Origin of the sequence: Xanthomonas sp. AM6 (genome assembly GCF_025665335.1) — a bacterium.
GTDB lineage: Bacteria > Pseudomonadota > Gammaproteobacteria > Xanthomonadales > Xanthomonadaceae > Xanthomonas_A.
Genome location: NZ_CP106869.1, coordinates 636,366 through 867,051 on the forward strand (window position 1 = coordinate 636,366; position 230,686 = coordinate 867,051).

The window sequence follows — 230,686 nt, forward strand, 5'->3', positions numbered from 1 at the left end:
CAACGGCGGGGATTCGGGATTGGGGATTGGGGATTGGGGATTGGCAGAGCGAAGCGCGCTTTCCCGCCGGTTCCAGGTTGGCGGCGCGGGCGAAGCGGGAGCGATGGGAGGGCGGGCCTGGCGTGCGGGCTGCGGCGGCTGCCGTTCTCCAGTCTCTGCGGCGCTGCTGCCGCATAGGCCGGTGGGCGCAGCGGCAGCCGGCCGGGCACGCCGCGTTCCAGGCGCGGTGCGTTGTCTTCGTCTTGGTTGCGCCAGCTGCGCGCCGAGCCAGTACGGAACCGTTCTCGGGGTTTGGCCTTCTCTCTGTTGTGCTCGGGCTCGCTTGCGGCAAGCGGATCGCGTGGCGCGATGGTGGCGATTGAGCTATCCGGCGCCGCTCCTGCGGATGTCGCATCCGCAGGAGCGGGAGGTGGATCAGGCGGACTTGGCCGCGGCCTTCTTGACCACTTTCTTGACCGCTTTCTTCGCGGTCTTCTTCGTTGCCTTCTTGGCCGCCTTCTTCGCGGCGGGCTTGGCCGGCGCGTCGGTCGCGGCCTTCTTGGCCGCGCTCTTCTTCGGCGCGGCTTCCTTCTTGGCTGCGGCCTTCTTCGCGCCAAAGCCGCGGCGCGCCGGCTTGCCGGTCTCTTCCAGCAGCTTCTGCACTTCTTCCAGGGTCAGCGTGGCCGGCTCGCGATCCTTGGGGATCTTGCCGTTGAGCTTGCCGTCGCTGATGTACGGGCCGAAGCGGCCGTTGAGCACCTGGATGTCGCTGCCGTCGAACTCCTTGATGATACGGTTGCGCGCGATCTCTTCCTTCTCTTCGATCAGGAACACCGCGCGCGCCAGGTCGATGGTGTACGGATCGTCTTCCTTCTTCAGCGAGGCGTAGACGCTGCCGCGCTTGGCGAACGGGCCGAAGCGGCCGATGCCGACGCTGACGTCCTCGCCCTTGTCCTCGCCCAGCGCGCGCGGCATCAGGAACAGCTCCAGCGCGTCTTCCAGGGTGATGGTGTGCATGCTCTGGCCCGGGCGCAGCGAGGCGAACTTGGGCTTGTCCTCGGCGTCCTCGGCGGTGCTGCCGATCGCCGCGTACGGCCCGAAGCGGCCCAGGCGCACGCTGACCGGCTTGCCGGTCTTGGGATCGGTGCCGAGCTCGCGCGCGCCGGTGGCCTCGGAGCGGTCCACCGATTCCTTCTTTTCCTCGACCAGTTCCTTGAACGGGCCCCAGAACTTCTCCATCAACGGCCGCCATTCCTCCTCGCCGCGCGACACCGCGTCCAGCTCGTCCTCGAGCTTGGCGGTGAAGTCGTAGTCGACGTAGCGGGTGAAGTGGCCGGACAGGAACTTGCTGACCGCGCGGCCCACGTCCGAGGGGCGGAAGCGGCGCGCGTCCAGTTCCACGTACTTGCGGAACAGCAGGGTCTGGATGATCGAGGCGTAGGTCGAGGGGCGGCCGATGCCGTACTCCTCGAGGGTCTTGACCAGCGAGGCTTCCGAGTAGCGCGGCGGCGGCTCGGTGAAATGCTGGTCGGCATGGATGCGGTCGAGCGGGATGCGGTCGCCGGGCTTCATCGGCGGCAGCTTGCGGCCCTCGTCCTCGTCCTCGGCGGCCTTCTGGTCCTTGCCTTCCTCGTACACGGCCAAAAAGCCCGGGTCGATCACCGTGGTGCCGCTGGCGCGGAAGCTGTGCTCGCTGCCGGCGGCCAGTTCCACGGTGACGGTGTTCATCGTCGCCGGCACCATCTGGCAGGCCACCGCGCGCTTCCAGATCAGCTCGTACAGGCGGCGGCCGTCGTCGTCCAGGTACCTGGCCATCTGCGCCGGGGTGCGCAGCGCGCTGGTCGGGCGGATCGCCTCGTGCGCTTCCTGCGCGTTCTTGGACTTGGTCTGGTACATGTTCGGCTTGTCCGGCAGCGCGCCGGTGCCGAAGTCGCGCGCGATCACGTCGCGGATCTCGGCCAGCGCGTCCTGCGACAGGTTCACCGAGTCGGTACGCATGTAGCTGATCAGGCCAACCGTGCCCTCGTCGCCGAGGGTCACGCCTTCGTACAGCTTCTGCGCCACGCGCATGGTGCGGCTGGTGGTGAAGCCGAGCTTGCGCGAGGCCTCCTGCTGCAGCGTGGAGGTGGTGAACGGCGGCGCCGGGCGGCGCTTGCGCTCCTTGCTGGCCACGTCGGTGACGTGCAGCGCGCCCTGCGCGGCCTTCTGCAGGCGCATCCGCGCGTCTTCGGCGGTCTCGCCGTCGGTGATGGTGAACTGCTCGAACTTCTGCCCGTCGAGCTTGACCAGCTTGGCCGCGAACGGCTGCGAAGGGTGCAGGCAGTCGGCGCCGATGCTCCAGTATTCGCGGGCGACGAAGGCTTCGATCTCCTCCTCGCGCTCGACGATCATGCGCAGCGCCGGCGACTGCACGCGGCCGGCGGACAGGCCGCGCTGCACCTTGCGCCACAGCACCGGCGACAGGTTGAAGCCGACCAGGTAGTCCAGCGCGCGCCGCGCCTGCTGCGCATCGACCAGGTCGCCGGCGATCTGCCGCGGGTTGGCCATCGCCTCCTTGATCGCGCGCGGGGTGATCTCGGTGAACACCACCCGGTGCAGCGGCTTGCCCTTGAGCAGCCCGCGTTCCTTCAGGATCTCGGCGATGTGCCAGCTGATCGCCTCGCCCTCGCGGTCCGGGTCGGTCGCCAGATAGATGTCGTCGGCGACCTTGGCGGCCTTGGCGATGGCCTCGACGTGCTTTTCGTTCTTCTCGATCAGCGCGTAGCGCATCGCGAAGCCGTCGTCCGGATCCACCGCGCCCTCTTTCGGGATCAGGTCGCGCACGTGCCCATACGAGGCCAGGACGTGGAAGTCCTTGCCGAGGTATTTGTTGATCGTCTTGGCCTTGGCGGGCGATTCGACGATGAGCAGGTGCTTGGACATGATGGGGTGGGCTTCGAATGGGCGGGGCGGGCGCCCTGGGGGCGGTAGGGTGGCGCAATTGCTCCGGTTAGTGAAGCGTTGCGGTGGTTCAGAGCGGCCGACGCCCGGGGCGGATACCCCGGGCGTTCAGCTGCGTCTCTTTTTATTAGTGGACATGTCTGGCGGCGGCTGTCAAGCGCCCGCGCCCCGCGGCGCCGGGAAATGTTCGGGCGCGCGGGGCTCTGCCGACTTCCGTTCTCCGGGTCTCCGGTTCCGAGTCCCGGCCGTCAGTGCCAGTTGCCGCTGGCGGCCACGCCGATCAGCAGCAGCACCACCAGCAGGACCACGAGCATCAGCACGCCGAACAGCGACAGGATCACCACGGTGACCGTGCCCAGCTTGCGCTGCTGCCATTCCGGATGGTCGGTGTAGGCCCACTTGTCCACCACCAGGGTGTCGCAGAGCATGTCGTGCAGGGCCTGCTTGCGCTCGGTGAAGGCCGCCATCAGGAAGCCGATGAAGATGGTCAGGCTGCTCAACAGGAAGCCGAAGTAGCGGCCGATGCCGCGGCCGACGCTGATCCGGCTGCCGTCGGTGCGCACCACCTTGATGCCGACCGCCATCTTGCCCAGCGTGGCCTGCTTGGTCGAGGCATGGAACAGGCCGAAGTACAGCGCCGACATCGCCAGCGGCACCAGGTACACCAGCACCAGCATGACGACGCCGCCGGCGGTGGCGAAATCGGGCGCGCTGCCGCCGCCGAGGCCGCTGAAGCCGAAGAAGCCCAGCATGATCGCGAACTGGATCACCTGCGCGACCATGCCGACCAGCATGCCGTCGATCAGGTAGGCGGCGGTGCGTTTCCAGAAGCCGGCCTGCACCACTTCGCCGCCGGCGACGAAATGCGGCTCCGTGGAGAGCGTGGCGGCGGGCGCGGCGTACGGCGAATGCGTCGCCGCGTCGGCGTCCGGCACGGTGGTCCACGCCGCCGGCAAGGCCTGCGCCGGCGCCACGGCCGACGCCTCGACGGGGGCGCTCGGCGGCAGCGCGGCCGGCGCCTGGGTCAGGCCCAGTTCGTCGACGAAATCGGCCAGCGGATGCCATTCGCTGAGGCCGTCGCGCCAGACCAGCGTGGTCAGGCCTACCTCGCCGCGCTGGAAGCGCTGCTGCAGGTCGTTGGCCGGCATCGGACCATGGCGCTGCTGTGCAGCGTCGGCGTAGTACCACTCACTCATTCCTGTTCCCCGGGTTGCGATCGAAAATCCGTTTCCGCTCAGCCGCCGCGGCAATGCACGGGCAGGTAGCGGTCGTCCAGCTCGGAACTGCAGTTCCAGGCCGCGGCCTGCGCATCGTAATCCAGCCACAGGGCCTTGCCATCCAGCTTGTCCTTCCCGGGCGCGTGCACGGTGGCTTCCAGGCCGCAATGGCCGTTGTCGAAACGGCCGATGCGCACCTGTTCGACGAAGTCGCTGGCGTAGTCCTGGGCGGCGTCGAAGCCGGGATCGCCGTTCACCGGGCAGCGCCCCTGCTGCGCGGCGAACGCGACGATCTCGCCCTTCAGCAGGTCCAGGCTGCCGATCGCCGTGCTGGCATGGGCGCGCAGGGTGTAGTCGCGGTACGCCGGCACGGCGATGGCGGCAAGGATGCCGAGCACCGCCACCAGCAGCAGGCCCAGCACCACGGCGACGATCGCGCCGATGCCGCAGCCGGACAGGCCGGCGCGTGGCGCGGCAACCTCCGCTGCGGGCGCGGCGGAAGGCGCCGGGGGCCGGGCAGGCGGCAGCGGGGGCGGCACGGCCGCCGCGGGCAGGCCCAGTTCCGCGGCGAGCGCGTGCAGCGGCTGCCAGTCCGGCATGCCCTCGCGCCACACCAGGGTAGTGCGGTCCAGCAGCCCGTCGCGCAGCCGTTCCAGCAGCTCCGCGGCGCTCAGCGGGCCGTGCCGCGCGCGCGACGCGTCGGCGTAATACCACGCGCTCAGGGTGGGGTCCTCGTGCATCCGTGCGGGGCCGGTCAGTGGCTCAGTGCACCGGCTCCGGCTCGTCGACGAACATCTGCGTTTCCATCCACGCGTAGGCCGCCTCGGCGCCGGGCTGGTTGAACAGCACCATCAGCACCACCCATTTCAGGTCGTCCAGGTCCAGTTCGTCCTGGTCCAGCGCCATCGCCCGGTCCAGCACCAGCTCGCGCTGGTCGCTGTCGAGGATGCCGTGCTGTTCCAGGAACAGCAGGAAGCCGCGGCATTCCACGTCGAGCTTGTCCAGCTCCGGGCCGTGGTAGATGCGGATCGGGCCGTCGATGCGCGGCTGCGCCACGGCCGGGCGCTGGTCGGCCAGCGCGTCGAGCCAGTCGAACGCCTTGCTGATTTCGGTGGGGCTGAAGCCAGCCTGGATCAGGCCATTCTGGAGGGAGTCGCGATCGCGGACCGGGTCCGCATCCTCGCTGAAATAGTGTTCGAACAGGTACAGCAGGACATCCAGAATGCTCTCTTTCATTGCCCCTCGGCCTGCGTCGCTAGACGCTGTGGAGGTGAAGAAACTAGGGTTTGCGGGTGTAACGACCTCGTTCGACCGCCACGTAGCCATCCAGTTCCATGGCCAGCAGCATGGAGGAGGCCGCCGCGGCCGTCAATCCGGTGCGCGCGATCAATGAATCCATACAGGTAGGGTCGTGGCCCAGCGCCCGCCACAAGCGCTGGTAGTCGGGGTTGGAGAAGGACGGCGTGACGCCGGGGTCGTCGGCGATCCTCTCAGTGGGGGCGGCCAGGCGTCCGCGCAAGGCGTCGGCCAGCTCGGCGGCCAGCGGCGCGACCCCGGCCAGGACTTCCTCGGCGCTTTCGACCAGGCCGGCACCGTCGCGGATCAGGCGGTGGCAGCCGCGCGCCAGCGGGTTGTGGATCGAGCCGGGCAGCGCGAACACCTCGCGCCCGGCCTCGGCGGCCAGGCGCGCGGTGATCAGCGCGCCGGAACGCGCGGCGGCCTCGATCACCAGCGTGGCCAGCGCCAGCCCGGCGATGATCCGGTTGCGCGCCGGGAAGTGGCTGGGCCGCGCCGGGGTGCCGGGCGGATGCTCGCTGACCACCGCGCCGCGCGCGGCGATGCGCTCGCGCAGGGCGGCGTGCTGGCGCGGATAGGCCAGGTCGGCGCCGGTACCGACCACCGCCACGGTGAGTCCGTCCTGGCACGACAGCGCGGCCGCATGCGCGGCGGCATCGACCCCCGCGGCCATGCCGCTGGTCACCGCGAGCCCGGCCGTGGCCAGCGCCAGCGCGAAGCGGGCGGCGTTGTCGCGGCCGCCGGCGCTGGGTGCGCGGCTGCCGACCACGGCCACCGCCGGATGCCACAGCGCGGCCGGGTCGCCTTCCAGGTACAGCGCCAGCGGCGGGTTGGGCGCGCGCAGCAGCAATGCCGGGTAGTCCGGGTCGTGGCAGCCGAGCAGGTGCCGACGCGGCTGCGCCAGCCAGGCCAGCGCCGCGTCCAGTGCGGCGCGGTCGGGACGGCGCAGCGCCGCGATCTGCGCCGCATCCAGCCCGGCGGCGTGCCAGGCGGTCGGGCCGGCTGCCAGCGCGGCGGCGGGGCTGCCGCACCGTTCGAGCAGGCGCCGGCGCGGGGCGCTGGCGCCGCCGGCCAGCGACAGCGCCAGCAACGCCGGATCGGCACCGGTGCAGGGGGCGGGGCTGGGCAGGGCGGACATGGACCGGTTCCGGTGGCGGCGACGGGTCCCCAGGCTAGGCCACAAACGCAGACGGCGCCCTCGGGCGCCGTCTGCTGCGGATGTAGGACTTGCCCGCGCGCGCGGGTCAGCGCGCGTCAGGGTGCTTGATGTCGTAGCCGATCCGGGTCGGCTTGACGCCCTTCATCACCAGCGCGTAGCTGACCTTGTCGAAGGTGCGGAACACCATCGCGTGCGCGGCGTATTCGTCCGGCAGCGCCACCGTGCCGCCGCCGCCGGTGAAGCCGTCGTCGGCGCGCGAGGTGTTCGGGTGCTGCACCCGGTCGTTGACCCGGGTGCCGTGGCGCCACAGCGAGACCACGGTGCCGTTGTCGATGCCTTCGCGGCTGCCGCCGGAGATGGCGATCACGTCGCGCGGGCCGGCGGCGCTGAACGCGTCGGCCACCGCCAGCACCCGCAGCCCGGCCGCCAGCGCCTGCGCCGAGGGCGGGTGGGGGATGAACTGCAGGTCGTAGGGCTGCGCCTGGACCGCGATCAGGCGGTCGCCGGCGCGCACTTCGCGGGCGCTGTCCTGCAGCAGCAGGGCGGTGGCCTGGCGGCCGTCGGCGGCGACGCGGGTGACGGTGCCGATGTTGACCTGGGCCAGTTCGTAGCCGAGGGTCTCGCGGCGCTTGTTGTCCGGCGCCACGAAGGTCTGCCACAGGTTGCCGGTGCCCGGGATGCTGCGGCCTTCGTTGTTCAGGTCGTCGCTGAGCCTGGGCAGCTCGTAGCGGACGGTCGGGCGCACCACCGCGTAGCGCTGCCCCACCTGCGGATCGCCGAGCCCGTTGGCGTAGACCGTCTGGCCGATGGTGGCGCGCAGGCGGTTGTCCTCGACGCCGACCACGTAGGGCAGGCCGTCGATGCTGTCGGCCACGCGCAGGTTCTTCAGGAACGGCTCGACGTCCGACAGCGGGATCGCGTCGATCGGCGCGTCCCGGCGCGGGCCGGGCACGACCGTGCCGCGGGCCACGCGGTCCAGGTAGGCCAGGCTGAGCACGTCGCCGGGGTAGATCAGGTGCGGGTTCTGCACCTGCGGGTTGGCCTGCCAGATTTCCGGCCACAGCCACGGCTTGCCGAGAAAGCGCCCGGCGATGTCCCACAGCGTGTCGCCCTTGCGCACCACGTAGGTGTCAGGGTGTTCGGCGGCCATGCTCGCGGAAGCGGCATAGGTCGCCACGGTGAGCATCGCCACGGCGACGACCGTACGGAGTCGATTGAACATGAGTGCGGAGCCTGATTCCCCAACAGGTCCGCGCACTATAGTCCAGAACCCCGGGCGCGGCGCAAGCGCCGGCGAGAACGCGGTAGAATTGTCCGGTCTTGCCGAATTGTCCGGCGCCCCCATTCTGGGTACCGCTATGGCCCTGCTTCCCATCCTCGAATTCCCCGACCCCCGCCTGCGCACCAAGGCGGTGCCGGTCGATCCTGCCGACGTGACCACGCCGGCGTTCCAGCGCCTGCTCGACGACATGTTCGAGACCATGTACGAGGCCCCCGGCATCGGCCTGGCCGCCAGCCAAGTGGACGTGCACCAGCGCTTCATGGTCATCGATGTCAGCGAGGAGAAGAACGCCCCGCAGGTGTTCGTCAACCCGCAGATCGTGCAGCGCGACGGCGAGCAGGTGTACCAGGAAGGCTGCCTGTCGGTGCCCGGCATCTATGCCGACGTGACCCGCGCCGACGCCATCGTCGTGCGCTACCTGGACCGCCAGGGCCAGCCGCAGGAACTGTCCGCCGACGGCCTGCTGGCGGTGTGCGTGCAGCACGAGATGGACCACCTGGACGGCAAGCTGTTCGTCGACTACCTGTCCCCGCTCAAGCGCGAGATGGTGCGCAAGAAGCTGGCCAAGGCGCGCAAGCACGTGGCGTGAAGGCCGGGATTCGGGATTCGGGATTGGGGATTCGCAAGCGCGAGCCGGATTCCCTTCCGGTCTCCGAGCCCGCCGTTGCCAATCCCCAATCCCCCGATCCCGAATCCCCGCCCAATGAAAATCGTCTTCGCCGGTACGCCGGACTTCGCCGTGCCGTCGTTGCGCGCGGCCGCGCAGCGCCATGAAGTGGTCGCGGTCTATACGCAGCCGGACCGTCCCGCCGGCCGCGGCCGCGGGCTGACCCCGTCGCCGGTGAAGCTGGAGGCGGTGGCGCGCGGCATTCCGGTGCTGCAGCCGGAGACGCTGCGCTCGCCCGAGGCGCTGCAGACCCTGCGCGCGCTGCAGCCGGACCTGATGGTGGTGGTGGCCTACGGCCTGATCCTGCCCAAGGCGGTGCTGGCGATCCCGACCCATGGCTGCTGGAACGTGCACGCCTCGCTGCTGCCGCGCTGGCGCGGCGCCGCGCCGATCCAGCGCGCGATCGAGGCCGGCGACAGCGAGACCGGGGTGTGCCTGATGCAGATGGAAGCGGGCCTGGACACCGGCCCGGTGCTGATGTCGCAGCGCACCCCGATCGGCGACAGCGAGACCGGCGGGCAGCTGCACGACCGGCTGGCCGCGCTCGGCGCGCAGGTGCTGGCCGACGGCCTGGGCCTGCTGCGCGCCGGCATCCGCCCGGTGCCGCAGCCGCAGCCGGAGGCCGGCGTCACCTATGCGCACAAGCTGGACAAGGCGCAGGCGCGGCTGGACTGGCAGCAGCCGGCGGCGCAGCTGGCGCTGCGGGTGCGCGCGTTCAATCCCTGGCCGGTCACCGAGGCGGTGCTGGCCGGCGAGCGCGTGCGCGTGCATGGCGCGATCGCCCTGGACCTGGCGCATGCGCAGCCGCCGGGCACGGTGCTGGCCGCGTCCAGGCAGGGCATCGACATCGCCTGCGGCCAGGGCGCGCTGCGCCTGCGCGTGCTGCAGCGCGAAGGCGGCAAGGCGATCACCGCCGCCGACTACCTCAACGCCCGGCGCGATCTGCCGGTCCTGGCCTGAACCGGCACGGCCGGCGCATGACCCAGGCCCCCGACGCGCCGCCAGCCGCCGCCCTGCCGCCCGGCGTCGCGCCGCGCGTCGCCGCCGCCCGGGTGCTGGCCGCGGTGATCGACCGCGGCCGGTCGCTGAAGGCCGAACTGGCCGCGGCGCTGCCGGCGTTGCCCGATCCGCGCGACCGCGCCCTGGTCGAGGCGATCTGCTTCGCCGTGCTGCGCCGGCGCCCGGCCTACGAGGCGGCGCTGCGGCTGTGGCTGCAGAAGCAGCTGCCGCAGCGCGACGCCGAGCTGCGCACGCTGTTGATGGCCGGTTTCGCCCAGCTCGACGTGCTCGGCCTGGCGCCGCATGCGGCGCTGTCGGCGACGGTGGAGGCGGCGCGCGCGCTGGAGCGGCCGCGCCAGGCCGGCATGGTCAACGCCTTGCTGCGCCGCGCGCTGCGCGACGGGCTGCCGGCCGTGGCCGCCGACGCCGGCTGGCCGCTGTGGCTGCGCGACGCGCTGCACGCCGACTGGCCGCAGCACGCCGAGGCGATCTTCGCCGGCAGCCAGCAGGCGGCGCCGCTGTGGCTGCGGGTGAACCGCCAACGCGGCACGCGCGACGCCTATCTGCAGCAGCTGGCCGAGGCCGGCATCGCCGCGCAGGCGGTGCCGGACCTGGCCGATGCGATCCGCCTGGACGCGTCGCTGGCGATGAGCGCCTTGCCCGGTTTCGCCGACGGCTGGGTGTCGGTGCAGGACGGCGCGGCGCAACAGGTCGCCGACGTGCTGGCGCCGGCAGCGGGCGCCCGCGTGCTGGACGCCTGCGCCGCGCCCGGCGGCAAGTCCGCGCACCTGCTCGAGCGCGACCCGAGCCTGCGCCTGACCGCGCTGGACGTGGACGCGCGGCGCCTGGCACGGGTGCGCGAGACCTTCGCCCGCACCGGCGCCGGCGCGCAGGCGCAGCTGCAGGTGGCCGACGCGGCGCAGCCCGAGGCCTGGTGGGATGGCGTGCCGTTCGACGCGGTGCTGCTCGACGCGCCGTGTTCGGCCACCGGCATCGTGCGCCGCCAGCCCGACGTGCTGCTGCACCGGCGACGCGAGGACGTGATCGCGCTGCAGGCCGTGCAGGCGCGGCTGCTGGACGCCGGCTGGCGGGTGCTGCGGCCGGGCGGGGTGCTGGTCTATGCGACCTGCTCGCTGCTCAAGGACGAGAACGAACGCCAGCTGCAGGCGTTCCTGGCGCGCACCGCAGATGCCGCGGCCGAGGATCCCGGCGCCGCCTGCGGCCATGCGTCCGGCGGCGGCCGCCAGCGCCTGCCCGGCGAGCAGGACCGCGACGGTTTCTTCTATGCGCGGCTGCGCAAGACGGCGTGAAGCGGCCCCGGTATCATCCCGTCCCATGCTGAAGACCCGCGCGTCCCGAGAATTCTGGTTGCTGGCCCTGCTCGCGCTGCTGGTGCTCGGCGCCGGGCTCGGCCTGCGCGATCCGCACCCGGCCGACGAGCCGCGTTTCGCGCTGGTCGCCAAGCAGATGGTGGACAGCGGCAACTGGCTGTTCCCGCACCGCGGCACCGAGCTGTACTCGGACAAGCCGCCGATGCTGATGTGGCTGCAGGCCTCGTTCTACACCCTGTTCGGCAACTGGCGGGTGGCGTTCCTGCTGCCGTCGCTGCTGGCCGCGCTGGGCACGCTGGCCTGCGTCTACGACCTGGGCCGGCGCCTGTGGACGCGCCGGGTCGGCATGTACGCGGCGTATGCGCTGCTGTTCGCGTTCCACTTCACCTACCAGGCGAAGAAGGCGCAGATCGATCCGCTGGTGGTGTTCTACATCACCCTGGCCAACTACGGCCTGCTGCGCCACGTGTTGCGCGGCCCCGACTGGCGGATGTGGACGCTGGGCTGGTTCGCCGCCGGCCTGGGCACGATCACCAAGGGCGTGGGCGCGCTGGCCTTGCTGATGCTGCTGCCGGCCGCAGTGGCGTCGCTGGCGCAGTGGCGCGGGGTCAAGGTCGGCGTGCGCAACCCGCGCTTCTGGCTGGGGCCGCTGGCGTTCCTGGGCGCGGTGTCGCTCTGGCTGGTGCCGATGGTGGCCACCGCGCTGTCGGCGCACGAGCCCGAATACCGCGCCTACCTCGACGACATCCTGTTCCGGCAGACCGCTGGGCGCTACGCCAGGTCCTGGGACCATCCGCACGGGCCGTTCTACTTCTTCGGGGTGATGCCGAGCATGTGGCTGCCGCTGCTGCTGGCCTTGCCGTGGGCGGTCCCGGCCTGGGCGCGGCGGCTGCGCCGGCGCGATCCGCGCTACCTGCTGCCGCTGGCCTGGTGGGCATTGATCGTGCTGTTCTTCTCGATTCCCACCGGCAAGCGCGACGTCTACATCCTGCCGGCGCTGCCGATGCTGTGCCTGGCGATGGCGCCGCTGATCCCCGGGCTGCTGCGCAGGACCGGGGTCAGGCGCCTGCTGCTGGCGTTCACCGTGGCGCTGACCGTGGCCGTGCTCGGCGTCGGCGCGGCGGTCCTGGCCGGGCACGGCTTCCGCGCGCGGATGATGGAGGAGCGCGGCGTCGACCTGGCGACCGTGCAGGCGCTGGGCTGGATCCTGCTGGCGATCGGGCTGTGGGGCGTGGCCAGCCTGGCGGTGTTCGCGCGGCGGCGTCCGCACCTGGCGATGGTGTCCACGCTGAGCATGCTGTGGGTGCTGGTCGGGCTGCTGGTGTATCCGTTGATCAACTTCTCCAGCTCCGCGCGCGGGGTGATGGAGGCGGCCGGCCGCCGCATCGGCCCGGACGCGGAACTGGGCCTGGTGGCGTGGAAGGAGCAGAACCTGTTGATGGCCGACCGCGCCGCGACCACGTTCGGCTTCGTGGTGCCGTGGGACCAGCAGCTGCGCCGCGGCGTGGCCTGGCAGGCGCAGGCGCCGCAGCGCCGCTGGCTGCTGGTGCAGGAGGCGGCGATGCTCGGCTGCATCGATCGCCGCGCCAGCACCCTGGCCGGCGTGTCCAACCGCCGCAACTGGTGGCTGGTGCCGGCCAGCGCCGTGCACGGCCAGTGCGTGGTCACCAGCGGCGACCGCGACCGCCTGCGCGAGCAGGACAAGGACCGTTTCGAGTGAGCCGCAGCCGCGCCCGCGCGCTGCGCAACGCTGCTGCCGCGCAGGCGGGAGGCCCGGCATGCCGATGCGCCTGATCCGGGTCATCAGCCGCGACAACGGCGGCGGCCTGAGCCGCGACCTGCAGGTGGTCGCCGAGACGCTGCGCAACAGCGGCCGCTACCGGGTGGAAGTGCTCGGCTTCGGCACGGTGCGCCTGGCCAACCACCTGCGCGAACTGCGCCTGGCCCTGCGCAGCCTGCTGCGCGGCCGCGCCGACCTGCAGATCTTCCTGGAGCGGGTCTATCCGCGCTGCCTGGGCGCCGGCCGGCGCAACGCGCTGGTGCCCAATCCGGAGTGGTTCCGCAGCAAGTGGCTGCGCTGGCTGCCGCGCTTCGAGCGGGTGCTGTGCAAGACCTGGCAGGCCGAACAGCGCTTCGCCACGCTGGGCCCGGCGACCGCGTTCATCGGGTTCTGCAGCGACGACTGCTACCGCCCGGAGGTGCCGCGCGAGCGCGCCTGCCTGCACGTGGCCGGGCGCAGTTCGGCCAAGGGCACCGCGGTGCTGCTGCAGACCTGGGCACGGCATCCGGAATGGCCGCGGCTGACCGTGGTGCAGAGCGCCAAGAAGTCGCGCCCGATCGAGGCCGAGAACATCGACTACCTGACCGGCTACCTGGAGCAGCGCGAGCTGCGCCGCCTGCAGAACGCGCACCGCTTCCACCTGTGCCCGTCCGAGGTCGAGGGCTTCGGCCACTACATCATGGAAGCGCTGAGCGTCGGCGCAGTGGTGATCACCACCGACGGCGCGCCGATGAACGAACTGGTCAGCGCCGAGCGCGGCATCCTGATCGCGCCGATCGGCGAGCGCGCGGACAACTTCGGCGTGCGCTACCAGATCGATGCGGCCGGCATCGAACGGGCCATGGCGCAGGCGCTGGCGCTGGCGCCGATGCAGTGCGATGCGCTGGGCACCGCGGCGCGCGGTTTCTTCGAATCGCGCCAGCGCGAGTTCGGCGAGTGCCTGCAGGCGGCGGTGGCCGATCTGCTCGGCGACGCGCCGCCGCCGGCCGCGCCTGCGCCGGCCGGCGGCGGCCGCGTGCAGGTCAGGTCGGGTTAGGGGTCGCGCTTGGATCATCGCGCCCCACCGCCTTTCCCTCCGTTCTCTCCCCCATGACCGAACACGCCCCGCCTCGCGCCGCGCCGCTGGTCGCGTCCCATCGCCACAGGTTGGTCGAACGGGCGGCGGCGCTGGGCATGCTGTGCCTGCCGGCGCTGGTGGTCAGCATGCCGGGCGGGCTGCTGCCGTTCGGCCTGCTGTTGCTGGCGACCAGCGTGCTGGCGCTGGGGCGCCTGCGCCGCGCGGCCGCCGGGCTGCAGCCCTCGCTGCGCTGGCTGGGCGTGCTGGCGCTGCTGGTGATCGGGCTGTCGGTGGCGTCGCTGCTGTACTTCGGCCAGCCGCTGAAGGACATCGACAACCGCACCCGGTTCCTGGTGCTGCCCTGGGCCGCGCTGTGGGTCTACGCGCTGCGTCCGCCGCGGCAGCTGCTGTGGTGGGGCGCGCTGCTGGGCATCTTCGCCACGCTGGCGCTGGCGATCGTGCAGGTGCTGCACGGCGCGCCGCGCGCCGAAGGCTGGACCAACGCGATCGTGTTCGCCGACGTGGTGCTGATGCTGATGGTGGTGGCGGTGTTCTGCCGGCCGCACGGGCGCTGGCCGTGGACGGTCGCGGCGATCGCCGCCGGCTGCGCGACCATCCTGCTCAGCGGCAGCCGCGGCGTGTGGCTGGGCATGCTGTTGCTGCTGGTGGCCACCGCGCTGTGCGTGCGTTGGCGCAGCGGCGGGGCGCGGCTGGTGATCCTGGGCGTGCTCACCGCGCTGGCGGCGACCCTGGTGCTGAGCGTGCCGGCGCTGACCCGGCAGACCCGCCTGGCCGAACTGCATCACGACGTGCTGCGCTACGAGCGCGGCGACAGCGATTCCTCAGCCGGCGCGCGCATCGAGCGCCTGCAGGTGGCGGCGGCGACCTTCGTCGAGCATCCGCTGGTCGGGGTCGGCGTGGGCCGCTTCGACAAGGCGATGCTGCGCCTGCCCGATTGCCGCCTCAAAACCTGGGTGGAGCGTTGCCACCTGGGCCACGCGCACAACGACCTGGCCGAATGGAGCGCGACCCAGGGCCTGCCCGGCACGCTGCTGATCGTGCTGGTCTACGGCGTGCCGTTGTGGCTGCTGGTGCGCCTGTACCGGTGCCGGCCGCGGCCCGAGTTCCATGGCCCGGCCGCGACCGGGATCCTGGTGGTGGCGGCGTACGTCCTGTGCGGCATGACCCAGTCGATGTTCGCGCACCAGGTCACCACCGGTTTCTACGTGTCCCTGGTCGGCGTGCTGATCGGCCTGGCGGCCTGCGATGCGCAGGCGCCGCGCGGCCGCGGCGGCGCCGCTGAAGGCGCCGCCGGAAGCCGGTAGACTGCCGGTCCCGCATCGCCGCCGGCGCGGCGCCGTCCGCGCCGCGACCGCCGCTTGCACCGCTCTTTCCGGATACCGAGCGCCATGGCCGACGCCGCCGCGACCACCCTGCCGCTCAGCCTGGTGGTGATGACCTACAACGAGGCCGCCAACATCGCGCGCTGCCTGGACAGCGTGCCATTCGCCGCCGACAAGCTGGTGGTGGACTGCGGCAGCAGCGACGACACCGTGGCGATCGCGCGCGCGCATGGCGCGCGCGTGGTCGAGCAGGCCTGGCTGGGTTTCGGCGCGCAGCGCAACTTCGCTTCCACCCAGGCCGCGCACGACTGGATCCTGGTGCTGGACGCGGACGAGTTCCTGTCCGACGCGCTGCGCGCCGAATGCCTGGCGCGGTTGCCGCAGCTGCTGGCCGAGGACCGGCTGGACGCGGTGTGGCTGCGCCGCAGCACCTGGTACATGGGCGCGCCGATGCGCTGGTACCGGCCGATGGTCGGCGAGCGCCTGGCGCGGCTGTACCACCGCGGCCGCGCGCGCTGGAGCGATGCGCGGGTGCACGAGTCGCTGCGCTTCGACGGCGCCAGCGCCGAGTTCGCGCCGCCGTTCAACCACCTGCACAACCCGACCCTGGTGCACAAGCAACTGAAGGTGCTGCGCTACGCCGAACTGAAGGCGCTCGGCTGGCGCGACAAGCGCAAGCCGGTGAGAATGTGGCAGAGCCCGTTCGTGTTCGTCGGCGCCTTCCTGAAGGACTACCTGCTGCGCTTGGCGGTGCTCGATGGCTGGCGCGGTTTCGTGGTGGCGCAGACCGCGGCCAGCTACGCGCTGTACAAGCGCATGCGCTACTACGAGATGCAGTACAACCCGGCCTCGGTGGAGCAGGCGCGGGCGCAACTGCAACGGCACGACCTGGAGCACTGATGAGCAAGCACTATCTGCTGTACGGATCGGAGCGTTACGCGCTGGCGATCCTGCGCCCGCTGCAGGCGGCGATCCGTGCGCGCGGCGACCAGGCGGCGTGGTTCTTCGACGGCCCCGGCGCCGCCGACCTGAACGCCGACGAGCGCCACCTGGCCACGGTCGAGGAGGTGCTGGCGTGGAATCCGTACGCGGTGATCACCTCCAGCAACGCGGTGCCGCATTTCTTCCCAGGGGTGAAGGTCGAGACCTTCCACGGCTTCGACGCCGGCAAGCCGCGGCACATCTACGTGCGCGGCTTCTTCGACCTGTATTGCACCACCGGCCCGCGCGACACCGCCGCGTTCGGCGCGCTGGCGCGCAAGCTGGGCCACTTCGCGGTGAAGGAAACCGGCTTTCCGAAGATCGACCCGTTCATGCGCGAGATCGGCGGCGAACTGGCGCCGGTGCGGCAGCCGCCGGTGATCCTGTACCACTCCACGTTCTCGCCGTCGTGGAGCGCGGCCGGCATCCTCCACGACGAGGTCGCGCGGCTGTCGCGCACGGGCGAGTGGCGCTGGATCGTGACCTTCCACCCGAAGATGGATCCGGAAGTGGTGGCGCGCTACCGCGCGCTGGAGAACGCGTACCTGCGCTTCGCCGACAACGACAACATCCTGGAGCTGTTCCCGCAGGTGGACATGATGTGCTCGGACACCTCTTCGGCGCTCAACGAGTTCCTGCTCACCTACAAGCCGGTGGTGACCTTCAAGAACCGGCGCCCGGGCCCGCAGCTGATCGACATCGACGACCCGGCGCAGTTCGAGCCGGCGATCCGCCGCGCGCTGGCGCGGCCGCCGGAACTGATGGCGGCGATCCGCGACTTCGCCGACGGCCTGCATCCCTACCGCGACGGCCAGTCGAGCGAGCGCGTGCTGCGCGCGATCGACGACTTCGTCGCCGAGGGCGCGCGCAATCCGAAGCCCAAGCCGTGGAATTTCTGGCGCAAGCTGAAGATCCGCCGGCGCATCGGCTACTGGGGCCGCGGCGCGCGCGGCTGACGCCCGTCGCTGCGCTGCGCCGGCTGCGGCCGGCACGCCATTGGCCGCGCCCGCACGAGTTCGCCGGCGCGGCGGTTGCCGCTACCAGCGCAGCCGCCGCCGCGCCAGCGCCCGGCTGAGCTGCAGGTAGACCGCCTGCGCTTCGGCCTCGGGCAACAGCCGAATCCGCAGCGCTGGCGCACCGCTGCCGATGCCGGCGCCGGCGGTGTCCAGCCACAGCGTCGCGGTGCCGCAGCAGCGGTCCAGCGGCGAGCGGGTCAGCTGCAGCGCCTGCAGCTTGTCGATCTCGGCCAGCCGCCACCAGCGCGTCCACCAGCCGCCGCGCACCGCCACGTAGCGATCGTCCAGCGCATAGCCCATGCGCTGCGCCTGGCGCCAGGCCTTGAACGCCGACCACGGCAGCCACAGCAGCGCCAGCGCGGCCCAGGCGCCGAACGCCCGCCACAGCCCGGCGCAGGCCAGCGGCACCAGGCACGCCGCCGGCAGGCACAGCCGCCACCAGCCGCGCGTGGCGATCGCCTGCCATTGCGGCGGCGGCCAGGCGATCTGCGGCAGCAGCCGGTGCAGCAGCGCATCGCAGGCGGCCGGGGTCGCCAGCGGCGCCAGTTCCTTCAGCGCGCGGCCGTGCTCGCCATGCGCCTCCATCACCGCGGTGTCGATGTGCAGGCTGCGCCGCCGCAGCAGGCGGTGCAGCACGCCTTCCTGCAGGGTCCAGGCCTGGATGCGGCGCCGCGCCACGCTGGTGCGCAGCCGCGCCAGCAGGCCGCGCTCCACGGTCAGCCGGCGCTCGCTCTCGCTGAGCCGGAAGCCGTGGTACTGCAGCAGCGCCAGCGCCATCGACAGCACGCGCATGATCAGCAGCAGCGTCGCCAGCATCAGCGCCAGGGTCACCGCGCCGGCCATCCAGCCCAGGTGCAGGTGGCTGGCGTAGCCGAACAGCTGCCGCCCGTAGTGCTCGATCGCATTGGAGACCATGCGTTCGGGGAACAGCTGGTAGGTGGCGCCGAACGCGGCCGCCACCACCACCATGCCGCGGTTGGAGATCAGGCCCTGGCGCAGCACTTCGGAGGTGGGCAGCGCCAGCAGCACGTCGCTGGCCGGCGCGGCATCGGCGGCCGCGGCGCCGGCCTGCACGCGATGGCGGATCTGCCGCTCCAGGGCCAGCGCCTGGTCCAGCCGCAGCACCCGCATCTCCGCTTCCGGCTTGGCACCGCCGGCCGATTCCAGGCGCACCTCGGCCACGCCGAACAGGCGGTGCAGCAGCGACTGGTGCACCACCACGTTGTGGATGCGCGCGAACGGGATCTCGCGCAGGCTGCGTTGCAGCCAGCCGCTGCGGATGCTCAGGCTGTCGCGGCCGATCCGGTAGTGGTAGGTGAGGTAGCGCAGCAGCGACACGGCGATCAGCGCGCTGCCCGCGGCCAGCATCATCAGCTGGTCGATGTGGTCGTTGCGCCCGTCGCGGCCGCCGAACACCGCCAGCACCAGCAGCGGCAGCAGGAACTGCTTGAGGTGCTGCAGCAGCACGAACAGCCACGACCACGGATGCAGGCGCCGGACCGCGATGTCCTCGGCGTCCACGGCGGTGCTCACAGCGCGTCGTCGTCGTGGTCGAGCTGGTGCGCCAGACGCTCGCGCAGGCGCTCGGCATCGGCCTGGTCCAGGCCCGGCACCGCCACCGCGTTGTGGCGGGTGCCGGCGGTGTGCACCACCAGCGTGGACAGGCGCGCGGCGCGCTCCAGCGGACCGTGGCGCAGGTCCAGGTGCTGCACGCGCGAGATCGGGATGCGCGCTTCGCTCTGCCACCAGCGCCCGCGGCGCAGCGCCAGGCCCTGCGCATCGAGCCGCCAGCGGATCAGGCGGTGGCGCTTGAACGCCACCCAGCCGCCGCCCAGCGCACCCAGCGCGGCCGCCGCCGCGCCCAGCGGCAGCGCCTGCGCGCTGCGCAGGCCGAGGCCGGCGATGGCCGCGCCGATCAGGATGCACACGGCGAGCATGCTGCCGCCGCCGAGCGCGGCCAGCCAGGCGCCGCGCACCGGCAGCGGCTGCCAGCCGTCGTCGGCCGGGCCCGCGGCGGCCGATGGCGCATCGGCGCCAAGCGTGGCGGCGGAGGAATCCAGGAGCGGCGGTACGGTCACGGCGGGCTTCTCGAAGCGAGGGGCGGCATGGCGTGCGCGCCGGCAGACCCGGATCGTAACGCGAGCGGCGCCTGGCTGCGCTGCCATCGGCATGCGGCGCCGTGCCGGCACGCTGGTGGCGCATCGCAGGCGCGGCGCCGGGCCTGCTTGGGCGCGCCTCGCCGCCGCTCGGGCGCTGCCCGTCGCTGCGGATCGCCGGGAGCTGCGGCTCAGCGCACGGCGCGGATCAGCGCGTCCACGTCCAGCGCATGGCCGGCGCGGCTGGCCTTGGTGCGCAGGTAGCCTTCGTTCTCGGCGGTGATCGTGCCGGTGACCGGGATGCGTTCGACCACCTCGATCCCGGCCGCGCGCAGGCGCTCGGCCTTGGACGGATTGTTGGTCAGCAGGCGCACGCGCTGGATGCCGAGCCCGCGCAGCATCGCCACCGCGCTGCCGTAGCGGCGCTCGTCGGCGCCGAAACCCAGCTGCGCGTCGGCGTCGATGGTGTCCAGGCCGTCGTGCTGGTAGCCGTAGGCGCGCATCTTGGTGGCGATGCCGGTGCCGCGGCCTTCCTGGTCCAGGTACAGCAGCACGCCGCCGCCGAGCTCCTTGAGCTTGGCCAGGCCGTGCCGCAGCTGGTCGCCGCAGTCGCACTTCAGCGAGCCGAACAGGTCGCCGGTGAGGCAGGAGGAGTGCACCCGCACCGGCACCGGCGCGGACAGGTCGGGCTGGCCGATCAGGATCGCGACCTGGTCGCGCTGCGCCACGCCGCCGCGGAACACCGCGAACTCGCTGTCGCCCAGGTCGCGCAGCGGCACCCGGGTGCGGGTCACCAGTTCGTAGTTGCCGGCGGCGCTCATCGCGCAGCCGTGCTCCAGGTCGTCCAGCTGCAGCGACTGGCAGCCCTGGAAGGCGCTGGTGTCCGCGCCCAGGTCCACCGCGATCATCGCCGGCAGCAGCAGGCCCAGGCGCGCGATCTCCACCGCGCCGGCGTCCAGCGCATCGCCCGGCAGCCACTGCGCCGGCACCGGGCCGTCGCGCAGGTAGGCCAGCGCCGCCAGCGCGTCGTAGGACTGGCCGGCGAGGGCGATGCGCGCGCCCTGCGGCGCGGCCAGGCCCAGCACCTGCGCGCGCGGCGGGGTCAGGAACAGGTAGTGCCGCTGCGCCGCCGCCTGCGCGAAGCTCTGGTAGGACTGCGCGGTGCTGCTGTCCAGCGCCAGCACCGCCCGCGCATGGCCGTGGCGGTCCTCGATGACCACCGGACGGCCGGCACGCAGCTCCGAGGCCGCGCGCTCGCTGCGGATCGCGGCCGGGTCGCCGAAGGCATGCACGGAGGTGGGGGCGGGGCTGGTCATGCACGACTCCAGATGGGGGAACTGCCGCGCCGCTTCAAGGCCGGCGCCCGGCCTCGTCGGCGCGCGGGCGCGCGGGGCGATGCCGGGCCGCCCATTGTCGCGTGGTTTGGCCGCATCGCCAGCACCGGGCGCTGGAACGCACTGTGCGCCGCTGCGCTCGCACCCCTGCGACCGCCCCGCCGATCGCGGTGCGGCGCCGGGCATGGTCAACCGCGGCCATTTCATTTCTACTACGCCGGTATCGTTTCGGGACCCCCGCATGCACCTCGTCGAATGCACAGAACAGCGCCACGCCGCCGCGATCCTGGAGATCTTCAACGAGGCCATCGTCCACTCCACCGCCCTGTACGACTACCGGCCGCGCCCGTCGGAGAGCATGGTCGGCTGGTTCGCGGCCAAGCGCGCCGGCGGCTTCCCGGTGATCGGGGTCGAGGACGCGGCCGGCAGCCTGCTCGGCTTCGCCAGCTACGGCACCTTCCGCGCCTGGCCGGCGTTCAAGTACAGCGTCGAGCATTCGGTCTACGTGCACCGCGACCACCGCGGCAAGGGCCTGGGGCGGCGCCTGCTGCTGGCGCTGGTGGAGGCGGCGCAGGCGCGCGGCGTGCACGTGCTGGTGGGCGGCATCGACGCCAGCAACGCCGGCAGCATCGCGCTGCACGAACAACTGGGTTTCGTGCATGCCGGCACCGTGCGCGAGGCCGGCTTCAAGTTCGGGCGCTGGCTGGACCTGGCCTTCTACCAGCGCATTCTGGCCAGCCCGGCGGATCCGCACGACGACTGAGCGGTGCCGGGAAAGGCGGGCATTCGCCATGTCGCCGCAATGTCGTGTCGTGGGCGAGCAGGCAGGAGCAGCGGCACGAAACGAGCCGGTGCCGCCGTCGGGCGGTGAATTCGGCCCCGCCACACGCGCGACGCGGTTGCCGCCGGTGGAGCGCTAGTGCGGGTGCCTGGCCGTGGCGTAGGGATTGGGTTCGGCCGGGTCCGGACGCAGCGTGTAGCGCTTGTAGGTCCACTGGTATTGCGCCGGGTCGCGGCGCGCCACCCGCTCCACGCCTTCGTTCAGCGCAGTGGCGGCGCGCAGCGGATCCGGGTCGGCGATCGCCTCCGGCGCCGGCCGGACCTGTAGCGCGAACTCCAGGTCGTTGCCGACGCGCTCGCACCAGGCGAACAGCACGATCGCGCCGGTGCGCTCGGCCAGCCGGTTGACCAGGGTCATGGTCAGCGCCGGCACGCCGAAGAACGGCGCGAACACGCCGTCGCCGGCCTTGGGCTGCTGGTCGGGCAGGATGCCGACCGCGCCGCCGTCCTTGAGCACCTTGAACAGCTGCCGCACCGCCGGGCCCTCGGCGCGCACCTGGCGCACGTTGTCGCCGCTGCGCACCTTCTGCAGGAAGGCGTCGCCGACGTCGGAGGCCGGCGCGCGGTAGACGATGGCGATGTCCCCGCGCGAGGCCAGCCACTGGTTGAGCAGCTCCCAGTTGCCGAAGTGCGGCGCGGCCACGATCACCCCGCGCCCGGAGGCCAGCGCGGCGTCGTACAGCTCCTGGCCGTGGCGCTGGCGCAGCCGCGCCAGGTTCTGCGCCGGCGGCCGGGTCCACAGCACCAGGGTCTCGAACGCCTGCCGCGCGGTGGAGCGCAGCACGTCGCGGTGCAGCGCGACGCGCTCGCTGGGCAGCAGCTCGGGGTAGGCCAGTTCCAGGTTGCGGCGGGTGACCCGGCTCTCGCGCGCGTCCTGGCGCAGCCACAGCCACGCCAGGCCGTCGGCCAGGCGCCGCAGCCACGGCCAGGGCAGGCGTGCCACGGCGGCGGCGCAGCGGTACAGCACGGTAGCGAGCGTTGTGGGTTTCATCGCCCCAGTTTATCCGCTGCGCCGAGCGCGCCCCACGCGGGCGCCGGCCCAGCGCCCGAACCCCGTCACGGATCGGGCCGGTGGCAGCACCGCCCGGCTTCCGCCCGCCGCCATCCCTCGGCATGATGCGGCGAGAACGGCAGCGATTCGCCGGATGCTTCGAGTCCCGAGTCCCAATCCCCAATCCCCAATCCCAGCCCCCATGCTCTCCCTGATCCAACGCGTCACCCAGGCCTCGGTCAGCGTCGACGGCCATGTCGTCGGCCGCATCGGCCCCGGCCTGCTGGCGCTGGTCGCGGTGGAGCCGGGCGACGACGAGGCCAGGTTCCAGCGCATGGCCGAGCGCCTGCTGGGCTACCGGGTGTTCGCCGACGCCGCCGGGCGCATGAACCGCTCGCTGCGCGACACCGGCGGCGGCCTGCTGCTGGTCAGCCAGTTCACCCTGGCCGCGGATACCGGCTCGGGAATGCGGCCCAGCTTCACCACCGCCGCGCCGCCGCTCGAGGCTGAACGCGGCTTCAACCGATTGCTGGAAATCTGCCGGGAACGTCACCCGCCGGGGGTGGAAAGCGGGCGCTTCGGTGCCCATATGATCGTCAGCCTGGTCAACGACGGCCCGGTCACCTTCCTGCTCCGGCCTTAATCCGGGGCGCTCCTGGCGGAGCGGTTCATGCTCCTCGTCCGGCAAGCGGCGGTCCGGGCTGTTATAATGCTAGGTTCACTCATTCATCTACCTGCCGGTGGCGCGAGCACTCATGGCCAACGAACGTCCTGCCCAGCAATCCGACATCAAGCAACTGATCAGCAAGGGCCTGGAACAGGGCTATCTGACCTACGCCGAAGTCAACGACCACCTCCCCGACGACCTGGTCGATCCCGAACAGATCGAAGACATCATCGGCATGATCAACGGCATGGGCATCGATGTCCATGAAGTCGCCCCCGACGCCGAGACCCTGCTGCTCAACGACGGCAACACCGGCAACCGCGAAGTCGACGACACCGCGGCCGAAGAAGCCGCCGCGGCGCTGACCGCGCTCGATACCGAAGGCGGCCGTACCACCGACCCGGTGCGCATGTACATGCGCGAGATGGGCACGGTGGAACTGCTGACCCGCGAAGGCGAAATCGCCATCGCCAAGCGCATCGAGGAAGGCCTCAGCCAGGTCCAGGCCGCGCTGGGCGCGTTCCCGCTGGCGGTGGAGACCCTGCTCGAGGACTACGAGCAGCACAAGGAAGGCAAGAAGCGCCTGGCCGAGATCGTGGTCGGCTTCAACGACCTGATCGAGGAAGAGCCGGCGCCGGTCGTGGTCGCCAGCGACGACGACAGCGCCGCCGATGCCGATGCCGACGATGACGACGAGGAAGTCGAAGCCGCCGAGGAAGAGGCCGGCCCGACCGGTCCGGATCCGGCCGAGGTCGCGCGGCGCATGGAGGTGCTGGCCACCGAGTACGCCAAGTTCAAGAAGGCGCACGCCAAGAATGGCGCCGAGCACAAGCTGGTCACCAAGCTGCGCAACGACATCGCCGAGGTGTTCGTCACCTTGAAGCTGCCGCTGCCGCTGACCGACGTGCTGGTGCGCAAGCTGCGCGACACCATGGCCCAGGTCAAGGACCACGAGCGCCGCGTGCTGCACCTGGCCACCCACGTGGCGCGCATGCCGCGCAAGGATTTCATCCGCTCCTGGGAAGGCAACCAGACCAACGTGGCCTGGGTCGACGACGCGCTGAAGCGCAAGCAGAAGTGGTCCTCGGCGCTGCGCGACGTCAAGGACCAGATCGTCGCCGAGCAGGAAGCCACCGTGGCGGTGGAGCAGGCGACCTACCTGAGCCTGGCCGAGCTGAAGGAAATCAGCCGGGCGATGGCCTACGGCGAAGCCAAGGCGCGCAAGGCCAAGAAGGAAATGGTCGAGGCCAACCTGCGCCTGGTGATCTCCATCGCCAAGAAGTACACCAACCGCGGCCTGCAGTTCCTGGACCTGATCCAGGAAGGCAACATCGGCCTGATGAAGGCGGTGGACAAGTTCGAATACCGCCGCGGCTACAAGTTCTCCACGTATGCGACCTGGTGGATCCGCCAGGCCATCACCCGTTCGATCGCCGACCAGGCGCGCACCATCCGCATCCCGGTGCACATGATCGAGACGATCAACAAGTTGAACCGCATTTCCCGGCAGATGCTCCAGCAGTACGGCCGCGAGGCCACCCCGGAGGAGCTGGCCAAGGAAATGGACATGCCGGAGGACAAGATCCGCAAGGTGATGAAGATCGCCAAGGAGCCGATCTCGATGGAAACCCCGATCGGCGATGACGAGGATTCGCATCTGGGCGACTTCATCGAGGACACCAACGTGGAGTCCCCGATCGAGAACACCACCAACATCAACCTGTCCGAGACCGTGCGCGACGTGTTGGCCGGCCTCACCCCGCGGGAAGCCAAGGTGCTGCGCATGCGCTTCGGCATCGACATGAACACCGACCACACCCTCGAGGAAGTCGGCAAGCAGTTCGACGTCACCCGCGAGCGGATCCGCCAGATAGAGGCCAAGGCGTTGCGCAAGCTGCGTCACCCGAGCCGCTCGGAGCAGCTGCGCAGCTTCCTCGACATCGACTGATCGAGCGCGCTTCGCGGCCACGAAAAAGCCCCGCCATGTGCGGGGCTTTTTTGTGGATGGAGAGCTGCGCCGTTCGCCATATCGAACGGCTCCGCGTGCGCCCCTGTAGGAGCGGCTTCAGCCGCGACCGGGCGTTACCGGTAAGACCCGGTCGCGGCTGAAGCCGCTCCTGCAGGAGGCGGAGGCACCGGATCGCCGGAGCCCCGCGTGTACGCCTACGCGAACGCCCGGCTGCCGCGCATCACCGCCAGCACGTCGTGGCAGGCGCCCATCGTGTGGTAGTCGGTCTTGCCGGCCGGGCTCTTCTCGTCGCTGTAGCTGCGGTTGTCGCGGCTGAGGATGCGGAACCAGGCGCCGTAGCGGTGGTCGACCAGGTGCTCCCACGCGTACGCCCACAGCGTGTCGTAGGCGCCGCGGTAACTCGCATCGCCGGTCGCGGCCAGCAGCCGCGCGGCGGCGGCGATCGCTTCGGCCTGCACCCAGAAATACTTGTCGTCGTCGCAGAAGTAGGTCGGCGCCTGCGCCACGTCGGGCACGCCGACGACCGGCGCAGCTTCCGTGCCGGAGGCGAAGCCGTAGACGATGCCGCCGTGCTGCGCGTCCCAGCCGTGCGCCAGCGCGGTGTCGAACAGGTGCCGCGCGGTCGGCAGCAGCCACTCCGGCGCAGCGCCGGAGGCGGCCTGCAGATGCCCGTGCAGCAGCACCAGCAGCTTCGACCATTCGACCTGGTGGCCGGGCTGGAAGCCCCACGGCCGGAACAGGTGCTTGGGGTTGTCGCGGTTGTAGTCCCAGTCCACCTGCCAGTTGGCGTCGTAGTGTTCCCACACCAGGCCGCCGGCCAGCGCCGCCTGGCGGCGGGTGATGTGGTCGGCCAGCAGCAGCGCGCGCTGCAGGTAGCGCGCCTGGCCGCTGGCCTCGTACGCGGCGATCAGCGCCTCGCACAGGTGCATGTTGGCGTTCTGCCCGCGGTAGCTGGAGAACTGCCACTCGGGCGTGGCCTCGTCGCGGTACAGGCCGGCGGCGGCGTCCCAGTAGCGGGTTTCCAGCAGGTGCCAGGTCTCTTCCATCCACGCGTCGGTGTCCAGGCCGGCCTTCTTCGCGGTGGCATAGGCCAGCAGCACGAACGCGGCGCCGTAGGCGTGCTGGGTACGGTCCTCGGCGACGCCGTCGCGCAGGGTCCACACGTAGCCGCCGCTGGCCGCGTCGCGGTGTACCTCGCGCAGGTAGCGCAGGCCGTGGCGCGCGGCATCCAGGTACTCGGCGGCCAGCGGCGAATCGGCGAATTCGATGGCCGCCATCGCGTAGTTGAAGACGAAGCGGGTGCTGCTGACCAGGTGGCGGTGGCCGGCGTCGTACACGCTGCCGTCGTCGCGGAAGTAGTGGAAGAAGCCGCCGGCCGGATCGATCGCGCGCGGGTGGTAGAAGGCCATGGTGTCGGCGATGTGCGCGCGCAGCACGGCGGCGTCGGCGAAGTCGGGCAGGGGCGTGGCAGGCAGGTTCATGCGGTCGCTGGGAGCCAGATGGTGGGGAAGGGGAAGAACAGCCGAGCGCGGGCCGGCGGCAACGCGCCGCCGCGCCCGTGTGGTGGGTCAATGCATCGCGCGCGCCGCCGGCGTGGCGCCCGGCGCGTCGGCCGGCAGGGTGGCCGACAGCCGCGAGCCGCGCAGGCCGTACCAGAGGATGTAGGCGTAGCACAGCAGCGGGATCACGAAGGCGTGCTGGATGCCGATCACGTCGGCCAGCGCGCCCTGCGCCAGCGGCACCAGCGCGCCGCCGACGATGCCCATGATCAGCAGGCTCGAGGCCTTGCTGGTCAGCGGGCCGAGGCGTTCGATCGCCACGGTGAAGATGGTCGGGAACATGATCGAGTTGAACAGGCCGATCGCGATCACGCTCCACATCGCCACGTGGCCGGTGCTGATCATGGTGACGATCAGCAGCAGCGAGGCGACGCCGGCGAAGGCGGCCAGCAGCTTGCGCGCCGGGATCACCTGCAGCAGCGCGGCGCCGGCGAAGCGGCCGACCATCGCGCCGCCCCAGTAGAACGACAGGTAGCGGCTGGCGGTGGCCTCGGTCAGGCCGCCGGTGGTGGGGCCGGAGATGTAGTTGATCAGGAAGCTGCCGATCGACACTTCCGCGCCGACGTACATGAAGATCGCGACCACGCCCCACAGCAGGTGCGAATGGCGCAGCGCGTCGCCGAAGCTGTGGTGCGACTCGGCGCTGGCTTCGCCGTCGTCGCGCAGCGACGGGATGCGCATCACCAGCACGAACACCGCCAGCAGCAACAGGCCGCCGGCCAGCATCAGGTACGGAATCTCCACCGAGCGCGCCTGCTCGATGCGGTAGGCCGACAACTGCTCGGCGTTCATCGCCGCCAACTGGTCCGCACCGAGCACCACCCCGGCCAGGATCAGCGGGCCGATCAGCCACGGGAACACGGTGGTGCCCAGCGAGTTCAGCGCCTGCGCGAAGTTCAGCCGGCTCGGCGCGGTGGCCGGGTTGCCGATCAGGCTGATGTACGGATTGGCCGCCACCTGCAGCAGGGTGATGCCGCTGGCCAGCACGAACAGCGCGGTCAGGAACAGCGGGTACGACGGCAGCCGCGCGGCCGGGTAGAACATCGCCGCGCCGATCGCCGCGATCACCAAGCCGATGACGATGCTGGCCTTGTAGCCGACCCGCGCCACCACCGCACCGGCCGGCAGCGACATCAGGAAGTACGCGCCGAAGAAGGTGAACTGGATCAGCATCGACTGCGCGTAGTTCATCTGGAACACGGCTTTCAAATGCGGGATCAGCACATCGTTGAGGCTGGTCAGGCCGCCCCAGGTGAAGAAGATCATGCTGACCACCGCGATGGCGGCAGTGTTGGACAGCGGACGACGGCTCATGCAGCGACTCCGGGAACGGGCGATAGGGCGACACGGCTGCTGGCACGCAGGCACAACCGGGACGGGGCGATGGTAAGCGCAGGCAGCGCCCGTTGCTGGCGCAAGGCGTCCAGCACCAGTTGCGCGGCCTGCATGCCGCGCTCGCGCGGGGCGACGGCGACGGTGGACAGCGGCGGGGTGGCGACGGCGGCTTCGGCGATGTCGTCGAAGCCGATCAGCGCGTAGTCGCGGCCGGCGTGGCGGCCGCGTTCGGCCAGGCCGCTGGCCAGGCCCAGCGCGACCACGTCGTTGTAGCAGACCAGCGCGGTCGGCAGCGGGTCGCGCGCGCACAGCGCGCCGGCCTGGCGCGCCGCTTCCAGCCGGGTCGGCGCGCATTCGATCAGCCAGTCCGGATCGGCGGCGATGCCGGCGGCGGCGAGCGCGTCGCGGTAGCCGGCGCGGCGCTCGGCGCAGGAACTGGACTGGCGGTGCCCGCCGAAGAAGGCGATCGTGCGGTGGCCCAGCGCCAGCAGGTGCTCGGTGGCCAGGCGCGCGCCGCGGCGGTTGTCCAGCGCCAGCAGCGGCCAGTCGCCGTCCAGCGCGCGGTTGAACAGCAGCACCGGCAGCCGCGTGCCCAGCAGCTGGCGCAGCCGCGCCGCGTCGGTGTGCTCGGTCGGCGAGAGGATCATCGCCGCCGGCTGGTGCTCGATCAGCGAGGCCAGCACGGTGTGCTGGCGCTCCGGCGATTCGCCGGTGCTGCCCATCAGCATCACGTAGCCGGCCTCGGCCAGCGCCGCATCCACGCCGCCGGCGAATTCGGCGAAGAACGGATTGGCCAGGTCGTTGACCACCAGCGCCACCGCGTTGGAGGCGCGCCCGCGCAGGCTGGCCGCGCCGCGGTGGTAGACGTAGCCCTGCCGGGCGATCTCCGCCGCCACCCGCGCGCGCGTGTCCGCATGCACCAGCGGGCTGTTGCGCAGCACCAGCGACACGGTCGCCCGCGACACGCCGCAGGCGGCGGCGATGTCGGACACGGTGACGCGTTTGTCGGCGGGGGACGACGGCACGGCGATTAGACCGGTTCAAAAGGCCGCCCATCCTGCGCCGTCGTGCTCCCCTGCGCATTTTGCAGTGCAGCAAAAGTCCGGAGGGCTTTTGTGGTATCCGTTTGGACCGATTCGATCCGGGGAGACACCATGCGTAGCACCTTGACCAAGCGCGCTGCCGCCGCGCTGCTGCTGGCCACGCTGTGGCCGGCGGCGCACGCCGCCGCCCGCCAGGCCGCCACCGATGCCGGCGAGCGCGCGGTCGCCGCGGTGGACCCGTTCATCGGCACCGGCGGCGAAGGCCACACCTATCCCGGCGCCACGGTGCCGTTCGGCATGGTCCAGCTGAGCCCGGACACGCGCATCCAGCCGCGCAAGGACGCCTACGGCTGGGCCGCCGGCTACCGCTACGACGACCGCAGCCTGGTCGGCTTCTCGCACACGCACTTCTCCGGCAGCGGCCATTCGGACCTGGGCGACGTGCTGCTGATGCCGATCAGCGGCGCGGTGCGGCTGGAGCGCGGCGATCCGGACAAACCCGGCAGCGGCTACAGCTCGCGCTTCCGCCACGACGACGAGCGCGCCGAGCCCGGCTACTACGCGGTGACCCTGGACGACTACAAGGTGCGCGCCGAACTCACCGCCAGCGCGCGCGCCGGCGTGCACCGCTACACCTTCCCCAAGGGCCAGCCGGCGCACGTGCTGCTGGACCTGCGCACCAGCATGTACGACTACCCGGGCAAGATCAGCTGGTCGCGGCTGCGCCTGCGCGCCGACGGCACCGTCACCGGCTTCCGCGAAACCCGCGGCTGGGCGCCGGGGCGGCAGCTGTACTTCGCCCTGCGCTTCTCGCAGCCGCTGCGCGGCCACGCCTTCCACAACACCGAGCAGGACATCCCCTACAAGGGCTTCCCGCCGCCGGGCGACAACGACCCCGCGCAGCGCGCGCAGATCGAAGGCCGCCAGCTGGTGGCCAGCTTCGACTTCGGCCAGGCCGCGCGCGCGCCGCTGCTGGTGAAGGTGTCGATCTCGCCGGTCAGCGAGGACAGCGCCATCGCCAACCTCGACGCCGAGGTGCCGGGCTGGGACTTCGACGGCGTGCGCCGCGCCGCCCGCGCGCAGTGGGCGCAGGCATTGGGCGCGGTGGAAGTGGACGCGCCGCCGCAACAGCGCACCCAGTTCTACACCGCGCTGTACCACAGCCTGCTTGGCCCCACCCTGTTCATGGACAGCGACGGCCGCTACCGCGGGCCGGACAACGCCGTGCACCAGGCGCAGGGCTACACCAACTACTCCACGTTCTCGCTGTGGGACACCTACCGCGCGCTGCACCCGCTGCTGACCCTGGTGCAGCCGCCGCAACGCACCAACGACATCGTCAACTCGCTGCTCGCGCATCGCAAGAACAGCCCGTACGGCGTGCTGCCGGTGTGGTCGTTCCATGGCCTGGAGACCTGGTGCATGATCGGCTACCACGCCGTGCCGGTGATCGCCGATGCCTACATGAAGGGCATCCGCGGCTACGACACCGACGCGGCGCTGGACGCGATGGTGGCCAGCGCCGACTACGGCCCGTACGACGGCATCGCCCAGTACCGCGCCCTGGGCTACGTGCCGATCGACGAGGAAGGCGAGGCCGCCTCCAAGACCCTGGAATACGCGTTCGACGACTGGACCATCTCACGGATGGCGCAATCGATGGGCCGCACCGAGGTGGCCAGCGCATTCGCCAAGCGCGCCGGCAACTGGCGCCACGCCTTCGACGCGAAGACCGGCTTCATGCGCGCGCGCAAGCGCGACGGCAGTTTCCGCGAACCGTTCGATCCCAGCGCCAGCGGCTACGGCAGCGACTACACCGAAGGCAATGCCTGGCAGTACTCGTGGTACGTGCCGCAGGACGTGGCCGGCCTGGCCCGCGCACACGGCGGCGAGGACAAGCTGCTGGCGCGGCTGGACCAGGTGTTCGAGGCCAAGGTCGATCCCAAGGTGTTCGAGCACATGGAGGACATCACCGGGCTGATCGGCTGGTACGCGCACGGCAACGAACCCAGCCACCACGTCGCGTATCTCTATGCGTACGCCGGGCAGCCGTGGCGCACCCAGGCGCGGCTGCAGCAGATCATGCGCAGCCAGTATGCGGCGCGTCCCGACGGCCTGGCCGGCAACGACGACCTGGGGCAGATGTCGGCCTGGTACGTGTTCACCGCGCTGGGCTTCTACCCGGTGGCGCCGGCCAGCAACCAATACATCATCGGCCGCCCGTTCCTGCCGCACGCCACGCTGGCGCTGCCCAACGGCAAGCGCTTCAGCGTGGTCGCCGAGGGCCTGGACGACGCGCATCCGTACATCGGCAGCGTCACCCTCAACGGCCGTCCGCTGGACCGCGCGTTCCTGCGCCACGAGGAGATCATGGCCGGCGGCGAACTGCGCTTCACCCTGCAGGCCGAGCCGAACACCACGTGGGCGACGGCCGGGGCGCAGCGCGCCTACTCGATGAGCGAGTGAGCCAGCGCCACGCGGCGGCCGGCTGGTAGCCGGTCGTCGCGACGGCGAGGGCGACCAGACCGGCTGGCTCGCTCCCCGGCGGACGCCGTGCGCGCGTCCACGCACACGACAGCCCACGGCTGCGCGCGAGCGCAGCCGTCGCGAGCGCGTGAACGCAGGCATGTCAGGACGGTGAGGTTAAGACGCCTGCACCGTCGTGGGCGCAGGTGGAGTCGGTGGCAAACCTCCGCGCTGCCGCGCCGTGCGGTCTTCGAGGCGCGCCGAGGGCCGCCTTTCACGCCTGGCGGCGTATGCGCGCACTTAATGCCATGAACACATTTCATTGGCATCGCCTGTGGTCTTGTGGCGCTGTCGCATCGCATCGAGCGGCATCGGCGCCCGGCACCGGATCCGATTGCGGATGCGGCACATCGTGCAGGTGCATTCCGTCTCCGTCTTGTGCGACGGCCGATCCGGCTGCCGATGGCAAGCGCTGCCTGGATCGTGCACTCCCCATCACGCGAACGGGATCTCCGAATGCATGTCTGCCTGCTGTCCCCCTTGACCCCCCACGATGCGTCCGCGCTGGAAGCCGCCATGGCGGCCGCAAAAGCCAATGGCTGCGACCACGTGGTGTTGCCCAACCCGTTCGCGCAGGACCCGCACGGCCGGTTGGCCGATCCGGCCGCCGACGATGCCGCCGGCGACGCGCAGCTGCAGCAGTGGTTGGCGCTGGCGCAGACGCACGGCCTGAAGCTGCTGGTCGATCTTCGCATCGACGAGATCGGCGGCGGCAGTCGCCTGCTGCAGGAGCATCCGCACTGGTTCCGCGCGCGCACCTCGGCGCTGCCGGACCCGCGTACGCAGCGCGGCGCGCCGGAGATCGCCCAGGGCCGCTTCGCCTATGCCGAGGAAGGCGCGGGCCTGGCGCAGTGGTGGAGCGTGCGCCTGCGCGACTGGTTGCGCGGCGGCCTGGCCGGGTTCCGCGTGCTGCAACCGCAGCGCGTGCCGGCCTCGCTGTGGCGCAGCCTGATCGCCGACGTGCAGGCGCAGGTGCCGGAGGCGACGTTCCTGGCCTGGACCCCGGGCGTGGGCCTGGAGGCGCTGCGCGGGCTGCACGGCGCCGGCTTCGACGCGGCGTTCTCCTCGCTAGCCTGGTGGGACGGGCGCGGCGGCTGGTTCTTCGACGAGGACGTGGCGCTGCGCAGCCTGGCGCGCCGGGTCGTGGCCACCATCGATTCCGATGCCCCGTCCGACGCGGTGCCGCCGCTGCAGCGCGCACAACGTCTTCGTCTGGCCACCGCCTTCGGCGACGCCTGGGCGATCGCCGCGCCGGCCGCGTTGCCGGCACCGGGCGAGGCCGACGATGCAGCCGCTGCCACCCCCCTCGCGCCGGCCGGGGCCATGGCCGACCTGCGCCTGCGCCCGCTGCTGCGCGATGGCGCGCTGACCGCCGTGGCGGTGGAACCGCGCGGCGCTGCGCCGTGGCTGGTACTGCTCAACAGCGACCGCGACCACCTGCTGCCGGTGCCTGGCTCGGCCCTGCTGCGCCTGCTCGGCGACAGCGAAGCCCTGCTCAGCGACCAGGGCGAGCCGATCCAGGGCGACCAGGGCGGCACTCTGGAGGCGGGCGAGGTGCGGGTCTACCGCAGCGTGCCGGCGCGGCCGGTGCTGGCCGCCGCGCGCGCCCGCACGCCGGCCGACGTCGCCGCAGGCGCGGCGCGCGTCTGCATCGAGGCGGTGACGCCGTCGGTGGACGACGGCCGCTTCCCGGTCAAGCGCACCGTCGGCGATCGCATCTGCGTGGAGGCCGACGCGTTCTGCGACGGCCACGACCGCATCGCGGTGGCGCTGCTGTGGCGCGCCGCCGATGCGCGCACCTGGACCAGCGCGCCGATGCGTGCGCTGGGCAACGACCGCTGGCGCGGCGAGTTCCCGCTGGAACGGCTGGGCCGCTACGAGTTCCGCATCGAGGCCTGGCGCGACGTGTTCGCCACCACCCACGCCGACCTGGAAAAGAAGCGCGCCGCCGGCACCCTGCTCCCGGTGGACGTGCAGGAAGCCCTGGCCCAGGTCGAGGCGGCGCGCGCGCGCAGCCGCGGCGCCCTGGCCGCGCGGCTGAAGGCCATCGTCGCCCGCGCCACGCGCGCCGACGATCCGGCCGCGCGCGCCGAGATCCTGCTGGAACCGGGCACCGCCGAGGCGATGGCGCGCGCCGACGACAAGCCGTTCCGCACCGAATACCCGATGACCTTCCGGGTCGAGGCCGAGCGTCGCGGCGCGCATTTCTCCAGCTGGTACGAACTGTTCCCGCGCTCGCAGAGCGGCGACCCGGCGCGCCACGGCACCTTCGACGACGTGATCGCGCGTCTGCCGCACATCCGCGCGATGGGCTTCGACGTGCTGTACATGCCGCCGATCCACCCGATCGGCGAGAAGAACCGCAAGGGCCGCAACAACGCGGTCACCGCGCAGCCCGGCGAACCCGGCAGCCCGTACGCGATCGGCTCGGCCGAGGGCGGGCACACCGCGGTGCACGCCGAACTGGGCGGGCTGGAAGGCTTCCGCCGGCTGCGCGCCGCCGCCGCCGCGCAGGGCTTGGAACTGGCGCTGGATTTCGCGATCCAGTGCGCGCCGGACCATCCGTGGCTGCGCGAGCATCCGGACTGGTTCACCTGGCGCGCCGACGGCTCGATCCCGTACGCGGAGAACCCGCCGAAGAAGTACCAGGACATCGTCAACGTCGATTTCTACGCCAGCGGCGCGGTGCCGGAGCTGTGGAACGCGCTGCGCGACGCGGTGCTGTTCTGGGTCAACGAAGGCGTGCACCTGTTCCGGGTCGACAACCCGCACACCAAGCCGTTCCCGTTCTGGGAATGGCTGATCGCCGAAGTGCGCGGCCGCCATCCGCAGGTGGTGTTCCTGTCCGAGGCCTTCACCCGGCCCAAGCCGATGTACCGGCTGGCCAAGGTCGGCTTCTCGCAGTCCTACACCTACTTCACCTGGCGCCAGCACAAGGCCGAACTGCAGGCCTACATCGAAGAACTCAACACGGGCACGCCGCGCGAGTGCTTCCGCCCGCATTTCTTCGTCAACACCCCGGACATCAACCCGGTGTTCCTGCAGCAGAGCGGACGTGCCGGCCACCTGATCCGCGCCGCGCTGGCGACCACGCTGTCCGGCCTGTGGGGCATGTACCAGGGCTTTGAACTGTGCGAGGCCACGCCGTTGGCGCCGGGCAAGGAGGAGTACCTGGATTCGGAGAAGTACCAGCTGCGCGCCTGGCCCGAGCGCGCGCCCGGCGACATCGTCGACGAGATCACCCGCCTGAACCTGCTGCGGCGCCAGCACCCGGAACTGCAGTCGCACCTGGGCACGCGCTTCTATACCGCGCACAACGGCCAGGTGCTGTATTTCGGCAAGTTCCTCGACGAGGCGCACCTGGCGCGCAGCCGCAGCCTGGTGCTGGTGGCGATCAGTCTCGACCCGCATGCGGCGCAGGAAGCGCAGATCGAAGTGCCGCTGTGGGAGCTGGGCCTGCCCGACCACGCCAGCGTCGCCGCGCAGGACCTGTGGGACGGCCATGAATTCGCCTGGCACGGCAAGCAGCAAACCATTCGCCTCGATCCCTCGCGGCCGTTTTCCCTATGGCGTATCCGCGCCGGAGCCACTTCATGAATGCTGCAGTTCCACTGTCCGCCGACGGCGAGGCGCGCCCGCTGGAGCGCGACGCGCTCTGGTACAAGGACGCGATCATCTACCAGGTGCACGTCAAGTCGTTCTTCGATTCCAACGACGACGGCATCGGCGATTTCCCCGGCCTGATCTCCAAGCTCGACTACATCGCCGACCTGGGCGTGGACACCATCTGGCTGCTGCCGTTCTATCCCAGCCCGCGCCGCGACGACGGCTACGACATCGCCGAGTACATGGCGGTGCATCCGGACTACGGCAGCATCGCCGACTTCGAACGGCTGGTGGCGCAGGCGCACGCGCGCGGCATCCGCATCGTCACCGAGCTGGTCATCAACCACACCTCCGACCAGCACCCGTGGTTCCAGCGCGCGCGCAACGCGCCGGCCGGCTCGCCGGAGCGCGATTTCTACGTGTGGTCCGACAGCGACCAGGACTACGCCGGCACCCGCATCATCTTCTGCGATACCGAGAACTCCAACTGGACCTGGGACCCGGTCGCCGGCCAATACTTCTGGCATCGCTTCTACTCGCACCAGCCCGATCTGAACTTCGACAATCCGGCGGTGCTGGAAGCGGTGCTGGAAGTGATGCGCTTCTGGCTCGACCTGGGCGTGGACGGCCTGCGCCTGGATGCGGTGCCGTACCTGATCGAACGCGACGGCACCTCCAACGAGAACCTGCCCGAGACCCACGCCATCCTGCGCCGCATCCGCGCCACGCTGGACGCCGAATATCCCGACCGCATGCTGCTGGCCGAGGCCAACATGTGGCCGGAAGACACCCAGCAATACTTCGGCGAGAACGCCGACGAATGCCACATGGCGTTCCACTTCCCGCTGATGCCGCGCATGTACATGGCCATCGCGCGCGAGGACCGCTTCCCGATCACCGACATCATGCGCCAGACCCCGGAGATCCCGGAGACCTGCCAGTGGGCGATCTTCCTGCGCAACCACGACGAGCTGACCCTGGAGATGGTCACCGATTCGGAGCGCGACTACCTGTGGCAGACCTACGCCGCCGACCGCCGCGCGCGCATCAACCTGGGCATCCGCCGGCGCCTGGCGCCGCTGCTGGAGCGCGACCGCCGCCGCATCGAACTGATGACCTCCTTGCTGCTGACCATGCCCGGCACCCCGGTGCTGTACTACGGCGACGAGATCGGCATGGGCGACAACATCCACCTCGGCGACCGCGACGGCGTGCGCACGCCGATGCAGTGGTCGATCGACCGCAACGGCGGCTTCTCGCGCGCCGACCCGGCCGCGCTGGTGCTGCCGCCGATCATGGACCCGCTGTACGGCTTCCAGGCGGTCAACGTCGAGGCGCAGCAGCGCGACCAGCATTCGCTGCTGACCTGGACCCGGCGCATCCTGTCGGTGCGCAAGCGCTACCGCGCCTTCGGCCGCGGCGCGCTGCGCTTCCTGTACCCGGGCAACCGCCGCCTGCTCGCCTACCTGCGCTGCCACGAGGACGAGACCGTGCTGTGCGTGGCCAACCTGTCGCACACGTTGCAGGCAGTGGAGCTCGACCTGTCCGAGTTCGAAGGCCGCGTGCCGGTGGACATCATCGGCGGCGGCAGCTTCCCGCCGATCGGGCGGCTGACCTACCTGCTCACCGTGCCGGCGTTCGGCTTCTATGCCTTCCAGCTGGTCGGCAACGCCACGCTGCCGGACTGGCACGTGCCCGCGCCGATGCCGCTGCCCGACTACCAGACCCTGGTGCTGCGCGGCGCGGTCGACGAAGATGCATTGCTGCCGCACCTGTCCACCCTGGAACGCGACATCCTGCCGACCTGGCTGTCCACCCGGCGCTGGTTCGCGGCCAAGGACCGCGCGCTGCGCGGCGTACGCATCGCGCGGCGCACGCCGCTGCCCGGCCTCGACGGGCTGACCCTGCTGGAGATCGACGCCGAGCTGGAGCACGACGAACACGAGCGTTACATCCTGCCGCTGGGCATCGTCTGGGATCGCGAACAGCCCAGCGTGCTGGCCGAGCAACTGGCGCTGGCCCGGGTCCGGCACGGCCGCGAAGTCGGCTACCTCACCGACGGCTTCGCGCTGAAGTCGCTGACCCGCACCATGCTCGCCGCCTTGCGCGACGGCACCGTGCTGGCGATCGACGGCGAGAGCCATGCCGGCGCCGATGCCGCGCCCGAGCAGATCCGCTTCTGCGCCACCCCGGCGCTGGCCGCCGTCGCGATTCCCGACGACGCCGAGATCCGCTGGCTGTCGGCCGAGCAGAGCAACAGCTCGCTGATCGTCGGCGACAAGGCGGTGTTCAAGCTGCTGCGCCGCGTGTCCGCCGGCATCAACCCGGAGATCGAGATCGGCGAGCGGCTGACCCGCATCGGCTACGCGAACGCCGCGCCGCTGCTCGGCCACGTCACCCGCACCGATGCGCAGGGCGGGGAAACCACGCTGGCGCTGCTGCAGGGCTTCGTGCGCAACCAGGGCGATGCCTGGCGCTGGACCCTGGACCACCTGGCGCGCGGCGCCGAGGAATACGCCGCCGCGCAGGACGAGGCCGCGCGCGATGAAAGCGTGGCCGGCTACGACGCCTTCGCCGAAGTGGTCGGGCGGCGCCTGGCCGAACTGCACGACGTGCTGGCCCGGCCCACCGACGCCGCCGCGTTTGCGCCGCAGCCGGTGGACAGCGCTGCCGCGCAGCGGGTGGTCGCCGGCGTGGAGCACGAAGTGCAGGCGATGTGGGAAACGCTGGCCGCGCACCGCGACGTCAGCGAGGACGGCGAGCGCGCCGCGGTGGACGCGCTGCTGGCCCAGCGCCCGCGCCTGGACGCCTGGCTGCGGCAGGCCCCGGCCCTGCTCAACGACGCGCTGCTGACCCGCGTGCATGGCGACTTCCACCTCGGCCAGATCCTGGTCGCGTTCGACGACGTGGTGCTGATCGACTTCGAAGGCGAGCCGGCCAAGTCGCTGGACGAACGCCGCGCCAAGGCCAGCCCGCTGCACGACGTGGCCGGCTTCCTGCGCTCGCTGGACTATGCCAGCGAAGTGTCGGCACGCGGCGAGGAGGGCACCGCCGCACGCGCCGGGGTCGGCCTGGACAGCGCGCTGGACGCCTTCCTGTCCGCGTTCCGCCGCCGCGCCAGCGCCACCTTCCTGTCCGCCTACCGCAAGGTGCTCGACGCCAGCCCGCACCCGTGGGTGGCGCCGGCCGCGTTCGAGGCCACCACCTTGCTGTTCCTGATTGAGAAAGCCAGCTATGAAATTCGCTACGAGGCCGCCAACCGTCCCGCCTGGATCATGGTGCCCATACAGGGATTGCTGCGCATACTCGACGGCTTTCCCGCGCCCGAGGAGTCGATTCGATGAGTGACGCCGTCCACGTCTGGGACGAGGCGACGTTGCGCGCCTTCGCCAACGCCCGCCACGGCGATCCGTTCGCCGTGCTCGGTGCGCACCGCATCGGCGACGCGCGCGTGCTGCGCAGCTACCTGCCCGGCGCCGAGGCGGTGACCGCGATGCTCGACGACGGCCGCGAAGTGCCGTTGCAGGAAGGCCCCAGCCCCGGCTTCTTCGCCGCGCCGCTGCCCGGCGAGGGACGCTACCGGCTGCGCATCCGCTGGCCTGGCGGCGAGCAGGACACCGAGGACGCCTACGCGTTCGGCCCGCAGCTGAGCGATTTCGACCTGCACCTGATCAGCGAAGGCCACCACCTGCGCCTGGCCGACGCGCTGGGCGCCAACGTGGTGGAAGTGGACGGCGTGCGCGGCACCCGTTTCGCGGTGTGGGCGCCCAACGCCACCCGCGCGGCGGTGATCGGCGACTTCAACAGCTGGGACGCGCGCCGCCACCCGATGCGCCTGCGCCACCAGGCCGGCGTATGGGAACTGTTCGTGCCCGGCGTCGAGGCCGGCGCGCACTACAAGTACGCCCTGCGCGGCCCGCGCGGCGAAGACCTGCCGGCCAAGGCCGACCCGGTCGCGCGCCGCGCCGAACTGGCGCCGGGCACCGCCTCGATCGTGCCCGATCCGGCCCCGTTCCAGTGGCGCGACGACGCCTGGATGGCCACGCGCGCCCGCCGCCACGGCCCCAACGCGCCGCTGAGCGTGTACGAGATCCACGCCGGCTCGTGGATGCACGCCGCCGACGGCGGCATGCTCGACTGGGACGCCCTGGCCGACCGCCTGATTCCCTACGTCGCCGACATGGGCTTCACCCACATCGAACTGATGCCGGTCACCGAGCACCCGTTCGGCGGCTCCTGGGGCTACCAGCCGCTGGGCCTGTTCGCGCCCACCGCGCGCTTCGGCTCGCCCGACGGCTTCGCCCGCTTCGTCGACCGCTGCCACCGCGAGGACATCGGCGTCATCGTCGATTGGGTGCCGGCGCATTTCCCTACCGATGCCCACGGCCTGGCCCACTTCGACGGCACCTCGCTGTACGAACACGCCGATCCGCGCGAAGGCTTCCACCGCGACTGGAACACGCTCATCTACAACCACGGCCGGCGCGAAGTCTCCGGCTTCCTGATCGCCAGCGCCCTGGAATTCCTGCAGCGCTACCACGTCGACGGCCTGCGCGTGGATGCGGTGGCCTCCATGCTCTACCGCGACTACAGCCGCAACGCCGGCGAGTGGGTGCCCAACATCCACGGCGGCCGCGAGAACTACGAGACCATCGCCTTCCTGCGCCGGCTCAACCAGGTCGTCGCCGAGCATGCCCCGGGCGCCATCACCATCGCCGAGGAATCCACCGCATGGCCCGGCGTCACCGCCGACCTCGCGCACGGCGGCCTGGGCTTCAACTACAAGTGGAACATGGGCTGGATGCACGACAGCCTGCACTACATCGAACTGGACCCGATCTACCGCCGCTACCACCATGGCGAACTGACCTTCAGCATGGTCTACGCGTACTCCGAGCGCTTCATGCTGCCGATCTCCCACGATGAAGTGGTGCACGGCAAGCGCTCCCTGCTCGGGCGCATGCCCGGCGACGACTGGCAGCGCTTCGCCAACCTGCGCGCCTACCTGGGCTACATGTACACCCACCCCGGGGGCAAATTGCTGTTCATGGGCTGCGAAATCGCCCAGCCCACCGAATGGAACCACGACGCCGCGCTGCCCTGGCAACTGCTCGACGACCCGCGCCACCGCGGCATCCAGCGCCTGGTCCGCGACCTCAACCGCCTCTACGCCGAACACCCCGCATTGCACGCGCTCGACGACAACCCCGACGGCTTCGCCTGGGTCATCGGCGACGACGCCGGCAACAGCCTGTTCGCCTACCTGCGCAAGGCCCAGGGCAGCGACACCCCGCTGCTGGTGGTGGCCAACCTCACCCCGCTAGTGCACCACGCCTACCGCATCGGCGTCCCCCGCGGCGGCCGCTGGCGCGAACTGCTGAACTCCGATTCGGAGATCTACGGCGGCAGCAACACCGGCAACGGCGGCAGCGTGCGCACCGAGAGCGTCGGCGCGCATGGGCATCCGGCCTCGCTGGTGCTGACCGTGCCGCCGCTGGGGGTGCTGGTGTTGGGGTTGGAGGATTGAGGGGAGGGTGGTTGAGCGATAGCAGCGTCGCATCGGCCGTCGATGCGGCGCTGTTGTGGGAGGGACTTCAGTCCCGACGCGTGTTCGCGGTCCACCATCAGAGCTGACGCTCTTCCATTGCGGATTGCCGGGTGCATCCAATCAAGCGCCGCCTTGCCATTTGCCCTGGGTAGCCAACACGCATGCGAGCCGGCGGTTGCACACGCACCGACAGCCCCGGGAAGACACGACGCCGCCGCGGACGTTAAACTCACGCCCGCCTCGGCGCCTTCCTCTGCATGCACGCCAGAGGCGCCAAGCCGGCGGCCGCCGCATCGCCCGCCCGCTCCGGACGCTTCCGGGCCTATAGCTCAACGGTTAGAGCAGAGGACTCATAATCCTTTGGTTCCAGGTTCGAATCCTGGTGGGCCCACCACTATGCAGTCCAGGGGCACCTGGGTTAGTCCGGAGATTCCAGTAAATTTGCTGGAAATAGCTGTTCGTCGCTCTATGAGGTCCAGTGATCTCAATTGCACGCTGAAACCTAAGAGCCCACCTTTCGAGTAGCCGACTCGAATGGGCTGTGCGCAGAGGTGCGTCCCACCGGCTCAAGGCGTGGCGCCATCGCCATGCCGGCAAGCCAAGCATCGTGACCATCGACGACTACCCGGCCATGCCACGCATGCAGGCACGCGCTGAGCGCGACAAGCTACGCATGCTGCTGAAGGGGCCGGGGCGCACGAAGAGCACTAGAGCAAGCTTGAGGGCCAGGCTTGACGTGGCGCGGCTTCGCTGCGGCTTGCCTCAGCCTTCCAGCGCCAGCGGCACCACGCGCTGCAGCAAGGCTTCGACCAAGGCCGGGTCGAAGTCCGGTTCGCGCGCAGCCATCAGGGCCAGGCCGTCGGAAAAGCACTGGATCATGGCGGCGGCCAGTTCCAGTTCGTCCGCAGCACGGCTTCGCCCCTGCTGGGCGTCGCGCTGTTGCAACCAACCCACGACCATCTGGCGCATGTCCCGGCCGTTGCGCTGCAGGTCGCGCGCGACGTGGACATCGCGCATGCCCAGCGCGGTGATCTCGCTCTGCAGGCCGACATGGAACGCGCTGACCTTGCGGCTGCGCCACAGTTCGAACGCCGATTGCAGCGCCTCGGCCAAGCCATCCGCGGCCTGGATCCGCGCCAGGCCCTGGCGGCTTTCCTCCAGATGCTGCTCGATCAGCGCCAATACGATCGCGCGCTTGTTCTCGAAATAGTGATAGGGCAGGCCGGTGCTCAGGCCCGCGCGCGCTGCGATCTTCGCCATCGACGCAGCCTCGAAGCCGTCTTCGATGAAGCACTCGCGCGCGGCATCGAGGATGCGCTGGCGCTTCTGTCTGGCGTGTTCGTTTTCCGAAGCGGCGTCGCTGCTGGCGAATGAAGGCATGGATTCGCTCGCACGTGGGAGTGACGCCGATGGTAGCCCAGGGAAGTGCGTTGAACGGTCATTCAACTGTCAACCGCGGCTCGCAAGATTGCCGGCTATTCCCACCCCCTTCAGGAACCACCACGATGCGTCATCCTCTTTCCCGCGCTGTCGCCCTGGCGCTGGCCGCGTTGGTCGCCGGGCCGGTGTTCGCGCAGGAAGTCCCGCAGGAAACCGCGACCCGGCAGGCGTCCGATCCGGTCACGCTCGACCAGGTCGTGGTGAGCGCGCAGAAGCGCGTGACCAACCTGCAGGAAACGCCGATCTCGGTGTCGGTGCTCAACGACGAGGAACTGAAGGATCGCAGTGCGATTTCCCTCGGCAGCCTGGCCGACGGCTCGATTCCCTCGCTGCGTATCGCGCCGTTCGCCACCCGCAGCTCGGCGCTGAACATCGGCATCCGCGGCATCGGCGCCAGCGGCGATGCCAACCAGCCGGCGCGCGACCAGGGCGTGGGCGTGTACGTCGACGGCGTGTTCCTCGGCCGCGCCCAGGGACTGGGGACCGCGCTGTACGACGTGGAACGCATCGAGGTGCTGAAGGGGCCGCAAGGCACGCTGTTCGGCCGCAACACCGAAGGCGGCGCCATCAGCATCGTGACCAAGGCGCCGACCGGCGAGTTCGGGCTGAGGACCAACGTCGGCGTCTCCAATTACGACGGCTACAGCAGCGGCATGCACCTGGATCTGCCGCGCGTGGGCGATGTCAGCTTCAAGATCGACGCGGTGCAGGCGCATCGCGGCGGCACCACCGACAATCCGATGCGCGGTGAGGAGGATTTCAACGGCTACAACAAGCGCGGCGCGCGCCTCAGTGCGCTGTGGCAGCCGAGCGACGACTTCGAGGCCCTGTACGCGCTCGACCATTCCTACGACGCGACCACGCCCTACCATGCCCAGTACCTGGGCGGCGGCAGCGCTCGGCGTGGTCCGTTGCTGAGCGCCGGCGCGCAGCGCGACCGGCGCGACTCGGCCATCATCGGCGTGCCGCAGGAAGAGAACGTCGGCAAGACCGATGGCCACCTGTTGAACCTGACCTGGACGCTGTCGGACGATCTGCAGCTGAAGTCGATCAGTTCGTACCGCCAACTGGAACAGGGCCAGTTCGACAACGGCCTGAACGATGCGATCTCCTCGTTCGCGCCGAACGGCGAGTTCGGGCGCTACAGCCTGGCCCAGTTCTACCAGCATCAGTACAGCCAGGAATTCCAGTTGATCGGCAACACCGCGCAGGTGGAATACGTCGCCGGCGCGTTCTACTACCACGAAACCGTGGGCGACAACGCGCAGACACCGAACACCCTACGCTGGAATGCCGACGGCACCGCCTACACCACGATCAACCAGCCGCTGGACCTGGGCAAGGTGCGCATCGACCGCGCCAGCAAGGCCAAGGCCGACAGCCTCGGCGTCTTCGGCCAGGCCACCTGGACTCCGGCCTCGATCGAGGACCTGCACCTGACCGCCGGCGGGCGCTGGACCAAGGACGATAAGGAAGGGCGGCTGCACACCTTGAACGGCGCAGCGTCCAACCTGGGATTCGAAGGCTCGTGGAGCCGCTTCGACCCGATGCTCAACGTGGCCTACGACCTGGGCGACGACACGATGGTCTACGCCAAGTGGAGCACCGGCTTCAAGGCCGGCGGCGCCAATTCGCGTTCGATCAGCTACCGCGCGTTCGCGCCGGAAGAGGTCGAAGCGATCGAGCTCGGCGCCAAGACCCAGTTCTGGGACGACCGCGCGCGGCTGAACCTGGCGCTGTTCTCCGCCACGGTCAAGGACCGGCAGATGGACTTCTTCCTGCCGCTGGCGCCAGGCCAGACCCGTACCGTGTCCGACACCACCAATGCCAGCACCGACGGCAAGTCCAAGGGCGCGGAACTGGAGTTCAGCATCATGCCGCTGGACGGCCTGACCCTGAGCGTGGACTACGCCTACACCAAGGCCGACCCGCTGAGCGCGCCCAATCCGTATGTGCCCGGCAATCCCCTGGTCACCGTGCTGCCGCTGTACGCACCGGAAAACGCCGGCAGCATCGGCATCGACTACCTGGTGCCGCTGGGCGCTTCGGCGCTGAAGTTCCACCTCGACGGCAACTGGTCCGACGGCTACTACACCAGCGAGGTCGAGCAGACCCTCACCGACAGTTCCTTCGTCGTCAACGCGCGCGTGGCCTTGATCGACGTGTCGCTGGGCGGCAGCGGGGCCACGGCGGAATTCTCGCTGTGGTCGCGCAACCTGCTGGACGAGGAGCACCTGTTCTACACCAGCAATACCGCGAGCCTGGGCACCTACGGCATCTTCAACGACCCGCGCACCTTCGGGCTCGACGTTGCCATCCGCTTCTGAGGACACATCACATGAAGAACAGCAAGCCACTGTTGGCCCTCGCCATTGCCGCCCTCGCGTTCGACGCACAGGCGCAGTTGCCGACCGACATCGCCGTCGAGCGCGTTTCGCCGACCAGGATCGCCGTGGTCTGGACCGGCGCGCTGGCCGCCGACGAAAAACTCGACCTCGTGCTCAGCGATGCCCAGGGCAAGGTTCCCGGCAACGCCAAGCGGATCGACGATGCGCCCGGCGCCAGCGGCCGCGTGGAGCTCGAACATGTCGCCGGCACGCGCCCCTACGTGCTGGTCGACGACAACGAAGGCCACAAGGAAATCGTCGCCGAACGCGTGCTGCCGCTGGAAGGCGGAGTCAACTTCCGCGACCTCGGCGGCTACCGCACCACCGACGGCCGCAGCGTCAAGTGGGGCAGGCTCTACCGTTCCGGGGTGATGAGCGACCTGACCGATGCCGACTACGCCTACCTGCAGAAGCTCGGCATCAAGACCATCTGCGACCTGCGTTCGCAGGAAGAGCGAAAGGTCGAGCCGACCGATGCGCAGCGCATCACCCAAGGTGGCGACTACTACAGCCTGGACTACAAGCTGGATTTCGACCCGGGCGCCTTCGCCAAGGCGTTCTCCACGCCGTCGGCCAACCCGGAAATGGCCGCGCTGCGCGTGTTCGGCAGTTTCTACCGGACGATGCCGAAGATGTACGCGGCGCAGTTCAAGCAGGCCTTCGCCGATCTGCAGGAAGGCAACGGCCTGCTGTTCAACTGCAGCGCCGGCAAGGACCGCACCGGCGTGCTGGGTGCACTGGTGCTCACCGCGCTGGGCGTGGCCCCGGACACGGTCAGCGCCGACTACGCGCTGAGCGCCCTCGTCTATCCGAAGCAGGAAGCGGCACGCCAGGCCAAGCATGCCGCGTCCAAGGCCAAGGGCGCGCCCAAGGCCGACGGCCCGCACAGTGCGACCATGGAAGCGATGAGCAAGCTGCCGCCGGAAGCGCTGAAGGTGCTGTCGGGCACCGACGCCTCGCTGATCGCGGCCGCGTTCGACCAGATCCGCAACGACTACGGCTCGCTCGACGCCTACTTCGAGAAAGAACTGGGCGTGAGCCGCGAAGACCGCAAGCGACTGCAGGCGATCTACCTGGAGCCGGCCCCGCTGGTGGCCGCAAGCGAAAGGCGCGCCGCCCGCTAGCGGACGCGGCTTCCTGGGCGTCATCGCCAGCGCCGCGGTTGCGATCATCGCGGTGGCGATGCGGTCGGCAGCGCAAGGGCGCGGCGCAGTTGCGCACGGCATGCGGGCGAGACTTTGCAAGGAAGGGAAGATATGCAACAGGACAAGAGGGGACGCCGGCAATCTGGCTGGCGGCGTCGCTTGCGCATGCTATCGCTGGCGAGGGCGTGCGGCATCTTCGTGGGCGGCGCGATGCTGGCCGCTGGCGCCGGGGCAACGGCGACGCCGGTGCCGGCACCGGTGCCTACGCACTGGGTGCCCTACGCCGCGCTCGCCAGCGGCGAATTGCAGCACCGCCTCAGCGACGAAGGTGGCGACCTGGTGACGCGGTTGCATGCGTGGCTGGAGCAGCCGCAGGTGGTGGCGGCGCATGCCGAGCCGTGGGTGGTGCGTATCTGGATATCGGCGCAGGGTCGCATCGAACGCGCCGAGTTCCGGACGCTCGGCAGCCCCCAGGCCGACGCCGACCTGCGCGCGCTGCTGGCCGCCAAGCCGCTGTCGGCACTGCCGCCGGCCGACATGCAGCAACCGCTGGTGCTAGGGCTGTCGCTGCGCGCGAATCCGGATTACGCCCCGTCTGGCTCGCAGCGCTGAGGCGCCTCGGCCACGCGACGCTCCATCGCGCGCCGCCGCTCCTTCGCCGTTTCAGCGGTTGGGCACGACCGGGCGCGGCGCGGGCGGCGGCGGCCGTTGCGGGGTGGTGGACTTGCCGAAGGCATTGCCCATCCGTTGGCTGGTGGCGGCGCGATCCGCCAGTCCCAGTTCCGCCGGCGGGCGCCGGGCGATGCGCTCGGAGGCTGTCATGGCGGCGGGCCGGCCGTCGGTGGCCATGTGTTGGCCGGCGAGCATTTGGCTGAAGCAACCGTAGTCCGGAATGCGTTCGCCGTTCACTTCGACTTCGATGCAATGAAGCGCCGCCGCGTCCGCATCCTGCGGTTCCGGATCGACCGCGTGCGCATCGGCCGCAAGCAATGCCAGGGCGATCGGCAGGATGGACAGGCGGGGACGCGGCGGTCCAGGTCGGGACATGAATGTCACTGGATTGAAATCGAGCCCGATTAGTGTGATGGATTCCGCGTTGCGATGGTGGCGCGTCTTGCATGCAGTTTGATGACACCTGGACGCGACGCCATCGGTAGCCACACGCCGCGGCATGCGTCCGGATCATCCAGGGGTAGGCGCTACGCGCTCGTCGTGTTGGCGCTCGCCTGGCTGCATCCACCGGCAGCGTTCGCGCACGCGCCGCGATCGGGCAACGGTGCGGAGGCGCGGGTGGAGGCGGTGCGCGCGTTCGACATTCCTTCGCAACCGTTGGCCGATGCGTTGCAGGCGTTCGGGGAGGCGACCGGATTGGCCGTGCTGATCGATTCGCGCCTGCTGGTCGGGCTGGAGTCCTCGCCGGTCTCGGGACGCTATCGGCAAAGGGAGGCACTGCAGTTGATGTTGGTCGGCACAGGGCTTGCGCCCAGGTACGTGGAGGACGGGGCGTTCACCCTGGTGGCGACTGGCACCGTCTCGTCCGCCACCGAAAACGCGCATGCGGTGCCCGCGACGACGGCGGGGAGCGTGGCTGCGCGCGCGAGGAGCGCGCGCGTCATCCAGCGCTCGCTGGAGCAGGCCTTGTGCGCGTCGGCGCTGGCGCGTCCCGGCCGTTATCGCGCCGGGGTGCGCTTCTGGCTGGACGAAGGCGATCGGATCCGGCAGCCGGAACTGTTCGAATCCAGCGGCGATGCGCAACGCGACTTGGAGATCGTGCGGCGCCTGGCCGGATTGCCGCTGCGCGGCCTGCCGAGCGAGGTACCGCAACCGGTGATGCTGTTGTTGCTGCCGGAATCGGACACGTCCACGCCACCATGCAAGCGATCGCAATGAGCGCCGGCCTGCGCAGCCTGTTCCTCGACAACTACGAGGCCTTCCGCAAGCGCCTGAGGCGGCGGCTGGGTTCGGACGATCTGGCCTTGGACGCGTTGCAGGAAACCTGGTTGCGGGTGGAGCGCATGGGCGCTGCGACCCACCCGCAGCGCAATCCGGTCGCCTACCTGTTCCGGATGGCGGTGAACGTCGCCTCGGACCAGCGTGCCAGCCAGGCGCGGGTGCTGACCGGCGAAGAAATCGAGGCGCTGATGGACGAGGACACCGGCGGCATCGACCCGGCGGTGGTCGCCTTCGGCCAGTCGGAACTGCTGCTGCTCGCGCAAGCGCTGCAGGAACTCAGCCCGCGGCAGCGCGCCATCCTGGTGGCGGCGCGGATCGAACAGCAGCCTTTGGACGCCATCGCCCAGCAGCACGGCGTATCGCTGCGGATGATCGGCAAGGAATTGAAGAGGGCGCTGCAACACTGCGCCACGCGGCTGGACCGGAAAGCCGTGCAGCGGTTCGGTCCGGGGGCGGGAAAACCGTCCTGATGAATATGAAGACCACAGAACCGATGCCCACTGGTGCGTCCGTCAGGGAGCAGGCGCAGCACTGGCTGCTGCGGCTGACGTCCGGTCGCGCCACCGTGGACGATGCGGAGGCGTTTCGCCGCTGGCGCCAGGCCGATCCGCTGCATGCGCGCGCTTTCGCCGAAGCCCGGCAGGTGTGGCGGGCGCTGGAGCCGGCGCACGGGCTGGCGGTGGCTGCCGAGCGCGGGCGGGCCGATGCTGCCGCGCCTGGCAACGCCGCCACGCCGCTTGCGCCACGCCCGGGCGCCACGCTTGGGCGCCGGCATGGGCGTGAGGTGCGCATGGGACGCCGCGCGTTCCTCGGCGGCGCGGTGGCGGCCGCCACGGGCTGGATGGTCGCCAAATCGCCGCTGGGCCTGTGGCCGGACTGGCAGGAAATGTCGGCCGACTATCGCACCGCCACCGGCGAAAGCCTCGAATTCGACGTGCAGGGATTGACGATCGCGATGGCCACCCGGACCGCGCTGAAGCGCCAGCCCGGCGGCGGCCGTTCGGTCGGCATTGAACTGCTCGAAGGCGAAGCGCAGTTCGAACTGCCGCGCGCCGCGGCGGCGGGTTTCTCGGTTCTGGTCGCGGGCGCCGAGGTCGTCCCCTCGCCCGGCTCGCGCATCAACGTGCGTTGCGTGGACGACGACATCAGGGTGACCTGCCTGCAGGGCGCGGCACGGGTCAGCCGCAACGGACGCAACGTGGTGCTGCAGTCGGCCTGGCAGGCGCGGTTGGCGCCGAACCGGATCGCGTCGGTGGCGCAGGTCGATGCCGAGCGCATCGACGGTTGGCGGCACGGCCTGCTGATCTTCAACAACGAGCCGCTGGCGGCGGTCGTGGACGAGATCAACCGCCATCGCGGCGGCCGGATCGTCGTGACCAACAGCGCACTGGCCGAGCGGCTGGTGCAGGCGCGGATCCCGCTCGATCGCCTGGACACTTTCGTCGACCTGGTGCGCGATGCCTATGGGGCAAGGATCCTGTCGATGCCCGGCGGCGTGATCGTGATGAGCTGAGGCGCTCTGCGGCCGGTTTCGGGCGATTGCAGGCGTCGGTCTTCGCGTGCCGCGTATGCCGCAGGATCGCCGGGCGCGCGCGGTATAGCGCGTCCACATGACACCGGCATGAAACGCGCCAGGCGATTTGCGGCTGTTTCGCGGCGCGCATGAAATTTTTGTTGCAGCGGTTCAGTCCGCGCCGCAAGCGCCGGTCTTATCCCTCGTAACGAGCGCAACGCGGTGCATTGCGAAGATCGTGGCCGCGCGATGCGCGGCCGCGATCGGCATGGATCGAAGGCGCTCGTCCATATCAGCGAACGATATTCCGACGGGTGGATGCAATGGTGAAACAGGCGAACCAGGCTGGCCGCAACTCCGCGAACCGCGGCTTGCGGATCAAGCCGCTGGCACATGCGATCACCGCGCTGCTGGTGGCCGGCGGCATGGCCGGCAGCGTGCACGCGCAGCAAGCGTTCAGTGCCGGCTGGTTCGCCACCAAGGGCGCGCAGCAGCAGGCCGCGGCCCAGACCGGGCAGTTGCCCAATGGCATGCCGGCCAACCTGCCGCGTCCGCAGCAGCAGACCCAGGAGGCGCGCGACAGGCTCAAGACGTCGCTGGAGAACCTGGGCACGGCGGCGCAGGCCATCGCCGTGCAGCAGCGTATGCAGCAGGCCGCGCGCGAAGCGGCGCGGTCGCGCCCGGGCGGCGTGCCCGACGGACTGGGCGAAGGCGGCCTGAAGATCGACGACAACGCGCTGACCAGCGGTTGGCACAACGCGAAGGACCCCACCCAGGCGGTCGCCGGCGGCAAGACCACCGTCACCATCGAACAGACGGCCGACAAGGCGGTGCTCAACTGGGAGACGTTCAACGTCGGCCGCGACACCCTGGTGGATTTCCGCCAGGACGCGAGCTGGTCGGTGCTCAACCGCATCAACGATCCGCTGGCGCGGCCGTCGCAGATCCAGGGCCAGATCAACGCGCCCGGCACGGTGTTCCTGATCAACCGCAACGGCGTGGTGTTCGGCGGCAGCAGCCAGGTCAACGTGAAGAACCTGGCCGCATCGGCGGTGAACATCAGCGATCAGCAGTTCGCCAAGGGGCTCTACAGCGAGGCGAAGGGCACTGGATTCGTTCCCACCTTCGCCAACGATCTGGACAGCGCGACGAACCGCTTCGGCCAGGCCACCGGCAGCGTCATCGTGGAGCGCGGCGCGCAGATCACCACGCACACCCCGTCCACGGTGACCGAGGGCGGCGGCTACGTGATGCTGCTCGGCGCCGAGGTCCACAACCACGGCGAGATCGCCACGGCCAACGGCCAGACCACGCTGGCGGCCGGCGATGCCTTCGTGATCCGCAAGGGCCTGGGCACCGAGCAGAACCAGACCTCGACCACGCGCGGCAACGTGGTGACCGCGTTGCGGTCCGCGCCCGCCCCGGGCGGGGACGAAGCACCGGCGCCGCGTGCCAGCGGCGTAGTGAGCAATACCGGCCTGATCCAGGCCAAGACCGGCGACATCACCTTGACCGGACGCGATGTGCGCCAGCAAGGAACGCTGCTGTCGACCACGTCGGTGCATACCCGCGGCACCATCCACCTGAGCAACGACGCAGGCGACGCGGACGGCCAGGTTCGCCTGGGCGAAGGCAGCCTGACCGCGATCGTGCTCGACGACAGCGCGACCACCGCGCTGGACGTGCAGCGCGAGACCCTGGTCAAGGACGCGGACAAGCCGGGCGACGGCGTGCAGCACCGGCGCGACCAGTCGCTGGTGCAGATCGGCAGCGGCGGCGACGTGACCTTCGACGGCGGCAGCCTGACCCTGGCCACCAGCGGCCAGGTGCTGGTCGAGGCCGCGGGTACCAGCCGCGTGCAGGAGGACGCGCGCATCGACGTGTCCGGCTATGTCGGCGTGAAGATCGCGATGGAGGCGAACAACGTCCAGATCAACGTGCAGGGCAACGAGCAGCGCGACGCCCCGGTGAACCGCGACGGCAAGGCGCTCAACAACAACGACATCTGGCTGGACCGGCGCGACCTGGTGCTGGTCCCGGCGGGCACCAACGGCTACGAAGCCGATCGCTGGTACACCGCCGGCGGGCTGCTGGAAGTGGGCGGTTACCTGGGCATCACCGGCCATGGCATCGGCGAATGGTCGGCGCAGGGCGGCACCGTGCAGTTCGGCGGCGGCGAGCTGGTCAGCCAGCGGGGTTCCAGCATCAACCTGTCTGGCGGCACCCTCGACGTGCAGACCGGCTATGTCAACCAGACCCACCTCAAGGGCGCCGACGGCAAGCTCTACAACGCGTCGACCGCGCCCGGCGACCTGCTGTACACCGGCCTGTACCGCGGTTTCGAGGATACCCATGCGCGTTGGGGCAGTGCCGCCACCGCGTACTACTACAGTCCGTTGATCGGCAGGCAGAAGCGGCTGGAGAACGGCTACACCGTCGGCCGCGACGCCGGCAGGCTGGTGGTCGCCACCCGCGCCGCCACGCTGGAAGGCGACATCGAGACCGCCACGTTCCAGGGCGACCGGCAGACCCAGGCGCGCGAGCAGGATCTGGACGGGTATCGGCAAAGCCAGACGGCCGCCGCGCGCAACGGCGAACTGATCGTCGGCAGCTATGCGACGGTGTACGACAAGGACGCCCAGGACCTGCGCTACAGCGCCGGCGCGGTCACGAAGGAGATCGTCATCGGACAGGTTGCCGACGACGAAACGGGGCAGACCGGCACCGATGCGCAGGGGAGCGACACCGATGCGCAACGCATCGTGCTGGACGCGGGCTGGCTCAACCGCCAGGAACTGGGTTCGCTGAAGGCCTACGCGACCGCCGGCGTGGAGGTGAACGAGGCGGTCGCGGTGGCAGCCGGTGGGCAAATCGCCTTGCATGCCACGCAGGTGGACGTCGGCGCCGATCTCACCGCGCGCGGTGGTCGCATCGCTCTGGGCAACGTGGTCGAGAAATGGACCAGCAACCTGGGATGGATCGAAACGGCGGTGGCGCCCGTGCCGGACGGCATGTCCGCGCGCACCGCGATCGATGAAGATGTGGTGCTCGATGCGCGCGGCCTGTGGACCAACCTGGCGCGGGACGGGGGTGACATCGGCGGCATGCCGTATGCGGGCGGCGGCGACATCGACGTGCGCAGCAGCGGCAGCGTGAGCGTGGGCAAGGGCGCGCTGCTGGACGCCTCGGCGGGCGCGGTGCTGATGGCCGACGACACCCTGCGCGGCGGGCGCGGCGGCGACATCGCGCTGATCGCCAGCGATCTGCCGACCAGCGAGACCGTCGACGACGCCAAGCCGGGACGGTTGACGCTGGCAGGCGAAGTGCGCAGCCAGGGCGTCAAGGGCGGCGGCCGGCTGACCTTGCAGTCCGGCGGTTCGGTGGTGATCGGCGGTCAGGTGCCGGGCAGCGATGGCGTGCTGAGGCAGGGCGAGGCCTCGCTGATCGATCTGATCACCGAATCGGACTTCAGCGTGGCCGAGGGCGCCGTGCTGCCGTCGGACTATCGCTACACGCGCAGCCACGCCAAGCCGGGCGAGGCGGTGGGTTCGGCCCCGGCGATCACGCTGGGCCAAGCGGACAGCTACGTGACGCTCGGTGCCGCCTGGGCGCTGCCGAGGCCGGATACGGGCGCCAGTTATTGGGTCAACACGGCGAGCGGAGAGCAGATCGCCGTGTACTCGTATGCCACGCCGCCGGAATTGCCCGCGGGCACGGTCATCACCGGTATCGGCGGCACTTTCCCCACCGGCTATGTGGTCCAGGGCGAGGTGTTCCCCAACGGCCTGGCGGTCAAGCCGGCGACGGCGGTGGTGAAGGCCGGCGATCGGGCACCGGTCGCGGTGGTGTTCGAGGCGGGAAGCCGCATCGCCGCGGGCAGGGTGCTCGAGCAGGACGTCGCGGTGGCCGCGCCGCTGCACCTGGATGCGGACCTGCTCGCGCAGGGTTTTTCTTCCTACGACATCGCCGGACAGCAGAGCCTGGCAGTTGCCGAAGGCGCGACGATCGACGTGCGCATGCCGGTGCTGCAGTGGGACCGTTCCAGTGCGCGAGGGGTGGAAACGGGCGCCGACCCGAGCGCGGCATTGACGTTGTGGCAGCCGCCGCAGTTCCAGGAAGACGTGACCGCGGCGCGGCTATCCCTTCGCGATGGCGCCGACCTGCAACTGCACGCGGGCAGTCGTTACGGCGCGCCATCGACCCTGTCGATCGGACAGGGCGCGCGCGTCAGCGTCGATCCCGGGCGCAGCATCGGCTTGACCGGCAATGGGCAAATCACCGTGGAAGGCACGTTGCGCGCTGCGAGCGGCCACATCGATCTGCAGATCGACGACTTCGATCCCGCGCTGAACACGGGCCAGTCGCATGATCGCTCGCTGTGGATCGGCGAAACCGCGCTGCTGGATGTCGCCGGTCTCGCGCATGTCGCGCTGGACGCGCAGGGCCGCCGCTATGGACAGGTGACCGATGGCGGCCGCATCCAGATCGGCGCCAAGTACAACGCCGATGCCACAGAGGTCGGCGCAGCCGACGCGTTCGTAGTGGTGCGTCCCGGTGCGCGGCTGGATGCGTCCGGCGCGGCGGCCACGCTCGACGTTCCGCAAGGGCAGGCGGCCCCGATCGCCTCCGATGGCGGAATGATCCATCTGGCCAGTTCCAATGGCCTGTTCGTCGATGGCGACCTGCGCGCGGCGGCAGGCGGCGCCGGCGCGGCGGGCGGCACCCTGGCGCTGGCGCTGGAAACGCCGAACTATCTGCTCGCCGACAGGCCGGATGCGCGCGTGCGCAGCGTGCGCGAAATGCATCTGGTGGCCGAGCAGGAGCGCGAAGCGCTGCCGGAACGGCTGCAACCGGGGCACGCGGGGACGGGGCTGGACTACGGCCATGCGCGCATCGGCGTGGACCGGATCCAAGCCGGCGGTTTCGACAATCTTTCGCTGCTGGTCAACGGCGTTCTCGGCATCGGCGATGGCGTGGACCTGCAGCTGGGCCAGAGCCTGCGCCTGACCGCCGGCAGCATCAGTCTTGCGCCGGGTTCGCAAGGCGCCGACATCGCGCTGGCGGCCCCCTACGTGCGGCTGGCCGGCGCCACCCGTTCGCAGAAAGATCACCACACCATGCCGTACCCGACGCCTTCGGGCCTGCCGGAGGTCCTGGAAGGCTCGCGCCTGACGATCGACAGCAGCCTGCTGGACGTCATCGAGGACGTCGGCTTCGGCACCGCCGGCGCCGCCGAGCAGGCGGACGGCACGCGGCTGGAGGTGCGGCGCGACGGTTTCGAGACGGTGGAACTGCGCAGCCAGGGCGATCTGCGTTTCCTCAAGGCCATCGCCAAGGACCGCACGTCGCTGGACACCGGCGGCGACCTGGTGCTTGCGGCCAGCCAGGTCTATCCGGCGACCCACGCGCTCGCCGAGGTGAATGTGGGCCGCTATCCCTACTTGAACCAGTGGGGCGGCGAAGCGGTGGCGTTCGACGGCGAGCGCAGCCTGCGCATCGAGCGCACCGGCAGCGCCGAGCCGCGCGTGCCGTTCTCCGTCTTCGGCAGCCTGTATCTGCGCTCCGGCGCGATCGACCATGGCGGCGTCCTGCGCGCGCCGCTGGGCACGATCGTCATGGGCAGTGGCAACACGTTGGTGGATCCGGACGAACACGACGTCGGCCAGCCCAGCAGCGTGGTCCTTCGTCCCGGCAGCATCACCTCGGCCAGCGCCGCCGGATTGACCATGCCCTACGGCGGCACCGTCGACGGCCTGACCTACACCTACGACGGCCGCGACGTGACCTACCAGGGCCTCGGCAGCCTGATGGGGTCCGTGCAGCTGGACGGCGGAAGGATCGAGGTGCAGGAAGGCGCATCGATCGATCTTTCCGGTGGCGGAAAACTGACCGGCGCGGCGTTCCTGTCCGGGCGCGGCGGCTCCACCGATGCGCGCCTGAATCCGCTGGTGCAGATGGCGGCCGATGGCGGTGGCTTCGTGCTGCCGGGCCTGTCGACCAATCCGGTCTATGCGATCGTCCCGGGCACGCAGCCGGGCTACGCGCCGGTGGCGCAGGAACATGGCGCCGGCGATCCCGCGATCGGTCGGCAGATCACCCTGGGCGAAGGCGTGCCCGGCCTGCCCGCCGGCACCTACACGCTGCTGCCGTCCTCGTACGCCTTGCTGCCCGGCGCGTTCCGCGTCGAGCTCAACGGCCTGGCCAACAGCGTGGCGGCCGCCGGCGCGGTCAGCCCGATGCGCAACGGCTCCTACGGCGCATCCGCGCGGCTGAGCGTCGCCGGTACCGATATCGCGGACGCCTTGCCGACCCAGGCGATCCTCACCTCGGCCGACACGCTGCGCGCCTATTCGCAGTACAACGAAACCAGTTTTGCCGAGTTCGGCCTGGCCTGGGCCCAGCGCGACGGCGTGCCGCGGCCGCTGCTCGAGCGCGACGCCAAGACCCTGCACCTGGCGCCGGGCAACGGCCTGGACGATCGCCACGGCCTGCAGATGGCGGACGGCACGGTGCGCTTCGCGGCGGCCGAAGGCGGTTACGGCGGCACCTTGGTGGTGCGTGGCCGGGACATCGAAATCCTGGGCGAAGGCGCGGCCGCGACCGAAGGATTCGACGGCGTCTCGCTGCATGCCGATGTGCTCAACGGAGTGGGTGCTTCCACCCTCAGCATCGGCAACGAGTTGATATCGCAGTTCACGGACGGGCAGCGCAGGACGCAGGACGCGCACCTGGTCAGTCTCGGCAGCAGCTTCACCAGCGCGCGTTCGATCACGCTGCGCGAAGGCGCCGTGCTGTCCGCGGCCCAGGTGTTCCTGATCAGCGGGCAGCCCGCGGGCGGCATCACCGTGGAGCAAGGCGCCTCCATCGACACGCTGGGCCGCGGCGCGGCGGCCTGGGACTCGAAGCTGGGCTATGTGTTCGACCCGGGCCTCAATGGCGTATTGGCGCTGTCCAATGGTTGGCTGGACATGCTGGCACCGAAAGCCGGCGATGGCCTCTACGGTTCCGGCAAGATCGATATCGGCGCCTGCGCCGAGGGCGCCAGCTGCACGGGCAGCACCCGGCTCTACGCCGAGGGCACGATCACCGCCGCCACCGAGAAGTCGTTCCTGCTGGACGAGTCGGTGCGTTATGGCACCCGCAACCTGGTATTGGCGGTGGGCGGCATCAACATCGGCAGCGAACAGGCGCTGGCCGATGCCGCCGCGCGCGGCGTCCTGCCCAATGGCCTGACCCTGAACCAGCAGGTGCTCGACCGCCTGTTGGCGGGCGACACCAGCACCGGCGCGCCGGCGCTGGAGAATCTGGTGCTCACCGCGCGCGATTCGGTGAACTTCTTCGATTCGGTGGAACTGTCCACGTTCGACGCCATCACCGGCAAGTCGTCGTTGAAGCAGTTGGTGCTGGGCACCCCCGCGCTCTACGGCTACGGCGATGCGGCGGACGTGGCACGCATCGAAACCGATACGCTGGTCTGGAACGGCGCCAAGGGCGCCGCCGGCAGCCTGGTCGCCGGCGGCCCGGGTTCCGGCAGCGGCCAACTGGTCGTCGATGCGCGCCAGATCGAGTTCGGCTACGGGCCGCGCAGCCAAGCGGACACGCTGGCCACGCACGACCGCCTGGCCCTGGGGTTCGCCGGCGTCGCGCTCAATGCCAGCGAACGGATCACCGCCAACCACAAGGGCAGCCTGTCGGTTTACCAGTCCCGCGATGGCTGGGACGACGCCAGCAAGTCGTTCCGCCACAGCGGTGGCGATCTCAGCATCTCCACGCCCTTGCTGACCGGCCATGCCGGTTCGGTGAACACGATCAAGGCCGGCGGCAACATCACCGCCACGGCACCCACGGGCGCCGCCCGGCCCTCGCCGGACAACACCGCGCTGGCCGATGCGCTGGGTGCCGAACTGGTCCTGGACGCGCGCGGCGCGCTGACGCTGGACACCGCCGTCCTGCTGCCCAGCGGCAAGCTGACACTGGCGGCGGACGGCGATGTGGCGCTGGCCGATGGCGCATGGCTGGATCTGGCCGGCAGGAAGATCGATTTCTACGACGTCAGCAAGTACAGCTGGGGCGGCGACGTCGTCCTCGACAGCCGCCAGGGCGACGTTTTGCAGTCGTCGGCGTCGCGCATCGATATCTCCGCCGACTTCAACCGCGCCGGCAAGCTGACGGCGATGGCGCTGGAAGGCGGCGTCGACCTGGCCGGCGCGATAGCCGCCGGCAGCAGCGGGCACTACGACGCCGGCGGCACCGCGGTGCCGTTCGCTTCCGGCTACATCGACGTGCGCGGCCAGCGCATCGCCGACTTCAGCGGCCTCAACGCCAGGCTGACCGCAGGCGAAGCGTTCGGCGGCCGCAGCTTCCAGTTCAGGCAGGGCGACCTGGTCGTCGGCGACGAACTCAAGGCGCGCGAGATCAACGTCTCCGTCGACAACGGCAGCCTCACCGTCAACGGCACGGTCGATGCCAGCGGCGAGCAGGTGGGCAGCATCCGCCTGGCGGCGAACGCGGGCGTCACCGTGGCCGGCAGCGCGGTGCTCGACGCCAGCGGCAGCGTGTTGCGCACGGACAGCTATGGCAAGGCGATCGAGGCGCCGAACCGCGCGACGATCGAAATAGATTCCGGCGATGGCCGCCTGGCGATCGGCAGCGGGGCGCGCATGGACCTGGGCGTGGCCGGCGCGAGCGCCGACTACGGCACCGTCACGCTCAATGCGCCACGCCTGGGTGGCACCACCGGCAACGACGTGGACATCGACGCGTCGGGCACGGTGCGGATCGCCGGCGCCCGTGCGGTCACCGTCAATGCCTTCCAGCGCTACGACGACGCCGCTGCCGGGACGGATATCGGCGTGGACGGCCGCGGTTACCAGACCATCGACCAGGCCTACCTGGACCGCAAGCATGCCGACAGCCAGCAGTTCGTCGCCAACGCGCTGGCGAACGGCGGCCTGATGAACGGCAAGCTGGGCGGACTGCGCGCCTACGGCAACCAGTTCCATCTCCGCCCGGGTATCGAGATCGTCAGCAGCACGGCCGATGGCGATCTGCACATCGATGGCGACATCGATCTGTCCGGCCATCGCTACGCCAGCGTCAATCCGCATGCGCAGCTGACCGGCGCGTACGGCTCGGGCGAAGCGGGCGCACTGCTGATCCGCGCGGGCGGCGACCTGCAAATCTTCGGCAGCCTGAGCGACGGCTTCGACGGATCGAAACTGCCGGTCTCGCCGGACGACAAGGGCTGGGTGCTGCCGGCCGGGCGCATGCCCTGGGGCGGGGACCTGATCATTCCGCATGGCGGCCTGGTCACCCTGGCCGAAGGCACGCAGTTCGCGGCCGGGCGCACACTCAACTACGACCTGCCCACCCAGGGCATGGCCCTGCCGGCGGGCACGGTGCTGCCCGTCGCGATGCCGCTGGAGCAGGCGCTCACGCTGCCGGCTGGCAGCGTGCTCGGCGCGGCGGTGCGTGATGCCGGCGACAACATCGTCCATGCGGCGGGCACGGTGCTGCAGCAGCCGGTCGAACTACAGCCCGGCATGCGATTGGGCGCGGGGTTTCGCCTGCCATCGGACACGCAGATGGCGGCCGCCGTGTGGCCAGGCGGCGTGCCGTTGCCGGCGATCGCGACCCTGGACCGGCCGCTGGCGCTGGGCAAGGGCGCCCTCGTGCCGGCCGAAACCGACGTCAAGCTTCCCGGCGGCGCGGTCATGGTCAACCTGCGTCCGGCGGCCGATGCCGACGGCAACCAGGGCAGGACCTGGGCGTTGGCGCCGATGCTGCCGCAAGGGTCGCAATCGTGGGATCTGCGCCTGGTCGCCGCTGCGGACACGGCGGCGGCGGACACGCGGCTGGTCCGGCACGACAGCGGCGCGCGCCTGCACCTGGCCGATACGCATTTTGGGCTGGGCTTCATGGAAGTGGAGGTTCCCGGCACCGGCAGGCCGACGACCTATCACTGGGCGCCGGATGTCGACGTGGCGACCTGGGAGGCGATGGGGCTTTTCGGCATCGTGCCGGGGGAACAGATTCCGGCGGATCTGCTGCAGACGCTGCGCGACATGGGCGTCTTTTCCGAAACGCCGTTGGAACTCAACGACTGGGGTGTCGGCGCCACGGTCGGGGTCCTGGACCCCGGCAAGCCCGCCGAGACCCGGATGGAAGGCCGGCCGGCACGCCAGCAACTGTTCAGCGTGCTGCGCACCGGCACCGGCGATCTGGACCTGATCTCCGGCGGCGATTTCCAGATGAGTTCGCCCTATGGCATCTACACCGCAGGCACCGCGTCGGCATCGCTGGGCGCTGCGTACGACCAGCGCCGGGGCCGCCTGGCCGATGGCAGCGTGCTCGGCAGCGAAGGCACGGAGTACGAGGCCTGGGTCGACGGGGGCAACGGCAGCCTGTACCAGGCGTGGTACCCGGAGCATGGCGGCAACGTGCTGCTGCGCGCGCAGGGCGACGTCATCGGCGATCTCATCGGTCACAACGCCGGGCAGTACCGGTACAACGTGCCGCTGGGCAACGTCCGCGAACATATCGGCACCACCGCGGTGGGCAGCTGGCTCTGGCGCCAGGGCACCGGCAGCGTGGACACCGGCGCGGACGCCGTGCCGGCGGCCTGGTGGATCAACTTCGGCACGTATGTGGCCGGGCCGGCCAATGGCCAGCGGGACGAGACCGGACAACGGTTGTTCGCCAATACGCCGTTCCTCACCGGATTCACCGGGATCGGCACGCTGGGCGGCGGCAACCTCAGGCTGGAAACGGATGGCGACGCCGGCATGATCAGCGCGCGCGGCGATGCCGCGCTCACCGGACAGACGGGGAATCCCCGCTCCCATGCGCCGCGCAGCCAGGGCCTGCACCTGGCGGTCGCCAGCACCGGACGGATGACGGCAGCCGGCGAGCTGGTGCAGACCGGCGGTGGCGATCTGGACATCCGCCTCGGCGGCGCGCTCAATCCCAACCCGGCCCTGCAGCGCAACGAGCACGATCTCAACAGCACCTTCGTCAACCTGCGGGGCGCGCTGAACCTGCAGGCCGGCGCCGTCGGCGGCGTGCAGCTGCGCTATGGCGTGCTCGACCAGCTGGACTCGCGCGGCGGCGATCCCTTCGCCGCCGGACGTTCGCTGTCCGGCGGCGGACCGGTGCTGGTGGTCGGCGATGCGACCGCACGCCTGGACAGCCGCGGCGATCTGGTCCTGGGCGGCGTGGTCGACCCCGGCCGCAGCCTGCAGTACAACGCCACGCCGTTCTCCTACCAAGGCGTCGCACACGAGGGCGAGGGCTGGAGCTGGTTCTCGCTGTGGACGCCGGCCAGTGCGGTGGATCTGTTCAGCGCCGGCGGAAATCTGACCCCGACCACGGCGTGGGCCGAGAGCGGCGTGACGGAAGACATGGTCAGTCCTTCCCGCGGCCGCAACCAGTCGGCCACCCTGGACGGCCATTTCTATCCTTCGATCCTGCGCGCGGTCGCGGCCAACGGCAGCATGTACTACGGCGTGGGCACCACCCCGCTGCTCAACTCGATAGCCCCCCAGTCGCCATTGCGAGTGTCGATGGGCCTGACCCTGGCGCCGTCGCCGCACGGCGAGCAGTTCGTCAACGTCACCGGCAAGGGCGAACTGCAACTGCTGGCGATGGACTCGATCTACGCCAGCGGCTATCCGATCACCGCCTCGACCGCCGACCCGCTGGCGCTGACCAGTCCGTTCCGTCCCGGCTTCTCCGGCCTGCTGTCCTACACCGGCGGCGGCCAGTGGGGCTTCGATCCGGTGCGCGTGCACAACGTGGCCCCGGAAGCGGCGGCCTATAGCGACTGGGCGCTGGAGGGCGGGCGCCACAACGGCGCCGCGCTGTTCACCTTCGCCAGTGCGGCCACGTCTGCCTATGCGCCGCAGGCGCAGCAGCCGGCGCAGTACTACGCGGTGGAAGGCGACATCGTCGGGCTGCGTACCGGCAACATCGCCTCGCTGGGCTACCAGGGCCGCGACGGCGTGCGCTACGAAGGTTCCATTCCGGTGGCCATCCGCGCCGGCCGCGACATCACCGATTCCGGCACGCCCCTGGGCAAGAACGACACCGTCGTCGCCGGCAAGGGCAACCTGGTCTCGCACGCGCATGCCGACGACATCTCGGTGGTGGAAGCGGGCCGCGATATCCGCCACAGCAGCTTCTACATCACCGGTCCGGGCCTGCTGGAAGTCACCGCCGGGCGCCATCTCTACTTCGCGGACAAGGGCGAGTTGAAGAGCCTTGGGTCGGTGGTGGACGGCGCGCCGGGCGATCGCAGCAGCGGTGCGAGCATCGCCGTCGCCGCCGGCATGGGCGAGGGCGCGAACTGGTCCGGCTTCGCGGAGCGCTACCTGGATCCCGGCAACCAGGCCGATTCAGAACGGCCGTTCGCCGATCAGCCCGGCAAGGCGTTGACCATCTACAGCGGCGAGTTGACATTGGCGCGCTGGTTGCAGCGCGAATTCGGCTACAGCGGCGATGACGCCGGCGCCGCGTCGTTCCTGGCCTGCAAGCAGGCCGAGCTGGATCAGCAGCGCAGCGACGCCGTGGCGCAGGGGCGGGCCGCCAGCAACCGCTCGCTGTCCCGCGAGTACAAGGTCGAGAGCCGGCTGCATCTGGTGAACTGGCTGAGCGAACGCTTCGGCGGCGACAACGGCCTGGGCCTGCGCTTCGATGCGGCGACGATGGACGCGCGCGCATTCTTCGACGGGCTGCCGCCGGAACAGCAGCGCGCGTTCCTGCGCAACGTCTACTACGCCGAACTGAAGACCGCCGGCCGCGAATACAACGACCGCGACGGCCAGCGTTTCGGCAGCTACCTGCGCGGCCGCGAGGCCATCGCCACGCTGTTGCCGGAGCGCGACGCCGCAGGCCACACGCGCGTCTACGAAGGGGACCTGACCCTGTTCAGCAGTGCGCTCTACTACGACGACTGGGTGAACTCCCAGGGCATCGGCAAGGACCGTCCGACACCCGGCAAGACCTACATCACCAAAGCCGAATGGGAGGCGTTGGGCAGCCCGGGCTACGACGTGGCGTTCTACGACGTGCTCGACGCCGGCATCCACACCAACTTCGGCGGCGACATCAGCATCATGACGCCCGGCGGACGCACCCTGGTGGGCGTGGACGGCGGATTCGTCCCGGGCGCCGGATCGGGCGTGATGACCCAGGGCGAGGGCGACATCAACCTGTACGCGCTCGACGACATCCTCATGGGCCAGAGCCGCATCTTCACCACCTTCGGCGGCGACATCCTGGCGTGGTCCGCGCAGGGCGACATCAACGCCGGCCGCGGCAGCAAGACCACGGTGGTGTATACGCCGCAACGCCGCGCCTACGACGATGTCGGCAACGTCAGCCTGTCGCCGAGCGCGCCGAACACCGGTGCGGGCATCGCCACGCTCAATCCCGTTCCCGAAGTGCCGCCGGGCGACATCGACCTGATCGCGCCGCTGGGCACCATCGATGCGGGCGAGGCGGGCATCCGCGTGTCGGGCAACGTGAACCTGGCCGCGCTGCAGGTGCTCAATGCCGAGAACATCCAGACCCAGGGCGAAGCCACCGGCATCCCGGTGGCGGCGGCGGTGAACGTCAGCGCGCTGACCTCGGCCAGCGCGGCGGCCAACAGCGCGGTGCAGGCCGCGCAGGACATGGTGAAACGGCAGACGCAGCAGTCGCGGCCCTCGGTGATCAGCGTGCAGGTGCTGGGTTTCGGCGAGGATTCCAGCAGTGTCGAACCGCCGCGCAAGGACGAGGGCTACGACAGCAACAGCGTGGTGCAGGTGGTCGGCATGGGAGAGCTGACGCCCGAGCAACGCGCGCGCTTGGCGCCGGACACGCAATGACTGCAATCGTCATGGCGATCGTGGCGAAGGTGCCCATCGAGCGCCTTCGCCGCGAGACAGGACCGGAAGCGCGGCGCTTTGCAACGTCGGCGATACATGCGCACGCCATGATGCCCGGGCCGCAGGAAACACGCGGGGGGATCCGTTTCCGCGCGCTCGGGTCGACACCTGCATGAAGCGGAGCCGCGACGGCTTCTTCACCCTTTCCCGTTTCGAGAATTAACCGATGTTCCAATCGAACAAGGCGCTTGCGTTCGCGCCATTGACCCTGTGCATCCTGGCCGGCCTCGACGTGGCCAGTGCACAGTCGGCGCCGCCGGCAGGGCCGGACGCCGTGGCGGCGCAGGCCGCTGCGCCGCCGCCGGCGCAGCGCGTCAACATCAACGAGTACCTGGTGCGCGGCAACACGGTGCTGGCGGCCCGCGACATCGAAAAGGCGGTCTCCGCGTACCTGGGGCCGGGACGGACGTTGCAGGACGTGGAAGCGGCGCGCGGCGCGCTGCAGGCGGCCTATCAGGGCAAAGGCTACCAGTCGGTGTACGTGGACCTGCCGGAACAGCAGGTCAGCGGCGGCGTGGTGATCCTGCAGGTGACCGAAACGCGCATCGGTCAGGTCAGCGTGAGCGGCGCCGAGCACAACGGCAGCGACGCGCTGCGCGAGCGCGTGCCCGCGTTGCGGCCGGGCAGCGTGCCCGACTTCGAGCAGGCGCAGGTGCAGCTGGCGGCGTTGAACCGCACCGCCAAGCGCCAGGTGGTGCCCCTGGTCAAGCAAGGCCAGGCCGACGGCACCATGGACGTGGACCTGAAAGTGCAGGACAAATCGCCTTGGCGGTTCGGCGCCACGCTCAACAACGACCACAGCGCCGACACCGAGCCGCTGCGGTCGATCCTCACCATCGGCCACGACAACCTGTGGCAGAAGGAGCACGTGGCGTCGCTGACGTTCTTCGCCGCGCCGCAGGACCTGGACCAGGCGAACGTGTGGTCCGGGTCCTACGCCATGCCGTTGGGCAGCCCGGACTGGACGCTGGAGTTCTCCGGCTACAAGTCCGACAGCAACGTCGTGTCCATCGGCGACACCAACGTCACCGGCAAGGGGCATGCGCTGGGCGCCAAGCTGGTGCGTTCGCTGCCGATGACCGGCGCTTGGTGGCACCAGTTGTCGATCGGCGTGGAGTTCAAGGACCTGGACGAGTCGGTGGCGATGGTCGGCATGCCGTCGGACTTCGCCCCGCTGAAGTACGCGCCGGTGACATTCGCCTACAACGGCTTCCGGCAGGGCGACAAGCACCACCTCAGCGTCGGCCTGCAGACCGTGTTCGGCACGCGCAGCCTGCTGGGCTACGGCAGCAGCGACGATGAGTTCGACTGGAAGCGCGCGCATGCCGACGGCAGCTTCTTCGCGGTCAAGGCCGACCTCAGCGACACCTACACGATGGAGAACGGCGCGCAATGGTTCGCGCGGATCTCCGCGCAGCTGACCGACCAGCCGCTGGTGTCCGGCGAACAATTCGCCGCCGGCGGCATGTACACGACCCGCGGCTACCGTTCCGCCGAAGGCATCGGCGACTACGGCGGCCTGGCCACCATCGAGTGGCGCAGCCGCCCGCTCGCGCTGTGGGACCTGCAGGACTGGCGCGTCTACGGCTTCCTCGACGGCGCCTGGCTGGGATTGCGCAGGCCGCTGGCCGAGCAGGACGACGCATCGTCGATGGCGGCGATCGGCGTGGGCACCAGCTTCCGCGTCACTGAACACTTCAACGTCCGCCTCGACTACGGCCACACGCTGACCGACGGGCCGACCACGACCAAGGACGCCGACCGCCTGCATATCAGCGTTGGCGCCAACTACTGAACACGCCTTCCATCGCTGCACCTCGGAGATTCCATCAAATGCAACGCCTGATCACCCTGTTGTTGTTCCTCCTGGGCATGTTGATGCTCGGCGCGGCCCATGCCGAAACCCCGTGGTGGCAGGCGGACTGGAAGTACCGCAAGCCGATCACGATCGACGCCGGTCCGCAGGGCGCGGCGCTGGGCGGCAACGTCGGCCGGGTGCCGGTGCTGATCCGCCTGCACAGCGGCAACTTCGCCTTCGACGGCCTGGCCGATGGCGGCAAGGACATCCGCTTCGTCGGCAGCGACGGCCGCACCATCCTCAACCACCAGATCGAGCAGTACGACGCCAACCTGGCCATGGCGCTGATCTGGGTGGACGTGCCTGCCGTCAACGGCACCGGCGCGCAGACGATCTGGATGTACTACGGGAATCCGAACGCGCCGGCGGCGGGCAACGGCCAGTTGGCGTTCGACCCGGACTACACCGCGGTCTACCACTTCGCCGAAGCGGGCGCCGAGCCGCGCGACACCACCGCCTATGCCAACCATGCGGCGGGCGAGCTGGCCGCTGCGGAAGGCGCGGTGATCGGGCGCGGCGCGCTGCTCGCCGGACAGCCGATGCGCCTGCCGGGATCGCCATCGCTGGCGACCACCGCCGGCGGCGCGATGACCTTCTCGGCGTGGATCAAACCGGAACAGCTGGGCGCCAACCAGGCCATCTACGCGCGCCGCGAAGCGGGCAATGCGCTGCTGGTCGGTCTCGACAACGGCGTGCCGTACGTCCAGATCGGCCAGAGCCGCAGCGTCGCCGTGCCGCCGTTGAAGGCGGGCCAATGGGCGCATGTTGCGCTGGTCGCCAGCGAAGGCGCGGCGATCCTGTACGTAGGCGGACGCGAGGCCGCGCGCATCGATGCCGCGTTGCCAGCGTTCGGCGGCGAAGCGCTGATCGGCGGCGATGCCGCCGCTGCCGCCGCTGCCGCCGCGTCGCCGGCCGATTCGGTCGCGCCCACCGCCGCCGTCGCGCCGGCCAACCCGTTCGCAGGCGCGATCGACGAAGTGCGCCTGTCCAAGGTCGCCCGTCCCGCCGCCGTGCTGCTGGCCGATGCCAGCGCGCAGGGCGCCGATTCGCGCCTGACCGCGTTTGGCGAGGACGAACAGACCGCCGGCGTAAGCCACTTCGGCTTCATCCTCAAGGCGATGCCGGTCGATGCCTGGGTGGTGGTGATCGTGCTGGGCATCATGCTGTTGCTGTCGTGGGCCATCATGGTCGCCAAGAGCCGCTACTTCGGTGCGGTGGCCAAGGCCAACGCCGCGTTCACCCAGCAGTACAAGAAGGTCGTGGGCGCGCCGGTCGCCACGCTGCAGGACCTGGAGAAGCAGGGCGCGATCGGCGCGCAGATCCGCGACACCTCCACGCTGTGGCGGCTCTACCGGATCGCGATGGACGAACTGCAGGGCCGCCAGGCGCGCGGTGCGCACGGGCTGTCGGCGGCGGCCATCACCTCGATCCGCGCGTCGATGGACGCGGAGGTCACCCGCGAAGCCGAGCGCATGACCAAGCGCATGAACTGGTTGTCCACCACCATCGAAGGTGCGCCCTACATCGGCCTGTTCGGCACCGTCATCGGCATCATGCTGGTGTTCGCGGTCGCGGCGATGGCCGGCGCCGTCGACATCAACTCGGTGGCGCCCGGCATGGCCGCCGCGCTGTTGTGCACGGCCGCGGGCCTGGGCGTCGCGATCCCGGCGCTGTTCGGCTACAACTGGCTGGCGTCGCGCTCCGAGTCCATCGCCGCCGACATGTCGGTCTTCGTCGACGAGTTCACCGCACGCCTGGCCGAAGAGTTCGACCGTCCCGGCTCGCCGGCGCCGCACGCGTCGGTCCAGGCCTGAGGACGCGCGATGGCCAGGCCCAAGAGATTCGGTATCAAGAAACGCGAGAAGGGGATCAACGTCACCCCGTTCGTCGATGTGCTGCTGGTGGTGCTGGTGATCTTCATCCTGACCAGCAACGCGACCATTCCCGGCATCCAGGTGAACCTGCCCAAGGCCAGCTCGAGCATGGCGTTGGAGAAGCCGAAGACCAAGGCCATCACCGTCGACAACGCCGGCCAGATCTTCCTGGACGCCTTTCCGGTCAGCCTGTCCGAACTGGAAGACCGGCTGCGCAGCGAGAAGGCGGTCAATCCGGAGTTTCCGGTGATCGTGCGCGGCGACGCGCAGGTGCAGTACGCGCGCGTGGTCGAGGTGCTGGACCTGCTGCGCAAGGTGGAGATCAGCCAGGTCGGGCTGGTCACCGGCAAGCCTCAGGGGTGACGGCGTGACTTCCTCCCACCCCGGTCGCGGCCGACCCACGCGTCCATGGCCACGCTGGCTTCCGGCGGTCCTGGCCTCCATCGGCCTGATCGCGGCGCTGGGCTTTCTGGCCTGGTACCTGCTCTTCAAGGACGCCGCGAGCACGCGGCGCCCGGTCGCGGACACGCCGATGGTGATGTTGCCGCCACCGCCGCCACCGCCGCCGCCGGAACCGGAGCCCGAACCGGAGCCGGAGAAGGAACCGGAAGAGACGATGCCCGAACCCGAACCGCTGGAAGAAGCGCCCAAGCCGGCCGAGGAAGCGCCCACGCCGGACACGGCGGACCCGGTGACCATGGACGCCGACGCGCAGGCCGGCACCGACAACTTCGGCATCCAGTCCGGCAGCGGCGGCGGCATGAGCGGCGCCGGCGCCGGCGGGGGCGGCGGCAACGCGTCCTACGGCCGCTATCTGGGCTACGTGCTGCAGCAGGCGGTCTCGCGCGACGAACGGATCCGCCGGCTGGCCTTCCAGTTGACGGTGCACGTGTGGCTGGACGGTTCCGGCGCACTGACCCGCGTCGAGCTGTTGCGCGGCAGCGGCAACCAGGAAGCCGACGAGGCGGTACTCGCCGTCATCCGCGCCGTCGGGCGCGTGGACGAGATTCCGCCGGCCTCGTTGAAATTTCCCGCGCGCGTGCTGGTGCAGGGACGGCGTCCGGCCGGATGAGCACGCGTTCGAACCAAACCTTTCGAAGACTTCCAAACCTTGTGAGCAAGCAGATGACCCGTTCGACCATACGATCCGCCTTGCGCGGACTGCACACCACCGCTGTCGCCACCGGTATCGGCCTCGTCCTCTTCGCCGCGGGCGCGCAGGCGCAGAACGCCAAGGGCGGCGAAAGCACGATGATCAAGCTGATCCGCGGCCTGATCGACAGCGGCGCGCTGAAGCCGGACGTGGGGCAGGCCCTGCTGGCGGAAGCGCAGCGCGAGGCCGGATCGGCCGCAGCGGCCTCGGCGATCGCCGCGCAGCCGGGCGACGTGCGGGTTCCGTACATCCCGGACACCGTGCGCGACGGCATCCGCGACGAAGTCAAAGCCCAGGTCATGGCACAGGCCAAGGCCGAGCGCTGGGCGGCGCCGGAGCAGGTGCCGGAGTGGACGCAGCGCCTGCGCGTGCAGGGCGACGTGCGCGTGCGCAACGAATCGCGCCTGTACTCCGAGCGCAACAGCGACATCGAGGTCGACTGGAGCCGCATCAACGCCGGTTCCGGCTACGACATCAACGAGAACACCAATCTCAACTTGCCGCCGCTGCGCAATACCCGCGAGGACCGCAACAATTCCTGGCGCATCCGCGCGCGCATCGGCGTGGTCGCCGACCTGGGCGAACACACTCGCGCCGGCGTGCGCCTGGCGTCGGGCAGCGACGACGGCCCGGTGTCCACCACGCAGACCCTGGGTGGCGGCCTGGCCAAGAAGGACGCATGGCTGGATCAAGCGTGGCTGTCCTGGTCGCCGGTCGACTGGATGGAGATCGTCGGCGGCCGCTTCGGCAATCCCTACTGGTCCACCGACACCCTGTTCTCCAACGACCTGAACTTCGACGGCATCGCGTTCAAGTACGCCGACGAAGTGGGGCCCGACGGCCTGTCGCTGTTCGCCACGCTGGGCCTCACCCCGCTGGAGTATTCGTCCGACGGTTTCCCCAGCACCAGCCAGAACAAGATGCAGAGCGAGAACAAGTGGCTCAACGGCCTGCAGGTGGGCGCGGACTGGGCGTTCGGCAACGAGCAGAAGCTGCGCGCGGCGGTGGCCTACTACGACTTCCGCAACGTCGCCGGCGAACTGTCCCAGCCCTGCGCGCTGTATGCCGGCGCCGACCACTGCAGCACCGACTGGTCGCGTCCGGCGTTCATGCAGAAAGGCAATACGCTGATGCTGCTGCGCGACATCGCGCTGGATCCGCTGGACCCGGCCAACACGCCGCTGCCGCAGTATGTGGGCCTGGCGTCGGAGTTCGAACTGCTGGATGTCAACCTGAAATGGGAGACGCCCGCGTTCGCCGGCTACGGCGTGCGCCTGGAAGCGAACTGGCTGCAGAACCTGGCCTACGACCCGGCCGAGATGTGGAAGCGCGCCAACGGCGGGATCGTCACCAACCTGGGCGCAGCGGCGGGCGCCGTCGCCGGACCGCAGGATATCCGCAGCGGCGATACCGCCTATCTGGCACAGGCCACGTTCGGCAACCTGGCGCTCAAGCAGTCTGGGGACTGGAATGCGTGGCTGGGCTACAAGCGGATCGAAGCCGATGCGCTGCCCGACGGTTTCAACGACTCCAACTTCCATCTGGGCGGAACCAATGCCAAGGGCTACTACCTCGGCGCCTCCTACATGTTCGACAGGAACGTCTGGTTGAGCGGCCGCTGGATGGCGGCCAAGGAAGTGACCGGCGCGCCGTTGTCGATCGACCTGTTCCAATTGGAAGTCAACGCCGGCTTCTGACGCATCCGGCGACCAGGAACGCCCTGCGCCGATACGCAGGGCAATGCGCTACCCCTTGTAGCACCAACGACATCGAACCAGACGGACACGACATGACTTCCGAAACAATGGACGACGCATCCACACCGCCGACGGACCACGCCGCCAGCGCGCCGCCTCACCCCGCCACGCCGCCGCCGCTGCCGGCTTCTCCATGGCCGATGTTCTATCGCCGGCCGGTGTTGCTGTCCTCGCACGAACACGCGGATTGGCGGGTCCGCCCGGCCGGCGTGGGCTTCGCCGCGCACAGCCATTCGGTCCCGGTGGTGGCCGGCGAGTTCGCCGCGGCCTCGCGTTCCTACCCGCTGGTCTTCGCTGGCGGCGACTACATGCCGATGGCGTTGCTGGGGCTGCAAGCGGACAGCAACCGCTTCGCCGACGGGAACGACTGGAAGGCCGGCGCCTATGTTCCCGCCTACGTGCGCCGCTATCCGTTCGTGTTCGTGCAGATGAACGAACCGGAAGGCTATGCGCTGGCGATCGACGCCGATGCCGACATGGTGGTTGCGTCCGGTGAGGAGGGACTCCCCTTGTTCGAAGGCGGCCAGCCCAGCGAGCTGACCCGGCAGGCGCTGCAGTTCTGCGAAACCTTCACCCGAGAAGACCGGGCGACCCGGCAGTTCACCGCGCAACTGGCCGCACAGGGCCTGCTGCTGGAGCGCACCGCCAACATCACCTTCCCCGATGGCCGCAAGGCCAGCATCGACGGCTTCCATGTGGTGGATACGGAAAAGTTCGCCACGCTGTCGGAGGAGGTCATCGTCCAATGGCACCGCAACGGATGGCTGTCGCTGGTGCATTTCCATCTGGCCTCACTGGCGCGCTTCACCGACCTGATGGCGAGTTGAGCCGGCAGGTCGGCATCGCCGGTCAATCAGTCCGGTTAGGCCGTGACGATGGCGGGCGGGAGGCGTGGATCGCGGCTTTGCGAGTGCCAGATTTTTAGGCGGGGCCGTAGAACTCTTGGCCCCAGAGTCCTTTGAGCTCATGTGCAGCAATCGAGACGATTGGGAATCGCTGTCCAAGGTGGTGTTATTCGGTCGCTGCAAAAATGATCAGGCGCCCGGTCCGGCGCTTCGATTTGTACCGCCCTAATGCGGCAACAGTCTGGATTGATGGTCGCGAATACACTCGGTACGCTTCTCGTTCCCATAGAGTGCAAGCGCCTATGCCATCCGGGGCGAGGCGCGATGAGCGAATAGCTATATGGTGCCCATTCTTCGACTGGCGGTGTTCAGCATTTCAAAGCCGGCGATCACGCCGCACATACCATCGGTGCCATGAGCGGATACATCCAAGCGTTTGATATGGTCAATGATCCGAAACGGCCCATCATCAGATGGGCCGTTTCTTTGCCCTTTCAGGAAAAAGGAAATTTCGGAAATTGAAGTTAGGGCGTGACAATGCCTGGAGAATGAATAACCGTTCCGTTGTAAAGAATGTTCATGCAGGTGCAAGTGGTCCCGACTAAAGCAGGAACTGTCATTGTGCATGCGCTATTGGGCGTAGAACAGATGAATCCACGATTTAGTGTTTGCCCGGCCTGCCCATTGCAATGGCAGAGTAATCCGCCAGGGCCTGGAGCAGGCATTGAGCACCATTGTGATGGCGTTTGGCAGATGGTTTCTGCGTTAGCCGGTGCGAAAGGTAGAAGCGACAACAACAGCACAGTCAGGCCCAAGAATTTCATGTGCTACTCCCTGTTTGTTGTGGCAAAGGCCGCCCAACAGGCGGCCTGTTGTTTATCTAGCACGGCGCAAGAGCGATCTCAACTACCGTTCGTCCGCAGTATCGAGGGTGGATGGCTTAGTCCGCACCGGCAGAATGTCGTATGGATGTCTACAGGAGTCCTGCTTTAAGCGTTGACAGCTTATTTTGGTCGAGTAACTATTTATTCGCTGCGGCGAACTCCGCCGCCGGGTTTGGTCTCCCGAAATCACTTGGCGATTCCCACTCAAAAGGGAGGACGTCATGCCCGGTAGTGATTCCGCTCTTTCAAAGACCAGCGCCTCTCGACGCGCCGCCAAGGCGCCGCTGCTGGCTCAATCTTGAATCCCCCGATCCCTTGGATGCGATTGCCGCCGAACGGCTGCCTGGCGGATCGGCAACGCCGTTATGTCTCGATGCCGACAGGAATCCCGGGTCCAGGCGCTCAGTCCCACGCCGGCCCACGCACTGCACCATCGGCTATCGCTATTACGATGTGAACCGCAATGGCATGCGGGTCGGGCGGCAGGTGCCCAGCCTGCGCTTGCATGGCTTGTGGCTGTAAGGCCTCGGCTTCGCGGTGGGCGGCAAGCTGCGCATCACGATGGCCGATGGCGCCCTGCTGATCACGGCCGTGCCGGCGGCGCCGCCTGCGGCGAAGACGCGGCGCGGATCCAGACCGGCGCCATAGCCGCCGCCATCAGGAGTGCGCTGGCGGGGCGGTCGTCGCACGCCGAGCCGCCAGGCGCATGGCATGGCCTTGCTTCATCGGGGTTTCTCACGCGCTAGGTGGAAACCCGATCTCGCCCCGCCTGCTTGGCCCGGTACAGCGCCGCGTCCGCCCTGCCGACCAGTTCCGCGGCCGACCAGCGTTGGTCCTCCATGCTCGCGCATGCGACGCCGATGCTCACCGTCACGTGGGAGCTCGTCGGGCTGGAGGCGTGCGGGAGGTTCAGGGCGCGCACCGCCGCGCGCACCTGTTCGGCCAGTTTCTCCGCGCCGGCCTGGTCGGTGAACGGCAAGACGAGCGCGAATTCCTCGCCGCCGTAGCGCGCGGCGGCGTCGTGCGGCCGCAGTGCGCAGGAGGCCATGGCCTGGCCCACCTGGCGCAGGCAGGCGTCGCCGTTCACGTGTCCGTAGGTGTCGTTGTAGAGCTTGAAGTGGTCGATGTCGATCATCAGCAGCGAGACGGGCGAGTGCACGGCTTCGCTCTGCTGCAGCGCGCGCCGCAGTTTGTGGTCGAAGCCGCGGCGGTTGTAGATGCCGGTGAGCGTGTCGATCCACGCTTCCGTGCTCAGCTTGGTCTCGCTGGCGTGCATGCGCCGCAGTTGCTGGTCCAGCCAGATGCCGAGGCCGACGAACAGGACGCAGCCCACGAGGGTGATGATGGAGCGGCGCACGGCCAGTTCGCGCCATGGCGCGAGCACTTCGCTGGAGGACACGCCGGCCAGCACCGATAGCGGATACGGCCGCGCCTGGGCGAATCCGGAGATGCGCTCCACGCCGTCCAGCGGCGACATGTAGATGACCCAGCCGCGGTGCAGGGTCTGCATCGTCCGGTGGATCGGCGTGCCGGCGATGCTGCTGCCGCTGAGGCTCTCGTCGCCGGGGTGGCGCGAGACGATGGTGCCGTCGTCGTGGATGATGGCGATCGAGCCGCGCTGGCCGACGTCGAAGGTGCTATGGAAGCGCTTGAAGTACTCCACGCGGATGCTGGCCAGCACGACGCCGCCGAAGGAACCGTCGGGATTGTTGATGCGCCGGGTCAGAGTGACGATCCACGAGCCGTCGGACCGGCTCTGGATCGGATGGCCGACGAACGCCATGGCGTTGTTGTGGGCCTTGTGGTGCCGGAAGTAGGCCCGGTCGGAATTGTTGTGGTGCCGGGGCCCGCCCGGCAGCGACGAGTTCACCCAGTTGCCGGCCGCGTCGTAGACGAAGATGGCGTGCACGCGGTCGGAGCGGTTGGCTTCCTCCACCAGGAAGGTGTGCAGCGCCTTCGGCTCGGTGTTGCCGGTCTCCACGCGCGCGACGATGCCCGACAGCACGGTCTCGGCGATCGCGAACGAGTCGCTGGTGTGCTGGGCGAGGGAACTGGCCAGGTTCAGCGAGCTGGTCTGGGCGGTGCGCAACGCCGTGCTTCTGGCATCGCGCAGCGACGAGTACTCCGAGGCGACCAGCATCGCCCACGCCGCGGTGACGAACAGGTGCAGCGCCACCCGTTGGGCCAGGTACCTTCGATGCTTGCCTATCATGTCCGTCTCCCGCTAGGGGCCAATGGACCTGTCCTTGCAATCCCTGTGCCGATGCTGGCGCCGCCGCTCCGACACGCGCCGGCCGGCCCGCCGGGCATCGCTTTGCGCCAAGTGCCGGACGGCCGTCAGGGGCCGTGAGGGCCGGAACGTCGCAGTGGCGCCGCCTGCCGATGAACGCTGGCAACGATTGCCCGGCATATACGAAATGTATATGATCCATGTATAAATTCCATCGGGAGCCGACATGGGCATCGTCAACATCGACGACGAGTTGCACGACCAGCTGCGCCGCGCCTGCACGGTGACCAGCCGCTCCATCAATGCGCAGGCCAACTTCTGGATCAAGATCGGCATGTTGTGCGAACTGCATCCGGAACTTTCGTTCCAGGACCTGGTGGCGCGCGAGCTGCGCGCGGCCGGGGTGCAGCCGCAGGCGTTGACGCCGGGGCGGGCGTGATCAAGCGGCCGGACGAACTCGCATTGATGGCCGAGTCCGGCCGGCTGCTGGCGCAGGTGTTCCATGCGCTGGACCAGCTGCCGCTGGAAGGCCGCAGCACGCTGCAGATCAACGACTTCGTCGAACGGATGATCGTCGACGAGCTGGGCGCGCGGCCGGCCAGCAAGGGCCAGTACGGGTTCCCGTTCGTGCTCAACGCGTCGATCGACGACGTGGTCTGCCACGGCGTGCCCGCGGCCGGCGACGTGCTGCGCGGCGGCCAGATCGTCAACCTGGACATCACCCTGGAGAAGAACGGCTACATCGCCGATTCCAGCACCACCTATCTGGTCGGCGAGGTGGCGTATCCGGCGCGGCGGCTGGTGCACACGGCCTACCAGGCGATGTGGAAGGGCATCGCCGCGGTGCGCCCGGGCGCGCGCCTGGGCGACATCGGCCACGCCATCGCCCGCCATGCGCGCGAACACGGCTACAGCGTGGTGAAGGAGTATTGCGGGCACGGCATCGGCCGCGAGATGCACGAGGACCCGCAGATCCTGCATTACGGCCACGCCGGCACCGGGTTGGAGCTGCAGGAAGGCATGGTGTTCACCATCGAGCCGATGCTCAACCAGGGCAGGGCGGCGATCCGTTCCGAGCCGGAGCAATGGCCGGTGCACACCCGCGACGGCAAGCTGTCGGCGCAGTTCGAACACACGGTGGCGGTGACGCGCACGGGCGTGCGCGTGCTGACGCTGCGGCCTGGAGAAAGGCCGCTATGCCGGGTGGAGTGAGGCGGGTCGGCAGGTGAGGGCGCCGCGGCGGGTGCGGCGACTGCCGCGACCGACCGGCGCACGCGAGCGCACCGCATGACGGCATGGGCCTGGCGCGGGCCAGTGGGCGCCGGTGGTGACGGGCGCCTATGTGCGATGGCGGACGCATCGGCGCGCGCGATGCGCGTCGCGCTGGCTGTGGTGGTGCCGATCGCGGCGCCGCCGCATCGGATCAGCCGAAGTGTTCGATCAGCAGGTCGGTCAGCACGCGGATCTTGCGCGCCGGGTGCGCGGCCGGTGGCCTGACGACGTACAGGCCGGCCACGGGCAGGGGATAGTTGCTCAGCACCCGCACCAACGCGCCGGAGGCGATGTGGTCGGCGATCAGGAAATCCGGCAATGCGGCGATGCCAAGCCCGGCCAGGGCGGCGGCGGCCAGCGCGGCGCCGTTATCGGCCTTGAAGCGCCCACGCGGGTGCAGGGTGATCATCCTGTCGCCGTCCGTCAGCCGCCAGGCTTCGGTGCCCTGCATCAGCGCTTCGTGCGCCAGCAGCGCCTCCGGCGTGTCCGGTTCGCCGTGTTCGCGCAGGTAGTCGGGGGTGGCCACCAGGCTGCCGTGCATCGGCGCCACGCGGCGCGCGATCAGGCTGGAGTCGGGCAGGTAGCCGAGCCGGATGGCGCAGTCGAAGCCCTCGGCGACCAGGTCGATGTAGCGGTCGCTGTAGCAGGCATGCACCTGCAGCGCGGGATGCCGGCGCGCCAGCTCGGCGAGCACCGGCGCCAGGTGGGTGGGGCCGAAGGTCAATGGCGCGGCGATGCGCAGGCGGCCGCGCAGGTCGCCGGCCGGGACGATGGTCTCGCGCGCCACGTCCATCTCTGCGCAGATGCGCGCGGCGTGTTCGCGGAAGGTGGCGCCGGCCTCGGTGACGGCCGCGCCGCGGGTGGTGCGGGCGAGCAGCTGGATGCCCAGTTCCTCCTCGAGCCGGAGCAGGCGGCGGCTGACGATGGACTTGGCCAGGCCCAGGCGGCGCGCGGCCGGCGACACGCCGCCGGCATCGGCCACCTCGACGAAGGTGCGGAGATCCTCGATGTCCATGAGCGTTCCTGTTTCCGCGACACGGAAAGTCATTTCATGCGGCTAGTATGCCGGAACGGGGAACGTCAAAGTCTGCTCCGAGGTCGCCATCGCGGCGGCCACCAAAGGAGACGGCAATGAGCAACAGCAAAGGCGTGTGGCGGTCGGAAGATGTGGCCCTGGTCCTGATCGACTATCAGAAGGAAATGTTCGAGCACGTGCGTTCGGAGACCGACGCGGCGACGATCGATCTGAACGTGCGGCTGTTGATCAAGGCTGCCAAGGCGTTCGGCATCCCGGTGGTGTTGAGCACCGTCGGCGTGCAGATGGGCGTCAACGGGCCGACCCGCGCCTCGATCCTGGAGGAACTGCCGGGCGTGGAGGTCATCGACCGCAGCTCGATGAACGCATGGGAAGACGACGCTTTCCGCGCGGCGATCGAACGCACCGGTCGCAAGCGGTTGGTGTTCGGCGCGCTGTACACCGAGATCTGCCTGGCGTTCCCGGTCGTGGACGCGCTGCGCGACGGTTACGAGGCGATGTTCGTGGTCGATGCGGTCGGCGGCATGTCGCAACTGGCGCACCGCACCGCGATCGAGCGGTTGACCGCGGCCGGCGCCGTGCCGACCACGGCGCTGGCGCTGTGGACCGAGCTGTTCCGCGACTGGAAGTCCCCGCTCGCCGACAAGGCGCGCGAACTGTTCGCCTGGTACGTCCCGGAACTGCAGGCGCTGGCCGCGCGCTGAGCCTGCGCATGCCTGCGGCGGTGCGCTTCAACGCGCCGCCGCATCGGCATGGCGGCAGCGTCCGCTCCATCGCTATTCCTCTTCACACTCTATCGAGACTGCACACATGACCACCGCTACCTTTCCCAACCACGCGCCGTCCGGGCGCCTTACCCGCGGCCTGTCCTGGACGCTGCGGATCTTCGCCGCCGTGGCCTTCCTGGCAGCGGGCGGCGCCAAGCTGGCCGGCGTCCCGATGATGGTCGAGGTGTTCGACCACATCGGCCTCGGCCAGTGGTTCCGCATCGTCACCGGTGTGATCGAGGTGATCGGCGCGATCGCGCTGCTGCTGCCGGCCACGGTCGCGTTCTCCGGCGCCTGGCTTGCGGCGATGATGTTCGTGGCCGCCGGGGTGCACCTGTTCGTGATCGGCGGCAGCCCGATCCCGGCGATCGTGCTGATGCTGGTCACCGCCACGGTCGCCTGGTTGCATCGCGACCACCTTGCGGCGGTGCTGCGCACCGCGCGTTCGGCATGAACGCGGGAGCGCACGCCATGCAGACGCTGTCCACGCCGGTCCTTCCCCTCGCCACGCCTGCGCCTGCGGCGCCGCCGGCGCCGCCGCGCGCCATCGTGTACCGCACCCGCGGCCACGGCGCAGGCCCCATCACCCGCCTGATGAGCCCGTCCGATCTCGGACAGGCGCTGAAGCCGTTCGTGTTCCTGGATATCTTCGAGGCGCAGGGTCCGACCCTGCAGGCGATGGCCGCGATGCCGCTGCATCCGCATTCCGGCATCGCCACGGTCACCGTGTTCACCGAAGGCACGATGCGCTACGACGACCCGGGCAGCGGCCGCGGCGAGATCGGCTACGGCGGCGTGGAATGGATGCGCGCCGGGATCGGCGTGTGGCACGGCAAGGAAATGGCTCCGCCGCCCGATGCGTCGCACATCCAGGGCTTCCAGCTGTGGCTGGCGTTGCCGGCGGCGCTGGAGACGTCGGAACCGCAGAGCCGTTACGTCGAAGCGCAGGACATGGCCATGGCTGGGCCCGCGCACGTGGTGATCGGCCACTACGATGGCATCCACAGCCCGATCGACGCGCCGGACGGGATCAACTACCTGCTGGTCACCCTGCATCCGGGCGAGCGCTGGGTCTACCATCCGCCGGCCGGCCACCAGGTGGCATGGCTGGCGCTCGCAGGCGGCGCGCTCGATGCCGGTGCGCCGGTGTCGCGCGGCGAGATGGTGATCTTCGCCGACGACGGCGCGCCGATCGCGCTGGAAGCGCGCGGGCAGGAGCCGGCGGTGTTCGTGCTCGGCTCGGCGGTGCCGCATCCGCATGCGCTGCACATGGGCAACTACTCGGTGCACACCTCGGCGCAGGCGCTCGCGGCCGGCGAGGAGCGCATCCGCGACCTGGGCCGGAAGCTGAAGGCCGCGGGCGACCGCCGCACCGGGTCCGGGACGATCCCGGTGTTCAAGTGAGGTAAGCGCCTGCGTCATCGGTGGCGGCGCGCGTGCGCGAGATGCACGCGCCCCGCCACCTCGCATGAACTGCGGGCGTGGGAGACATCACGGCGGACGTGTCGGCTTACCGCCGCGTTGCGCACGCCGCAGCTCGGCGTGCCAGCCGGCGTGTCTTCGTGCAGCGCGGCTGCCCCGGCCTCGACGTGCTGCGCAGCGGCCAGATCGTCAACCTGGATTTCACTCTGGGGAAGAACGGCGACATCGCCGATTCCAGCACCGCTTATTGGCATGCCGCTGCGCAAGGCCCGCGCAGGCGCAGCGCCACCGCTTGCGCCATCGATCGCTCCGTTGGCTCTGAGCTTCTGCAGACGACGGCCCAACGAAACCGCGCGACATTTCCGCGACATCCGCGGCCGATGATCGGCGCAGGCTCCATCTCGGGCCGGGCGGCAAGCGCGCCACAAGCGAAGGAATCCCAATGAAGCAACGCCGAATCGTGCCGATCGGTGCGGTGGTCCTGATGATTGCCATCGCCCTGGTGGTGGTGGCGGTGAAACCCGGCAGCGGCAGCCAGGCCGCAGCTACCGCCGCCGCGCCCGCGCCCGTGCTGTCCGTCGCCATGACCACGGCGCAGGTCGCCACGCTGCCCGTGCGCATCCCAGCCAGCGGCAACATCGCCGCGTGGCAGGAAGCCAGCATCGGCACCGAGGTGGATGGGCTGCGCCTGACCGAGGTGAGGGTCAACGTGGGCGATACGGTCCGGCGCGGCCAGTTGCTGGCGCAGTTCGCGCCGGAGATGGTGGCCGCCGACGTGGCCGAGGCGCAGGCGTCGCTGGCCCAGGCCAAGGCGCAAGCCTGGGAGGCGCAGGCCAATGCCGAGCGCGCGCGGAAGCTCGACGCGTCGGGCGCGATGTCGACCCAGCAGGTCGATCAGCTGGTGGTGGCGGCCAGGACGGCGCTGGCCAGGCTGGACGTGGCGCAGGCGATCGAGACGCGACAGCGCCTGCGGCTGGCGCAGACCCGGGTGCTCGCGCCCGGCGACGGGATCATCACCTCGCGCACGGCCACGGTCGGCGCGGTGATGCCGGCGGGACAGGAGCTGTTCCGCCTGATCCAGGACGGCCGGCTCGAATGGCGGGCGAGCGTGGCCATGGCGGACATCGGCAAGCTGGCGCCGGGCCAGCGGGCGGTGGTCGCGGTGCAGGGACAGCCGCCGATCGAGGGCCGGCTGCGGATCGTCGCCCCGGCCATCGAGACGCAGACGCACACCGGCCTGGTCTACGTGGATCTGCCGCCCGATCGCGCGCTCCAGGCCGGCGCGTTCGCGCGCGGGCACATCGAGGTCGGCGAGGGCAAGGCGCTGACCGTGCCGCAGGGCGCGGTGGTGCTGCGCGACGGCTTCCATTACGTGATGCGCCTGGGCCCCGCGTCCAACGTGATGATGACGAAGGTCGCCATCGGACGGCGTGCGGGCGAGCGCATCGAAATCGTCGGCGGGCTGGCCGCTTCCCAGCCCATCATCGCGTCGGGGCTGAGCTTCCTGAGCGAGGGCGACACGGTCAGGGTCGTGCGCGACGCCGGCGGGCGCGGGCGCGGTGCGGCCGCCGCCCACGCGCAGCCGGACGCGGCGGTGGCGCGCGGGGCCGCGCCATGAACCTCAACGTGTCCACCTGGTCGATCCACAATCCGGTCGCCACCACGCTGCTGTTCATCCTGCTGACGATCGCCGGGATCGGCGGTTTCCTGGCGATGAAGGTGCAGAACTTCCCCGACATCGATTTCCCGATCGTCACGGTGAGCGCGGAGCTGCCCGGCGCCTCGCCGCCGCAGCTGGAAAGCGACGTGGCGCGGAAGATCGAGGATGCGCTGGCGAACATTCCGCGCATCAAGCACATCGCCAGCGCGCTGACCGACGGCACGGCGACCGTCACCGCCGAGTTCCATCTCGACAAGCCGGTGCAGGAGGCGATGGACGACGTGCGCGACGCGGTGTCGCGCACGCGCGCCGACCTGCCCGCAGACCTGCGCGACCCGGTCATCACCAAGCTGGAACTGGCGAGCACGCCGGTGCTGACGTACACGCTGACCTCCACGCGGCTGGATGGCGAGGCGCTGTCCTGGTTCGTGGACAATCTGGTGCGCAAGCGACTGCTGGCGGTGCCGGGCATCGGTGCGGTGTCGCGCGTGGGCGGGGTGACGCGGGAGGTGCGTGTCGAACTGGATCCCGATCGCCTGCTCGCCTTGAACGCGACCGCAGCGGAGATCTCCGAACAGGTGCGCGACCTGCAGCAGGAGGCGTCCGGCGGGCGTGTGGAAGTCGGCGGCGCGGAGCAGTCGGTGCGCACGATCGCCACGGTCGCCACGGCCGAGGAGATCGCGGCGCTGGACGTGTCGCTGGGCGATGGGCGCAGGGTGCGCCTGGACCAGCTCGCCACGGTCACCGACACGGCGGCGCAACCGCGCTCGCTGGCCCTGTTCGACGGCCGGCCCGCGGTGGGGTTCGAGGTGCTGCGGGCGCGTGGCGCCGGCGAGATCGATGTTGCGCAGGCCGCGCGCGCCGTCGTGCAGGAGCTGCAAGCCGCGCATCCGGAAGTCCAGTTCACCGAGGCGCTAAATTCGGTCGATCCGATCGTGGACAACTACCGGGGATCGATGACGCTGCTGCTGGAAGGCGCGGTGCTGGCGGTGCTGGTGGTGTTCTTCTTCCTGCGCGACTGGCGGGCGACCGTGATCGCCGCCGTCGCGCTGCCGTTATCGGCCATTCCGACCTTCGCGGTGATGTACCTGATGGGGTTCTCGCTCAATACCGTCTCGCTGCTGTCGTTGTCGCTGGTGATCGGCGTGCTGGTGGACGATGCCATCGTGGAGATCGAGAACATCGAGCGGCACCTGCTGATGGGCAAGCCGCCGATGCGCGCGGCGGTCGAGGCCGCCGACGAGATCGGCCTGGCCGTGGTGGCCACCACCTTCACCCTGATCGCGGTGTTCCTGCCGACCTCGCTGATGGGCGGCGTGGTCGGCAGGTACTTCGTGCAGTTCGGCTGGACCGCGGCCATCGCGGTGTTCTTCTCGCTGGTGGTGGCGCGGATGCTGACGCCGACGATGGCCGCATATCTGCTCAAGGCGCCGAAGAAAGAACCCGCCAGCCCGAAGTGGATCGCCACCTATCTGCGCTGGGTGCATGTCTGCCTGCGGCACCGCGCCGCCACCCTGGGCGCGACGGCGCTGCTGGTCGTGGGCGGCCTGGGGATCGCGATGCAGCTTCCCGGCGAATTCATTCCCGCCGACGATGGCGACCAGACCCAGGTCACGCTGTCGCTGCCGCCGGGCAGCCGGCTGGCCGAGACCCGGGCGTTGGCCGAGCAGGCGCGTCGCACGATGGCCGCCCATCCCCACGTGGCCTCCGTGTACACCGCCATCGGCACCCCGATCGCGGCGGCCGAACCGGACGAGGGCGGCGGGCCTGCGGCGGGCGTCGCCACCGCCGTGCTCACCGCGAACCTGACCCCGCGCGAGGACCGTGGCGGGGTGACCAGGCAAGCCATCGAAAGCCAGCTACGCAAGGAACTGGTGCTGTTGCCGGGGGCGCGCGTCAGCGTCGGCAGCGGCGAGAGCAGCGAAGGCTACGCATTGGTGCTGGCGGCCGAGGATGGGCAACTGCTGGCGCAGCACGCCAGCCGCGTGGAGCGCGAACTGCGGAGCATTCCCGGGATCGGCGCGGTGACCTCCTCGGCCAGCCTGGTCCGGCCGGAACTGGTGGTGCGCCCCGATTTCGCCCGGGCGGCGGACCTGGGCGTGACCTCCGCGGCGATCGCCGAAACGCTGCGGGTGGCGACGGCGGGCGACTACAGCCAGGCGCTGGCCAAGCTGAACCTGAGCGAGCGCCAGGTGCCGATCGTGGTGCGGCTGGCCGACAGCGGCCGCGACGATCTGGACACGCTGCGCCGGCTGCCGGTGCCGGGCGCGCGCGGACCGGTGCCGCTGGAGAGCGTGGCGGACCTGCAGATCCTGAGCGGTCCTTCCGAACTCACGCGCTACGACCGCACCCGCAACGTCAACCTCAGCGTCGAACTCAACGGCCTGCCGTTGGGCGACGTCGAGGCCGCCGCCGAGGCGCTGCCGAGCCTGCGCACCCTGCCCAAGGGCGTGTCCGTGGCCTCGACCGGCGACGCCGAGGCGATGGGCGAACTGGCCGCCGGCTTCGCGGTGGCGATGCTGTCCGGGGTGCTGTGCGTCTACATGGTGCTGGTGCTGCTGCTCAAGGACTTCGCGCAGCCGCTGACCGTGCTGGTGGCGCTGGTGCTGTCCGTGCCCGGGGCGTTCGTCGCCTTGCTGGTCACCGGATCCACGCTGTCGATGCCCTCGATGATCGGCCTGATCATGCTGATGGGCATCACCACCAAGAATTCCATCCTGTTGGTGGACTACATCGTCATCGCCCGCCGCGACCACGGGCTGGACAGGCTGGACGCCATCGTCGACGCCTGCCGCAAGCGCGCCCGCCCGATCGTCATGACCACCATCGCCATGGGCGCCGGCATGCTGCCGATCGCCATCGGCCTCGGCGCCGACCCGAGTTTCCGGTCGCCGATGGCGATCGGCGTCATCGGCGGGCTCATCACCTCCACCGTGTTGTGCCTGCTGGTGATCCCGGTCGCCTACAGCTACATGGACGATGCTATCGAGGCCGCCAAGGCGCGCCTGAAGAAGCGCGCACATGGCGCGGCGATCGGCAGCGCCGGAAGGACCGCGTGAGCGTGCATCGACAGTTTGCGGGCGGCGCCGGCCGTCGCCCGCATCGACGCGCATTGAGGGCCACCCTGCGTTTCGCTACCTTGCACGCACGCGGCATCGCACAGGCAGGACCATGAGCAAAGATTCGCTGTCCATCCTGATCATCGAGGACAACGCGCAGCTGGCGGCGAACCTCTACGACTACCTGGCCGGGTGCGGCCACAGTCTGGATGCCGCGCCCGATGGCCTGTCGGGATTGCACCTGGCCTCGTCCAAGGACTACGACGCGATCCTGCTCGACTGGAACCTGCCCCGGCTCGACGGCCTCACCGTGCTGCGCAGGCTCAGGCAGGAGGCCAGGAAGCAGGTGCCGGTGATCATGCTGACCGCGCGCGACCAGCTTGCGGACAAGATCGACGGCTTCGAATCGGGCCTGGACGACTATCTGGTGAAGCCGGTGGCATTGCCGGAGATCGAGGTGCGCCTGCGTTCGCTGGTGGCGCGGCTCAAGCAGGTGGCCGCGCCGGACCACGTGCTGGCGATCGGCGACCTGCATTTCGATCTGCGCACGCTGCAGGTGCGCCGCGCCGGCAGGAACGTGGCGCTGACCCGGATCGGGCGGCGCCTGCTGGAGCTGCTGATGCGGGAGAGCCCGAACATCGTCAGCCGCGCGCGGCTGGAGCGGGCCGCCTGGGGCGACATCGTGCCCGGGACCGATCTGCTGCGCTCGCATATGCACGTGCTGCGCCGGGCGATCGAGACGCCGGCGGACACGCCGCTGCTGCACACCGTGCCGGGCCATGGTTACCGGCTCTGCGAAGATGCGTAGCCTGGTGAACCTGATCCGCCGGCCGCGCGGCGTGCACTGGTGGATCAGCGCGGCCTTGATCGGCTCCGGCCTGGCGATGCTGACCGCGCTGAGCGTGCAGAGCTTCAGGAGCCAGCAACTGATCGAGCACAGGTTCTGGGTCGATCTGCTGCACTCCACCTCGGCCGATCATGCGGCCCGGGTGCGCGCCGGCCAAGCCGATGCGCTCCCGCAGGGCGGCATCGTGCGCTCCTGGTATGTCGCGCCCGGCCGCGCGGCTGTGCGCATGCCCGGGTATCTGGCGGCGCTGCCGCCCGGGCTCTACTCGACCGAGGCCGCGTATGGCACGTTCCAGGACAACGTCGCCTTCGAGGCCCTGGGCGGGCACAGAAGTTTCCACGCCCTGATCGTCGATCTTCCGCCCGGCCGGCTGATCACGACCGTCGATATCGCCCAGCTCGAGGACCAGCAGAACTGGAATTCCGTGCAGAGCGCCATTTGGGGCTGTTTCTTCGTCGTCTTCATCGGCGGAGTGATCGTCTGGCTGCATGCCAACCTCGTGCGGCCGGTGCGGGATCTGGCGCAGCGCATGCAGGCCATCGTGCCCGGCACCGCCGGCGAGCGGCTGCCCACCACCTACCGGCGCGAAGAGATCCAGGTGATCGCCCACGCCAGCAATGCGCACCTGGAACGGGTGGAGCAGTTCATTGAACGCGAACGCAGCCTGCTGGCGCAGGCCAGCCACGAGTTCAGGACGCCGATCGCGGTGATCTCCGGCGCGGTCGACGTGCTCAAGCAGATGGCGCTGCCCGACACGGCGACGCCGGTGCTCGCGCGGATGGAGAGCGCGGTCAACGATCTGTCCGAAACCATGGTGGCGCTGCTGCACCTGGCCCGCGAAGCCCGCGCGGGCGAGGAGCCGATGGACGTGACGGTGTTGCACGACTTGCTGCCGCGGTTGGTGGCCGATCATCAGCACATGCTCGGCGACAAGGCGGAACTGCGGGTCGGGGAGATCGAACCCACCTTCATTGCGGTGCCCGAGGCCATGGTCCGCATCGCGGTGAGCAACCTGATCCGCAACGCGATCGAAAGCACCGACGATGGCCATGTCGAAATCGCGCTGCGCGGCGGCGTCGTTTCGGTCGTCGACTCGGGCAGCGGATTCAATCCGGTCGAGGCGGCCCGGCGCTATCGCGAGAACCTGCGGCGGTCGGCGCCGATTCGCGGGCAGGGGCTGGGCCTGTTCCTGATCGGCCGGATCTGCGACCGGTTCGGCTGGACGCTCTCGATCGAACCGGCCACCGGCGGCGGCACGCGCGCCGCGCTGGACGTTGCCGCGAGCGTCATCGCGCTGTAGCCGTCAGTACAGGCATCGTTCAGTCGCTCGCCACGGCACGCGACATTTAGGCGACACCGCCGGTCCATTCTGAGGTGGATGTTTACAGCGGCCCGCTGCCAGCGCACGGACTCGCCGCAAACGCGCTCTTCCACCACTCAATGAGGTTAGGCGTCCCATGAACAAACTCCTGTCGCTCGCGTTGCTGTCTGCCCTGTCGCTGGAGGCGATGGCCCAAACAGCGGATGCAGAGGATGCATTTCCCGAGCAGGGACCGCCGCGGTGGGGGCTGGGCCTGGCCACCGTGGTCAGCGACAGCCCCTATGCCGGCGAGGGCACCCGGGTGACGCCGTTCCCGCTGGTCAGCTTCCAGGGCGAGAAATTCTCCTTCAGGGGGCTGACTGCCGGCTACCAGCTGATCGGCGGCGATTCCTTCGCGCTGTCGGCGATCGCCAAGTTCCGTTTCGACGGGTTCGACATCGACGACCTGGGCCGGAAGGAACTGGCCGCGAACGGACTGGATTACCGGTTGCTCGAGGATCGCGACGACGGGCTGGATGTCGGGCTGGCGGCGACGTGGAGCGGCGCGGCGGGCGAGATCGAAGCGGAGATCCTGGCCGACGCGATCGACGCCAGCGGCGGCCAGGAGGTCTCGCTCCAATATGGCTATCCGTTGCAGCTCGGCAAGGGCCGGCTGACGCCGAACGTGGGTGTCACCTGGCTGTCCAAGGACATGGCCAACTACTACTACGGCACGCTCGACGAGGAAGTCGCGCGCGGCGTGGTGGACTACAAGCCGGACGCGGTGACCATCCCGCACGTGGGGGCGTCCTACTTCCGGCCGATCGGCGAGAAATGGTCGGTGCTCGCGTTCGTGAAGTACAGCGTGTTGCCCGACGAGATCAGCGACAGCCCGTTCATCGAACCGGACACCGACGGCACCGCGTCGATGTTCGTCGGCGTCTCGCGCGGCTTCTGACCGTCGCGCGGCCACGGCGGCGGCCGTGGCCGCCCGCTTCGATCGTCCCGCTGCAGCGGTCGGGCCCGGCGCCCGGCCGCTGCCCGAATCGCGCGCTCCGCGCAGTTGCAAGAGGCCAGGCATGCAGTCGCGTTCGACCTTCTACACGTGGCGATCGGCCCTCGGTTGCCTGGCCAGTGCGGCGCTGACGGCGGGGTGCTCGCTGGCGCCGGCCTACCAGCGACCGCCAGCGCCGGTCCCGGAGCAGTGGGCGGATGGCACTGCGCAGGCGACGAACGACCCTGCGCCTCCCGGGGTCAACCTGGACTGGCGGGAGTTCGTGGTCGATCCGACGCTGCGCGAACTCGTCGCGCTGGCGTTGGCCAACAACCGCGACCTGCGGCAGGCGCTGTTGAACGTCGAGGCCGCGCGCGCCGAGTACCGGGTGCAGCGCGCCGACCGCCTGCCCACGCTGCAGCTCGACGCCAGCGGCGTTCGCCAACGCGCGCTCGGTACGCCGGAGGTGGAGAGCAGTTACCAGGCCGGCCTCGGGCTGGCGGCGTTCGAACTGGACCTGTTCGGACGCGCGCGCAACCTGTCCGCCGCGGCGCTGCAGGAGTATCTGGCCACCGAGCGCGCGGCGCACGGCGCCCGCGTCAGCCTGGTCGCCGAGGTCGTCCAGGCCTATCTGGTCCGCGACGGTGCACAGCAGCGCTATCGGATCGCCACCGACATTCTGCAGGCGCGCGAGACCTCGCTGCGGTTGACGGCGCAGCTCCGCGCGTCGGGCGTTGCGAACGAACTCGACCATCAGGAGGCCGTCGGCCTGGTGGAACAGGTCAAGGTGGATCTGGAGCGCATCGACCGCGAGTTCCGCCAGGCGAGCAACGCACTGTCGCTGTTGCTCGGCGTCGCCGACGCGGGCGAGCGCTTGCCCGCGTTACCCGCGACCGGCACGGCACTGGTGCAGGCGATCGCACCGGAAACGCCGTCGGCGCTGCTGATGCGGCGTCCGGACATCCGCGCCGCGGAGCATCGGCTGAAGGCGCGCCATGCCAGCATCGGCGCGGCGCGGGCGGCGTTCTTCCCGCGCATCGCGCTCACCGGCACGTCCGGGCGCGGCAGCACCGAGCTGTCGGATCTGTTCGGGTCGGCGGGCCAGCGCCTGTGGTCGTTCTCGCCCCAGCTCACCCTGCCGATCTTCGACGCAGGCCGCAATCGCGGCGATCTGGACCTGGCGCACGTGCGCAAGGACATCGCCATCGCGGCCTACGAACAGGCCATCCAGGCCGCCTTCCAGGAAGTATCCGATGCGCTGGCGGCCACGGACACGCTGGCGCGCGAAGAAGCCTCGCAATGGGCGGCGGCGCGGGCGACCGCCGAAGCCTTGCGCTTGTCCGAGGCGCGCTACCGCAGCGGGGTCGACGATCATTTGCGCCTGCTGGAAGCGCAGCGCAGTGACTTCGCCAGCCAGATGGCGCTGGTGGAGGTGCAGACCCAGCGGCAGATCGCGCTGTCCACGCTGTTCCGCGCGCTGGGCGGTGGCTGGCGCGGCGATCTGTCCGCACGGGCGCCTTGAACCGATGCCGTTGCCGGCCGCATGCCTGCGCATGCGCGCCGCGCAGGAACAGGGCGCCGCAGCGCTCGCACGATCCATCCCCCACTCAGGAATCACGATGCAAGCCCGTACCCCCAAGCAGCACAAAGACTGGAGCAAGCGCGAGGGCTTCCGCGCGCTGCGCGATCTTCCCGAGCTGCCGTCGCTCAGGCAGACCCTCGCTGCGCGTCGCCACAACGCCTGGCTACGGCGCGTGGCGGCCTGTTTCGTGCTGATCTCGCTGGCGTTGATCGTGCGCGCGGTGTTGCTGCATCCGTGAGGTTTTGCGCCATGCGCGCGCGTGGCGCCCTCGGCGCACGTCGCTGCATGAGCACCTCGTGCCGCAGCCGTGATCGATGGAGCCGCTCCGGCTGGCGCGACATTCCGGCGACGTCCGCTCTTCACTATCGGGCGCATACGACGCCATGGCGATGCCCGCACGCGTCCCCAAGCGAGACCTCCAATGCCTTTCAGCACGCTTGCCCTCTGCGCAATGGGCCTCTATGCCGTGGCCGCCATCGCCTACGTCTACAGGTGGCGCGCCCGCCTGCGCTACGCCGGTTTCGGCCAATACCTGCGCAAGAGCTGGCCGGTCTTCGCGCCATTCAACTGCCTGCTGTACATGGCCACGCGCCGGTTCGCGCGCCGCCCGGTGCTCGACGCCGGTTACCTCGACGGGATCGCGGTCCTGCGCGCGCACTGGCCGCAGATCCGCGCCGAGGCGCTGGCGCTGCACGCCAGCGGCGCGCTGGATGCCACCAGCCAGCCCGGTTCTGCGGGTTACCACGACGTGGGCTTCCGCACCTTCTACCGGCGAGGCTGGAAGAAGTTCTACCTGAGCTGGTACGGCGCGCCGCACCGTTCCGCGCAGCGGCTGTGCCCGCGGACGCTGCGGCTGCTGGCGCAGGTGCCGGGCATCCGCGGCGCGATGTTCTCGGTGCTGCCGCCGGGCGCGGAACTGAGCCTGCACTCGGACCCGCTGGCGTGCTCGCTGCGCTACCACCTGGGCCTGGTCACGCCGAACGACGATGGCTGCTTCATCAACGTGGACGGCCACGCGCTGTCCTGGCGCGATGGGCAGGATTTCGTGTTCGACGAAACCTACCCGCACTACGCCCGGAACGACACGGACGCGCTGCGGCTGATCCTGATGTGCGACGTCGAGCGGCCGATGCATGTCGCCGGCCGCGCGTTCAACCGCGTGTATGCGCTGCTGGCACGCGCGCTGGTGGTGCCCAACACGCCGGAGGACCGGCGCGGCGCGCTCACCGCCGTGTTCGCGGCGATCGCGCCGTGGCGCATGCGCGGGTTGGCGCTGAAGGCGCGCAACCGCAGCCTGTACCGGTTGCTGAAGTACGCGCTGAACCTGACGCTGGTCCTGCTGGCGTTCCTGCCGGTGTACGCCGCGCTCAAATGGCTCGAGCGCGCCGGCAGCGTTGCGATCTACTAGGCCGGTGCGCGCCAGCGCCGGCCGCCCGCGCGAGCGTGCTCCAACGTTTGGCATCTCGTGCGTGCGAGGCGCGGCGGCAGCAGGAGTCACCCAGCGGGCGGATCGGCGAAGTCGAACACCTGCCCGGGCTCGGCTGCGACGAACCGGTCGGCGGGAATCCCTGCCAGTCGCAATGCGTCGGCCAGCGTCTCGCGCGGCTCCTCGCGGGGTTCGTCGGTAAGCTGGAACGTGCCCCAGTGGATGCCCAGCGCGTGCCGCGCGCCGGTGTCCTGGAAGATCCGGACCGCTTCGGCCGGATCGACGTGCTGCGGCGCCATGAACCAGCGCGGCGCGTAGGCGCCGATGGGAATCAGGGCGACGTCGGGCGCGCCGAACCTGTCGCGGATGCCACGAAAGATCGCGCCGTCGCCGTAGCTGGTGTCGCCCGCGAACCAGATGGAGCCCTGCGCCGTCTCGATCAGGAAGCCGCACCACAGCGCCATCCTGCGGTCTCGCACGCCACGGCTGGACCAATGGTTGGCGCGGGTGAGCGTCGCCGTGGCGGCCTCGCCGATCGGCAGCCGGTCGTGCCAGTCACCGGCTTCCGCCCGCGCGCCGGGCACGTGCTTGCGCAGCAGGGTGTCGTTGCCCAGCGGCATCAAGAACAGCGGCCGGTGCGCGTCCTGCAGCCTGCGCAAGGTGGCGACGTCGAAATGGTCGTAGTGGTTGTGGCTCAGCAGGACCGCATCGATCGGCGGCAGGTCGTCGAAGCGCACGCCTGGTGCGGTGACGCGCTTGGGGCCGGCGAGTTGCGAAGGGCTGGCGCGCTGCGACCACACCGGATCGGTGAGGAGGTTGAGGCCGGCCACCTGGATCAGCACGGTGGCGTGGCCCACCATGGTGAGGCGCAGCCGGTCGCAGCGCGCGGCCGGAACGGTGGCGCGCACCGGCACGCGGGCAGGCCATCGCGCCGCGCCCATCGCGGCTTTCCAGCGCAGCACTTCCGCTGGCGAACGGTCGGTGGACGGCTGGCCGGGATTGAAGAAGCGCACCCCGTCGAAATGGTCGCTGGCGGGGCCGTCGTAGTAGGGATTTTTCATCGGGCGTGTGGGTGCAATGCGATGCGAGGCAACGGGAGTGCGGCCGGCGGCGGGATCGGCGCGGTCCGGTCCGGGCTCATCCGTCGCCGGTGCGCGGCGCGATCCCGTGCAGCAGCAGGCGCCCATGTTGCGCAGCCAGCGCGCGAAGGTCCGGTGCATGCGCGCTGTCGCTGCCGAAGACCTGGTGGAACAGCATCGCCATCAGCATCGGGCCCATGATCGACAGCACGTAGAGCTTCGGGTCGCCGGCGGGGGCGGCGCCGCGCGCCTGCGCGTTTTCGATGAGGCCGGCGACGGTGGACATCACCCGGTCGATGGCTTCGTCGTGCCAGATGCGGGCCAGTTCCGGGAAGGCGCGGCTCTCGCCGATGACCATGCGCATGATCGCCGGCAGGCGGCGATCGCCCATGCTGTCCGCGGCGCGCGCCAGCAGCATGGTCGCGAGCTCGGCGAGCCCGCCCTCGAACCCGGCCGCGGCGGCTTCGATCGGTGCGAGGTTGGTCAGCAGCGCATGCCGCACCACCGCGGCGAACAGGTCCTGCTTGTTGTCGAAATACAGGTACAGCGTGCCTTTCGCGATGCCCGCGCGCCGGGCCACGTCCGCCAGCTTGGTCTCGGCGAAGCCGTGCTCGACGAAGGCGTCGAGCGCGGCGCCGAGGATCTCCGCGGGGCGCTCGTCCTTGCGGCGTTTCCATTTGGGCGTCGCTTCGGTCATGCGGTCCAGGTTCTCAGTGCGGGGCGTATCCGTGCGACACAAGATACCCGTCCAGTTCGGTGCGCGACGCGTCGGGGGCGGCAAAGGCGACGTAACCGTCGGGGCGCACGAGATACGCCGCGTCCTGCGCGAAGCCGGCACGCTGGTGTTCGGATTGCCATGCGAACACGCGCAGGGCGATGCCGCGTTCGCTGCACCAGGCCTGCAGGTCGGGCGGCGCGGCGCCGTAGACGTGCAGCTGCCAGCCGATCTGCGGCAGCGGCGCGTAGTTGTCGGCGTCCTGCGTCTGCACCCACGGCAGGCGATCGCCGCCGGCGACGTCGCCGGCCCTGCCGGCGCTCAATGGGCTGTCGCGGTAGTGCAGCATGGTCTGCGAGACGGTGCGGAACATGAGTTCGCTGGCGTTGCGGTTGCGGTAGGCCAGGCTGGCCAGGGTCGGTGCGACGTAGGTCCTGACGAAGCTGGCGACGCTGCCTTCGGCGGTGACCAGGGTGAAGGCGCGGTCGGTGGTGTTGACCAGGGTGCGCGCGAAGGCCTGCCGCTCGGCGGCGTAGCTGTCGAGCACGGCGTCACCCGCCCGGCCCTTGAGCACGTCGGCGAGTTTCCAGGAAAGGTTGATGGCGTCGAGGATGCCGGTATTCATGCCCTGGCCGCCGACCGGGCTGTGCACGTGCGCGGCATCGCCGAGCAGGAACACGCGCCCGCGGCGGAACGCGTCGGCGACGCGGTGGTGCACGCGGTAGGTGGAGAACCAGTTGACCCGGTCGATGCGCACGCCGAGGTTGCCGATGGCGTCGTCGCTGACGTCGGCGAAGCTCAGCTGCTCGGCGCGGTCGGCGCGCGCATCGCGCACGGTGCCGATGAGCCGATAGTGGCCTGCCTGACTGTAGGCCAGCAGCAGGATGAAGTCGCCGTCGCCCAGCGCGATGTGCGCTTCGCCGGTCGATTGCAGGCCGCCGAGCTCGACGTCGGCGACGTAGAAGACCTGCCTGTAGGTGCCGCCTTCGAAGCCGATGCCGAGCCAATGGCGCACCGGCGACCGCGCGCCGTCGCAGGCCGCCAGATAGCCGGCCTCGGCGGCCTGCTCGCAGCCGTCGGGCAGGCGCAGGCGCACGCCGACGCGGTCGCCGTGGTCCTCGACCGCGACCAGCTCGGTGTCGCGCTCGACCGTGACGCCCAGCGAGGCGAGCTGTTCGATCAGCAGGCGCTCGTGCCGGTCCTGCGGGTACACCAGCACGAACGGGTAGGGCGAGATGCCCGCGGCCGAATCCTGCAGCGCGATCCGTGCGCGGCGCTTGCCGCGTGCCCACAGGTTCATCGCCGGGGTGCGATGGCCGGCGGCGACGACCGCCTCGGCGATCCCCACCTGGCGGTACAGCTCCAGGGTGCGTGCCTGCACCGCCATGGCGCGCGAGGTCTCGCCCGGGCCGGCGCTCTTGTCGATGAGGCGCACGCCCACCCCCTGCCGGGTCAGCCACAACGCCAGCGTCAGCCCGGTGGGGCCGGCGCCTACGATCAGAACCTCGCTCATGCCGCGCCTCGTTTTTATATGACCCGTGGGTCATTTAGGCCTGGCCGCGACCTCGCCGTCAAGAGCGGTCGCGCATTTCCGGTCTCCTCGCACGGCGCTCCCTGCCGGCTGACTCGTTCAGCAAGAAAATGGAATGGCTCTCTCAGGTTTGCGCCGCCGGCGCCGTTACCTCTCCAGCGATAACGCCCCAATCCCACTGCACACAGCGGAATTGGATGCCGCCGTCCGTCCGCCAGCGACGGTCCGGACACTCTGCCTGGAGTTGCAACCATGAAGTGGTTCCACGATCTGCCTATCGCCCGCAAGCTGGCGGTGGGGTTCACTCTGACGACCCTGATGACGGTCATGCTCGGCACCTTCGCCCTGGTCCGCCTGGGCGGCGCGCATACCGAACTGGCGGCGATGGCCGGCAACGAGATCCCCTCGGTCCAGCACCTGGGCGAGGTACGCGCGCAGCTCGGCGAGTTCCGCACCTTCGAGCTGTCGCAGCTGACCATGCTGGCCAAGCCGGACAAGGTCGCCGACTACAACAAGCGCATGGATGCCACCACCAAGCTGGTCCGCGAAGAGCTGACCTCCTACGCCGCGCTGCCCGCCGACGACAAGGAACACGGGCTGTACCGGAAGGTCGAGGCCGACGTGGACGCGTACTTCGGCGCCAACGCCGAGATGCGCAAGGCGGTCGCCGTCGGCGACGGCGCGCTGGCGCAGCAGATTTCCGACGAGAAGTCGCGCCCGGCGCGGCGCAAGCTGTTCGAGGACCTCAAGGCGCTGGGCGCCTACAGCAACGAGCAGATGCAGGCGAAGATCGTCAAGGCCGACGCGACGCACCGCACCAGCGTGATCGCCATCGTCGGCTGCATGCTGCTGCTGTCGCTGCTGGCCGCCGCGCTGGCGGTGGTGATCTCGCGCGCGGTCACCGGTCCGCTGGGCAAGGCCGTGCACGCGATCCAGTCGGTGGCCCGCGGCGACCTGTCGGTGAACATCCAGGTCACTAGCGCCGACGAGGCCGGCAAGATGCTGGCCGCCACCCGCGACATGACCGTGATGCTGCGCCGCTTCTCCGGCGAGACCCAGCAGATGGCGCAGATGCATGCCGGCCCGGACATCGGCCACCGCATCCCGGAAGATTTCCCGGGCGTGTACGGCGAGCTCGCGGTCGGCATCAACACGGTGATCTTCGAGCACCTGGACGCGATCAAGGACGCCATCGCCGTGCTCAACCAATACGCCGCCGGCGACCTGTCGCAGAACGCGCGGCGCCTGCCCGGCAGCCGCGCGATCCTGCACGAATCGATGGATGCGGCCAAGGCCAGCCTGCTGGCGATCAACACCCAGATCCAGTCGCTGGCGCAGGCCGCGGCGGTCGGCGATTTCAGCCAGCGCGGCGACGCGCTGCGCTTCGATCACGATTTCCGGGTGATGATCGAACACCTCAACACCATGATGCAGGTCGCCGACACCAACCTGGCGCAGGTCTCGCAGCTGCTGCGGGCGATCGCCAACGGCGATCTGACCGTGAGCATGCACGGCGAATTCCATGGCGTGTTCGCCGGCATGCGCGACGACGCCAACAGCACTGTCGCGCAGCTGACCCAGATCGTCGGCCGCATCCAGCAGGCGTCTTCCAGCATCAGCACCGCGGCCGGCGAGATCGCCTCGGGCAACGACGACCTGTCGCGGCGTACCGAGCAGCAGGCGGCGAACCTGGAAGAGACCGCCGCCTCGATGGAGGAGCTGACCTCCACGGTCAAGCAGAACGCCGAGCATGCGCGCCAGGCCAACCAGCTGGCGATCGGTGCGGCCTCGGTCGCCTCCCAGGGCGGCGAGGTGGTCGGCCGCGTGGTCACCACCATGCACGAGATCGACGCCTCCTCGCGCCGGATCGCCGACATCATCACCGTGATCGACGGCATCGCCTTCCAGACCAACATCCTGGCCTTGAATGCCGCGGTGGAAGCGGCGCGCGCCGGCGAGCAGGGCCGCGGCTTCGCCGTGGTCGCCTCGGAAGTGCGCACCCTGGCGCAGCGTTCGGCCAGCGCCGCCAAGGAGATCAAGGGCCTGATCGACGAGTCGGTCGGCAAGGTCGCGGTGGGGTCGCAGCTGGTCAACCAGGCCGGCGACACCATGGGCGAGATCGTCGCCTCGGTGCAGCGCGTGACCGACATCATGGCCGAGATCGCCGCAGCCTCGCAGGAGCAGTCCGCCGGCATCGAGCAGGTCAACCAGACCGTCACCCAGATGGACGAAGCCACCCAGCAGAACGCGGCGCTGGTGGAAGAGGCCACCGCGGCGGCGCGCTCGATGGAGGAGCAGACCGGCCACCTCAACGATGCGGTGGCGCTGTTCAAGCTGGACGCGCATGCCGCCGCGCCGGCGACGGCGGCCGCGCCCCGCGTGGCCCGGGCCGCGGTTCCGGTGCGCGCACCGGCCAAGGCGGCGGCCCCGGCGCGGCGTGCGCCGGCCCGCGAGCCGGTGCGCGAACCGGTCGCGGCCAACGCCGGCGACTGGCAGGAGTTCTGATTCCCACAAAGTCCCTGTAGGAGCGACTTCAGTCGCGACGAGCGGAGCCAGAAACCTCGGCGGCACCAGTGACCTGTCGGGGCAGAAGCCCCACCCAGCAAGACGGCCGCGGCTCCTGCTGGAGCGCCTCCAGCCGCGACGAACAGCGCAAGCTGCAAACGACGACGCCCCGCTTCGGTGGGGCGTCGTCGTTTGTGCTTTCCAGCCTCCGCAGCCCGGCGCTGTTTGCGCTGGGCCTGGTGGATCCTTCGCCGCGCAACGCGATGCCCGGCCCAGCACAACGGCGCGCTCGCCTTGCGGCGAAAGGCTGAACGCCGTACGGCCTCGTGCCCGGCCATCGTCTCGCCGCTTCGGCTTGGCCGCCGGTTTCCTGAAGCCAGGCGCAGCACGCGAACGCCGTGCCAGCCGCCGCCGCTGTTCCGCCAATGCGGCGATCGGTCCAGACAATCACCGCAGATCATGCGGGGATTGCCCGGAGCGTCACGTCGTCACCGCAGCATCCGCGGCGAAAGGCCTATCGCCGCGACAGGAACGCCAGCAGTTCCGCCACTACCTCTTCCGACGATTGCTCCGGCTGCAGGTGCCCGCCGGAAATCGCCTTGCCGCTGACGTCGCCGGCCCAGCGCCGCCACAGCTCGAGCGGCGATGGCGCGCCGGCCTGCGCGTGCGGCCACAGCACCAGCACCGGGCAGTGCAGGGTGGTGCCGGCGGCCCGGTCCGCGGCGTCGTGTTCCAGGTCTTCGTGCACGGCGGCGCGGTAGTCCTCGCAGATCGCGTGGCGGACCGCGGGATCGCGAAACGCCGCCTTGTACGCGGCGAGCGCGGCGGCGTCGATGCGCTCCAGCCCGCCGGCCATCCGCGTCAGCGCGGCCTCGATGAAGGCATCGGGATCGGCGGACAGCAGCCGCTCCGGCAGGTCGAACGGTTGCGCGAGCAGGAACCAGTGGTAGTTGGCCAGGCCGTGGCGCATGTCCATCGCCTCCCAGGCGTCCGCGGTGGGGACCACGGTCAGCGAGGCGTAGTGCGTGACGCGGTGCGGATGGTCGAGCGCCAGGCGATAGCCGGCGCGCGCGCCGCGGTCGTGGCCGGCGACGGCGAAGCGCGGATGCCCCAGCTGCGCCATCAGCGCGGCCAGCGCGTCGCCGACGCGGCGCTTGCTCCAGCGCGGCTGGTCGCGATGGGTGCGGCTGCCGCCGTAGCCGGGCAGGTCCGGCGCGATCACCGTGTACGCCTGCGCCAGCCGCGGCGCGACCAGGCGCCAGGTCAGGTGCGTCTGCGGAAAGCCGTGCAACAGCAGCAGCGGCGGACCGGACCCGCCGATCACGCCGTCGAACGCGACCCCGCCGGCATCGGCCTGCAGGCGGGCGAAACCAGGAAACGCGATGGTGGGATCCTGCGATGCGTGGAGCGACATGCTGGCCTCGCGGGTGGGCGCTCAGTGCGCGATGGCGGCATCGACGAAGGCGGCCAGGTCGCGGTCGAACCGCTCCGGCTCCTCGAGGAAAGGCGCATGCCCGGACTGCGCGTAGAGCGTGCTGCTAACGCGCGGGTTCAGCGCCTTGGCGCGGGCGATCGCCGGCCCGGCCTGCACCAGCGCATCGCGCTCGCCGTACAGCAGCAGCACCGGCACCTGCGCCTTGCCCAGGCCTTCCCGGGCCTGCACGGTCATCGACTGGACCGCGCGCTGCATGTCCCACGAGGCCATCGCGGCGTTGGCGAGCAGGCGCTGGAAGGTGGCCTGGTCCGGCGGGGTGTGGAAGCACAGGGCGAGGAAGGCGCGCACGGTGTCCAGGTGCGTCTTCAGGTCGGGCGAATTCAGGTCGCGGTAGACCTGCGGATGCGCCACGATCTGCTCCGGCTTCAGCTCGATCACGCCGTCGACGTAGACCGCGCCGGCGATGCCGCCGTCGCCGTACTTGGCCAGATAGTTGGAGATCACCGCGCCGCCCAGCGACCAGCCCACCAGCACCGGCGCGCGCGCCTGGCTGGCGGCGATGACCGCATGCAGGTCGTCCGCCCAGCGCGTGCCGTCGACATAGGCCGCTGCCTCGGTCGGCTTGGCGGAGAGGCCGTGGCCGCGCAGGTCGTAGGTGATCATGCGGTAGCGCTGCAGCTGCGGGCTGTTGACCTGCGCGTCCCAGTTGAGGTGGCTGCCGAGCAGCCCATGCACGAACACGATGCTGGGGCCGTCGGGGTTCCCGGCTTCCTGCACGGCCAGGGTGACGCCGTCGGCCGCGGTGACCGTGTAGCGCTTGGTGTGGGCCTGTGCGGCCAGGGGCGCCAGGCACGCCGCGGCGGCGAAGGCGAGGGCGAGCAGGATGCGGTGGAACAGGGTGCGGTGGAACAAGGGGGTGGACACGGGCGAGCTCCGGTTGGACGAGTCCGGGCAGTGTCGGCCCTCACACTGGTGTGAGGGTCAAGCGCCATGGATGCTATGCTTTTTTCCATGGATACCGCGCCTGCGCAACGCACGCTGAGCATCGGCGAACTGGCCCGCGACACCGGCGCGAGCGTGCGTTCGATCCGCCACTACGACGCACACGGGCTGCTGACCTCGTTCCGCGCCGGCAACGGCTATCGCGCGTTCCCGCCGGCGGCGGTCACCCAGGTCCGGCAGATCCAGCGCATGATCGCGACCGGTTTCAGCCTGGCCGAGATCCGCGCCTTCCCCGATTGCATGCGCATGATCGAAGGCGCCAGCGCGTGCCCCGAGACCAGCGCGGCGCAGCGCAAGCGGCTGGCCTCCATCGAACGGCAGATCGCCGATCTGGAGCGGCGCCGCGCGCGCCTGCTGAAGACGCTGGCCGAAGGCGTCGTGCCGCCGCTGGAATAGGGCCGTCGGCGACACGGATCGGCGCCGTTTGCCGCTGCGCCCGTCGCGACCGACGTCGCTCCCACGCGGGCGCTCGGCGGGGCACGTGTCAGCCGCGCCGCGCGGCCTCGATCGCGGCGATGTCGATCTTGGTCATGCCCATCATCGCGTCGAATGCGCGCTTGGCCGCCGCCGGATCGGGATCGGTGATCGCGGCGATCAGCACGCGCGGGGTGATCTGCCACGACAGCCCCCACTTGTCCTTGCACCAGCCGCAGGCGCTCTCGCGGCCGCCGTTGCCGACGATCGCGTTCCACAGCCGGTCGGTTTCGGCCTGGTCGTCGGTGGCCACCTGGAACGAGAACGCCTCGCTGTGCGGGAACGCCGGGCCGCCATTGAGGCCGAGGCAGGGGATGCCCAGCACGGTGAACTCGACGGTGAGCACGTCGCCCTGCCTGCCGTCGGGATAGTCGCCGGGGGCGTGATGCACGGCATGCACCGCGCTGTCGGGAAAGGTCTGCGCGTAGAAGGTCGCCGCGTCCAGCGCGGTGCCGTCGAACCAGAGGCAGATCGTGTTCTTGCTGGTCATCTGGACTCTCCTGGGTGGAAAGAGACAGCGCATCCGGGCGGTCACGGGGAAGGTGTGCAGGGCAAGCGCATGCGATGCGACGCGACGGGTGCCGGGCGGTCGTGCCGCACGGAGGATTCTACGTCGCCACCGGCGCTGCGGGTCGGGCCGGAAACGCTTGCCGCGCGGGCGCCGTGGGCGCATCCGGCTCGGCTCGGCAAGCGCCGTCGCAGGTTCGGGCTAGCGAGCTCTTCACCTGCGGTGTGATGTGTTAGTGGGCATTGCCACCAAGGAGCTTTCGCATGGATACCACGTTGATGCCATGGGTCGTCGGACTGTTCGTCCTGTTCATCGGATCTGCCCTGTATCTGGTCACCCGGGCCAAGAAGAACCGCAACCGTCCGGCCAAGGACGCGGCCGCGACCAAGGCCGGCGACGACGCGTCGCTGAAGAAGTAGGCTGCGGGGCGCAACTGCGGCTGGGCCATCTCGCCCGTCGCTGGCACTGGCGCTGGCAATGGGAGCGCTGTGGGCGAACCCGAGCGCGAAGCGCGCACACGGGTTTGCGCGCTTCGCGCAGGGCGGCCGCTAGCAGGAGGCACCTGGGTGCCATGCCCGCCGCGGTATCCTGCGTTCAGGAGAAGATGTCGGCCACGTAGCGGCCGTGCTCGCGTTCGATGCGCTCGGCCCAGGCGTTGGCTTCCTCGGCGCCGACGCCCATGCTCTCGCGGTAGATCCGCACGAAGGTCTCGCGCACCGCCGGCGCCATGTGCTCGCCGTCGCCGCAGACGAACACGGTGGCGCCTCGCTGGAACAGGTCCGCGACCCGCGCGCGGTCCTCCCACACGCGGTGCTGGACGTAGGCGACGCCGTCCTGCGGCGCCTGCGAGAAGGCGGGGCGCACCTCGACCACGCCCATCTCCTGCCAGCGCTGCAATTCCTCCCTGTACAGATAGTCCACGTCGGGATGGTCGATGCCGAAGAACAGCAGCGCCTGGCCGATGTTGCGCCCGCCCGCCTTCTGGATCGCGCGTTCCTGCAGGAAGCCGTGGAACGGCGCGATGCCGCTGCCGGCGCAGACCAAGATGATCGGCGTGGCCGGATCCTCCGGCGGATGGAAGCTCGCCTGCGACGGCCGCACCGCCACCGACAGCGGCGCGCCTTCGCCCAGCCCGGCCAGGTAGGTGGAGGCGACGCCGCGACGGCGGCCGCTGCCCGACAGCGCCGGCGCATCGAGCACGGCCACGGTCAGCGAACACTGCGCCGGGTCGCGCAGCGGCGAGGAGGAAATGGAGTATTGACGCGCGCGCAGCGCGGGCAGCGCGCCGAGGAATGCGCCCAGCGACAGCTCGCAGGCCGGGAAGCGCTCCAGCAGGTCGAGCAGGCTGGTCTTCCTGGCGAGCACCTCCTGCGTGTAGGCCGGTTCGGCAGCCAGCGCCTGCAGCGCGTCGCGATCGGGCGGGCAGCGGGTGGCCGCGGCCAGTTGCGCGACCTGCGCGCGGGTCGCCGGTTGCGCCAGCTCCACGTAGTCGCTCAGCACCTCGGCCAGGGCCACCGGATAGCCGCTGGGCAGGCCGGACGCGGCGCCGGGGCGCTTGCCGATCACCACCTGGGTATCGCTGGCCAGGCCGAAGCGCCGCAGCACGCGCTCGACCTGCGCGGCGGGGTTGCGCGGCAGCACCGCCAGGTAGTCGCCGGTGCGGTAGCGCATGCCCTCGGGCAGGGCGATCTCGATGTGGCGCTTGGAGCGTGCGAACGGCGCGGACATGTCGACCAGCTCGCGGTTCTCGACGATGCGGCCCTGGTCGAGTTCGGTCAGCCGCAGCGCGCCGAGCCGCGCGGACGGCACGATGTCCACTTCCAGCTCATGTGTGGCCTGCGCCGTGGCCGTCTTGCCCAGCGCCTGGCCGAGCGCGGGCCACAGCTCGGCGTACCAGGCGTCGAAGCCGCCGAAGAAATCGCCGCCGGCGTCGGTTTCGCCGCGCGGTTTGAAGCGCGTGGCGCCGGCCGCCGCGAACGCGGCATCGACCCGCTTCGGGATCGCCTGGTAGGTGCGCGCCCACTGCCGATTGCCGGAACCGAACACGGTGTAGCGCACGCCGGCCAGCGCGTCGGCGGGCAGGGTTTCGATCCAGTCGACGAAGCGGCGCGCGTTGTCCGGCGGCTGGCCTTCGTAGGAGGAGGTGACCACCACCACCGCGCCGTCGCGCGGCAGGCGGCCGGCGCAGTCGTCCAGCGGCGCCACCACCGGCGCATAGCCCTGCGCCGCCGCGTCGCCGCCGATGCGCTGCGCGAACGCTTCGCACGAGCCGGAATTGCCGCCGTACAGCACCAGCAGCGGCGTGCCCGGCGACGTGCCAGCGGCGGCCGGCGGCGCCGCCGGCGCCAGCGGTTTCTGTGGCGCGGACGGCACCGCGCTGCGCCGGCGCGGGGCGACGTCGCCGCGCCGCCGCGCGCGGATGCGGAAGCCGTCGGGCTTGAGCGTCAGCGTTTCCGCCACCTCGAGCTGATAGGTCGGATCGACCTCGTCCAGATCGAACCGCTGCAGGATCAGGCTCAGCACCAGCTGCGCCTCCTGCATCGCGAAGCCGCGCCCGATGCAGGCGCGCGCGCCGTTGCCGAACGGTTTCCAGGCGTTGGGCGGCAGCCGCTCGGCCGCCTCGGGCGCGAAGCGCTCCGGCCGGAACGCTTCCGGGTCTTCCCACACCGCCGGGTCGCGGTGCAGGCTGGGAATCAGCACCAGCAGGGTGTCCTGCGGCGCGATCGCATAGCGGCCGGCCAGCGTCGTGGCCTGGCGCGCCGCCACCGCGAATGCCGGCGCGGTGGGCCACAGCCGCAGGGTTTCCTGCAGGACCTGTTCGATGTAGCGCAGTTTGGCCAGGTCCTCGACCCGCGGCGGCTGCGTGCCCAGCGCGGCGTCCACCGCCTGGCGCGCGCGCGCCATCGCCGCCGGATTGCGCAGCAGCAGGTACAGCGCGAACGACAGCAGCCCGCTGGTGGTCTCGTGGCCGGCGATCAGGAAGGTCACCATCTGGTACCGGATGTTCTCGTCCGACAGCGCCTCGCCGGTGGCCTGGTCGCGTCCGTACAGCATCAGGTTGAGCAGGTCGTCGCGCGCGGCCGCGCCCGGGTCCGCCTTGCGCTCGGCGATCAGGGTGTCGGCGACGCTGCGGATCAGCGCCAGGTCGGCCTCGTAGCGGCGCCGGCCCGGCGCCAGCAGGCGGTTGGCGATCTCCGGCCGGCGCGCGCGTGCGCCGGCCTCGGCCAGGGCGCCGACCATCGCCGCGACGAAGGGGTGCATCTCGTTCTGGTAGAAGCTGTTGAAGCGGTAGTCGAAGGCGCACAGCGCGATCGTGTCCAGGGTCAGCCGGGTCATGTTGTCGGCCACGTCGATCGCCGCGTCCGGGCCGAACCGTTCCCAGCGCTGCAGCATCTGTTCGGCGATGTCCTCCATGCGCTCGAACATCGAGCGCACGCCGATCGGGCCGAACGCCGGCATCAGCAGCCGGTGCGCCTTGGCCCAGTTGGGTTCGTCGTTGTAGGCGGTGAACAGGCCGTCGCCGCCGAGATCGCGCAGCGCTTCGAGCGGGCGGTGCAGCTTCTTGGCGAAGCGGGTTTCGTCGCAGACCTCGTCCACCAGTTGTTGACCGCTGAGTACGGTCAGCGACAGCGGGCCGCTGTTGAGGCGAAAGATCGGGCCGTGCACCTTGGCCAGCCGCATCAGGCTCTGCACCGGCGCGTCGCCGTCGAGATGGTGGAAGTTGCCGAGCAGCGGCAGCGAACGCGGTTGGGGGATCGCTTCGGTCATGGGATGTCTTCCTGGGGGGAGCGCAGCGTGGCGGCCGGCGCGGCGCCGGTGTCGCGCTGCGGGGGATGCAGCAGGGTGGCCAGCACCGTCTCGACCAGCCGCGCCCGCGCCTGGCTGGCGTCGATCTCCGGCGCCAGCCGCGCCAGCAGCTGCGGGAACTCCGGCGGCTGGCTCAGCATGCTGTTCAACAGCACGAAGAACAGCGCCGGGTGCGCCGCCTTCACGATGCCGGCCTCGATGCCGGCCTGGATCAGCGCCTGTCCGGCCTCGTAGGCGGGACGCAGCAACTGCTCGGTGACCACGGCGGCGCGCTCGGGGCGTTCGGACACCACCCGCGCGACGAAATCGCGGACCGCCGGATTGGTGTCGTAGAAGGCGGCCATGATCAGGATGGCGTCGGTCAGCCGCGCCGGCAGCGCGCGGTGGTCGTGCCCGGTCAGCTGCGCCATCGCCGCCAGCCGTGGCCGCAGGTCCTGCGAGAGCCGGTCCACGCAGGCGCTCCACAGCTCGGCCTTGCCGCCGAAATGCACGCGCACCAGGCTCGGGCTGACGCCGGCCGCGGCGGCGATGCTGCGGATGTCGGCGCGGTCGAAGCCGTAGCGGGCGAAGATGCCGGTGGCCGCCGACAGCAGCGCCTGGCGGCCGTCGGCCTGGTCCTTGGTCGGGCGGCCGCGGGGCCGTGGAGAGCGCGTTGCCGGCATGCTGGGTGCGTCCGAAATAAATGTTCAGACGTACATTTAATGCCGATCGGCGGGTTCTTCAAGCCGGCCGTTCAGCGGCTGGTTCGGCAGGCCGCCGCGGGGCACGCAGCGATGCGCTCCTGCCTGACTGCGATGCGTTTGGTCGATGCCTTGCGGCGAGCCGGGCGATCAATGCCCGGCCGGCGCCTGCGCCAACGTCCCCGCGCAGGCGGGCGGCCGCATCACTTCGGCGTGCCCAGCCCGCCGATGTTGACCATCACCCGCAGGCCGATCACCAGCGCGTTGTCCGGCGCGCGGCGCGCGGTCGGATTGCCCAGGATGTCGGGATTGACGATGTATTGCACGTTCGGCACCAGCGACAGCGGCAGCTGCGCGACGCGGTAGCTGTAGTTGAGTTCGAGGATCGTCTCGTTGCGCGAGATGTCCGGCGCGGCGCCGCGCCTGCGCAGCAGGTCGTTCATGAAGCCCTGCTGGTCGGCGCTGAAACGGTAGTAGTTGGCGATGGCGCCGAAGCCGTCGTTCGGCCGCGCTGCGAACGGGCCGGCGTAGTACAGGCCGGCAGTGAGCTGCAGGTCGTACACCTGGCGCGCATCCAGCGGCGCGGCGAGATTGCCGAACGCGACCAGCATGCGCTTGCCGGCCAGCCCCTGCGGCCGGTAGAGCGCGCGCTCGCCCATCAGGTAGACGCCCCAGCGCCCGCCGTCGTACATGCGGGCCGGCCCGCCGGCCAGGCCGCGCAATCCGCCGGACCGGTTGTAGCGCAGGTCGGCGTAGTCGGCCGAGTTGTACCAGACGCCGGCTAGGTAGCGCGGCGCGCCCTGGCCGCGCGCCGGATCGGGTTCGTAGCCGACCTCCAGCGTGCCCAGCACGCCGTTGCTGTCGGCGGTGCTCCAATCGAAACCGTTGGTGTTCTTGCGTTGCGGATTGAGTTCGAACGCGCCGACCGAGACGTAGCGCGCATCGGGCTTGTAGCGCAGCTTCGCGCCCCAGTTGACGTAGGGAAAGCCGACGAAGCCGCCATCGGCCTGGCTCAGCTGGAACGGGCAATCGGACGCGCCGACGAAGCGGCAGCCGTAGCGGCTGCGCGCGAACTGCCAGGTGGTGTTCATGCGCCCGGCGACCAGTTGCCAACGGCCATCGGCGAACGCCTGCTCCCAGGTCAGCTGCGCCAGCTGCGCCTGTTGCTGCGGGTACCAGTAGCCCTGCACCTTGACGCTGTTGCCGATCTGGCGCTGCGACAGGCTGTCGCCGTAGTACCAGGCGCCGGTGGCGTGCAGGGTGGCGCCGGGAATGCCGAACAGGCGTTCCAGGTCCAGGTCGGCCCCGGCGACCACGCCGCCGGCGTTGCGATCGCCGCGCGACAGGCCGCCGGCGGCGTTGCGCGCGTAGTCGTTGGACCAGACGAAACGCGGCGCGATGCCGTGTTCGTCCAGCCAGGTGTCGGTATCGGCGGCGGTGGCGACAGCGGGCAGCGTGGCCGCGATCGCCAGCGCGAGGAAGGACACGAAAGCACGGGATCGGGACATGGGACGCAGGCTCCACGGACACGGACGAGTCGATGCACCCGGGCGCGCGCGGCAGGTGCGCGGCGTCGCGGCGGTGCGCGAAGGGAACACGCTTGCGGTCGTGGCGCCGCACGCGGCCATCGCGTCCGTCGCGGCGGACACGGCACGCCGTGCAGGCGGTGGGGGGAGACCGGCAGAAGACGCGGCGGCAACGGTGTTGCGCGGCGCCGACGCATGCGCCGGCGCCGCAGCGGATGGGCCGCGCCGCTGCACGGCCCACCGCGTCGGGTCACACCAGGGTCAGCCCACCTTGCCGAGGCCGGCGGCGGCCATCGCCTCGGCGATCTCCTTGTCGGCGCCCTCGGCCAGCGGCAGCAACGGCGAGCGCACCGTGGCGTGGTCGAGCAGGCCGCGCGCGGCCAGCGCCCACTTCAGCGCGACCGAGCCTTCCATGTGCGAACCGCGGTGATACACGCTCTTGGTCACCGGCAGCAGGCGGTCGTGCAGCGCGCGCGCCTTGGCGTAGTCCTTGGCCTTGCCGGCGGCGATCATCTCGATCAGCGGTTCCGGGGCGATGCAGCCGTAGCCCACCAGCGCGCCGTCCACGTCGAACATGGTGTGCAGCAGGTATTCGTCGTGGCAGGTCAGCACCGGCACGTTCGGGCGCTCCTTGCGGAACACCGGGATCTCGGTGTCCCAGCGCTTCATGTTGCGCACGCCGTTCTTCATCGCGATCACGCCCGGCAGCGCGGCGATCTCCAGCAGCGTCTCCAGGTTGTAGGTGGCCTTGGTCACGTCCGGGTACTGGAACAGGATCATCGGCAGGCCGCTGGCCTCGTGGATGGCCTTGTAGCGGTCCTGCGGCGCGCCCTTCTGGTAGCCGAAGCGCAGCCAGCCGTGCGAGGGATAGATCAGGCCGGCCGAGGCGCCGGCGGCGACCGCGCGCTTGGCTTCGTCGGCCGCCACCTTGGTGCCTTCCAGGGTGATGCCGGCGATGATCGGGATGCGGGCGTCGACCGCATCGCGGAACGCCTCGATCACCTTGGCCTGCTCGTCGCGCTCCAGGAAGGTGCCTTCGCCGGCGTGGCCGAGCACGGTCAGGCCCTTGACCCCATCGATGCCGCCCAGCCATTTGCCGATGCGCTTGATGGCGGGATAGTCGACGGCGCCGTCGCGGGTGAACGGGGTGACCGGCGCGGGGACCAGACCTTTCAGGTCGATGTTGCTCATGCGGATTTCCTCTTCTTTCGGATCAACGGGGGATGGAGTCGAACGCAGCGTCCGACGTGGGGGGGGTGCAAGGCGCAGGCAGGCGGCGGCCTGCCGATGGCGGCCCGCGTTGCCGGCGGCGAGGCCGCCGGCAATCGCGGCGCTCAGGGCGAGAGTTCTTCCAGCGATCTGCCCTTGGTCTCCAGCGCGCACAGCAGCGTCACCGCCGCGCCGGCCAGCAGCACCGCGGCGAAGGCGACGAACACGTAGCGCAGGCCGATGCCGGCGATGACCGCACCGACCACCAGCGGGCCGCTGGCCGAGCCCAGGCGCAGCCAGGCGCTGCCCAGCCCGGTGCCGATGGCGCGGATGCGGGTGGGGTACAGCTCGGCCGAATACAGGTACAGCGAGAAGGTGATGGTCTGCACCGCGGCATAGGCCAGCGCCGCGAACACCAGCACCTGCAGCGCCGAGGTGCCGCCCAGCATCGCCAGCGCCAGCAGCGGGATGCTGCCCGCGGCGAAGGCCAGCACGTACCAGCGCTTGCGCCCGACCTTGTCGATCGACAGCGCGCACACCACCGCGGCGGCGACGCCGGCCAGCGAGGTGAGGAAGCCGTAGGCGATGCTCTGCTGCAGCGACAGCCCGAAATGCTGGCGATACAGCGTGGGCAGCCAGGTGATGATGCCGTTGGCCACCAGGTACGAGCAGAACCACAGGCACCAGATCACCAGCGTGCGCTTGAGATAGATGCTGCCGAACAGTTCGCGCCAGTCCGTGCGCTGCGCCTTGGGCAGCGCGTTGCGGTCGAACGCCGGCGCCGGCAGCGGGCCGTGGCGGCGCTCGGCGCTGCGCTCCAGGTCCGACACGATCGCGTCGGCCTTGTCGTAGCGGCCCTTGGACGCCAGCCAGCGCGGCGACTCGAACATGAAGAAGCGCAACGGGATCATGATCGCCGCCGGGACCAGCCCGACCATGAACATCGCCTTCCAGCCATAGGCCGGCACCAGGAAGTAGCCGATGCCGCCGGCGGCGACCAGCCCGAGCAGGAACATCACTTCGTACAGCAGGAAGAAGCGGCCGCGCTTCTTGGAGCCGATCAGTTCGTTGATGTAGGCGCTGGCCACCGGCACTTCGCCGCCGGTGCCGATGCCCTGGATGAAGCGGAACGCCATCATCGCCGCCGCGCTGCCGGCGAACAGGCAGGCCACGTCCATCGACACGAACAGCAGGATGGTGAACAGCAGCACGTGCAGGCGGCCGACGCGCTCGGCCAGCCAGCCGAAGAACACCGCGCCCAGCAACTGGCCGAGGTAGCCGGCCGACAGGATCATGCCGATCTGCGATGGCGTCAGCTGCCATTCCTTGGCCAGCACCGGCATCGCGTAGGCGATGGCGATCACCGTGTAGCCATCGAAGAAGGTGGCGGCGCCGACGATGTTGCGCGCCCACCACACCTGGCGGGTGACGGGCAGGCGTTCGAGCCGCGCGCCGATCTCCGCCTGCGCCTCGGCGGGCGGCAGCGAACGTGCGGTGGCGGCGTTGGTGGCGGTGGTGGTGGGCATGAGCATCGGTGCTGCCTCTCACAGGACAAGGAGAACCCGGCGCAGGCGCCGGAGCGTCCACGAAGCGGTCGGATTGCAGGGGAAACCGGGCGGGCGCCCGGGCGGTCAGGTGCTGGGTGCGGTCACGGCGATGCTCCCGCTGGCCTGGATCGCGAACGCGATGTCCTTGGCCGCGAGCAGGGTGGGTTGGAGGGCGGTGCTCAACAGTTCGTCATGGCTGGTGCGTACCGACGGCGCGGCGACGCTGATCGCGCCGAGCGGGTAGTCGTCGGCGTCCAGCACCGGCACCGCCAGCACGCGCAGGCCCTCGGTCAGCATCGAGTCGAGGATCACGTGGCGGTCGCGGCGGATGCGCTCGAAGGTGCCGAGCATGGCGGCGATCTCCGGGCTGTGCGGCGCGTGCACGTCGACCCCGGTCACCCGCGTCACGTCCGCCGGCGACAGGTGCGCGAGCATGGCCAGGCCGATCGCGGTGCGGGTGCTGGGCACGGTGGTGCCGATGCGGATGTCCACGCCCAGCCGGGTGATGCCGGCGCGCACGCGTTCGATGTAGAGCACGTCCGGGCCCTGCAGCACGGCGAAGCTGGCCGCTTCGTTGACGTCGCCGACCAGCGTGCGCAGCAAGGGCCGCACCACGCTGCGCAGGTCGCGGCGGGCGATGGCGTGGAAACCGAGGTCGAGCACCTTCAGCGTCAGCCGGAAGCGGCGGCTTTCGGGAATGCGGTTCACATAGCCCAGCTCGACCAGCGTGTTGAGCATGCGGAACGTGGTGCCGGGGTCGAGCCGGGCCAACGCCGCGATCTGGCTCAGCGACAGTTCCTCGTGCTCGGAGGAAAACGCCTCGAGCACCCGGAAGCCCTTGGCCAGCGACTGCACGGTGCTGCGCAGCTTCTTGTCCGCCGCCTCGTCGCCGTCGTCGGCGGCGGGATCGGGCGCGCCTGGGGAGATCGTCTTGGTCATCTGCACATTCCTGGTGGCCGTCGTATGGCGCCAGCTTGCCGAACCGGCGTGATGGCGTCGCTTGACAAGCATGTTTCGGATTGCGAAAATTATTTCGTAAGTACATGCCAAGGTTCGCCAGACGCTCCTGCAACGTCAAGTTGCAGCGCAGCATGCGTGCCGGCGCGGCATGGCCGTCGAGGCGCGTGTCGCGCTCGCGGAAGCCTGCTGGCCTTCATGCCCTGGATCTGCGGGCCGCTGTCGGGGATGCAGCTGCGCCGGCAGCACGCGCTCGACGTTCGCGCAGCGGCTGGAATCGCCGATGGCGACCCGATGACGATCGGCACAGGACGCTCCGATGGTTCGGCGCGGGGCGTCGGCGCCTCGTCTCCGCCGAGACGCCGTTACTCCGGTCTGCGACCGATGCGCCCGGTCGCGGATCGCTGTGTAGACGAACGCCGCCGCGATCGGCAGTGCAAGCGTTGCTGGCAGACAGACGCCGCGCGGCGCCGATAGCGTGGCGCATGGGCCGAACCAATCGACAGACGCCGCCGCAACCGCCTGCGCAGAAATGGTGGCAGACGCTGTCGTTCAAGCGCGCCGCCGCCGAAGTGTCGGCGGTGCTGGTGCTGGTCGGCGGGACCTACGGCTTCGTGCAATACGTGGAGGTCAAGCCGCTCGAACGGCGCCTGGCCGAGGCGCAGGCGGCCGCCTGCAAGCCGGCGCCCGCCGCGCCGTGGATGTCGTTCAGTCTGTTGCCCGGCGATAGCCGCGTCCTGTGGGATGGCGCGCTGACCGTGACCAATGCCACGCGCGGCGACGACGGCGCGAGGGCGCGGTTGCGGGCGACGCCGCGTGAGGGCGCGCCGGTCGAGCGGGCGGGGTTGTCGCCGGGCGACAGCTTCGGCGTGCAGGCGCCCGGGCAGGGCGGCTATCAGGTCTACCTGAAACGGAGCACGGCCGATTTCATCGAGGTGTCGGTGCTGCGTCGGCCATGACCGCTGCGCAGGGCGCGGCGTCGCGCAACGGCGTCGCCGCGCCGCGGTGCGCGCGCGTCACGGCGCTGTCGCGGTCTCGACGACGGTGCCGTTCTCGTACACGGTGAGCTGGCGCGTGCCTGCCTTGCGCGTGCCTGCCCGCGCCGCCGGTGCGAACACGAAGCGCAGGTCGCGTTCCTCGGCAAAGAAGCGGGTCGGCGCTTCGGCGCGCAGGGTCACGGCCAGCGTGCCGGCGCTGAGCTTCAGGTGGTCGCCTTCCACGACCACGCGGATGTCGCCGACGCGCTGGCCGCGGTAGTCGCCGGCGTAGCGGGCCAGCACTTCGGGTGCCAGGGTCAGCCGCGTGGCGGGCGGTACGTACGCCGCCGCCGCGTGCGCATAGCTGTAGATGCGGCGCATGCGCCATTGGCCATCGACCGACTGCCAGAGGTTGGTGAACTCGGCCTGCCCGTCCAGGCGTTCGGGTTCGCCCTTGCGCTGCACGTGGAAGCGGTGGGTGCCCGACAGCAGCGCGAAGCCGCCGGCCAGCGGATGGAACTGCACGCTGCCGGCGACCGCTTCGCGGCGCAGGTGCATCGCCGGGTCGGCGCAGGGGCCATCGCGCAGGGAATGCAGTACCGCGGCCTTGGTCGCGGTCAGGCCGGTCCTGTCGTGATAGAACTCCACGTCGTCGGTGAGCAGCTCGCCCATCGTGCCCATGTCGCAGGCGTTGTAGGCCTGCCAGTAGCGCGTATCGGCGGCGCGCACCGCCGCTTCGTCGTCGGCCGCGGCCGCGCCGAAGCTCAGGCCCAGCAACGCGCACAGCGCAAAATGGCGAACGGGCATGGCGGACTCCTGCAGCAGGACCGCGATTGCACTCCAGTGCCGCGCGCCTGCCGCGTGCAACAAGTCATGGGCACGGATGGGCCGGCGTCGGGCGGTCGCGGTGAAGGCTGCGCGGCGGCCACAGTGCGCCGGAGTGCAGCGGTGAAGGCCGGCGTCGCCAAGGTGTGCGACAGCCGTAAACGCGAGGGTGCCGGGAGCGCTGCGCGGCCCAGCTGCGATCGCAGGCGCGCCGCACGCCGGCGCTGGCGTTGCGCAATGCGGTTACCATGTCCTGCGCCAGGGGGCGGCGTCGCGTGGCCTGCATGCGGCCACATGTCGCGAAGACGACGGACGATCGTGCATTCGCGCGCAGGTGCGTCGGTTGTGCAATCGTCGCATACTGGCCCCGCAGGGGTGCGAGGGGAGGAGCGGTTGGCGGTGCTGACGCAAGGCGGTGGGACGTTCAAACGATTGCTGCACGGCCCGGCCAGGTGGCTGCGTGCGGTGCCGATCGCCGATCCGGTGGATCTGCGCAATGCGCCGATGTTCCAGGTGGTGCTGTTGCTGTTCGGGACCTTGCCGGTCGCGGCGTGGCTGTATCGCGCGATCGCGGTGCCGGATGCGTGGCGTCCCGGCGAACTGACCAGCCTGGCGTTGAGCGTGCTGTTCAGCGCGGTCGCGCTGCTGGGCGTGGTGCTGATCCGTTTCGGCCGGTTCCGCTGGGCGGCCTACCAGACGCTGTGCGTGTTCGCGATCTCGGTGCTGGCCAGCTACGCCGCCAGCGGATTCGGCGGGCAACGCTTCGAGCAGCCGGTGCTGGTGGTGCCGATGGCGATCGCCGCGCTGGCGGTGGGGCGGCCGGCGTTGTGGATGATGTTCGCCGCGGTGCTGCTGTCGTTCGCGCTCGGAACGTACGTGGACCTGGGCAACGGCAAGCCGCGGGACTACATCGGCGATGCCGTCATCAGCGGCGTCATCTTCCTGCTGATCGCGGTGGTGCTGGACCGCACCTCGGCCGCGTTGCGGCAGAGCCTGCGCGAGGCGCAGGCGCGCGCCGAGCAGCTGGGCATCGCGCACGAGTCGCTGCGGCGCGAAGTGCAGGAGCGGCAGCGGATCGAAGAGCAGCTGGTGAACGCCAAGAAGGTGGAGGCGGTGGCGCGGCTCGCCTCCGGCCTCAACCACGATTTCAACCACCTGCTGAGTCTGGTGCTGGGCTACGTGCGCCAGGGACGCCGCGCCAGCGATGCGCAGGCGGTCGGCGCGGCGTTCGATGGCGTTGAAGCGGCGGCCAGGCGCGCCACCGCGCTCAGCGCGAAGCTGCTCAGCTTCAGCCGCCAGGACGAGAGCCATGCCGAGGCGCTGGATCTCGGCGAACTGGTGGCGACGCTGCAGCCGCTGCTGAAGCAGGCGCTCAAGCCCGGCATCGCGCTCGAGGTGCAGGTGCCGCCCGGGCTGCAGGTGCATTTCGACCGGCAGCAGCTGGAGTTGATCCTGCTCAACCTGGTCGCCAACGCCGACGATGCGATGCAGCACGGCGGCACGGTGACCCTGCACGGGCGGCGCGTCGGCGGCGAGGCCTGGCTGCAGTGCCGCGATACCGGCCCGGGCATTCCCGCGGCCCTGCGCGAAAAGATCTTCGAGCCGTTCTTCACCACCAAGCCGGTCGGCCACGGCACCGGGCTCGGCCTGGCGATGGCCAACGGGCTGATGCAGCGGCATGGCGCGCGCATCTGGGTCGACGCCGAGACCGGCGCCGGCGCCGCGTTCGTGCTGAGCTTTCCGCACGGGCAGGCGCAGCCGCCTGCGCTGGCGGACGCGAAAGGCGTGGAGGGCTAGCCGCGTGGCGTGCGCGTGCCGCATGCAGTGCGCGCCGTGCGCGTGGCTGCCGCCGTTCGGGACGTGCCGGCGATGAGCGCGTCGCCGGGGCTGGTGCTGGCCGGGGTGCGGATCGCGGTGGTGGAGGACGATCCGGAACTGCGCGCGATCGTCGTCGACGAGCTGCGCCACGAAGGCGCACGGGTGCTGGGGTTCGGCAGCGCCGAGGCCTTGTACCGGCACCTGCTGGGCGATACCTGCGAGCTGGTGGTACTGGATGTCGGGCTGCCGGGCGAGGACGGCTATTCGGTGGCGCGCTATCTGCGGCAGATCGTGCCGCAGGCAGGCATCGTGATGCTCACCGGCCGCGGCGCGAACACCGACATGACCCGCGGCCTGATGCAGGGCGCGGACCTGTACCTGGTCAAGCCGCTGGACGTGGAGCTGCTGATCGCCGCGCTGGCCAACCTGCGCCGGCGCCTGCAGCCGGCGGCGCCGTCCGCGTCGCCGGCCGTGCAGGACTGGCGGCTGAGCGACGACGGCTGGACGCTGTTCGCCCCGGGCGCGCGCACGCTGGCGCTGACCGAAGCCGAACGCGGCCTGCTGAAGGCGCTGTTCGCGCAACGCGGCGCGCCGGTGGACCGCGACACGCTGATCGCCGCGGTCACCGATGCGCCGTGGGATTTCGATCCGCACCGCCTGGAGGTGCTGGTGCACCGGCTGCGCGCGCGGGTGACCGCCGCCACCGCGGCGACGCTGCCGCTGCGCGCCGTGCGCGGGCAGGGGTATCTGCTGGGCGAGGCGTAGGCCCGCCGACCCGATCGGAGTAGGCCGCGCCGTGGTCGGCGCATGTGCGGCCGGCGGGCGAAGGGGCGAAGGCCCGCATCCTCCAGGCGACCGAACGCCGCCGACCGGTGGGCGCCCAAGCGTGGCTTTTCGAAGCGCCGTGTTCGGCGTCCCGGCGGCCGCGCGCCTTGGACCGGCGGCCCGCCTGCCGCGGCGCACCGCACCACCAACCAGGCGCCGGCATGGCGCCGCGCCGGCGCGCCATCGCGTCAAACATCCCTTGATATCCCGCATTCGCGCATGGACCGCGGCCCCGAGGCTGCGCGATCGGTAGACAGATTGCGGGTTTCGCCGTGCGCACCGGCGTCCCTCCGCTCGTCACAGTCCGTCCACGGGCGGCGTCCCATTGCCATTGCGGCATGCGTCTCGCGGCAGGTGTGAGGAAGTGAGAGGGGGCGCGAACAGCTGCTACTGACTGCCTGCGCCTCCCTGCGCAGAATCCGCGCCACCACACCGGCAGGCCCTGCCTGCGCGTTCGGAGTGGGTTCCGATCCCGATCGTCAGCGCGCCCCGCGGCCTAGGCCTGGGGCGCCGGTTCGTGGGTCCGGTTTGAATGCTTGGGGAGAAAGAGGCAAATGACTGATCTGATGCGCGGCAGCCGTGCGGCTGCGTTGCGGGCGTGGGCGCGTGTCGCCCGCGGCGACCACCGAGCCACGGCGTCGTCGGGGCGAAGCCTGCGGCTGATGATGGCCATCTTGCTGCTGGCCGCGCCTGCGTTGGCGGCCGCCGCGGACCTGCAGATCACCAACCTGTCCGACACCGGCTACGATCCCACGCCGGCCGGGGGCAGCGTGGTCTACAGCGTCACCGTCGAGAACAGCGCCGCCGACACGGTCAACAACGCGGTGGTGATCTTCGATCTGCCCGCCGGCGCCCAGGCCGGCGCGCCGCTGCCGGCCACCTGCAGCGTGGCCGCCGGCAATGCGCAGCGCATCGAGTGCCGGGTCGGCACCCTGGTCGGCACCTTCTCCTCCAACGGCGCGCCGGTGACCTTCCAGTTGCCGGTGAGCACGGTCGGCCTGGCCCCGGGCACGATCGAGATCCGCGGCGCGATCGGCGTGGAAACCGGCCTGCCGGCGGCGAGCACGCCGATCGCCTCGCTGGCCGATGCCGATGCGTTCTTCGCCGGCGACAGCAACGCGGCCAACAACCGCCGCCTGGAAGCGACCACGCTGGAATCGGCGGGCGACCTGAGCGTGGAGAAGACCGCCACGCCGAACCCCGTCGTCGCCGGCGCCGAGGTCACCTACACCGTCACCGTGCGCAATGCCGGGCCCAGCGCCTCGGCCGGCTTCAGCGTGATCGACACGCTGCCGGCCGCGGTGCAGTACGTGGCCAACAGCTTCAGCGGCAGCGGCTGGACCTTCAACAGCGGCAGCATGACCGCCACCCACGCCGGCGCGCTGGCCAACGGCGGCAGCAGCAGCTTCACCTTCCGCGCCCGCGTCACCGCCGCCAGCGGCAACATCATCAACACCGCGCGGGTGGAAGCCGGCGGCACGCCCGATCCGCTGCCCGACAACAACACCGGCAGCGTGACCACCACGGTCAGCGCTGGCGCCGACCTGGCGCTGAGCAAGAGCGTCAACCCCTCGCCGGCGATCTCCGGCCAGCCGGTCACCTTCAACATCCAGGTGCGCAACCAGGGCCCGAGCGCCGCGGTCAATCCGCGTTTCGTGGACAACCTGCCGACCGGCTTCCTGGCCACCGGCGGCACCGCGCCGGCCGGCTGGACCTGCACCAACAGCAACGGCAACGCCACCCGCACCTGCGTGCTGAACGGCAGCCTGGCGGTCGGCGCCGTGGCCGATTTCACCATCGAGAGCACGGTGCCGGCGTCCGGCACCAACAGCAGCGGCGACGTCACCAACAGCGCCACCGCCAGCGCCGACACCCCGGATGCGAACAACGCCGACAACACCGGCAGCACCACCTTCACCGTGCTCGCCGACGGCGCCGACCTGTCGATGAACAAGACCAAGACGCCGGCGCTGGTGCCGGTGTGGAGCGGCATCGGCAGCGATCTGGACAGCCGCATGACCAGCACCATCGTCGTGCGCAACATGGGCCCGCGCCCGGCGACCGGCCAGGTGCAGACGGTGGATACGCTGGCGACCGGCGAAGAACTGCTGCAGCCGGACGGCAGCGTGGCGCAGCCGGGCGTGGCGTTCGCCGCCGGCGCGTGGACCTGCGTGGTCGACCAGGCCTACAGCGGCGCCAGCGTGCAGCACGTGACCTGCGACCTGGGCGCCGGTTCGCTGCCGTTGGCGGTGGGCGCGCAGGCGCCGACCCTGCAGCTGCTGACGCGTGCGCGCAGTTCCTCGGCCAATCTGCTCAACAACGCCTGTACCGGCGGCTCCGGCGGCTCGATCGAGCCGCTGACCGGCAACGGCATCGACCGCGATCCGGAAACCGACAACGACTGCTCCGGCGCGGGCACCCGCACCACCGACGAGCGCGCCGACCTGTCCATCGCCAAGCGGACCAATGGCGCCGGCGACGGCGACAACGTGCTGGCGGCCAACCAGGACACGCTCAGCTACACGCTGACCGTCACCAACAACGGCCCGGACAGCACCACCGGCGTGGTGGTCAACGACACCGTTCCCGGTTTCGTCAACGGCCGCACCCAGATCAGCGTGACCACCACCCCGGCCGGCTGGATCTGCACGATCAACGGCGCCTCGGTGGTCTGCCGCTCCGGCACCACCGCGCTGGCCAACGGCGCCACCGCGCAGATCGTCATCCAGGTCCAGCGCGCGCTGTTCGACAGCTTCAACCAGGCCGCCGGCACCTGCGGCGGCACCGCCATCAGCGGCGCGTTCTGCAACACCGCCGGCGTCGGCATCGATGCGGCCGTGGCCGGTTCGGTGGGCGAGCTCAACGGCAACAACAACCAGGCCTCGGACTGGATCCGCATCGCGCGCGTGGCCAACGTCGCCACCACCGCCAAGACCATCTCCTCGGGCACGCCCGGCCGCGCCGGCGTCAACACCACCTACGTGATGTCCTACATCAACCGCGGCCCGTCGACGGTGCCCGGGGTGATCTTCCGCGACGTGTTCACCCTGCCGGCCAACGATTCGGGCTTCGTGCTGGTGTCCGCGCAGCGCACCGGCGCCGGAACCCGCACCTGTACCGCCACCGCCGGCGCCGGGGTGACCGTCACCGTCGACGCGGGCGGCACCTCCTACGCCAACCCGACCGGCGCGCCGGCGCAGGTCACCGTGCAGTGCCCGGCGCTGCCCTCGCTCACCAACGAGCAGACCGAAACCCTGCAGGTGGTGATCCGGCCCAACGTCAACAGCGGCAACACCGGCCGCCAGTTCGACAACACCGCCGACTTCGTGGTGGACCTCGATGGCGACGGCACGGGCGACCCGACCGCGGGCACCGATGGCGACGGCAACACCTACGACTTCAACACCGACACCAGCGACGACAGCAAGAGCGCGCAGCTGCCGTTCGAGGCCGGCCAGGTCGACCTGATCACCAACAAGGTGGACACCGGCTTCACCGGCGGCGTGGATCCGCTCGGCTTCGACGCGACCAATCCTGCCGCGAACCTGATCACCTACCGGATCACGATCCGCAACAACGGCCCGTCGGTGGCCACCGACGTGCGCCTGGCCGACACCTTCACCCCGCCGTCCGGCCGCACCGTCACCTTCATCGGCGCCTCGGCCACGCCCACCGGCACCTTCGACCCGGCCGCCTGTTCGGTGACCTCCGGCAGCAACCCGACCGTGGGCGCGGTGCAGGTGCTGAACTGCCTGATGCCTGGCATCGGCTTCAGCAACAACGTCGCCGGCGTGGTCGCGTCCGGCCAGACCAGCACGCTGTACCTGCGCTACCGCTACGACACCCCGCCCGGCGCGGCCGGCGACACGGTCAGCAACCTGGCCCAGGCCACGTCCGCCGAGACAGACAGCAACACCGCCAACAACGGCGCCAGCCAGGAAACCACGATCCGCGCCTCGGCCGACGTGGGCGTGAGCAAGCACGTGATCACCGCCACGCCCGATGCCGATCCGGATGTGGCGCTGCCGGCCAACGCCACGTCGGTGGGCCTGCGCCAGCCGTTCTTCTACGTCATCGACGGCATCAACAACGGCCCCGGCGCGAGCCTGTCGCGCGACCGCAGCGGCAGCAGCCCGCTCAACGGCACCGGCACCGTGGTCAGCGACACGCTGCCCGCCGGGCTGGTGGTCGTCGGCCAGGTGACCTGGCAGAAGAAGGGCCCGATCCCGGGCGGCGGCGGTGGCGAGGTGCCCAACGGCACCGGCAACTGCACCCAGGCCTCGGCCACGCTGACCTGCAACCTCGGCGACGTCACCGTCGGCGGCAAGCTGCGCATCGTGGTGCCGGTGCGCTGGGATACCTACCCGGGCGCGTCGGCGATCAACAACACCGCGACCATCACCACCGAGCAGGTCGATCGCGTCCCGCCGAACAACACCTCCACCGTGCCGATCCTGGTCACGCGGGCGTCGCTGGCCGGCACCGTGTTCGAGGACCGCGACCGCGCCGGCGCCAACGGCGGCGTCCGCCAGGGCGGCGAACCGGCCATCGCCGGCGTCACCATCGTGCTGACCGGCACCGATGCCTACGGCAATGCGGTCAACCGCAGCACCACCACCGCGGCCGACGGCAGCTACAGCTTCGACAACCTGTCGGCCGCCGGCGCGGGCGGCTACACGCTGACCCAGACCCAGCCGGCCGGCTATCGCAACGGCCCGGTGGATCCGCCGGTCGCCGGCGCCAGCGCGCCGTCGCTGGGCGGCACCTATGCCGCCGGCAGCCCCAACTCCAGCTACACCGCGATCCCGGTCGGCGCGACCGATGCGGCGGTGCGTTACGACTTCCCGGAAGTGCGCCGCCCCAGCCTGTCCGGCCGGGTCTACGCCGACCTGAACTTCAACAACGTGCGCGACGGCGGCGACCCGGCGATCGCCGGCGCCACCGTGGAACTGCTCAACGCCGTCACCGGCGCGGTGCTGGCCACCACCAATACCGACGGCAACGGCGTCTACCGCTTCGACGACCTGGATCCGACCCTGACCTACAGCGTGCGCGAGCCGCTGCCGGCCGGGCAGTACAGCAACCGTCCCAGCGCGATCAATCCCGGCCAGATCGGCGGCGCGGCGTGCGCGCCGGGCACCTGCGTGGCCGGCACCGCGGTGGCCGCCCCCGGCGGCCCGGATGCGGCCACCACCGATCGCATCTCGCAGATCCAGCTGGACGCGGGCCTGGACGGCACCGAGTTCAACTTCGGCGAGAACCCCAGCGGCAGCGCGATCCAGGGACGGGTGTGGCGCGACGACGACAACGACGGCGTGATCGACCCGACCGAGACCGGCCTGGCCGACGTGGACGTGGTGCTGACCGGCACCGACCAGAACGGCCAGGCGGTCAACCTGACCACCAAGACCGACGCGACCGGCAACTACAGCTTCATCGGCCTGCTGCCGGGCACCTACACGGTGACCGAACCGACCCAGCCGACCGGCACCCTCAACGGCAAGACCGTGCCCGGCGACAAGGGCGGCACCGCCACCGACGTGGCCACCACGCCGTCGGCGATCGCCACCATCGTGCTCGGCGCCAACCAGCAGGGCCAGCACTACGACTTCGGCGAAGTGCAGGCGGCCTCGCTGTCCGGCCGCGTCTACTACGACAACGACGACAACGGCGTGGTCGGCAGCGACGAGACCGGCATCGGCAACGTGCGCGTGGTGCTGACCGGCACCGACGACCTCGGCGCCGCGGTGCAGCTGACCGTGCAGACCGACGCGCAGGGCAACTACCGCTTCGAGAACCTGCGTCCGGGCACCTACACGGTGACCGAACCGGAGCAGCCGGCCGACACCCGCAACGGCATCACCACCGCGGGCACCGTCGGCGGCGCCACGCGCGGCGTGGCGACCCCGCGCGAAACCGTGCCGTCGGCGATTTCGGCGGTGGTCCTGGCCCCGGGCGCGCAGTCGATCGACAACAACTTCGGCGAGATCGCCAACACCCCGGACCTGGTCGTCAGCAAGATCGCCGACCCGGTCAAGTTCACCGTCAACAACACCGCCACCTACACCATCAGCGTGCGCAACATCGGCCCGCGTCCGACCGCCGGCGTGTACCAGGTGCAGGACCGCCTGCCGCCGGGCGTGACCCTGGCGGCGCTGCCCACCGGCAGCGGCTGGACCTGCGCCGGCGCGGTCGGTGCCGACCGCTTCAGCTGCGACGCCAGCACGCTGATCGCGCCCGGGCAGACCGCCAGCGACCGCATCCAGGTGCAGGTCGCGGTGGGCGCGGCCGCGGCCACCGGCAACCCGGTCAACAACGCGGTGCTGGTGCAGGGCGGCGGCGAAGACGCCTCGCACGGCCCGACCCCGGCCGAGCGCGGCGCGTTCGACGGCGACGTGACCCAGCTGCCGGTGTGCGATCCGGCGATCATCCAGAACGCCTGCCGCCTGCCGACGCAGGTGCAGCTGGCGGCCTCGGTGACGGGCACGGTCTGGTTCGACGTCGGCAACGACGACACCCTGCTCGACGGCGGCGATCGCCGCCTGCAGAACTGGATCGTCGAACTGGTCGATCCGACCAGCGGCCAGGTGGTCAGGACCACGCTCAGCGCCGCCGACGGCAGCTACCGCTTCGGCGACGTGATCCCCGGGCAGAAGTGGCACATCCGCTTCCGCGATCCGAGCTCCGGGGTGATCTGGGCGTTCCCGGTCAGCGGCGAGACCGCTGCCGGCGCCGCCGCCCCGTGCGCGGCCGACGCGGCGATCAGCAACGGCAGCGCCAGTTCGTGCCGGGTCAGCGACGGCGGCGTCAGCCAGCTGGAAGTGGTGCTCAAGGCCGGCGAGAACCTGCCGCAGCAGAGCCTGCCGGTGGATCCGTCGGGCGTGGTCTACGACGCGGTCACCCGCGACCCGGTGCCCGGTGCGATCGTCACCCTGGCCCCGGTCGGCGTCTGCGCCGGCTACGACCCGGCCACCAGCCTGCTCAACACCGCGGCCGGCGGCTACCGCATCAACGGCAACGCGGTGTCGATGACCGTCGGCAACGACGGCTACTACCAGTTCCTGTTCGGCCCGGCGGCGCCGGCGCGCTGCGAGTTCGAGCTGACGGTGACCCCGCCGGGCGGCTACGTGTTCGTCTCCACGCTGATCCCGGCCGAAGGCAACTCGCTGTCGCCGCCCGGCGCGGTGGGCAGCAACTACCAGGTGCAGCCCAACGCGCTGGCGCCGACCGGTCCGGTCGGCACCGCGACCCAGTACTACCTGCGGCTGTTCGCCGGGTCGGCCACCGCCGGCATCGTCCACAACCACATTCCGCTGGACACCGCGGTGGCCACCGGACTGGCCATCACCAAGACCGGCGACCGCCAGACCGCCGAAGTGGGCGACACCGTGCAATACACCATCACCATCCGCCAGACCGCCGGCAATCCGTTGCAGATGGTCAACGTGGTCGATCGCCTGCCGCGCGGCTTCACCTACATCGAAGGCACCGCGCGCGCCAACGGCGTGGCCGTGGCAGAACCGCTGGGCAAGCCCGGCCCGACGCTGGGCTTCAGCGCCGGCCCGATCCAGGTCGGCCAGCAGATCGCGCTGACCTACCGCGTCCGCGTCGGCGTCGGCGCCCAGCAGGGCGACGGCATCAACCGCGCCCAGGCCTATGGCTGCTCGATCGCCGGCGGCTGCGTGGATCCGGTGTCGCTGCAGCCGCGCTCCGGCGCGCTGCCGTCCAACCAGGCGCAGTACCGCGTGCGCGTCACCGGCGGCGTGTTCACCGAGGAGGGTTGTGTGCTGGGCAAGGTATTCGTGGATTGCAACGTCAACCACGTGCAGGACCGCGAGGAGATCGGCATTCCCGGCGTGCGCCTGTACTTCGAGGACGGCACCTGGGTGATCAGCGATTCGGAAGGCAAGTACAGCTACTGCGGCCTGCCGCCGCAGAGCCACACGCTGAAGGTCGACGCCAGCACGCTGCCGCAGGGCGCGCGCCTGACCACCAGCAGTAACCGCAACCTGGGCGACGCCGACAGCCTGTTCATCGATCTCAAGAACGGCGAGCTGCATCGCGCCGACTTCATCGAGGGCAGCTGTTCCAACCCGGTGCTGGAGCAGGTCAAGGCGCGGCGCACGCAGGGCGAGGTGCGCGCACCGGAGACCGAGACCGGCAAGGCGCCGCTGCGCTTCAGCAGCAAGCCGGCGCGCGCGCCGCAGCAGGCCACCGACTCGGCGGCGCAGTCGCCGATCGTCAAGCCACGCGGTACGCCGCCGCCCGATGTCACCGTTCCTGCGGAGGTGCAGCCATGAGCCGGCCCGTCACGACGCGCCGCCTGCCGCGGCTGACCCTGCTGGCCTGCGCCCTGGCCGCGCTGCCGGCGCTGGCCCAGCAGAGCGTCGGCAGCAGCCGCTTCACCCCGGTGCTGGGCGAGGCCGGCACGCTGTACCCGCGCACGCCGGGCAGCGCTGACGCCGCCGCGCAGACCCTGGCGCCGCGTTCGGGCTCGCTCGACGCGCGCGCCGGGCAGGGCATGGACCAGGTGCAGGTCGAGGTCGACCGCGACGGCGCGCCGGCCGACGGCCAGAGCCCGGTGCACGTGACCGTGCGCCTGCTCGACGACGCCGGCAAGCCGCTGCAGGGCGAGCACTTCGCCACCATCGAGCACACCGGCGGACGCATCCTGCTGCCGGGTTCGCGTACCGACGAGCTGGGGCCGGGCGCGGCCGATGCCGACAAGGTCACCCCCGGCGTGCAGTTGCCGGTGCGCGACGGCGTGGCCGAGTTCGACCTGCTGGCGCCGGACCAGCCGCAGGACGTGGTGCTGCGGGTCACCGCCGGCGGCCACAGCGCCGAGGGCACGATCGGCTTCGTGCCGGAAATGCGCGAGATGATCGCCACCGGCCTGATCGAGGGCGTGGTCAATTTCCGCCGCCGCGACAACAGCGGGCTGATCGCCCCGGTCGACCATGACGACGTGTTCGAGCGCGACATCCGCCGCTGGGAGAAGCAGTTCAACAACGGCAAGGCCAACGCCTCGGCGCGCACCGCGTTCTTCGTCAAGGGCCGGATCAAGGGCGAGTACCTGCTCACCGCCGCCTACGACTCGGACAAGGAAGTGCGCGGGCGCCTGCTGCGCGACATCCAGCCGGAAGAGTTCTACCCGGTGTACGGCGACTCCTCGCTGCGCGGCTTCGACGCGCGTTCGGCCGAGCGCCTGTACGTGCGCGTGGACAACCGCCGCAGCTACCTGCTGTACGGCGATTTCCAGACCGGCGACACGCTGGCCACCGCGACCGGCATCGGCGCGCGCAGCAGCATGCCGCAGCGCAGCCTGGGCACCTACAACCGCACCGCCACCGGCCTGGGCTGGCACTACGAGAACGAGCGCGTGCGCACCAACGTGTTCGCCATCCAGGACTCGCTGCGCCAGGTGATCGAGGAATTCGCCAGCCAGGGCAGCGGCCCGTACGCATTGCGCAACAACGCGGTGCTGGAAGGCAGCGAGCGCGTGGAAGTGGTGGTGCGCGACCGCAACCAGCCCTCGCGCATCGTCTCGGTGCAGCCGCTGGCGCGCTTGGTGGACTACAGCTTCGAGCCGTTCTCCGGGCGCATCCTGCTCAACCAGTTCCTGTCCGCCTACGACAGCAACCTCAACCCGGTCTCGCTGCGCATCACCTACGAACTGGACCAGGGCACCGAGCGCTTCTGGGTGTACGGCGCCGACGGCCAGCTGCGGCTGACCAATGCGCTGGAAGTCGGCGCGTCAGTGGTGGACGACCGCAACCCGTTCGCCGAGTTCCGCATGGGCAGCGCCAACGCCGGCTACCGCTTCGGGCCCAACACGGCGCTGGTGGCGGAATTCGCGCGCACCCAGAGCGAGATCAACACCAACTCGATCAACCAGATCGCCACACCGGGCCTGCAGGACCTCAGCGGCCGCGTCGAAGGCGATGCCTGGCGCGTGGAGTTCGGCCACGACGGCGACAAGCTCGACGCCAACCTGTTCGCCGCGCGCACCGATCCGGCGTTCAACAACCCGGCCTCGCCGCTGTTCGGCGGGCGCGGCGAGTACAACGCCAAGCTCGAGTACCACCTGACCGAACGCGTGGACCTGTACGTCGAAGGCCTGCGCAGCGAGGACCGCAATCCGGATGGCGGCAAGCGCGATGCGGGCGGCGCCGGCGTGCGCGTGGGCGCCACCGAGAAGCTGACCCTGGACTTCGGCGTGCGCTCGATCCGCGAGACGGTCGGCGCGTACTCGCCGTGGTCCACCGACACCGGCTACGGCAACAGCGGCGGCCTCACCGGCGGCTTCGCCACCGGCGCCGGCGGCGGCGCGCTCGGCTATGGCCAGCAACCGCTGGACCCGCTGACCGGCCTGCCGGTGATCGGCTCCAGCAGCGCGGTCACCGGCACCGCCAGCGACCTGCCGATCGGCACGCGGCTGGAATCGGACAGCGCCCGCATCGGTGCCGGCTACCGCGTCGGCACCAAGCTGTCGCTGGGCGCCGAGTACGAGCAGAGCGTGTCCGGCGAGGACCGCAACCGTGTCGCCGCCGGCGTCGACTACCAGGTGCTGGAACGCAGCCGCCTGTACGGCCGCTACGAGAAGCAGACCGGCCTGACCAGCGCCTACGGCATCACCACCACCGACCGCGAGGCCGATGCGCTGGTGTTCGGCATCGACAGCAGCTACGTGCGCGATACCCAGGCGTTCTCCGAGTACCGCATGCGCGATGCGATCAGCGGCCGCGATGTGCAGGCCGCCTCGGGCATCCGCAACACCTGGGACGTGCGCGAAGGCCTGCGCCTGAGCAGCTCCGCCGAACACGTCAAGATCTACGACGGCAACACCGGCGATGCCACCGGCCTGGCGCTGGCGCTGGACTACAGCGCCAACCCGCTGTGGCGCGGCTCGGTGAGGGTGGAGCACCGCATCAGCGGCGACGTCGCCGAGACCGAGACCGACGAGGCCTTCGACACCACGCTGGTGCAGTTCATGCTGGCGCGCAAGCTCAGCCGCGACTGGACCCTGCTCGGCCGCAACTACCTGCTGCAGACCAACTACGCCGCCCGCGGCGACGTGCTGCAGAACCGTTTCCAGCTGGGCGTGGCCTACCGCGATACCGACACCAACCGGATCAACGCGCTGGCCCGCTACGAGTACAAGCTGGAACGCGACGAGAGCGGGCTGACCCTGCTCGACGGGCAGGCGGTGGACGGCAGCAGCCAGGACATCAGCAGCCGCGCGCACATCGTCTCCACCCATGCCGACTGGCATCCGTCGCGGCCGTGGTGGCTGACCGGGCGCGTGGCCGGCAAGTGGCAGCAGGACCGCTTCGCCTATGCCGACGGCGGCCGCGTGGACAGCCGCTTCCATGCGGTGCTGGTGTCCGCGCGCGTGGTCTACGACATCACCGAGAACTGGGACATCGGCGTGCTCGGCTCCACCTTCCGTGGCCAGCTCGGTTCCAACCAGTACGCCTACGGCCTGGAAGTGGGCCGGCTGCTGCGCCAGAACCTGTGGCTGTCGGCCGGCTACAACTGGTCCGGCTTCGAGGGCGACCGCGACCTGTCCGGCTACGAGTACACCCAGCAGGGCGCGTTCCTGCGCCTGCGCTTCAAATTCGACGAAGACCTGTTCCGCCGGGATCCGGTCCGTTACCGCGACCCGGCGCGCTGAGGAATCCATGATGACCACGACCCATACCCGCTTCGTCCTGTCCCGCACCGTCGCCGCCGCCCTGCTGCTGGGCGCCTGTGCCGCCGGCAACGCGCAGACCCAGTTGCTGCCGCAGCAGCAGCGCATCAGCGACGAGGCCATCGCCGCCGACCTGCAGGGCTACCAGTCCGTGCAGGACCGCATCCAGGCGCTCAACGACGGCGGCCGCCCGGTACGCGACTACGCCTTGTCCAAGGCGCAGTGCTGGCTGGACGTGTCCTTCCACGAGTACACCCGCAACGACCGCAGCGCGTTCCCGCAGGGCGCGCTCGGCGAGTCGGAGAAGCTGGTGCAGCTGATGGAGCAGCGCGCCACCACGATCCCGACCAAGACCCCGCTGGTCAACGACGCCAAGTACCTGCGCGACGACCTGTGGCAGCGCCTGCGCGCGCTGCACGGCAGCGCCGGCTTCAGCTGCGCGCAGCAGGCGGTGGCCTGCGGCGAGGTCGAGCTGGTGCATGCCGGCAACGAGTTCAACCAGCAGCAGTGGCGCCATTCCAAGCCGTACATCCAGATCGCCGAGGACATGGTCAACGACGCCGAGGCGCTGGCCCGGCAGTGCGGCGGCCCGGAGCGTCCGGACACGCCGGCGGCGGCGCCGATCCCGCTGGTGGCCAACGTGCTGTTCGAGTTCGACCGCGACGGCTACAAGGACATCCGCACCCATTCGCTGGAGAGCCTGGACCGCGCGCTGGCGCGCATCGCCGAAGAGAAGCTGACCTTACAGAAGGTGGAGCTGGTCGGCCACGCCGACCGCATGGACGGCCGCGGCCACGACTACAACCAGGGCCTGTCCGAGCGCCGCGCGCGCACCGTGCGCGAGCTGCTGATCGGCCGCGGCGTGCCCGCCGACCGCATCCGCTACGAGTACCGCGGCGACAGCCAACAGGTCCAGCAATGCACCGGCGTGAAGCCGCGCGCGGCGCTGCTGGAATGCCTGCTGCCGAACCGCCGCGTCGAAGTGCGCCTGGTGGTCGGCCGCGGCGACTGACCGCCGCGAGCTTCGGCCCCTCTCCCCCGGGAGAGGGGGTGGGGTGAGGGTATGTGCCCAAGCCCTGGCACCGTTCAAGCCGCACCAGGCTTCGCCCGCACCCAGTCACGGCCCCATTCAAGCCAAGCTGCCGCCAGCGAGACGCCATGGCCGCCGCCGCGCTCAAGAATCCCCGGCCGCCGCCGCCATCATGGACAAGCGAAGCCGCTTCGCCGCCCGCATCGGCCGTCCATGAGGTCACGCGCATGTTGTCCCTGCCACGCCTGCTGGGTCGCCACCTGGCCAAGTTCCTGTCCAAGCCGCGGCGGCACCGTTCGGAACTGCCGACCAGCCCGCCGCCGTTGCTGCGGGCGGCGCTTCGCAAGGGCGACGTGCTGCTGGTGGAAGGCAACAGCCGCTTCTCGACCGCGATCAAGTACCTGAGCCAGTCCACCTGGTCGCACGCGGCGCTGTACATCGGCGATCACCTGGGGCCGGCGACGGACGAGGACGCGCCGACCTTCTGCGACGTGGACATCAACGTCGGCGTGCGCCTGGTCGGGCTGGGCGAGTTCGCCGGCCTGCACACGCGCATCTGCCGGCCGGTGGGCCTGGGCGCCGAGGAGATCGAGGCGGTGGTCGACTACATGGTCAGCCGCGTCGGCAACAGCTACGACCTGAAGAACATCTTCGACCTGGCGCGCTACCTGATCCGCACCCCGCCGCTGCCGTCGTCGGTGAAGCGGCGGTTCCTGGAGCTGGGCAGCGGCGAGCCGACCAAGGCGATCTGCTCGACCCTGCTGGCGCAGGCCTTCGGCGCCATCCGCTATCCGATCCTGCCGGAGATCGGCCACGCGCCGGTGGCCGACGCGCAGGACGCGGAAATCCTGCACAACCGCCATCACAGCCTGTACCTGCCGCGCGACTTCGACGTCTCGCCGTACTTCAACGTGGTCAAGCCGCGGCTGCAGGCCGGCTTCGATTTCCATCGGCTGGTGTGGCATGGCGACGCCGGCGACACCGTGGCCGGGCGCAGACGCGAGCGCCAGCCCGACGAGCAGCACGCCTCTGCCGCCACCGGCTAGCGCCCGCACGGGCGCCGTTCCGGCACGGCGGCCGCCTGTACCGCCGCTGCGTGGAATCCGGCATCCGGTCACAACGCTTCAGGCTTCCTGTCACCCGGGCGTCAAGTTTGAAATGCCTACGGCCGATATCAACGGACATACCTCACCGGCATCGTCCCCAGGATCGCTATGAATCCCCTCCATTTCCTGCGCCGCCGCATCGCCAACCTGCCGATGACGCGCAAGTTCGTGGTGCTGTGCACCCTGCTCGCCATCGGCGTGGTCCTGCTCGCCGTCGCCGCCGCGCGCCTGCAGTACCTGGACCTAGTCGCCGCGCGCAAGCAGAGTGTGAAGACCCAGGTCGACATGGGCATCAGCGTGATCGAGCACTACGCCGCCAAGGCCAAGCGCGGCGAACTCACCCAGGCGCAGGCCCAGGACGCGGCCAAGGCGGCGCTGGCCGACATGAAGACCAACGGCGGCGTGGACTACTTCTTCATGCTCGACCCGCAGATGCGCATCCTGATGCATCCCAAGCGCAAGGTCGGCACCGACATGTCCGACTACAAGAGCGATGCCGGCGAGTTCGTGTACCGCGACATCCGCACCGCGGTGACCAGCGGCGACGGCTTCAGCTACTACAGCGCGCCCAAGCCGGGCAAGGACGAGCAGCTGCCGAAGATCAGCTACGCCAAGCTGTACCCGCAGTGGAACTGGGTGCTGGTGATGGGCGTCTATGCCGAGGACATCCAGGTCGAGGCGCTGGGCTTCACCAAGATCCTCACCGCGATCGGCGCCGCGCTGGTCGGCCTGGTGGTCGGGCTGTGCTGGCTGATCGCCAGCGCCATCGTCACCCCGCTGCGCGCCGCCACCCGCACCGCCGAGGCCATCGCCTCGGGCCGCTTCGACAACGCGATCAAGGTGGAGTCGCGCGACGAGACCGGGCAGCTGATGAGCAGCATGCAGCAGATGCAGACCCAGCTGCAGCGCTTCAACGGCGAAATGCAGACCCTGGTGCAGCTGCAGCAGGGCGAGGACATCAGCCACCGCATGCCGGAGGATTTCCCCGGCGACTACGGCACGCTGGCGCGCGGCATGAACACCGCGCTGTTCGAGCACCTGGACGCGATCATCGAGGCGATGGCGATCATGGGCGAGTACGGCCGCGGCGACCTGCGTCGCGACATGCGCCGCCTGCCCGGCCAGCGCGCCGCGCTGCACGAGGCGCTGGACGCGGTGAAGACCAACCTGTCGGCGATCAACGGCGACATCGCGCGCCTGGCCGACGCGGCCGCGCGCGGCGATTTCTCCGCGCGCGGCGACGAGGCGCGCTACCAGTTCGCGTTCAAGGAAATGGTGGAAGCGCTGAACCGGCTGATGCTGCAGGCCGAAAGCGGCCTGGCCGACGTCGGCCGGATCATGGGCGCGATCGCCGACGGCGACCTGTCGCAGCGCGTGGACGCGCGCTACGAGGGTGCGTTCGGCCAACTGGCCGACGCCGCCAACCGCACCGCCGAGCAGCTGACCGCGATCGTGCAGGGCATCCAGCGCTCGGCCGAGTCGATCAACACCGCCGCCGGCGAGATCGCCAGCGGCAACAGCGACCTGTCGGTGCGCACCGAGCAGCAGGCGGCGAGCCTGGAAGAGACCGCCGCGTCGATGGAGGAGCTGACCTCCACGGTCAAGCAGAACGCCGACAGCGCGCGCCAGGCCAACCAGCTGGTGCTGGGCGCCGGCGAAGTGGCCGAGAGCGGCGGCCGCGTGGTCGAGGACGTGGTCACCACGATGGCGTCGATCAGCGCCGCTTCGGCGCGCATCGCCGATATCATCGGGGTCATCGACGGCATCGCCTTCCAGACCAACATCCTGGCGCTCAACGCCGCGGTGGAAGCGGCGCGCGCCGGCGAGCAGGGCCGCGGCTTCGCCGTGGTCGCCTCGGAAGTGCGCTCGCTGGCGCAGCGCTCGGCGGCGGCGGCCAAGGAGATCAAGACGCTGATCTCCGACTCGGTGCAGGAAGTGGAGCAGGGCTCGACCCTGGTCGCGCGCGCCGGCACCACCATGGCCGAGGTGGTGACCTCGGTGAAGCGGGTCACCGACATCATGGCCGAAATCTCCGCGGCCAGCGCCGAGCAGAGCTCGGGCATCGAGCAGGTCAGCAAGACGGTGATGCAGCTGGACGAAACCACCCAGCAGAACGCGGCGCTGGTGGAGGAAGCCACCGCGGCGGCCAAGAGCCTGGAAGACCAGGCCTCGGACCTGACCCGCGCGGTGGCGGTGTTCCGCCTCGCCGGCGGCGCCCAGCCGGTCGTGGCCGCGCCCAGGGCAGCGGCCGTGCAGGCGCCGGTCCGTGTAGTCGCCCCCGCGCGCGCGCCGCTCAAGAAGGCGCCGGCCGCGGCGGCGCGCCCGCTCGCGCGCGGCAAGACCAGCGGCGCGCTGGCCGAAAGCTCGGAGTGGGAAGAGTTCTGAGCCTGCGCCACGGCGCCGGCAACGCACGCCATTGCCGACAACGACGCCGATGCCTTGGTGCATCGGCGTCGCCGTTTCTGCGCAGGCCGCGGTCGCGGCCGCGGAACGCCTGTGGCCGACGGCCTCGGCCGCAAGCTCGATGCCGGGCGATGCCGTTTGTGGGAGCGGCTTCGGTCGCGACGGGCCTTCCCGGTAGAGCCCGTCGCGACTGAAGTCGCTCCCGCATGGGTTTGCGCCAGGGCCAGTCCGAGTGCGCTGCAGGAAAGGTGGCGCGGCCCTCATGCGGCACGCGCGGTGCGTCGTGCGATCCAGTTGCGGGGGCGCCACGAGACCGCTCCGCGGCCGCATCTGCCACACTGGGCCGCCCCGTTCAAGGAAGGACTCGCCTGATGCAGCTTCGTGCCGTGCTCGCCGCCGTACTCGCCGTGCCCAGTTCCATCGCCGCGGCGCAGGAGCCGCCCGCATCCGCTGTCGCGCCGCTGCTCACCCAGGTCGGGTTCGCCGGTGGCGACGTGCGGTTGGGCGAGCGCGGCGGCCGCTGCGTACTGCTGCGCGGCGAGACCGAACTGCTGGCGCTGGCGATCCCGGCGCCGTGCGGGTTCAGTCCAGACCGCCACGGCAAGGTGCGCGTCGAGCCGTTCGATCGCGGCAGCCGCATCGTCCTGGTCGAGCACGTCCGCGCGGATCGGCGACCGCCGCTGCGCGGCAGCGTGGGACCGGACTGTCTCCGCGAGGCGCAGGCCGTGCGCGAGATCGGCGGCACGCTGGAGGCCGGCCATGTGATCGCCTCGGCCGGCTGTGGTCGCGGCCCGACCGACCAGAAGATGTTCGTCGGCGGTTTCGATTGGTGAGATTCGCGCGCGCGGCGCGAGCATGCCGCTGGGCGTGTCACTCGTCTTCGTCGTACTCGTCCTCGTCCGCGTCGGCAACATCGCCGGGCCGGGCGGCAGTGGCATCCACAGGCTCCAGCAAGGTGTAGTCGTTGCGTTCGCGGCGCTGGTAGGCCGAGGACACCGGATAGGCCAGCAGCCGCGGCTGCGGCGCGCCGCTCAGGAATGCGCTGGGAAACAGCCGCGGTCCGCGCAGCCAGCTGCGCCAGCGCTCGCCGCTCAGGAAGATCGGCCCGTCCGCGGTCAGCGGCGCGGGGATGGCGGGATTGGCGTGGGTCAGCACGCTGAAGCTGAGCAGCGCCGGTTCGCCGCGTTCCCAGCGTTCCCACAGCCCCGCCGCCAGCAGCACCTCGCCTTCGGCGTGATGGATGTAGTAGGGCTGCGTCGGTTTGCGGCTGCGGTCCCACTTGTAATAGCCGGACAGCGGGATCACGCAGTGCTGGCTCTTCCACGGCGCGGCGAAGATGCGGCTGCGCGCCGCCCGCTCCAGCCGCGCGGTGACGGTGGTGTAGGGCGTGTCCGGGGTCTTCGACCAGCGCGGCACGATGCCCCATTGCAGGCGTTCCACCTGGGCGACGCCCTCGCGGCACACGATCACGGTCGCGACGTCGCCCTTGCCGAGGTTGTAGTCGTCCGGATACGCGGCGAGCGCCTCGCGCAGCGGCGGGTCCAGCTGTGCGGGCAGGGCGTCTTCGATGCCGAAGGCTTGTACGAAACGTCTCATCGGTTCCTCGCACGGTACGCATCGGCACCTTAGAGCGCGGGCCGGGCAGTGCAGGTGAAGAACGCGGCTCGCACCGCTGCGTGGCCGCTGCGAATGCATTGCTGCAGCGCGGCTGCTTCTTCATCCGCTCTTCCCGCGCGCGCTTGCATATTCCCTGCCACCCGCGATCGCACGCCGTCGCACGCGGCGCAGCAAGGAGACATCCGCTCATGTTCTGGAAACGCAATGGTTTGTCGCTGGTGCTGCTGGGGCTGACGCTGCTGTTCATGGCCGGCCAGGCGCTCAGCGGCCACCTCGCCTACAACGACGAACTGCGCCAACAGGGCCTGGCGCCGCTGATGTTCTGGGAATACCTGCGCAGCGGCCATTTCGTCGGCGCGTTGTTCGAGAACTGGGAAAGCGAATTCCTGCAGATGGGCATGTACGTGGTGCTGACGGTCAAGCTGCGGCAGTGGGGATCGGCCGAATCGCGGCCGCTGTCGCCCGAAGAGGAAGACGACAGCGTCGCGCCCGGTACGCCGCCGTGGCCGGTCCGCGCCGGCGGGATCTGGCTGAAGCTGTACGAGCGTTCGTTGGCGCTGGCCTTCGGCCTGCTGTTCGTGACCAGCTTCGTGCTGCATGCGCTGGGCAGCTGGCGACACGAGCTGGCCGAGCGCGCGATGCAGCGGCTGCCGTCGGTGTCGCTGCTGGAGCATCTGACCGGCGCGCAGTTCTGGTTCGAGTCGATGCAGAACTGGCAGAGCGAATTCCTGGCGGTCTTCGCGCTGGTGGTGCTGACCATCTGGCTGCGGCAGAAGGATTCCCCGCAATCCAAGCCGGTGCATGCGCCGCATTCGCAGACTGGGGATTGATCGAGGGGAGTGCCGATCATTTGCAGTGTCGCGTGGGCAGTGGCGGACGCATGGCCGTACTCCCGGCTCACGCACTGCCGGCCCGCCGGTTCAATGCGTTTGATGCAAGCGACGCCAGTGAATCATGCGTGCCGTCGCCATGGACGATGCCGCTGCGATGGGTTTGGTTGAAATTCGATAGGCAATGCGAACGTGGCGGGTCGGGCGCATTTTCATAGATTAGATGCAACTGTAGGAGCGACTTCAGTCGCGACGGGCTTCACCGGCAAGGCCCGTCGCGACTGAAGTCGCTCCTACAAAAGTGCTTGCTTAGCCGTTTCTCTCAGCGCCACCGATCTTTGCACGGTGCCTTGCACCGAAACAGCGGCGAAGGCCTTCGCCTTCGCCGCTGCAGGCTCCACGATTACAGCTTGATGTTGCCCTTGGTCGAACCGGCGCCCGGGCCTGCGCCCAGATCGGCGCCGGTGGTCGGGTCGCTGTCCGGCTGCGACATGGTGCGTCCCGCCAATGCCTTCAGCGCGCTTTCCTCGGCCTTGCTTAGGCCGACGCTGGGCACGCCGCTGCCGCCGTCCACCGCCGCCTGGCGGTTGCGGTCGGAGATCTTCTCCCACTGGCTGCCGCTGTTCCACGGGCCGTTGATGTCGCCGTCGCCCTGCGACATGTCGTAGAACTTGTCGGTGAACGCCGGATCGCCCGGCAGCTTGCCCGACGGGAAGTTCGGCTCGATCGCATACAGCGCCTTCTCGAACGACTTCTGGTGCGCCACCTCGCGGGTCATCAGGAAGGTCAGCGCATCGACGATGCCCGGATCGTCGGTGACGTTGATCAGGCGCTCGTAGACGATCTTGGCGCGCGCCTCGGCGGCGATGTTGGAGCGCAGGTCGGCGGTCGGTTCGCCGATGGAATCCACATAGGCCGCACTCCACGGCACGCCGCTGGAGTTCACCAGGGCCGGGCCGCCGCCGTACAGGATCTGCTGGGTCTGGCTGGTGTTGTTGTTCATGGTCAGGTTGCGCATCTCCTCGGCCTCGACCATGCCTTCGGACAGCACCGCCTTGGGTCCCTGGTTGAGCATGGCGATGATCGAACCGATGATCTCCAGGTGGCTCAGTTCCTCGGTGGCGATGTCGTAGAGCAGGTCCTTGCGGCCCGGATCGACCTCGCCGATGGCCTGGGTGAAATAGCGCATGGCTGCGGCCAGCTCGCCTTGCGGCCCGCCGAACTGCTCGAGCATCAGCGAGGCCAGCGCCGGATCCGGCTGCGCCACGCGTACCGTGTACATCAGCCGCTTGTTGTGCATGAACATCGAAACTCTCCTGGAGTACCGCCCACGGCAAGGCCACGACGACGAACGATCGGGCGTCGTGGCCAGGGGGTGGCGTCTGGGTAAAACGCGGCGCCGAGGATCGGCGCCGCGGTCGTGCGGTTATGCGGCCTTGCGCTTCTGCGCGGCGGCCTCGTTGCCGCCCTGTTCGGCGAGCATGGTCAGCTTCTCGTCGGTGGACTTCTCTTCTTCCAGCGTTTCCAGCAGCAGCTTGAGCGCGTCGGTCTTGCCCAGCTGCTTGGCCATGGCGGCCAGCGTGCCGTAGGAGGCGATCTCGTAGTGCTCGACCTTCTGCGCGCCGCCGATCAGGGCCGCATCGCGCACCGGGCCGGCTTCGATCGTCTCGATCACTTCCTTGCCCTCTTCCACCAGGCCTTCCATTGCCGCGCACTTGATGCGCTTCAGGCGCAGGTCGAGGATCTCCACGATCTGGTCCAGGCGCTCGATCTGGCCCTGGGTTTCTTCCAGGTGGGTCTCGAAGGCCGCGCGCAGCGCCGGGTTGGTGGACGCACGCGCCAGCTTCGGCAGCGCCTTGGTCAGCTGCTTCTCGGCGCTGTAGATGTCGGAAAGCTCGTGCAGGAACAGTTCGTCGATGGTCTTGATAGCCATGGCGTTGGATCTCCGTAGTGGGTAGTTGGTTGGATGGTGGGATGTCGCAGGGAAGCGCACGGACTCAGTGCTTGGCGGTCTGGCCTTCGGTCCGTTCGCGTTTCAGGAAGGACAGGATGACGGCCTCCTGATGTTCGATCAGCCACTCGGCCATGGCGATTTCCTGGTCGAGGATGGCGGCGCAAATGTCGGCGATCTGCGGTTGCCCGGCCTCCTTGGCGGCGATGACCAGCGCGCGATAGCTGGCGACTTCCATGTGTTCGAACGCGTAGCTGACACCGAGGCTCTTGGCCACTTCGTCGCTCATCATCGAATTGCCGGCGGCGTGCACCGTCGCCATCACGCTGGCCACGGCGCCCTTGATCGTCGGCAGCGAGCCGTCGAGCAGTTCGATGCAGCGCTTCACCTGCTCGGACTGGTCGCGGGTCTCGTTGATGTGCTGCTCGATCCGCGCCTTGAGTTCCGGGTAGTGCTCCAGGCGGCCGGCGGTGGCGGTCAGCATCGTGTTGGCCTCCTGCTCCATCGCATAGGCGTCCTGCAGCCATTTCAGCAAGCGCTCGGTATTGCTTCGCGTCATGAAAATCTCTCCAAAATGATGTGGCTCCAACTTGGGCGCACGACGCGGTGGATGCGTCGCGTGTCCGGTGTTTTTTGCCCCTGTGGACGCCAACCTAGACTGCGTGGCGTTAGTGCCGATTCAATGAAGGGTGAACGCTTTGCGAGGAGCGCGCGCTTTCTTCCCACGCTGAATGCGCGCGCGGCCCCTGCCAGTTGCGCGGCGACCGTGCGTTCACGGCGGCCACGCCAGGCTCGTGCCGGCCACCCCTACAGGAGACCCATGTGCCGAAACTCGATCACGCCGACTGGCCGCAACGTCTGTGGCTGGTGCGGCATGGACAGAGCGCGGGCAACGTCGCCCGCGACCTCGCCGAGGCATCCGGGCAGGAGTTGATCGACATCGCCACCCGCGACGCCGATACGCCGTTGTCCGATCTGGGCCTGCAGCAATCGCAGCAGCTGGGCCGCTGGTTCGCGGCGCTGCCGGAGAACCAGCGGCCCAACATCCTGCTGACCTCGCCGTTCCTGCGCGCGCAACAGACCTGCGCGGCGATCGGCGAGGCGCTGGCGCTGCCGACGGCGGCGCCGGCGCTGGACGAGCGCCTGCGCGAGAAGGAATTCGGCATCCTCGACCGCTACACCCGGCATGGCATCGTCAGCCGCTTCCCGGAACTGGCCGAACAGCGCGCCTCGGTCGGCAAGTTCTATTTCCGCCCGCCCGGCGGCGAGAGCTGGTGCGACGTGATCCTGCGCCTGCGCAGCGTGGTCGAGGAACTGCGCCGCGACCACGCCGGCGAGCGCGTGCTGATCGTGGCCCACCAGGTCATCGTCAACTGCATGCGCTACCTGCTCGAACGCCTGGACGAGAAGGCGATCCTGGACATCGACCGCGGCGGCGACGTGCCCAACTGCAGCGTCACCGAATACGCCATCGGCGACGCCGACGGCACGCCGCGCTTCGACCTGGTCCAGGCCAACGCGGTGCCGTTCGAGGTGCCGGTGACCACCGCGGCCGACCAGCCGGGCGGGCCGCGATGACCCGGGCGCGCGCGATCGCGGTGACGGCGACGCTGCTGCGGCGCTGGCCGTTGCCGAGCGCCGCCGGCGTCACCGGCAAGGAACAGCGCGGGCGCGTGCTGGTGATCGGCGGCAGCAGCGAGATCCCCGGCGCGGCGTTGCTGGCGGCGGAGGCGGCCCTGCGCGCCGGCGCCGGCAAGCTGCAGGTCGCCACCGCGCGTCCGGTGGCCACGGCGATGGCGATCGCCTTGCCCGAGGCGCGGGTGGTGGGGCTGCCGGTGGCCGCCGATGGCGAACTGCGCCTCGGCGGCAAGGCGTTGGAGGACGATGCCGCGCGCGCCGATGCGCTGCTGATCGGTCCCGGCATGCGCGGCCGGCCGGCGCTGCGCAGACAGATCGCGCAGCTGCTGGCGGCCGCCCGCTGCGGCGTGGTGCTGGATGCCGGTGCGCTGGTGGACACGCGCGGCATGGCCGATCCGGGGCGGATCGTGCTGACCCCGCACCATGGCGAGATGGCCGCGTTGAGCGGCGTGCCGATCGAACGCATCGCCGCCGATCCGGCGGCGATGGCGCTGCGCCACGCGCGCCACAGCGGCGCGGTGGTGGTGCTGAAGTCGGCGACCACGGTGATCGCCGCGCCCGACGGCACGCACTGGGTGCACCGCGGCGGCAGCGTGTCCCTGGGCACCTCCGGCTCCGGCGACGTGCTCGCCGGCATCATTTGCGGCCTGCTGGCGCGCGGCGCCGGCAGCGCGCAGGCGGCGGTCTGGGGCGTGCACCTGCACGCGCGCGCCGGCGCCCTGCTGGCCCGCCAGCTCGGCCCGCTCGGCCCCCTGGCCCGCGAGATCGCGGCCCACCTCCCAGGCCTGCTCGCCACCCGCTGATCCAGGCCCAGCGTCCAAAACGGCAACGGCGGCGCCAAAACCGCAGCGCCGCCATCGTCTATCGCTAATCCAGGATCCGGGCTTCCAATCCCGAATCCCCAATCCCAACTCCCGGCCCTACAGCGTGACCGCCCCACCGGCAATGGTGATCAGCGTCCCGGAGGTATAGCTGGACGTGTCGGAGGCGAGCAGCACATAGGTCGACGCCAGTTCCACCGGCTGCCCGGGGCGGCCGAACGGGGTCTGCGAACCGAAGTCCTTCACCGACTCCTCGTCCATGCCGGCGGGAATGAACGGGGTCCAGATCGGGCCCGGCAGCACCGCGTTGACCCGGATCTTCTTGTCGGCGAGCAACCCGGCCAGGCCGATGGTCAGGTTGGCGACCGCGCCCTTGGTGGTGGAGTAGGGCAGGATGTTCGGGGTCGGCTTCTTCGAGTTGACCGAGGCGGTGTTGATGATCGAACCGCCCTCGGGCATGTGCGGCACCGCCAGCTGCACCAGGTGGAACGGCGCGTGCACGTTGGTGGCGAAGGTCCTCTCCCACTCGTCGAGGGTGATCTCCTCGAAGCTGTGGAAGTAGCGCTGGTAGGCGGCGTTGTTGACCAGCACGTCGAGCCCGCCGAAACGTTCGACCACGGTCTGGACCAGCGCCTGCGCCTGCGCGCGGTCGCTGATGTCGCAAGGGTGCAGCAGCACGCGCACGCCGGCGGCCTCGACCAGCTTGCCGATGCGCTCGGCGTCGTCCTGCTCGCTGGGCAGGTAGGCGATGGCCACGTCGGCGCCTTCGCGCGCGTAGGCAATCGCCACCGCGGCACCGATGCCGCTGTCGCCGCCGGTGATCAGCGTGCGCTTGCCCTGCAGCAGGCCGTGGCCGACGTAGCTGTCCTCGCCATGGTCCGGTTTCGGGTCCATCTTGTCGGTCAGGCCCGGGAACGACTGCTGCTGCGGCTTGAACGGCGGATACGGATAGTTCGGAATCGGCATGGCGATGGTTCCTGCGTCGGGGGAACACGCAGCCTGCCGTCGCACAGGTAAAGGATCGGCCAAGGCCATGTCGTCGCCGCGTGTGCGGCCGCGCCGGACCCGTTGCGGCGCGGGCGTCTGCGCCGGGTTTACAGCGGCAGCGATACGCTGAACGCGCTGCCGCGATTCAGGCCGTCGCTGCCGGCCAGCACCGTGCCGCCGTGCGCGTTCACGATCTCGCGCACCACGGTCAGTCCGATCCCCATGCCGGCGCTGTTGAAGCCGACCGCGTGCGCGTCCTGCACGAACGGCTCGAACACCAGCGGCAGGGCCTGTGCGGAGATGCCGATGCCGGTGTCGGAGACGACCAGCAGCGCCTGGCCCGCGCGCTGCTGCAGGTCCAACGCCACGCGGCCGTGCTCGGGCGTGTATTTGGATGCGTTGTCGAGCAGATTGCGCACCACCTGCGACAGCCGCACGCGATCGCCCTGCATCTGCAGCGCGTGGCCGGGCAGCTGCACCGCCAGCGACTGCATGCGTGCGCCGATCGCCGGGCGGCAGGCGGCGACCGCTTCCTCCACCGCCTCGCACAGGTCCATCGGCCGCATGACCAGGCGCAGCTTGCCGGTGCGCACCCGCGACAGGTCCAGCAGGTCGCCGACCAGGCGGGTCATGTGCACGACCTCGTGTTCGATGATCCGTTGCATGCGCAGCAGGTCGTCCGGCGGCAGGGTGGCGAGCATCGACCCGGCCAGGCGGATCGGGGTCAGCGGATTGCGCAGTTCGTGCGCCACGAAGGCCAGGAATTCGCTCTGCCGCTGGTAGGCCCGCTCGGCGCTCGCCTGCAGCTCCTGCGCGCTCAACGCGGCCAGCACCAGGTGCTCGTTGGCCTGGCGCAGCTGCGCATGCTGGTCGCCACCGGGCGCGGTCTCCGTCGCCCCCGCATTCAGCGCCTGCGCCTTGGCGGTCAACGCGTTGCGGTGCGCGTGCAGTTCGCCGACGCGGCGCGGGTCGTAGAACTCGAAGCACGTGGTCGACAGGCGCTTGGCGCAATACATCGCATCGTCGGCATGGGACAGCAGGGCCTCGGCATTGTCGGCATCGTCCGGATACAGGCTGATGCCGATGCTCACGCCCAGCCGCAGCGCGTCCTCGCCGGCGACCGCGGGCCGTTCGAAGGCCCCGATCAGCGCGGTCGCCGTCGCCGCGGCATAGGCATTGGCGCTGAGCCCGGTCAGCACCACCACGAACTCGTCGCCGCCGTAGCGCGCCACGGTGGCATGCGCATCGACGATGTCGCTGATGCGCTCGGCGGCCACGCGCAGGAACATGTCGCCGGTGGCGTGCCCGAGCAGGTCGTTGACCTGCTTGAATTCGTTCAGATCCAGGAACAGCACGGCAATGCGGCTGCGCTGCGCATGCGCCGCGGTGATGGCCAGATTGAGCCGCTCGAACAGCAGTTCGCGGTTGGGCAGCCCGGTCAGCGCGTCGCGCTTGGCATGGCGCGTGGCGTCCGCCAGCGCCAGTTCGTAGGTCGCCACCTGCGCCTGGGCGCGCAGCGTGGACAACACCAGTTGCTCGTTGGCCGCCTGCAGGTCGCTGGCGACGCCGCGCGGAACCTGCTCCTTCAGTGCGTTCAGGTCCGCCTGCAGCCGGTCCAGCTCTAGCCGCGCGACCAGCGACTGGCGGCGCAGGTGCGACAGTTCGAGGCGGGCCACGTCGACGGCGGGCTGCTCGGAAGGCGGCTGCATGCGCTCAACCCGTGTCGAGCGCGCCGCGCGCGCCGTGCTTGCGCGTCGGCCGGCCGCCGAGCAGGCCTTCCTGGTCCGGCAGCGCCGCGCCGATGCGGATGCCGCTGTCGTCGATGTGGAATTCCCGCAAGGCGTCCGAGTGCGCGCTGGCGCGGACCTTGACCACCGCCATGACCCGGCGCAGCCGGCTTTCGACCTCGATGTAGCGCTGCACGATGATCGCATCGGTCATGAAGGCGGTGCCGTAGGGGCTGAAGCGCAGGTCGGTGTAGCGGTCTTCCAGTTCGGAGGTCATCAGCACGGTGGCCCCGGTCGCGGCCAACGCCACCACCATCCGCGACAGCGATTCGCGGAAGTCCTCGCGGAAGGTCGGCGCCAGCGCCAGCTCGAACGCCGACAGCGAATCGATCACCACGCGGGTGGCGCCGAGCCGCTCGATCTCCGAGACCAGCGCCAGCAGGATCTCGTCGATCGACAGGTCCGGCGCGCGGCTGTCGACGACGCCGACCTGGCCGCTGGCGATCAGCGCCGCCAGCGTGGGAGCGCGCACGCGCTGCGGCTGCTGCTCGAAGGCGACCAGCACGCCGGTGTCGCCCTGGCGTGCGCCCTCGGCCAGGAACGCGGTGGCGAGCAGGCTCTTGCCGGAACCGGACGGACCGGCGACCAGCAGCGAATAGCCTTGCGGCAGGCCGCCGCCGAGCATCGTGTCCAGTTCCGGCACGCCCATCGGCAGGCGCGTGCCGGTCAGCCGCGCCGGTGCGTTCGGCGCCAGCGCCGGCATCGGCGCGAACACGCGCACCCCGGAGCGGTCGATGCGGAACGTGTGCAGTCCCGGCAGCGACGGCTTGCCGCGCATCTTCATGATCTCCATCTTGCGCACCATCGAGTTGCGCTGCACGCTCTGGCGCAACCAGATCAGCCCGTCGGCCACGGTGAACACCGGGTTGGGATCGGATTCCACGAAGTATTCGCCGATCAGGAACGTGGTCGCCTGCCAGCTGGTCATCAGCATGCCCAGCTGCTGGATGAAGCGCTGCAGGTTGTTGTGCAGGTTGCCGTCGGCGGTGCTGGCCAGCGCCACCGAGCGGAACGAATCGACGAACACCAGCGCCGGGCGATGCGTCTCCACCTCGGCGACGATGCGCGCCAGCACCCGGTCCAGGTCGCCGGCCAGGGTTTCCTCGGAGAGGTTGACGAAGTGGATCGTGGCGTTGATCGCGGCGGCATCGAAGAAGTCGAACTGCTGTTGGTAGCGCAGCATCTTCAGCGGCGGCTCGCCGAGCACGGTGAAGTACAGCGCCGGGCGTTCGGGCGAGGCCAGCGCGAACATCATCTGGTGCGCCAGCGTGGTCTTGCCGCAGCCGGGCGGCCCGGCGATCAGGTTGAACGAGAATTCCGGCAACCCTCCGCCCAGCACCTGGTCGAGTCCGGGCACGCCGGTCGCCAGGGCGCGGAGGATGACTTTACTGCTCATGGGGAGATGTCCTGGGCGGGCGTGGCCGCGGAGAGGGGAGTCCAGACCGGGCGCAACAGGCGCTCGGTCAGTTCCGTGCCGATCATGCCAACCAGCAGGTCATGGAAGCTGTGCAGGAGCGCGCCGCCGCCTGCGGCCGCGGCCGGCGCGGGTTGCTCGGCCAGCACGCGGCGCAGCACGTCGATGACGCCGCGGTCGCTGGAAATTTCGCTCGCCGCGTACGTCTCGGCCAGCCACGGAAAATGGTCCTTGCAGACGAACAGCGTGCGCCTGAGCAACGCCGCGACTCCGCGCGCGCCGAGGATCGGCGTCAGCGCATCGTCCATCTGCTGCCACACCTGCACGATCGCGGCGGCGACATCTTCGGCACTGGCGCGCGCGGCCCGTCGCTCCAGCGTTGCGACAGCGGCCGATAACGCTGGGTTGCCCATTGGCGCTACGTCCAGCCTAGGGAATGTATGCAGCCACTGTATACCCTTCCGCACATGAGCAACGCGTTGGTGCGCGCCGGCGCGTATACAGAAATGCGCAGGCGCAAACCGTCGGCACGGTGCCTGGGGGCGCAAAACGCCAGAACGCCAACGCGCGCGCTGGAACGGCTGTCGCGACGCTGCGCCGAACCCGGCGCGCGGATTCAGGCCGACGCGGCGATCGTGCGCGAGCCGAGGATGATCATGCGCAGCATCGCGCTGATCTGCCGCACCAGTTCCGGGTCCTTCTCCGGCGGCAGGTCCATCGCGGTGGCGCCCATCGCGAACACCAGCCGGGTGATCGCCTTGGACACCAGCGCCGGCTCGTGCAGCGGCGCGTTGTCGATCGCTGCCAGGCGGATCAGGTCCACCCGCAGTTCTTCCTCGAAGTAGTTCAGTTCGCGATCCACCGCGCGCTTGAACGCGTCCGAGCCGACCGTGCCCTCGCGCAGCAGCACGTGCAGCAGCTTGTCGTCGGCGCGCAGCTGCTCCATGAAGGTTTCCACCGAGCTGAGGATCACGCTGCGGTTGCTGCCGGCCGCGCGCTGCCGCGCCTGGCCGATGATGGTGCGCAGCGAACTGCCGGCCAGGTCGATCAGCGCCACCGCCAGTTCGTCCATGTCGCGGAACTGGCGGTAGAAGCTGTTGGGGGCGATGCCGGCCTCGCGGGTCACTTCGCGCAGGCTCAGCGTGGACACGCTGCGGTGCGGCCCGATCAGCTTCAATGCCGCCGCCAGCAGGTCTTCGCGCGAGATCGCGCTCTTGCGCGCGGGCAGCGCGTCCTCGGGCAGGGGCAGGGGAGTGGAGGTCATGGACGGGCTGAGCCAGGCAAGACAGGGATCATAGCGCCTTCGCTGAATATACAAGTGTATAGACATCTGTATCTGCGCCTGTATAGTGGGCCCATGAACGCTGCCCGCCGTCCTGCCTCCCCCCGCTCCGCCACCCGCGCCCTGCGCGCCTGGGTGCAGCCGGAGGTGTTCGATTTCTGGTCCACGCGCATCCATCCGCTGTGGACCTGGCAGCGCCCGCGCGCGCGGCTGCTGCAGCGCGAGCGCGCCAGCAGCGATGCGGTGACCCTGGTCCTCAAGGCCAACCGCCACTGGCGCGGCCTGCGCGCCGGCCAGCATGTGCAGCTGGGCGTGGAGATCGACGGGCGCCGCCTGAGCCGCAGCTACAGCCCCACGCCGCTGCCGGGCGGGCGCCTGGCGATCACGGTCAAGGCGATCGACGGCGGCCGCGTCAGCCAGTACCTGGCCGACACGGCGCGGATCGGCGAGGTGTTCGAACTGGGCCAGGCGTTCGGCGACATGGTGCTGCCGGCCGCGCCGCACGGGCGCTGGCTGCTGCTTGCCGCCGGCAGCGGCATCACCCCGATGCGCGCGCTGCTGCGGCAGCTGGGCGACGCCGGCATGCCCGCCGACGTGGACCTGATCTACTGGGCGCGGCATCGCGCGCAGCTGTGCTTCGTCGACGAACTGCAGGCGCTGTCCGCCGCACACCCGCGGTTCCGCCTGCAGCTGGCGATCACCGGCGAAGGCGATGCGCCGGCGCCGCGCGTGGACAGCATGTCGCTGGCGCACCTGGCCGGGCTGGAGCAGGCGCAGGTGCTGGCCTGCGGCCCGGGCGGATTCGTGCAGGCCGCGCGTGCGCGGCTGGACGGCCGCGTCGCCCGCTTCCAGGCCGAGGCGTTCAGCGCGCCGCTGCTGGCCGATGCCGAACACGGCACGGTCGCGGTGACCCTGGCGCGCAGCGGCCGCGTGCTGCAGCTGCCGCGCGGGCAATCGCTGCTCACCGCGCTGGAAGCCGAAGGCCTGCGCCCGAAGCACGGCTGCCGCATGGGCATCTGCAACAGCTGCGCCTGCGGCAAGCAGTCCGGGGCCACCCGCGACCTGCTCACCGGCGCGCACGCCACCGAACCGGGGTCGATGCTGAAGCTGTGCATCAACAGCGCCAGCAGCGACCTGATCCTGGACCTCTGAAGGACTTCCCCATGGCTGCTCCCCGCAACCGCGCACTGACCCCGGCCGAACTGCAGGCCTTCGGCGACGAACTGGACGCGCTGCGCGTGCGCACCGTCGCCACCCTGGGCGAAGCCGACGCGCGCTACATCCGCCGCATCGTCGCCGCGGTGCGCTACACCGGCCTGGCCGGGCGCGCGCTGCTGTTCCTGGGCGCGTTCGTGCACAGCGTGCTGTGGCCGGCGTGGATCGCCGGCGTGGCGCTGCTGACCCTGTCCAAGATCCTGGAGAACATGGAGCTGGGCCACAACGTGATGCATGGCCAGTACGACTGGATGGGCGATGCGCACTTGAACGGCAACACCTACGAGTGGGACATCGTCGCCACCGGCGACAACTGGCGCAAGACGCACAACTTCAAGCACCACACCTACACCAACGTGCGCGGCATGGACGACGACATCGGCTACGGCCTGCTGCGGATCTTCCCCGAGCAGCGCTGGCGCCCGTTCTACCTGGCGCAGCCGTTCATCGCGGTGGTGTTCGCGCTGCTGTTCGAATGGGGCGTGGCGATCCAGGACCTGCGCCTGGGCCGCTGGTTCGCCGGCAAGATGAAGCGCGGCGAGCTGCGCCGCACCTTCCTGCCGGTCGGGCGCAAGATGGGCCGGCAGATCCTGAAGGACTACGTGGTGTTCCCGGCGCTGGCCGGCCCGTTCTTCCTGCCGGTGCTGCTGGGCAACCTCGCCGCCAACGTGCTGCGCAGCATCTGGACCTTCGTGATCATCTTCTGCGGCCACTTCACCGCCGATGCGGAGACATTCCCGAAGGAGTCGATCAAGAACGAGTCGCGCGGCCACTGGTACCTGCGCCAGCTGCGCGGTTCCTCCAACCTGGCCGGCGGCAAGCTGCTGAACGTGCTGTCGGGCAACCTGAGCCACCAGATCGAGCACCATTTCTACCCGGACATCCCGGCCAACCGCTACGCGGCGCTGGCGGTGGAGGTCAAGGCGATCTGCGCGCGCTACGGCCAGCACTACAACACCGGCTCGCTGCCGCGCCAGTTCGGCCAGGTGATGTGGCGGATCGTGCGCCACGCCTTCCCGAGCCGGCCGCGGCCGGTGCGCCAGACGCGGCCGGCCGAGGCGGTGCAGCAGACGGGTTGAGCGCCGGCGCGCGCAGCGGCGCGCATGGGTCGCATGAGACAGGCGGGGTTTCCCCGCCTGTTTCGTTTTGCGCTCCGGAATCTGGAGCCGCCTTCCACGCCTCGCTCACGCCGCGCCGCCGATCATCCGCGCTGCCCGCGCATCGCCGCCTGGTGCGCCGGTCCATTCGACTGTGCGAGGTCCGCGATGAAGCCTGCCAACCTGTTCAATGTGGTCGCCAAGAAGGCGTCGTACGCGGCCGGCACGCCATGGACGTTCTGCATCGCGGTCGGCATCGTGGTGCTGTGGGGCGCCACCGGCCCGGTGTTCGGCTTCAACGACACCTGGCAGCTGGTGATCAACACCGGCACCACCATCATCACCTTCCTGATGGTGTTCCTGATCCAGCACACCCAGAACGCCGACACCGCGGCGATGCAGATCAAGCTGGACGAACTGATCCGGGTCACTGCGAAAGCCAACGACGAGCTGCTCGATCTCGAAGAACTGGACGAGAAGCGGCTGGAGGAGATCCGCAAGCAGTACGAGACGCTGGCGCACAAGGCGGGCGAAGCGCTGCGCTCGCGCAACGCGAATCGCGGCGCGGCTGGCAAGGAAGGGAGGTCCACGCGCGGCGACGGCGACTGACGTCGCGATCCGTTGTTTGCCGCGAGACGTGGCGGGCATGCCTGCAGCGGGCATGCGCGCGTCCGATGCATCATCGGAACGCACGCACATGGTCTGCGTGGCGTCGCTGCCGCTCGCTCGGCAGACAAACGCGCGATCGGCGCCTTACGTCAGCGCCGGCCCGCTATACAGGCCAGCCGCGTTCTCTCCGTTCTCTCCACCACGCCGCGCTTCGGTGGCGGACACCACGTCGCCGTGCGGCGGCGTGAACGTGCCATCGTCCGGTACGGCGCGGTAGGCCCCATCCTGCGAAAACGCCACGCCTTGTTGCGCGCTGCCGCGACGGCGATACGCCCTGGCCGCCGCGACGGCGGCGCCAGCGATCGCCAGTTTCCAAAGTAGTCCGCTCATGTTCGGCTCCTGTGCCAGATGAAGCCCGATCGTCGGCGCACGCCGGTTAGCACTGCGTGGAAGGCGTGCGACTGCGCCGTGCATTCGTCTTCCGCAAAACGGCGCCATTCATGCAGGACGTGGTGTTCGCGCCGTGTTCATCCCGCCTTATGCCGTCGCTAACACGCGTACGCCCAGGCTTGGTCGCACGCCGTGTCGTCGCGCATGGCATCGGAGCATCGAGGAGATCTTTCATGAGCAATCACGATTCCCGCACACCGGTGGGGCACGACGTCCGTCAGGCCGGCGATCGCGGCGGTGCCGAGGCCACGCGCGACAACGGCAGCCATGGCGGCGGCGCGTCCGCTGCGCCGTCCCGCACGGCATCCGGGCAGGCGCCACAGGACCCGCCGGCGGACGCTGCAGGCGCCGACCGCAGTGGCCAGACCCAGCCGAATTTCGGCCAGGCCGGCACCTATGGCGCCACCGGCGAACATGCTGGCGGGGCGCACGGCAGGGCGGCGAGCGGCGGCTATCACGAGGATGCCTCCGGCGAAGGCGGCGGCCGCGACGAGCGCGCCGGCGGCAGCGAAAACCAGTGACACCGCCCGCGCCGGGGTGAGTGCAGGCGGCACCGGCGCGCCGGTGGGGGGCGCCGGGACCACGCCTGTGTAACGGATCGCGTGCCAGCATCTCCGCTTCCTCATGTGGAGATGATCATGTCCAAGCCGAACGTGGCCCGCCTGCTCGCCGAGACGCTGCATAGCGCGGGGGTGGAACGCATCTGGGGCGTCACCGGCGACAGCCTCAACGGGCTCACCGATGCGTTGCGGCAGATGGACAGCATCGAGTGGATGCACGTGCGCCACGAAGAGGTGGCCGCGTTCGCCGCCGGCGCCGAGGCGGCGCTGAGCGGCAAGCTCGCGGTCTGCGCCGGCAGCTGCGGCCCGGGCAACCTGCACCTGATCAATGGCCTGTTCGACTGCCACCGCAGCCACCAGCCGGTGCTGGCGATCGCCGCGCATATCCCGTCCTCGGAGATCGGCCTGGGCTACTTCCAGGAGACCCATCCGCAGGAACTGTTCCGCGAATGCAGCCACTACGTCGAACTGGTCACCAACCCGGCGCAGATGCCGGAGGTGCTGCATCGGGCGATGCGCACCGCCATCCTGAAACAAGGCGTGGCGGTGGTGGTGATTCCCGGCGACGTGGCGCTGCTGGAGCTGCCCAAGGCCACGCCGACCGCGTGGCCGGCGTTGGCGCCGCCGCGGATCCTGCCGGCCGATGCCGACCTGGCGCGTCTGGCCGAATTGCTGCAGGCGAGCAAGGCCACCACGCTGCTGTGCGGCAGCGGCTGCGCCGGCGCGCATGACGAAGTGGTGGCGCTGGCCGACCTGCTCGGCGCGCCGGTCGTGCACGCGCTGCGCGGCAAGGAATACGTGGAGTGGGACAACCCGTTCGACGTCGGCATGACCGGCCTGATCGGTTTCAGTTCCGGCTACCAGGCCATGCTCAACTGCGACACGCTGCTGATGCTCGGCACCGATTTCCCGTATCGCCAGTTCTACCCGAAGGATGCGGCGATCGTCCAGGTCGACCGCGACCCGTCCGCGCTGGGCCGGCGCACGCCGCTGCAGCTGGGCATCGCCGCCGACGTGCGCGAGACCATCGCCGCGCTGCTGCCGAAGCTGCAGCGGCGCGAGGAGCGCGGCTTCCTGGACAAGTCGCTGGCGCACTACCGCAAGGCGCGCGAGGGCCTGGACGAACTGGCCGTGGCGGCCGCGCCCGGCGAACCGCTGCACCCGCAGTTCGTGACCAGCATGATCGACCTGCTGGCCGAGGAGGACGCGATCTTCAGCTGCGACGTCGGCACGCCGACGGTGTGGGCGGCGCGCTACCTGCGCATGAACGGCAAGCGCCGCCTGCTCGGCTCGTTCAACCACGGCTCGATGGCCAACGCGATGCCGCAGGCGCTGGGCGCGCAGGCGCAGTTCCCGCGCCGGCAGGTGATCTCGCTGTCCGGCGACGGCGGCTTCAGCATGCTGATGGGTGACTTCATTTCCCTGGCGCAGCTCGGCCTGCCGGTGAAGGTGGTGGTCTACAACAACGGCTCGCTCGGCTTCGTGGCGATGGAAATGAAGTCGGCCGGGTACCTGGACACCGGCACCGACCTGAGCAACCCGGACTTCGCCGCGATGAGCAACGCGATGGGCATCCTCGGCCTGCGCGTGGACGAATCGGCACAGCTGGAACCGGCGCTGCGCGAGGCATTCGCGCATCCGGGGCCGGTGCTGGTCGACGTGCGCGTGGCCACCCAGGAACTGGTGATCCCGCCGGCGATCAAGCTGGAGCAGGCCAAGGGCATGGGCCTGTACCTGTTGCGCGCGGTGATGAGCGGACGCGGCGACGAGGTGATCGAACTGGTCAAGACCAACCTGCGCTGAGCCGTCGATGGCGGCGCCGCGCCGTTTCCGCGCAACCTTTCGCATCTGTGGACACTACGGCTGATCTGGAGCGTCATCCTCGCCGCCTGCCCGGGCATGGCGGCGGTGGTGCGGTGCTGGCCGGTGCCGCGGGCGTGGAAGGCGGGGATCTGGGGCGGCAGTGCGGCGGCGTCGCCTACGCCTGTCCCACCTGCGACGGTGCGCTGAATCAGTCCGCCGCCACGCCCGCGACCACGTCGCAGGCGATCCCGGCCGCGGCCAGCTGCGCGGCCAACTGCGCGTGCGGCGCCCGCCGGAACGCATCGCCCGGCTTCAGGCTGACCACGCGCTGCCCGGCCTGCACCTGTTCGATCAGCAAGGCCAGATGCGCGGCATCGTCGGCCGGCAGCGGTTGCCGTGTCGCATCGCGGCGCGCCAGGCCCAGCACCGCCGCGCTCACCGCGGGGTCGCACAGCAGCAGGTCGGCCTGGTTCAACGCGCGCAGCGCCTTCAGCGTCAGCGCGCCGGGATCGCCGTTGCCGGTGCCGACCAGCCACACGCTGCCGCGCCGCGGCACGTCCTCCCCGCTGCGTTGCAGGGCATCGTGGAAGGCCTGCTCGGCGGCCTGGGTCTGCCCGCTTTGCAGCAACACCTGCACCGGGCCTTCCAGCACCTGTTCGAACCAGCGCCGGCGCTGCGCCAGCTGCGGCAGGCGCGCGCGGATCGCCTCGCGGTGGCGCGCGAACAGCTGCGCCAGCTGCGCGTAGGAATGGTCCAGTTCGGTCTCCCAGCGCTCGCGCAGGCGCCGCGCCAGCATCGGCGCCGCGCCGCTGGAGGAGATCGCCACCAGCAACGGATCGCGGTCGATGATCGCCGGCACCTGGAACGTGGACAGCTCGGCATCGTCGACCACGTTGACCAGCTTGCGGCGCTGCCCGGCCTGCGCGGCGAGATCGCGGTTGAAGGCGGTGTCGTCGGTGGCGGCGATCACCAGCCAGGCGCCGTCCAGCCACTGCGGGTCGAACGCGCCGTCGACCCGCTGCAGCCGGCCCTGCGCCAGCCATTGCGCCACCGTGGCGTTGAGCGCGTGCGCGTACACCTGCACCTGCGCGCCGGCGTGCAGCAGCGCCTCGATCTTGCGCATCGCCACCTCGCCGCCGCCGACCACCAGCACGCGGCGCCCGGCCAGGTCGGCGAACAAGGGATACAGCGGCATGCGGACTCCTGCGGGGTGGGGGCGGCTCGCGGCGGGCGCTTGTTGCATGGCACCATGCGGCTCAGCCAACTTCCGTTAGCCAGGTCCGAATGCTGCGCGTCCTGCTGGTCAACGATACCGAAAAGCCGATCGGGCAGCTGCGCCAGGCGCTGCTGGACGCCGGCTACGAGGTGTTGGACGAGGTCGCGGCGGCGCCGGCATTGCTCAAGGCGGTGTCCACCCAGCAGCCGGACGTGGTCATCATCGACGTCGATTCGCCCTCGCGCGATACCCTCGAGCAACTGGCGCTGATCCACCGCCAGGCGCCGCGCCCGGTGGTGATGTTCTCCGCCGACGGCGACGACCAGCTGATCCGCGCGGCGGTGGGCGCCGGCGTCACCACCTACGTGGTCGACGGCCTGGCGCCGGCGCGGCTGGCGCCGATCGTGCAGGTGGCGCTGGCGCGCTTCGAGCAGGAAGCGGGCATGCGCCGGCAGCTGGACGAAGTGCAGGGCAAGCTGCGCGATCGCGAACAGATCGATCGCGCCAAGCGCCTGCTGATGGACAAGCGCGGCATGAGCGAGAACGAGGCCTACGCCGCGCTGCGGCAGCAGGCGATGAAACAGGGACTGAAGCTGGCCGAGGTCGCCCAGCGCATCCTCGCGATGGCCGACCTGCTGGGATGAGGAAGCGATGAGCGCACCACTGCACCGCGAACCGCGCACGCTGCGCCTGGGCTACCTGCCGCTGATCGACTGCGCGCCGCTGATCGCCGCGGTGCGGCTGGGCCTGGACCGCCGCCACGGCCTGCGCCTGGAACTGCAACGGCAGGCGTCGTGGGCGGCGGTGCGCGACAAGCTGCTGTCCGGCGAACTGGACGCGGCGCACGCGCTGGCCGGCCTGATCTACGGCGTGGAGTGCGGCATCGGCGGCCCGCAGGCCGACCTGGCGATCCTGCTGACCCTCAACCAGAACGGCCAGGCCATCGCCCTGGCGCCGGCGCTGGCCGACGCGGTTGCGCAGGGCACGCCGCTGCGCGTGGCCTTGGCCGCGCTGGGGCGCCCGCCGGTGTTCGCGCAGACCTTCCCCACCGGCACCCACGCGATGTGGCTGTACTACTGGCTGGCGGCGCAGGGCGTGGACCCGATCGGCGCCATCCAGGCGGTGACCCTGCCGCCGTCGCAGATGCCCGACGCGCTGGCGCGCGGCGAACTGGACGGCTACTGCGCCGGCGAACCGTGGGCGGCGCAGGCCGAAGCGATAGGCGTGGGCCGGCGCGTGATCCGCAGCGGCGACCTGTGGCCCGGACATCCGGAGAAGGTGCTGGCCTGCCGCCGCGCGTTCGCGGCGTTGCAGCCGGAGCTGGCGACCGCGCTGACCGCCACGCTGCTGGAGGCCTGCCGCTGGCTCGACGCTGCCGCGCATCGCCGCCAGGCAGTGGCGTGGCTGGCCGATGCGGAGGTGATCGGGTTGCCGGCCGAGCGCATCGCCGCGTGCCTGCTGCCGGGCGGCGCCGCCGACGATGGCGCCGATCCGCAGGGGCTGCGCTTCCATGCCGATGGTGTGGCGAACATGCCGTGGCTGTCGGACGGGCGCTGGTTCCTGCAGCAGTTCCGGCGCTGGGGGTGGTTGCCGGCGAGCGCGGCGGGCGCCGCACAGGATGCGGTGCACGATGCGCAGGTCGTGGCGCGGGTGCATCGGTTGGACATCTACCGTGCTGCCGCTGCGCAGTCGGGCGTGGCGCTGCCGGCGCACGACGCGCGCGACGACGGGTTGCCGGATTGGCATGCCGTGCGCGCACCCAAGTAGCCAGGTTCTTTGAGCGACGGACCGGTACCCGGGCGAAAGCGCGAGAGAACGTCCAGGGACCGCGTTGGACTATCCTCGCGACGTCGAAACCGTCCCGGTCGAACGCATCGACCGTGGCATGGCCGGCATGTCATGGCGGCGCGCCGTTGTCGCGGCGTGCGCGATGGCGCTCGATGGAATGTCTCGATCCAAGCGACCATGCGCAGCGAATGCCAGCTGCGCCTCGCGCGCGAAGGCCTCCGCATGCCGCGAAGCGCCGCGGAGCCGCCGCGTCGATGTCGTGGATCGGATGCCTTTCTTGGGGACCGGCGGCGGCACCGTGGCGACGGTGTGACGGTTCGGCAGGCGCACGGCCGTGCTGGCCCAGCGCTTTTGCAACGACCGTTTCGATGCGCGTTCCCGCGCGCAGCGGATGTGCTGAAAGCAAAGGATGCGGTTGCCGCGGCGCACAATAACGGTGCATGGCGCACCAACTTGTGTTCGCTGCAGCCTGCAAGCCTCGCCTCGATGGCGCCGAGGCGCACGCCGAGATGCCGCCATGCCGCTGAATTTCCTGGAAATTCGAGGTAATCCAGGCGCGGCCGAAAACCTGGCACGCCGATTGCGATAGTCCTCCTGCGGACGCAACGGGGTGTCCGCACCAACTCGATTCGGCAGGCGGGCCAACGGCGGTCCGCCTGCCCAGACAACGGCGTCTTCCGGTGCGAACCGGACGGCGCCGTTTTCGTTTTTCCCTTCCTCAACTACCGCGCGCGGCGGGTGGTGTGCAGCGCTGCGGCCCAACGTTTCTCGGAGATGGCGCGGATGAACCGATCGTTCTGGCAAGCCGGGCATACGCCCACGCTGTTGTCGGCGTTCCTGTATTTCGACCTGAGCTTCATGGTCTGGTACCTGCTCGGTCCGCTGCAGGTGCAGATCGCCGCGGCGCTGCAGCTGGATACGCAGCAGCGGGCGCTGATGGTGGCGGTGCCGATCCTGTGCGGGGCGGTGCTGCGGCTGGTCCTGGGCATGCTCGCCGACGTGATCGGCGCCAAGCGCGCAGGCATGCTGGCGCAGGTGCTGGTGATCGCGGCGCTGGCGGTGGCATGGCAGCTGGGCGTGCACAGTTTCGCGCAGGTGCTGCTGCTGGGGCTGATGCTGGGCGTGGCCGGGGCCTCGTTCGCGGTGGCGCTGCCGCTGGCCTCGCGCTGGTATCCGCCGCAGCACCAGGGCACGGCGATGGGCATCGCCGGCGCCGGCAATTCCGGCACGGTGTTCGCGGCGCTGTTCGCGCCGGTGCTGGCCACCGCGTTCGGCTACCAGGCGGTGTTCGGGCTGGCCTGCATTCCGTTGCTGCTGACCTTACTGGTGTTCGCGCTGTGCGCCAGGGACGCGCCGGTGGAGGTGCCGCGCAAGCACCTGGGCGACTACGCGCGGGTGCTGGTCGGCAACCGCGATTCGTGGTGGTTCATGCTGTTCTACGCGATCACCTTCGGCGGCTTCGCCGGGTTCGCCAGCGCCTTGCCCGGCTACTTCCACGACCAGTTCGACTTCTCGCCCAAGCTCGCCGGCTGGGCCACCGCGGCGTGCGTGCTGGCCGGATCGGTGATGCGCCCGCTGGGCGGTGCGCTGGCCGACCGCGTCGGCGGCACCCGCACATTGCTGTCGATCTATCTGCTGGTGGCGCTGCTGGTGGCTGCCGCGGCGGTCGGCGTCGGCGGTCCGGCGGCGACGGTGGCGCTGTTCGTGCTGACCCTGCTGTGCCTGGGCACCGGCAACGGCGCGGTGTTCCAGCTGGTGCCGCAGCGCTTCGGCCGCGACATCGGGCTGATGACCGGGCTGATCGGCATGGCCGGCGGCATCGGCGGCTTCCTGCTCGCGGCGGGGCTGGGCATCGTCAAGCAGCACACCGGCAGCTATGCGCTGGGGCTGTGGCTGTTCGCCGGCTGCGCGCTGCTGGCCTGGGGCCTGCTGTCCAACGTCAAGCAGCACTGGCGCAGCCAGTGGGCCGCGGCCGGCGCGGCGCGCGTCTGATCCCCTCCATCGAAGCGAGACTCGCATGAACAAGCCAAGACTGGTGGTGGTGGGCAACGGCATGGCCGGCATCCGCACCGTGGAAGAACTGCTCAAGCTGATGCCGGGGATGTACGACATCACCGTGTTCGGCGCCGAGCCGCATCCGAACTACAACCGCATCCTGCTCTCGCCGGTGCTGGCCGGCGAGCAGCGGTTCGAGGAGATCGTGCTCAATCCGCTGGACTGGTACGCCGAGCACGGCATCCGCCTGCACGTGGGCAAGGAAGTGACCCGCATCGACCGGATCAGGCGCAAGGTGATCGCCGCCGACGGCACCGAGGCCGGCTACGACCGCCTGCTGCTGGCCACCGGCTCGCTGCCGATCGTGCTGCCGGTGCCGGGCAAGGAGCTGAAGGGCGTGATCGGCTACCGCGACATGCACGACACCCAGACCATGATCGACACCGCCACGCGCAAGCGCCACGCGGTGGTGATCGGCGGCGGCCTGCTCGGGCTGGAGGCGGCCAACGGGCTGAAGCAGCGCGGCATGCAGGTGACCGTGGTGCACCTGGCCGACTGGCTGCTGGAGCGCCAGCTCGACCCGGTCGCCGGGCAGCTGTTGCAGCGCTCGCTCGGCGAACGCGGCCTGGACTTCCGCCTCGGCACCTCCACCACCGAACTGGTCGGCAACGCCGATGGCGAAGTGGTCGCGGTGAAGTTCTCCGACGGCAGCGAGGTGCCGGCCGACCTGGTGGTGATGGCCGCCGGCATCCGCCCCAACATCGCGCTGGCGCAGGCCGCCGGCATCCACTGCACGCGCGGCATCGTGGTCAACGACACGCTGCAGACCTTCGATCCGCGGGTGTACGCGGTCGGCGAATGCGCCAGCCACCGCGGCATCGCCTACGGCCTGGTCGCGCCGCTGTTCGAGCAGGCCAAGATCTGCGCCAACCACCTGGCCGGGTTCGGCATCGGCATCTACCGCGGCTCGGTGGCCTCGACCAAGCTCAAGGTCACCGGCATCGACCTGTTCTCGGCCGGCGACTTCATGGGCGGGGAGGGCAGCGAGGAGATCGTGCTGTCCGACCCGGCCGGCGGCGTCTACAAGAAGCTGGTGCTGAAGGACGACAGGCTGGTCGGCGCCTGCCTGTACGGCGACACCAACGACGGCGCCTGGTATTTCCAGCTGCTCAAGGACGCCAGCCCGATCGGCGAGCGCCGCGAACGGCTGATGTTCGGCGAGAGCGCGCTCGGCGACGCCGGCACCGCCGGGCAGGACCGCGCCAGCACGATGCGCGACAGCGACGAGGTGTGCGGCTGCAACGGCGTGTGCAAGGGCGCCATCGTCAAGGCGATCAACGCGCAGGGCCTGTTCACCGTGGACGAGGTCAAGAAGCAGACCAAGGCGGCCAGTTCCTGCGGATCGTGCACCGGCTTGGTCGAGCAGATCCTGATGAACTGCCTGGGTTCCAACTTCCAGCCCACGCCCAAGACCAAGGCGGTGTGCGGCTGCACCGACCTCAGCCACGGCGAGGTGCGCCAGGCGATCCGCGAGGGCCGGCTGCTCACCCATGCCGCGGTGTACGCGCAACTGCAGTGGCGCAGCCCGAACGGCTGCGCGACGTGCCGCCCGGCGATCAACTACTACCTGCTGTCGACCTGGCCGCGCGAGGCGGTGGACGATCCGCAGTCGCGCTTCATCAACGAGCGCGCCCACGCCAACATCCAGAAGGACGGCACCTTCTCGGTGATCCCGCAGATGAAGGGCGGGGTGACCAACGCCTCGGAACTGCGCCGCATCGCCGACGTGGCCGACAAGTACGAAGTGCCGATGGTCAAGGTCACCGGCGGCCAGCGCATCGACCTGCTCGGGATCCGCAAGGAAGACCTGGTGAGCGTGTGGAAGGACCTGGGGATGAATTCCGGGCATGCCTACGGCAAGTCGATCCGCACGGTGAAGACCTGCGTGGGCAGCGAGTTCTGCCGCTTCGGCACGCAGAACAGCACGCAGATGGGCATCGACCTGGAGACCATGCTGGCCAACATGTGGAGCCCGCACAAGGTGAAGCTGGCGGTGTCCGGCTGCCCGCGCAACTGCGCCGAGTCCGGGATCAAGGACGTGGGCATCATCGCGGTGGAGTCCGGCTGGGAGCTGCACATCGGCGGCAACGGCGGCATGAAGACCGAGGTCGCCAAGTTCCTGGTCAAGGTCAAGAGCGCCGAGGAGGTGAAGGAGTACACCGGCGCGTTCCTGCAGCTGTACCGCGAGGAGGCCTACTACCTGGACCGCACCGTGCACTACATCGAGCGCGTGGGCATGGACTACATCCGCCAGCGCGTGGTCGAGGACGCGGCCAACCGCCGCGCCTTGTACGAGCGCCTGCTGTACGCGCTGGAAGGCCTGCCCGATCCGTGGGCCGAACGCATCGCCGGGGCCAGGCAGCGCGAATTCCAGCCGCTGCGCGTGGCCGCGCCGCTGGCGCTGGTGGAGGACTGAGCCATGCAGGCCGCGACCGATCTCATCGCCCCCGACAGCGGCGCGTCCGCCGCGAACGTGCAGCACTGGATCCGCATCTGCCGCCTCGACGACATTCCCGCGCTCGGCGCGCGCGTGCTGCAGATCGCCGGCGCCGACCCGATCGCGCTGTTCCGCACCGACGGCGACCGCGTGTTCGCGCTGGTCGATCGATGCCCGCACAAGGGCGGGCCGCTGTCGCAGGGCATCGTCGCCGGCGACAGCGTCACCTGCCCGCTGCACAACTGGAACATCGCCCTGGACAGCGGCCAGGCCTGCGCGCCGGACGTGGGCTGCGCGCGCCGCTTCCCGGTGCGGGTGGACGACGGCGAGGTATGGCTGTCGTTGCGGGGCGCCGCGTGATGGACGGCGCGCACGTGCCTGCAGCGAACGTGGCGGCGGGCAACGCGGCGCGGCGCACGCTGACCCGGTCCACCTGCTGCTACTGCGGCGTCGGCTGCGGCGTGCTGATCGAAACCGAGCACGCCGCCGACGGCGCCGCGCGCATCGTCGGCATCGACGGCGACCCCGAGCATCCGGCCAATTACGGCCGCCTGTGCAGCAAGGGCCGCACCTTGCCGGACACCGTGCGCAGCACGCACGGCCGCGCGCTGCAGCCGGAACTGCGCACGCACCGCGACGCGCCGCGGCGCGCGGTGGACTGGGCGGTGGCGCTGGACAGCGTGGCCGACCGCCTGGCCGGCATCGTCGAGCGGCATGGGCCGGACGCGGTGGCGTTCTACCTGTCCGGGCAGCTGCTGACCGAGGACTACTACGTCTTCAACAAGCTGGCCAAGGGCCTGCTCGGCACCAACAACATCGACACCAATTCGCGGCTGTGCATGTCCAGCGCGGTCGCCGGCTACAAGCTGGCGCTGGGCGCGGACGGCCCGCCGACCTGCTACGAGGACCTGGACCTGGCCAGGACCGTGCTGCTGGCCGGCAGCAACATGGCCTATGCGCATCCGGTGCTGTTCCGCCGGCTCGAGGAGGCGCGCGCGCGCGATCCGGACGTGCGCTGGATCGTGGTCGATCCGCGCCGCACCGACACCGCGGCGATGGCGGACCTGCACCTGCCGATCCAGCCCGGCACCGACGTGGCGCTGTTCAACGGCATGCTGCACCACCTGATCTGGGAAGACCGCATCGACCGCGCGTTCATCGCCGCGCACACGCAGGGCTTCGCCGAACTGCGGCAGACCTTGCGCGAATACACCCCGGCGATGGCGGCCGACCTCTGCGGCATCCCGGTCGCCGACCTGGTGCAGGCGGCGGAATGGTTCGGCCGCGAGGCGCCCGCGCTGTCGCTGTACTGCATGGGCCTGAACCAGTCCGCGCACGGCACCGACAAGAACCTGGCGCTGATCCACCTGCACCTGGCCACCGCGCAGATCGGCAAGCCCGGCGCCGGCCCGTTCTCGCTGACCGGGCAGCCGAACGCCATGGGCGGGCGCGAGGTCGGCGGCATGGCGACGATGCTGGCCGCGCATCGCGAGATCGACAACGCCGCCGACCGCGCCGAACTGGAACGGCTGTGGCAGCTGCCGGCCGAGCGGCTGTCGGCGCGTCCCGGGCTGCCGGCGGTGGCGCTGTTCGAGGCGCTGCGCAACGGCCGGGTCAAGGCGGTGTGGATTGCCTGCACCAATCCCGTGCACTCGATGCCGGACGTCGCGCAGGTGCGCGACGCGCTGCGCCAGGCCGAACTGGTGATCGTGCAGGACGCCTTCGTGCACACCGACACGGTGCCGTTCGCCGACGTGCTGTTGCCGGCGGCGAGCTGGGGCGAGAAGGACGGCACGGTGACCAATTCCGAGCGCCGCATCTCGCGCGTGCGCCAGGCGCTGCCGGCGCCGGGCGCGGCCAGGCCGGACTGGTGGATCGCCAACGAGGTGGCGCGGCGGCTGGAAGCGCGCCTGGACGCGCCGGCGGCCGGCTCGCGCTTCGGCTTCGCCGATCCCGCGGCGGTGTTCGCCGAGCATTGCGCGCTGAGCGTCGGCCGCGACCTGGACATCGGCGGGCTCGACCACGCGCGGCTGGACGCGCAGGGCCCGCAGCAATGGCCGCTGCCGGCCGGCGCCGCGCACGGCCAGGCGCGGCGCTACGCCGACGGCGTGTTCGCCACCGCCGATGGCCGCGCGCGCTTCCATCCCATGCCCTACAGGCCGGTCGCCGAGCCGACTTCGGCACGCTTTCCGCTGCGCCTGCTGACTGGGCGGCTGCGCGACCAGTGGCACGGCATGTCGCGCAGCGGCAGGGTGCCGGGGCTGTTCGCGCACAGCCCGCAGCCGGGCCTGCGCATGCACCCGCAGGACGCGGCGCGGCGCGGGCTGTCCGCCGGCGACCTGGTGCGCGTGACCAGCAAGCGCGGCAGCCTGGTGCTGCCGCTGGAACCGTGCGAGGAAATGCGCTCGGGCGACGTGTTCGCCGCGATGCACTGGAACGCGCAGTTCCTGGACAGCGGCGGCATCAACGAACTCAGCCTGGCGACGGTGGACGCGCGCTCGCAGCAACCCGAGCTCAAGCACGCCGCGGTGCGCGTGGAGAAGGCCGAGTTCGGCTGGCACCTGCTGCTGGCGCGGCGCGGCGACGCGCTGGCGCTGCAGGCCGTCGCGCAGCCATGGCTGCGCACCTTCGGCTACGCCGCGTTGAGCCTGCAGGCCGAGACCGGCGGGCAGGACCAGGCCTGGCTGGTGCTGCGTGCCGCCGCCGAGCAGGCGCCGGCCCCTGCGCAACTGGAGGCGCTGGCGGCGGCGCTGGCGCTGGCCGGCGGCGATGCCGACACCCTCGAATACCGCGACGCGCGCCGCGGCCTGCTCAAGCGCGTCGCCTGGCGCGGCGCCGCGCCGGCCAGCCATCTCGACGGCCTGCTGCTGGCCGGCGCGCAGCGCGATGCCGGCGGCGAAGCGCTGCTGGAGCGCGCGCTGAGCGGCGAGGTCTGGTACGGCGCGCGGCTGGCGGCGTTCGCCCAGGCCGGCGGCGCACGCGATCCGGTGGTGTGCCAATGCACCCAGGTGCGCGAATCGGCGATCCGCGCCGAAGCCGCGCGCGGCGCCGCCCCGGCCGAGATCCGCACCCGGCTGGGCTGCGGCAGCGTGTGCGGCTCGTGCATGCCGCAGGTGCTGCGGCTGTGCGCCACGGCCGCAAGCGCATGAGCGCGGTTGCGGCCTCTGCCGGCTTGGCGCAGTCCGCGACCAATGGTGCGTGCGTGGCCCGCGCGCTCGGCGGTAGGGGCGCAGTGGCGCGAACGCGCGTGCGGCTCGTCCATGCCACAGGTGCTCCCGTGGGTGCGAATCCTCCTGTTCTATTTCTTCTTCCTCTGCGGAGTCTTCGATGAGCGATGCGAGCATGTCCGGCCTGCGCCACGGCGGTGGCGAAGTGGTGCTGCTGTCGGCCGGTCCTGGCGACCTGGAGTTGCTGACGCTGAAGGCGGTCAAGGCGCTGGCCGCGGCGCAGGTGCTGCTGCTCGACGACCTGGTCAACCCGGACATCGTGCAGTTCGCGCCGCAGGCGCGGGTGATCCGGGTCGGCAAGCGCGGCGGCTGCCGCTCCACGCCGCAGGACTTCATCTGCCGGCTGATGCGGCGCTATGCGCTGCAGGGCGCACAGGTGGTGCGCGCCAAGGGCGGCGAGGCCCTGCTGTTCGGCCGCGCCGGCGAGGAGATCGCGTTCCTGCGCGCTTCCGGCGTGGCGGTGCGCATCGTCAACGGCGTCAGCGCCGGGTTCGCCGCCGCGGCCGGGCTGGGCCTGTCGCTGACCCATCGCGACCACTGCCATGGCATCACCTTCGTCACCGCGCACACCCAGGACCATGGCGAGCCGGACTGGGCGGCACTGTGCGCCACCGGCACCACGCTGGCGATCTACATGGGCATGGGCCGCATCGCGGCGCTCGGCGCCGCCCTGCTGCGGCACCTGCCCGGCGATACCCCGGCCGCGGTAGTGCAATCGGCGAGCCTGCCGCAGCAGGCGCAGCTGCTGACCACGCTCCAGCGGCTGGCCGTCGATGCCGAAGGCCTCGGCATGGGCGCCCCGGGAGTGATCCTGATCGGCGGCGCGGTGGGCGAGGCGCGGGTGCAGGCGCAGGTCGCGCAGTTGCAGGCGATGCAAGCGACGGCATGATCCCTTGTGGGAGCGGCTTCGGTCGCGACGGGCCTTGCCGGTAGAGCCCGTCGCGACTGAAGTCGCTCCTACAGAGTCCCGCGGCTTGAACGGCATGGCGAAGAGACGCCCTCCCTTGTAGGAGCGGCTTCAGCCGCGACGAGCGAAGCCGGGTAACTTGGTGTCACATAACGTGTCCGACCGATGACGCGCGGCGTACATATAGGCCGCCATGCCGCCGCCATGACGCAAACGACGCAGGCGACTGCATGGTCCCTGTGGGAGCGACTTCAGTCGCGACAGGCTCTACCGGTAGGGCCCGTCGCGACTGAAGTCGCTCCTACAGGATTCCGCGGCTTGAACGGCATGGCGAAGAGACGCGCTCCCTTGTAGGAGCGGCTTCAGCCGCGACGAGCGGAGCCGACAGCGTCTCGGCGCCGGACAACGTGCCAAGTCGATGCGGCGAGGCCATGGGGTATCCGAAAGCGGATAAATCCAAGGCTTCGGATGCAGTCGGGGCCCAAGCCCCTCTCTGCAGTGCAACTGCGCCCGCCGCGCCCGCTGCCGCCGAAGCGGCTCGAACCCCGTGCTCCAGCCGAGGCTCGAAGAGCGCGGCGGCGCGCGATGCCTCCGGCGCGCTGCCGCCATCGCGAGTCCGGCGCGGAACCGTCGATTGGTTGCGCGTCCGGCGCGCTTATGCCCCCGCTCGCCCTTCTGCCGGCGCCTGGACCATTTCAGGCCGCCGGCGTCGGCGACGGCGCCGCGTTCTGGTGCTGGGCGGCGGCGACCTTGCCGTCGCGTTCGGCGGCCAGCAGGGTCAGCGAGCGGCCGATGCCGTGCCATTGCGAGCCGCCGGGCAGGCCGTGCTCGTGGTCGCGTTCGGCGGTGTCGATCAGCACGCGCCAGTGTTCGCCCTCGACCAGGGGCAGGGTGAAGGTCACGTCCTCGGCGGCGCCGTTGACGATCATCAGCAAGGTCACGTTCGACGCCGCCTGACGCAGGCCGCTGGCCGGCGCCCTGCCGTCCAGGCGCATCATCATCGCCCGCGCGTGCGGGTCGTGCCACGACGCCTCGGTCATCTCCTCGCCGTCCGGCGCCAGCCAGCTGACGTCCTTGATGCCCAGCTCCTCGTCGTAGACGCCGTCGAAGAAGCGCGCGCGATGCAGCAGCGGATAGTGCGCGCGCAGGTGGGTCAGGCGCGCCACGAACGCGGTCAGCCGCTGCGCGCGCTCGTCGTCGTCCCAGTTCAGCCAGGTCAGTTCGTTGTCCTGGCAGTAGGTGTTGTTGTTGCCGCCCTTGCTGCGCCCGAATTCGTCGCCGGCCAGCAGCATCGGCGTGCCCTGCGACAGCAGCAGCGTGGCCAGGATGTTGCGCATCTGCCGCTGGCGCAGCGCGTTGATCTGCTCGTCGTCGGTCTCGCCCTCCACGCCGTAGTTGGCCGAGATGTTGTTGTCCGAGCCGTCGCGGTTGTCCTCGCCGTTGGCCTCGTTGTGCTTGTGCTCGTAGCTGACCAGGTCGTGCAGGGTGAAGCCGTCGTGGGCGGTGACGAAGTTGACCGAGGCGGTGGGGCGGCGGCCGCGATGGTTGAACAGGTCGGCCGAGCCGGTCAGGCGCGTGGCCAGTTCGGCCAGCTGGCCTTCGTCGCCGCGCCAGAACGCGCGCACGGTGTCGCGGAACTTGTCGTTCCATTCCGACCAGCCCGGCGGGAAGCCGCCGACCTGGTAGCCGCCCGGGCCCACGTCCCACGGCTCGGCGATCAGCTTGACCTGGCTCAGCAACGGGTCCTGGCGGCAGGCGTCGAGGAAGCCGCCCTTGGGATCGAAGCCGTGGTGCTCGCGGCCGAGGATGGTCGCCAGGTCGAAGCGGAACCCGTCCACGTGCATTTCCGACACCCAGTAGCGCAGCGAGTCGTTGACCATGCGCAGCGCGCCGGCGTTGGTCAGGTCGAAGGTGTTGCCGGTGCCGGTGTCGTTGATGTAGAAGCGGCGGTCCTGCGCCAGGCGGTAGTAGCTGGCGTTGTCGATGCCCTTGAACGACAACGTCGGCCCCAGCTCGTTGCCTTCGGCGGTGTGGTTGTAGACCACGTCCAGGATCACCTCCAGCCCGGCATGGTGCAGCCGCGCCACCATCTGCTTGAACTCGGCGACCGTGCGCGTGGCCATGTAGCGCGGCTGCGGCGCGAAGAAGCCGATGGTGTTGTAGCCCCAGTAGTTGCGCAGGCCCTGCTTGAGCAGGTATTCGTCGTCGACGAAGGCGTGCACCGGCAGCAGTTCCACCGCGGTCATGCCGAGCCGCTTGATGTGCTCCACCACGTCGTCGACCTTGAGCCCGGAGAAGGTACCGCGCCAGGCTTCGGGCACCGACGGGTGGCGCATGGTGGTGCCGCGCACGTGGGTCTCGTAGATCACGGTGCGGTCCCACGGCGTCTGCAGGCGCTGGTCCTTGCCCCAGGTGAAGGCCGGATCGATCACCGCGCACTTGGGCATGTAGGCGGCGCTGTCGCGGCGGTCGAAGCTCAGGTCCGCGTCCTTGTGGCCGATGGTGTAGCCGAACAGCGCCGGCGCCCATTTCAGTTCGCCGACCAGCTGCTTGGCGTAGGGATCGAGCAGCAGCTTGTTGGGATTGAAGCGGTGCCCGGCGTCGGGCGCGTACGGGCCGTACACGCGGTAGCCGTACAGCTGGCCGGGGCGCGCGTCGGGCAGGTAGCCGTGCCAGATCTCGTCGGTGTATTCGGGCAGGACGATGCGCTCGACCTCGCGCCCGCGCTCGTCGAACAGGCACAGCTCCACCTTGGTGGCGTTGCTCGAGTACAGCGCGAAATTGACGCCCAGGCCGTCCCAGGTGGCGCCCAGCGGATACGAGCGGCCCTCGCGGATGCGGGAGCGGCGGGCGAGCTTGCGGAGGGGCATGCGGAGATCCTTACGACGTGGCGGGGCCGTTGCCGGCCGGAGAAAGCGGTTGGTCCTGCGGGGCGGCGTGGGCTTCGGCGTCGACCAGGCGTTCGGCCATCGCCCAGTGGCGGGCGGCGCGGCCGTCGGGCCGGCCCTCGGCCTCCCAGATTTCGTGTGCGAGTTGTTCGATGCGGCGCTTGCGTGTTTCTGCGTCCATGGCGGTCTTGTCAGGGGAAGGTGGCCAGTACGGCGACCGGGAAGTCGGCGAGCAGCTCGGACACCGGCATCGCCGCCGAGGCCGCGAGCGTGCGCCCGCCCAACACATGCCGGTACTGTGCCGTGGGCAGCGTCAGCAAGGTGTTATGCCAGTCCAGCGGGGCGCGCAGCGGCGCGGCCGGATCCAGCGCCTGCCGCGCCGCGGTCAGGCGCGGCACCACCACCGCCAGGGTCTGGCCCTCGTGTTCGCGCAGGAAGCCGAGCACGTGCTCGGCCTGCGGGCCGTGCGCGGACAGCGGGCGATAGCGGCCGTGCGCGAACAGCGCCGGATGCGCGGCGCGCAGCTGCAGCAGCTGCGCGCTCAGCCAGGCCTTGACGTGGCCGCTGTGCCAGTCGCGCAGCAGCTGCGCCGGTGCGGTGGTGTCGCGCAGCCAGGCCTGGCGCTGCGCGTAGTCCACCGGGCGGCGGTTGTCCGGATCGACCAGCGACAGGTCCCAGCCTTCGCTGCCCTGGTACAGGTCCGGCACGCCGGGCACGGTCAGGCGCAGCGTGGTCTGCACCAGGCTGTTGAGCGCGCCGGCCGGCGCCAGCGCCGCCGCGGCCTGCGCCAGCGCCTGGCGCAACGGCGCGCCGGCCGGCGCCAGCAGCGCCGCGTCCAGCAGCGCGCGCGCGCCGGTTTCGTAGGCCTCGTCCGGCCAGGTCCAGTGGGTGCGCAGCTTGGCCTCGCGGGCGGCCTTCAGCTGCCACGCGGCGATGCGCTCGGCGTAGTCGCGCAACCCGTCGGCATCGTCGGCGGCCAGCTCCAGCGGCCAGGCCGCGACCAGCATCTGCCACAGCATCAGCACGTCGCCGGGCAGCGGCGCGACGCTGGCGTCCGGCAGCAGGTCGGCGGCCAGGGCCTGGAAGCGCGCGACCTGCGCGTCCCACCACGGCGCCTGCGCGCTGAGCACCGCCAGGCGCATGCGCACGTCTTCGCCGCGCTTGTGGTCGTGGGTGGCGGTGGCCAGCAGCGTGCGCGGGTGGCGCTGCGCGCGCGCGGCGTTGGCGGCGTGGAACGCGTCCGGCGCCAGCGCGAACACGTCCGGGTCGCTGCCGACCTCGTTGCGCGACAGCAGCACGCCATGGCGGTAGAACGCGGTGTCCTCGACCGACTTGGCGTTCAGCGGCGCCGACAGCTGCTCGATGCGCCGGCGCACGATGCGCCGCAGCGCCACCTGCGCCTTGCCGGTGCCGCGGCCGTCGCGGCTCCAGCGCTCGATCGCGTCGATCGCCGCGCACACCCGCGGCTCGGCGCCGGCGCGCGCGCGCTGCGCGGCCTGCGCCAGGCGCGACGCATCGCCTTCGTCCAGGCCGTCGGGGCCGGCGTAGGTGCGGTACACCTCGAACTGCCGCAGCAGCGCCATCAGCCCGCGGGCCAGCATCTGCGGGCTGAACTCGCGGGTGGCCGGGTCCAGGTGCGCGGCGGCGGCCAGCGCCTGCACGGTACGCACGAACTCGGTCTGCAGCGAGCCCTGCAGGATCTCGTCGCGCGCGGCGCGCTGTTCCTGGCCGAAATCGCCGCTGCGGCCGGTCTCGCGGCGCCACAGTGCGGTCAACGGCGCGGCGCCGGCCGGATCGTGCAGCACGCCGGCGACCTGGTCCATGAACTCGTAGCCGGTGGTGCCGTCGCACGGCCAATCGGCGCGCAGGGTTTCCTGCGGCGCCAGGATCTTCTCGATGTACAGCGCCACGCCGCCGGCGCCGATGCCGCGGCGGCGCCCGGCGCGGTCCAGCTGCGCGCGCAGCCGCTGCACGTAGCCGGTGGGGTCGGCCAGGCCGTCGACGTGGTCCACGCGCACGCCGTCCAGATGGCCCTCGGCGACCAGCCGCAGCGGCAGCTCGTGCACCGCGGCGAACACCTCGTTCTGCTCCACGCGCAGCGCGGCTAGCGAGGTGATGTCGAAGAAGCGCCGGTAGTTCAGCATGTCGTTGCCGACCCGCCACCACGCCAGGCGGTAGCACTGGCGCTCGATCAGCCGGTGCAGGGTGTCGTCGCCCAGCCGCGCGGCATCGTTGAGCCGCGCCGCCCAGGCCTGGCGCGTGGCGGGCGGGTCCTGCGCGACGGGGCCTTCCAGGCGGATCGGGAAACGCTGGTCGTGGTGCTCCAGCTGCACCTCGCCGTGTTCGTCGACCCGCAGCTGCAGCGCGCCTTCGCTCAGCGCCTGCGCGTACGGTCGGTCTAGCACCGGCAGCCACAGCTTGCCGTCGCGGCCGGGGGCGCGCCAGTCGATGTCGAACCAGCCGGCGTGGCGGCTCTGCCGGCCGTGCTTGAGCACGTCCCACCACCACGGATTGGCCGCGTGCGCGGCCATGTGGTTGGGCACAATGTCCAGGATCAGGCCCATGCCGTGCGCGCGCACGCGTTCGGACAGCTGCAGCAGCGCTGGCTCGCCGCCGAGTTCGGGATTGACCTGGCGCGGATCGGTGACGTCGTAGCCATGGGTGGAGCCGGGCACCGCGGTGCCGATCGGCGACAGGTACAGGTGGCTGATGCCCAGGTCGGCGTAGTAGGGCACCTGCGCGGCGGCGTCGAGCAGGGTGAAGCCGGCATGCAGTTGCAGGCGGGCGGTGGCGCGCAGCGGGATCAAGCTCATTGGTCGGTTCCTTGCGCGGCGGAGGCGGCGCGGCGGGCCTGCGCGAACGCGTCCAGGCGGGTGTCGAGCGGGGTGTCGGCGGCGGCCGCGTCCGGTGCCGGCACGCGCCGGCGCCAGTTCGGATGGCCGTCGACGGTGCCCGGCAGATTCGGTTGCTGGTCCAGGCCCAGCGCGTCCTCGGCCGGCAGCAGCGCCAGCGGCGAGGGCGTGGCGGCGACGAAGCGCAGCGCGCCCAGTTCCGGATCCTGCGCCTGCCCCCGCGCCAGCGCGGCGGCGACCGCGCCGTCCATGCTGGCCACGTCGGCGGCGCGGGCCAGGTGGTCGGCGCGCTGCTGCGCGGCGTCGGACAGCTGCAGGCGCCGGCGCCAGTCGATGTCCTCGCCGCGGCGCCAGCCGCGCAGGGTCGGCAGGTCGTGGGTGGTGGTGGTGGCGATCGCATCGCCGCGCCAGCGCGCCGGCGGCAGGAACGCGCCCTTGGCGTCGCGGGTGAACAGCAGCACGTCGATGCCCATGACCCCGCGCTGCGACAGTTCGGCGCGGATGCCGTCCGGCACCACGCCCAGGTCCTCGCCGATCACGATCGCGCGGTGCCGCCACGATTCCAGCGCCAGCAGCCGCAGCAGGTCGTGCAACGGATAGCGCAGGTACACGCCGTCGGCGGAACTGGCGCCGCGCGGGATCGTCCACAGCCGCAGCAGGCCGAGGATGTGGTCGATGCGCACGCCGCCGCGGTCGCGCAGCACCGCGCGCAACAACTCGATGAACGGCGCATAGCCGCTGGCGCGCAGGCCGGTCGGCGAGTAGCCGCCGATGCCCCAGGCCTGGCCGTCGCCGTTGAACGCATCCGGCGGCGCGCCCAGTTCCAGCCCGGCCAGCACCGCCTGCGGCCAGGCCGCGGCTTCGGCGCCGCCCGGATCGAAGCCCACCGCCAGGTCGGCGATCAGGCCGATGCCCATGCCGGCCTCGCGCGCCTGTGCCTGCACGCCGGCCCAGCTGCGCGCGGCCAGCCATTGCGCGAAGCGGTGCAGGGCCGGGTCGGCGTCGCCGAAATCGCGCGCGGCGAATGCGGCGTAGTCGCGCAAGGCGGCGCCGCGTTCGTGCTCGAATGCGGCGAAATCCGCCTGCAGGGCGGCGTCGGCCTGGGCGAAGTCGGCATGCAGCTGGCGCAGCCACTGCCACTTCGCCGCGGCCGAAGCCGGCCAGTCGATCAGCGCACGCGCCTGCGCGTCGGCGAAGGCCTGCTCCAGCCCGGCCGCCTGCAGCGCGCGCTGCGCCGCGGCGGCGCCGAGCACGCGCGCCGGCGCGGCCTGCAGCGGGTCCAGGAAGCGGCGGTCGCCGGGCGAGTACGGGCTGTAGTGGGTGCCGACCGGCCGCGCCGCGTGCACCGGGCTCAGCGCGATCGCGTCGCCGCCGGCCGCGGCGATGCGATCGGCCCAGGCGGCCACGCCGTCCGCGTCGCCGATGCCGGCGTCGCGCGGGCCTTGCGCCGAGTACACCTGCAGCGACAGGCCCCAGCGCCGTGGCGCATCGTCGCCGACCGCATCGGCCACGCCGTAGCAACGCGCCGGCGCCAGCGCCAGGGTGGTGTGGCGGTCGCCGTGCTGCAGGGTCCAGTAGCCGTGGGTGTCGAGCGCGGCCACGCGGCCCTGCGCATCGAAGCGGCCGTCGCGCTGGCTGCCGTCTTCGTGCGCGAGCCGGTACGCCGCGCCGGGGGTGCCGCCGACTTCGATCGGCGCGCCGAGGTCGGCGGTCAGCAGCGGTGCGGCGGTGGCGGTGGCCTGCAGCCGGCGCAGGCTGTCGCGGCAGGCGGCGTCGTCGCGCGCGTCCAGGCCGAGCGCGCCGAGCACGCTGCGCAGCGTGTCCGCGCCGACCGTGCGCGGCGTGTCGGAGGCGTCGATCCAGTCGACCAGCAGGCCGGCGGCGGAGGCCAGGGTGTGCAGGGGAGTATCGGTCATGGGCAAGTCGGGCCGCGGCAGGGGGAAGGAGGACGCGCCGCCGCTGCGGCCGCGCACGCGAAGGCGTGCGCGGTGTTCGGCGACGAACGGGACGGCCAGCTTGCCGGGGGCGCCGTCGCGATGGCGTCGCGACAGCGTGTGGCTACGGTGTGGAACCGGGCCGGTAGCGCGCGATGAACGCGTTGGGCGGCAGTTGCGCCGGGTCGTCGCCGGCGTTCTCTCCATGCACGGTGGTGCCGGGCAGGTCCAGCGCCACCGGCGCCTCGCCGAAGTTCGCGGCCACGTGCCATTCCCCATCGCCCAGGTTCCAGCCCGCGGCCACCGCCTTCGGCCCCAGCGTGCGTGCGCCCAGCGCGCGCGCCTGTGGCAGCGTGGGCACGAGGCGCCGTTGGCGCAGCGCCATCAGCGCCGCGAACCAGTCGCGCCAGCGCGCGCCCTCGCCGTGGGTGGCGTCGTTGATGTCGGCGATGGACGCTTCGAACGTGCTCGGCGCGTTCGGGTCGGGAATGGTCGCGCGCTGCTGCGGATCGGCGAACGCGGCGAAATGCGCGAACTCGCGGCGCCGGCCTTCGCGCACCGCTTCGTCCAGCGGCGGCGCGAAGTCGGTGAAGAACAGGAACGGGGTGCGGCTGCCCCACGGTTCGCCCATGAAGAACAGCGGGATCATCGGGGTCAGCGCGGTCAGCGCCAGCGCCGCGCGCAGCGCCGGTTCGCTCACCTGGGTGATGAGCCGGTCGCCGCGTGCGCGGTTGCCGATCTGGTCGTGGTTCTGCGCGAAGATCACGAACTTGTGCGGCGGCAGCTGCGCGCTCGGTTCGCCGCGCGCATGCCCGCGGTGGTCGGCCTGGCCCTGGTAGGCGAAGCCTTCGCCCAGTACCCGCGCCAGGTGCTGCGCCGGCGCGTCGGCGAAGCCGGCGTAGTAGCCCTCGTGCTCGCCGGTCAGCAGCACGTGCAGGCTGTTGTGGAAGTCGTCGTCCCACTGCGCGCTGTAGCCGCGCTCCAGCACGCCGGCCTGGTTGGCCTCGTTCTCCAGCACCAGGTGCACGTGGCGCCCGTCAGGCACGCTGGCCATGATCGCCTCGCGCAAGGTGTCCAGGAAGGCGTTGGGCACGATCGCGTGCACCGCGTCCAGGCGCAGGCCGTCGAAGCGGTATTCGTGCAGCCACATCAGCGCGTTGTCGATGAAGTAGCGCTGCACCGGCGCCAGCCGGAAGTCGATCGCCGCGCCCCACGGGGTCGGCGCGTCCTCGCGGAAGAACGGCGAGGCGTACTGGCCGATGTAGTTGCCGTCCGGGCCGAAGTGGTTGTAGACCACGTCCAGGAACACGCTCAGGCCCAGCCCGTGCGCCTCGTCGATCAGCGCCTTGAGTTCGTCGGGATGGCCGTAGGCGGCGGCCGGCGCGTACGGCAGCACGCCGTCGTAGCCCCAGTTGTGGCGGCCGGGGAAGGCGGCCAGCGGCATCAGCTCGATCGCGGTGACGCCGAGCGCGGCCAGCGTCTGCAACTGCGCGCGCAGCCCGGCGTAGCCGCCGCAGGCGCCCACGTGCAGTTCGTAGAACACCGTTTCCGCCCACGGCCGGCCGCGCCAGGCGTCGTGCTTCCAGCGGTAGCCGTCGCTGGCCAGCACCGCGCTGGCGCCGTGCACGCCGTCGGGCTGCCAGCGCGAAGCGGGATCGGGCACCGGCTCGCCGCCGTCGATCGCGTAGCGGTAGCGGGTGCCGGCGGCGCAGGGGAGGGTGGCGGCGAAATAGCCGTCCCCCGCAGCGGCCAGCGGACGCCGGCTGCCGTCGTCGAACACCAGTTCCACGCCGGTGGCGTCCGGCGCCCACAGCGCGAAGGCGACCTCGCCGTCGGCGGTGGGCCAGGCGCCCTGGCGCAGCGCGGCGTGCGGCGTCGTTGTCGCGGCGCCGGTCGGTGGTGCGTTCGTTGCGATGTTCACGTCAGTGCTCCGCTTGCAACCAGAGGGTGGACAGCGGCGGCAGGGTCAGCGCCAGCGATTGCGCATGCCCGTGCATCGGCTGCGCCACGGTGCGCAGGGCGCCGCCGTTGCCCTGATTGGAGCCGCCGTAGTGGCCGCTGTCGGTATTGAGGAGTTCGCGCCACTGCCCGCTGCGCGGCACGCCGAGGCAGTAGCCGTGATGCACGGTCGGGGTGAAGTTGCTCACCGCCAGCAGCGGCGGCGCGCCGCCGTCGCGGTCGTGGCGCACGAAGGCGAACACGCTGTTGCGGTGGTCGTCGGCCACGCTCCATTCGAAGCCGTCGGGCGCGCGGTCGCTGCGGTACAGCGCCGGCAGCGCGCGCAGCTGGCGGTTGAGGTCGCCGACCAGCCGCGCCACGCCGCGATGCTCCGGGCGCTGCGCCTGCGCCCAGTCCAGCGCGCGGTCGTGGTCCCATTCCTGCCACTGCCCGAACTCGCCGCCCATGAACAGCAGCTTGCGCCCCGGGTGCGCCCACATGAAGGCCAGGTAGGCGCGCAGGTTGGCGAAGCGCTGCCAGGCGTCGCCGGGCATCTTCGCCAGCAGCGAGCCCTTGCCCGGCGCCACCTCGTCGTGCGACAGCGGCAGCACGAAGTGCTCGGAGAACGCGTACACCAGGCCGAAGGTCATCTCGCTGTGGTGGTGCTGGCGGTGGATCGGGTCGCGCCGCATGTAGCTCAGCGTGTCGTGCATCCAGCCCATGTTCCACTTGTGGCTGAAGCCCAGCCCGCCCTGCTCCGGCGGCGCGGTCACGCCCGGCCAGGAAGTGGATTCCTCGGCCATCACCCGCACCCCGGGGAAGCGCTGCGCGATCTCGGCGTTGAGCCGGCGCAGGAACGCGACCGCCTCCAGGTTCTCGCGCCCGCCTGCGGCGTTGGGCACCCATTCGCCCTCGTTGCGGCCGTAGTCGCGGTACAGCATCGAGGCCACCGCATCCACGCGCAGGCCATCGACGTGGAAGCGCTCGATCCATTCCAGCGCGCTGCCGATCAGGTAGGCGACCACTTCGGCACGGCCGTAGTTGTAGATCAGGGTGTTCCACTCGCGGTGCACGCCTTCGCGCGGATCGGCGTGTTCGTACAGCGCGGTGCCGTCGAAGCGCTGCAGGCCGTGCGCGTCGTCGGGGAAGTGCGCGCCGACCCAGTCCAGGATCACCCCGATCCCGGCCTGGTGGCAGGCATCGACGAAGCGCGCGAAGCCGTCCGCGTCGCCATGCCGCGCGGTCGGCGCGTACAGGCCCAGCGGCTGGTAGCCCCAGGAGCCGCCGAACGGATACTCGGCGATCGGCAGCAGCTCGATATGGGTGAAGCCCAGTTCCTGCACGTACGGGATCAACTGCGCGGCCAGCGCGTCCCATTGCAGCGGCTGGCCGTGCGCGTCGTGGCGCCAGGAGCCGGCGTGCAGTTCGTAGATGCTCATCGGCTGCGCGGCGCCGGCGCGCGCCTGGCGCTGCGCCAGCCAGTCCGCATCGTGCCAGGCGACGGCGCCGGCACTGGGCACCACCGAGGCGGTGTCCGGGGCGCGCGTGCTGTGCCGCGCGACCGGGTCGGCCTTGCGCGGCAGCGCGGTGCCGTCGGCGGCGAGGATCTCGTACTGGTAGTGCTCGCCGCCACGCAGCCCGGGCACGAACAGTTCCCATACGCCGGCCTCGCGATGCAGGCGCATCGGATGGCGGCGGCCGTCCCAGCCGTTGAAGTCGCCGACCAGCGCGACCCGGCGCGCATGCGGCGCCCACACCGCGAAGCGCACCCCGTCCACCGCGCCGAGGCGGGCGTGGTGCGCGCCCAACGCGGTGCGCAGCGCGGCGCCGTCGCCATCGGCCATGCCGCGCAGCCAGGCCGGGTCCAGCACCGGGCCGAACGCATAGGGGTCGTCGCTTTCCTGGACCGCGTCCGGCCACACGATGCGCAGCCGGTACGGCACCGCCGTCTTCAGTTCGCCTTCGAAGAGGCCTTCGGCCTCGGGGTGGGCGCGCATCCGCGCCACCAGCTTGCCGGCGGCGTCGAGCAGGCCCACCGCGTCGGCGCCCGGCACCAGCGCGCGCACCCGCACCGTGCCATCGGCGGCGGCATGCGGACCCAGCCAGGCGAACGCATCCACCGCCTCGCCGCGCGCCAGCGCCTGCAGCGCCAGCCGTTCGTGCTCGTCGTCCGCCGCTTCCAGCGGCGCGTCCCACACCGGCGTCGCGTCCGGCGACCGCTCCCGTTCGCTCATGCCACCGCCGACGCCGGGGCCGCGGTGCGGTCGTACAGGGCCATGTACTTGCGCCCGGCCAGGTCCCAGCCGCTGGGCCGCAGCATCGCCGCGCGGCGCATCGCCTGCAGCAGGCGCGGCAGGCGGAAGGTGCGGAACACCCGCTGCAGGCAGCGGCGCAGGCCGTCGGCGGACGGGTCCTCGAACAGGAACCCGGTCACGCCGTCGTCCACGGTGTCGATCAGGCCGCCGGTGGCGTGCGCGATCGGCAGGCTGCCGAAGCGCTGCGCGTACATCTGGCTCAGCCCGCACGGCTCGAAGCGCGACGGCATCAGCAGGAAGTCCGAGCCGGCGAACATGCGCCGCGCCAGGCGTTCCTCGAAGCCGATGTGGGCGCCGACCTGGCCGGGGAAGCGCCGCGCCAGCGCCGCCACCGCCTTCTCGATCTGCGGCTCGCCGCCGCCGATCACCACGATCTGGCCGCCGGCGGCGACGATCTGCGGCGCCACCTCGCAGATCAGGTCCAGGCCCTTCTGGTGCACCAGCCGCGACACCACCGCGAACAGCGGCCCGTCGCTGTCGATCAGGCCGAACGCGCGGCGCACGTGGGCGGCGTTCTCGCGCTTGCCCTGGAACTGGTCGATGCCGAAATGGGCGTGCAGGTGGTCGTCGGTGCGCGGGTCCCAGCTGGCGTCGATGCCGTTGACGATGCCGCTGAGGCGGCCGCTGGCGGCATGCCGGGCCAGCAGCGATTCCAGGCCGCAGCCCTGCGCCGGGCCGGTGATCTGCGCGGCGTAGCTGACGCTGACCGTGTTGACGTGGTCGGCGTGGACGATGCCGGCGCGCAGGAACGACATCTGCCCGTAGAACTCCAGGTCCTGCAGGCCCTCGGTGGGGATGCCCAGGGCGCCGGCCATCGCGTACGGGAACAGGCCCTGGTAGGCCAGGTTGTGGATGGTCAGCAGGCACGGCGTGCGCCCGCCGGACCAGCGCACGTAGGCGGCGGCCAGCGCACACGGCCAGTCGTTGAGGTGCAGCAGGTCCGGGTTCCAGTCCAGCCCGGCCTGGCCGCCGGCGATCTGCGCGGCCGCGTACGACAGCGTGGCGAAGCGCAGCGCGTTGTCTTCCCAGTCGCGGCCTTCGCTGGACACGTACGGCGAGCCCTGGCGCTCGAACAGTTGCGGGCACAGCAGCACGTACACGCACAGGCCGTCGGGGCGTTCGGCGCGGCCCAGCGCGCAGGCCGGCATGCCGGCGTGCGCGGCGATGTGGCCGACGATCTCCAGCGGGCCGGTCTTGCGCAGCACCGCCGGGTAGCCCGGGATCAGCACGCGGATGTCGCAGCTGCCGCGCAGCGCGCGCGGCAGCGCCGCGGCCACGTCGCCGAGCCCGCCGGCCTTGATGAAGTCGGCCATTTCCGAGGTCACGAACAGGCTGGCGCGACGCGGCGCGGGCTGCAGCTTGACGGTGACCTCGGCGGCGCGGATGAAGCGGCCGCGCGCATCGCGATGGCGGCGCCGGGGGGCGCGCAGGACCGGATGGGTATCGCGTTGTCTATCGGGCAAATCGGCGAGCGTAGGGGGCGACATGGCAGTTCCGTCGAAGAGGGGGAGACGGGGACACGGAAAGCAACTGCCGCCGCATGCCCACAACAGGCGCGCGGCGTAAAACCAAAGATGGAAGAGGTACAGCGGACAAGCGGGTCAGCGCTTCTTCAGCAATGTACGAACGCGGCGATAAAAGGGGCGTGAAGTGCGCGTGTTGTCTACGCTACAGATGGGCTGCTGCCGCATAGTGAATCGGCCGCATCGCAGGCGGTCCCACGCAGCAGGCTCGCATGAATCGTTTAGCTTCGTTTTCCGCATCGCCGCCGGCCGCGCCGGCCGGCGTGAACCTGCGGGTTGTGGGGTCTTCATCCGGCCTGTGCTGCAATGCCGGCATGACCCAACCCGACCAACGGATGCGCCGCGAACTGGATGGCTTCGTACTGGACGCGATCCTCGCCGCAGGCCCGGACGGGGTGCTGGTGCCGCAGATCCGGATCTCGGGCGACGACGGCGCCGTACTCGGCCGGCATGCGTTCGACGGGGTCTACTTCGGCGACGTCCGCGCCGGCGAGCATTTCGTCGCCGAACGCCTGGCGGCGATCCGTTCGGCGCGGTACGGAAAGCTGGTGTTCGGCTGACCCATGCCGCGCGCCCGCGCCAGCGGCATCCGCTAGTGGGTGGGCTGCAGGCGCTGCAATGCCGCCAACAGGCCGGAATGGCTGTAGGGCTTGGACAGGAAGCCGGTATGGGTGGGCAGCGTCGCGGTCTCGGGGTTCTTCATGCCGGAGGTGAGCAGGGCGGGGATGGTCACCGCGCGCCGGCGCAGTTCGCGCACCATGGTCACGCCGTCGCAGCCGGGCATCTGCACGTCGCTGAAGATCAGGTCCACGTCCGGATGCTGCTCGAGCAACACCAGCGCCTCGTTGGCGGTCCCGGCCGACAGCACCCGATAGCCATCGGCATCGAGCATCATTGCCGCCAATTCCCGGATCGTCTGGTCGTCCTCCACCAAAAGAATCGTGGTGAGGGCGCAAGTCCCGCGCATAATGCTGGTGCCATCGGCTTCGTTGCCCGCAGCTTCGCCATTGAGCGGTGAAGCGCTGGTGACGCCACGGTGATGCCGATATGCTCGACCACCTAATCGCGAGACGTCGCTTGCCCACTCACGCCCGCTATCGACAGATCGTCGAACTCTCGCACGATTGCATCAAGGAGATCGGCCGCGACGGCGTGGTGCGCTCGATCAACGCGCACGGCCTGGTCCTGCTGGGCGCGGCGGAACCCAAGCGCATCGTCGGCCGCGAATGGGTGGCGCTGTGGCCGCAGGACATGCGCCCGCTCGCCGAAACCGCGCTGGCCGCGGCGCTGCGCAACGAACAGTACGAATTCTGGGCGCAGCGCCCGACCCTGGACGGGCGCCCGCGCTGGTGGCACGTGCTGGCCAGCCCGCTGACCAATGCCGACGCCGAAGTGGAAAGCGTGCTGGTGATCAGCCGCGACGTCACCGAGCATCGCCAGATCGAGGAAGCCCTGCGCACCCTCGGCGACCTGCCGCAGGCCCGCGCCGTGCCGCCGCTGGCGGCCAGCGAAACGCTCGGGCGGCAGCAGCTGCAGGCCGAGCACACCCAGCTGCGCGGGCAGCTGGACATCGCCCTGGCCGCGCAGCGCGTCGCCGAGCGGGCGATGACCCAGGCGCAGAAGGGCGAGGCGATCGGGCAGATGCTCGCCGGCATCGTCCACGACTTCAACAACATGCTGCAGACCGCGATGACCTCGGTGAGCATGGTCGCCGAGCATCCGCAGCGCCTGCAGCCGGACCAGCGCAAGCTGCTCGGCATCGCCAGCGAGGCGCTGCAGCACGGCGCGCGGATGACCCGGCGCCTGCTCGGCTTCGCCCGCGCGCACCCGGTCAAGCCGGAATGGCTGGACCTGTGCGAGGTGGTGGTGACCATGCAGCCGCTGCTGGCGCAGGCGCTGGGCGGGGAAATGAAATTGCAGCTGGCCACCACCGACGGCGGCGCCACCACCTATGCCGACCGCGGCTCGGTCGAGCAGGCGGTGATGAACCTGGCGCTGAACGCGCGCGATGCCTGCCGGCCGGGCGACCTGGTGTCGATCCGCTGCGGCACCCTGCAGGTGCCGCCGTCGCCGGAAGCGGCGGCGATGCGCCAGCCGGGCCGCTACGTGACCCTGTCGGTCAGCGACCAGGGCGAGGGCATGTCCGAGGAGACCAAGTCGCGGCTGTTCGAGGCCTATTTCACCACCAAGCCCGAGGGCAAGGGCACCGGCCTGGGCCTGGCCCAGGTCTACGGCCTGGTGCGCCAGGCCGGCGGCTTCGTCGATGTGGATTCGGCGCTGGGCCATGGCACCACCATCACCCTGGCGTTCCCCTACGTCGCCGAAGCGCCGCCCGGCGAAGGCGACAGCGCAGCGCACTAGGCCTCCAGCGCGGATCAGCGTGCCGGCAACCGTTCGCTCAGGCTGACCGCGAACGCCTCGTGCAACAGCCGCAACGCGCGCTGCTGGCGCGCCGCGCCGAACGTGGCGCAGCACGAGGGCGGCACCTGCACCTGGAAATCGCGCATCCGCGCATCGATCGCGGTGGCCAGCACGCAGGCGTCGGTGGCCACGCCGGTGATCAGCAGGCGCTCGGCCTGCAACCGCGACAGCAGCACCTGCAGCGCCGAATCCAGGAACGCCGAATGCTTCGGCTTGAGCACGTAGTAGTCCTGCGGCTGCGGCGCCAGCAGCCTGGCGATCCGCGCGCCGCGCTGCGCCGGGTCGGCGCACAGCGTCCACAGGCCTTCGAAATCGGTCTGCCAGTCGGCGAAGTTGTCGTTGGCGAACAGTACCGGCCAGCCGCGGCGATGGAAGCGTGCGCGCAGCTGCGCGATGCGCCCGGCCACCGGCAGCGCCGCCTTGGCCAGGCGCGCGCCGTCGGGGAAATCGAAACGGCTGACCATGTCCACGATCAGCAGCGCCGGCCGGCTCACGAGGGGTGCCCGCGTGCGTCGCGCAGGCGCCGCCGTTTCAGCGTCTGCAGCAGCTGCCCGGCCACGGCGGTCAGCAGCACCAGCGTGTTGGTGGCTACGAACACGTAGTTGCGCAGCGCCAGGCTGTAGACGATGAACAGCACCGAGGCGCTGATCTGGCCGACGAACAGCCAGGCCGACACCGCCTGCACGTCGGGCGCGCGCCATTGCTTGTGGATCTGCCGCAGCAGCGTCGCCACCAGGATCAGCGTCGCCGCCCAGCCGACCAGGTCCAGCGGCTTCATCGGGCGCTCCGTCGCGGTCGCCAAGTGCCGCACGGCAGGCGCAGTGCCTGCGCCGATGCAGCGATGCGGGCGGTGCGTGGCGCGGCCGCCGGATGGAGGGTCGGCATCGCGGGATGGAACGGTTGGCGCATGTGCGCTGCCTCGTGTACTGACCGCCTCCATGTTCTCCGCGCGCGGTGAAACGCGGGTGAGCGCCACGCAATGGCTGAACGGACCGCGGCCCGCGGCGCGGTCGCGCGCTCGGCGATCTTCGCGAAAGCTTACTATTTAAGGTTTACAGTGGCGGCCGTATTTTGCCCGCCGACAGGAGAGAACGTGGGGACCAGTGGCAATCACAACAGGGTGCCGGCCGCGGCGCCAGGGTCCGGGCCGTGGCAGTGCGCTGCCCGACGAGGCCGGCGGATCGCATGAGCATGGTCGTTCCCCCACCGACCCTGCCCGATGCGGTTTCCCTCGATGCCGGCCACGCGGTGCTGCCGCCCGAGGCGCCCTTGCCGATGCCGGTGCAGAGCCTGCGCGAGGGCAAGCTGCGCAACAGGCGCCTGCCCAGCACGCCGGTCGGCATGTTCTGGCGGCGGCTGTACGTGTTCGGCACCACTGCGCTGATGACCGCCTACGCCAGCGTGCTGATCGCCAAGGTGTTGCTGATCGGCGGCGTCAGCGTGCTGGAAGCCTGCCTGATGGCGCTGTTCATCCCGCTGTTCGCGTGGATCGCGTTCTCGTTCGTCAGCGCGCTGGCCGGATTCGTGACCCTGGTGTTCGGCGCCGGGCGCAAGCTCGGCATCGATCCGGACGCGCCGCTGCCGAACGTGCGCAGCCGTACCGCCTTGCTGATGCCGACCTACAACGAGGATCCGCACCGGCTGATGGCCGGGCTGCAGGCGATCTACGAATCGGTCGAGGCCACCGGCCAGATCGAGCACTTCGATTTCTTCATCCTCAGCGACACCACGCGCGAGCAGGTCGGCGCCGAGGAAGAGCAGGTCTACGCCGACCTGGTCGCGCGCACCGGCGGCCAGGGCCGCATCTACTACCGGCGCCGCGCCGACAACGCCGAACGCAAGGCCGGCAACATCGCCGACTGGGTGCGCCGCTTCGGCGGCGCCTACCCGCAGATGCTGATCCTGGACGCCGACAGCCTGATGACCGGCGAGACCATCGTGCGCCTGGTCGCGGGGATGGAGAACAACCCCGACGTCGGCCTGATCCAGACCCTGCCGGAAGTGGTCAACGGCAACAGCCTGTTCGCGCGCATGCAGCAGTTCGGCGGCCGCGTCTACGGCCCGGTGATCGCCTACGGCGTGGCCTGGTGGCACGGCGCGGAGAGCAATTACTGGGGCCACAACGCGGTGATCCGCACCCAGGCCTTCGCCGAACAGGCCGGCCTGCCGGCGCTGCCCGGGCGCAAGCCGTTCGGCGGGCACGTGCTCAGCCACGATTTCGTCGAGGCCGCGCTGATGCGCCGCGGCGGCTGGGCCACGCACATGGTGCCGTACCTGCAGGGCAGCTACGAGGAAGGCCCGCCGACCCTGACCGACCTGCTGGTGCGCGACCGCCGCTGGTGCCAGGGCAACCTGCAGCATTCCAAGGTGGTCGCCGCGCGCGGCCTGCACTGGATCAGCCGCCTGCACATGATGATCGGCATCGGCCACTACTTCACCGCGCCGATGTGGGGCTTGCTGATGCTGATCGGCATCGCGATCCCGCTGCAGAGCGATGGCTTCGACCTGGTCGCCTCGGTGGTGTCCCCGTTCTCGCCGGCGCGCTACTGGCACCAGCAGGACTCCACCCGGGTGTTCTGGGTGTTCGCGGTGACCATGTTCGTGCTGCTGGCGCCGAAGGTGCTGGGCTACTTCGCGATGCTGCTCAAGCCGGAGGAGCGGCGCGGCTGCGGCGGCGCGCTGCGCGCGTTGCTGAGCATGCTGCTGGAGACCGTGCTGGCGGCGCTGATGGCGCCGGTGGTGATGTACGTGCAGTCGCGCGGCGTGGCCGAAGTGCTGGCCGGCAAGGATTCGGGCTGGGACGCGCAGCAGCGCGACGACGGCCGTCTGTCGTGGCTGGCGCTGGCGCGCAGCTACGGCGGGCTCAGCGCGTTCGGGCTGTTGATGGGCGCGATGGCTTACGTGGTGTCGCCGTCGCTGGCGATGTGGATGGCGCCGGTGGTGATCGGCATGGCGCTGGCGATCCCGGTGGTCGCGGTGAGTTCCTCGCGCGCGGCCGGCCTGTGGCTGCGCCAGTTGCGCATCCTGGCCATCCCCGAGGAGCGGCAGCCGCCGGCGGTGCTGCTGCGCGCGGGCGAACTGCGCCGCGCCGCGGCCGCGCGCCGCATCGCCAGCTGACCGGGCGGCCGGTGCGGCAGGCATAATGCGCCGCATCTCGATGGGGACGCGCGCATGCTGGACACCGTAGAACACGAAACCGCCGCCTCGCCGGCCTGGACCGTCCTGTGGCTGCACGGGCTCGGCGCCGACGGCAACGACTTCGCGCCGTTGGTGCCGGAACTGCTGCGGCCGGGCTGGCCGGCGCTGCGCTTCGTGTTCCCGCACGCGCCGGTACGCGCGGTGACGATCAACAACGGCGTGCGCATGCGTGCCTGGTACGACATCGTCAGCGCCGATTTCTCCAACCGCGCCGACAGCGCCGGTGTCGCCGCCTCGGTGGCCCAGGTCGAGGAACTGATCGCGCGCGAGCACGAACGCGGCGTGCCCGCCGAGCGCCTGCTGCTGGCCGGCTTCTCGCAGGGCGGCGCCATCACCCTGGCCACCGGCCTGCGCCGCGAACGGCCGCTGGCCGGCCTGATCGGCCTGTCCACCTACCTGCCGGACGTGGCCGACGTGGCCCGCTGGCATGCGCCGGCGGCGCTGTCGCAGCCGCTGTTCATGGCCCACGGCCAGGGCGACCCGGTGATCCCGCAGCCCTACGCCGAGCAGACCGCGCAGGCGCTGCAGGCGCTGGGCATGCCGGTGCAGTGGCGCCGCTATCCGATGGCGCACCAGGTCTGCGCCGAGGAGATCGACGATCTGCGCGACTGGATGAGCGCGCGCTTCGCCGCCGGCTGAGGCGCGGCCATGGCGCCGGGCGCGCGGGCCGGGGTCGAGGCGCCGCCGCCGCGGCGCGGATGACGGCCCGCCGGCAGCGGGGCTACTATGCGGCGAGACCGCGCTCCAGCCCACTGAGGTGACGTACGTGAAGGTGGTGATCGCCGACGACGAACCCTTGGCGCGCGAGCGCCTGCGCGCGCTGCTGGCCGAGCACGCCGGCATCGAGGTGGTGGCCGAGGCCGGCAACGGCCTGGAAGCGCTGCACGCCTGCGCCGAACTGCATCCGGACCTGGTGCTGCTGGACATCGCCATGCCCGGCGTCGACGGGCTGGAGACCGCGCGCCACCTGGCCAGCTTCGAGCCGCGCCCGGCGGTGGTGTTCTGCACCGCCTACGACGCGCACGCGCTGTCCGCGTTCGAGGCCGCGGCGATCGACTACCTGATGAAGCCGGTGCGCGCCGAACGGCTGGCGGCGGCGCTGGAGCGCGCCAGCACCTTCATGGCCGGGCGCCGCGGCAGCGTCGGCGCCGCGCCGTCGGAACGGCGCCGCACCCACCTGTGCGCGCGCCTGCGCGGCAGCCTGCGGCTGATCCCGGTCGACGACATCCACTACCTGCAGGCCGAGGAAAAGTACGTGGTGGTGCACCACGCGCGCGGCGAGGACCTGATCGAGGAATCGCTGAAGTCGCTGGAAGAGGAATTCGCCGAGCGCTTCGTGCGCATCCACCGCAATTGCCTGGTCGCGCGCCACGAGCTGGTCGAGCTGCGGCGCCTGGGCGAGGGCCAGGTGCACGCGGTGCTGCGCCATGGCAAGCAGCCGCTGGAGGTGAGCCGGCGTTGCGTGGCGCAGTTGCGGCAGGGGATCCGGCATCTTTGAGGAGCCGGGAGTGGGGATTGGGGAGTCGAAAGAGCAGGCCGTTCGGCCGAAAGCCGGGATGGGCGGCGGCGGTTTCCGCGATAATGGGCCGATGAAGATCCTGCGCATCGCTACCCGCAAGAGCCCGCTCGCCCTGTGGCAGAGCGAACACGTCGCCGCGTGCCTGCGCCAGGCGCATCCGCAGCTGGAGGTGGTGCTGGTGCCGATGAGCACCCGCGGCGACGAGGTGCTGGACCGCTCGCTGGCGGCGATCGGCGGCAAGGGCCTGTTCCTGAAGGAGCTGGAGCTGGCGATGCTGCGCGGCGAGGCCGATTGCGCGGTGCATTCGCTCAAGGACGTGCCGATGGAACTGGATCCGCCGTTCGTGCTGCCGGCGATCCTGGCGCGTGCCGACCCGGCCGATGCGCTGGTCTCCAACCTGTACGCGTCGCTGGACGCATTGCCGCTGGGCGCGCGCGTGGGCACCTCGTCGCTGCGCCGGCAGGCGCAGCTGCGCGCGCGGCGCCCGGACCTGCAGTTGCAGGACCTGCGCGGCAACATCAACACGCGCCTGGCCAAGCTCGACAACGGCGGCTACGACGCGATCGTGCTGGCCTGCGCCGGCCTGCAGCGGCTGGGCCTGGAGGCGCGCATCACCCAGCGCCTGCAGCCGCCGGACTGGCTGCCGGCGCCGGCGCAGGGCGCCATCGCGGTGGAATGCCGCGGCGACGCCGCGGCCGCGCTGGACCTGTTCGCCGCGCTCGACGATGCGCCCACCCGGACCTGCGTGGAAGCCGAGCGGGCGATGAACCGCGCGCTGCATGGCAGCTGCCATGTGCCGGTGGCCGCGTTCGCGCAATGGCGCGGCGAGGACCTGCTGCTGCAAGGCCTGGTCGGCGGGGCCGACGACGGGCGCCTGGTGCGCGCCGACGCGCAACGCCCGGCACGCGATCCGGAAGCGCTCGGCCAGGCCGTCGCCGAAGCCCTGCTCGGCGCCGGCGCCCGCGAATTGCTGGACGCCGCCGCCCCGGCCTGAGGGTCCCTCGACTCATGCACGCGCCGAATCGGAAGAAGGCCGTGGCCGCATCCGACGGCACCCGCTTCAGCAAACCTGTAGGAGCGACTTCAGTCGCGACAGGGCTCTACCGGTAAAGCCCGTCGCGACTGAAGTCGCTCCCACACTGCCGCGAACGCATCAGCCAAACGACTGCGCCCCAGCGCACGCCGCTGCCAATCCCGACTCCCCAATCCCCAATCCCGGCGTCACAGGAACTTGTAGACCACGTTCATCGTCGTCAGCGTATCGGTCTTCTTCTTGTCGTCGCTGACGTCGCTGTTGTGGCGCGCCTGCCAGCCGGCCTTCAGCGCCAGCCGCGAGTTCATGCTGACCGAGATGCCCAGGTCGTTCTGCGCGAAGGTGTTGTACGAGCCCGATTCGACCAGCAGGGTATTGGCCAGCTCGGTGTTGGCGGTCAGGCCGTACTTGAAGTCGAGCAGGCCGCGGCCGATCAGCCCGGTCTCGGTGCGGTCCTCTTCCACGTCGTGGGCGCGGCGCACGCCGGGGCCGATCTGCACGTCCAGGCTCTTGCGCTCGCCGTCCATGATCCGCGTGCCGTAGCCGATGCCGATCGTGGCCAGGCGGTCGTAGGTGGCGAAATCGTCGCGCTCGTAGCGCAGCGAGGCGGTCAGCTGGCGGTGTTCGCCCAGCTGCAGCGCGCTGCCGGCGCTGCCGGTGTAGCGGTTGGAGGTGGTCTGGCGCACGCGCTCGGTGCTGCCGTCGTCGTTGGTGTTGGTGTACTCGGCGCTGGCGCGCAGCGCGAACAGGTCGATGCTGTGGATCCAGTCGCCGTCCAGGTACTGGCCCTTGAGCCGGCCGTTGAAGCTCTCGTTGGAACTGTTGCCGCGCGAGGACGCGAAGCCCAGTTCGCCGGAGCCGCTCCACGGTGAGCTGCCGGGTGCCGGCGGGGAGGACGCATCGGCGGCCCAGGCCGAGGCGGTGCACAGCAGCAGCGAGGCGAGGGCGGTGACGAGGGTGGCGCGGCGGGGCATGGCTTCTTTCTCCAGGTGTGGGGACGCAGCCTTCGGCTAACGAAATGGAAACGATTTCATCATACCGGATCCACATGACGCTCCGGCCGCAGCGCGTCCCGTGCTTCATCGTCGGTTCGGGCGGGCCGCCACGGTCCGCGGGGCGCGCCCGGCCGTGTCGCGTTTTTCCGCCACGGACTCAGACATAATCGGCGCCATGGACCGCTACGAACGCATCAACGCACTGCACCGGCTGCTCAAGTCCGCCCGCTACCCGGTGACGGTGGCGCGGCTGCAGGACGAACTGGGCTGCTCCCGCGCCACCGTGTACCGCGACCTGGCCTTCCTGCGCGATGCGCTGATGGCCCCGGTCGAGGGCGACGGCGAGGCCGGGTTCCGCTACGAGTCCGGGGAGAGCGACCGCTTCGAACTGCCGGGGCTGTGGCTCAGCTCCGAGGAGCTGCACGCGCTGCTGGCCTCGCAGCAGCTGCTGGCGCGCACCGGCGGCGGGGTGCTGTCCTCGGTGCTGGCGCCGCTGCAGCAGCGCATCGAGAGCCTGCTGGCGGCGCAGGCCGGGGCCACCCACTGGCCGGTGGAGCGGGTGCGGGTGATCCCGCACCGCGGCCGCAAGCTCGACGAGGCCAGCTTCCGCACCGTGGCCTCGGCGGTGCTGGAGCGCAAGCGGCTGTCGTTCGACTACCGCGCCCGCTCCACCGACGAATCGACCAAGCGCACGGTGTCGCCGCAGCGCATCACCCACTACCGCGACAACTGGTACCTGGACGCCTGGGACCACGGCCGCGACGCGGTGCGCAGCTTCGCGGTGGACCGCATCAACCACGCGCGGCTGCTCGACCAGCCGGCGCAGGACGTGGCCGACGAGGAACTGGATTCGCAGCTGGCGGCCAGCTACGGGATCTTCTCCGGCGCGCCCAAGGGCTGGGCGACGATCGTATTCAGCCCCAAGGCCGCGCGCTGGGTCGCCGACGAGCACTGGCATTCCAAGCAGCAGGGGCGCTTCCTGGCCGACGGCCGCTACGAACTGAAGGTGCCGTACAGCGTCTCGCGCGAGTTGCTGATGGACGTGCTGCACTACGGCTCGGATGCGGAAATCGTCGAGCCGCGCTCGCTGCGCGAGCAGGCCAAGGCGCTGCTGTCGCTGGCGCTGAGCAACTACAGCGACGACTGACGCGTTCGCTGCGCGCAAGGCGAGTGCGCCGGTGTTGGCGCTGCGCGGTCTCCCCCACTTCCGTGCGTCGTCTGTCGCGTGCAGGGGCGGCGCTGCCCTTTCCGGGGATCAGCGGAGGCAGGCGCGCCGATGGCGCCTGTCGCGGCTGAAAGCCGCTCCTACAGCGCATCCAGCGGCGCGCCGCCGCCGCGACTCAGGATGGTGCCGATGTTGGTCTCGATCCAGTCCACCAGCGCGTGCACGTGCGCCGCCGCCTCCGCGCCCAGCGGGGTCAGCGCGTATTCCACGCGCGGCGGCACCACCGGGTAGGCGGTGCGTTGCACGAATCCGTCCGCTTCCAGCGCCTGCAGGGTCTGCGCCAGCATCTTCTCGCTGACCCCCTCCAGGCTGCGGCGCAGGTCGCCGAAGCGATGCGTGCCCTTGCGCAGCGCCACCAGCACCAGCACGCCCCAGCGGCTGGTCACATGGCTGAGCACGGCGCGCGAGGGGCAATGCTGCGCGAACACCTGGCCGCGCGTGGCGTCCGCGGGCGCGGCGCGCGCGGCGTCGCAAGGAATGTCGGAAAGAACGCTGGCCAAGCGCTGCACCTGTCTGGGGGAGAGACGGCCCGATCATACGTGGGCCGGCCGGCGCTTCGCTGAGCGGCAGGTGATCGGCGCCGCGCCGAGGATGGGCTCAGGGCTCGCTGGGCACTTCGAAGCCGAGCTTGCCGACCTGGTCGCGGCGCTGCGGCACGCGCTTGAGCTTGTCGACGTTGATCCCGTAGTCGCGGTCCAGCTTGCCGATCAGTTCACGGTACTGCTTGTGGTCCATGTCCGGCTGGCGCGCGAACACCCAGGCCAGGTCGCGGCCGGGATAGTCGATCAGCGCCCAGGAATAGTCCGGCGCCACCTCGAGGATGCGGTACTTGGTCGGCACCACGGCGAACAGCCAGGTGGTCCAGCGGCGGTTGCCGCTGTCCTCCTTGACCGAGGCGCGCGAGGTGACCTCCTTGACCGGCGCGTCGAAGCCCTCGCGGTAGCGGTGGCGCACGCCGATCTTGCCGTCTTCCTTGAGCGTGTACTCGTCGCTGCTGGCGACGTGGCCGCGTTCGGCGAAGTAGGGCACGTGCGCGATCACGTACCAGCGGCCCATGAAGCGCTGCAGGTCGATCGGCGGCTGCGCGGCTTCGCGCTCCGGGGATTTCGCCCGCGCCGCCGGCAGGGGGACGGCCATGCCGAGCAGCAGCACGGAGGCGAACAGGGAGAGCAGGCGCATAAGACGGGAATCCGGAGACTTGAAGGGACACGCTAGTGAGTATCGGGCGAAAGCGATGTCAATAGTGGGTCGCAGCCGTTGAGATGGGCCCGCGGCACGCTGCGCGCCTCATCACCGTCCGGAGTCGCCGCCATGCCGATCGCCCCTTCGTCCCGTCCCGCCCACGTGCCGCATCCCGGCCTGCGCCGCCTGGTGCTGCAGGCGCTGCTCGCCGGGCTGGCCCTGGTCCTGGTGTGGCCGGCCGCGCGCGGCTCCGGCGAATGGCTAGGCTGGCGGCCGCTGTGGCTGCTGGGCATGCCGCTGAGCGCGTGGTGGGCGCTGCACCGCTTCCCGCTGCCGCTGCGGCCGCTGCGCCGGGTTCTGGCGCGGCTGCGGCCGCGGGTCCAGGCGCGCCGGCGCGCGCCGGCATGGCGGGTCAGCCGCGCGGCCTGACCTTCGGCAGGGGAGGGCCGCGACCCTGCATGCTACGGTTCGGGACTGTTCTCCTGGACCTGCCCATGCCCTCTCTTGCCCATGCCTGCCTGCTCGCCGGACTGATCGCCTCCGGTACCGCCGCAGCGAAGGAAACCGCGATGCCCCAAGATCCCCATGCCTGGCTGGAAGACGTCACCGGCGCCAAGCCGCTGGACTGGGTCAAGGCGCAGAACGCCAAGACCGAGGCGCGGCTGACCGCGCAGCCGGGCTTCCAGGCGCGCGAGGCCGGCATCCGCGAAGTGCTGGATTCGGACGCGAAGATCCCGGCGGTGCAGAAGATCGGCCCGTACTACTACAACCTGTGGAAGGACCGCGAGCACGAGCGCGGCCTGTGGCGGCGCACCACCCTGGAGGAATACCGCAAGCCCGAGCCGAAGTGGGAAACGGTGCTGGACCTGGACGCGCTGAACAAGGCCGAGGGCGAGAACTGGGTGTGGCACGGCGCCGACTGCCTGCGCCCGGACTACCGCCGCTGCCTGATCGCGCTGTCGCGCGGCGGCGCCGACGCCGACGTCACCCGCGAGTTCGACCTGGGCAGCAAGCAGTGGGTCAAGGACGGCTTCTTCCGCCCCGAGGCCAAGGGCGGGCTGGGCTGGATCGATGCCGATACCGTGTACCTCTACACCGATTTCGGCGCCGGCTCGCTGACCAGCTCCGGCTATCCGCGGGTGGTCAAGCAGTGGAAGCGCGGCACCCCGCTGCAGAGCGCGACGCTGGTCTACGAGGGCAAGCCGGAGGACATGTACATCGCCGCGATGCACGACGACACGCCCGGCTACGAGCGCGATTTCGTCAGCCGCACGCTGGCCTTCTACAACGACGAGCTGTACCTGCGGGGCGCCGACGGCCGCCTGGCCAAGATCGACGTGCCCAACTCGGCCAACAAGCGCGTGCACCGGCAGTGGCTGACCCTGGAACTGCGCGAGGCGTGGACCGTGGGCGGCACCACCTATCCGGCCGGCGCCTTGCTGGTGGCCAAGTTCGACGACTTCATGGCCGGCAAGCGCGCGTTCCGGGTGGTGTTCGCCCCGACCGAGACGACGTCGCTGGCCTCGTTCGCGTGGACCAAGTCGCACCTGGTGCTGAACGTGCTCGACAACGTCAAGAGCCGGCTGTGGGTGCTGACCCCGGGCGAAGGCGAGTGGGCGCGCGCGCCGTTCCCGGTCGGCGACCTGGCCTTCGGCAGCACCAGCGTGGAGGCGGTCGACGCCGACGAGAACGACCAGGTGTGGCTGACCTCCACCGATTTCCTGACCCCGACCACGCTGATGCTGGCCGACGTGCAGCGCGGCCCGCAGAGCATCGAGACGCTGAAGGCGATGCCGAGCTTCTTCGATGCGTCCAAGGATGAGATCGAGCAGCACTTCGCCGTGTCCAAGGACGGCACCAAGGTGCCGTACTTCCTGGTCCGGCCCAAGCAGCTCAAGCTGGACGGCAGCAATCCGACCCTGCTGTACGCCTACGGCGGCTTCGAGATCTCGATGACGCCGTTCTACTCCGGCGGCCTGGGCCGCGCCTGGCTCGACCAGGGTGGCGTGTACGCGCTGGCCAACATCCGCGGCGGCGGCGAGTACGGCCCGCGCTGGCACCAGGCGGCGCTGAAGCAGAACCGGCACAAGGCCTACGAGGACATGGCGGCGGTGGCGCAGGACCTGGCCGCGCGCAAGATCACCTCGGCCAAGCACCTGGGCGTGCAGGGCGGCAGCAACGGCGGGCTGATGGCCGGCAACATGCTGGTGCAGTACCCGCAGCTGTTCGGCGCGGTGGTGGTGCAGGTGCCGCTGCTGGACATGAAGCGCTACAGCCACCTGCTGGCCGGCGCGTCGTGGATGGCCGAGTACGGCAATCCGGACACCGACGACTGGACCTACATCCAGACCTTCTCCCCGTACCACCTGTTCGACCCGAAGAAGACCTACCCGCCGGTGATCTTCCTGACCTCCACCCGCGACGACCGGGTGCACCCGGGCCATGCGCGCAAGATGGCGGCGAAGATGATCGAGGCCGGCAAGGACGTGACCTACTACGAGAACATCGAAGGCGGCCACGGCGGCGCGGCCAACAATGCGCAGGCCGCGCACATGCAGGCGCTGGCGTACGGGTTCCTGTGGGAGCGGCTGGCCAAGTGACCGCTGCGGTCCGCTTCCGGGCACGGAAGCGGACCTTCGCCCGTTCGTCGCTACGAAGAGAAAACGATGCTGCTGCGCCTGGCGCTGGCGGCCAGCCACCGCACGGTGGAACGTGCGCGCTATGCGTTGCGACGGTCCGGCGCTCAGCGCGCGTTTCGCCGCGGTAAAGCCCGCCCCGGCGTGGCCGGCGCAACTGGCATCGCGCCTGCCGTCGGCGCGCAGCGGTCGCGCATCCTGGTTCCTGCCGGCCGATGGCGGCAGCGGCGGACGCCAGAGGCTGGCCTCGAGCACTGACCCGACCGCGTCGGGTTGGCCGGCGCCGGATCCTAACGGTGGCGCGCGTTCGCTCGGCGATGCCGGTACATCGGCACCGATGCCGACTACACCTTGCTGGCGCGAGGGCCGCGGCGCGGCGGCGATGCTCCCGCGCACTTTCCGCTGCCGGAGCTGCGCGAACTGCTCTGGTACTGTACCCCGCCGCATCGGCGCGAGGCCAGCGCGCGGCAGTTCCTCGACCAGGTGGGATGCGGCGACCGAGCGGCTGGCCTCAGAGCGACCAGCGCTCCAGCCCACGGGCAATGCGCGCCACCGCTTCCTGCAGCCGCGGCAGGCTCTGCGTGTAGGCGATGCGCACGTGCTGGCGCGCGCGGTGCTGGCCGAAGTCCACGCCCGGGGTGAACGCCACGTGCTCGGTCTCCAGGAAATGCGCGCAGAACGCCTGCGCGTCGTCGGTGAACGCGCTGACGTCGGCGTACAGGTAGAACGCGCCCTGCGGCTCGACTTCGATGCGCAGGCCGAGCGCGCGCAGCGCCGGCAGCAGGTAGTCGCGGCGTTGCGCGAACTCGGCGCGCCGCGCTTCCAGGATCTGCAGGGTGTCCGGCCGGAAGCAGGCCAGCGCCGCATGCTGGGCGATGCTCGAGGCGCTGATGTACAGGTTCTGCGCCAGCTTCTCCAGCGACGGCACGGCCGCGCGCGGCGCCACCAGCCAGCCCAGGCGCCAGCCGGTCATGCCGAAGTACTTGGAGAAGCTGTTGAGCACGTAGGCCTCGTCGTCGACCTCGAGCACGCTGGGCGCGTCGATGCCGTAGCTCAGGCCGTGGTAGATCTCGTCGACCACCAGGTGGCCGCCGCGCGCGCGCAGCGCCTGCGCCAGCGCGGCCAGTTCGGCGCGGTCCAGCAGGGTGCCGGTCGGGTTGGCCGGCGAGGCGACCAGCGCGCCGACGCTGTCGGCGTTCCAGTGCGCGTCCAGCAGCGCCGGGGTCAGCTGGTAGCGGCTGTCCGGGCCGACCGGCACCAGCTGCGCGGCGCCTTCGACCAGGCGCAGGAAATGCCGGTTGCACGGATAGCCGGGGTCGGCCATCAGCCAGCGCTTGCCCGGATCGACCAGCAGCGCGCTGGCCAGCAGCAGCGCACCGGACCCGCCGGGGGTGATCAGGATCCGCGCCGGATCCAGGTCCACGCCGTGGCGTTGCCGGTAGAACGCCGCCAGCGCCTCGCGCAGCGCCGGCAGCCCGCGCGCGGCGGTGTAGCGGGTATGCCCGGCGGCCAACGCGGCCTGGCCCGCGGCGACGATCGGCGCGGCGGTGCCGAAGTCCGGTTCGCCGATCTCCAGGTGGATCACGTCGTGGCCGGCGTGTTCCAGTTCGTTGGCGCGGGCCAGCAGCGCCATCACGTGGAACGGTTCGATGTCGCGGCTGCGTTGGCTGTAGGCGGGCGCCGCGCGCGCCGCGGTCGGGGTGTCGGTCGGGGAGGAAGCCATGGCCCGATGATAGAGGAGCGCGGCGCACAAAGTCGTTGCGCGCGCTTGCCAGGATGCGGCGTTGCGCGGAGACTCGGCCGGCACCGTGCGGCGCCGCCGCACTGCCGCCTCCCGGCCCGGGCGGCGCGTCCCCAGTTGCGTTGCCGCCGCCGGAGCCCCATTAGATGCATCCCCGTCCCTTGCTAGCGAGCTTCTTCCTGCTCATGACCGCGCCCTTCGCTTCCGCCCTCGCCACCGATGCCACGCCGCCGCACCCGGCCAAGCAGCCGCATACGGTCAAGGCGCCGTTCGGCGCCACCCGCCAGGACGACTACTACTGGCTGCGCGACGACAAGCGCGAAAACCCGCAGATGCTGGCCTATCTCAACGCCGAGAACGCCTACGCCGACCAGTTGCTGAAGCCGCTCAAGCCGCTGGAGGACACGCTGTACAAGGAGATCGTCGGCCGCATCAAGCAGGACGACAGCAGCGTGCCATACCGCGAGCGCGGCTACTGGTACTACACGCGCTACGAGAGCGGCAAGGACTACCCGGTGCATGCGCGGCGCAAGGGCAGCATGGAGGCGCCGGAGGAAATCCTGCTCGACGTCAACGCGATGGCCGCGGGCAAGGGCTATTTCAGCGTCGGCGACGCGGTGGTCAGCCAGGACAACCGCCTCCTGGCCTGGACCGAGGACGACGTCGGCCGCCGCCAGTACGTGGTGCGCTTCAAGAACCTGGACACCGGCGAGGTCTACGCCGACCGCGTGCCCGGGGTGTCGCCGGACCTGGTCTGGGCCGACGACAACAAGACCCTGTTCTACGTCGAGAACGACCCGGAAACGCTGCTCACCGTGCGCGTCAGGAAGCACGTGCTGGGCACGCCGGCCGCGCAGGACGCGCTGGTCTACGAGGAGAAGGACGACAGCTTCTACATGGGCCTGGGCCGCACCCGCGACGACAAGTACATCCTCATCGGCGTGGAGAGCACCGTGTCCTCCGAGCAGCGCTACGCGCCGGCCGCCGACCCGCAGCATTTCACCGTGCTGGCGCCGCGCGAGCGCGACGTCGAATACAGCGCCGACCATTTCGACGGGCGCTGGGTGATCCGCACCAACTGGAAGGCCAAGAACTACGCGCTGATGACCGCGCCCGACGGCGCCACCAAGCGCGCGCAATGGCAGGCCTGGCTGCCCTACGACGAGAAGGTGTTCATCGACAGTTTCGAGCTGTTCGACGGCTTCACCGCGATCGCCGAGCGCTCCAACGGCCTGGAGCGGATCCGCCTGCACTTCGCCGACGGCAAGGAAGACTACGTCCAGGCCGACGAGCCGGCGTACTCGATGGGGCTGTCGGTCAATCCCGAACCGGACACGCCGTGGCTGCGCTACGGCTACACCTCGCTGACCACCCCGGCCACCACCTACGAACTCAACACCCGCACCGGCGAGCGCAGGCTGCTCAAGCAGCAGCCGGTGATCGGCTACGACGCGAGCAAGTACCAGACCGAGCGCGTGTGGGTGACCGCGCGCGACGGGGTCAAGGTGCCGGTGTCGCTGGTGTACAGGAAGGGCTTCAAGAAGGACGGCAGCGCGGCGCTGTACCAGTACGCCTACGGCAGCTACGGCATGTCCACCGATCCCAACTTCAACCTGCCGGTGGTCAGCCTGCTCGACCGCGGCGTGGTCTACGCCATCGCGCACATCCGCGGCGGCCAGGAGATGGGCCGCGACTGGTACGACCAGGGCAAGCTGCTCAACAAGAAGAACACCTTCACCGACTTCATCGACGTGACCCGCGGCCTGGTCAAGCTGGGCTATGCGGCGCCGGACCGCGTCGCCGCGGCCGGCGGCAGCGCCGGCGGCCTGCTGATGGGCGCGATCGCGAACATGGCGCCGCAGGATTACCGGGTGCTGGTGGCGCAGGTGCCGTTCGTCGACGTGGTCACCACCATGCTCGACCCGAGCATCCCGCTGACCACCAACGAGTACGACGAGTGGGGCAACCCGGAGAAGAAGACGTACTACGACTACATGCTCGCCTATTCGCCGTACGACAACGTCGCGCGCCAGGCGTACCCGGCGCTGTTCGTCGGCACCGGCCTGTGGGATTCGCAGGTGCAGTACTGGGAGCCGGCGAAGTGGGTGGCCAAGCTGCGCGAAGCCAACACCGGCACCGCGCCGATCGTGTTCCGGGTCAACATGGAAGCCGGCCACGGCGGCAAGTCCGGGCGGTTCCGCCGCTACCGCGAGCAGGCCGAATCGTACGCGTTCATGCTGGACCAGCTGGGCGTGGCGCACGCGGCGAAGTAGCGCGGGCTGCCCGGCATCCTGTCGCGGCTGAAGCCGCTGCTGCAGAACCCGGCGGCGCGCCGGCCGGTCGCACTGTAGGAGCGGCTTCAGCCGCGACCGACCGGTTCCGGAGCCTGCCAGGTTTCCGGCTTCGCTCGTCGCGGCTGAAGCCGCTCCTACAGTCGCATGCGCTCGGCTGGCTGGGTGCACTGTGGGAGGGACTTCAGTCCCGACTGCAGGACGGTGCGGCAGCCGCGCCGTGTCGCGCGTCGCGACCGATGGCCCGGGGCCGTGCGGGCGCCTCCACGGGAGCGAAGGCGCCCAGCGGCACAGGGGCCGCATCGGCATCCGGCCGCGGCTTTATCATGCGCCGATGGAACCCCCTTCCCGTTTCCGCTGGGCATGGTGGCTGCTGGCCTATGTCAGCCTGGCGACGGGCATCGTCGGCATCTTCGTGCCGGGGTTGCCGACCACGGTGTTCGTGCTGATCTCGGCCTACGCCGCTTCGCGCGGCTCCGAGCGGCTGCGCCGGCGGCTGCTGGAGGATCCGCGCTTCGGCCCCAGCATCCGCGACTGGGAGACGCACGGCGCGGTCAGCCGCCGCGGCAAGTGGATGGCGACGCTGACCATGGCGGCGTGCGCGCTGGTGCTGCTGCTGTTCGTGCACAAGCCGTGGGTGCAGGCGCTGGCGATCGGCTGCATGAGCTGCGTGGCGCTGTGGCTGTGGCTGCGCCCGGAGCCGCCGCGCGATTGACGCCGCCAGCCGCACCCGGCACAGCCGATTCATGCCCTTCTGGCTATACTCGGCGCATGAGCACATCGTTCCGTCATCCGATCCGTATCGCCCTGTTCGGTGCCGCCTTGCTGGCGCTGTCCGGGTGCGGCAACAAGGGCCCGCTGGTGATGCCGCAGAAGCCGGTCCCGGTGGAAGCCGCGCCGGCCACGCCGTCCGACGCCACGCCGCCGGCCACCACCGACCCCGCCGGCCAGGCGCAGCCGGTCGATGGCCAGCAGCAGCCGGTCGACGACACCACCACCACGCCCACCGATGGGAATGAGTGAGGCCAACGCCGCGGCGCGCCTGCGCTTTTCCAAGATGCAGGGCGCGGGCAACGATTTCGTGGTGCTCGACCTGCGCGACGGCACCCCGGCGCCGGACGCCGCGCTGGCGATGCGCATGGCCGACCGGCATTTCGGCATCGGCTGCGACCAACTGCTGACCATCGAGGCGCCGCGCAGCGCCGAGGCGGTGGCCAGCTACCGCATCTGGAACACCGACGGCAGCCTGGCCGGGCAGTGCGGCAACGGCGCGCGCTGCGTCGCCGCCTGGCTGGTGCGCGACGGCGCCGCCGGCAGCGACCCGTTCGTCATCGACAGCCCGTTCGCCTCGCACCGCATCGAGCGCGGCGCCGATGGCCAGTTCGCGGTGGCGATGGGCGTGCCGCGCTTCGCCCCGGAGGACGTGCCGCTGATCGGCTTCCCGCGCGCGCGCGAGGAATACGTGCTGCCGCTGCAGGGCGGCAGCGTGCGCTTCGGCGCGGTGTCGATGGGCAATCCGCATGCGGTGCTGGAAGTGGGTTTGGTGGACGCGGCGCCGGTCGAGCGGCTGGGGCCGTTGCTGCAGCAGCACGCGTCGTTTCCCGATTCGGTCAACGTCGGCTTCGCCCAGGTGATCGACCGCGGCCACGTGCGCCTGCGCGTGTACGAGCGCGGCGTCGGCGAGACCCTGGCCTGCGGCAGCGGCGCCTGCGCGGCCGCGGCGGTGCTGATCCAGCGCGGCCGCGTGGAGCGCGACGTGCGCGTGGTGCTGCCCGGCGGCGAGCTGCGCATCCGCTGGCCGCACGACGACGCGCCGGTGGTGATGTCCGGGCCGGCCGCGTTCGTTTTCGATGGGGAGTGGATCCGATGAGCGACACCCAGGACAAGATCGGCGCGCACGAGATCGCCGCATGGCTGCGCCGCCACCCGGCGTTCCTGAAGCAGTTCCCCGACCTGGCGCTGACCCTGGTGGTGCCGCGCGACGACGGCCCGACCGCATCGCTGGCCAGCTACCAGCTGGAAGTGCTGCGCGACAAGAACCGCGAACTGGCGCGGCGCCTGTCCGAGCTGGCCGGCAACGCCCAGGTCAACGAGCGCCTGGCGGTGCGCACCCACCAGCTGACCCTGGCGCTGATGCGCCAGACCAGCGCCGCCGACAGCGTGCGCGCGATGGCCGCCTCGCTGCAGGAGGATTTCCAGGGCGACCTGGTCAGCATCGTGCTGCTGCGGCCGCTGCCCGGGCTGGAGCAGGCGCCGTGGCTGCAGATCCTGGCCCAGGACGATCCGCGGCTGGCGCCGTTCCGCGACTGCCTGCAGGACGGCGAGCCGATCTGCGGCCGCCTGCAGCCGGAAAAGCAGGCGCTGCTGTACGCCGAACGCATCGAGGAAGTGCAGTCCACCGCGCTGCTGCCGCTGCCGGGCGTGGGCCTGCTCGCGGTCGGCAGCCGCGATCCGAACCGCTTCTATCCCGGCATGGGCACCTTGTTCCTGCGCATGATGGGCGAGTCGCTGACGGTGGCGTTGCAGCGCTTCGCATGAACGCCGGGACGCAGGACGCGGGACGCGGGGCGCGAAAAGCGCGATCGGGCGCGCCGGCCGGTGCTGCCGCCGTTGAAGCCGCGTCCCGCGTCCCGGATCCCGCGTCCCGCTTCCTCGCCTACCTGCAGGTCGAGCGGCGCATGTCCGCGCACACGCTGGACGCGTACCGCCGCGACCTGGCCGCGCTGGCGGCCTGGGCGGCGGACAATGCCGGCGGCGACATCGCCGCGCTCGGCGCCGAGCAGCTGCGCCATTTCATCGCCGCCGAACACCGCCGCGGGCTGTCGCCGAAGAGCCTGCAGCGGCGCTTGTCGGCCTGCCGCAGTTTCTACGCATGGCTGCTCAAGCACGGTGCCATCGCCGCCAGCCCGGCCGCCGCGCTGCGCGCGCCGAAGGCGCCGCGCAAGCTGCCGCAGGTGCTGGACGCGGACGAGGCGGTGCGCCTGGTCGAAGTGCCGACCGACGTGCCGCTGGGCCTGCGCGACCGCGCGCTGCTGGAACTGTTCTATTCCTCCGGGCTGCGCCTGAGCGAGCTGTGCGCGCTGCGCTGGCGCGACCTGGATTTCGCCAGCGGCCTGGTCCGCGTGCTCGGCAAGGGCAACAAGCAGCGGCTGGTGCCGGTCGGCTCGCACGCGCGCAAGGCGCTGCTGGAATGGCAGGCGGAGACCAGGGCGGCGGCCGAGGCGCCGGTGTTTCCGGGCCGTGGCGGCGCGCCGATCGGCGCGCGCGCGGTGCAGATCCGGATCAAGCAGCTGGCCGGGCGCCAGGGCCTGTTCAAGCACGTGCACCCGCACATGCTGCGGCACAGTTTCGCCAGCCACATCCTCGAATCCTCCGGCGACCTGCGCGGCGTGCAGGAACTGCTCGGCCACGCCGACATCGCCACCACGCAGATCTACACCCATCTGGATTTCCAGCACCTGGCCAAGGTCTACGACGCCGCGCATCCGCGCGCCAAGCGCAAGTCCTGACGGCGGAATCCTGCCCGCGCTTGTTCTCGATCAAGGCGCGCCGCGCCGCCGCTGCGGACACTGCCCGCTCCAGTGCAGCGACTAGGCGTCCCGATGGCCAAACCCTTTCCATTGAAACCCGCGCATCCCGAGCGGATCTGCTGGGGCTGCGACCGCTATTGCGCTGCGCAGGATCTGGCCTGCGGCAACGGCTCCGGGCGCGTCATGCACCCGCTCGAGATGCAAGGCGAGGACTGGTACCTGCTGTGGGGCGTCGCGCCCGAGCCCGGGCACCCGGGCCGCGCCAAGATCGGCGACGATCGAAAGCCGACGCTTGAACCGGCCGCGGCCTGCCCCCACACCTGAAGAACCGCTCAGGAGGCCGCATGGACCCCAGTCAGAACCCCAACGTTTTCCACGCCACCACGATCCTGTCGGTGCGCCGCAATGGCCGCGTCGCCGTGGCCGGCGATGGCCAGGTGACGCTGGGCCATACCGTGATGAAAGGCAACGCGCGCAAGGTGCGCCGGCTCGGCCGCGACGGCCAGGTGCTGGCCGGTTTCGCCGGCGCCGCCGCCGATGCCTTCACCCTGTTCGAACTGTTCGAGGCCAAGCTCGACAAGCACGGCCAGCTGACCCGCGCGGCGGTGGAACTGGCCAAGGATTGGCGCACCGAGCGCCGCCTGGGCAAGCTCGAGGCGCTGCTGGCGGTGGCCGACAAGGAAACCTCGCTGATCATCAGCGGCACCGGCGACGTGATCGAGCCGGAGGACGGCATCATCGCCATCGGCTCGGGCGGTTCCTACGCGCTGTCGGCGGCGCGCGCGCTGCTCGGCCACACCGACCTCGACGCCAAGACCATCGCGGTCGAAGCGCTGAACATCGCCGGCGACATCTGCATCTATACCAATCGCAACGTGGTGGTCGAAGAGCTGTGAATCGGGAATGGGGAATGGGGAATCGCAACCGCGGTTCCTGTCTCCGTTGCCGATGACGCCTGCTCTTCCCACTCCCGATTCTCCATACCCGATTCCCTCTTCGATTTCCCGACCATGACTGATACCCATAGCACCATGACCCCGCGCGAGATCGTGCAGGAACTGGACCGCCACATCGTCGGCCAGCACGACGCCAAGCGCGCGGTGGCGATCGCGCTGCGCAACCGCTGGCGGCGCATGCAGCTGCCCGATGCGCTGCGCAACGAAGTGATGCCCAAGAACATCCTGATGATCGGTCCCACCGGCGTCGGCAAGACCGAGATCGCGCGGCGCCTGGCGACGCTGGCCAATGCGCCGTTCGTCAAGGTCGAGGCCACGCGTTTCACCGAGGTCGGCTACGTCGGCAAGGACGTGGAGCAGATCGTGCGCGACCTGGCCGACACCGCGGTCAAGCTGTACCGCGAGCAGGCCAAGACCCGCGTGCGCACCCAGGCCGAGGACCGCGCCGAGGACCGCATCCTCGACGCGCTGCTGCCGCGGCGCAGCGCCGGCATCGGCTTCGATCCGGAGGCCGCGCGCAACGAGCCCTCGGCGCAGGACAACGACACCCGCAGCAAGTTCCGGCGCATGCTGCGCGCCGGCGAGCTGGACGAGCGCGAGATCGAACTGGACGTGGCGGTCAACGTCAGCATGGACATCATGACCCCGCCGGGCATGGAGGAAATGGGCCAGCAGCTGCGGCAGATGTTCTCCAACCTGGGCGGCGCCAAGTCGCAGTCGCGCAAGCTGACGATCAAGGCGGCGCGGCCGCTGCTGATCGAGGAAGAGGCCGGCAAGCTGGTCAACGAGGAAGACGTGCGCGCCGCGGCGATCGAGGCCTGCGAACAGCACGGCATCGTGTTCATCGACGAGATCGACAAAGTCGCCAAGCGCGGCGAGGCGGGATCGTCCGGCGGCGACGTGTCGCGCGAAGGCGTGCAGCGCGACCTGCTGCCGCTGGTCGAAGGCTCCAACGTCAGCACCAAGTACGGCACGGTCAAGACCGACCACATCCTGTTCATCGCCTCCGGCGCGTTCCACCTGGCCAAGCCCAGCGACCTGATCCCCGAGCTGCAGGGCCGCTTCCCGATCCGGGTGGAGCTGTCGGCGCTGTCCAAGGAGGACTTCATCCGCATCCTCACCGAGCCGAAGGCGGCGCTGACCAAGCAGTACGAAGCGCTGCTGCTGACCGAAGGGGTGACCCTGCGCTTCACCGACGATGCGATCGACCGCCTCGCCGAGATCGCGTTCCTGGTCAACGAGCGCCAGGAGAACATCGGCGCGCGGCGCCTGCACACCGTGCTCGAGCGCCTGCTCGACACGCTGAGCTACGAGGCCCCGGACCGCGACGGGCAGAGCGTCACCGTCGATGCGGCATACGTCGATGCGCACCTGGGCGAGCTGGTGCAGGATCCGGATCTGAGCCGCTACATCCTGTAGCAGCGCGCGTGCCGGTACGCAGCAGGCGAACCGGCACCTTGTGTGAGCGACTTCAGTCGCGACGGGCATTCCCGGTGAAGCCTCGTCGCGACCGAAGTCGCTCCTGCAGACGTTCCATCGGCAGACCGGATACGCAAGAAGGCACCGGCGCAGTGCGGCAGCGCGGCGCCGGTGCCGCGTGTTACGCGGCCACGACTGCCTGCCAGACGTCGGTTTCCCGGAAAACGTGTAGGAGCGGCTTCAGCCGCGACGAGGCTCCACCGGTAAAGCCTGTCGCGGCTGAAGCCGCTCCTACAGCCAAACATGCGTGCCCGGCGCCGCCTCACTGCGGGCATCCCCACACTCAATACAACGGCGTCCCCGCCTGGTACGCGGCCACGAAGCCCTGCCAGTCGAGCTGTACCTGCGCGGCATAGTCGAACGCGAACTGGCGCAGTTCGGCTTTCAGCCCGCTCTTGCTGCTGGCCGCCGCGTCGATCTGCTTGTCGATGCTGTAGCTCACCACCGCCGGATCGTAGTCCTGGTCGGCCAGCGCGTGCGCCGAGGCCAGCGCCTGGCCCAGGTAGGTGGCGGCGGTGGCCAGCTTGCCGGCGCTGCTCAGCGCGGCCGGGTCCAGGTCTTCCTGGAACGGCGATTTCTCGTGCACGTAGAACGGCACGCCGGCGACGCTGGCGTAGCCGATCAGCACGTCGGCATCCAGGGTCTGCGCCTTGGCGGTGCGCGCCACGCGCGCGCCTTCGTGGTTGTCGTAGCTGGAAGCGGGCATCTGCGACGGTGCGGCGGCGGCGACCACGCTGGCCGCTTCCTGCTTCCATTCCAGGATCACGTCGTCGCCGGTCGCGGCGCTGGCGCCTTCGACCAGCACGTACAGCCGCTTGCGGCCGAGGCTGCCGGTGCCCGAGCCGAGTTTCTGGCGCACGTCCTTGACCGTGTAGTAGCTCGCTGCATGGCGCTTGGACGCGGCGATCGAGGCGACATAGCCGTTCATCGCGGCGCCGACCGCGGCGTAGGTGGCGCTGTCCACCGCGACCAGGTTGTCCAGGGACTGGAACGTGCGCTTGCCGCCACTGACGGCGGTGTACTTGCCCAGCAGGCCGCTGCGGCTCTTGCCGTCGGCGCTGTCGATGGCCTTGGCCACCACGCCGCTGGTGTTGCTCTTGCCGAGCTGGAAGCTCTTCTCGGCGTCGCTGCCCTTGAAGTCGCCGATCTTGTCCAGGTAGGCGCCGACCATGGTGTCGATCGCGCTGCCGATGTCGCTGTCGGACAGGCCGTTGTCGCGACCGGCCAGGACCATGCTCGCCGCCAGCCGGCGCAGGTCCCACACGTACTGGCCGAGATGGCCCTCGTCGAAGTCGGCGACGTGGAACACCGCCTTGCCGCTGCTGTCGCGCGCGGCGTCGAAGTTGCCGACGTGGGTGTCGCCGCCGAGCCAGGTGTAGCCGGTCTGCGGCGTGGTCCACAGCGAGGCCGGCCAGGTGGTCATGTCCTGGTAGAACAGATGATCGGTGCCGCGATAGAACGCGTAGGCGCTGCCGGCCATCGTCGCCATCTTGGTGTCCAGCTCGGCCTGCTGCGCGGCGTAGGGATGGTTGTAGTCGCGGATCTGCTGCACCACCCAGGCGTCGCGCTGGCTGGCGGCGGTGGCGCAGCCGGCGGTGGCGGCCAGGATCAGGCCGATCAGCAGCAGGCGCGGCAGGCGGGTGGGCATCGTGGGTCTCCAGGCGCGGACAGGGACGCCAGTCGAGCATGCCGGCATTGCACGGCGATGAATCGCCGGCCGCCGCGCCGCGTCGCCCGCTAGAGGTAGCGCAGCCAGGCCAGGTCGCGGCGCCGCGCCTTCAGCCGCGCGAACGCGGCGACCGGCCAGTACAGCGCCAGCCCCAGCACCGCGGCGATCGCCCACAGCGCGGCCACGCTGTCCACGCCGAACAGCGTGCCCTGGTTCGGCCCCCAATGCGCCAGCGCGGCCAGGTACAGCAGCCTCAGCACGTACAGGTGCAGCAGGTAGAAGAACATCGGCGCCGCGCCGATCGTGGCCAGCGGCGCCAGCGCCCGCGCCAGCCGCGGCTGCTCGTACAGGCGCAGCAACAGCAGGCCCACGCCCAGGGTCAGCAGCAGGAACAGCAGCGACGGCGGGTACTTGGTCACGTTGAAGAAGCGCATCGCGGTATGCACGACGTCGGCATCGGCATGCCATGGCGCATCGCCGTAGCCGTTGTGCCAGCGCACCAGGTGGAACAGCGCCAGCGCGCCGAGCCCGCAGGCCAGCAGCCGGCGCTGCCGTTGCGCCGGCGCGGTGGCGGCGCCGTACCAGGGGCCGGCCGCATAGCCCAGCGCGATCACCCCGATCCACGGCAGCAGCGGATACGAGGTGCGCAGGCGCAGTTCGCCCAGCTGCAGCCAGCCGCGATCGTGCAGCACCGCCCAGGCCGTGGCCAGCGGGCCGTCGCCGGCCACGTGCACGCCATCGAGCAGGTTGTGCCCGGCCACCAGCGCCGCGCCGAGCAGCGCCAGCAGCGGCCGCGGCAGCCACAGCAAGGCCGCCAGCGCCAGCATGCTCAGCCCGATCGCCCAGATCACCTGCAGGTAGACCACCTGCGGCGGGAAGGCGAAGGTCCAGGCGAAGTTGACCAGGGTCAGTTCCAGCACGACCAGGAACAGCCCGCGCTTGAGCAGGAACCCCGCCGCCGCGGCGCGGCCGTGCGGCTGCCGCGCCGCGTACAGCCACGCCGACAGCCCGGTCAGGAACACGAACACCGGCGCGCACAGGTGCGCCAGCAGGCGCGCCACGAACAGCGCCGGCGCGGTGCGCTCCACGTCCAGCGGATCGCCGACCGGGTGGTGCAGGTAGAAGGTCTCGCGCACGTGGTCGAGCAGCATCAGCAGCATCACCGTGCCGCGCAGCAGATCGATCGAGGCCAGGCGCGAGGAGGGGAGGGAGGGCGGAGCGGCGAGGGAAGCAGAAGACATGCGGTGCGGTTCGTGCGAGTATTGAAATAATATAACATTACTTCTCAGGTGCCTCGCTCCATGTCGCCACGTTCGCCGCATTCCCTGTCCCTTGTCGCCGCACTGCTGGCCGGCCTGAGCGCCGGCCCGGCCGAGGCCGATGCGCTCGCCGACGCCGCGGCGGAGTCGGCCGCGGAGGCCGACCCAACCGAACTGGATGCGGTGCGCGTGGTCGGGCGCCGCGACTCGGGCACCTACTACGCCGACGCCACCCAGGGCAGCAAGACCGGCCTGAGCCTGCGCCAGCTGCCGCAGTCGGTGCGGGTGCTGCCGCGGCAGGCGATCGACGACCTGGGCGCGGCGCACCTGGACGGCACGCTGGACTACGTCGGCGGTATTTCGCGGCAGAACGGCTTCGGCGGGCTGTGGGACAACTTCGCGGTGCGCGGCCTGCCAGGCAACGAGAACACCGGCAGCGCGACCCTGCTCAACGGCCTGTCCGGCAACCGCGGCTACAACGCCCCGCGCGACACCGCCAACGTCGAGGCGATCGAGTTCCTGAAGGGGCCGGCCGCCGCGCTGTACGGCAGCAGCGAACCCGGCGGCACGCTCAACGTCGTCACCAAGCTGCCGCAGTGGCGGCCGGCCACCGCGCTGGAGCTGTATGCCGGCTCCCACGATGCGTACCGGGCCGCGGTCGACAGCACCGGCCCGCTCGGCGCCGACGTCGCCTACCGGCTCAACCTCGCCGCCGAGGAAAAGCACAGCTTCCGCGATGTCGTGCACATCCGGCGCCGTTTCCTCGCGCCGGCCCTCACCTGGCGCCTGGGCGAGGCCACCACCTTGAACTACAACGGCGAGTGGCTGCGGCACCGCGCGCCGCTGGACCGCGGCACGGTCGCGGTGCGCGGCGACCTGCGCGCGCTGCCGCGCTCGCGCTTCCTCGGCGAGCCGGGCGACGGCGACGTGCAGGTCGAGAACCGCAACCATCAGCTGCTGCTGCGGCACGACTTCTCCGATGCGTGGAGCGGGCTGCTCGCCGCCTCGCGCCGCGACGGTTCGCTGCGCGGCCATTCCACCGAACCCAGCGCGGTGCAGGCCGACGGCCGCACGCTGTGGCGGCAGCGGCGCTGGCGCGACTTCGCCTCGCACGACAGCGCGCTGCAGGCCGAACTGCGCGGCCAGGCGCGCAGCGGCGCCTGGCGTCACGATCTGCTGGTGGGGATGGAGGCGTACGACTTCGTGCTCGACCAGCGCATGCTGCGGGTCCGCCCGACCGCGGCCGCGCCGTATGCGCTGGACCTGTTCGCGCCGGTCTACGGTCAGCCGCTGCCGACGCCGCTGCCGTTCGTCGACACCCACGAGCGCCAGCGCAACGCCGCGCTGTACCTGCAGGATGCGGTGGCGTTGAACGCGCAGTGGACGCTGCTGCTGGGCCTGCGCCACGACCGCTACCGGCAGACCCTGCGCGACGCGCGCAGCGGCGGCCGCTACACGCAGACTCCGGCTAGGACCACGCCGCGGATCGGGCTCAGCTATGCGCCGGGCGAGCAGTGGTCGTGGTACCTCAACGCCGGGCGCTCGTTCCGCCCCAACAACGGCTCCGACGTGTGGTACGGCACCGCCACCACCAGCGCGCCGGCGCCGGAGACCGGGCGCGCGCTGGAGCTGGGCGGCAAATGGCAGGCGCGCGACGGCCGCCTGGGCGGCACCCTGGCGCTGTACGAGATCGTCAAGGACAACGTGCTCACCGGCGATCCGCGCAACCCCGGCAACCAGATCGCCGCCGGCCGCGTGCGCAGCCGCGGCGCCGAGGCCGACCTGTCCGGCCAGCTCGGCGCGCACTGGCGGATCAACGCCAGCGCCTCGTGGAACCGGGTGCAGGTGCTGCGCGACAACACGCTGCAGGTCGGCGGCGGCCTGATCAACGTGCCCAGGCTCAACGGCAGCCTGCTGGCGGTGCACGAGACGCCGCTGCCCGGCGGTGGCCTGCTTGGCGTCGGCGGCGGCATCACCCATACCGGCGCGCGGCTGGCCGAGGCCTACACCCAGGCGCAGGCCGATGCCGGCGTCGCGCCGGCGCGGCTGCCGGCCTACACCGTGGCCAAGCTGCTGGCGTACTGGCGCGTCGACGCGCGGCTGCGGGTGTCGCTGGACGTGGACAACGTGTTCGACCGCGGCTACTACACCAGTTCGGTCGCGGCGACGCCGTGGGTGGCGGTCGGCGCGGCGCGCACGCTCACCCTCGGCGCGCAGTACCGGTTCTGAGTCCGCTGCCGCCGGCCTCGCGCGGGCGCCGCGCGGCGCCTGCGGGCAGGCTGGCGCGCCGCGCTCAGTCCTCGCCGATGTCCTCGTTCCACACGTCCGGATGGGCGGCGATGTAGCCGCCGAGCAGGTCGATGCATTCCTGGCTGTGCAGGTCGATCACCTCGACCCCGCTGTCGCGCAGCCAGTCGATGCCGCCCTGGAAGGTCACCGATTCGCCGACCACCACGGTGCCGATGTTGAACTGGCGCACCAGGCCGCTGCAGTACCAGCACGGCGCCAGCGTGGTGACCATGATGGTGTCCCTGTAGCGGCGCTGGCGCCCGGCCTTGCGGAACGCGTCGGTCTCGCCATGCACGGAAGGATCGCCTTCCTGCACGCGGCGGTTGTGGCCGCAGCCGAGCAGGCGACCGTCGTTGTGGTACAGCGCCGCGCCGATCGGGATGCCGCCCTCGGCCAGGCCCTGGCGGGCCTCGGCGATGGCGGTGTCGAGCAGGGCGCGGTAATCGGGCGTGGCGATCATCGAGTGCGGCTTCCGTGGTGTGAGGATCGCCATAGTGCGCACGGCCGCGCGGGCTGTCACCACCGGTCGCGGGCGGGAGGCGGGATCTGCGCACGGTCTTCGCGCACGGCGCCGGCCTGCGTGCGCCGCCGGTACGCATGCGGCCGGCGTCGGCGTGCTGCTTTACTTGCCGCGCAAATAGGACTATGAACGCTCTACCCCACCCCCCGCACCGCCGGCTCGGCGCAGGCCGTGCTGCAGAAACGCTGTTGTCCGATTGCAGGAGACACGCGATGCATACCACGATGTGGAAAGGGCTCGGCGGTCTGGCCGTGGCCGCAGGGGTGGCGACCGGCGCGCAGGCGCAGGACCAGGACCAGGAAAAGGCGCAGGGGCTGCAGTGGAGCGACGGCGCGGCCAGCGCCTCGCTGTACGGCACGCTGGACATCGGCTACGTCGGCCGTCGCGGCGGCAACGGCGCGGTCGCCGATACCGGCACCGAGCACGACCTGCAGAGCGCGGCCGGCTCGGACGGCAGCAACGTCGGCCTCAAGCTCGGCTACGCGCTGGGCGGCGGCACCCGCCTGATCGGCGAGGTCGAGGTCGGCGTCAACCTGGCCGGCGACGAGGAGGCCGGCAGCGGCGGCGATACGTTCTACACCCGCCATGCCTGGCTGGGCGCGACCGGCGGCTGGGGCACGCTGCTCGGCGGCACCGTCGACGGCGGGCGCGCCGCGGTGCTCAAGCAGTACGACCCGTTCAAGGGCCGCTCCGTGGCCAGCGCCGGTGCGCTGCAGGTGGTGGTGTCGCGGGCCAAGGACGCGGTGGTCTACGTCACGCCCACCTGGCGCGGCTTCAACGCCACTTTCGCCTATACGCCCAACCTGCTCGGCGTGAGCGACCGCGACAGCCGCAGCCCGCTGTATGCGGTGATCCTGGCCTACAACAAGGGGCCGCTGAGCATCGGCTACGACCACGAGGAAGAATGGTGGGAGGACGTGCCCGGCCTGACCCGGCTCAAGATCAATCTGCTCGGCGCCAGTTACGATTTCGGTCCGCTCAAGCTGTACGGGTTCTACGAGCGCATCGACATCCAGCAGCCGTTCGACGTCGCCGCGCTCGGCTTCTACCACGAGCACAAGGGCTATCTGCTGGGGTTCACCGCGCCGATGGGCGCCAACGGACTGTGGAAGGCGGCATGGAGCCGGCGCGATTCGTCCTACGTGGACAACACCTGCGACAAGTGGGGCGTGGGCTACCAGCACGCGCTGTCGGCCAAGGCCTATCTCTACGCCGACTACGCGCGCATCCACAACGACGCCGGCGGCACCTGCACGATCGCCTACAGCAACGAGCAGACCTCGGCCGACCTCGGCCAGGGCGATGCCGGCGGCTACGGCATCGAGGGCGTGGACTTCGGCCTGGTGCTGAAGTTCTGAGGACCGCGCCGACGGCCGCGCGCGCCTTGCCGCGCGCGGCGCTGGCGTGCGCGCGCCGGGGCAGGCGTCGCGCGGCTGGCGGGCCGCCGGTCGGCTCAGTGGCGGCTGCGACCGACCGCCGCGGGCCACGGCGGCGCCAGCAGTGCGATAATCCCGGCATGAGCGAATCCCCCTACAAGACCGGCACCACCCATTTCGGCTTCCGCGACGTCGCCGCCAAGGACAAGCAGAAGCTGGTCGGCGAGGTGTTCACCTCGGTCGCCGGCAACTACGACCTGATGAACGACCTGATGAGCCTGGGCATCCATCGGGCCTGGAAGCGCTATTTCGTGGCCACCGCGCAGGTCAAGCCGGGCGACCGCGTGCTCGACCTGGCCGGCGGCACCGGCGACATCGCCGCGCTGCTGAAGGAGCGGGTCGGCGACGAGGGCGCGGTGGTGCTGGGCGACATCAACGCCGGCATGCTCTCGGTGGGCCGCGACCGGCTGACCAACCGCGGCCTGGTCGCGGGCCTGGACTACGTGCAGTGCAATGCCGAGGCGCTGCCGTTCCCGGACCAGAGCTTCGACCTGGTGACCATCGCCTTCGGCCTGCGCAACGTCACCGACAAGGACGCGGCGCTGCGCGAGATGTACCGGGTGCTGAAGGTCGGCGGGCAGGCGCGGGTGCTGGAGTTCTCCGCGGTCACCGCCGACTGGTTCAAGCCGATCTACGACTTCCATTCGTTCAAGATCCTGCCGCGCCTGGGCCAGCTGTTCGCCAAGGACGCCGACAGCTACCAGTACCTGGCCGAGAGCATCCGCAAGCACCCGCCGCAGGACGCGCTGAAGGGCATGATGGCCGAGGCCGGCTTCGAGCGCAGCCACTACAAGAACCTGACCGGCGGCATCGTCGCGATCCACTCCGGCTATCGGATTTAGGCCGGGATTGGGGATTCGGGAGTGGGGATTCGCAAAAGCAGCGCGCTTCTACGAATCCCCACTCCCGAATCCCCAATCCCCGCTTCCAGTAAACTGCCGGTTTCCCCGATCCGGTGCTGTCCGCCATGCGTTCCCCGTTCCTGTTGCTGTCCCTGGCCGCGGTCATCGCGACCGGGTGTTCCCGCGAAGCTCCGACCGAAGCCGCCGCTCCCGCCGCCAAGCCCGCGCCCGCCGCCGCCGTGAAACCCGCCGACCGCAGCCACGACGAAAGCTCCTACGCCGAGCCGGGCAAGGTCGTGATCAAGGACCTGGCGCTGGACCTGAAGCTGGATTTCGACAGCAAGCAGATCGGCGGCACCGCCACCTACACGCTGGACTGGAAGGACAAGGGCGCCAAGCAGCTGCTGCTGGACACGCGCGAGCTGACCATCGAGAACGTGCAGGGCGACGACGGCAAGGGCAACCTGGCGCCGCTGCAGTACGCGCTGGCGCCGGCCGACAAGATCTACGGCAGCAAGCTGACCATCGAAGCGCCGAACCAGCCGCAGAAGGTCACCATCGCCTACCACACCGCGCCGACCGCTTCGGGCCTGCAGTGGCTGGAACCGTCGATGACCGAGGGCAAGCAGCTGCCCTTCATGTTCAGCCAGTCGCAGGCGATCCACGCGCGCAGCTGGGTGCCGCTGCAGGACACGCCGAGCGTGCGCTTCACCTACAGCGCGCACGTGACCTCGCGTCCCGACGTGATGGTGCTGATGAGCGCCGACAACGATCCGAAGGTGGCGCGCGACGGCGACTACACGTTCAAGATGCCGCAGCCGATCCCGTCCTACCTGCTGGCCATCGCCGCCGGCGACCTGGTGTTCAAGCCGGTCTCGGCGCGCTCGGGCATCTGGGCCGAACCGTCCATGGCCGACAAGGCGGCCAAGGAGTTCGAGGACACCGAGAAGATGATCGTCGCCGCCGAAACGCTGTACGGTCCGTACCGCTGGGGCCGCTACGACATGCTGGTGCTGCCGCCGTCGTTCCCGTTCGGCGGCATGGAGAACCCGCGCCTGACCTTCGCCACCCCGACCGTGATCGTCGGCGACAAGTCGCTGGTGTCGCTGATCGCGCACGAACTGGCGCACAGCTGGTCCGGCAACCTGGTGACCAATGCCAGCTGGAAGGACATCTGGCTCAACGAAGGCTTCACCACCTACGTGCAGGCGCGCATCACCGAGGCGCTGTACGGCGCCGAAGCGGCGGAGATGGAGCGCGAGATCGACCAGACCGACCTGCTCGCCGAGGTCAAGGACATGAGCCCGGCCGACCAGGCGCTGGCGCTGCCGGCGCTGACCGAGCGCGATCCGGACGATGCGCTGAGCCAGGTCGCCTACGTCAAGGGCGCGTGGTTCCTGCAGTTCCTGGAGCAGCGCTTCGGCCGCGCCACCTTCGATCCGTTCCTGCGCGGCTGGTTCGACGACCACGCGTTCCAGAGCGCCAACACCGACCAGTTCGTCGCGTATCTGAAGAAGAACCTGCTGGCCAAGAAGCCCGACGCGGTGAGCGAGGCCGAACTGCACGCGTGGCTGGACGAGCCGGGCATCCCGGCGTTCGCGCAGAAGGCGCGTTCGCGCAGCTTCGCGATGGTCGATACCGCGCGCATCGCCTGGACCGGCAGCGGCACCTTGCCGACCAAGCAGGTCACCGACGCCTGGACCACCCAGGAGTGGGTGCGTTTCCTCAGCGGCCTGGGCGCCACGCTCACCCCCGAGCAGCTCAAGCAGCTCGACGGCGCCTACCACTTCACCGGCACCGCCAACGGCGAGATCGCGATGCGCTGGTATCCGCTGGCGATCCGCAGCGGCTACGCCGAGGCGCGTCCGGCCGCCGGCGAGTTCATCGCCCGCGTCGGCCGCCGCAAGCTGATCCTGCCGATCTACGCCGAGCTGGTGAAGACCCCGGATGGCCTGGCCTTCGCCAAGCAGGTCTTCGCCCAGGCCAAGCCCGGCTACCACCCGATCACCACGGTGTCGGTGGAGGACATGCTGGCCAAGGCCGACAAGGGCGCCGCCGCGTACTGAGGCGGCGCGCCGAGAGAGGCAGCCTCCTGTGGGAGCGACTTCGGTCGCGACGGCTTTACCGATAAAGCCCGTCGCGACCGAAGCCGCTCCCACATTGGTTGGTAAATGCCCCGAAGGTTGGTAGAACGCCCCGAGCGTCCGCCATGACAGGCCGTCCCATGCAGGACTTGGCGCAGGCCGGGGCCGCATGCGAAGGTAGGCGCATGCCACGTTTCCGGTTCCCGGCTCTTCCATGTTGCTGACGGCGGTGTTGCTGCTGTTGCTGGGCCTCGTCGTGGCCGTGCTCGTGGTGCTGCTGCTCGGCCTGCTGTTCGCCGTGCATCGCGATCCGTTCCTGCTGGTGCGCCTGGAAGGCCTGCGCCTGCGCCGCGGCAGCGGCCTGCAGCGCGGCCAGGCGCAGGTCGCCGGGCATCGCTGGACCTATCTGCATCGCGCCGCGGCCGACCCCGCCGCGCCGACCCTGTTGCTGGTGCATGGCTTCACCGGCAGCAAGGAGAACTGGTTGCCGCTGGCGCGCGTGCTCGGCGCGCGCTATCACCTGTTCATTCCCGACCTGCCCGGCTGGGCCGAGAGCCAGCGCATCGACGGGCAGGACTACGGCTTCGCCGCGCAGGCCGAGCGCGTGGCCGCGTTCGCTGCGCAGTGCGTGCGCCGCGCCGGCAGCGAATGCGTGCTGGTCGGGCATTCGATGGGCGGCGGCATCGCCGCGCTGGCCGCCGCGCGCCACCCCGACGTGTTCGATCGCGTCGGCCTGCTCAATGCGGCCGGCGTGCGCTTTTCCGACAACGCCTTCGGCCAGGCGGTGCTGGACGGCGACAATCCGTTCGCGGTGCACGACGCCGATTCGCTGCGCCGCTACATCGACACGGTGTTCCTGCTGGAGCCGAGCAAGCCGCGCATCCCGTCCTGGGCGGTGCCGTCGATCGTCGCCTGGCGCCGCCGCGAGGCCGGCTTCGAACAGCAGGTGCTGGCGCGGATCGGCCGCAGCGACGAAGCGTTCCTGCCGTTCGACGACGCGGCGCAGATCCGCCAGCCGGCGCTGCTGCTGAACTGCGTGCAGGACGCGGTGATCGATGCCAGCGCGCTGGCGCTGTACGCCACGCGCGTGCCGCAGGCGATCCAGGTGCTGCTCGACGGCAGCGGCCACATGTCCATCGTCGAGAAACCGAACGAGGTCGCGCAGGCGATCGATGACTTGATCCAACGAGGAGTCCCCCGATGAAACGCATCTTGCTCGGCGCGTTGTGCGCCGTCGCCCTGGCCGGTTGCGGCGACCACGAGGCCGAGCGCAAGGCGCAGGCCGCCGCCGAGGCGCAGGCCAAGGCGCAGGCCGCCGAGGACCTGGCCAAGCAGTACGACGCCGCGGTGAAGTCCGGCAACTGGGACCTGGCGCGGATCCATGGCGCGGCGCTGCTGCAGCAGTATCCCGGCACCGACGCGGCCGAGCGCATCGAGCCGGGTTACGCCGAGGTCAAGGCCAAGGGCGAGGCGGCGCGCGAACTGCGGCGCATGCAGGCGGCCTGGGAGTATTCGCAGGTGCCGGCCGGCAAGGGCACGCAGCGCTCGGCGATGCTGTACAGCCGCGACAAGGTCGACGTGGACGGCAGCGGGCCCAAGCCGGTGCAGCTGGTGTTCCGCGATCACCCGGAGTGGAAGCGCAGTGCCTACCTGGTGCTGCAGGCCGGCGATTTCCGCTGCGCCGGCGGCTGCAAGGTGCAGCTGAAGGCCGACGACGCGGCGCCGCGCGCGGCCGCGGCGTGGCGCCCGAACACCGACGAGGCGATCGCGATGTTCATCAGCGACGACAAGGCGCTGTGGAAGCTGGCGCGCAAGACCACGGTGCTGCAGATCGAATTCCCGGTGAAGGCCGGCGGCACGCGCACGGCGGTATTCGAGACCGGCGGCCTGGACGGATCGCAGATGCCGGGATGGGATTGAGCGCGACCCCAGCCGCCGCGCGCCTGCGGCAGGTGCGGCACTGGGTGTTCGACATGGACGGCACGCTGACCTGCGCGGTGCACGATTTCGCGCTGATCCGCCGCGAGCTGCAGATCCCGGAACAGGCCGACATCCTGCAGCACCTGGCCGCGCTGCCGGCCGGGCAGGGCGCGGCCAAGCACGCCTGGCTGCTGGAGCACGAGCGCACACTGGCGTTGCAGGCGGTCGCCGCGCCCGGCGCGCCGGCGCTGTTGCGCACGTTGCACGCGGCCGGTTGCCGGCTGGCGGTGCTGACCCGCAATGCGCAGGAACTGGCGCGGTTGACGCTGCAGGAGATCGGGGTCGAGGACCTGTTCGAGCCGGCCGCCATCCTCGGCCGCGACGAGGCGCCGCCCAAGCCGCATCCGGGTGGCCTGCAGCAGCTGGCCGCGCACTGGGGCGTGGCGCCGCACGCGCTGGCGATGGTCGGCGACCATGCCTACGACCTGCAATGCGGGCGCGATGCCGGCGCGACGACGGTGCTGTTGCATGCGGACAATGCGTGGCCGGCGTTGGCCGATCTGCATTTCGCGGACTGTGCTTCGTTGTTGGCGTGGTGGCGGGACGTGGCCGGGTAGGGTGTTCGGGAGCGGCGGCGTAGCATTGCGGTCGCGCTGGGTGCCGTTCGGTAACCTGGTAACACGTCAGTAGGAGGGACCTCAGTCCCGACGCTACCGCCGTGCGGACCGGCTTCCCGGGCCCATGCGTCGTCTGGATTGCCAATCTTTGCATCCTTCGGACCGTAGAAGGGGATGCAAGCAAGGCAAAGCAAGGCAAAGCAAAGCAAGGCAAAAGCTTTCGCCTGCGGCGAGTTACTTTTCTTTGCTTGTGCAAAGAAAAGTAACCAAAAGAAGCGCTTCACCACAGCCGAAGGCTGGTCAAGCACACCCCGCCTCCGCGCCCTCCGCGCTGCGCGCTCCGGGTCCGCGAATAGGCCGGGATTCGCGGAAGGGGCATCCTGCCCCTGCCGCGAACGGCGCACATCCATGTGCGCCGCCCTTCGGGTTTTTCCCGGCCTATTCGCCGCTGCGTAAGGGACCCCGAAAGCCCAAGGCAACAGCAACAACAAATGCCAGAGCCGTAGCCGTAGCCGAAGCCGAAGCCGAAGCCGTAGCCGTAGCCGTAGCCGTAGCCGAAGAGCCTACGGCTGCGGGCGTAGCGATTTGTCGCCGCTGGGGTTTTTCGGCGCTGCCGATGCAGCAATCCCTGTGGCGCAGCAGTGGCGCTCAATCCTGCAAGGAGCCAGGCACATACCTGTAGATGCGCATCAGTAGCCTGGTTTGCGGATCGGTTCGGCGCCTGCACTGGATTCTTCCGGGCATCCGGTCGTTTCTGCTTGGCACACGCTCTTCTCCCGGTTGCGCCAACCGCGATACAGGCGGGTGGCACAAAGTGTGCCGTTCCCGATACAGCGCGGCCAGGGCGCGAGGGCGCATGTGCGCCTTCGCAACGTCCGACCCCTGCGGCGCCTGGGATGGCGCGGTGCAGCAGGGCGATGGCACGTCGATTGCTCGCTCTCTCCCGATGTTTCCGCATCCCGCCGCGCCGGCCGTCCGACGGTGAGCGCCACGGCACTTCAACGAGGGGAGTAGAACGATGCACAGTCTTCCATGTCGTACCCGTACCTGGACGCTGCTCGCGCTGGCCACCGCGCTGGTGCTGGCCGGTTGCAAGAAGCAGGAAGAGGCCGCGGCGCCCGCCGCGCCCGCAGCGCAGCAACCGGCCGCCGCCGCGCCGGCCGCGGTGGCCGACACCGACAGCGAGTTCGCCACCACCGCCAGCAATCCCGACAACTGGGGCGGCATCGGCCGCGATTTCGCGCTGACCCGGCACAGCCCGCTGGCCGAGATCAACCGCGACAACGTCAAGAACCTGAAGATGTCGTGGGAAATGAAGACTGACGCCACGCGCGGCCACGAAGGCCAGCCGCTGGTGATCGGCAACATCATGTACATGGTCAGCGCCTATCCGAACAATGTGTTCGCGATCGACCTGGCGGCGCAGGAGGACGGCGGCAAGGTGCTGTGGAAATACACCCCGCAGCAGGACGAGCGCTCGGTGGCGGTGGCGTGCTGCGACACGGTCAACCGCGGCGCCTCCTACGCCGACGGCAAGCTGGTGTTCGGCAGCCTAAGCGGCGACGTGATCGCACTCGACGCCAAGACCGGCAAGGAAGTGTGGAAGCAGAAGATGGCGCACCCGGACAAGGGCGAGACCATCACCATGGCGCCGATCGTCGCCGACGGCAAGGTCGTCGCCGGCATCAGCGGCAACGAGTTCGGCGTGCTTGGCCGCGTCGCGGCGTATTCGCTGGCCGACGGCAAGCAGGTGTGGTCGTGCGACGCCGCCGGCAGCGACAAGGCGATCTGCCTGGGCGCGGACTTCAACAAGGCCAATCCGCAGCACGGCCAGCTCGGCGACCTGGGCATCAAGACCTTCCCCAACGAGGAATGGAAGCGCGGCGGCGGCGCCGCCTGGGGCTGGTACAGCTACGACCCGAAGCTGAAGCTGGTCTACTACGGCACCGGCAATCCCGGCCTGTGGAGCCCGTCGTACCGCTGCGGCAAGACCACGCAGGAGGAGTGCAACAACGGCGAGCACGACAACAAGTGGTCGATGACCCTGTTCGCGCGCAAGATCGACACCGGCGAAGCGGTGTGGGGCTACCAGAAGACGCCGTTCGACCAGTGGGACTACGACGGCATCAACGAGCCGATCCTGGTCGACCTGACCATCGACGGCAAGCAGGTGCCCTCGGTGGTGCAGTTCGACCGCAACGGCTTCGCCTACGTGCTCGACCGCCGCGACGGCACGCTGCTGCGCGCGCACAAGTTCGTGCCGGCCAACTGGGCCGAGAGCATCGACATGAAGACCGGCCGCCCGATCAAGGTCGCCGCGCATTCGCCGCTGGAGCGCGGCAAGAAGGTGCAGGCGTTCCCGTCGGCGATGGGCGGCAAGGACCAGCAGCCGTGCTCGGTGGATCCGGCCAATGCGGCGGTGTTCTTCTGCGGCACCAACAACTGGCACATGGAACTGGAGCCGCAGGAGCGCGGCAACACCATGATGGGCCTGCCGTACGTGTTCGCCAACGTGATGATGAAGCCCAACGAGCCCGGCGCGCTGGGCATCGTCAAGGCGTTCGACGTGGTCGAAGGCAAGTCCAAGTGGGAGATCAAGGAGAAGTTCCCGGTGTGGAGCGGGACCCTGGTCACCGACGGTGGGCTGGTGTTCTACGGCACGCTCGACGGCTGGTTCCGCGCGGTGGACAAGGACACCGGCAAGAAGCTGTGGGAGGCCAAGCTGCCGTCGGGCATCATCGGCAACCCGATCGCCTACAAGGCCAACGGCCACCAGTACGTGGCGGTGTTCTCCGGCATCGGCGGCTGGATCGGCCTGCCGGTCGCCGGCGGCCTGGACCCGGGCGATCCGTACGGCGCGCTGGGCGCGGCCGGGCTGGCCTTCAGCAACGGCTTCGACAAGATCCCGTTGGGCGGCATGGTGCACACCTTCCGCCTCGACGGCGCCGGCAAGACCGTCACCCCGACCGCCACCGCCACCGCTGCGGCGGGCGGGGCGCCGGCCGCCGTGGCCAAGACCGCGCGATGAGCCGGCGGCCACGCGCCCCCGTCGCCAGCGGCCGCCGTGAGGCGGTCGCTGCGCGACGCCCGTACCAGGGCGCGCGCGCCGTGTTGCTGCTTTGCAGCCTCGGACTCGTCGCCGCAGGTTGCACGCGCGAGCCGTCGTCCGCGACGGCTCGCGTTCCTGAGGCCGCGTCCGCTGCGGCCGCCAAGCCGGCGCCGGCGACGCCCGCCACCGCGCTCCCCGCCGATGCGGCGGTGCTGCGGGTCTGCGCCGATCCGGGCAACATGCCGTTGTCCAACCGTGCCGGCGAAGGCTTCCAGAACAAGATCGCGCAGGTCCTCGCCGAGGCGATGGGCCGGCGCCTGCAGTACGAGTGGCGCACCTACTACCAACGCGGGTTGGCGCGCAGCACGATCAACGCCGGCAAGTGCGACGTGCTGATGGACATGAACAGCGATTTCGAGATGGGCCTGCCCACGCGTCCGCTGTACCGCTCCACCTATGTGCTGGTGACCCGCAAGGGCCTGGCGCTGCAGCCGGCGTCGCTGGACGATCCGGCGCTGAAGAAGCTGAAGATCGGCGTGTTCCAGAGTTCGCCGGCGCGGCAGGCGCTGTACGACCACGGCGTGACCGGCGAGGTGCAATACCTGTTCTACGATTCGGCGACCGCGCCGGAAGAGCATCCCGGCAAGCTGGCCGAACGCGTCGCCGGCGGCCAGCTCGACGCCGCCGAATCGTGGGGGCCGGTCGCCGGCTACTACGCCGCGCGCGGCGGCCTGGGCGTGGTGCCGTTGAACGTCGTCGACGACGAAGTGCTGGAGTATTCGATGGCGTGGGCGGTGTCGCGCAAGAACGCCGCGTTGCGCGATGCGCTGAACGAGGCGATGCAGCGCAGCGCCGGCAGGATCGAGGCGATCCTGCGCGAGTACCACGTGCCGCTGGTGGCCTGCGCCGATTGCGTCGTCGACGGCGACCTGCGCTCGCACGGCAGCTATGCCGCGCCGGCCGAGGACACCGCGACGCCGAGTCCGCAGGCATCCTCGGACATGCTGGCAAAACTGCAGCTGCGCATCGCCGACGGCGCCGACCCGAACCAGGAACTGGCGCATGCGCTCGACGCCGGCGATGGCGTGCGCGTGGCCTGGCTGCTGCGCCACGGCGCCAATGCCGACCGGCCCAACCTGCTGGGCGAGCCGCCGCTGCACCAGGCGATCCGCAACCAGGCGCCGGTGCTGGTCGGCGAACTGCTGGCCGCCGGCGCCAACGTGGAGACCCGCGACGGCAACGGCTGGACGCCACTGATGAAGGCAGCGTGGTCCAACGACGCGCAGAGCCTGAAGCAACTGCTGGCGCGCCGGGCCAAGGTCGAGGTGGTGTCCCACGACGGCTGGACCGCGCTGGATCTGGCGATCTCCTATGCCGACGCCGACCTGGTGCAGGCGCTGCTCGGCGCCGGCGCCAACGTGCGCCGCAGCAATCCGGCCGGGTTCACCCCGGTGATGTTCGCGGTGGCACGCAACGATCCGAAGATCCTCGACGCGCTGCTGGCGCGCGGCGCCGAGGCCGACCGGCCCAACCGCGCCGGCGTCACCCCGCTGATGCTGGCCGCCGCCGCCGGCCGCGAGGAGGCCACCCGCCGCCTGCTCGCCGCCGGCGCCAATGCCGGCACCCGCGACGCCGACGGCAAGACCCCGGCGGCGCTGGCGCAGCAGCGCGGCGACGCGCAACTGGCGCAACTGCTGACGGAGGCCGAACACCGACGCACGCAATGACCGCCGTTCCCGTCCTGCGCATGCCGCGTCCGCGGCATGCCATTCCCCACAGACCGTCCCGCCAAGGTTCTTCTCCCATGCGCAATGCCGTCGTCCGTTCCTGCATCGTCCCGAAACTGCTGCACCTGCCCCTGTTCGCACTGACCCTGGCCCTGGCCGCCTGCGGCAAGGAGCCTGCGCCTTCCGCGTCCGCCGCCGCGCCAGCGCCCGCTGCGGCTGCACCCGCCGCACCCGCGCCTGCGCCCGGCGCCGCCCCGGCGGCTGCGCCGGCCGCTGCGGCTGCGACCCCGCCGCCGGCCGCGGTCACCCCGATCCCGAAGGGCGCCCCGGTGAAGGTGACCCCGGAACTCGCCGCCGAGGGCAAGAAGATCTTCCTGTCGGCCGGTTGCAGCGCCTGCCACGGCGGCACCGGTGGCGGCGGCATGTGCCCGCCGCTGACCAACGACGTGTGGATCTACGGCCACGACGACGACACCCTGCGCGCGCTGATCAACGAAGGCACCGCCGGCATGACCGCGCACGGCAAGGTCCGGGTCGGCCACGAGAAGGTGGTGGGGCAGATGCCGCCGTTCGCGCCGGTGCTCAAGGAGGGCGACACCGAGAAACTGCTGGCCTTCATCCACTCGGTCAACAAGACCGCGGGTTCGGCTCCATGACGCCAGGGGCACGACGCACGCTCACGGCGCTGGCGCTGCTGCTGGCCGCGGCGGCCTGCCAGCGCGCGCCGGCGCCCGCCGCCGGCGCCGACGCCGGGCAGTCCGCCACGCCGGCGGCGGCGCTGGCGTACGTGCCGAACCAGCGCGCCGGCACCATTTCGGTGATCGACACCGGCAAGGACGTGGTGCTGCGCACCTTGTCCGCGCAGGGCCAGCTCGGCAAGCGCCTGCAGCAGGTCCTGCCCGGGCCGGCCGGGCACCTGTACGTGATCGACGCGCAGGGCCACCGGCTGCTGGAACTGGATACGGTGCAGGACCGGATCCTGCGCAGCGTGGACATCGGCGAGAACGCCGAGGGCATCGCGCTGTCGCCGAACGGCGACCAGTTCGCGGTGTGCGTGGAAGGGCAGAACCAGGTGATGCTGATCGATCCGGCCAGCTTCGCGATCGGCGCGCGCATCGCCACCCAGGGCCAGGCGCCGGAGCACTGCGTGTACAGCCCCGACGGCGCGCTGCTGCTGACCAGCAACGAAGGTTCCGACGATCTGGACGTGATCGACCTGAAGGCGGGCAAGTCCACCGGCGTCATCGCCACCAGCGGCCATCCGCGCGGCATGGCGTTCGCCCCGGACGGCAACACCGCGTACGTGGCGCAGGAATCGGCCAGCGTGGTCGACGTGGTCGACCTGGTCGCGCGCCGGCGCGTGGCCAGCATCCCGGCCGGGCAACGCACCGCCGGCATCGCCATCTCGCGCGACGGCAGCCGCGTCTACGCCTCCAACGGCGGCGCCGGCACGGTCAGCGTGATCGATCCGGCGGCGCGCAGCTCCCTGGCCGAGATCCCGGTCGGGCAGCGTCCGTGGAATCCGGCGCTCAGCGCCGACGGCAAGAAGCTGTACGTGGCCAATGGCCGCTCCAACAGCGTGAGCGTCATCGATACGGCGACGATGAAGGAGATCAAGCAGATTGCGGTGGGCGAGATGCCCTGGGGCGTGGTCATCGCGCGCTGAGGCGAGGGGCGCATGCGGCGCGGCAGCAGGATGTGGGGAGAGGTGAATGAAGACGCGAGCCGCGGTCGCCTGGGCGGCGAACCAGCCGCTGGCCATCGAGGAAGTGGATCTGCAGCCGCCCAAGGCCGGCGAAGTGCTGGTGCGCATGGTCGCCAGCGGCGTCTGCCAGAGCGACGCCAGCACCCTGTCCGGCGCCGATCCCGATGCCGCGTTCCCGGTGATCCTGGGCCAGGAAGGCGCCGGCGTGGTCGAGGAGGTCGGCATCGGCGTGGGCAGCGTGCGCCCCGGCGACCACGTGATCCCGCTGTACATGCCCGAATGCGGCGTGTGCAAGTTCTGCCGTTCCGGGCGCACCAACCTGTGCCAGGCGATCCGCGCCAGCCAGGACCGCGGGCTGATGCCCGACGGCAGCAGCCGCTTCTCGCACCGCGGGCGGCCGATCCTGCACTACATGGGCACCAGCACCTTCGCCGAGTACACCGTGCTGCCGGAGATCGCGGTGGCCAAGATCCATCCGTCGGCGCCGCTGGACAAGGTGTGCCTGCTCGGCTGCACGGTCACCACCGGCATCGGCGCGGTGCTCAACACCGCGCGGGTGCGGCCCGGCGACAGCGTGGCGGTGTTCGGGCTGGGCGGCATCGGCCTGTCGGTGGTGCAGGGCGCGGTGATGGCGCGCGCCGGGCGCATCATCGTGGTCGACATCAACCGCGACAAGTTCGAACTGGCGCGCGCGCTGGGCGCCACCGATTGCCTGGACCCGAAGGATTTCGGCGCGCCGGTGCAGCAGGTGATCGTCGATCTCACCGACGGCGGCGCCGACCACAGCTTCGAATGCGTCGGCGACGTGCGCGCGATGCGCGCGGCGCTGGAGTGCTGCCACAAGGGCTGGGGCGAGAGCATCATCCTGGGCGTGGCGCCGAGCGCGCAGGAGATCAGCACGCGGCCGCTGCAGCTGGTCACCGGCCGCGCCTGGCGCGGCAGTGCGTTCGGCGGGGTCAAGGGCCGCAGCGAACTGCCGGCCTACGCCGAGCGCTACCTGGCCGGCGAGATCCGCATCGACGAACTGATCAGCGAGACGCTGCCGCTGCAGGACATCAACCGCGCCTTCGATGCGATCCGCGAGGGCCGCGGCATCAAGTCGGTTGTACTCTACTGAAACCAAGGAGCAGGCATGCGCAGACGAAATGGACGCACCATCCCGCAGGCCAGCGCGCTGGCGCTGGCCGTCGCCGCCTCGGTCGCCCTGGCGCCGGCCGCCGCGCAGACCACGGTCAATGCCGGCGATGCGCAGATCACCGCATTGGACCGGGTCGAGGTCACCGCCACGCCGATCCCCGGCACGCTGATCGACGCCGACCACCTGCCGTACACGGTGCAGACCGCCAACGCCGACGACATCGCGCGCAGCCAGGCCGGCAACCTCACCGACTTCCTGCTGCGGCAGATGAACGGCGTGGACACCAACGAAGTGCAGGGCAGCCCGTTCCAGACCGACCTCACCTTCCGCGGCTTCCGCGCCTCGGCGCTGCCCGGTGCCTCGCAGGGCGTGTCGGTGTACCTGGACGGGGTGCGCATGAACGAGCCGTTCGCCGACATCGTCAGCTGGGACATGATGCCGGAGGCGGCGATCCGCAGCGTCGCGCTGATGCCCGGCTCCAATCCGCTGTTCGGTCCCAACACGCTCGGCGGCGCGCTGGCGTTCACCACCCAGTCCGGCCTGACCGCGCCGGGCCTGCGCGCGGACCTGTCGTTCGGCAGCGGCGCGCGCAAGCGCCTGGACGCGTCCTACGGCTATGCCGGCAGCGACGGCCTGCACGCCTTCGTCGCGGTCACCGGCTTCGACGAGGACGGCTGGCGCGACGCCTCCGAAGGCCGCCTGGGCACCGTGTTCGGCAAGCTGGGGCGGCAGGGCGAGACCACCGACTGGGACGTGTCGCTGCTGCATGGGCGCAGCCGCCTGATCGGCAACGGCCTGCTGCCCAGCGGCCGCTACACCGACGACGGCGTCGCGCCGGGCCTGTACGAAGCCGACCGCGAGGCGGTCTACACCTCGCCGGACCTGACCCGCAACCGCAACACGCTGCTGACCGCGCAGTTCGACCACCGCTTCGATGCGGACACTGCGCTGCACCTGCTGGCGTACTACCGCGAAGGTCGCCGCAACACGGTCAACGGCGACATCAACGAGGACTACGAGGAATTCGTCGAGGAATGCGCCGACGGCTATGCCGCCGACGGCACCCCGCTGGACGACGACTGCGAGGTGCCGCGCGACGAGGCCGACGCGCTGCACAGCGGCGTGCTCAACACCACGCAGATGCGCCAGCGCGCCGAGGGCGTGGCACTGAATTTCAGCCGCCAGGCCGGCGCGCATGCGCTCAGCCTCGGCGCCACCTACGACCGCAACCGGGTGCGCTACCGGCAGTACGAACAGGAGGGTTTCGTGCAGGACGACCGCTCGGTCGCCGCCGATCCGGACGAGGAGCGCGAGTTCTTCTCCGGGGTCAGCGGCCGCAGCAGCACGCTGGGCGTGTTCGTCGCCGACACCTGGGAAGTGAGCGAGGCCACGCACGTGACCGGCGCGCTGCGCTGGAACCGGGTCGAGGTCAGCAACGTGCTGTCCACCGCCGAGGACGGCGCGCTGCCGCGCGAGCGTTTCGTGTTCGCCAAGGCCAACCCGTCGCTGGGCATCACCCAGCGCCTGGGCGGCGGCTTCACCGCCTTCGCCTCGGCCTCGCAGAACAGCCGCGCGCCGACCGCGATCGAACTGGGTTGCGCCGATCCGGAACAGCCGTGCCGGCTGCCGACCGGGCTGCAGGCCGACCCGCGCCTGGAGCAGATCGTCTCGCGCACCTACGAAGTGGGGCTGCGCTGGAACCCGTCGCCGGACCAGGCCTTCAACGCCTCGCTGTACCGGGCCGACAACCGCGACGACATCCTGTTCCTGCGCGCGCCGAACACCCAGCTGGGCTACTTCGACAACGTCGACCGCACCCGCTACCAGGGCGCGGACCTGAGCTACCGCGCCAACAGCGGCGCGCTGCGCTGGTTCGCCGGCTACAGCTACCTGGATGCGACCTACCGCAGCGACGGCGAACTGCAATCGGGCGAACGCACCATCGACCTGCATCCGGGCATGCGCATCGCCGGCCTGCCGCGCAACACGCTGAAGCTGGGCCTGGAATGGCAGGCGCTGGCGCACCTGGCGCTGGGCGCGGACCTGCGCGCGTTCTCGCCGCGCGTGGCCAGCGGCAACGAGGACGGCCTGGTCGAGAATGCGGAGGAGGGCGAGGACACGGCGCGCCACGACCTGTCCACCGGCGGCTACGCATTGATCGACGTGCACGGCACCTGGCAGATCGCCGAGGGCCTGTCGCTGTACCTGCGCGTCAACAACCTGTTCGATCGCCGCTACGAGACCTATGCGGCGATCGCCGAGGACCTGTTCCCCGACGGCGCGCTGGCGCGCCCGCAGGACGCCGCGGTCGAGGACGGCCCCTCGCGCTTCGTCGCCCCCGGCGCGCCACGCCAATACCAGCTCGGCCTGCGCTGGCGGTTCTAGGCGGGCGCGCAGCGCTTGCGCCGGTTCGCGGTGCCGCGCAGCACGGGCGTGCGGCTGTTGCTCGCGAACGCGTCACGCCGCCCTCGGCCCGCCAAGCCAAGGATTCTTGTAGGAGCGGCTTCAGCCGCGACATCGCAGCCGGAGAGCATCCGGCTCCGGCGGCAGTCGGGACTGACGTCCCTCCCACAAGAGCCGTGCAGATGGCCTCGACGTGTTGATTCCGTGGAAGCACGAGAACAGCCCGCCGCGGCTTCCCGGACGACGCTTCGCCAGGCCGAGGCTTTTGTAGGAGCGGCTTCAGCCGCGACATCGCAGCCGGGAGAGCATCCGGCTCCGGTGCCAGTCGGGACTGAAGTCCCTCCCACAAGAGCCATGCAGATGGCCTCGACCTGGTGATTCGTGGAAGCACTTAGAACAGCCCCGTCGCGGCTTCCCGGACGACAGTTCGCCAGGCCCGGGCTTTTTGTAGGAGCTGCTTCAGCCGCGACATCGCAGCCGGAGAGCATCCGGCTCCGGTGCCAGTCGGGACTGAAGTCCCTCCCACAAGCGCCGTGCAGATGGCCTCGAACTGTTGATTCCGTGGAAGCACGAGAACAGCCCCGCCGCGGCATCCCGGGCGACAGTTCGCCAGGCCCGGGCTTTTTGTAGGAGCGGCTTCAGCCGCGACATCGCAGCCGGAGAGCATCCGGCTCCGGCGGCAGTCGGGACTGAAGTCCCTCCCACAAGAGCCATGCAGATGGCCTCGACGTGTTGATTCCGTGGAAGCACGAGAACATCCCGCCGCGGCTTCCTGGACGACGCTTCGCCAGACCAAGGACGTGTTGTGGGAGCGACTTCAGTCGCGACATCGAAGCCGAAATGCAGCCGGCTTCGGTAGCGGTCGGGACGGCCGCTCCCCCGGCGACGGTGTGGACGAACATCGCCCATGGACGAGGGCTTTTTGTAGGAGCGGCTTCAGCCGCGACCGTCGAAGCCAAAGAGGTGTCCGGCCTCATGTCGCGGCTGAAGCCGCTCCTACAGGTGGGATGGAGAGATCGACCGGCGCGGCGCTTGCGCTCAGACCGTCGCCAACCCGTGCTTGCGCAGCTTGCGGTACAGGGTGTTGCGGCTGATGCCCAATGCGTCGGCGGTGCGGCTGACGTTCCAGCGGTGCCGTTCCAGCTGCTGTTGCAGCACGCTGCGCTCGGCGCTGTCCAGGGCGGCGCGGCCGGGCATGTCGTCGGCGGCGACCGCGTCGCCGTTGACCAGGCACGGGCCGCTGTCGGCGTCGACGATTTCCTGCGGCAGGTTGGAGATGCGGATCATGCCGTCGGCGCACAGCACCGCGGCGGTGCGCAGCACGTTGCGCAGCTGCCGCAGGTTGCCCGGCCAGGCGTAGCTGAGCAGCTTGTGCAGCGCGTCCTCGCTGATGCGCACGTGGCGCTCGCCGCTTTCCTCGCGCAGCAGGGTGCGGATCAGTTCGGCCTTGTCGCTGCGCTCGCGCAGCGGCGGCAGGTGCAGCACCACGCCGTTGAGCCGGTAGTACAGGTCCTCGCGGAACTCGCCGGCCGCCACCATCTGCCCCAGGTCGCGGTGGCTGGCGCTGATCACGTGCAGTTCCAGCGGCATCGCGCGGTCGCTGCCCAGCGGGGTCACGCTCTGTTCCTCCAGCACGCGCAGCAGGCGCGTCTGCAGCGGCAGCGGCATGTCGCCGATCTCGTCCAGGAACAGGGTGCCGCCGCTGGCCTGCAGCAGCTTGCCGTGGCGGCCCTCGCGCGCGGCATCGGTGAACGCGCCGCGGGCGTAGCCGAACAGCTCGCTCTCGATCAGCGCTTCGGGGATCGCCGCGCAGTTCACCGCCACGAACGGCCGCGCCGCCCACGGCGAGCTGCGGTGCACCGCCTTGGCGAATTCCTCCTTGCCGGTGCCGGTGGCGCCGCACAGCAGGATCGACACGCGGTGCGCGGCCAGCTTCAGCGCGTTGTCCAGGTTGTGGCGCATGCGTGGATCGGAGCCGACGTGTTCGTGCGCATAGGCGGCCTCGCCGCTGTCGGCGCTGGCGGCATGGGCGCGTGCGGCGGCGTCGTGCCGCGGCGGTTGCGCCAGGGCGAAGAAGCGGCGCCCGTGGCAGGCGCAGCGGATCGACCACAGCGTGCTGGCGTCGTTGCGCGCGCGCTGCTCCACCGTATCGAAGTCCAGCTGCATCACCTGCGAGATGTCGCGCCCGACCAGCAGGTTGCGCTCGCCCTTGCCGAGCTGGTCCAGCGCCGCCTCGTTGACCGCGAGCACGCGGCCGTCGCCGCCGATCGCCATCAGCGCCTCGTGCAGCAGGCCGGCGAATTCCGGGCGGCTGTGGAAGCGCAGGATCCACGCATGCCGGTACTGTTCCAGGAAATACGAACGGGCGATCTGCGCCGCCGACATGCGCACCAGCGCGCTGGTATGGCGCTGCACCAGCTTGGTGTCGCGCGCGTCCGGGGTGGAGGCGTCCAGCACCGCCAGCAACTGCCCGTGCGGGTCCAGGATCGGCGCGCCGCTGCACGACAGCGGCAGGTGCCGCAGCAGGTAGTGCTCGCCGCGGTGCACGCCGAGCGCGCTGCATTCCACCGCGCAGGTGCCGATGCCGTTGGTGCCCTGGTAGCGCTCGGCCCAGCTGGCGCCGCAGAACAGGCCGGTCTCGCGGAACTCGCGCAGCAGCGCCGGATCCTGCACGCTGTGCAGCACGGTCGCCTCGGCGTCGGCGACCACCACCGCGTAGCCGCCGCCGGCGATCTGCTCGTAGAGGTTCTCCATCTCCACCTTGGCGATGCGCAGCACCTCTTCCAGCCGCTGCTGGCGCTCACGCAGCCCGCTGCCGTCGTGGACCATCGGCGACGGCGTGGTGTCCGGGTTCAGCCCGTACTCGTCCAGGCAGCGCTGCCAGGAGCGCAGCAAGGCCGGCGGCAGCGGTTCGATCTGGCGGAAACGGCGCATCCGCGCCAGCAAGGCCGGTTCGACCTCGGCGGGCGACGCCTCGGCCGCGGCCTGCAGGAGGTTGGCTACAGTCAGCTCCGACACGTGGCGCCCCTCGACCCGACCCCGGATCAGGCGGCCAGTGACGCACAAACCGCCGCTGCGCTCAAACCGCACTGCAGCAAAAAGCCGGGATTGGGGAGTTGGGATTGGGGATTGGCAAGGGCCGGTGGCCCGCGGCGGACCGGTGCCGAACCCGCCAAACGAAAACCTCGCACGCGCGGCCCCCGTAAAAAGCCAAGCCCAGGCCCCGCTTTTACGATCTCCAATCCCCAATCCCGCCTCCCGAAGCCCGACCCGGCGCCGGCCAGCTCCAGCCCGCCAAAACGAAAAACCGCGCAACTGCGCGGTTCCCGTGAAAACCAAGCGGCGGGACCCGGCTGTTGCGAATCCCCACTCCCCAATCCCGAATCCCGGCCCTACAGCGCGTAGCCGAACTGCTGCTTGAACTGGTCGTTGAACTCGGCGAAGTCGAAGCGCTGGTTCTGGGTGCCGGGGTGTTCGACCTTCAGCGCGCCCATCAGGTTACCCATGCGGCCGATGGTCAGCCAGTCGCAGCCGCGCTGGATGCCGAAGATCAGGCCGGCGCGGAAGGCGTCGCCGCAGCCGGTCGGGTCGACCACGCGGCGCTCGTGCGCCGGCGGGATGTCGTAGGTCTTGCCGGGGGTGTACACCAGCGCGCCCTTCGGGCCCTGGGTGGTGATGTAGGCCTGCACCCGCGAGACGATGTCCTGCTCGCTCCAGCCGGTGCGCTCCTGCAGCAGGTTGGATTCGTAGTCGTTGACCACCACGTAGTCGGCCTGTTCGATGAAGGCGCGCAGTTCGGCGCCGTTGAACAGCGGCATCGCCTGGCCGGGGTCGAAGATGAAGGGAATGCCGTCGGCGGCGAATTCCTCGGCGTTCTGGATCATGCCCTCGCGCCCGTCCGGGCCGACCAGGCCCAGGGTCACGCCCGGCACGTCCTTCACGTGGTTCTCGTGGCTGCGCATCATCGCGCCGGGGTGGAACGCCCAGATCTGGTTGTTGTCGTGGTCGGTGACCACGAAGCCCTGCGGGGTGAACATGTCCTCGATCACCCGGACCCGCGACAGGTCGATGCCCAGCGTCTCGAAATGCTCGCGGTACGGGCCGAAGTCCTGGCCCACCGTGCCCATCGGGATCGGGTCGCCGCCCAGCAGGTGCAGGTTGTAGGCGATGTTGCCGGCGCAGCCGCCGAACTCGCGGCGCATCCGCGGCACCAGGAACGACACGTTCAGGATGTGCACCTTGTCCGGCAGGATGTGGTTCTTGAACTGGTCCGGGAACACCATGATGGTGTCGAAAGCGAGGGAACCACAGATCAGTACGGACATCGGGCAGGCCTTGGCGGAGGGATGAGCCCGCATTCAGGCGGGCGACGTGCGGGGTCGCCGCGGCGCAAAGGGTAACGGCTGCGGCCGGGCAGGGCCAGAACCACGATGCGCGGCGGTCCGGCCGCCGCGCGCAAGGCGCGGTTTTAGCGAGAATTTTCCTTGCCCGCACCCAGGTGGGTTGCTAGGCTAGCGGACTTCGTTTTCTGCCCATTTTTTCGCCATTCGGCGACGGCACGCGCCTCCCAGGACCCAATCCCCCGATGTTCAAGAAACTCCGCGGCATGTTCTCCAACGACCTGTCCATCGACCTGGGCACGGCCAACACCCTCATCTACGTGCGTGGCCAGGGCATCGTGCTGAACGAGCCGTCGGTGGTGGCGGTGCGCCAGGACCGCGCGATCGGCGGCACCCGTTCGGTGGCCGCGGTCGGCGCCGAGGCCAAGCAGATGCTCGGCCGCACCCCGGGCCACATCACCACCATCCGCCCGATGAAGGACGGCGTCATCGCCGACTTCACCTACACCGAGGCGATGCTGAAGCACTTCATCAAGAAGGTGCACAAGTCGCGCTTCCTGCGCCCGAGCCCGCGCGTGCTGGTGTGCGTGCCGGCCGGTTCGACCCAGGTCGAGCGCCGCGCGATCAAGGAATCGGCCGAGGAGGCCGGCGCGCGCGACGTGTACCTGATCGAGGAACCGATGGCCGCGGCGATCGGCGCCGGCATGCCGGTCACCGAGGCGCGCGGCTCGATGGTCATCGACATCGGCGGCGGCACCACCGAGGTGGCGGTGATCTCGCTGAACGGCATCGTCTACTCGCAGTCGGTGCGCATCGGCGGCGACCGCTTCGACGAGTCGATCACCAACTACGTGCGCCGCAACCACGGCATGCTGATCGGCGAGGCCACCGCCGAGCGGATCAAGCTGGAGATCGGCTGCGCCTACCCGCAGTCGGAAGTGCAGGAAATGGAGATCTCCGGCCGCAACCTCGCCGAGGGCGTGCCGAAGATGATCAAGATCAACTCCAACGAGGTGCTGGAGGCGCTGCACGAGCCGCTGTCGGGCATCGTCTCGGCGGTCAAGCTGGCGCTGGAGCAGACCCCGCCGGAACTGTGCGCCGACGTCGCCGAGCGCGGCATCGTGCTGACCGGCGGCGGCGCGCTGCTGCGCGACCTGGACCGGCTGATTTCCGAGGAGACCGGCCTGCACGTGCAGGTCGCCGACGACCCGCTGACCTGCGTGGCCCGCGGCGGCGGCCGCGCGCTGGAGCTGGTGGACATGCACGGCAACGAGTTCTTCGCGCCGGAGTGATCGTGAAGCCGGGAATGGGGAGTGGGGAATGGGCAATCGAACGGCCCCTCCGCACAGACATTGCCGGCTCCGCAGCCGCTACCTTGCCTGCGCCCCGGCCTGATCAAGCCGGGGATGCGCTGTTGCTTTCCGGTTCCCCCTTCCCGATTCCCCAATCCCGGCTTTAACTGTGCCTCCCTACGCCGGTCCTCCCGTCACTGCCCGCCCGGGCGAAGCCGCCAGCACGCCGCGCCTGCTGGCGTACCTGGCCCTGGCGGTGGTGCTGATCGTGCTCGACGCGCAGGCCGGCTGGCTGGCCCAGCTGCGCAGCCAGACCAACCTGCTGGTGCAGCCGCTGTGGGCGCTGGCCGGGCTGCCCGGCCGGCTCGGCTCGCAGGTGCAGGAGAACGCCGCCAGCCATGCGCAGCTGGTCAGGGAGAACCGCGCGCTGCGCAACGAGCTGCTGATCGCCAAGGCGCGCCTGACCCGGCTGCAGACCGCGGCGCTGGACAACGCGCAGCTGCGCGAGCTGCTCGGCGTGGCCGAGCGCCGCGGCCTGGACGTGCAGCTGGCGCCGATCCTGGACATCGACCTGGACCCGACCCGGCAGCGCCTGGTGCTCGACGCCGGCAGCCGCGACGGCGTGCATGTCGGCCAGGCGGTGATCGACGCCGGCGGCCTGATGGGCCAGGTGATCGAGGTGACCCCGCTGCATTCCACCGTGCTGCTGCTGACCGACCCCGACCATGCGGTGCCGGTGACCGTGGCGCGCAACGGCGTGCGCCTGATCGTCTACGGCCGCGGCGATACCCTGCAGCTGCGCGACGTGCCGCTCAGCGCCGGGGTCGAGGTGGGCGACGAGATCGTCACCTCCGGCCTGGGCGGCCGCTTCCCGGCCGGCTTCCCGGTCGGCACCGTCTCGGCGCTGCGCCCGGACGACACCCACGCCTTCCTGGTCGGCGACCTGAAGCCGGCGGCGAAGCTGGACCGGGGGCGGGATGTGTTGCTGCTGCGACCTTCGGTCGCCGCAGCGGGATTGGGGATTGGGGATTCGGGATCGGGTAAAAGCGGCGCCAGCGGTGGCGGTGGCAATGCCCATGGGCCATCCACGGCGTCCGCCGCGCCCGAACAGCCGGCGTCCCACCCGAGCCCCAATCCCCAATCCCCGATCCCGGCCTCTCCGCGATCGGCCGCCTCCCAGCCTTCCGCGCGCCCCGCGACTGCTCCCGCGGCGTCCACCGCGCCCGCCGCCCCCCAACAGCCGGTGCCTTCCCCAATCCCCACTCCCGACTCCCCAATCCCGGCGTCTCCGCAGGAGACGCAGCAATGAGCCGCCCCCGCAGCAAAGGCTGGGTGCTGCCGGTCAGCGTGATCCTGGCGCTGGTGCTGGGCTTGCTGCCGTTGCCGCTGGTGCTGCAGCCGCTGCGCCCGTATTTCCTGGCGCTGGTGGTGGCGTACTGGGTGATCGAGACGCCGGACAAGGTCGGGCTGGGCTTCGCCTTCGCCATCGGCGTGGTCGCCGACCTGCTGTACGGCGGGGTGCTCGGCGAGCAGGCGCTGCGGCTGGTGATCCTGGGCTTCATCCTGCAGCGCTTCCGCGCGCGCATCCGCTTCTTCCCGATGTCGCAGCAGGCCTTGTCGATCGGCGGGCTGCTCGTCAACGACCGCATCGTCGCCGCTGCCGTGCACCTGGCGGTGGGCGAGCCGCCGCTGCCGTGGAACTACTGGTGGGCGCCGCTGCTGGGCATGGCGCTGTGGCCGCCGCTGTTCGTGCTGCTGGACGCGCTGCGGCTGGGCCGGCGGAGCAAGTAGCGTGGCCCTGACCACCCGCCGCACGCACAAGAACCCGCACGCCGAGGCCGAGCAGTTCCGGCGCCGCGCGGCGCTGGGCTTCCTCGGCGTGCTGGTCGCGCTGGTCGCGCTGGGCGCCTGGTACTTCAAGCTGCAGGTGCTGGACCACGACATCTACGCCACGCGCTCGGACGCCAACCGGATCAAGCCGCGGCCGGTGGTGCCCGGGCGCGGCATGATCTACGACCGCAACGGCCGCCTGCTGGCCGAGAACGTGCCCGCGTTCCGGCTCGACGTGACCCCTGACAAGGTCGCCGACATGGACGCGCTGCTGGCCGAGCTGGGCAAGGTCATCGCGCTGGCGCCGGAGGACATCGAACGCTTCCAGGCCGCGCGCAAGGCCAGCCGCAGCTTCCGCCCGATCACCCTGAAGCTGCGGGTCAGCGAGGAGGAGCGCGCGCGCTTCGCGGTGGACCGCTGGCGCTTCCCGGGCGTGGAACTGGAACCGTACCTGACCCGCCACTATCCCTACGGCGAGCTGTTCGCGCACGTCATCGGCTACGTCGGCCGCATCGACGAGAAGGACCTGGAGACGCTGGGCGAGGGCAACGCGGCGTTGACCCACATCGGCAAGTCCGGGCTGGAACGCTATTACGAAGAGGCGCTGCGCGGCAAGGTCGGCTACGAGCAGGTCGAGACCAACGTGCAGGGCCGCGCGATCCGCACCGTGGGCCGGGTGCCGGCGCAATCGGGCGCCGACCTGCGCCTGTCCATCGACGCCGACCTGCAGCGCGCGATGGTCGCCGCGTTCGGCGAGTACCAGGGCTCGGCGGTGGCGATCGACCCGCGCACCGGCGAGATCCTGGCGATGGTCAGCCTGCCGTCCTACGACCCCAACCTGTTCGTCAACGGCATCTCGCATGCCGATTTCCAGGCGCTCAACGGCGACCTGTCGCGGCCGCAGTTCAACCGGCTGGTGCTGGGCGGGGTGGCGCCCGGCTCGACCATCAAGCCGTTCATGGGCCTGGCCGGGCTGGACAGCGGCACGCGCCGCCCGGAGGACAAGATCCTGTCCACCGGCATGTTCTACCTGCCCGGGGTCAGCCGCGGCTGGGGCGACTCGCACCGCGGCGGGCACGGCTGGACCGACCTGCGCAAGTCGATCTCGCAGTCGGTCAACACGTACTACTACAAGCTGGCCATCGACATGGGCATCGGCAAGGTCGACCAGTACATGTCGCGCTACGGCTTCGGCGCGCCCACCGGCATCGACCTGATCGGCGAGAGCGGCGGCATCGTGCCGTCGCCGGCGTACAAGGCGAAAAGCCGCAAGGAGGCGTGGTACCCGGGCGACACGGTCAACATCGCCATCGGCCAGGGCGACTGGAAGGTGACCCCGCTGCAGCTGGTGCGCGCGGTGGCGGGCATCGCCGACGGCCAGCTGCGCACGCCGCACCTGGTGATGGCGCGGCGCGGCGCCTTCGACCAGCCGTGGACGCCGGTGCCGCTCGGCCCGGGCAAGCCGATCAGCGACAATCCCGGCAACCTGCAGGCGGTGCGCGAAGGCATGATGGACACCATGCGCCCGGGCGGCAGCGGCCATGCGATCGCGGTCAGCGCGCCGTACCAGATGGCCGGCAAGACCGGCACCGCGCAGGTGGTCAGCCGCAAGGGCACCGCCGCGGTGGATCCGCGCAGCCTGCCGATGCACCTGCGCCACCGCTCGCTGTTCGAAGGCTTCGCCCCGGCCGAGCAGCCGACCATCGCGCTGGCGATCGCGGTGGAGGGCGGCGGCTACGGCGCCAGCACCGCCGCGCCGATCGCGCGCAAGATCTTCGATGCCTGGCTGCTCGGCCGCCTGCCCGCCGGCATCGAGCCGCTGGACAGCCTGCGCGGCGCCACCGCGTTCGGCAGCCAGCTGTACTACGCCGAGGACCCGGGCTCGCGCGCCGCCGCCGACGCGGTGGCGCTGGCCGCCGGCGAGCTGCCGGTGCTGGTCGGCCCGGTCGCGGTGGATGCGGCCAGCGTGCCGTCGCCGGCCGCGCCGCCGCCGATCCCCGACGAGATCCCGGACGAACGATGAAGGACTTCCTGCGCTGGCTGGCCGATCTCGGCGGCCGTTTCGCCCGCACCCTGGACTGGCCGCTGTGCCTGGCCCTGGGCGCGCTGATGGTGATCGGCCTGGCGGTGCTCAAGAGCGCCGGCGGCCAGACCGGCGGCAACCACCTGATGCTGGCGCAGGGCATCCGCTTCGCGATCGGCGCGGCGGCGATGTGGGGCCTGTCGCGGGTCTCGGCGCTGCGCCTGCGCGCCTGGACGCCGCTGATCTACGCGCTGTCGATGCTGCCGCTGCTGGCGGTGTTCGCGCTGGGCACCGGCAAGTACGGCCGGCAGTGGCTGGACCTGAAGGTGTTCTACCTGCAGCCGGCCGAGTTGCTGAAGATCAGCATGCCGATGATGGTGGCCTGGTACCTGCACCGCATGCCGCTGCCGCCGCGCGTGCCCACGGTGCTGGTCAGCGCGGTGATCATCGGCCTGCCGACCGCGCTGATCATGCTGCAGCCGGATTTCGGCACCGGCGTGCTGATCGCCGCCAGCGGCGCCTTCGTGCTGCTGCTGGCGGGGCTGCCGTGGTGGTGGGTGGGCATCGCGGTCGGCGGCGTCGCCGCGGCCGCGCCGGTGGCCTGGCTGTGGCTGCTGCGGCCGTACCAGAAGGACCGGATCATGATGTTCCTCAATCCGGAGAACGATGCGCTCGGCGCCGGCTGGAACATCATCCAGTCCAAGATCGCGATCGGCTCCGGCGGCCTGCACGGCAAGGGCTGGGGGCTGGGCTCGCAGTCGCACCTGAACTTCATTCCCGAGCAGACCACCGACTTCGCGTTCTCGGTGCTCAGCGAGGAATTCGGCTGGATCGGCGTGGCCACGGTGCTGACCCTGTACCTGGTGGTGATCGGGCGCTGCCTGTGGATCGCGGTGCAGGCGCGCGACACGTACTCGCGGTTGCTCGCCGGCGCCACCGGGCTGTCGTTCTTCGTCTACGTGCTGGTCAACGGCGGCATGATCTCCGGGCTGTTGCCGGTGGTCGGCGTGCCGATGCCGCTGATGAGCTACGGCGGCACCTCGGCGGTGTCGCTGCTGGCCGGGCTGGGCCTGGTGATGGCGGTCAAGGCGCACCGCCCGGTGCACGGCTACTAGTCTTCGCGCGCGGCTGTCCGCGTGCGCGCGTGCGTGGCGCGGTTGCCTGCGACCGCAGGTGTCGGCAGCCGGCGCGCGCTGGCTTAACCGCGAGCAAGCGCGGACGTGGCACCCGATTGCGGCGTATGTCGGCGCTGCGCACAATCCGCACCGATGCCACGCCGCGGTGCCGCTCGTTTCGGTCCGCCGCGCGCGCAGGACCCGTTCCGGGTGAGCCATGCGCGCGTCGACGCCGCCTGGCGCCCGCGTCCACCGAGGGAGCCTCGCGCAACGTCGATCCGGGCCTGGCCCGTGTCGTCCACCTGCGTCCGCCCGTTTGCGGCAGTCCCTTTCTTCTCTTGCTGGTTCCTGTCCGCTCGGCCGTGCCGGCATGGATGCGTGTTGATGAAATTCCCGCGATCGTGGTTGCTGGCGTGCCTGCTGCTGGGTCTGCTCGGCTATGGCGTGGCGCATGTCTATTTCGCGCCGGGCATCGTGCATTGCTGCGGCTACGGCCGCGTGGCGCTGACCCAGCCGCCGGGGCCGGTGCGGGGCATGGTGATCCTGCTCGCCAGCGGCACGCCGGCGCAGCGGCGGGCGGCGGCCGCGCGCATCGCCGCCACCGGCGCGCTGGTGGCGGCGGTCGACGGCGATCGCTACCAGGCGCGGCTGCAGCGCGCCGGCCGCGGTTGCGGCCACGCCTGGCACGATGCCGAGCAACTGAGCCGGCGCCTGCAGCGCGACCTGCGCGGCGAGCGCTATTTCCTGCCGATGCTGGCCGGGACCGGCGCCGGCGCGACCGTGGCCGAACGCATCGTCGGCGATGCACCGGCTGCGACCCTGGGCGGCGCGATCGGCGTCGCACCGGCGCCGAGCGAGGTCTGCGCCGGCACCGCGCGCGCCGTCGCCGCGCAGGGCTTCGTCGATATCGCGGCGGCACCGGCGGACTCTGCGCCGGACACGGCGCTGGCCGCCCGCGTGGCCGCGCACCTGCACGCGCCGGCCAGCGGCGGCGCGCTCGACGACCTGCCGCTGACCGAACTGCCGGTGCGCACGCCGGGCGCGCCGCTGGCGATCGTGCTGTCCGGCGACGGCGGCTGGCGCGATATCGACAAGGGCATGGCCGAGGCCCTGCAGCATCGCGGCATCGCCGTGGTGGGCTGGGACAGCCTGCGCTATTTCTGGCATGCCAAGCCGCCGGCGCAGTCCAGCGCCGACCTGGGGCGGGTCATCGCCTACTACCGGCAGCGCTGGCATCCGCAGAAGATCCTGCTGGTCGGCTATTCCTTCGGCGCCACCGCGATGCCGTTCATGTACAACCGGCTGCCGCCGGCGCAGCGCGCGCAGGTCGGGCTGCTGGCGCTGTTCGGCGTCGACCACAAGGCCGATTTCCAGATCCGCGTGCGCAACTGGCTGAACCTGGGCGATGCCGACGACGCCGAACCGGTGCTGCCGGAGATCGCGCGCATCGCGCCATCGCAGCTGCTGTGCGTCTACGGCGACCAGGAGAAGGACACGGTGTGCCCGGAACTGCGCGAGCGCGGCGTGCAGCTCGTCGCGC

167 protein-coding genes, 1 tRNA gene and 1 pseudogene (1 of these 169 running past the window's edge) are annotated in these 230,686 nt (G+C 70.5%); 109 read left to right on the forward strand and 60 right to left on the reverse strand.

The window, feature by feature from the left end; translation table 11 throughout:
• Positions 1-414: 414 nt before the first annotated feature.
• The 6 genes from OCJ37_RS02750 to OCJ37_RS02775 all read right to left on the reverse strand — a co-directional run bounded on the left by OCJ37_RS02750 (position 415) and on the right by OCJ37_RS02775 (position 7,813).
• Positions 415-2,901 carry a DNA topoisomerase I gene (locus OCJ37_RS02750; protein ID WP_263112187.1) on the reverse strand — a complete coding sequence of 829 codons (2,487 nt, stop codon included), beginning with the start codon at positions 2,899-2,901 and terminating at the stop codon, positions 415-417.
• Positions 2,902-3,167: 266 nt separating this feature from the next.
• Positions 3,168-4,115 carry an RDD family protein gene (locus OCJ37_RS02755; RefSeq protein WP_263112188.1) on the reverse strand — a complete coding sequence of 316 codons (948 nt, stop codon included), beginning with the start codon at positions 4,113-4,115 and terminating at the stop codon, positions 3,168-3,170.
• Positions 4,116-4,153: 38 nt separating this feature from the next.
• Positions 4,154-4,858: a GYF domain-containing protein gene (locus OCJ37_RS02760; RefSeq protein ID WP_263113553.1), complete on the reverse strand. Its 705-nt coding sequence runs from the start codon at positions 4,856-4,858 to the stop codon at positions 4,154-4,156.
• A 40-nt stretch (positions 4,859-4,898) separates the two neighbouring features.
• Positions 4,899-5,372, reverse strand: coding sequence for a DUF494 family protein (locus tag OCJ37_RS02765; protein ID WP_010340686.1), 474 nt, complete (start codon positions 5,370-5,372; stop codon positions 4,899-4,901).
• Between the two features lie 43 nt (positions 5,373-5,415).
• Positions 5,416-6,570, reverse strand: coding sequence for a DNA-processing protein DprA (gene dprA / locus OCJ37_RS02770; protein WP_263112189.1), 1,155 nt, complete (start codon positions 6,568-6,570; stop codon positions 5,416-5,418).
• A 106-nt stretch (positions 6,571-6,676) separates the two neighbouring features.
• Complete coding sequence (locus OCJ37_RS02775; RefSeq protein WP_263112190.1) at positions 6,677-7,813, reverse strand: LysM peptidoglycan-binding domain-containing protein; 1,137 nt, start codon at positions 7,811-7,813, stop codon at positions 6,677-6,679.
• Between the two features lie 136 nt (positions 7,814-7,949).
• Between OCJ37_RS02775 and def the strand changes: the two genes are divergently transcribed.
• The 8 genes from def to OCJ37_RS02815 all read left to right on the forward strand — a co-directional run bounded on the left by def (position 7,950) and on the right by OCJ37_RS02815 (position 16,987).
• Positions 7,950-8,462, forward strand: coding sequence for a peptide deformylase (def, locus tag OCJ37_RS02780; RefSeq protein WP_263112191.1), 513 nt, complete (start codon positions 7,950-7,952; stop codon positions 8,460-8,462).
• Positions 8,463-8,576: 114 nt separating this feature from the next.
• Positions 8,577-9,500, forward strand: coding sequence for a methionyl-tRNA formyltransferase (gene fmt, locus OCJ37_RS02785; protein ID WP_263112192.1), 924 nt, complete (start codon positions 8,577-8,579; stop codon positions 9,498-9,500).
• A gap of 17 nt (positions 9,501-9,517) precedes the next feature.
• Entirely contained in the window at positions 9,518-10,849 is a 1,332-nt protein-coding gene (rsmB, locus tag OCJ37_RS02790; RefSeq protein WP_263112193.1) for a 16S rRNA (cytosine(967)-C(5))-methyltransferase RsmB, read from the forward strand.
• A 25-nt stretch (positions 10,850-10,874) separates the two neighbouring features.
• Positions 10,875-12,590 carry an ArnT family glycosyltransferase gene (locus tag OCJ37_RS02795; protein WP_263112194.1) on the forward strand — a complete coding sequence of 572 codons (1,716 nt, stop codon included), beginning with the start codon at positions 10,875-10,877 and terminating at the stop codon, positions 12,588-12,590.
• Between the two features lie 58 nt (positions 12,591-12,648).
• A complete protein-coding gene (locus OCJ37_RS02800; RefSeq protein ID WP_263112195.1) occupies positions 12,649-13,686 on the forward strand; it encodes a glycosyltransferase in 1,038 nt (345 codons plus the stop codon).
• Positions 13,687-13,739: 53 nt separating this feature from the next.
• Entirely contained in the window at positions 13,740-15,032 is a 1,293-nt protein-coding gene (locus OCJ37_RS02805; RefSeq protein ID WP_263112196.1) for an O-antigen ligase family protein, read from the forward strand.
• A gap of 84 nt (positions 15,033-15,116) precedes the next feature.
• On the forward strand, positions 15,117-15,950 hold the full coding sequence (locus OCJ37_RS02810; protein ID WP_263112197.1) for a glycosyltransferase family 2 protein: 834 nt from the start codon (positions 15,117-15,119) through the stop codon (positions 15,948-15,950).
• Positions 15,950-16,987, forward strand: a complete 1,038-nt coding sequence (locus OCJ37_RS02815; RefSeq protein WP_263112198.1) for a CDP-glycerol glycerophosphotransferase family protein — start codon at positions 15,950-15,952, stop codon at positions 16,985-16,987. Before OCJ37_RS02810 ends, OCJ37_RS02815 begins: the two co-directional genes overlap by 1 nt.
• Before the next feature lie 81 nt (positions 16,988-17,068).
• On the opposite strand, the gene OCJ37_RS02820 is transcribed toward OCJ37_RS02815, so the two are convergent.
• The 3 genes from OCJ37_RS02820 to ribA all read right to left on the reverse strand — a co-directional run bounded on the left by OCJ37_RS02820 (position 17,069) and on the right by ribA (position 20,459).
• Positions 17,069-18,580 (reverse strand): PH domain-containing protein, encoded by a 1,512-nt coding sequence (locus OCJ37_RS02820; protein ID WP_263112199.1) that lies wholly within the window; start codon positions 18,578-18,580, stop codon positions 17,069-17,071.
• Positions 18,577-19,029 (reverse strand): PH domain-containing protein, encoded by a 453-nt coding sequence (locus OCJ37_RS02825; RefSeq protein WP_263113554.1) that lies wholly within the window; start codon positions 19,027-19,029, stop codon positions 18,577-18,579. Before OCJ37_RS02825 ends, OCJ37_RS02820 begins: the two co-directional genes overlap by 4 nt.
• A gap of 305 nt (positions 19,030-19,334) precedes the next feature.
• Positions 19,335-20,459: a GTP cyclohydrolase II RibA gene (ribA, locus tag OCJ37_RS02830; RefSeq protein ID WP_263112200.1), complete on the reverse strand. Its 1,125-nt coding sequence runs from the start codon at positions 20,457-20,459 to the stop codon at positions 19,335-19,337.
• Between the two features lie 259 nt (positions 20,460-20,718).
• Here ribA and OCJ37_RS02835 point away from each other — a divergent pair, with 259 nt between their 5' ends.
• Complete coding sequence (locus OCJ37_RS02835) at positions 20,719-21,240, forward strand: GNAT family N-acetyltransferase (RefSeq protein ID WP_263112201.1); 522 nt, start codon at positions 20,719-20,721, stop codon at positions 21,238-21,240.
• 153 nt (positions 21,241-21,393) lie between these two features.
• On the opposite strand, the gene OCJ37_RS02840 is transcribed toward OCJ37_RS02835, so the two are convergent.
• A complete protein-coding gene (locus OCJ37_RS02840) occupies positions 21,394-22,308 on the reverse strand; it encodes a lauroyl acyltransferase (RefSeq protein ID WP_263112202.1) in 915 nt (304 codons plus the stop codon).
• A 202-nt stretch (positions 22,309-22,510) separates the two neighbouring features.
• Here OCJ37_RS02840 and dtd point away from each other — a divergent pair, with 202 nt between their 5' ends.
• Both dtd and rpoD read left to right on the forward strand, forming a co-directional pair.
• Entirely contained in the window at positions 22,511-22,951 is a 441-nt protein-coding gene (dtd, locus tag OCJ37_RS02845; RefSeq protein WP_263112203.1) for a D-aminoacyl-tRNA deacylase, read from the forward strand.
• Between the two features lie 112 nt (positions 22,952-23,063).
• On the forward strand, positions 23,064-24,923 hold the full coding sequence (gene rpoD, locus OCJ37_RS02850; RefSeq protein WP_263112204.1) for an RNA polymerase sigma factor RpoD: 1,860 nt from the start codon (positions 23,064-23,066) through the stop codon (positions 24,921-24,923).
• 215 nt (positions 24,924-25,138) lie between these two features.
• On the opposite strand, the gene OCJ37_RS02855 is transcribed toward rpoD, so the two are convergent.
• The 3 genes from OCJ37_RS02855 to OCJ37_RS02865 form a co-directional block, all read right to left on the reverse strand.
• Entirely contained in the window at positions 25,139-26,425 is a 1,287-nt protein-coding gene (locus tag OCJ37_RS02855; RefSeq protein ID WP_263112205.1) for an AGE family epimerase/isomerase, read from the reverse strand.
• An 87-nt stretch (positions 26,426-26,512) separates the two neighbouring features.
• Positions 26,513-27,817: a sugar MFS transporter gene (locus OCJ37_RS02860; protein ID WP_263112206.1), complete on the reverse strand. Its 1,305-nt coding sequence runs from the start codon at positions 27,815-27,817 to the stop codon at positions 26,513-26,515.
• Positions 27,814-28,863, reverse strand: a complete 1,050-nt coding sequence (locus OCJ37_RS02865) for a LacI family DNA-binding transcriptional regulator (protein ID WP_263112207.1) — start codon at positions 28,861-28,863, stop codon at positions 27,814-27,816. Before OCJ37_RS02865 ends, OCJ37_RS02860 begins: the two co-directional genes overlap by 4 nt.
• Positions 28,864-28,992: 129 nt before the next feature.
• Here OCJ37_RS02865 and OCJ37_RS02870 point away from each other — a divergent pair, with 129 nt between their 5' ends.
• From OCJ37_RS02870 to OCJ37_RS02890, 5 genes are all read left to right on the forward strand, one after another.
• Positions 28,993-31,347 (forward strand): GH92 family glycosyl hydrolase, encoded by a 2,355-nt coding sequence (locus OCJ37_RS02870; protein ID WP_263112208.1) that lies wholly within the window; start codon positions 28,993-28,995, stop codon positions 31,345-31,347.
• Positions 31,348-31,863: 516 nt separating this feature from the next.
• The gene (locus OCJ37_RS02875) at positions 31,864-35,004 is read left to right on the forward strand and encodes an alpha-1,4-glucan--maltose-1-phosphate maltosyltransferase (RefSeq protein WP_263112209.1); all 3,141 of its coding nucleotides are present in this window, start codon (positions 31,864-31,866) and stop codon (positions 35,002-35,004) included.
• Positions 35,001-38,357, forward strand: a complete 3,357-nt coding sequence (gene treS, locus OCJ37_RS02880; RefSeq protein ID WP_263112210.1) for a maltose alpha-D-glucosyltransferase — start codon at positions 35,001-35,003, stop codon at positions 38,355-38,357. The genes OCJ37_RS02875 and treS overlap by 4 nt, the downstream gene beginning before the upstream one ends.
• On the forward strand, positions 38,354-40,540 hold the full coding sequence (gene glgB, locus OCJ37_RS02885; protein WP_263112211.1) for a 1,4-alpha-glucan branching protein GlgB: 2,187 nt from the start codon (positions 38,354-38,356) through the stop codon (positions 40,538-40,540). Before treS ends, glgB begins: the two co-directional genes overlap by 4 nt.
• 339 nt (positions 40,541-40,879) lie before the next feature.
• Positions 40,880-40,955: transfer RNA gene (locus OCJ37_RS02890), tRNA-Ile, on the forward strand.
• Positions 40,956-41,323: 368 nt separating this feature from the next.
• Here OCJ37_RS02890 and OCJ37_RS02895 read toward each other — a convergent pair.
• Positions 41,324-41,941, reverse strand: coding sequence for a TetR/AcrR family transcriptional regulator (locus OCJ37_RS02895; RefSeq protein ID WP_263112212.1), 618 nt, complete (start codon positions 41,939-41,941; stop codon positions 41,324-41,326).
• A gap of 125 nt (positions 41,942-42,066) precedes the next feature.
• On the opposite strand from OCJ37_RS02895, the gene OCJ37_RS02900 reads away from it, so the two are divergent.
• The 3 genes from OCJ37_RS02900 to OCJ37_RS02910 all read left to right on the forward strand — a co-directional run bounded on the left by OCJ37_RS02900 (position 42,067) and on the right by OCJ37_RS02910 (position 46,145).
• Positions 42,067-44,328, forward strand: coding sequence for a TonB-dependent receptor (locus tag OCJ37_RS02900; protein WP_263112213.1), 2,262 nt, complete (start codon positions 42,067-42,069; stop codon positions 44,326-44,328).
• Between the two features lie 11 nt (positions 44,329-44,339).
• Positions 44,340-45,512, forward strand: a complete 1,173-nt coding sequence (locus OCJ37_RS02905) for a tyrosine-protein phosphatase (protein WP_263112214.1) — start codon at positions 44,340-44,342, stop codon at positions 45,510-45,512.
• 186 nt (positions 45,513-45,698) lie between these two features.
• Positions 45,699-46,145 carry an energy transducer TonB gene (locus tag OCJ37_RS02910; RefSeq protein ID WP_263113555.1) on the forward strand — a complete coding sequence of 149 codons (447 nt, stop codon included), beginning with the start codon at positions 45,699-45,701 and terminating at the stop codon, positions 46,143-46,145.
• Between the two features lie 51 nt (positions 46,146-46,196).
• Here OCJ37_RS02910 and OCJ37_RS02915 read toward each other — a convergent pair whose 3' ends face one another.
• The gene (locus tag OCJ37_RS02915) at positions 46,197-46,580 is read right to left on the reverse strand and encodes a hypothetical protein (protein WP_263112215.1); all 384 of its coding nucleotides are present in this window, start codon (positions 46,578-46,580) and stop codon (positions 46,197-46,199) included.
• Between the two features lie 165 nt (positions 46,581-46,745).
• On the opposite strand from OCJ37_RS02915, the gene OCJ37_RS02920 reads away from it, so the two are divergent.
• From OCJ37_RS02920 to OCJ37_RS02970, 11 genes are all read left to right on the forward strand, one after another.
• A complete protein-coding gene (locus tag OCJ37_RS02920) occupies positions 46,746-47,423 on the forward strand; it encodes an STN domain-containing protein (RefSeq protein WP_263112216.1) in 678 nt (225 codons plus the stop codon).
• Positions 47,420-47,956 (forward strand): RNA polymerase sigma factor, encoded by a 537-nt coding sequence (locus OCJ37_RS02925; RefSeq protein ID WP_263112217.1) that lies wholly within the window; start codon positions 47,420-47,422, stop codon positions 47,954-47,956. The genes OCJ37_RS02920 and OCJ37_RS02925 overlap by 4 nt, the downstream gene beginning before the upstream one ends.
• Before the next feature lie 5 nt (positions 47,957-47,961).
• Positions 47,962-48,999: a FecR family protein gene (locus OCJ37_RS02930; protein ID WP_263112218.1), complete on the forward strand. Its 1,038-nt coding sequence runs from the start codon at positions 47,962-47,964 to the stop codon at positions 48,997-48,999.
• Positions 49,000-49,325: 326 nt separating this feature from the next.
• Positions 49,326-62,864, forward strand: coding sequence for a filamentous hemagglutinin family protein (locus OCJ37_RS02935; protein ID WP_263112219.1), 13,539 nt, complete (start codon positions 49,326-49,328; stop codon positions 62,862-62,864).
• On the forward strand, positions 62,861-63,040 hold the full coding sequence (locus OCJ37_RS02940) for a hypothetical protein (RefSeq protein WP_263112220.1): 180 nt from the start codon (positions 62,861-62,863) through the stop codon (positions 63,038-63,040). Before OCJ37_RS02935 ends, OCJ37_RS02940 begins: the two co-directional genes overlap by 4 nt.
• A 50-nt stretch (positions 63,041-63,090) precedes the next feature.
• The gene (locus OCJ37_RS02945; protein WP_263112221.1) at positions 63,091-64,719 is read left to right on the forward strand and encodes a ShlB/FhaC/HecB family hemolysin secretion/activation protein; all 1,629 of its coding nucleotides are present in this window, start codon (positions 63,091-63,093) and stop codon (positions 64,717-64,719) included.
• 38 nt (positions 64,720-64,757) lie between these two features.
• Complete coding sequence (locus OCJ37_RS02950; protein ID WP_263112222.1) at positions 64,758-66,596, forward strand: DUF2341 domain-containing protein; 1,839 nt, start codon at positions 64,758-64,760, stop codon at positions 66,594-66,596.
• A 9-nt stretch (positions 66,597-66,605) separates the two neighbouring features.
• Complete coding sequence (locus OCJ37_RS02955; RefSeq protein WP_263112223.1) at positions 66,606-67,019, forward strand: ExbD/TolR family protein; 414 nt, start codon at positions 66,606-66,608, stop codon at positions 67,017-67,019.
• Positions 67,020-67,023: 4 nt separating this feature from the next.
• Positions 67,024-67,728, forward strand: coding sequence for an energy transducer TonB family protein (locus tag OCJ37_RS02960; protein WP_263112224.1), 705 nt, complete (start codon positions 67,024-67,026; stop codon positions 67,726-67,728).
• Between the two features lie 80 nt (positions 67,729-67,808).
• Positions 67,809-69,506 (forward strand): putative porin, encoded by a 1,698-nt coding sequence (locus OCJ37_RS02965; protein WP_263112225.1) that lies wholly within the window; start codon positions 67,809-67,811, stop codon positions 69,504-69,506.
• A gap of 92 nt (positions 69,507-69,598) precedes the next feature.
• Entirely contained in the window at positions 69,599-70,393 is a 795-nt protein-coding gene (locus OCJ37_RS02970; RefSeq protein WP_263112226.1) for a SapC family protein, read from the forward strand.
• 1,644 nt (positions 70,394-72,037) lie between these two features.
• Here the strand turns inward: OCJ37_RS02970 and OCJ37_RS02975 are convergent.
• Positions 72,038-73,507, reverse strand: a complete 1,470-nt coding sequence (locus OCJ37_RS02975; protein ID WP_263112227.1) for a sensor domain-containing diguanylate cyclase — start codon at positions 73,505-73,507, stop codon at positions 72,038-72,040.
• 244 nt (positions 73,508-73,751) lie between these two features.
• Between OCJ37_RS02975 and OCJ37_RS02980 the strand changes: the two genes are divergently transcribed.
• Entirely contained in the window at positions 73,752-73,964 is a 213-nt protein-coding gene (locus tag OCJ37_RS02980; protein WP_263112228.1) for a ParD-like family protein, read from the forward strand.
• Complete coding sequence (gene map, locus OCJ37_RS02985) at positions 73,961-74,737, forward strand: type I methionyl aminopeptidase (RefSeq protein ID WP_263112229.1); 777 nt, start codon at positions 73,961-73,963, stop codon at positions 74,735-74,737. Before OCJ37_RS02980 ends, map begins: the two co-directional genes overlap by 4 nt.
• A gap of 211 nt (positions 74,738-74,948) precedes the next feature.
• On the opposite strand, the gene OCJ37_RS02990 is transcribed toward map, so the two are convergent.
• Positions 74,949-75,812: a LysR family transcriptional regulator gene (locus OCJ37_RS02990; RefSeq protein ID WP_263112230.1), complete on the reverse strand. Its 864-nt coding sequence runs from the start codon at positions 75,810-75,812 to the stop codon at positions 74,949-74,951.
• Between the two features lie 116 nt (positions 75,813-75,928).
• Between OCJ37_RS02990 and OCJ37_RS02995 the strand changes: the two genes are divergently transcribed.
• From OCJ37_RS02995 to OCJ37_RS03050, 12 genes and pseudogenes are all read left to right on the forward strand, one after another.
• A complete protein-coding gene (locus OCJ37_RS02995) occupies positions 75,929-76,537 on the forward strand; it encodes an isochorismatase family protein (RefSeq protein WP_263112231.1) in 609 nt (202 codons plus the stop codon).
• Positions 76,538-76,643: 106 nt separating this feature from the next.
• The gene (locus OCJ37_RS03000; RefSeq protein WP_263112232.1) at positions 76,644-77,054 is read left to right on the forward strand and encodes a DoxX family protein; all 411 of its coding nucleotides are present in this window, start codon (positions 76,644-76,646) and stop codon (positions 77,052-77,054) included.
• Between the two features lie 17 nt (positions 77,055-77,071).
• Positions 77,072-78,004, forward strand: a complete 933-nt coding sequence (locus OCJ37_RS03005; RefSeq protein ID WP_263112233.1) for a pirin family protein — start codon at positions 77,072-77,074, stop codon at positions 78,002-78,004.
• Positions 78,005-78,186: 182 nt separating this feature from the next.
• Positions 78,187-78,270 (forward strand): annotated as a pseudogene (locus OCJ37_RS03010) (type I methionyl aminopeptidase); the annotation flags it as partial.
• A gap of 194 nt (positions 78,271-78,464) precedes the next feature.
• Positions 78,465-79,640: an efflux RND transporter periplasmic adaptor subunit gene (locus OCJ37_RS03015; protein WP_263112234.1), complete on the forward strand. Its 1,176-nt coding sequence runs from the start codon at positions 78,465-78,467 to the stop codon at positions 79,638-79,640.
• The gene (locus OCJ37_RS03020; protein WP_263112235.1) at positions 79,637-82,741 is read left to right on the forward strand and encodes an efflux RND transporter permease subunit; all 3,105 of its coding nucleotides are present in this window, start codon (positions 79,637-79,639) and stop codon (positions 82,739-82,741) included. Before OCJ37_RS03015 ends, OCJ37_RS03020 begins: the two co-directional genes overlap by 4 nt.
• A 127-nt stretch (positions 82,742-82,868) precedes the next feature.
• Positions 82,869-83,549: a response regulator transcription factor gene (locus OCJ37_RS03025; protein WP_263113556.1), complete on the forward strand. Its 681-nt coding sequence runs from the start codon at positions 82,869-82,871 to the stop codon at positions 83,547-83,549.
• Positions 83,550-83,553: 4 nt separating this feature from the next.
• Complete coding sequence (locus tag OCJ37_RS03030) at positions 83,554-84,888, forward strand: HAMP domain-containing sensor histidine kinase (RefSeq protein WP_263112236.1); 1,335 nt, start codon at positions 83,554-83,556, stop codon at positions 84,886-84,888.
• 157 nt (positions 84,889-85,045) lie between these two features.
• Complete coding sequence (locus tag OCJ37_RS03035) at positions 85,046-85,846, forward strand: MipA/OmpV family protein (protein WP_263112237.1); 801 nt, start codon at positions 85,046-85,048, stop codon at positions 85,844-85,846.
• A 25-nt stretch (positions 85,847-85,871) separates the two neighbouring features.
• Positions 85,872-87,404, forward strand: coding sequence for an efflux transporter outer membrane subunit (locus OCJ37_RS03040; RefSeq protein ID WP_317633208.1), 1,533 nt, complete (start codon positions 85,872-85,874; stop codon positions 87,402-87,404).
• A 97-nt stretch (positions 87,405-87,501) separates the two neighbouring features.
• Positions 87,502-87,702, forward strand: a complete 201-nt coding sequence (locus OCJ37_RS03045; RefSeq protein ID WP_263112238.1) for a hypothetical protein — start codon at positions 87,502-87,504, stop codon at positions 87,700-87,702.
• A gap of 213 nt (positions 87,703-87,915) precedes the next feature.
• Entirely contained in the window at positions 87,916-88,872 is a 957-nt protein-coding gene (locus OCJ37_RS03050) for an aspartyl/asparaginyl beta-hydroxylase domain-containing protein (protein ID WP_263112239.1), read from the forward strand.
• Between the two features lie 86 nt (positions 88,873-88,958).
• Here the strand turns inward: OCJ37_RS03050 and OCJ37_RS03055 are convergent, their stop codons facing one another.
• Genes OCJ37_RS03055 through OCJ37_RS03065 form a run of 3 tightly spaced genes read right to left on the reverse strand, consistent with a single transcriptional unit; the run spans position 88,959 to position 92,197 of the window.
• Entirely contained in the window at positions 88,959-90,077 is a 1,119-nt protein-coding gene (locus OCJ37_RS03055; protein ID WP_263112240.1) for an MBL fold metallo-hydrolase, read from the reverse strand.
• Positions 90,028-90,750, reverse strand: a complete 723-nt coding sequence (locus OCJ37_RS03060; RefSeq protein WP_263112241.1) for a TetR/AcrR family transcriptional regulator — start codon at positions 90,748-90,750, stop codon at positions 90,028-90,030. The genes OCJ37_RS03055 and OCJ37_RS03060 overlap by 50 nt, the downstream gene beginning before the upstream one ends.
• Entirely contained in the window at positions 90,680-92,197 is a 1,518-nt protein-coding gene (locus OCJ37_RS03065) for an FAD-dependent monooxygenase (RefSeq protein ID WP_263112242.1), read from the reverse strand. Before OCJ37_RS03065 ends, OCJ37_RS03060 begins: the two co-directional genes overlap by 71 nt.
• A 270-nt stretch (positions 92,198-92,467) precedes the next feature.
• Between OCJ37_RS03065 and OCJ37_RS03070 the strand changes: the two genes are divergently transcribed.
• Entirely contained in the window at positions 92,468-94,720 is a 2,253-nt protein-coding gene (locus OCJ37_RS03070) for a methyl-accepting chemotaxis protein (protein WP_263112243.1), read from the forward strand.
• 514 nt (positions 94,721-95,234) lie between these two features.
• Here the strand turns inward: OCJ37_RS03070 and OCJ37_RS03075 are convergent.
• Together OCJ37_RS03075 and OCJ37_RS03080 are read right to left on the reverse strand one after the other, a co-directional pair.
• Positions 95,235-96,134, reverse strand: a complete 900-nt coding sequence (locus OCJ37_RS03075; RefSeq protein ID WP_263112244.1) for an alpha/beta fold hydrolase — start codon at positions 96,132-96,134, stop codon at positions 95,235-95,237.
• A 21-nt stretch (positions 96,135-96,155) separates the two neighbouring features.
• The gene (locus OCJ37_RS03080) at positions 96,156-97,004 is read right to left on the reverse strand and encodes an alpha/beta fold hydrolase (RefSeq protein ID WP_263113558.1); all 849 of its coding nucleotides are present in this window, start codon (positions 97,002-97,004) and stop codon (positions 96,156-96,158) included.
• Between the two features lie 162 nt (positions 97,005-97,166).
• On the opposite strand from OCJ37_RS03080, the gene OCJ37_RS03085 reads away from it, so the two are divergent.
• On the forward strand, positions 97,167-97,553 hold the full coding sequence (locus OCJ37_RS03085; protein WP_263112245.1) for a MerR family transcriptional regulator: 387 nt from the start codon (positions 97,167-97,169) through the stop codon (positions 97,551-97,553).
• An 88-nt stretch (positions 97,554-97,641) separates the two neighbouring features.
• On the opposite strand, the gene OCJ37_RS03090 is transcribed toward OCJ37_RS03085, so the two are convergent.
• Positions 97,642-98,121, reverse strand: a complete 480-nt coding sequence (locus OCJ37_RS03090) for a VOC family protein (RefSeq protein WP_263112246.1) — start codon at positions 98,119-98,121, stop codon at positions 97,642-97,644.
• Between the two features lie 281 nt (positions 98,122-98,402).
• Between OCJ37_RS03090 and OCJ37_RS03095 the strand changes: the two genes are divergently transcribed.
• Positions 98,403-98,558, forward strand: coding sequence for a hypothetical protein (locus OCJ37_RS03095; protein WP_263112247.1), 156 nt, complete (start codon positions 98,403-98,405; stop codon positions 98,556-98,558).
• A gap of 175 nt (positions 98,559-98,733) precedes the next feature.
• On the opposite strand, the gene OCJ37_RS03100 is transcribed toward OCJ37_RS03095, so the two are convergent.
• The 6 genes from OCJ37_RS03100 to OCJ37_RS03125 all read right to left on the reverse strand — a co-directional run bounded on the left by OCJ37_RS03100 (position 98,734) and on the right by OCJ37_RS03125 (position 107,847).
• Positions 98,734-101,907 (reverse strand): bifunctional cytochrome P450/NADPH--P450 reductase, encoded by a 3,174-nt coding sequence (locus tag OCJ37_RS03100; protein ID WP_263112248.1) that lies wholly within the window; start codon positions 101,905-101,907, stop codon positions 98,734-98,736.
• Complete coding sequence (locus tag OCJ37_RS03105) at positions 101,904-102,608, reverse strand: TetR/AcrR family transcriptional regulator (RefSeq protein WP_263112249.1); 705 nt, start codon at positions 102,606-102,608, stop codon at positions 101,904-101,906. Before OCJ37_RS03105 ends, OCJ37_RS03100 begins: the two co-directional genes overlap by 4 nt.
• Before the next feature lie 221 nt (positions 102,609-102,829).
• Positions 102,830-104,134: a carbohydrate porin gene (locus tag OCJ37_RS03110; protein WP_263112250.1), complete on the reverse strand. Its 1,305-nt coding sequence runs from the start codon at positions 104,132-104,134 to the stop codon at positions 102,830-102,832.
• Between the two features lie 279 nt (positions 104,135-104,413).
• A complete protein-coding gene (locus tag OCJ37_RS03115; RefSeq protein ID WP_263112251.1) occupies positions 104,414-105,343 on the reverse strand; it encodes a dihydrodipicolinate synthase family protein in 930 nt (309 codons plus the stop codon).
• A 143-nt stretch (positions 105,344-105,486) separates the two neighbouring features.
• Entirely contained in the window at positions 105,487-106,887 is a 1,401-nt protein-coding gene (locus tag OCJ37_RS03120) for an MFS transporter (RefSeq protein WP_263112252.1), read from the reverse strand.
• 105 nt (positions 106,888-106,992) lie between these two features.
• Entirely contained in the window at positions 106,993-107,847 is an 855-nt protein-coding gene (locus OCJ37_RS03125; RefSeq protein ID WP_263112253.1) for an IclR family transcriptional regulator, read from the reverse strand.
• A 452-nt stretch (positions 107,848-108,299) separates the two neighbouring features.
• On the opposite strand from OCJ37_RS03125, the gene OCJ37_RS03130 reads away from it, so the two are divergent.
• On the forward strand, positions 108,300-108,824 hold the full coding sequence (locus OCJ37_RS03130) for a hypothetical protein (protein WP_263112254.1): 525 nt from the start codon (positions 108,300-108,302) through the stop codon (positions 108,822-108,824).
• A 57-nt stretch (positions 108,825-108,881) separates the two neighbouring features.
• On the opposite strand, the gene OCJ37_RS03135 is transcribed toward OCJ37_RS03130, so the two are convergent.
• The gene (locus OCJ37_RS03135) at positions 108,882-109,649 is read right to left on the reverse strand and encodes a nuclear transport factor 2 family protein (RefSeq protein ID WP_263112255.1); all 768 of its coding nucleotides are present in this window, start codon (positions 109,647-109,649) and stop codon (positions 108,882-108,884) included.
• A gap of 417 nt (positions 109,650-110,066) precedes the next feature.
• On the opposite strand from OCJ37_RS03135, the gene OCJ37_RS03140 reads away from it, so the two are divergent.
• From OCJ37_RS03140 to OCJ37_RS03175, 8 genes are all read left to right on the forward strand, one after another.
• Positions 110,067-111,464 carry a sensor histidine kinase gene (locus OCJ37_RS03140; RefSeq protein ID WP_263112256.1) on the forward strand — a complete coding sequence of 466 codons (1,398 nt, stop codon included), beginning with the start codon at positions 110,067-110,069 and terminating at the stop codon, positions 111,462-111,464.
• Positions 111,465-111,536: 72 nt separating this feature from the next.
• Positions 111,537-112,250: a response regulator transcription factor gene (locus OCJ37_RS03145; protein WP_263112257.1), complete on the forward strand. Its 714-nt coding sequence runs from the start codon at positions 111,537-111,539 to the stop codon at positions 112,248-112,250.
• 722 nt (positions 112,251-112,972) lie between these two features.
• Positions 112,973-120,610, forward strand: coding sequence for an SdrD B-like domain-containing protein (locus tag OCJ37_RS03150; RefSeq protein WP_263112258.1), 7,638 nt, complete (start codon positions 112,973-112,975; stop codon positions 120,608-120,610).
• A complete protein-coding gene (locus OCJ37_RS03155; protein WP_263112259.1) occupies positions 120,607-123,984 on the forward strand; it encodes an Ig-like domain-containing protein in 3,378 nt (1,125 codons plus the stop codon). The genes OCJ37_RS03150 and OCJ37_RS03155 overlap by 4 nt, the downstream gene beginning before the upstream one ends.
• Positions 123,985-123,994: 10 nt before the next feature.
• A complete protein-coding gene (locus OCJ37_RS03160; protein WP_263112260.1) occupies positions 123,995-125,014 on the forward strand; it encodes an OmpA family protein in 1,020 nt (339 codons plus the stop codon).
• A 245-nt stretch (positions 125,015-125,259) separates the two neighbouring features.
• The gene (locus OCJ37_RS03165; protein WP_263112261.1) at positions 125,260-126,078 is read left to right on the forward strand and encodes a lipo-like protein; all 819 of its coding nucleotides are present in this window, start codon (positions 125,260-125,262) and stop codon (positions 126,076-126,078) included.
• Between the two features lie 186 nt (positions 126,079-126,264).
• Entirely contained in the window at positions 126,265-128,523 is a 2,259-nt protein-coding gene (locus OCJ37_RS03170; RefSeq protein WP_263113559.1) for a methyl-accepting chemotaxis protein, read from the forward strand.
• A gap of 389 nt (positions 128,524-128,912) precedes the next feature.
• Positions 128,913-129,374, forward strand: coding sequence for a hypothetical protein (locus tag OCJ37_RS03175; protein ID WP_263112262.1), 462 nt, complete (start codon positions 128,913-128,915; stop codon positions 129,372-129,374).
• 37 nt (positions 129,375-129,411) lie between these two features.
• On the opposite strand, the gene OCJ37_RS03180 is transcribed toward OCJ37_RS03175, so the two are convergent.
• Positions 129,412-130,137, reverse strand: coding sequence for an SOS response-associated peptidase (locus OCJ37_RS03180; protein ID WP_263112263.1), 726 nt, complete (start codon positions 130,135-130,137; stop codon positions 129,412-129,414).
• 209 nt (positions 130,138-130,346) lie between these two features.
• Here OCJ37_RS03180 and OCJ37_RS03185 point away from each other — a divergent pair, with 209 nt between their 5' ends.
• The gene (locus OCJ37_RS03185) at positions 130,347-130,988 is read left to right on the forward strand and encodes a DUF6766 family protein (RefSeq protein ID WP_263112264.1); all 642 of its coding nucleotides are present in this window, start codon (positions 130,347-130,349) and stop codon (positions 130,986-130,988) included.
• Positions 130,989-131,391: 403 nt separating this feature from the next.
• Here the strand turns inward: OCJ37_RS03185 and OCJ37_RS03190 are convergent, their stop codons facing one another.
• The 3 genes from OCJ37_RS03190 to OCJ37_RS03200 all read right to left on the reverse strand — a co-directional run bounded on the left by OCJ37_RS03190 (position 131,392) and on the right by OCJ37_RS03200 (position 133,498).
• Positions 131,392-132,294: a manganese catalase family protein gene (locus OCJ37_RS03190; protein WP_263112265.1), complete on the reverse strand. Its 903-nt coding sequence runs from the start codon at positions 132,292-132,294 to the stop codon at positions 131,392-131,394.
• A 120-nt stretch (positions 132,295-132,414) separates the two neighbouring features.
• Positions 132,415-132,921: a YciE/YciF ferroxidase family protein gene (locus OCJ37_RS03195; RefSeq protein WP_263112266.1), complete on the reverse strand. Its 507-nt coding sequence runs from the start codon at positions 132,919-132,921 to the stop codon at positions 132,415-132,417.
• Between the two features lie 64 nt (positions 132,922-132,985).
• Positions 132,986-133,498: a ferritin-like domain-containing protein gene (locus OCJ37_RS03200; protein WP_263112267.1), complete on the reverse strand. Its 513-nt coding sequence runs from the start codon at positions 133,496-133,498 to the stop codon at positions 132,986-132,988.
• Positions 133,499-133,761: 263 nt separating this feature from the next.
• On the opposite strand from OCJ37_RS03200, the gene OCJ37_RS03205 reads away from it, so the two are divergent.
• On the forward strand, positions 133,762-134,517 hold the full coding sequence (locus OCJ37_RS03205; RefSeq protein WP_263112268.1) for a histidine phosphatase family protein: 756 nt from the start codon (positions 133,762-133,764) through the stop codon (positions 134,515-134,517).
• Positions 134,514-135,380: an NAD(P)H-hydrate dehydratase gene (locus OCJ37_RS03210; RefSeq protein WP_263112269.1), complete on the forward strand. Its 867-nt coding sequence runs from the start codon at positions 134,514-134,516 to the stop codon at positions 135,378-135,380. The genes OCJ37_RS03205 and OCJ37_RS03210 overlap by 4 nt, the downstream gene beginning before the upstream one ends.
• 117 nt (positions 135,381-135,497) lie before the next feature.
• Here OCJ37_RS03210 and OCJ37_RS03215 read toward each other — a convergent pair whose 3' ends face one another.
• The 5 genes from OCJ37_RS03215 to fabR form a co-directional block, all read right to left on the reverse strand.
• Positions 135,498-136,364, reverse strand: coding sequence for an SDR family oxidoreductase (locus OCJ37_RS03215; RefSeq protein ID WP_263112270.1), 867 nt, complete (start codon positions 136,362-136,364; stop codon positions 135,498-135,500).
• 128 nt (positions 136,365-136,492) lie between these two features.
• The gene (locus OCJ37_RS03220; RefSeq protein ID WP_263112271.1) at positions 136,493-138,094 is read right to left on the reverse strand and encodes a diguanylate cyclase domain-containing protein; all 1,602 of its coding nucleotides are present in this window, start codon (positions 138,092-138,094) and stop codon (positions 136,493-136,495) included.
• 4 nt (positions 138,095-138,098) lie between these two features.
• Complete coding sequence (locus tag OCJ37_RS03225) at positions 138,099-139,568, reverse strand: ATPase domain-containing protein (protein WP_263112272.1); 1,470 nt, start codon at positions 139,566-139,568, stop codon at positions 138,099-138,101.
• Positions 139,565-139,999 (reverse strand): hypothetical protein, encoded by a 435-nt coding sequence (locus OCJ37_RS03230; protein ID WP_263112273.1) that lies wholly within the window; start codon positions 139,997-139,999, stop codon positions 139,565-139,567. The genes OCJ37_RS03225 and OCJ37_RS03230 overlap by 4 nt, the downstream gene beginning before the upstream one ends.
• 203 nt (positions 140,000-140,202) lie before the next feature.
• Complete coding sequence (fabR, locus tag OCJ37_RS03235; protein WP_263112274.1) at positions 140,203-140,850, reverse strand: HTH-type transcriptional repressor FabR; 648 nt, start codon at positions 140,848-140,850, stop codon at positions 140,203-140,205.
• A gap of 93 nt (positions 140,851-140,943) precedes the next feature.
• Here fabR and OCJ37_RS03240 point away from each other — a divergent pair, with 93 nt between their 5' ends.
• The 3 genes from OCJ37_RS03240 to OCJ37_RS03250 all read left to right on the forward strand — a co-directional run bounded on the left by OCJ37_RS03240 (position 140,944) and on the right by OCJ37_RS03250 (position 143,789).
• Entirely contained in the window at positions 140,944-142,020 is a 1,077-nt protein-coding gene (locus OCJ37_RS03240) for a ferredoxin reductase (protein WP_263112275.1), read from the forward strand.
• 11 nt (positions 142,021-142,031) lie between these two features.
• Positions 142,032-143,162, forward strand: a complete 1,131-nt coding sequence (locus tag OCJ37_RS03245) for a fatty acid desaturase family protein (protein WP_263112276.1) — start codon at positions 142,032-142,034, stop codon at positions 143,160-143,162.
• 186 nt (positions 143,163-143,348) lie between these two features.
• Positions 143,349-143,789, forward strand: coding sequence for a low affinity iron permease family protein (locus tag OCJ37_RS03250; RefSeq protein WP_263112277.1), 441 nt, complete (start codon positions 143,349-143,351; stop codon positions 143,787-143,789).
• Between the two features lie 144 nt (positions 143,790-143,933).
• On the opposite strand, the gene OCJ37_RS03255 is transcribed toward OCJ37_RS03250, so the two are convergent.
• The gene (locus tag OCJ37_RS03255) at positions 143,934-144,179 is read right to left on the reverse strand and encodes a hypothetical protein (RefSeq protein WP_263112278.1); all 246 of its coding nucleotides are present in this window, start codon (positions 144,177-144,179) and stop codon (positions 143,934-143,936) included.
• A gap of 233 nt (positions 144,180-144,412) precedes the next feature.
• On the opposite strand from OCJ37_RS03255, the gene OCJ37_RS03260 reads away from it, so the two are divergent.
• Both OCJ37_RS03260 and poxB read left to right on the forward strand, forming a co-directional pair.
• Positions 144,413-144,760 carry a hypothetical protein gene (locus OCJ37_RS03260; protein WP_263112279.1) on the forward strand — a complete coding sequence of 116 codons (348 nt, stop codon included), beginning with the start codon at positions 144,413-144,415 and terminating at the stop codon, positions 144,758-144,760.
• A 132-nt stretch (positions 144,761-144,892) separates the two neighbouring features.
• Positions 144,893-146,602, forward strand: a complete 1,710-nt coding sequence (poxB, locus tag OCJ37_RS03265) for a ubiquinone-dependent pyruvate dehydrogenase (protein WP_263113560.1) — start codon at positions 144,893-144,895, stop codon at positions 146,600-146,602.
• Positions 146,603-146,810: 208 nt separating this feature from the next.
• On the opposite strand, the gene OCJ37_RS03270 is transcribed toward poxB, so the two are convergent.
• A complete protein-coding gene (locus tag OCJ37_RS03270; RefSeq protein ID WP_263112280.1) occupies positions 146,811-147,797 on the reverse strand; it encodes a siroheme synthase domain-containing protein in 987 nt (328 codons plus the stop codon).
• 92 nt (positions 147,798-147,889) lie between these two features.
• Here OCJ37_RS03270 and OCJ37_RS03275 point away from each other — a divergent pair, with 92 nt between their 5' ends.
• The 7 genes from OCJ37_RS03275 (at position 147,890) to cobA (ending at position 158,214) form a co-directional block, all read left to right on the forward strand.
• Entirely contained in the window at positions 147,890-148,462 is a 573-nt protein-coding gene (locus OCJ37_RS03275; protein ID WP_263113561.1) for an ANTAR domain-containing response regulator, read from the forward strand.
• A 7-nt stretch (positions 148,463-148,469) separates the two neighbouring features.
• Positions 148,470-149,585: a CmpA/NrtA family ABC transporter substrate-binding protein gene (locus OCJ37_RS03280; protein ID WP_263112281.1), complete on the forward strand. Its 1,116-nt coding sequence runs from the start codon at positions 148,470-148,472 to the stop codon at positions 149,583-149,585.
• An 843-nt stretch (positions 149,586-150,428) separates the two neighbouring features.
• Complete coding sequence (locus tag OCJ37_RS03285; protein WP_263113563.1) at positions 150,429-151,598, forward strand: nitrate/nitrite transporter; 1,170 nt, start codon at positions 150,429-150,431, stop codon at positions 151,596-151,598.
• A gap of 61 nt (positions 151,599-151,659) precedes the next feature.
• Entirely contained in the window at positions 151,660-154,077 is a 2,418-nt protein-coding gene (gene nirB / locus OCJ37_RS03290; protein WP_263113564.1) for a nitrite reductase large subunit NirB, read from the forward strand.
• A gap of 3 nt (positions 154,078-154,080) precedes the next feature.
• Positions 154,081-154,458, forward strand: coding sequence for a nitrite reductase small subunit NirD (gene nirD, locus OCJ37_RS03295; protein ID WP_263112282.1), 378 nt, complete (start codon positions 154,081-154,083; stop codon positions 154,456-154,458).
• Positions 154,458-157,247 (forward strand): molybdopterin oxidoreductase family protein, encoded by a 2,790-nt coding sequence (locus OCJ37_RS03300; RefSeq protein WP_263113565.1) that lies wholly within the window; start codon positions 154,458-154,460, stop codon positions 157,245-157,247. Before nirD ends, OCJ37_RS03300 begins: the two co-directional genes overlap by 1 nt.
• Positions 157,248-157,470: 223 nt before the next feature.
• Positions 157,471-158,214 carry a uroporphyrinogen-III C-methyltransferase gene (gene cobA / locus OCJ37_RS03305; RefSeq protein ID WP_263113566.1) on the forward strand — a complete coding sequence of 248 codons (744 nt, stop codon included), beginning with the start codon at positions 157,471-157,473 and terminating at the stop codon, positions 158,212-158,214.
• Positions 158,215-158,927: 713 nt separating this feature from the next.
• Here the strand turns inward: cobA and glgX are convergent.
• From glgX to glgA, 7 genes are all read right to left on the reverse strand, one after another.
• The gene (gene glgX, locus OCJ37_RS03310; RefSeq protein WP_263112283.1) at positions 158,928-161,102 is read right to left on the reverse strand and encodes a glycogen debranching protein GlgX; all 2,175 of its coding nucleotides are present in this window, start codon (positions 161,100-161,102) and stop codon (positions 158,928-158,930) included.
• 10 nt (positions 161,103-161,112) lie between these two features.
• On the reverse strand, positions 161,113-161,301 hold the full coding sequence (locus tag OCJ37_RS03315; protein ID WP_263112284.1) for a DUF2934 domain-containing protein: 189 nt from the start codon (positions 161,299-161,301) through the stop codon (positions 161,113-161,115).
• Positions 161,302-161,311: 10 nt separating this feature from the next.
• Positions 161,312-163,927 (reverse strand): malto-oligosyltrehalose synthase, encoded by a 2,616-nt coding sequence (gene treY, locus OCJ37_RS03320; RefSeq protein ID WP_263113567.1) that lies wholly within the window; start codon positions 163,925-163,927, stop codon positions 161,312-161,314.
• 2 nt (positions 163,928-163,929) lie between these two features.
• Positions 163,930-165,888 carry a 4-alpha-glucanotransferase gene (malQ, locus tag OCJ37_RS03325; RefSeq protein WP_263112285.1) on the reverse strand — a complete coding sequence of 653 codons (1,959 nt, stop codon included), beginning with the start codon at positions 165,886-165,888 and terminating at the stop codon, positions 163,930-163,932.
• 142 nt (positions 165,889-166,030) lie between these two features.
• Complete coding sequence (gene treZ / locus OCJ37_RS03330; RefSeq protein ID WP_263113568.1) at positions 166,031-167,767, reverse strand: malto-oligosyltrehalose trehalohydrolase; 1,737 nt, start codon at positions 167,765-167,767, stop codon at positions 166,031-166,033.
• A 61-nt stretch (positions 167,768-167,828) separates the two neighbouring features.
• Positions 167,829-170,078: a 1,4-alpha-glucan branching enzyme gene (locus OCJ37_RS03335; protein ID WP_263112286.1), complete on the reverse strand. Its 2,250-nt coding sequence runs from the start codon at positions 170,076-170,078 to the stop codon at positions 167,829-167,831.
• On the reverse strand, positions 170,075-171,646 hold the full coding sequence (glgA, locus tag OCJ37_RS03340) for a glycogen synthase GlgA (protein ID WP_263112287.1): 1,572 nt from the start codon (positions 171,644-171,646) through the stop codon (positions 170,075-170,077). The genes OCJ37_RS03335 and glgA overlap by 4 nt, the downstream gene beginning before the upstream one ends.
• 350 nt (positions 171,647-171,996) lie before the next feature.
• Here glgA and OCJ37_RS03345 point away from each other — a divergent pair, with 350 nt between their 5' ends.
• Entirely contained in the window at positions 171,997-172,242 is a 246-nt protein-coding gene (locus tag OCJ37_RS03345) for a hypothetical protein (RefSeq protein ID WP_263112288.1), read from the forward strand.
• 32 nt (positions 172,243-172,274) lie between these two features.
• Here the strand turns inward: OCJ37_RS03345 and OCJ37_RS03350 are convergent, their stop codons facing one another.
• Positions 172,275-172,574, reverse strand: a complete 300-nt coding sequence (locus tag OCJ37_RS03350; RefSeq protein ID WP_263112289.1) for a response regulator — start codon at positions 172,572-172,574, stop codon at positions 172,275-172,277.
• 185 nt (positions 172,575-172,759) lie between these two features.
• Between OCJ37_RS03350 and OCJ37_RS03355 the strand changes: the two genes are divergently transcribed.
• Positions 172,760-174,043: a two-component system sensor histidine kinase NtrB gene (locus OCJ37_RS03355; RefSeq protein WP_263112290.1), complete on the forward strand. Its 1,284-nt coding sequence runs from the start codon at positions 172,760-172,762 to the stop codon at positions 174,041-174,043.
• Between the two features lie 14 nt (positions 174,044-174,057).
• Here OCJ37_RS03355 and OCJ37_RS03360 read toward each other — a convergent pair whose 3' ends face one another.
• Both OCJ37_RS03360 and OCJ37_RS03365 read right to left on the reverse strand, forming a co-directional pair.
• Positions 174,058-174,597, reverse strand: a complete 540-nt coding sequence (locus OCJ37_RS03360; RefSeq protein WP_263112291.1) for a cysteine hydrolase family protein — start codon at positions 174,595-174,597, stop codon at positions 174,058-174,060.
• Positions 174,594-174,881, reverse strand: coding sequence for a hypothetical protein (locus OCJ37_RS03365; protein ID WP_263112292.1), 288 nt, complete (start codon positions 174,879-174,881; stop codon positions 174,594-174,596). The genes OCJ37_RS03360 and OCJ37_RS03365 overlap by 4 nt, the downstream gene beginning before the upstream one ends.
• Before the next feature lie 407 nt (positions 174,882-175,288).
• On the opposite strand from OCJ37_RS03365, the gene mdoH reads away from it, so the two are divergent.
• The 4 genes from mdoH to hemC all read left to right on the forward strand — a co-directional run bounded on the left by mdoH (position 175,289) and on the right by hemC (position 179,814).
• A complete protein-coding gene (gene mdoH / locus OCJ37_RS03370; protein WP_263112293.1) occupies positions 175,289-177,220 on the forward strand; it encodes a glucans biosynthesis glucosyltransferase MdoH in 1,932 nt (643 codons plus the stop codon).
• Positions 177,221-177,274: 54 nt separating this feature from the next.
• Positions 177,275-177,940 carry an alpha/beta hydrolase gene (locus OCJ37_RS03375; protein ID WP_263112294.1) on the forward strand — a complete coding sequence of 222 codons (666 nt, stop codon included), beginning with the start codon at positions 177,275-177,277 and terminating at the stop codon, positions 177,938-177,940.
• Between the two features lie 127 nt (positions 177,941-178,067).
• On the forward strand, positions 178,068-178,799 hold the full coding sequence (locus OCJ37_RS03380) for a LytR/AlgR family response regulator transcription factor (RefSeq protein ID WP_263113569.1): 732 nt from the start codon (positions 178,068-178,070) through the stop codon (positions 178,797-178,799).
• 91 nt (positions 178,800-178,890) lie between these two features.
• A complete protein-coding gene (gene hemC, locus OCJ37_RS03385; protein WP_263112295.1) occupies positions 178,891-179,814 on the forward strand; it encodes a hydroxymethylbilane synthase in 924 nt (307 codons plus the stop codon).
• Between the two features lie 227 nt (positions 179,815-180,041).
• Here the strand turns inward: hemC and OCJ37_RS03390 are convergent, their stop codons facing one another.
• Entirely contained in the window at positions 180,042-180,827 is a 786-nt protein-coding gene (locus OCJ37_RS03390; protein ID WP_263112296.1) for a DUF481 domain-containing protein, read from the reverse strand.
• Between the two features lie 196 nt (positions 180,828-181,023).
• On the opposite strand from OCJ37_RS03390, the gene OCJ37_RS03395 reads away from it, so the two are divergent.
• On the forward strand, positions 181,024-181,995 hold the full coding sequence (locus tag OCJ37_RS03395) for a helix-turn-helix transcriptional regulator (RefSeq protein WP_263112297.1): 972 nt from the start codon (positions 181,024-181,026) through the stop codon (positions 181,993-181,995).
• Between the two features lie 158 nt (positions 181,996-182,153).
• Here the strand turns inward: OCJ37_RS03395 and OCJ37_RS03400 are convergent, their stop codons facing one another.
• Positions 182,154-182,573, reverse strand: coding sequence for a winged helix-turn-helix transcriptional regulator (locus tag OCJ37_RS03400; protein WP_317633209.1), 420 nt, complete (start codon positions 182,571-182,573; stop codon positions 182,154-182,156).
• Between the two features lie 97 nt (positions 182,574-182,670).
• Positions 182,671-183,252 carry a lipocalin family protein gene (locus OCJ37_RS03405; protein ID WP_263112299.1) on the reverse strand — a complete coding sequence of 194 codons (582 nt, stop codon included), beginning with the start codon at positions 183,250-183,252 and terminating at the stop codon, positions 182,671-182,673.
• 132 nt (positions 183,253-183,384) lie between these two features.
• On the opposite strand from OCJ37_RS03405, the gene OCJ37_RS03410 reads away from it, so the two are divergent.
• The 3 genes from OCJ37_RS03410 (at position 183,385) to OCJ37_RS03420 (ending at position 186,149) form a co-directional block, all read left to right on the forward strand.
• A complete protein-coding gene (locus OCJ37_RS03410) occupies positions 183,385-183,684 on the forward strand; it encodes a hypothetical protein (RefSeq protein ID WP_263112300.1) in 300 nt (99 codons plus the stop codon).
• A 65-nt stretch (positions 183,685-183,749) separates the two neighbouring features.
• A complete protein-coding gene (locus tag OCJ37_RS03415) occupies positions 183,750-185,855 on the forward strand; it encodes a prolyl oligopeptidase family serine peptidase (RefSeq protein WP_263112301.1) in 2,106 nt (701 codons plus the stop codon).
• Between the two features lie 66 nt (positions 185,856-185,921).
• Entirely contained in the window at positions 185,922-186,149 is a 228-nt protein-coding gene (locus OCJ37_RS03420) for a hypothetical protein (protein WP_263112302.1), read from the forward strand.
• Between the two features lie 253 nt (positions 186,150-186,402).
• Here the strand turns inward: OCJ37_RS03420 and OCJ37_RS03425 are convergent, their stop codons facing one another.
• Positions 186,403-187,614, reverse strand: coding sequence for a pyridoxal phosphate-dependent aminotransferase (locus OCJ37_RS03425; RefSeq protein WP_263112303.1), 1,212 nt, complete (start codon positions 187,612-187,614; stop codon positions 186,403-186,405).
• A 203-nt stretch (positions 187,615-187,817) separates the two neighbouring features.
• Between OCJ37_RS03425 and OCJ37_RS03430 the strand changes: the two genes are divergently transcribed.
• The 9 genes from OCJ37_RS03430 to hslU all read left to right on the forward strand — a co-directional run bounded on the left by OCJ37_RS03430 (position 187,818) and on the right by hslU (position 195,828).
• On the forward strand, positions 187,818-189,905 hold the full coding sequence (locus OCJ37_RS03430; RefSeq protein WP_263113570.1) for a S9 family peptidase: 2,088 nt from the start codon (positions 187,818-187,820) through the stop codon (positions 189,903-189,905).
• A gap of 352 nt (positions 189,906-190,257) precedes the next feature.
• Positions 190,258-190,638 carry a YbaN family protein gene (locus OCJ37_RS03435; RefSeq protein ID WP_263112304.1) on the forward strand — a complete coding sequence of 127 codons (381 nt, stop codon included), beginning with the start codon at positions 190,258-190,260 and terminating at the stop codon, positions 190,636-190,638.
• Between the two features lie 56 nt (positions 190,639-190,694).
• Positions 190,695-190,946, forward strand: a complete 252-nt coding sequence (locus OCJ37_RS03440) for an LPS translocon maturation chaperone LptM (RefSeq protein ID WP_263112305.1) — start codon at positions 190,695-190,697, stop codon at positions 190,944-190,946.
• Positions 190,939-191,793, forward strand: coding sequence for a diaminopimelate epimerase (gene dapF / locus OCJ37_RS03445; RefSeq protein ID WP_263112306.1), 855 nt, complete (start codon positions 190,939-190,941; stop codon positions 191,791-191,793). Before OCJ37_RS03440 ends, dapF begins: the two co-directional genes overlap by 8 nt.
• On the forward strand, positions 191,790-192,461 hold the full coding sequence (locus OCJ37_RS03450) for a DUF484 family protein (RefSeq protein ID WP_263112307.1): 672 nt from the start codon (positions 191,790-191,792) through the stop codon (positions 192,459-192,461). The genes dapF and OCJ37_RS03450 overlap by 4 nt, the downstream gene beginning before the upstream one ends.
• A gap of 140 nt (positions 192,462-192,601) precedes the next feature.
• A complete protein-coding gene (gene xerC / locus OCJ37_RS03455) occupies positions 192,602-193,432 on the forward strand; it encodes a tyrosine recombinase XerC (RefSeq protein ID WP_263112308.1) in 831 nt (276 codons plus the stop codon).
• Between the two features lie 93 nt (positions 193,433-193,525).
• Positions 193,526-193,777, forward strand: coding sequence for a DUF3079 domain-containing protein (locus tag OCJ37_RS03460; RefSeq protein WP_263112309.1), 252 nt, complete (start codon positions 193,526-193,528; stop codon positions 193,775-193,777).
• Between the two features lie 20 nt (positions 193,778-193,797).
• On the forward strand, positions 193,798-194,349 hold the full coding sequence (gene hslV / locus OCJ37_RS03465; protein ID WP_263112310.1) for an ATP-dependent protease subunit HslV: 552 nt from the start codon (positions 193,798-193,800) through the stop codon (positions 194,347-194,349).
• Between the two features lie 114 nt (positions 194,350-194,463).
• The gene (hslU, locus tag OCJ37_RS03470; RefSeq protein ID WP_263112311.1) at positions 194,464-195,828 is read left to right on the forward strand and encodes an ATP-dependent protease ATPase subunit HslU; all 1,365 of its coding nucleotides are present in this window, start codon (positions 194,464-194,466) and stop codon (positions 195,826-195,828) included.
• 343 nt (positions 195,829-196,171) lie between these two features.
• Here the strand turns inward: hslU and OCJ37_RS03475 are convergent, their stop codons facing one another.
• Positions 196,172-197,536 carry a DUF2252 domain-containing protein gene (locus tag OCJ37_RS03475; RefSeq protein WP_263112312.1) on the reverse strand — a complete coding sequence of 455 codons (1,365 nt, stop codon included), beginning with the start codon at positions 197,534-197,536 and terminating at the stop codon, positions 196,172-196,174.
• Positions 197,537-197,625: 89 nt separating this feature from the next.
• Complete coding sequence (locus OCJ37_RS03480) at positions 197,626-198,798, reverse strand: acetyltransferase domain-containing protein (RefSeq protein WP_263112313.1); 1,173 nt, start codon at positions 198,796-198,798, stop codon at positions 197,626-197,628.
• 60 nt (positions 198,799-198,858) lie between these two features.
• Here OCJ37_RS03480 and OCJ37_RS03485 point away from each other — a divergent pair, with 60 nt between their 5' ends.
• Positions 198,859-201,045: a TonB-dependent siderophore receptor gene (locus OCJ37_RS03485; RefSeq protein ID WP_263112314.1), complete on the forward strand. Its 2,187-nt coding sequence runs from the start codon at positions 198,859-198,861 to the stop codon at positions 201,043-201,045.
• Positions 201,046-201,109: 64 nt separating this feature from the next.
• Here OCJ37_RS03485 and OCJ37_RS03490 read toward each other — a convergent pair whose 3' ends face one another.
• Complete coding sequence (locus tag OCJ37_RS03490; protein ID WP_263112315.1) at positions 201,110-201,565, reverse strand: nucleoside deaminase; 456 nt, start codon at positions 201,563-201,565, stop codon at positions 201,110-201,112.
• Between the two features lie 272 nt (positions 201,566-201,837).
• On the opposite strand from OCJ37_RS03490, the gene OCJ37_RS03495 reads away from it, so the two are divergent.
• The 12 genes from OCJ37_RS03495 (at position 201,838) to OCJ37_RS03550 (ending at position 218,528) form a co-directional block, all read left to right on the forward strand.
• Complete coding sequence (locus OCJ37_RS03495; protein ID WP_263112316.1) at positions 201,838-202,983, forward strand: porin; 1,146 nt, start codon at positions 201,838-201,840, stop codon at positions 202,981-202,983.
• 158 nt (positions 202,984-203,141) lie between these two features.
• On the forward strand, positions 203,142-203,903 hold the full coding sequence (gene ubiE, locus OCJ37_RS03500) for a bifunctional demethylmenaquinone methyltransferase/2-methoxy-6-polyprenyl-1,4-benzoquinol methylase UbiE (RefSeq protein WP_263112317.1): 762 nt from the start codon (positions 203,142-203,144) through the stop codon (positions 203,901-203,903).
• 125 nt (positions 203,904-204,028) lie between these two features.
• Positions 204,029-205,969, forward strand: a complete 1,941-nt coding sequence (locus OCJ37_RS03505) for a M1 family metallopeptidase (RefSeq protein ID WP_263112318.1) — start codon at positions 204,029-204,031, stop codon at positions 205,967-205,969.
• Between the two features lie 232 nt (positions 205,970-206,201).
• The gene (locus OCJ37_RS03510; RefSeq protein WP_263112319.1) at positions 206,202-207,191 is read left to right on the forward strand and encodes an alpha/beta fold hydrolase; all 990 of its coding nucleotides are present in this window, start codon (positions 206,202-206,204) and stop codon (positions 207,189-207,191) included.
• A complete protein-coding gene (locus tag OCJ37_RS03515; protein WP_263112320.1) occupies positions 207,188-207,907 on the forward strand; it encodes a hypothetical protein in 720 nt (239 codons plus the stop codon). The genes OCJ37_RS03510 and OCJ37_RS03515 overlap by 4 nt, the downstream gene beginning before the upstream one ends.
• Before the next feature lie 53 nt (positions 207,908-207,960).
• Positions 207,961-208,524 (forward strand): HAD family hydrolase, encoded by a 564-nt coding sequence (locus OCJ37_RS03520; protein WP_263113571.1) that lies wholly within the window; start codon positions 207,961-207,963, stop codon positions 208,522-208,524.
• A gap of 1,018 nt (positions 208,525-209,542) precedes the next feature.
• Positions 209,543-211,552, forward strand: a complete 2,010-nt coding sequence (locus OCJ37_RS03525) for a methanol/ethanol family PQQ-dependent dehydrogenase (RefSeq protein ID WP_263112321.1) — start codon at positions 209,543-209,545, stop codon at positions 211,550-211,552.
• Complete coding sequence (locus OCJ37_RS03530; RefSeq protein ID WP_263112322.1) at positions 211,549-213,300, forward strand: quinoprotein dehydrogenase-associated putative ABC transporter substrate-binding protein; 1,752 nt, start codon at positions 211,549-211,551, stop codon at positions 213,298-213,300. Before OCJ37_RS03525 ends, OCJ37_RS03530 begins: the two co-directional genes overlap by 4 nt.
• A gap of 41 nt (positions 213,301-213,341) precedes the next feature.
• Positions 213,342-213,956 carry a c-type cytochrome gene (locus OCJ37_RS03535; protein WP_263113572.1) on the forward strand — a complete coding sequence of 205 codons (615 nt, stop codon included), beginning with the start codon at positions 213,342-213,344 and terminating at the stop codon, positions 213,954-213,956.
• The gene (locus tag OCJ37_RS03540; RefSeq protein ID WP_263112323.1) at positions 213,953-214,966 is read left to right on the forward strand and encodes a beta-propeller fold lactonase family protein; all 1,014 of its coding nucleotides are present in this window, start codon (positions 213,953-213,955) and stop codon (positions 214,964-214,966) included. Before OCJ37_RS03535 ends, OCJ37_RS03540 begins: the two co-directional genes overlap by 4 nt.
• Before the next feature lie 46 nt (positions 214,967-215,012).
• Positions 215,013-216,122 (forward strand): S-(hydroxymethyl)glutathione dehydrogenase/class III alcohol dehydrogenase, encoded by a 1,110-nt coding sequence (locus tag OCJ37_RS03545; protein WP_263112324.1) that lies wholly within the window; start codon positions 215,013-215,015, stop codon positions 216,120-216,122.
• Between the two features lie 15 nt (positions 216,123-216,137).
• Positions 216,138-218,528, forward strand: a complete 2,391-nt coding sequence (locus tag OCJ37_RS03550; protein WP_263112325.1) for a TonB-dependent receptor — start codon at positions 216,138-216,140, stop codon at positions 218,526-218,528.
• 1,056 nt (positions 218,529-219,584) lie between these two features.
• Here OCJ37_RS03550 and OCJ37_RS03555 read toward each other — a convergent pair.
• Positions 219,585-221,564: a sigma-54-dependent Fis family transcriptional regulator gene (locus tag OCJ37_RS03555; protein ID WP_263112326.1), complete on the reverse strand. Its 1,980-nt coding sequence runs from the start codon at positions 221,562-221,564 to the stop codon at positions 219,585-219,587.
• A gap of 374 nt (positions 221,565-221,938) precedes the next feature.
• Entirely contained in the window at positions 221,939-222,871 is a 933-nt protein-coding gene (locus OCJ37_RS03560) for a carbohydrate kinase family protein (protein ID WP_263112327.1), read from the reverse strand.
• A gap of 260 nt (positions 222,872-223,131) precedes the next feature.
• On the opposite strand from OCJ37_RS03560, the gene OCJ37_RS03565 reads away from it, so the two are divergent.
• The 6 genes from OCJ37_RS03565 to OCJ37_RS03590 form a co-directional block, all read left to right on the forward strand.
• Positions 223,132-224,178, forward strand: coding sequence for a rod shape-determining protein (locus OCJ37_RS03565; protein WP_263112328.1), 1,047 nt, complete (start codon positions 223,132-223,134; stop codon positions 224,176-224,178).
• A 169-nt stretch (positions 224,179-224,347) separates the two neighbouring features.
• On the forward strand, positions 224,348-225,487 hold the full coding sequence (gene mreC, locus OCJ37_RS03570) for a rod shape-determining protein MreC (protein ID WP_263112329.1): 1,140 nt from the start codon (positions 224,348-224,350) through the stop codon (positions 225,485-225,487).
• Complete coding sequence (mreD, locus tag OCJ37_RS03575; RefSeq protein ID WP_263112330.1) at positions 225,484-225,969, forward strand: rod shape-determining protein MreD; 486 nt, start codon at positions 225,484-225,486, stop codon at positions 225,967-225,969. The genes mreC and mreD overlap by 4 nt, the downstream gene beginning before the upstream one ends.
• 1 nt (position 225,970) lies before the next feature.
• Positions 225,971-228,031 (forward strand): penicillin-binding protein 2, encoded by a 2,061-nt coding sequence (mrdA, locus tag OCJ37_RS03580; protein ID WP_263112331.1) that lies wholly within the window; start codon positions 225,971-225,973, stop codon positions 228,029-228,031.
• Positions 228,028-229,146, forward strand: a complete 1,119-nt coding sequence (rodA, locus tag OCJ37_RS03585; protein ID WP_263112332.1) for a rod shape-determining protein RodA — start codon at positions 228,028-228,030, stop codon at positions 229,144-229,146. Before mrdA ends, rodA begins: the two co-directional genes overlap by 4 nt.
• Positions 229,147-229,530: 384 nt before the next feature.
• Positions 229,531-230,686 carry the 5' portion of a virulence factor family protein gene (locus tag OCJ37_RS03590; protein ID WP_263112333.1) on the forward strand. 182 nt of this gene lie beyond the right edge of the window, so only the first 1,156 of its 1,338 coding nucleotides appear in the window; it begins with the start codon at positions 229,531-229,533; its stop codon lies beyond the right edge, outside the window.

Bases quoted from the DNA above. Each gene is read 5' to 3' on its own strand.
- OCJ37_RS02750 (WP_263112187.1), bottom strand. From the start codon at position 2,901: ATGTCCAAGCACCTGCTCATCGTCGAATCGCCCGCCAAGGCCAAGACG.
- OCJ37_RS02755 (WP_263112188.1), bottom strand. From the start codon at position 4,115: ATGAGTGAGTGGTACTACGCCGACGCTGCACAGCAGCGCCATGGTCCG.
- OCJ37_RS02765 (WP_010340686.1), bottom strand. From the start codon at position 5,372: ATGAAAGAGAGCATTCTGGATGTCCTGCTGTACCTGTTCGAACACTAT.
- dprA (WP_263112189.1), bottom strand. From the start codon at position 6,570: ATGTCCGCCCTGCCCAGCCCCGCCCCCTGCACCGGTGCCGATCCGGCG.
- OCJ37_RS02775 (WP_263112190.1), bottom strand. From the start codon at position 7,813: ATGTTCAATCGACTCCGTACGGTCGTCGCCGTGGCGATGCTCACCGTG.
- def (WP_263112191.1), top strand. From the start codon at position 7,950: ATGGCCCTGCTTCCCATCCTCGAATTCCCCGACCCCCGCCTGCGCACC.
- fmt (WP_263112192.1), top strand. From the start codon at position 8,577: ATGAAAATCGTCTTCGCCGGTACGCCGGACTTCGCCGTGCCGTCGTTG.
- rsmB (WP_263112193.1), top strand. From the start codon at position 9,518: ATGACCCAGGCCCCCGACGCGCCGCCAGCCGCCGCCCTGCCGCCCGGC.
- OCJ37_RS02795 (WP_263112194.1), top strand. From the start codon at position 10,875: ATGCTGAAGACCCGCGCGTCCCGAGAATTCTGGTTGCTGGCCCTGCTC.
- OCJ37_RS02800 (WP_263112195.1), top strand. From the start codon at position 12,649: ATGCCGATGCGCCTGATCCGGGTCATCAGCCGCGACAACGGCGGCGGC.
- OCJ37_RS02805 (WP_263112196.1), top strand. From the start codon at position 13,740: ATGACCGAACACGCCCCGCCTCGCGCCGCGCCGCTGGTCGCGTCCCAT.
- OCJ37_RS02810 (WP_263112197.1), top strand. From the start codon at position 15,117: ATGGCCGACGCCGCCGCGACCACCCTGCCGCTCAGCCTGGTGGTGATG.
- OCJ37_RS02815 (WP_263112198.1), top strand. From the start codon at position 15,950: ATGAGCAAGCACTATCTGCTGTACGGATCGGAGCGTTACGCGCTGGCG.
- ribA (WP_263112200.1), bottom strand. From the start codon at position 20,459: ATGACCAGCCCCGCCCCCACCTCCGTGCATGCCTTCGGCGACCCGGCC.
- OCJ37_RS02835 (WP_263112201.1), top strand. From the start codon at position 20,719: ATGCACCTCGTCGAATGCACAGAACAGCGCCACGCCGCCGCGATCCTG.
- OCJ37_RS02840 (WP_263112202.1), bottom strand. From the start codon at position 22,308: ATGAAACCCACAACGCTCGCTACCGTGCTGTACCGCTGCGCCGCCGCC.
- dtd (WP_263112203.1), top strand. From the start codon at position 22,511: ATGCTCTCCCTGATCCAACGCGTCACCCAGGCCTCGGTCAGCGTCGAC.
- rpoD (WP_263112204.1), top strand. From the start codon at position 23,064: ATGGCCAACGAACGTCCTGCCCAGCAATCCGACATCAAGCAACTGATC.
- OCJ37_RS02855 (WP_263112205.1), bottom strand. From the start codon at position 26,425: ATGAACCTGCCTGCCACGCCCCTGCCCGACTTCGCCGACGCCGCCGTG.
- OCJ37_RS02860 (WP_263112206.1), bottom strand. From the start codon at position 27,817: ATGAGCCGTCGTCCGCTGTCCAACACTGCCGCCATCGCGGTGGTCAGC.
- OCJ37_RS02870 (WP_263112208.1), top strand. From the start codon at position 28,993: ATGCGTAGCACCTTGACCAAGCGCGCTGCCGCCGCGCTGCTGCTGGCC.
- OCJ37_RS02875 (WP_263112209.1), top strand. From the start codon at position 31,864: ATGCATGTCTGCCTGCTGTCCCCCTTGACCCCCCACGATGCGTCCGCG.
- treS (WP_263112210.1), top strand. From the start codon at position 35,001: ATGAATGCTGCAGTTCCACTGTCCGCCGACGGCGAGGCGCGCCCGCTG.
- glgB (WP_263112211.1), top strand. From the start codon at position 38,354: ATGAGTGACGCCGTCCACGTCTGGGACGAGGCGACGTTGCGCGCCTTC.
- OCJ37_RS02895 (WP_263112212.1), bottom strand. From the start codon at position 41,941: ATGCCTTCATTCGCCAGCAGCGACGCCGCTTCGGAAAACGAACACGCC.
- OCJ37_RS02900 (WP_263112213.1), top strand. From the start codon at position 42,067: ATGCGTCATCCTCTTTCCCGCGCTGTCGCCCTGGCGCTGGCCGCGTTG.
- OCJ37_RS02905 (WP_263112214.1), top strand. From the start codon at position 44,340: ATGAAGAACAGCAAGCCACTGTTGGCCCTCGCCATTGCCGCCCTCGCG.
- OCJ37_RS02910 (WP_263113555.1), top strand. From the start codon at position 45,699: ATGCTATCGCTGGCGAGGGCGTGCGGCATCTTCGTGGGCGGCGCGATG.
- OCJ37_RS02915 (WP_263112215.1), bottom strand. From the start codon at position 46,580: ATGTCCCGACCTGGACCGCCGCGTCCCCGCCTGTCCATCCTGCCGATC.
- OCJ37_RS02925 (WP_263112217.1), top strand. From the start codon at position 47,420: ATGAGCGCCGGCCTGCGCAGCCTGTTCCTCGACAACTACGAGGCCTTC.
- OCJ37_RS02930 (WP_263112218.1), top strand. From the start codon at position 47,962: ATGAAGACCACAGAACCGATGCCCACTGGTGCGTCCGTCAGGGAGCAG.
- OCJ37_RS02940 (WP_263112220.1), top strand. From the start codon at position 62,861: ATGACTGCAATCGTCATGGCGATCGTGGCGAAGGTGCCCATCGAGCGC.
- OCJ37_RS02945 (WP_263112221.1), top strand. From the start codon at position 63,091: ATGTTCCAATCGAACAAGGCGCTTGCGTTCGCGCCATTGACCCTGTGC.
- OCJ37_RS02950 (WP_263112222.1), top strand. From the start codon at position 64,758: ATGCAACGCCTGATCACCCTGTTGTTGTTCCTCCTGGGCATGTTGATG.
- OCJ37_RS02955 (WP_263112223.1), top strand. From the start codon at position 66,606: ATGGCCAGGCCCAAGAGATTCGGTATCAAGAAACGCGAGAAGGGGATC.
- OCJ37_RS02970 (WP_263112226.1), top strand. From the start codon at position 69,599: ATGACTTCCGAAACAATGGACGACGCATCCACACCGCCGACGGACCAC.
- OCJ37_RS02975 (WP_263112227.1), bottom strand. From the start codon at position 73,507: ATGATAGGCAAGCATCGAAGGTACCTGGCCCAACGGGTGGCGCTGCAC.
- OCJ37_RS02980 (WP_263112228.1), top strand. From the start codon at position 73,752: ATGGGCATCGTCAACATCGACGACGAGTTGCACGACCAGCTGCGCCGC.
- OCJ37_RS02990 (WP_263112230.1), bottom strand. From the start codon at position 75,812: ATGGACATCGAGGATCTCCGCACCTTCGTCGAGGTGGCCGATGCCGGC.
- OCJ37_RS02995 (WP_263112231.1), top strand. From the start codon at position 75,929: ATGAGCAACAGCAAAGGCGTGTGGCGGTCGGAAGATGTGGCCCTGGTC.
- OCJ37_RS03000 (WP_263112232.1), top strand. From the start codon at position 76,644: ATGACCACCGCTACCTTTCCCAACCACGCGCCGTCCGGGCGCCTTACC.
- OCJ37_RS03005 (WP_263112233.1), top strand. From the start codon at position 77,072: ATGCAGACGCTGTCCACGCCGGTCCTTCCCCTCGCCACGCCTGCGCCT.
- OCJ37_RS03015 (WP_263112234.1), top strand. From the start codon at position 78,465: ATGAAGCAACGCCGAATCGTGCCGATCGGTGCGGTGGTCCTGATGATT.
- OCJ37_RS03020 (WP_263112235.1), top strand. From the start codon at position 79,637: ATGAACCTCAACGTGTCCACCTGGTCGATCCACAATCCGGTCGCCACC.
- OCJ37_RS03035 (WP_263112237.1), top strand. From the start codon at position 85,046: ATGAACAAACTCCTGTCGCTCGCGTTGCTGTCTGCCCTGTCGCTGGAG.
- OCJ37_RS03045 (WP_263112238.1), top strand. From the start codon at position 87,502: ATGCAAGCCCGTACCCCCAAGCAGCACAAAGACTGGAGCAAGCGCGAG.
- OCJ37_RS03050 (WP_263112239.1), top strand. From the start codon at position 87,916: ATGGGCCTCTATGCCGTGGCCGCCATCGCCTACGTCTACAGGTGGCGC.
- OCJ37_RS03055 (WP_263112240.1), bottom strand. From the start codon at position 90,077: ATGGGCGCCTGCTGCTGCACGGGATCGCGCCGCGCACCGGCGACGGAT.
- OCJ37_RS03065 (WP_263112242.1), bottom strand. From the start codon at position 92,197: ATGAGCGAGGTTCTGATCGTAGGCGCCGGCCCCACCGGGCTGACGCTG.
- OCJ37_RS03070 (WP_263112243.1), top strand. From the start codon at position 92,468: ATGAAGTGGTTCCACGATCTGCCTATCGCCCGCAAGCTGGCGGTGGGG.
- OCJ37_RS03075 (WP_263112244.1), bottom strand. From the start codon at position 96,134: ATGTCGCTCCACGCATCGCAGGATCCCACCATCGCGTTTCCTGGTTTC.
- OCJ37_RS03085 (WP_263112245.1), top strand. From the start codon at position 97,167: ATGGATACCGCGCCTGCGCAACGCACGCTGAGCATCGGCGAACTGGCC.
- OCJ37_RS03090 (WP_263112246.1), bottom strand. From the start codon at position 98,121: ATGACCAGCAAGAACACGATCTGCCTCTGGTTCGACGGCACCGCGCTG.
- OCJ37_RS03095 (WP_263112247.1), top strand. From the start codon at position 98,403: ATGGATACCACGTTGATGCCATGGGTCGTCGGACTGTTCGTCCTGTTC.
- OCJ37_RS03100 (WP_263112248.1), bottom strand. From the start codon at position 101,907: ATGACCGAAGCGATCCCCCAACCGCGTTCGCTGCCGCTGCTCGGCAAC.
- OCJ37_RS03105 (WP_263112249.1), bottom strand. From the start codon at position 102,608: ATGCCGGCAACGCGCTCTCCACGGCCCCGCGGCCGCCCGACCAAGGAC.
- OCJ37_RS03110 (WP_263112250.1), bottom strand. From the start codon at position 104,134: ATGTCCCGATCCCGTGCTTTCGTGTCCTTCCTCGCGCTGGCGATCGCG.
- OCJ37_RS03115 (WP_263112251.1), bottom strand. From the start codon at position 105,343: ATGAGCAACATCGACCTGAAAGGTCTGGTCCCCGCGCCGGTCACCCCG.
- OCJ37_RS03120 (WP_263112252.1), bottom strand. From the start codon at position 106,887: ATGCCCACCACCACCGCCACCAACGCCGCCACCGCACGTTCGCTGCCG.
- OCJ37_RS03125 (WP_263112253.1), bottom strand. From the start codon at position 107,847: ATGACCAAGACGATCTCCCCAGGCGCGCCCGATCCCGCCGCCGACGAC.
- OCJ37_RS03135 (WP_263112255.1), bottom strand. From the start codon at position 109,649: ATGCCCGTTCGCCATTTTGCGCTGTGCGCGTTGCTGGGCCTGAGCTTC.
- OCJ37_RS03145 (WP_263112257.1), top strand. From the start codon at position 111,537: ATGAGCGCGTCGCCGGGGCTGGTGCTGGCCGGGGTGCGGATCGCGGTG.
- OCJ37_RS03150 (WP_263112258.1), top strand. From the start codon at position 112,973: ATGATGGCCATCTTGCTGCTGGCCGCGCCTGCGTTGGCGGCCGCCGCG.
- OCJ37_RS03155 (WP_263112259.1), top strand. From the start codon at position 120,607: ATGAGCCGGCCCGTCACGACGCGCCGCCTGCCGCGGCTGACCCTGCTG.
- OCJ37_RS03160 (WP_263112260.1), top strand. From the start codon at position 123,995: ATGACCACGACCCATACCCGCTTCGTCCTGTCCCGCACCGTCGCCGCC.
- OCJ37_RS03165 (WP_263112261.1), top strand. From the start codon at position 125,260: ATGTTGTCCCTGCCACGCCTGCTGGGTCGCCACCTGGCCAAGTTCCTG.
- OCJ37_RS03175 (WP_263112262.1), top strand. From the start codon at position 128,913: ATGCAGCTTCGTGCCGTGCTCGCCGCCGTACTCGCCGTGCCCAGTTCC.
- OCJ37_RS03180 (WP_263112263.1), bottom strand. From the start codon at position 130,137: ATGAGACGTTTCGTACAAGCCTTCGGCATCGAAGACGCCCTGCCCGCA.
- OCJ37_RS03185 (WP_263112264.1), top strand. From the start codon at position 130,347: ATGTTCTGGAAACGCAATGGTTTGTCGCTGGTGCTGCTGGGGCTGACG.
- OCJ37_RS03190 (WP_263112265.1), bottom strand. From the start codon at position 132,294: ATGTTCATGCACAACAAGCGGCTGATGTACACGGTACGCGTGGCGCAG.
- OCJ37_RS03195 (WP_263112266.1), bottom strand. From the start codon at position 132,921: ATGGCTATCAAGACCATCGACGAACTGTTCCTGCACGAGCTTTCCGAC.
- OCJ37_RS03200 (WP_263112267.1), bottom strand. From the start codon at position 133,498: ATGACGCGAAGCAATACCGAGCGCTTGCTGAAATGGCTGCAGGACGCC.
- OCJ37_RS03210 (WP_263112269.1), top strand. From the start codon at position 134,514: ATGACCCGGGCGCGCGCGATCGCGGTGACGGCGACGCTGCTGCGGCGC.
- OCJ37_RS03215 (WP_263112270.1), bottom strand. From the start codon at position 136,364: ATGCCGATTCCGAACTATCCGTATCCGCCGTTCAAGCCGCAGCAGCAG.
- OCJ37_RS03220 (WP_263112271.1), bottom strand. From the start codon at position 138,094: ATGCAGCCGCCTTCCGAGCAGCCCGCCGTCGACGTGGCCCGCCTCGAA.
- OCJ37_RS03225 (WP_263112272.1), bottom strand. From the start codon at position 139,568: ATGAGCAGTAAAGTCATCCTCCGCGCCCTGGCGACCGGCGTGCCCGGA.
- OCJ37_RS03230 (WP_263112273.1), bottom strand. From the start codon at position 139,999: ATGGGCAACCCAGCGTTATCGGCCGCTGTCGCAACGCTGGAGCGACGG.
- fabR (WP_263112274.1), bottom strand. From the start codon at position 140,850: ATGACCTCCACTCCCCTGCCCCTGCCCGAGGACGCGCTGCCCGCGCGC.
- OCJ37_RS03240 (WP_263112275.1), top strand. From the start codon at position 140,944: ATGAACGCTGCCCGCCGTCCTGCCTCCCCCCGCTCCGCCACCCGCGCC.
- OCJ37_RS03245 (WP_263112276.1), top strand. From the start codon at position 142,032: ATGGCTGCTCCCCGCAACCGCGCACTGACCCCGGCCGAACTGCAGGCC.
- OCJ37_RS03250 (WP_263112277.1), top strand. From the start codon at position 143,349: ATGAAGCCTGCCAACCTGTTCAATGTGGTCGCCAAGAAGGCGTCGTAC.
- OCJ37_RS03255 (WP_263112278.1), bottom strand. From the start codon at position 144,179: ATGAGCGGACTACTTTGGAAACTGGCGATCGCTGGCGCCGCCGTCGCG.
- OCJ37_RS03260 (WP_263112279.1), top strand. From the start codon at position 144,413: ATGAGCAATCACGATTCCCGCACACCGGTGGGGCACGACGTCCGTCAG.
- OCJ37_RS03270 (WP_263112280.1), bottom strand. From the start codon at position 147,797: ATGCCGCTGTATCCCTTGTTCGCCGACCTGGCCGGGCGCCGCGTGCTG.
- OCJ37_RS03280 (WP_263112281.1), top strand. From the start codon at position 148,470: ATGAGCGCACCACTGCACCGCGAACCGCGCACGCTGCGCCTGGGCTAC.
- nirB (WP_263113564.1), top strand. From the start codon at position 151,660: ATGGCCGGCATCCGCACCGTGGAAGAACTGCTCAAGCTGATGCCGGGG.
- nirD (WP_263112282.1), top strand. From the start codon at position 154,081: ATGCAGGCCGCGACCGATCTCATCGCCCCCGACAGCGGCGCGTCCGCC.
- OCJ37_RS03300 (WP_263113565.1), top strand. From the start codon at position 154,458: ATGGACGGCGCGCACGTGCCTGCAGCGAACGTGGCGGCGGGCAACGCG.
- glgX (WP_263112283.1), bottom strand. From the start codon at position 161,102: ATGCCCCTCCGCAAGCTCGCCCGCCGCTCCCGCATCCGCGAGGGCCGC.
- OCJ37_RS03315 (WP_263112284.1), bottom strand. From the start codon at position 161,301: ATGGACGCAGAAACACGCAAGCGCCGCATCGAACAACTCGCACACGAA.
- malQ (WP_263112285.1), bottom strand. From the start codon at position 165,888: ATGACCGATACTCCCCTGCACACCCTGGCCTCCGCCGCCGGCCTGCTG.
- OCJ37_RS03335 (WP_263112286.1), bottom strand. From the start codon at position 170,078: ATGAGCGAACGGGAGCGGTCGCCGGACGCGACGCCGGTGTGGGACGCG.
- glgA (WP_263112287.1), bottom strand. From the start codon at position 171,646: ATGTCGCCCCCTACGCTCGCCGATTTGCCCGATAGACAACGCGATACC.
- OCJ37_RS03345 (WP_263112288.1), top strand. From the start codon at position 171,997: ATGACCCAACCCGACCAACGGATGCGCCGCGAACTGGATGGCTTCGTA.
- OCJ37_RS03350 (WP_263112289.1), bottom strand. From the start codon at position 172,574: ATGCTCGATGCCGATGGCTATCGGGTGCTGTCGGCCGGGACCGCCAAC.
- OCJ37_RS03365 (WP_263112292.1), bottom strand. From the start codon at position 174,881: ATGAAGCCGCTGGACCTGGTCGGCTGGGCGGCGACGCTGATCCTGGTG.
- mdoH (WP_263112293.1), top strand. From the start codon at position 175,289: ATGAGCATGGTCGTTCCCCCACCGACCCTGCCCGATGCGGTTTCCCTC.
- OCJ37_RS03375 (WP_263112294.1), top strand. From the start codon at position 177,275: ATGCTGGACACCGTAGAACACGAAACCGCCGCCTCGCCGGCCTGGACC.
- hemC (WP_263112295.1), top strand. From the start codon at position 178,891: ATGAAGATCCTGCGCATCGCTACCCGCAAGAGCCCGCTCGCCCTGTGG.
- OCJ37_RS03390 (WP_263112296.1), bottom strand. From the start codon at position 180,827: ATGCCCCGCCGCGCCACCCTCGTCACCGCCCTCGCCTCGCTGCTGCTG.
- OCJ37_RS03395 (WP_263112297.1), top strand. From the start codon at position 181,024: ATGGACCGCTACGAACGCATCAACGCACTGCACCGGCTGCTCAAGTCC.
- OCJ37_RS03405 (WP_263112299.1), bottom strand. From the start codon at position 183,252: ATGCGCCTGCTCTCCCTGTTCGCCTCCGTGCTGCTGCTCGGCATGGCC.
- OCJ37_RS03410 (WP_263112300.1), top strand. From the start codon at position 183,385: ATGCCGATCGCCCCTTCGTCCCGTCCCGCCCACGTGCCGCATCCCGGC.
- OCJ37_RS03415 (WP_263112301.1), top strand. From the start codon at position 183,750: ATGCCCTCTCTTGCCCATGCCTGCCTGCTCGCCGGACTGATCGCCTCC.
- OCJ37_RS03420 (WP_263112302.1), top strand. From the start codon at position 185,922: ATGCTGCTGCGCCTGGCGCTGGCGGCCAGCCACCGCACGGTGGAACGT.
- OCJ37_RS03425 (WP_263112303.1), bottom strand. From the start codon at position 187,614: ATGGCTTCCTCCCCGACCGACACCCCGACCGCGGCGCGCGCGGCGCCC.
- OCJ37_RS03430 (WP_263113570.1), top strand. From the start codon at position 187,818: ATGACCGCGCCCTTCGCTTCCGCCCTCGCCACCGATGCCACGCCGCCG.
- OCJ37_RS03435 (WP_263112304.1), top strand. From the start codon at position 190,258: ATGGAACCCCCTTCCCGTTTCCGCTGGGCATGGTGGCTGCTGGCCTAT.
- OCJ37_RS03440 (WP_263112305.1), top strand. From the start codon at position 190,695: ATGAGCACATCGTTCCGTCATCCGATCCGTATCGCCCTGTTCGGTGCC.
- dapF (WP_263112306.1), top strand. From the start codon at position 190,939: ATGAGTGAGGCCAACGCCGCGGCGCGCCTGCGCTTTTCCAAGATGCAG.
- OCJ37_RS03450 (WP_263112307.1), top strand. From the start codon at position 191,790: ATGAGCGACACCCAGGACAAGATCGGCGCGCACGAGATCGCCGCATGG.
- xerC (WP_263112308.1), top strand. From the start codon at position 192,602: ATGTCCGCGCACACGCTGGACGCGTACCGCCGCGACCTGGCCGCGCTG.
- OCJ37_RS03460 (WP_263112309.1), top strand. From the start codon at position 193,526: ATGGCCAAACCCTTTCCATTGAAACCCGCGCATCCCGAGCGGATCTGC.
- hslV (WP_263112310.1), top strand. From the start codon at position 193,798: ATGGACCCCAGTCAGAACCCCAACGTTTTCCACGCCACCACGATCCTG.
- hslU (WP_263112311.1), top strand. From the start codon at position 194,464: ATGACTGATACCCATAGCACCATGACCCCGCGCGAGATCGTGCAGGAA.
- OCJ37_RS03475 (WP_263112312.1), bottom strand. From the start codon at position 197,536: ATGCCCACCCGCCTGCCGCGCCTGCTGCTGATCGGCCTGATCCTGGCC.
- OCJ37_RS03480 (WP_263112313.1), bottom strand. From the start codon at position 198,798: ATGTCTTCTGCTTCCCTCGCCGCTCCGCCCTCCCTCCCCTCCTCGCGC.
- OCJ37_RS03485 (WP_263112314.1), top strand. From the start codon at position 198,859: ATGTCGCCACGTTCGCCGCATTCCCTGTCCCTTGTCGCCGCACTGCTG.
- OCJ37_RS03490 (WP_263112315.1), bottom strand. From the start codon at position 201,565: ATGATCGCCACGCCCGATTACCGCGCCCTGCTCGACACCGCCATCGCC.
- OCJ37_RS03495 (WP_263112316.1), top strand. From the start codon at position 201,838: ATGCATACCACGATGTGGAAAGGGCTCGGCGGTCTGGCCGTGGCCGCA.
- ubiE (WP_263112317.1), top strand. From the start codon at position 203,142: ATGAGCGAATCCCCCTACAAGACCGGCACCACCCATTTCGGCTTCCGC.
- OCJ37_RS03505 (WP_263112318.1), top strand. From the start codon at position 204,029: ATGCGTTCCCCGTTCCTGTTGCTGTCCCTGGCCGCGGTCATCGCGACC.
- OCJ37_RS03510 (WP_263112319.1), top strand. From the start codon at position 206,202: ATGTTGCTGACGGCGGTGTTGCTGCTGTTGCTGGGCCTCGTCGTGGCC.
- OCJ37_RS03515 (WP_263112320.1), top strand. From the start codon at position 207,188: ATGAAACGCATCTTGCTCGGCGCGTTGTGCGCCGTCGCCCTGGCCGGT.
- OCJ37_RS03520 (WP_263113571.1), top strand. From the start codon at position 207,961: ATGGACGGCACGCTGACCTGCGCGGTGCACGATTTCGCGCTGATCCGC.
- OCJ37_RS03525 (WP_263112321.1), top strand. From the start codon at position 209,543: ATGCACAGTCTTCCATGTCGTACCCGTACCTGGACGCTGCTCGCGCTG.
- OCJ37_RS03530 (WP_263112322.1), top strand. From the start codon at position 211,549: ATGAGCCGGCGGCCACGCGCCCCCGTCGCCAGCGGCCGCCGTGAGGCG.
- OCJ37_RS03540 (WP_263112323.1), top strand. From the start codon at position 213,953: ATGACGCCAGGGGCACGACGCACGCTCACGGCGCTGGCGCTGCTGCTG.
- OCJ37_RS03545 (WP_263112324.1), top strand. From the start codon at position 215,013: ATGAAGACGCGAGCCGCGGTCGCCTGGGCGGCGAACCAGCCGCTGGCC.
- OCJ37_RS03550 (WP_263112325.1), top strand. From the start codon at position 216,138: ATGCGCAGACGAAATGGACGCACCATCCCGCAGGCCAGCGCGCTGGCG.
- OCJ37_RS03560 (WP_263112327.1), bottom strand. From the start codon at position 222,871: ATGTCCGTACTGATCTGTGGTTCCCTCGCTTTCGACACCATCATGGTG.
- OCJ37_RS03565 (WP_263112328.1), top strand. From the start codon at position 223,132: ATGTTCAAGAAACTCCGCGGCATGTTCTCCAACGACCTGTCCATCGAC.
- mreD (WP_263112330.1), top strand. From the start codon at position 225,484: ATGAGCCGCCCCCGCAGCAAAGGCTGGGTGCTGCCGGTCAGCGTGATC.
- rodA (WP_263112332.1), top strand. From the start codon at position 228,028: ATGAAGGACTTCCTGCGCTGGCTGGCCGATCTCGGCGGCCGTTTCGCC.